Here is a 230,686-nt window from a genome sequence, read left to right as displayed (position 1 = left end):
TCCTGCAAAAGAGTAATGGTTATTGTTAGCACGGGCGATCGCTCCCCCATGATGTCGTGTAGACATAGTGTTAATTTATCGTTAACGAGCAAAAACGAGAAATATCGAAATTAAAATGTGTGTACTGCGTCAATAAAATGAGCGTTTTCGAGCGCTGAAGCGCGTTTTTGCACCATAGCGAAATGTGAGCTGAATCATTTTTGTAACCCAGGCCTTAACAATTTAGTGGTAGGCGTGCGTGTTGCACCAGGATGAGGACGAAAAGTGTTGCAAAGCGCAAACAGCGCGGCTCTGCGCTGGACAGGGGCTGGTGGGCTTCATACAATCGGGGACAAGCGAGATCCGCTCAATATCATAAGGCGTCGCCGATTTTCGGGACGGGGATTTTTAAAGACACGCATCATTCGGGTTGCAGGAAAGCGGCGACGCACCTGCAACGCGAAGATATTAAGTGTATATCCATCAGCGCCTTGCAACTCAGGAGAGGTATGACAATGTCATTAGAAGTGTTTGAAAAACTGGAAGCGAAGGTGCAGCAGGCGATTGATACCATCACGCTGCTGCAGATGGAAATCGAAGAGCTGAAAGAGAAAAACAATAGCCTGGTGCAGGACGTACAGTCTGCTCAGCAGAGCCGTGAAGAGCTGGAGCGGGAAAACCACCAGTTGAGAGAACAGCAACACGGCTGGCAGGAGCGTTTGCAGGCGTTGCTGGGACGTATGGAAGAAGTCTGATTACGCTTTTCGTGCTGTCGTGGCGTTGGCTGCGCGTATTCACCACGGTGACTGTGTTTGCCGGGAAAATGGGCTTAGCTACAGCGCGAAATTTGTAGGGAAAGTAGTGCGATGTCGGATAAGTGAAACGCCATCCGGCAAAAAGAAAAAGGGCACCTGACGGTGCCCTTTTTTTACTCAATATCGAGGGGATCTTCGGAAAGGATAATGCCGGTGTTATCGGCATAAAGATGGTCGCCGGAGAAGAAGGTTACGCCGCCGAAATTGACGCGCACGTCGCTTTCACCGATGCCTTCGCCCGCTGCGCCAACTGGAATGGCGGCAATCGCCTGAATCCCAATATCCAGCTCTTCAAGGTCGTCTACCTGGCGTACTGAGCCATAGACCACAATCCCTTCCCACTCGTTTTGCACCGCAGTGCGGGCGAGATCCGCGTCGATTAACGCACGACGCATTGAACCACCGCCGTCGACCAGCAGGACGCGACCACGGCCGTTTTGTTCGAGCAGATCGTACAGCAACCCGTTATCCTCGAAACATTTCACCGTGATGATTTGTCCGCCAAACGACGACCGTCCGCCAAAATTGGAGAACAGCGGTTCCACGACGTTGATCTCTTCCTGGTAAATATCACAAAGCTCAGAAGTATCGTATTTCATAGGATTAGCGTTCAGTTGCTGCGAGAATCGCCAGTATATCGCGCATCACGCGCTGTTGGCAAAATCATCAATTGTTCGTTGACATTTATCAGTTAAAAATGCGTTTGACTGATGATTATTCCTAATACAAACAAGAAATTAGTTAACAGCGCGCCTTTTACCGTGCGCTCCAGCATCGGCGGCATGGCGCGCGGGTCAAGCTCGCGCAGCACAAAGCGTGCCTGTTTGATAAGCAGCGGCGCAGCCAGCACAAACAGCCAGCCCCACAGGCTTTGCAGCGAAAACAGGTTAAACAGCGCAAGGCACAACAGCGCGCCAACCAGCAGACCGGCGTGGTAACGGCGTGCATTAATCGGCCCTAATCGCACGACCAGCGTATTTTTGCCGTTTTCGCGGTCGCTTTCGATATCGCGCAGATTATTGATATTCAATACTGCCGTCGCCAGCAGGCCACAAGCGGTCGCGGGCAGAATAACGGCCGGGATCAGCATATGCGTCTGCAAATACCAACTGCCCATTACGCTTATCCAGCCGAAGAAAAGCAGCACGGAGATATCGCCAAGACCAAGATAACCATAGGGACGTTTGCCGATGGTGTAAGTGATGGCGGCAATAATCGACAGCCCTCCGAGCGCAAGGAAGCCGATGAAATCCGCCATCGTTTGTGTCGCAGCGGTCACCAGCAACAGCCCGGAGATACAGCTCAGCACGATGACAATCATCAGCGCGCGCTTCATCTGTGCAAGGGAAATGACCCCTTTTTGCATGCCGCGCAACGGACCAATACGATCCGGTTTATCGCTGCCTTTGACCGCATCGCCGTAATCATTGGCAAGGTTGGATAGGATTTGCAGCAATCCTGCGGTGATAAGTGCAAGCACCGCCACCAACGGATCAAAATAGCCCTGCCACCAGGCCAGCACGGTGCCAACGACAATCGCGGCGAAAGCCAGCGGTAATGTTTTCGGTCGCAGGCTTTCCAGCCAGGCCTGGGTGAGGCTAAGAGATTGCGTTTCGTTCATAAGGTCAGCCAACAAAAATGGGGGCATAAGCCCCCATCGAGTGTGATGAAAACGTTGTGACCGGGATTATAAGATAAAACGGCTCAGATCTTCATCTGCCACTAAAGCATCAAGATGCTTACTCACATAGTCTGCATCAATGATGATCGTCTCACCGCCCAGATCGCTTGCGTCATAAGAGATATCTTCCATCAGGCGTTCCAGCACAGTATGCAAACGACGCGCACCAATGTTTTCGGTGGTTTCGTTCACCTGCCATGCGGCCTGAGCAATCCGTTTGATGCCATCGTCGGTGAAATCAATGTTTACCCCTTCGGTCGCCATCAGCGCTTTGTACTGTACGGTGACAGAGGCGTTTGGCTCGGTCAGGATACGTTCGAAATCTTCCGTAGTTAACGCTTTCAACTCAACACGGATCGGCAAACGGCCCTGCAGCTCGGGGATCAGATCCGACGGGCTGGCAATCTGGAACGCACCAGACGCAATAAACAGAATATGGTCAGTTTTCACCATGCCGTGTTTGGTCGACACGGTGCAGCCTTCCACCAGCGGCAGCAGATCGCGCTGCACACCTTCGCGCGAAACATCCGGGCCCGAAGTGTTACCGCGTTTACAGATTTTGTCGATCTCATCGATAAACACGATCCCGTGCTGCTCAACGGCTTCAATAGCATCCTGCTTCAGCTCTTCCGGGTTTACCAGCTTCGCCGCTTCTTCTTCAATCAGCAGCTTCATCGCGTCTTTGATTTTCAGCTTACGCGGTTTTTGCTTTTGACCGCCCAGGTTCTGGAACATGGACTGGAGCTGATTGGTCATCTCCTCCATGCCCGGAGGCGCCATAATTTCTACGCCCATCGGCGCGGCAGCGAGATCGATTTCAATCTCTTTGTCGTCGAGCTGGCCTTCGCGCAGTTTTTTGCGGAAAGACTGACGCGCAGCGGAAGGTTCAGCCGACTGTTCCGGCTGGCCCCAGTTGTTTTTCGCCGGTGGGATCAACACGTCGAGAATGCGCTCTTCCGCCATCTCTTCCGCGCGGTAGCGGTTTTTCTCGATCGACTGACTGCGCACCATTTTCACTGCCGCATCGGTCAGATCGCGGATGATAGAATCCACTTCTTTCCCAACGTAGCCGACTTCGGTGAACTTGGTCGCTTCAACTTTGATAAACGGCGCGTTGGCCAGTTTTGCCAGACGGCGGGCGATTTCGGTTTTACCGACGCCGGTTGGGCCAATCATCAGAATGTTTTTCGGTGTGACTTCATGGCGCAGCTCTTCATCAAGCTGCATGCGGCGCCAGCGGTTACGCAGGGCAATCGCCACAGAACGCTTCGCCGCGTCCTGGCCGATAATGTGTTTGTCCAGTTCGCTGACAATTTCGCGTGGGGTCATTTCAGACATGGGAGATCCTTACGCTTTATAGGCTAATTCTTCGATGGTGTGGAAGTGGTTGGTGTAGATGCAGATGTCACCTGCAATCCCCAACGCCTTCTCAGCAATTTCGCGTGCGCCAAGCTCGGTGCTTTCCAGCAACGCGCGGGCAGCGGCCTGGGCGTATGGCCCGCCGGAACCGATGGCGATCAGGTCATTTTCCGGCTGGATCACATCGCCGTTACCGGTAATGATCAGCGACGCGGTTTCGTCGGCAACCGCCAACAGTGCTTCCAGCTTGCGCAGCATGCGATCGGTGCGCCAGTCCTTTGCCAGTTCGACAGCCGCTTTCACCAGATGACCCTGGTGCATTTCCAGTTTGCGTTCGAATAATTCAAACAGAGTGAAGGCATCGGCCGTGCCGCCGGCAAAGCCCGCAATGACTTTGTCGTTATACAGGCGGCGAACTTTTTTCACGTTGCCTTTCATTACGGTGTTGCCCAGTGTGGCCTGGCCATCACCGGCGATAACGACATGGCCGTTACGGCGTACGCTTACGATTGTTGTCACGAGCAGACCCCTTGGTTACAAATGCACAATACAGCGCCCCGCACGGTGTACGGGGCAGAATGCAATTATAAATGGGGGGTGTTTTAGGGGTTTCAACCCCCGGCGGCGAGACGGATGCAGTTTGCGTGGCCGGCCATTTTCAGGCGGCTGATGGTGGCATCGGCGCTCTCTTTGCCTTTTACCGGGCCCATCACCACGCGATTCCAGCCGTTGTTGCTGGTAATACGCGAGTCGAAACCTTCAAATGCCAGCTGTGCACGTACCGTTTCTGCCTGATCCTGACCTTTAAACGAACCGCACTGGATAAGCCAGCGGCGATCGTCTTTCTTCTCAGTCGTTTGCGGTTGCGCCTTAGGCGTTTCCACTTCACGCGTTACCGGTGCAGCTTGTTGCGTTTTCGGCGGCGTTGCAGCGGTATGCGGCGGCGTTTGCAGCAGATCCTGATACGGTTGCGAGGTGGCGGCCGGTTTTTGCTGCGTCGTGGTTTGCGTCTGGCGCGGCGGTGGCGTGGTTTGCGTAGTCCGCGCCTGCTGCTGCACCGGCTGCTCCGTTACGCGCGGTTGCGTGCGCGGCGGCTGGGCCTGTACAGGCTGTGTCTGCGTCCACTGCTGCTGCTGTTGCATCTGCACTTGTTGTTGTGCCTGGCGCTGGCGTTGCAGTGTTTGCTGGCGCTGTTCCGGCGTCTGCTCGTTCCACGGCACTTCGTTGAGTTGCGTCGGCTGCTGGCGCATGTCGGCCTGCATCTGCGCTAACAACTGGCGCTGCTCATCGGTCAACTGCTCCGGTTTTTGCACTTCACCACCGGCTGTTGGCTCGGTTGGCGCGCGTACGCCAGGCTGGCGACTTTCCAGCTCTTTAATATAGCGCCAGCGCTCTTCCGGTTTCGGTGGCAGGCCGTTGCCGGTCATTTTCTGGTTTTGCAGTGACTCGGATTCTTCTTTTTTGTGGTGCGTAATAAAGTACAAACCACCGATAAAGGCGACCAGCACAGCGGCCGCAATGGCGACCATAGCTGGAGAGACCGCAGACTTGCTGCGCTGTTTTTTCCTTGAGTTACTCGTCTTTCGCCGCGCAGGAGCCGACTGGCTGCGGCGTACATAATCTCGTTGTGCCACTATCGTTTCGCTGTATTTATTTCGTTTATCAGCCCGCCATGTTACTTAAGCGACGGGGTTTTGACCAGAAGAGGGCGTCTGAAAGGCTGCGCCTTTACTTCAGCGCCCGGGTGCTGCCGCGCAGGATTAATTCACACTCCAGCAAGCGCGAACCGCTGCTTACGTTATGCCCCTGCAACTGCTCCAGCAGCAATAACATGGCTTCGCGACCAATCTGATAACGCGGTTGCGAAACGGTGGTCAACGGCGGGTCGCAGAATTCAGCCAGTGAAATGTTATCAAAGCCGATGATCGATAAGTCGTCCGGTACTTTCAGCCCCCGGCGTTTAGCTTGTGACAGCGCGCCAAGCGCCATCACATCGCTATGGCAGAACACGGCAGTCGGAGGCTTCGGTAGCATCAACAACTGATCCAACGCCCGTGCGCCCGCCTCGAAAGTGAAATCACCGCGTGTGATGTAATGCGGATCAACGGTCACGCCAGAGCGGCGTAGCGCCTGAACATAGCCCTGCAAGCGGTAATGGCACAGCGGCATCTCTTCCGGACCGGCAATACAACCGATTCGCTGGTGGCCCTGTTCCTGCAAATAATTGACGGCATTAAAAGCGGCGGTCAGGTTATCAATATGCACCGTCGGCAGTTCCAGCTCCGGTGCGAATTCATTGGCCATCACCATTGGCGGTAAATTGCGTTGCTCTTCGATGCTGGCGTCAAACGGCAAACGCGAGCCGAGCAGCAGCATGCCGTCGATTTGTTTGGTGATAATCAGGTCGATAAAGGTTTTTTCTTGCTGATTTTGATGGGCGCAGTCGCCAATCAGCACCAGATAGCCGTGTTCCGCGGCGGTCACTTCAATGCCGCGAATAATCTCGCTGAAAAAGGGATCGCAGATATCCGGCACAATCACCAGCAGTGTGCGTGATTCATTGCGTTTGACGTTGCGTCCCATTGACTGAGGCAAATAACCCACTTCCATTGCCGCTTGTTCCACCCGGTTGCGGGTAGCCTGCGACACTTTTTCCGGGTTCATTAATGCACGTGACACAGTTGCCGTCGAAACCTTTGCTTTCATGGCAACATCTTTCATGGTCGCTGCCGCAACCTGATTTTTGGGTTTCACCTTGTTCTCCTCGCATGCACGGCGCAGGCGTTGTCACATTTTTATCAGATAGTTAAGCGCACCGGTTACAGAATTTTCATGAAAAGTGTGATGAAAGTTGAATTTTATATGTCGGCTCGCAGCCTTAACTTTCAATCGGGTCGACATCCAGCACCCATTTCACCCGCCGTGCGTCCGGCAGGGTGTTAATCAGGGCCAGCGCGCCGGTGACGATATGCTGCAGGCGAATACGGGAAGGGTGTTGTAGCAGTAACTGCCAGCGGTAACGACCGGCGCGTTTGGCCGCCAGCGCCGGAACCGGGCCCAGAACCCATAGCTGGCTGTCCGCCAGTGGGCTGGCTTGCAGCAGATTTTTAAGCTGTTGCAGAAACAGCGGCGCGTGCTGGTTGTTCTGATCTTCAGCACGGATCAGCACATGGCTGGTCCACGGCGGCAATTGCATGGTTTGCCGCTCCGCCAGCGCCTGTTCCGCGAAGGTGTCATAGCCTTTATGCAGCAGCGTTTGCAGAAGCGGATGTTCCGGGTGGTGCGTTTGCAGTACCACTTCGCCCTGTTTGCCTGCGCGCCCGGCACGGCCGGAAACTTGGGTATAAAGCTGGGCGAAACGCTCAGCAGCACGGAAATCTGCCGAGAACAACGCGCCGTCGACATCCAGCAGCGCAACCAGCGTAACATCCGGGAAATGGTGGCCTTTTGCCAGCATTTGCGTGCCAATCAGAATGCGCGCGCCGCCGCGATGTACTTCGGCAAGATGCTGCTCCAGCGCGCCTTTGCGGCTGGTGGTATCGCGGTCAATGCGTGATAGCGGTACACCGGGAAACATCGGCGTCAGGGCGTGTTCCAGCTGTTCAGTGCCAAGGCCAACGGGCAATAAATGTGTTGAGCCGCAGGAGGGGCACTGACGCGGCACCGGGCGCTGGCTGTCACAGTGGTGGCAGCGCAAATGCTGCTGCGCCTGGTGGAAGGTGTAATAGTGATCGCAGCGCGGGCATTCCGCTATCCAGCCGCAGTCATGGCACAGCAATGCAGGCGAAAAACCGCGGCGGTTAAGGAACAAAATAACCTGATTCCCCGCCTGCAGATGTTGGCGCATACGGTTGATCAGCGCCGGAGCCAGACCGGCCTGTAACGGCTGGCCTTTTAAATCCAGCACATGTTGCATTGCCGGGCGCGCGTGGCCTGCGCGGCGAGTCAGGCGCAGCAGATGGTATTTGCGTGACCGCACGTTGTGCAGGGTTTCCAGCGCGGGCGTTGCTGAGCCAAGAATAATCGGGATCTGTTCGCTGTGGGCGCGGTAAACCGCCAGGTCGCGGGCGTGATAACGCCAGCCTTCCTGCTGTTTATAGGAACTGTCGTGCTCTTCGTCGATGACGATCACGCCAAGGTTCTTAAACGGGGTAAACAGCGATGAGCGCGTGCCGATCACAATCGCCGCTTCGCCGCTCTTTGCTTTTTGCCATGTTATCAGGCGTTCGCTGTCGTTCAGCCCGGAGTGCAGCACTTCAACTGGCGCGTTAAAGCGCTCACGAAAACGGGCGATAGTTTGCGGTGTCAGACCAATCTCCGGCACCATCACCAGCGCCTGTTTCCCCTGCGCCAGCACGTTTTCCAGCACGCTTAAATAGACTTCGGTTTTGCCGGAACCCGTCACGCCCGCCAGCAACCAGGCGGAAAAGCGATCGGCGGCGCTGTGAATAGCGCCAACGGCAGTGGCTTGCTCTGTGTTCAGGCGCAGCCGGTCACCGCTCACGGAAAATGTTGTGCGCCAGTCGTTAAAGGTCGGCGTTTCGCTGTTCATCTCCGCCAGCCCTTTGGCGCGCAGCGCTTGCAGGGTAACGCTTTTCAGATCCAGCGCTGCCAGTTGATGTTGCCAGATTTTGCCTTTTCGCAGCGCCGAGAGTGCCTGTTGTTGTTTGGCTGATTTGACGCGATTGATGTCCACCGCCTGGCCTTGCTCGGTCGCAAACCAGTAGCCCTGGAACTCCGTGCTGGCGGGCTTAGTCTGGCGCAGCAGAACGGGAAGCGCGTTGAATAACACATCCCCGATCGGATGGTGATAATAATCCGCCGCCCAAAGTAGCAGCCGCCAGACCGCCGGGGAAAAAACCGGCTCGCTGTCGAGTACCTCTTCCACGCTTTTGAGGTCGGCCAGCGGCAACTCACTTTCGTCGCCCACAGCCATCACAATGCCGACGCGATGCTGATTACCAAACGGCACACGCACGCGACAACCCGCGCGCGCGGACATCTCATCCGGCAGCAGGTAATCGAACGTGCGGGGCAAAGGTACAGATAGCGCAACGCGGGCGACGGGCATCTCATCATCCTGACTTGAAAACTGGCGGGATAGTATACACATTGTTGCTACGGGCGAGCGGATCAGTTTGCATGTGCTGGCTAATTTCTGTATGATTCGTCGCCTTTGATGCGTTTTGAACGTGCCAAAGATACACTTACATATTAACTCGCGTGGTGTCTGGCGTTAGGGCTGGAAGAGCGACGCGGCCTTAAACTGAGGTTTCCCATGAAAAAAGGTATTCACCCGAATTATGTAGCGATTACTGCAACCTGTTCTTGCGGTAACGTGATCAAAACCCACTCCACCGTGGGTCACGACCTGAACCTGGACGTGTGCGGCAAATGCCACCCGTTCTTTACTGGTAAACAACGTGTTGTTGATACCGGTGGTCGTGTTGAGCGTTTCAACAAACGCTTCAGCATCCCGGGCAGCAAATAAGTTGCCAAAGAAAAAAGCGCCGAAAGGCGCTTTTTTTGTCTCTGCGTTTTGCCGAATGGGTGGGTTTTTGTGATTGATGTCACAAAAATATTGATCTGATTAAAAAATGAGCATATCATTTTCGCCATCCACTTCTATGAACCCGAGCGAAAAAATGAGCGATTTGCTGACGGCAGTGAAAAACGTATTGATGTCTTACCTGCTCTCACTGGCGGAAGTGCATCCGGAAGTAACGCGCTTCTGAGTAAGCCGATGAGATAAACAGATTGAAACAAAAAGGGCGGAAGATATCTTCCGCCCTTTTTTGTTGCGATCAGTATTCCCACGTATCCGGGTCGATCCCCAGTTCACGCATAATCACTTTTGCCTCTTCCGGGATTTCGTCGCTGCGCTCTTTACGCAGGTCTTCATCGTTCGGCAGGGGTTGACCGGTAAACGCATGCAAAAACGCTTCACACAGCAGCTCACTGTTGGTGGCGTGACGCAAGTTGTTCACCTGACGACGGGTACGTTCATCGGTGAGGATTTTTAACACCTTAAGAGGAATGGAAACCGTAATTTTTTTTACTTGCTCACTCTTCTTGCCGTGCTCAGCGTATGGGCTGATATATTCGCCGCTCCATTCAGCCATGAGATACCTTTAATCCTCTCAGTCATTAGTCTAAACCCGGACACCGCCGGGCCGTAATTCCGCGTAGTTTACCGTAGAGTCAACATGGTGACACGGTGTATCGCTCAGCTACCGGTACTAAAGCGTATAATTTTAACGGCTATTGTACTTTTGCTCAATCTATACGCAAAGAAGTTTAGATGTCCAGATGTATTGACGTCTATTGTCGCAGTGTTTACTCTGTCGTGAGACTTTTCATCCATTAAGCCAGGAAGCCTTCACCATGACGCGTAAACAGGCCACCATCGCAGTGCGTAGCGGATTGAACGATGACGAGCAGTACGGTTGCGTTGTCCCGCCGATTCATCTCTCCAGTACTTATAATTTCACCGGCTTTAACGAACCTCGTGCGCATGATTATTCGCGTCGCGGCAACCCAACGCGTGATGTGGTTCAGCGTGCACTGGCGGAACTGGAAGGTGGCGCGGGCGCGGTATTGACCAATACCGGCATGTCGGCGATTCACCTGGTGACGACAGTCTTTCTCAAACCTGGCGATCTGCTGGTGGCGCCGCACGACTGCTATGGCGGCAGCTATCGCCTGTTCGATAGCCTGGCGAAACGCGGTTGCTACCGGGTGAAATTTGTTGATCAGGGCGATGAGCAGGCACTGAAAGCGGCGCTGGCGGAACAACCGAAGCTGGTGCTGGTCGAAAGCCCAAGCAACCCGTTGTTGCGCGTCGTCGATATTGCGAAAATTTGCCAGCTTGCGCGTGAAGCTGGCGCAATCAGCGTGGTGGATAACACATTCCTGAGCCCGGCCTTGCAAAACCCGCTGGCGCTGGGCGCGGATTTGGTGCTGCACTCTTGCACCAAATACCTCAACGGCCATTCCGATGTGGTGGCGGGCGTGGTGATTGCGAAAGATGAGGCGACTGTCACCGAACTGGCATGGTGGGCGAATAATATTGGCGTCACCGGCAGCGCCTTCGACAGCTATCTGCTGTTGCGCGGCCTGCGTACGTTGTCGCCGCGCATGGAAGTGGCGCAGCGTAATGCTCAGGCGATTGTCGATTTCCTGCAAACACAGCCGTTGGTGAAAAAACTGTACCACCCGTCTCTGCCGGATAATCAGGGGCACGAGATTGCTGCGCGTCAACAAAAAGGCTTTGGCGCGATGTTAAGTTTTGAACTGGATGGTGACGAACAAACGCTGCGTCGTTTCTTAAGTGGTCTATCGTTGTTTACGCTGGCGGAATCATTAGGCGGGGTTGAAAGTTTAATCTCCCACGCCGCGACAATGACCCACGCAGGCATGGCGCCGGAAGCGCGCGCCGCAGCGGGAATCTCTGAGACGCTATTGCGTATCTCAACCGGTATTGAAGACAGTGAAGATCTAATTGCCGATCTGGAAAATGGCTTCCGGGTCGCAGCTGAGGGGTAAACATGAGTGTGATTGCGCAGGCAGGGACGAAGGCTCGTCAGCTGCACAAATTTGGTGGGAGTAGTCTGGCGGATGTGAAATGTTATCTGCGCGTCGCAGGGATCATGGCGGAGTATTCACAACCGGGCGACATGATGGTTGTCTCGGCCGCAGGCAGCACCACCAACCAGCTGATCAACTGGCTGAAATTGAGCCAGACTGACAGGCTTTCTGCGCATCAGGTTCAACAATCGCTGCGTCGTTACCAGAGTGATTTAATCAGCGGGCTGTTACCCGCCGCGATAGCCGACGGTCTGACCAGCGAGTTTATTCACGACCTTGAACATCTGGCGGTGTTGCTGGATGGCGGCATTACCGACGCGGTTTACGCCGAAGTGGTTGGCCATGGTGAAATCTGGTCGGCGCGTTTAATGGCCGCCGTGCTGAACCAGCAAGGTCTGGATGCCGCCTGGCTGGATGCCCGTGATTTCCTGCGTGCTGAACGCGCAGCACAACCGCAGGTGAATGAAGGTGCCTCTTATCCGCTGCTGCAACAACAGCTGGCGCAGTATCCGGGCAAACGTATTGTCGTGACCGGCTTTATCAGCCGCAACGACGCTGGCGAAACCGTGCTGCTGGGGCGTAACGGTTCGGACTACTCGGCGACGCAAATTGGCGCGCTGGGCGATGTCAGTCGCGTAACCATCTGGAGCGACGTGGCCGGTGTTTACAGCGCGGACCCGCGTAAAGTGAAAGATGCCTGCCTGTTACCGCTGCTACGCCTTGATGAAGCCAGCGAGCTGGCGCGTCTGGCGGCACCGGTGCTGCATGCGCGCACGCTACAACCGGTTTCCGGCAGCAATATCGATCTGCAATTGCGCTGTAGTTATAACCCGGAACAGGGGTCAACACGCATTGAACGCGTGCTGGCTTCCGGCACCGGGGCGCGGATTGTCACCAGCCATGATGACGTCTGCCTGATTGAGTTTCTGGTGCCGTCCGGCCAGGACTTTAAGCTGGCGCACAAAGAGATTGACCTGATCCTGAAGCGTGCGCAGGTGCGCCCGCTGGCGGTTGGCGCACATGCGGACCGTAACTTATTGCAGCTTTGCTACACCTCAGAAGTGGTCGATAGCGTCTTTAAACTGCTTGATGAAGCCGGTTTACCGGGTGAATTGCGTCTGCGTCAGGGTCTGGCGTTAGTGGCGATGGTGGGGGCAGGCGTGTGCCGCAATCCGTTGCACAGCCACCGTTTCTGGCAGCAGTTGAAAGGCCAGCCAGTGGAATTTATCTGGCAATCTGACGAAGGCATTAGCCTGGTCGCTGTGCTGCGCGTTGGCCCGACGGAAAGCCTGATTCAGGGGCTGCACCAGTCGCTGTTCCGCGCAGAAAAACGCATTGGTCTGGTGCTGTTTGGCAAAGGCAATATCGGTTCCCGCTGGCTGGAGCTGTTCTCGCGCGAGCAGAGCGCGTTGTCGGCACGTACCGGTTTTGAATTTGTGCTGGCGGGCGTGGTGGATAGCCGCCGCAGTTTGCTGAGTTATGACGGGCTGGATGCCAGTCGTGCGCTAGCGTTCTTTAATGATGAAGCGGTGGAACAGGATGAGGAGTCGCTATTTTTGTGGATGCGCGCCCATCCGTACGATGATCTGGTGGTGCTGGATGTCACCGCCAGCTCGCAACTGGCGGAGCAGTATCTGGATTTCGCCAGTCACGGCTTCCATGTGATCAGCGCCAACAAACTGGCCGGAGCCAGCACAACCGACACCTATCGTCAGATCCACGATGCGTTTGAAAAAACCGGTCGCCGCTGGTTGTATAACGCGACGGTTGGCGCCGGTCTGCCGGTGAATCATACCGTGCGCGACTTGCGTGAAAGCGGCGATGCGATTCTGGCGATCAGCGGGATTTTCTCCGGTACGCTCTCCTGGCTGTTCCTGCAATTCGACGGCACCGTACCGTTTACCGATTTAGTGGATCAGGCCTGGCAGCAAGGGTTGACCGAGCCGGATCCGCGCGTTGACCTTTCCGGCAAAGATGTGATGCGCAAACTGGTGATCCTCGCCCGCGAGGCAGGTTACGACATCGAACCAGACCAGGTGCGCGTAGAGTCTTTAGTGCCTGCGGGTTGCGAAGAGGGATCGGTCGATCACTTTTTCGAAAACGGCGAGGAACTGAACGAGCAAATGGTGCAGCGGCTGGAAGCCGCCCGCGAAATGGGGCTGGTGCTGCGTTATGTGGCGCGTTTTGATGCTAACGGTAAAGCGCGCGTCGGCGTTGAGGCCGTTCGCCCGGAACACCCGCTGGCGGCGGTTTTGCCGGGGGATAACGTCTTCGCCATTGAAAGCCGCTGGTACCGCGATAACCCGCTGGTGATCCGCGGGCCGGGCGCGGGGCGCGATGTGACCGCTGGCGCTATCCAGTCGGATATCAATCGCCTCGCACAGTTACTGTAGTTCCTTTCTTTTATCCTCTCCCTGAACCGGGAGAGGATGCTTTGCGGCATCGTGAATTTTTTTCATCTTCGCTGAACATTCCTCACCCAGAATAGTGATTTTCCTGTTGACGCCCCGAACGTTTTCCGTCATTTTTACATCTGGACGTCTAAACGTATAGAAGTTCACAAAACAACAGACAATGACATGCGATTGATGAGGTAAGGTATGAGCTTTTTTCACGCCAACCAGCGGGAAGCCCTGAATCAGAGCCTGGCGGAAGTTCACGGCCAGATTAATGTTTCCTTTGAATTTTTCCCGCCGCGCACCAGTGAAATGGAACAGACCTTATGGCACTCCATCGATCGTTTAAGCAGCCTGAAGCCGAAATTTGTTTCGGTGACTTACGGTGCAAATTCGGGCGAGCGCGATCGCACACACAGCATCATTAAAGGCATCAAAGATCGTACCGGGCTGGAAGCGGTGCCGCATTTGACCTGCATCGATGCCACCCGTGACGAGTTACGCACTATCGCGCAGGATTACTGGAACAACGGCATCCGCCACATTGTGGCATTGCGTGGCGATTTACCGCCGGGTGGCGGTAAGCCAGATATGTACGCTGCCGATTTGGTGACATTGTTAAAAGAGGTCGCCGATTTCGATATCTCCGTCGCCGCTTACCCGGAAGTTCACCCGGAAGCGAAAAGCGCGCAGGCCGATCTGCTGAACCTGAAGCGGAAAGTGGATGCGGGCGCGAGTCGCGCGATTACGCAGTTCTTCTTCGATGTGGAAAGCTACCTGCGGTTTCGCGATCGCTGCGCGGCGACCGGTATTGATGTGGAGATCGTGCCGGGCATCCTGCCGGTCTCCAACTTTAAGCAGGCGAAAAAATTCGCCGATATGACCAATGTGCGTATCCCGGCGTGGATGTCGCAGATGTTCGACGGCCTGGATGACGACGCGGAAACCCGCAAGCTGGTGGGCGCAAATATTGCCATGGATATGGTGAAAATTTTAAGTCGAGAAGGGGTGAAAGATTTCCACTTCTATACGCTGAACCGCGCCGAAATGAGTTACGCCATTTGCCACACGCTGGGCGTTCGCCCGGCAGTGTAAAAATTCAGTCAGTGGCAAAATCAAAGAAAAGCCGGATTGCGATCCGGCTTTTTTATGGCTCACTGAAAACCACGCCCTGTGCGCATGGACATCAACCGATATTAGCTCTGCATTGTTTTGGATTTACATCTCACAGGCTTTGCAGAGCCGCTTTTTAGGGGTTTCAGCACTCCACTGAGGGCGCAAAATTCTGAATGCTATTCCCACTCTTCAAGAAAACGCTGCCCATACTGATCGGCGACCAGTAGCGCGGCATAGACCTGATCCGGTGTCGCACCGCCCGGCATATTATGAATGGTTTCCCCTTGCGCGCAGGCGGCTTGCGCTACGATGCGCATTTTCGCCGGAATATCGGTTTTGATGCCCAGTTGCGCCAGCGTAATCGGTAAGCCGACGGTATGGCACAGCGCTGCGACGGTTTCGATCTCTTCCAGCGGCGCGTTTTCCAGCACCAGCTGGGTTAAGGTGCCAAACGCCACTTTTTCGCCGTGGTAGTAATGATGTGCCTCAGGAATCGCCGTGATGCCGTTATGAATGGCGTGTGCTGCCGCCAGACCACCGCTCTCAAAACCGACGCCGCTCAGGTAAGTATTGGCTTCCACCACGCGCTCCAGCGCAGGTGTTACCACATGCTGTTCGGCAGCGAACATTGCTTTTTCACCCTCTTCAAGCAGCGTGTTGTAACAGAGCTCCGCCAGCGCGAGGGCGGATTGTGTACACTGACCACCCGCCATGGTTTTTGCGCCACTGCGTGAACAAGCACGCGCTTCAAACCAGGTCGAGAGTGCATCGCCAATCCCGGCTGCCAGCAAACGCGCAGGGGCTCCGGCGACAATTTTGGTGTCGACAATCACCCGATCCGGGTTGTTGGGCAGCAGCAAATAGCGGTCAAACTCGCCACTGTCGGTGTAGATAACTGACAGCGCGCTGCAGGGCGCATCGGTCGATGCGATAGTGGGGGCAATGGCCACTGGCACGTGCATGAAATGCGCCAGCGCTTTAGCGGTATCCAGCGTTTTGCCGCCGCCGATGCCGAGCACTGCGCCACAGCGGGCGCTTTCTGCCACACCGCGCAGCCGGTCAATTTCGTTTTGTGAACATTCGCCGCCGAACGGCGCGATTTCGCAGGCCAGCCCGGCATCCACCAGACTTTTTTGCAGCGTTTCCTGCGCAAAACCAAGAACAAATTTGTCACCGACAACCAGCCAGCGATCGGCCAGCGGTTTGAGATAGTCACCGAGGCGGGTGATAACATCTGCACCCTGGATATATTTGCCCGGTGACTGGATGATGCGGTCCATATACTGCCTCCTTACAGGTTGAGGTTGCCAAAAGCTGTTTTCCAGTCCTGTTCAAACTTCTCAATGGCTGACTCTACTGCGGGCGTATTGAGCATTTGTTGCGCTACATCTAATGGGAGCGTGATCGCTTCGCATCCGACCAACAAACACTCCAGTGCCTGGCGCGGCGTTTTAAAACTGGCCGCCAGCACTTTGCTCTCTGGCGCATGGAGTTTCAGCAGGGTTTGCAGCTCCTGCACCATGCGGATCCCGTCTCCGCCCTGTGCATCGACGCGGTTAACATAAGGCGCGACATATTTTGCGCCCGCCAGCGCGGCAAGCAGCCCCTGCGCGGCGCTGTAAACTGCCGTACCCAGCGTGACAATGCCCTCTTTTTTCAGTTGCTTGATGGCAGCAAGGCCCTCGGCCGTCACCGGGATTTTGACCACGATATCCGGTACAGCGTTATTGAGGCGTTTGGCCTCCGCCACCATGCCACCTGCTTCGCGGCTCATCACCTGGGCAAACAGCGTTCCTTGTGGGCCAATAACGCGCTGCAGGCGTGGCAATACGTCCCAGAGGGAGTCTTTACCAGCGGCGATAATGCTCGGATTGGTGGTTACGCCCGCCAGCGGGTAAATGCGTGCCAGGCGCTCCACTTCCGCTACGTTTGCGGTGTCCAGATACAGTTCCATCATGCTTCCTCATATAGCGTTTCTGCACACAGCATAAGAGCGTGGGTTGTGTGCTCGCCATATAACAAATCTGCCAAACACTGGACAAATGTGATCGAGAGGGCAAAGTGTGAGCTGTCTCACAAGTTGCGTGATAGCGGATGAAAAGAGGCGTTGTAGAGTGCTGTTGAAACAAAAGCGGCTTTTTTAACGTACAAAAATCCAGTGCTGGCGTTATTCGTCCTGCGGGGACTTTTCGCTGAGATGGCTGTGATACTGCTGGCGGTATTCCGAGGGGGAGCGTTCTGTGTTTTTTCGAAACAGGCGGCAGAAGTAATTGCTGTCAACAAACCCGCAGCTGTGCGCCACTTCTTTGACTTTTAAATCGTATCCTTTGAGCAGCGTTTTAGCGTGCTCCAGCCGGGTATAAGTCAGATATTCGTTGAAGCCAACAGAACCGGTTTTCTGAAACAGGTGCGACAAGTAATTGGGTGAAATATAAAACGCCTGCGCCACCGATTCGCGCGTGAGCGGTAAAGCGTAATTTTCGTCGATATAGTCGCGAACGGCTTCGAACAGCGCCTGGCTGCGCGAAGCCGTTTGGATCTGGCTGCCGAGCAAGTCATGACAATGGCTGAGCAGGCTGGTGACGATCAGGCGTGCGGTTTGCTGTTCGTGCGGCTGCATCTGCATTTCATGCAGGGTTTGTAGCAGGAAGGAGCCGACGCGCGGGCCGCGACGCGCAACATGCTGTTTCGCCAGGTTTTGCAGCATGGCGCCATCCCACTGCGTGACGTTAAAACTGAGCTGTTGCTTGCCAAAGAGCACGCTCAAGATAGTGGCTGGTAGCTGCCATTGTGGATGATTCCAGCTGCCTGCGGGAACATACAGCACGTCGTGCTGTGACATTCGCGCGGTTTCGCCGTTGATCCCCATATCGGTCACTGTTCCTTCAAGCACAATCTCCAGGCGTGGAAAATCCACCTGGCAGGCCTGCGCAGGCGCGGTTCCGGTCACGCCCGCAAAGCATATCTGCCGTAGCGGAGCCGGGCCGTTTATCAGGCGCGAGATAAGATGGCTGACATCGAGACTCATGGTGTCCCTTTGGTTGCTGGCGAAGGGACAACCTTAACTGGCAGGATCAAAAAAGGCCACAACCTGTGTGGCCTTTTGCTATAACCGCTAAATTAGCCGGTATTACGCATACCCGCCGCCACCCCGGCGATCGTGACCATCAGCGCTTGCTCAACGCGATGATCCGGCTCTTTACCTTCTTCTTCCGCAAGGCGCGAGCGGTGCAGCAGCTCGGCCTGCAACACGTTCAGTGGGTCGGTATAGATATTACGCAGCTGGATAGATTCGGCGATCCACGGCAAATCGGCCATTAAGTGCGAATCGTTGGCGATTGCCAGCACCACGTTGATATCCGCTTCCAGCAGTTTGCGCAGTTCGCTACCCAGCGTCCACAGTTCGGGTTTCACCAGACGCTGATCGTAATATTCTGCCAGCCACAGGTCGGCTTTCGAGAACACCATCTCCAGCATGCCCAGACGGGTGGAGAAGAACGGCCAGTCGCGGCACATGGCTTCCAGCTCGCTCTGTTTGCCGTCTTCCACCACTTTCTGTAATGCCGCACCCGCGCCCAGCCAGGCTGGCAGCATCAGGCGGTTTTGCGTCCAGGCGAAGATCCACGGGATCGCGCGCAGCGATTCAACACCGCCGGTCGGGCGACGTTTCGCCGGGCGAGAACCCAGCGGCAGTTTGCCCAGTTCCTGCTCCGGCGTGGCGGAACGGAAGTACGGTACGAAATCTTTGTTTTCACGCACATAGCCACGGTACATATCGCAGGAGATATCCGACAGCTCGTCCATAATATGGCGCCACTCGCTTTTCGGCTCCGGCGGCGGCAGCAGGTTGGCTTCCATGATCGCGCTGGTATAAAGCGACAAGCTGCTGATGGTGACTTCCGGCAGACCGTATTTGAAGCGGATCATCTCGCCCTGTTCGGTGACGCGTAAGCCGCCTTTCAGGCTGCCTGGCGGTTGCGAGAGCAGCGCGGCGTGAGCCGGTGCGCCGCCACGGCCAATAGAGCCGCCGCGACCGTGGAACAGTGTCAGTTCAATACCGGCTTTTTCGCAGGTTTTGATTAACGCGTCCTGCGCCTGATATTGCGCCCATGAAGCGGCCATTACGCCCGCGTCTTTCGCCGAGTCGGAGTAGCCAATCATCACCATCTGTTTGCCCTGGATAAAGCCGCGATACCAGTCGATATTCAGCAACTGGGTCATCACGTCGTCGGCGTTATTCAGGTCATCAAGGGTTTCAAACAGCGGCGCGACCGGCAGCGCAAAACCGATACCGGCTTCTTTCAGCAGCAGGTGAACTGCCAGCACGTCTGAAGGTGTCTTCGCCATTGAGATCACATACGCGGCGATAGATCCGCGCGGCGCCTCGGCGATCACCTGGCAGGTGTCCAGCACTTCGCGGGTCTCTTCGCTTGGCTCCCACTGGCGCGGCAGCAACGGACGTTTGGAATTCAGTTCACGGATCAGGAATGCTTGTTTATCTGCTTCCGACCAGCTTTCGTAGTCGCCAATGCCCAAATAGCGCGTTAATTCGCCCAGCGCTTCCGTATGACGGGTGCTCTCCTGGCGAATGTCGATGCGCACCAGCGGCACGCCAAAACTCTTCACGCGGCGTAATGTATCGAGCAGTTCACCGTTGGCGATAATGCCCATACCACAGGCCTGCAGCGATTTATAACAGGCGTAGAGCGGTTCCCACAGTTGCTCGTTTTGCGTCAGCAGCCCGGCCGGTTTCGGTAATTTCTGGCCTTTCAGGCGCGCTTCCAGCCAGGCCTGAGTGGCCATCAGATCGCCGCGCAGCTTCTTCATCAGGTAGCGATACGGTTCGCGCGCGCCTTCTGCGCCCGCCAGTTCGCGCAGCTCGTCGGTACACTCCACCATTGACAGCTCGGAAATCAGCAACTGAACATCTTTCAGGAACAGATCGGTTGCTTTCCAGCGGCTAAGCAGAAGGACATGGCGGGTGATATCGGCGGTAACGTTCGGGTTGCCGTCACGGTCGCCGCCCATCCACGAGGTGAAACGCACCGGAACAAAATCCACCGGCAGTTTGTAATTGAGGTTCTCTTCCAGCTGTTCGTTCAGCTCGCGCAGGTAATTTGGCACGCCTTCCCACAGGCTGTTTTCTACCACGGCAAAGCCCCATTTGGCTTCATCTACCGGGCTCGGGCGGTTTCTGCGGATTTCATCGGTATGCCAGGACTGGGCAATCAACTGGCGCAGGCGGCGCATCAGCTGGTGGCGTTCATAATCGGCGATATCGCTGTTATCCAGCTGCTTTAAGCAGTTGTTAACTTCCACCATTTTGTGGATCAGCGTACGGCGAGTGATTTCGGTCGGGTGCGCAGTCAGCACCAGCTCCAGCGACAGTGATTCAATCGCTTTGATAATCGTGGCTTCGTTGAGATTGGGTTGGTCTTTCAGTTTTCTGATGGTCTGGGCAATCACTTCCGGGTTGCTGGCCGCTTCGCCTTTCGCTGAAATGCTATGGTATTGCTCAGCGGTGTTGGCAAGGTTCAGGAACTGGCTAAACGCGCGTGCCACTGGCAGCAGTTCGTCATTGGACAGATTCTGCAAAGTGGTGAGCAGTTCCTGACGGCTGGCTTCATTCCCGGCGCGAGAAGATTTTGACAGCTTACGGATTGTTTCTACCCGGTCGAGAATGTTCTCGCCGAGAGCATCCTTGATGGTATCTCCCAGCAGTTTGCCGAGCATACTGACATTACTACGCAAAGCGGAATATTGTTCGTTCATGTTACCCCAGACACCCCATCTCATTTTATTTTGTTATACCTGTCGTTGAGCAGATATAAGACACCGTCTTTTATAAAGCCACGTAAAACCCACCGCGTCAATTGTTGCGAAATCGCTTCAGCAAACGAATAAATGTCGGCAATTTACGAAATTTAATTCGCATCGTGTCCAATAAGTATTGCTTATGGGATCGTGACAATTGTCACGCTTTTTCGCACATAAAAACCCCCTCATTCGAGGGGGTAAAAAAACGAAAAACACGTCAGTGCCAGCAGAAATGATGAACAACCTGGGTGATGAGTTCGCGCGTTGGTTTAATAAAGCGGGTTTCCAGATATTCATCCGGCTGGTGTGCCTGGTTGATAGACCCAGGCCCCAGCACCAGCGTTGGGCAAAGCGTCTGAATAAAAGGCGCTTCGGTGCAGTAGTTCACCACTTCGGTTTCGACGCCGAGCAGTTTTTCTACCACTTCTACCAGTTGATGATCCGGCGGGCATTCGTACCCCGGAATCGGCGGGTGCAGTTCGGAAATGGTCAAACGACCCGGCCAGCGGGAACTTACCGGCTCCAGCGCATCGTTTAACAGCCCATTGAGATCGTTAAGCGTCATGCCCGGCAGTGGACGGATATCCATGTGCAGTTCGCAACAGGCGCAGATACGGTTTGCCGCATCACCACCGTGAATATGCCCAAGATTCAGCGTCGGATACGGCACGGTGAACGCATCATAGTGATAACGTTCTTTCAGGCTGTCGCGCAGTTGCAGGATATGGCCGATGGCATCATGCATCAGTTCGATGGCGTTGACGCCGCGCGCCGGATCGCTGGAGTGGCCCGATTGACCAAGAATGCGAATCGCATTGGAGATATGCCCTTTATGCGCACGCACCGGCTGCAAAGAGGTCGGTTCGCCGATGATGGCGCAGTCCGGGCGCAGTTGCGTGTTCTCGGAGAAATAGCGCGCACCCGCCATGCTGGTCTCTTCATCGGCGGTGGCGAGCACATACAGCGGCTTGCTCAGTTTTGTCACATCGACGTCACGCAGCGCATCAAGAATAAAGGCGAAAAAGCCTTTCATGTCGGCAGTGCCCAGACCGTAGAGCTTATTGTCATGCTCGGTCAGCGTGAACGGGTCGCGCGTCCAGCGCCCGTCATCAAACGGCACTGTGTCGGTGTGGCCAGTCAGCAACAGACCGCCCGCGCCGGTTCCGGCACTGGCGAGCATGTTGAATTTATTGCGGGTGCCGGGAACCGGCTGCACTTCAACCGTGAAACCGAGGTCGCCAAACCATCCTGCCAGCAAATTGATTAAAGACGCATTACTCTGATCCAGCGCTTCTTCCGTCGCGCTGATCGACGGCGTGGCTATCAGGGCGCGGTAGATCTCGATAAATGGTGGCAAATTCATTTTCATTGTTGACATACCTGAGTTCGTGATAGTATCAATATTCATGCACTAAATGTGAATAAAAATACATTAATGTTGAGCGTAAAGAAACCCATGCGGCGACTTTGCTCAGCGACGCGGGATTGATGCCGAGTCTTTCCCTGGCACACATGACGTAAGAAGGTAAACCGCCCCAATGTTGAACACATTAATTGTGGGTGCCAGCGGTTATGCTGGTGCAGAGCTAGTGACCTATGTAAATCGCCATCCTCATATGAACATAACCGCTTTGACGGTTTCTGCGCAAAGTAATGATGCAGGAAAATGTATCTCTGATTTACATCCGCAGTTGAAAGGCATTGTTGATCTCCCGTTACAACCGATGTCCGATATTGGCGATTTCCTGGAGGGCGTGGATGTTGTCTTCCTCGCCACCGCCCATGAAGTGAGCCACGATCTGGCACCAACCTGCCTGGCGGCGGGATGTGTGGTGTTCGATCTCTCTGGCGCGTTCCGCGTTAACGATCCCGCGTTTTACGAAAAATTCTACGGCTTTACCCATCAGCACGCCGATCTGCTGGCACAGGCTGTGTATGGGCTGGCGGAGTGGAACCAAGACAAACTGAAAGAAGCGCAATTAATTGCCGTGCCGGGTTGCTACCCGACGGCGGCGCAGCTGTCGTTAAAACCGCTGATCGATGCCGGGCTGCTGGATCTGAACCAGTGGCCGGTGATCAACGCCACCAGCGGCGTAAGCGGCGCAGGGCGCAAGGCGGCTCTTTCTAACAGTTTCTGTGAAGTGAGCCTGCAACCTTACGGCGTTTTCAACCATCGCCACCATCCGGAAATTGCCACCCATCTTGGCGCGAGTGTGATTTTCACCCCGCACCTGGCGAGCTTTCCGCGTGGGATCCTCGAAACCATTACCTGCCGTTTGCAACCGGGCGTGACCCACGCGCAGGTAGCGGATGTGTTTAAACAGGCGTATGGCGATAAACCGCTGGTACGTTTATACGACAAAGGCGTTCCGGCGTTGAAAAACGTGGTTGGCCTGCCGTTCTGTGATATTGGTTTTGCGGTACAGGATGAGCACCTGATTGTCGTCGCTACGGAAGATAACCTGCTGAAAGGCGCGGCGGCGCAGGCAGTACAGTGCGCGAATATTCGTTTTGGCTATGCTGAAACTCAGTCACTTATTTAATTGAACAGGCGTGATGATGAACCCATTAATTATTAAGCTCGGTGGCGTACTGCTGGATAGCGAGGAAGCGCTGGAGCGTTTGTTTACGGCACTGGTGCACTATCGTGAATCTCATCAGCGCCCGTTAGTGATTGTCCACGGCGGCGGCTGCGTGGTGGATGAGTTGATGAAACAGCTTAACCTGCCGGTTAAAAAGAAAAATGGCCTGCGCGTGACTCCGGCGGATCAGATTGACATCATCACCGGGGCGCTGGCCGGTACGGCCAACAAAACCCTGCTGGCGTGGGCGAAGAAACACCATATCGCCTCTGTCGGTCTGTTCCTCGGTGATGGTGACAGCGTGAAAGTGACACAACTGGATGAAGAGCTGGGGCATGTGGGCCTGGCGCAACCGGGTTCACCGAAACTGATTAACGCGCTGCTCGATGGCGGTTTCTTGCCAGTGATCAGCTCCATTGGCGTCACCGATGAAGGTGAGCTGATGAACGTCAACGCCGACCAGGCGGCAACCGCGCTGGCTGCAACATTGGGTGCGGATCTGATCCTGCTGTCTGATGTAAGCGGCATTCTGGATGGCAAAGGCCAGCGTATTGCCGAGATGACGGCGGCGAAAGCGGAGCAACTGATTGCCCAGGGCATCATTACCGATGGCATGATCGTCAAAGTGAATGCGGCGCTGGATGCGGCGCGCACGCTGGGTCGCCCGGTGGATATCGCCTCCTGGCGTCATGCCGAGCAGCTACCCGCGCTGTTTAACGGTACGCCAATTGGCACCCGTATTCTGGCGTAATGACACAACAATTTATGTAGGCCGGGCAGGCGCAGCGCCGTCCGGCAAAACGGATAAAGAGAAGGAAGCACACTATGGCACTTTGGGGCGGGCGTTTTACTCAGGCAGCGGATCAACGGTTCAAACAGTTCAACGACTCTTTGCGCTTTGACTATCGCCTGGCGGAGCAGGATATCGTTGGCTCTGCGGCCTGGTCTAAAGCGCTGGTGACTGTTGGCGTGCTGACAGCGGCTGAGCAGCAGCAACTGGAAGAAGCGTTGAACAATTTGCTGGAAGAGGTGCGTGCTAATCCGCAGCAGATCCTGCAAAGCGACGCGGAAGATATTCACAGCTGGGTGGAAGGCAAGTTGATCGACAAAGTGGGTCAACTGGGCAAAAAACTGCACACCGGGCGCAGCCGTAATGACCAGGTCGCGACCGATCTGAAACTGTGGTGTAAAGACACCATCAGTGAATTGCTGCTGGCGAATCGCCAGTTGCAGAGCGCGCTGGTGGTGACGGCGGAAAATAACCAGGACGCAGTCATGCCTGGTTATACGCACCTGCAACGTGCGCAGCCAGTGACCTTCGCACACTGGTCGCTGGCTTACGTTGAAATGCTGGCGCGTGATGAAAGCCGCTTGCAGGATACGCTAAAACGCCTGGACGTTAGCCCGCTGGGCAGCGGCGCGCTGGCGGGTACGGCTTATGAAATTGACCGTGAGCAGTTAGCCGGCTGGCTGGGTTTTGCCTCGGCAACCCGCAACAGCCTGGACAGTGTGTCCGACCGCGATCACGTGCTGGAACTGCTCTCTGACGCTTCAATCGGCATGGTGCATCTGTCGCGCTTTGCCGAAGACCTGATTTTCTTTAACTCCGGCGAAGCGGCGTTTGTTGAGCTTTCTGACCGCGTAACCTCTGGTTCTTCGCTGATGCCACAAAAGAAAAACCCGGATGCGCTGGAGCTGATCCGTGGTAAGTGCGGCCGTGTACAGGGCGCGCTTACTGGCATGATGATGACGCTTAAAGGTCTGCCGCTGGCGTACAACAAAGATATGCAGGAAGACAAAGAAGGGCTGTTCGACGCGCTCGACACCTGGCTTGACTGTCTGCACATGGCGGCGCTGGTGCTGGACGGCATTCAGGTGAAACGCCCGCGTTGCCAGGAAGCGGCGCAGCAGGGTTACGCTAACGCCACCGAACTGGCGGATTATCTGGTTGCGAAAGGCGTGCCGTTCCGCGAAGCGCACCACATTGTTGGTGAAGCGGTGGTGGAAGCGATTCGCCAGGGTAAACCGCTGGAAGATCTGCCGCTTGCCGATCTGCGAAAATTCAGCGATGTGATTGGCGACGATGTTTATCCCATTCTGTCACTGCAATCCTGCCTGGATAAACGTGCGGCGAAAGGCGGCGTGTCACCGGTGCAGGTCGCGCAGGCGATTGTGGATGCGAAGGCGCGGTTGGTGTAAGTGGGGCGCGGTTTGCAAACAGGAGCCTGGCGTTACGCCGGGCTTTTTTATGCAAAAAAAAAGCGGACTCTCAGGTCCGCAAAACGTTCACGTTGGCTTTAGTTGTTCAGAGAGAAACAGAGGGTAGTTGCCTCATCACGGGTCAAGCTGAGGTGCCGCTTCGTTTCTGGTGCTAATTATTGAACAGAATGCTTGATAGGGATAATCGTTCGTTGCTATGCTATCTATCGCCATGAACTATCGTGGCGACGGAGGATGAATAATGAATATTCGTGATCTTGAGTACCTGGTGGCGTTAGCCGAACACCGCCATTTTCGCCGTGCAGCCGATTCTTGCCACGTCAGCCAGCCCACGCTGAGCGGGCAGATCCGTAAACTGGAAGATGAACTTGGCGTAATGCTGCTGGAGCGTACCAGCCGCAAAGTGCTGTTCACCCAGGCGGGTTTGTTGCTGGTAGATCAGGCGCGCACTGTGCTGCGCGAGGTCAAAGTGCTGAAGGAAATGGCAAGCCAGCAGGGGGAAACGATGTCCGGCCCGCTGCATATTGGCCTGATCCCAACCGTTGGACCTTACCTGTTGCCGCACATCATTCCGCTGTTGCACCAGACTTTCCCGAAACTGGAAATGTATCTGCATGAAGCGCAGACGCATCAGCTTTTAGCGCAGCTGGACAGCGGCAAGCTCGACTGCGCGATCCTCGCGCTGGTGAAAGAGAGCGAAGCCTTTATTGAGGTGCCGCTGTACGATGAGCCGATGATGCTGGCGATTTATGAAGATCATCCGTGGGCGAACCGCGAATGTGTGCCGATGGCTGACCTGGCGGGCGAAAAGCTGCTGATGCTGGAAGACGGGCACTGCCTGCGCGACCAGGCGATGGGCTTCTGCTTCGAAGCGGGTGCGGACGAAGATACGCATTTCCGTGCGACCAGCCTGGAAACGCTGCGCAATATGGTTGCCGCCGGGAGTGGTATCACGTTGCTGCCTGCGCTTTCCGTTCCGCGCGAGCGTAAACGCGATGGCGTGGTGTATCTGCCATGTATCAAACCTGAACCGAAACGCACGGTTGGACTGGTGTATCGCCCGGGTTCGCCGCTGCGCAGCCGCTATGAGCAGCTGGCAGAGGCCATCCGTGGTGCGATGGATGGCCATTTCGACACAGCGTTAAAACAGGCGGTTTAAGCCGTTTAGCGCAGCTACCCGGTAGGCTTCCGCCATTGTCGGGTAGTTAAAGGTGGTGTTAACGAAGTACTCAATGGTGTTACCGCCACCTTTCTGCTCCATAATCGCCTGGCCGATATGAATAATCTCGGCCGCGCGCTCGCCAAAGCAGTGAATTCCCAAAATCTCTTTCGTTTCACGGTGGAACAGGATCTTCAGCGTACCGACATTCATGCCGACAATCTGCGCCCGCGCCAAGTGTTTAAACTGCGCGCGACCCACTTCATACGGCACTTTCATGGCCGTGAGCTGCTGCTCGGTTTTGCCCACGGAACTGATCTCCGGAATGGTGTAAATCCCGGTCGGAATATCTTCAATCAGATGCGCCGTAGCTTCGCCTTTGATCATCGCCTGCGCGGCAATGCGCCCCTGATCGTAAGCCGCTGATGCCAGACTTGGGTAACCAATCACATCGCCGACCGCATAGACGTGCGGCAGTGCGGTCTGGTACATGCTGTTTACTTTCAACTGACCGCGTCCGTCCGCTTCAAGGCCAATATTCGCCAGTTGCAGGCTATCGGTGTTCCCGGTACGGCCGTTGGCATAGAGCAGGCAGTCGGCTTTCAGTTTTTTGCCGGATTTCAGGTGCATAATCACCCCGTCATCCAGCGGTTCAATGCGCTCGTACTCTTCGTTATGGCGGATAACGACGCCGCTATTCCAGAAATGATAAGAGAGTGAGTCCGACATTTCCTGATCAAGGAACGCCAGCAGGCGATCGCGGGTGTTGATCAAATCCACTTTGACGTTCATACCACGGAAGATCGATGCATATTCGCAGCCGATCACCCCCGCGCCGTAGATGATCACATGGCGGGGTTCGTGGTGCATATCGAGAATCGAGTCGCTGTCGTAAACGCGCGGATGGGCGAAATCGACATCGGCAGGGCGGTAGGGTCGTGAGCCGCAGGCGATAACAAACTTTTCGGCAGTGATGGTTTCGACCGTGCCGTCGTGAAACTCGAGCGCCAGTGTGTGGTCATCAATAAAGTGGGCGTTGCCTTCTAAAATTTCGCAGCGGTTACGCTCATAAAAGCCCTGACGCATGCGCGTTTGCTGATTAATCACGCTTTCAGCATGGTTCAGGATATCGGCGAAAGAGGAGCGGAGAAGGCGGGTGTGGTCACTGTAGAGCGGGTTTTGGTTGAATTCGATAATACGGCTAACGGCGTGGCGCAACGCTTTTGAGGGGATGGTGCCCCAATGCGTACAGCCGCCGCCGACATTGTGGTAACGCTCAATAACCGCGACCCGTGCTCCTTGTTTAACCAGGCCCATGGCTGCGCCTTCGCCGCCGGGGCCGGAGCCTATTACTATTGCATCATAATCGTAGGAATGTGGCATGGTAAGGCTTACCTGTTCTTATACATAAAAGCAACATAATACTAACATCAAAGCGGCGGTAACCCAATTATCGTTGTGCTCTTTTGCCACGAAAAAGAAGAAACTGTGCGTAAACAATCAGTCACAATCCAGTACAATCGGATCGGATTTATTCTCTGGTATAGTGCCAGCGGGCCCCTGGAAGGATTCAAACATCGTGATGGGTGTAAGAGCGCAACAAAAAGAGAGAACCCGGCGTTCGCTGATCGAAGCCGCATTTAGCCAACTCAGCGCGGAGCGCAGCTTCGCCAGCCTGAGCCTGCGGGAAGTTGCCCGTGAGGCAGGCATTGCGCCAACGTCTTTTTATCGTCATTTCCGGGATGTGGATGAACTCGGTCTGACCATGGTGGACGAAAGTGGGTTAATGCTGCGCCAACTGATGCGCCAGGCGCGTCAGCGTATTGCGAAAGGCGGTAGCGTGATCCGCACGTCAGTTTCCACATTTATGGAATTTATCGGCAATAATCCCAACGCTTTTCAGCTCCTGTTGCGGGAACGCTCCGGAACGTCCGCCGCCTTTCGTGCGGCGGTAGCGCGTGAGATCCAACATTTTATTGCGGAACTTGCCGACTACCTTGAACTCGAAAACCATATGCCGCGAGCGTTCACTGAAGCGCAAGCCGAAGCGATGGTGACGATTGTCTTCAACGCCGGTGCAGAAGCGCTGGATGTAGGGGCGGAACAACGCAGGCAATTAGAAGAGCGACTGGTACTACAATTGCGCATGATTTCAAAAGGCGCGTACTACTGGTATCGCCGTGAACAGGAAAAACTGGCGCATCAACCGACGAGTGAAGGATGAGTAATGAAACAGTCTGGTCAAGATAAAGGTACGTTGCTGCTGGCGCTCATCGCTGGCTTATCGATTAACGGTACGTTCTCTGCCGTGTTCAGTTCGATTGTACCGTTTTCAATATTCCCGATTATTTCGCTGGTGCTGACGGTATATTGTCTGCATCAGCGCTATCAAAATCGCACGATGCCGGTGGGTCTGCCAGGCCTTGCCGCCGCCTGTTTTATCCTCGGTGTGCTGATTTACAGTACGGTGGTCCGCGCCGAGTATCCGGATATTGGTTCTAACTTCCTGCCTGCCGTTTTATCGGTAATATTGGTTTTCTGGATTGGTTTTCGTCTGCGTGGTCGCAAACACGAAGCCTCTGAATAAGCGTTATCCCCCTCTCCCTGCGAGAGGGGATTTTCATCCCCAATTAATTAAGCGTCGGAAATTATAAATCCGTTTGTTCTACGCTTGCGAAATAAAACCCCGGTAGAATTCATCAATAATTTATTAATTAAAAAAATCTACAATAAAACGCATTTCATCTGATGTACTGATTCGGCATTTTATTCGGTTGCCTGACGATCGTTTGATCCAGGCGGCAGGTTAAAATTAACTCTGGACATCCTGATGAAAAAAATAACACAACTTCTGTTAGCCACGGCCGGTTTCGTTATTTCGGTCGCCGCATCTGCGGATACAACAAAAACGAATGGGAGCGAACACCGTATTCCGGCGATTAAGCTCATTAATACGCAAGATAACCACTCAGCGTTTATTAAAGGCTCTGTTCCCTCGCTGGCGAAGCTCTCTTCGCAAAATCTTTACTTCAGCAATACGTTTGAAGAGTGGCAGAAAGGGGTGCATCCGGCACCGAAGAAGCAATACGTGGTGACGATGAAAGGTAAGTTGAAGTTCAGGGTTAGCGATGGCTCAACCTTCATCATCGAACCCGGCACCGTTCTGCTTGCGGCAGACACGGCGGGCGAAGGTCACAGCTGGGATATTGTCGACGGTAAAGAGTGGGTTCGCGTTTATATTCCGGTGGGCGATGATGACCACTTTATTGCCGATAAATAACCAGTAAAACGCATTACTTCTCAGCCCTGTTTCATGCGGGGCTGATTGCTTAATATCAGGGTTAATATCCCTGACGATATAAATATCATATCAGAACATTCACAAGCTATTATAAAATAATGTTAGCGCGATCACGTTCCGCAATGGTCATTATTCTGATAAATAAATAGTTACGCGCAGCAGTCATTTCCCTCTCACCACTATTATTTGGCTGGCTTGATTCACAGGCCAGCCATCAAAGGAGTTGACGTATTTTATATAGCGTTATTTGTTTTTACGCGTAAGCAGTACGCCGCACTCCATGTGGTGCGTATACGGGAATTGATCGAACAGCGCCAGACGTGAAATATCGTGTGTCTGACTCAATGTTTCCAGATTTTTACACAGCGTTTCCGGGTTGCAGGAGATATACAGAATACGCGGATAGGCCTGCACCATTTTCTCGGTTTCCGCATCCAGCCCGCTGCGCGGCGGATCGACGAAAATCGTTTCGCACTGGTAGCTCGCAAGATCGATACCCTGCAAGCGGTTAAAAGCGCGCACGCCATTCATCGCCTGCGTAAATTCTTCGGCGGACATGCGGATAATCTGCACGTTATCGATGTGGTTAGCCGCGATATTGTATTGCGCTGCCGCCACGGACGGTTTGGCGATTTCGGTGGCCAGCACACGATCGAAATTGCGCGCCAGCGCCAGCGAGAAATTGCCGTTGCCGCAATACAACTCCAACAGATCGCCTGTTGAATGACGCGTAACATCCAGCGCCCATTCCAGCATCTGAATGTTCATGGCCGCGTTAGGCTGCGTAAAGCTGTTCTCGACCTGGCGGTAGATCATCTCTCTGCCACCGACCGGCAGACGCTCGTCAACAAAGTCCTGATCCAGCTCGATTTTGGTTTTAGTCGCGCGACCAATTAACTGCACATTCAGATTCTGCGCGCGCAGCGCGTCACGCAAGTGCGCAGCTTCTGCCTGCCATTCGTCATCCAGCTTTTTGTGGTAGAGCAGGGTGACAATCGCCTGGTTGCTCATGGTGCTCAGGTAGTCAATCTGGAACAGCTTATGGCGCAGCGTTTTATTCCCGCGTACCGCCTCGATCATTACCGTCATTAATTGGTTAATCAGCTCGCTTGCTGCCGGAAAACTGTCCACCCGGATACGAGACTTGGTCTGCTGATCGAAAATGATGTGGTAGAGATCGTCGCCGTCGTGCCAGATGCGGAATTCGGCGCGCATACGGTAATGGCTGACCGGTGAGCGGAACACCTCCGGAAGCGGCGCGGAAAAAGGCGTCATCATCGATTGCAGACGCACGACTTTTTCGGCCAGCTGGGCTTCGTACTGTTCTGTCGGCAGGTGTTCGGGGGTCATCATGCTTCCTGAGTGATTAAGAATAACGCGGGGATTGTAGGCATTGCTCAGGCGATGTCCAGCCCCGGATGTGAGCTAAATAGTCAGTTAGCAGTCTGGACATCCATATGTTACAGAATGTAGCATCCCTGTTCCGGTCCTGTGAGTTAAAAGGGAATCCAGTGAGAATCTGGGGCTGACGCGCAGCGGTAAGGATCAAGGTGAGAGAGCAGACACTGCCTGTTGGGTGGGAAGTCGCTTTCTTGATGTACCTCCAAGCCCGAAGACCTGCCGGTATACGTCGCATCTGGTTGACATCATCGCGTGCTATTGATGGAACCTGCGGCATCCTTACTCTTATGTGGATGCTTTCACAATGATTAAAAAAGCTTCGCTGCTGACGGCGCTCTCCGTCTCAGCTTTTTCCGGCTGGGCGCAAGATAGCAGCTCAGACAATTTGGTGGTGACAGCAAATCGTTTTCAACAACCGGCTAAGACGGTGCTTGCACCGACAGAAGTGGTGACGCGTGAGGACATCGATCGCTGGCAGTCTCGCTCACTGGTTGATGTGCTGCGTCGCCTGCCTGGGGTTGATATTGCGCAAAACGGCGGGTTAGGCCAAACCGCCTCGGTTTATGTGCGCGGTACAGAAGCGAAACACCTGCTGCTGCTGATTGATGGCGTACCGGTCGCGCGCTCCGGGATTTCCAACGATCCCGAACTGAATCAAATCCCGCTCTCTTTAGTGCAACGTGTTGAATATATTCGCGGGCCGCGCTCTGCCGTGTATGGCTCCGGGGCGATTGGCGGCGTGGTTAACGTCATTACCATGACCGGCAATGAGAAATCACAAATCAATGCCGGCGTTGGCTCGAAGGGCTACCAGACATATGACGGCACACTGCGTCAGCGCTTTGGCGACACGGTGGCGACAGCGGCGGGTTCTTATACCAGTACTCGCGGTTTTAACGTGCAGCCCGGCTCAACCTGGGATCATGACGAAGATCGCGACGGTTATCGCAATAAAACGTTCTGGGGCAGCCTGCAGCACAAATTCAACGACAACTTTGACGGCTTCTTTCGCGGCTACAACTTTAGCAACAACGTGGATTATGACCTCGGCAGCGCGCCGTTTTCCGCAGATTACAGCGCTGATGAGCGCCAGCTGTTTGTGCAGGGTTGGGATACCGGGCTGAATTTCGCCCAGGGGATCTACTCGTCCCAGTTGCTGGCCAGCTACCAGAAAAGCAAAGACTACAACTACAGCAGCATTTATGGCCGCTATAACGATGGCACCACGCTGGATGATATGGAGCAACGATACATTCAGTGGGGCAACAACGTTAATGTCGGCAAAGGTTCTGTTGGCGCGGGTGTCGACTGGAAACAGGAGCGTCTGGTTTCTTCCAATAGCACGACGCGCGACGCTTACGAGCGTGAAAACACGGGCTTATATTTGAACGGGATGCAACAGTTTGGCGATGTCACGCTGGAAGCGTCGGGCCGTGAAGATAAAGATGACGAATTCGGCTGGCACGGCACCTGGCAGACCGCTGCTGGCTGGGAGTTCGTGGAGAATTACCGTCTGACCGTTTCTTACGGCACTGGTTTCCTGGCACCTTCTTTAGGCCAACAGTTTGGTGCGAAGCGTTTTGGCATTGCTTCCAACCCGAATCTGAAACCGGAAGAGTCCAGGCAGTGGGAGGCGGGTGTTGAAGGCTTAACCGGCCCGCTGGACTGGCGTTTGTCTGCCTATCGCTATGAGATTGAAAATCTGATCACCTACAGCGATACGGCTTACTACAACATCAACTCTGCCACCATTAAAGGCGTTGAGTGGACGGGCAGCGTGGATACCGGCATCTTCTCGCATCGCGTGACGCTGCAATATATTGACCCGCGTGATGATGAAACCAATGAAGTGCTGCCGCGCCGTGCGAAGCGCCAGGCGAAGTACCAGCTTGACTGGTCCGTATTGAATGTCGATATGGATCTGGCCTGGGAGTACTTCGGGAAGCGCTATGACAACCGCACGTCAACCTATAATCCTGAGCAACGTATTTTGCCAAGTTATAGTACGGTGGATTTTTCTGCCTCATATCCTGTGACCTCTCATTTAACAGTTCGTGGTAAAATCGCCAACCTGTTCGATAAAGAGTACGAGACAGCATATGGCTACCAAACTGCAGGACGGGAATACACCTTGTCTGGCAGCTACACCTTCTGACGCACGTCCCACCGTGCTGGTGTTTGACTCCGGCGTCGGTGGGTTATCCGTTTATGATGAGATCCGGCATCTCCTGCCGGATCTGCATTACATCTACGCGTTTGACAATGTCGCTTTCCCCTATGGTGAGAAAAGCGAAGCGTTTATTGTTGAGCGTGTTGTCGAAATCGTTACCGCCGTTCAGGCTCAGTACCCCCTCGCGCTGGCCGTTATTGCCTGTAATACGGCGAGTACCGTCTCTTTGCCCGCACTGCGGGATAAGTTCTCTTTCCCTGTCGTCGGTGTCGTGCCTGCCATCAAACCCGCCGCGCGTCTAACGGCAAACGGTGTGGTAGGGCTGCTGGCAACGCGGGGTACGGTGAAGCGCCCTTATACACACGAACTGATTTCGCGTTTCGCGAATGAATGCCGGATTGAGATGTTGGGTTCGGCGGAGCTGGTTGTATTGGCGGAAGCGAAACTGCATGGGGAAACGGTCTCGCTGGATGAGCTGCGACATATCCTTCGCCCATGGCTGCGCATGAAAGAGCCGCCAGATACGGTGGTACTGGGATGTACGCACTTTCCTTTACTGCAAGATGAGTTGCTGCAAGTGTTGCCAGAAGGGACGCGTTTGATTGATTCAGGCGCGGCAATTGCGCGACGTACTGCCTGGCTGCTTGAACACGAAGCGCCGGATGCGAAATCTTCCGATGAGAATATTGCCTATTGCATGGCATTAACTCCTGAGACTGCACAACTATTGCCCGTTTTGCAGCGCTATGGGTTCAAAAAGCTCGAAAAACTGGCACTTTAGAGCAGTTTTGCGCAAAAAAGAGACGGTTGAAAAGTTTTTTGAAATTAGGGGTTGTCAGCGGGAATTAACTCCCTATAATGCGCCTCCACTGACACGGCACAACGGCAAACACACCGGCCTGTCAGGTGAAGAAATCTGAAAATAAACAGTTGACTTCACGGCGGGAAAGCGTAGTATACGCAACCCGCGCCGCAGCAAAAAGCGAGGCGGCACTGCTCTTTAACAATTTATCAGACAATCTGTGTGGGCACTCAGGGTGACTGGATTCTTAACGTCCTCGGACGAAAAATGAATACCAAGTCTCAGTGAGTGAACACGTAATTCATTACGAAGTTCTTTTCTTTAGAAATAAAGAAACATTGAGCATCAAACTTTTAAATTGAAGAGTTTGATCATGGCTCAGATTGAACGCTGGCGGCAGGCCTAACACATGCAAGTCGAACGGTAGCACAGAGAGCTTGCTCTCGGGTGACGAGTGGCGGACGGGTGAGTAATGTCTGGGAAACTGCCTGATGGAGGGGGATAACTACTGGAAACGGTAGCTAATACCGCATAACGTCGCAAGACCAAAGAGGGGGACCTTCGGGCCTCTTGCCATCAGATGTGCCCAGATGGGATTAGCTAGTAGGTGGGGTAACGGCTCACCTAGGCGACGATCCCTAGCTGGTCTGAGAGGATGACCAGCCACACTGGAACTGAGACACGGTCCAGACTCCTACGGGAGGCAGCAGTGGGGAATATTGCACAATGGGCGCAAGCCTGATGCAGCCATGCCGCGTGTATGAAGAAGGCCTTCGGGTTGTAAAGTACTTTCAGCGGGGAGGAAGGGAGTAAGGTTAATAACCTTATTCATTGACGTTACCCGCAGAAGAAGCACCGGCTAACTCCGTGCCAGCAGCCGCGGTAATACGGAGGGTGCAAGCGTTAATCGGAATTACTGGGCGTAAAGCGCACGCAGGCGGTCTGTCAAGTCGGATGTGAAATCCCCGGGCTCAACCTGGGAACTGCATCCGAAACTGGCAGGCTTGAGTCTCGTAGAGGGAGGTAGAATTCCAGGTGTAGCGGTGAAATGCGTAGAGATCTGGAGGAATACCGGTGGCGAAGGCGGCCTCCTGGACGAAGACTGACGCTCAGGTGCGAAAGCGTGGGGAGCAAACAGGATTAGATACCCTGGTAGTCCACGCCGTAAACGATGTCTATTTGGAGGTTGTGCCCTTGAGGCGTGGCTTCCGGAGCTAACGCGTTAAATAGACCGCCTGGGGAGTACGGCCGCAAGGTTAAAACTCAAATGAATTGACGGGGGCCCGCACAAGCGGTGGAGCATGTGGTTTAATTCGATGCAACGCGAAGAACCTTACCTGGTCTTGACATCCACAGAACTTAGCAGAGATGCTTTGGTGCCTTCGGGAACTGTGAGACAGGTGCTGCATGGCTGTCGTCAGCTCGTGTTGTGAAATGTTGGGTTAAGTCCCGCAACGAGCGCAACCCTTATCCTTTGTTGCCAGCGGTTAGGCCGGGAACTCAAAGGAGACTGCCAGTGATAAACTGGAGGAAGGTGGGGATGACGTCAAGTCATCATGGCCCTTACGACCAGGGCTACACACGTGCTACAATGGCGCATACAAAGAGAAGCGACCTCGCGAGAGCAAGCGGACCTCATAAAGTGCGTCGTAGTCCGGATTGGAGTCTGCAACTCGACTCCATGAAGTCGGAATCGCTAGTAATCGTGGATCAGAATGCCACGGTGAATACGTTCCCGGGCCTTGTACACACCGCCCGTCACACCATGGGAGTGGGTTGCAAAAGAAGTAGGTAGCTTAACCTTCGGGAGGGCGCTTACCACTTTGTGATTCATGACTGGGGTGAAGTCGTAACAAGGTAACCGTAGGGGAACCTGCGGTTGGATCACCTCCTTACCTTAAAGAACCTGCCTCTGCAGTGTCCACACAGATTGTCTGATGAAATAACGAGCAGTAAAAAATCTCTGCAGGCTTGTAGCTCAGGTGGTTAGAGCGCACCCCTGATAAGGGTGAGGTCGGTGGTTCAAGTCCACTCAGGCCTACCAAATTCATGCTGATACTGCGTTGTGGCAACGCTCACATACAGATGTATGCTTCGCGTCACCCCGCCTTGTCTCAGAATGAATTACGGGTATACGGGATTTAACTACGATGGGGCTATAGCTCAGCTGGGAGAGCGCCTGCTTTGCACGCAGGAGGTCTGCGGTTCGATCCCGCATAGCTCCACCATCTTTACTGTTCGGCACAAGAAAACTTCAGAGTACACATTCTGTGTGTGCTGCGAAGTTTTGCTCTTTAAAAATCTGGATCAAGCTGAAAATTGAAACACTGAACAGTGTGAACTGTTCTGTGAGTCTCTCAAATTTTTACAGCGCGATGATGAATCGAAAGAAACATCTTCGGGTTGTGAGGTTAAGCGACTAAGCGTACACGGTGGATGCCCTGGCAGTCAGAGGCGATGAAGGACGTGCTAATCTGCGAAAAGCGCCGGTAAGGTGATATGAACCGTTATAGCCGGCGATGTCCGAATGGGGAAACCCAGTGTGACTCGTCACACTATCATTAACTGAATCCATAGGTTAATGAGGCGAACCGGGGGAACTGAAACATCTAAGTACCCCGAGGAAAAGAAATCAACCGAGATTCCCCCAGTAGCGGCGAGCGAACGGGGAGGAGCCCAGAGTCTGAATCAGCTTGTGTGTTAGTGGAAGCGTCTGGAAAGTCGCGCGATACAGGGTGACAGCCCCGTACACAAAAGCACACAGGCTGTGAGCTCGATGAGTAGGGCGGGACACGTGGTATCCTGTCTGAATATGGGGGGACCATCCTCCAAGGCTAAATACTCCTGACTGACCGATAGTGAACCAGTACCGTGAGGGAAAGGCGAAAAGAACCCCGGCGAGGGGAGTGAAAAAGAACCTGAAACCGTGTACGTACAAGCAGTGGGAGCCTCTTGATGGGGTGACTGCGTACCTTTTGTATAATGGGTCAGCGACTTATATTCTGTAGCAAGGTTAACCGAATAGGGGAGCCGAAGGGAAACCGAGTCTTAACTGGGCGTTAAGTTGCAGGGTATAGACCCGAAACCCGGTGATCTAGCCATGGGCAGGTTGAAGGTTGGGTAACACTAACTGGAGGACCGAACCGACTAATGTTGAAAAATTAGCGGATGACCTGTGGCTGGGGGTGAAAGGCCAATCAAACCGGGAGATAGCTGGTTCTCCCCGAAAGCTATTTAGGTAGCGCCTCGTGAATTCATCTCCGGGGGTAGAGCACTGTTTCGGCTAGGGGGCCATCCCGGCTTACCAACCCGATGCAAACTACGAATACCGGAGAATGTTATCACGGGAGACACACGGCGGGTGCTAACGTCCGTCGTGAAGAGGGAAACAACCCAGACCGCCAGCTAAGGTCCCAAAGTCATGGTTAAGTGGGAAACGATGTGGGAAGGCCCAGACAGCCAGGATGTTGGCTTAGAAGCAGCCATCATTTAAAGAAAGCGTAATAGCTCACTGGTCGAGTCGGCCTGCGCGGAAGATGTAACGGGGCTAAACCATGCACCGAAGCTGCGGCAGCGACACTATTGTGTTGTTGGGTAGGGGAGCGTTCTGTAAGCCTGCGAAGGTGGCCTGTGAGGGTTGCTGGAGGTATCAGAAGTGCGAATGCTGACATAAGTAACGATAAAGCGGGTGAAAAGCCCGCTCGCCGGAAGACCAAGGGTTCCTGTCCAACGTTAATCGGGGCAGGGTGAGTCGACCCCTAAGGCGAGGCCGAAAGGCGTAGTCGATGGGAAACAGGTTAATATTCCTGTACTTGGTGTTACTGCGAAGGGGGGACGGAGAAGGCTATGTTAGCCGGGCGACGGTTGTCCCGGTTTAAGCGTGAAGGTGTGTGCTCCAGGCAAATCCGGAGTGCTTTAACACTGAGGCGTGATGACGAGGCACCACGGTGCTGAAGTAACAAATGCCCTGCTTCCAGGAAAAGCCTCTAAGCTCCAGGTAACACGAAATCGTACCCCAAACCGACACAGGTGGTCAGGTAGAGAATACCAAGGCGCTTGAGAGAACTCGGGTGAAGGAACTAGGCAAAATGGTGCCGTAACTTCGGGAGAAGGCACGCTGATATGTAGGTGAAGCGACTTGCTCGTGGAGCTGAAATCAGTCGAAGATACCAGCTGGCTGCAACTGTTTATTAAAAACACAGCACTGTGCAAACACGAAAGTGGACGTATACGGTGTGACGCCTGCCCGGTGCCGGAAGGTTAATTGATGGGGTCATCCGTAAGGAGAAGCTCTTGATCGAAGCCCCGGTAAACGGCGGCCGTAACTATAACGGTCCTAAGGTAGCGAAATTCCTTGTCGGGTAAGTTCCGACCTGCACGAATGGCGTAATGATGGCCAGGCTGTCTCCACCCGAGACTCAGTGAAATTGAACTCGCTGTGAAGATGCAGTGTACCCGCGGCAAGACGGAAAGACCCCGTGAACCTTTACTATAGCTTGACACTGAACACTGGTCCTTGATGTGTAGGATAGGTGGGAGGCTTTGAAGCGTGGACGCCAGTCTGCGTGGAGCCATCCTTGAAATACCACCCTTTAATGGCTGGTGTTCTAACGTGGACCCGTAATCCGGGTTGCGGACAGTGTCTGGTGGGTAGTTTGACTGGGGCGGTCTCCTCCTAAAGCGTAACGGAGGAGCACGAAGGTCAGCTAATCCTGGTCGGACATCAGGAGGTTAGTGCAATGGCATAAGCTGGCTTGACTGCGAGCGTGACGGCGCGAGCAGGTGCGAAAGCAGGTCATAGTGATCCGGTGGTTCTGAATGGAAGGGCCATCGCTCAACGGATAAAAGGTACTCCGGGGATAACAGGCTGATACCGCCCAAGAGTTCATATCGACGGCGGTGTTTGGCACCTCGATGTCGGCTCATCACATCCTGGGGCTGAAGTAGGTCCCAAGGGTATGGCTGTTCGCCATTTAAAGTGGTACGCGAGCTGGGTTTAGAACGTCGTGAGACAGTTCGGTCCCTATCTGCCGTGGGCGCTGGAGAATTGAGGGGGGCTGCTCCTAGTACGAGAGGACCGGAGTGGACGCATCACTGGTGTTCGGGTTGTCATGCCAATGGCACTGCCCGGTAGCTAAATGCGGAAGAGATAAGTGCTGAAAGCATCTAAGCACGAAACTTGCCCCGAGATGAGTTCTCCCTGAGACTTTAAGTCTCCTGAAGGAACGTTGAAGACGACGACGTTGATAGGCCGGGTGTGTAAGCGCAGCGATGCGTTGAGCTAACCGGTACTAATGAACCGTGAGGCTTAACCTTACAACGCCGAAGATGTTTTGGCGGTGAGAGACAGATTTTCAGCTTTGATTCAGAGTCCGAAGGATTTTGCGCAGAGACAAGGCGGCAAATGAGACGACGGAGGAGCATACAGGAGTATGTGACTGACGTTCGTGAATGCAGCCAACGCGGTATTGGTGCAAAAGACACAGGACAGGGCACAAAGAATTTGCCTGGCGGCACTAGCGCGGTGGTCCCACCTGACCCCATGCCGAACTCAGAAGTGAAACGCCGTAGCGCCGATGGTAGTGTGGGGTCTCCCCATGCGAGAGTAGGGAACTGCCAGGCATCAAATTAGCAGTGAACCGGGGCAGCAAACCGGTGGTTGTAAAGAAATTCGGTGGAGCGGTAGTTCAGTCGGTTAGAATACCTGCCTGTCACGCAGGGGGTCGCGGGTTCGAGTCCCGTCCGTTCCGCCACCCTTATTAGGGGCGTAGTTCAATTGGTAGAGCACCGGTCTCCAAAACCGGGTGTTGGGGGTTCGAGTCCCTCCGCCCCTGCCAGAAATAATCCTTAGCATCTGCTAAGGATTTTTTTTGCTTCTTTTTTAGCGCTCACACTATAAATAATCTCTCGCATGGCATCCTTGCCAAAAATATTCAATCAATCACTTTGATTTTCAAAAGATCGCGTATCTGATTTTGCTTATCGCTGTTCTGCAGCCAAATTGCATAAAGTGGACGAGAAAGCATTGCCGTGTCAGCAACTGGATATAACTTCTCTTTTTGCTCTGCCCATGAGACAGGCAGCCAGGTGCAGCCATTGAGCTGCGGTAATTGCTGATGCGCCACTTCTGCTGAACTGGTCGTCAATGTGGGCACGTCATCACTGGCGATTAACTCCGCTTCATGCTGCTGAAAATCCGGACCCCATTCGAGGCGCAGGTAATTCAATTCTGACTTGCTCTTTTCAGGGGTTGCGCAATAAAGCGCAAGTGTGAAATGGCCGAGCAACTGGCTGCTAAATTCATCCATCTTCGGTGTTTCAGTCGTGATCAGCAGATCCAGCTGCCGCTCATGTAGCTGTTTAACCAATGATTGCCGTTGTGCAATTCGTGCTTCGAACTGAAGGTTTCCTTGCAGGTTATACAGCCGGGTTAACCAATCGCTAAGCATGCATTCCCACAGGGATGCGCTGGCCCCAATTGAAAATTGGTGGTGTCGCGATGTGTGCGCCACTTCCTTTCTTGCTGCTTGCCAGGTGCTCATCAATGTTTCCGCATACGGCAGCAGCTTTTCGCCCGCTGCTGTCAGGCGGATATTGTTGCGATGGCGTGTAAAGAGATTAACCCCAAGTTGATTCTCTAACTGGCGAATACGAAAACTCACCGCGGACTGGGTCAGATAGAGTGCTTCGGCTGCACGACCGAAGTGACGAGTCCTGCTAACTTCGAGGAAAGTTTTTAGTAATTCCGTATCCACAGTTTTCTCCACAAAAATATTTGTCGTAATGATTTAAATGTTTTGTTTTACACTCTGTCAAGCGTAACTAATACTCCGCGCCATAAATAGCTCGGCCAAAGAATTAGGAGCGTGCAGGATGGCGGAAAGCTTTACGACGACGAATCGTTTTTTCGACAATAAGAATTATCCGCGCGGGTTCTCTCGCCACGGTGACTTCACCATCAAAGAGGCGCAACTGCTTGAGCGCCATGGTTATGCTTTTAACGAACTGGAACTCGGTAAGCGTGAACCAGTGACTGCAGAAGAAACGCAATTTGTTGCAGTGTGCCGTGGAGAGCGTGAGCCAGACACCGAAGCAGAACGCGTCTGGATCAAATATATGGCACGCATTAAGCGTCCGAAGCGCTTTCACACCCTTTCAGGTGGGAAACCACAGATGGAAGGTGCGGAAGACTATACGGATTCCGAAGATTAAGAGAAAAGGGGCTAAGGCCCCTTTTTTACATCAGCATCTTTTGCAAATGAATCAGTAGCCTGTCGATTGCGCGATAACTTAACGCTTCCTGCAGGTGCGCTCGCTGGATCGCCGGTTCTTCTTCAAGATCGGCTATCGTTTGTGCAACTCTCAACAGGCGTTGCCAGGCGCGTACCGACAATCCCAGACGTGTTAACGTCTCTTCCAGCCAGTTCCCATCTTCTCTGGTAAGTATACAAAGCTGTTTCGTTTCGCTGCTATCCAGATGCGCGTTGAGTTTATTTTGTCGCTGGTATTGCCTTGCCCGGGCCTGAATAACCCGTAAGCGTACTGTTTCGCTGCTTTCACCTTTATGCTGTTGCTGGCTCATCAACCCCGGTGCAAGCAGGGGGATCTCGAGCGAGAGATCGAAGCGATCGAGAAAAGGGCCTGATAACTTTCCCAAATAGCGCAGCGTTTGCTCCGGTGTCGAGCGGTTATGGTTTCCCCGGTAATGGCCGGTCGGGCTCGGGTTCATAGCGGCGATTAACTGGAAACGTGCGGGATAGGTAACTTTCGCCCTGGCCCGCGAGAGATGGATTTGTCCCGATTCAATAGGCTCGCGGAGTGCATCCAGCACACGGCGTTCAAATTCCGGTAATTCATCCAGAAACAGAACGCCATTATGCGCCAGTGAAATCTCCCCCGGACCGGGTATGGAGCCGCCGCCGACAAGCGCCGCCAGTGAAGCACTGTGATGCGGTGCTCTGAATGGGCGTCGGCGCCAGTGGCGAGAGAGTGCTGCTGAATTGACCACGCTCATAATGGCCGCGCTTTCCAGTGCTTCCTGGTTGTTCAATGGCGGCAACAATCCTCCCAACCGGCTGGCCAGCATGGTCTTACCCGTGCCCGGAGGTCCTATTAACAACAGGTTATGTCCACCTGCCGCAGTAATTTCCAGTGCGCGCTTCCCTTGCTCCTGTCCAATAACATCGCTTAAATCCTCACTGTAGGCCTCCTGGCTGCTACAAAAGGGAACTGGTGAAGGTAATGCCTGTTTTCCTTCCAGAAACGCACACACTTCTTGTAAATGGTCGGCAACCAGACACTCCTGTGTTTCTGTAAGGCTAGCTTCAGCTTCGTTTTCTCTGGCAATAACGATGCGCCTGTTGGCTTTTACCGCTTCAATGACAGAAGAGATGGCACCGGGAACCCCACGTAATGCGCCTGTAAGGGCAAGTTCGCCGACAAACTCATAACGACTCAGTTCTGGTGCCGTTAGCTGCTCAGAAGCGGACAGAAGCGCGATAGCGATGGGTAAATCATATCGTCCACCTTCTTTGGGTAGATCCGCTGGAGCCAGGTTGATCGTGATTCGTTTCGCCGGAAATTCATATCCGCTGTTGATAATGGCGCTACGAACACGATCGCGTGCTTCTTTAACCGTGGTTTCCGGTAGCCCGACAATAGTCAGCCCCGGCAGCCCGTTACTGATATGCACTTCAACGGTGACCTGGGGGGCCGTCACGCCTAACGCCGCTCGCGTAAAAATTACAGACAATGCCATAGGCTCTCCTTTTCGCAGACATTATCTGTTTTGGTTATTGTTTTTCATTATCGGAAAGCTGCTTTTGCGCTCGCGTTTCCTGAATTTCGCTGCAATTAGTCACTTTTTTCATTGTGTTGGAATGTTGATCGCAGCGTTTTATTACGCCTGCCAGGTGTGAGAAATTTTCACTAAGACTTTTCTCTATATAAAACAAACATTTTTTGCCAATTTGTCGGTGTGGCCGCAAACTGCGTCATAAATTTTTCTTGTTTCTTGTCTTAAATCTGTGTTACCTCTTTAGGCATTCCTTCGAACATGAAGCAAGAACGAACACAAATGAAAGCCCTTCTACGAGTGATTAGCCTGGTCGTGATTAGCGTGGTGGTGATTATTATCCCACCGTGCGGGGCTGCACTTGGACGAGGAAAGGCTTAAAAAACAAGCCTTAACGAACTAAGACCCCCGCACCGAAAGGTCCGGGGGTTTTTTTATGACATAAAAACATAAACGAGGAGCAGAGAATGAGTAATAGCACAAAATTCTGTTTCTCCCGATATCCGGCGGGGAACTGACTATGAATGGGGCACAGTGGGTAGTACATGCGTTGCGAGCGCAGAAAGTCGATATCGTCTTCGGCTATCCGGGCGGCGCAATTATGCCGGTTTACGATGCATTGTATGACGGCGGCGTGGAACACCTACTTTGCCGGCATGAGCAGGGCGCGGCGATGGCCGCTATCGGCTATGCTCGCGCCACCGGTAAAACCGGCGTTTGCATCGCCACTTCCGGCCCAGGTGCGACGAATCTGATCACCGGTCTTGCTGACGCGTTATTAGATTCCGTTCCGGTTGTTGCCATTACCGGCCAGGTTGCAGCTCCGCTTATTGGCACCGACGCGTTTCAGGAAGTGGACGTACTGGGTTTATCCCTCGCCTGCACGAAGCACAGCTTTCTGGTTGAATCGCTGGAAGAATTACCGCGTGTCATGGCTGAGGCTTTCTACGTGGCGAATTCCGGCCGCCCTGGCCCGGTTCTGGTTGATATTCCGAAAGACATTCAACTGGCTATTGGCGATTTTGACCCTTGGTTCGCGACTGTCGACGATGAGCATTATTTCCCGCAGGCTGAAGTTGAACAGGCCGTGCAGATGCTCTTACAGGCAACAAAACCAATGCTCTATGTTGGCGGCGGCGTGGGCATGGCGCAGGCGGTTCCGGCGCTGCGTGAGTTTCTGGGCGTGACGCAAATGCCGGTCACTTGCACGTTGAAAGGGCTGGGCGCGGTGGAGGCTGAGTATGCTTACTATCTTGGCATGCTGGGGATGCACGGTACGAAAGCTGCGAATTTTGCCGTGCAGGAGTGCGACCTACTGATTGCCGTTGGTGCTCGCTTTGACGATCGCGTAACCGGCAAGTTGAATACCTTCGCGCCGAATGCCAAAGTGATCCATATGGATATCGACCCGGCGGAAATGAGCAAACTGCGCCAGGCGCACGTTGCGTTGCAGGGCGATTTAAATGCGTTGCTGCCTGCGCTGCAACAGCCGCTGGCAATTGATGCGTGGCGTCAATACAGCGCGGATCTGCGTCGCGAACATGCCTGGCGTTATGATCATCCAGGCGAAGCTATTTATGCGCCGCTGTTGTTAAAACAGCTCTCCGATCGCAAACCGGAAAACAGCGTAGTCACTACCGACGTTGGCCAGCATCAGATGTGGGCGGCGCAACATCTGTGTTTCAGCCGCCCGGAAGATTTCATCACGTCCAGCGGATTAGGTACGATGGGCTTCGGTTTACCGGCCGCCGTTGGCGCGCAGGTTGCCCGCCCGGACGATACGGTAATCTGTATCTCCGGTGACGGCTCCTTCATGATGAATGTTCAGGAACTCGGCACCGTTAAACGTAAGCAATTACCGCTGAAGATTGTCTTACTGGACAACCAGCGTTTAGGGATGGTACGCCAGTGGCAGCAGTTATTCTTCAACGAGCGTTATAGCGAAACTACCCTGACTGATAACCCCGATTTCCTCACGCTGGCCAGCGCTTTTGGCATCCCCGGCCAGCACATCACCCGAAAAGACCAGGTTGAAGTGGCACTCGACACGATGCTCACGAGCCCAGGGCCATACCTGCTTCATGTCTCAATCGATGAACTTGAGAATGTCTGGCCACTGGTGCCGCCCGGCGCCAGTAACTCACAAATGCTGGAGAAATTATCATGATGCAACATCAGGTCGCCGTTGAGGCCCGCTTCAATCCGGAAACATTAGAACGCGTACTGCGCGTGGTGCGCCACCGTGGCTTTCAGGTATGTGCCATGAATATGGAAACCGCCAGTGATGCGCGGAACATAAATATCGAATTGACCGTTGCCAGCCCGCGGCCTGTCGAATTACTGTTTAGCCAGTTAAGCAAACTTGTTGACGTTGCCCGGGTTGATATCCGCCAGCGTGCCACATCATCACAATCACAACAAATCCGCGCGTAAGCGCAAAAGGAAGAATAATGACGACGAAAAAAGCAGACTACATTTGGTCTAATGGCGAGATGGTTCGTTGGGAAGATGCAAAAGTTCACGTGATGTCCCACGCGCTGCATTACGGCACCTCCGTATTTGAAGGTATCCGTTGCTATGACTCGCACAAAGGTCCGGTAGTCTTTCGCCATCGTGAACATATGCAACGTCTGCGCGATTCCGCCAAAATCTATCGTTTCCCGGTATCTCAGAGCGTTGATGAGCTGATGGAAGCCTGCCGCTCAGTGATCCGCAAAAACAATCTGACCAGTGCCTATATTCGTCCGCTGGTGTTTGTGGGCGATGTTGGCATGGGCGTTAACCCTCCGGCTGGCTACACCACTGATGTGATCATCGCCGCGTTCCCGTGGGGCGCTTACCTCGGTGCGGAAGCACTGGATCAGGGGATCGATGCGATGGTTTCTTCCTGGAACCGCGTTGCGCCGAACACCATCCCGACAGCCGCGAAAGCGGGCGGTAACTACCTCTCTTCACTGCTTGTGGGCAGCGAAGCGCGCCGCCACGGCTACCAGGAAGGGATCGCGCTGGACGTGAACGGCTACATCTCTGAAGGTGCGGGCGAAAACCTGTTTGAAGTAAAAGACGGCATCCTGTTCACGCCGCCGTTTACCTCCTCTGCCCTGCCGGGTATCACCCGCGATGCGATCATCAAGCTGGCGAAAGAGCTGAACATCGAAGTTCGCGAGCAAGTGCTGTCCCGCGAATCGCTGTATCTGGCGGATGAAGTGTTTATGTCCGGTACGGCAGCGGAAATCACGCCGGTGCGCAGCGTTGATGGTATTCAGGTTGGTGAAGGTCGTTGCGGCCCGGTTACTAAACGTATTCAGCAAGCATTCTTTGGCCTCTTCACCGGTGAGACGGAAGATAAGTGGGGCTGGTTGGATCAAGTTAATCCATAAATACCCGTCATACTTCAGGTTGTAGGTGTGTTGGCCGCACTCGTTCACCCCCGTCACTTACTTATGTAAGCTCCAGGGGATTCGCTCGCTTGCCGCCTTCCTACAACCAGAATTATTCAGGGTATAGCAAATAAATATGGGATGGCACGCACCACCCCATCGACAAGATAGACGGGAGTAAAAGAGCATGCCTAAGTACCGTTCCGCCACCACCACCCACGGGCGCAATATGGCGGGTGCCCGCGCGCTGTGGCGCGCAACCGGGATGACCGACGCCGATTTCGGCAAGCCGATTATCGCCGTCGTGAACTCGTTTACCCAGTTCGTGCCGGGCCACGTTCACCTGCGCGATCTTGGTAAGCTGGTTGCGGAGCAAATCGAAGCCGCAGGCGGCGTGGCGAAAGAGTTCAATACCATCGCCGTTGATGATGGCATCGCCATGGGCCACGGCGGCATGCTTTACTCACTGCCTTCCCGCGAGCTGATTGCCGATTCCGTTGAATACATGGTCAATGCCCACTGCGCTGACGCGATGGTGTGTATTTCCAACTGCGACAAAATCACCCCAGGGATGTTGATGGCCTCTCTGCGGTTGAATATTCCGGTGATTTTCGTCTCCGGCGGCCCAATGGAAGCCGGGAAAACCAAACTCTCCAACCAGATAATCAAACTCGATCTGGTGGATGCCATGATTCAGGGCGCAGATCCGAAAGTGTCTGACGATCAGAGCGATCAGGTAGAACGTTCCGCCTGCCCAACTTGCGGCTCCTGCTCCGGCATGTTCACCGCCAACTCGATGAACTGTCTGACCGAAGCGCTGGGGCTGTCGCAGCCGGGTAACGGCTCGCTGCTGGCGACCCATGCTGACCGCAAAGAGCTGTTTATCAACGCGGGCAAACGCATTGTTGAGCTGACTAAACGCTATTACGAGCAGGATGACACCAGCGCGCTGCCGCGTTCTATCGCCAGCAAAGCGGCGTTTGAGAACGCCATGACGCTGGATATCGCCATGGGCGGCTCCACTAACACCGTTTTGCACCTGCTGGCCGCCGCGCAGGAAGCGGAAATTGATTTCACCATGAGTGATATCGATAAGCTGTCCCGCAAAGTTCCGCAGCTGTGTAAAGTCGCGCCGAGTACGCAGAAATATCATATGGAAGATGTGCACCGCGCCGGTGGCGTGCTGGGCATCCTGGGTGAGCTGGATCGCGCTAACTTGTTGAACCGTGACGTGAAAAACGTGCTCGGTCTGACGCTGCCGCAAACCCTTGAGCAGTACGACGTGATGCTGACCAAAGACGACGCGGTGAAAACCATGTTCCGCGCAGGTCCGGCGGGTATCCGCACCACGCAGGCGTTTTCCCAGAATTGCCGCTGGGACACGCTGGATGACGATCGCGCTGAAGGCTGCATCCGTTCGCTGGAGCACGCTTACAGCCAGGACGGTGGTCTGGCCGTGCTGTACGGCAACTTTGCTGAAAACGGCTGTATCGTCAAAACCGCAGGCGTTGATGACAGCAACCTGAAATTCACCGGCCCGGCGAAAGTGTACGAAAGCCAGGACGCGGCGGTGGAAGCCATTCTCGGCGGTAAAGTTGTTGCTGGTGATGTGGTGGTGATTCGTTACGAAGGGCCGAAAGGCGGGCCGGGGATGCAGGAAATGCTCTACCCAACCAGTTTCCTGAAATCGATGGGCCTCGGCAAAGCGTGTGCGCTGATCACCGATGGGCGTTTCTCCGGCGGAACATCAGGTTTGTCTATCGGTCACGTTTCCCCGGAAGCGGCAAGCGGCGGCAATATCGGTCTGATTGAAGACGGCGATATCATCGCTATCGATATTCCAAGCCGTAGCATTCAACTGCAACTGAGCGACCGTGAACTGGCGGCGCGCCGTGAAGCACAGGAAGCCCGTGGCGATAAAGCCTGGACACCGGTTGACCGTGAACGTCAGGTCTCCTTCGCGCTGCGCGCTTATGCCAGTCTCGCGACCAGTGCGGATAAAGGCGCGGTTCGCGATAAATCCAAACTTGGGGGTTAATGATGGCCGAATCCCAACCCCTCTCAGCCGCTCCCGAAGGAGCGGAGTATCTGAGAGCGGTGCTGCGCGCGCCGGTTTACGAAGCGGCGCAGGTAACGCCGCTGCAAAAAATGGAGAAGCTCTCTTCGCGTCTCGACAACGTGATCCTGGTGAAGCGCGAAGACCGCCAGCCGGTGCACAGCTTTAAGCTGCGTGGCGCGTACGCAATGATTGCCGGGCTGACACCTGAGCAGAAAGCGCACGGCGTGATTACTGCTTCTGCGGGCAACCACGCGCAGGGCGTGGCAATGTCATCGACACGTCTGGGTATCAAATCGCTGATTGTTATGCCGGTTGCCACTGCAGATATCAAAGTGGATGCGGTGCGCGGCTTTGGTGGCGAAGTGCTGCTACACGGTGCCAACTTCGACGAAGCGAAAGCGAAAGCCATTGAACTGGCTGAACAACAAGGTTTCACCTTTGTGCCGCCGTTTGATCACCCGATGGTGATCGCCGGGCAGGGTACGCTGGCGCTGGAGTTGCTGCAACAGGACGCGCATATCGATCGGGTTTTTGTGCCGGTCGGCGGTGGCGGTTTAGCGGCGGGCGTGGCGGTGTTGATTAAACAGCTGATGCCGCAAATCAAAGTGATTGCGGTGGAGGCGGAAGACTCCGCGTGCCTGAAAGCGGCGCTGGATGCGGGTCATCCGGTCGAGCTACCGCGCGTGGGCTTGTTTGCCGAAGGCGTAGCGGTAAAACGCATTGGTAACGAAACTTTCCGTCTGTGCCAGGCATATCTCGATGACATCATCACTGTAGATAGCGATGCGATTTGCGCGGCGATGAAAGATCTGTTCGAAGATGTCCGCGCGGTGGCGGAACCGTCCGGCGCGCTGGCGCTGGCGGGGATGAAAAAATACGTCGCTAAACACAACATCCGTGGCGAACGGCTGGCGCATGTGCTTTCCGGCGCGAACGTCAATTTCCACGGCTTACGTTATGTTTCTGAGCGTTGCGAGCTGGGCGAGCAGCGTGAAGCGCTGCTGGCGGTGACCATTCCGGAAGAGAAAGGTAGCTTCCTGAAGTTCTGCCAGTTGTTGGGCGGGCGCTCCGTGACTGAGTTTAACTATCGCTTTGCCGATGCCAAAGATGCCTGCATTTTTGTCGGTGTACGTTTAAGCCGCGGGCTGGAAGAGCGCAAAGAGATCCTCGCGCTGCTGAACGAAGGCGGTTATAGCGTCGTGGATCTTTCCGACGATGAGATGGCGAAACTGCACGTGCGTTACATGGTGGGCGGGCGACCGTCAAAACCACTGCGCGAACGTCTGTACAGTTTTGAGTTCCCGGAATCGCCTGGTGCGCTGCTGAAGTTCCTGCATACGCTCGGTACGCACTGGAATATTTCATTGTTCCATTACCGCAGCCACGGCACCGATTATGGGCGCGTTCTGGCGGCGTTTGAGCTGGGCGAGCATGAACCGGATTTCGAAACCCGGCTCAACGAGCTGGGCTACGAGTGCCACGACGAAACAAATAACCCGGCGTTCCGCTTTTTCCTTGCCGGTTAGTTGTTTGGCAGGATTTTCCAGAACGCATCAATAAGCGGCTCATAGAGCCGCTTTTTTTGTACGCACACGCCGAGTTCAAACGGCGTTTTCTCATCGCTGCGTTCAAGGATCATCACGCGGTTGCGCACCGGTTCCGGGCTGTTTTCCAGCACCACTTCCGGTATGAGCGCCACGCCGCAACCGAGCGCGACCATCGACACCATTGCTTCGTGGCCGCCAACGGTGGCGTAAATCGACGGGTTGCTGATTTTATGACGGCGGAACCATAGCTCGATACGGCGGCGCACCGGGCCCTGATCGGCCATAATAAAAGGCACGGTTGACCAGTCTGGTTCGGGCTGCGAAACCTGGTTACGCACCGGACAAGGCAGTGCAGGTGCTATCAGCACCACGGCCAGGTTTTCCAGCATTGAAAAAGCTACCGCGCCGGGCAGCGTCTCCGGTTTCCCGGCAATGGCCAGATCCGCTTCGCCGGTGACCACTTTTTCCATCGCATCGGCGGCATCGCCAGTGGTGAGTTTGATCTCTACCGACGGATGTTCCGCGCGAAAACGATCGAGAATTGGCGGTAAATGGCTGTAAGCCGCAGTAACGGAACAGAAAAGATGCAGCTCGCCGGAGAGCGACGGGCCTTGCTGGTCGATGGTGTGGCGCAATTGCTGATACTGCAATAACGTTTGCTGCGCGAAAATACGCAGTTCTTCGCCCGCTTCTGTCAGCGTGACGGTACGGTTATCGCGCACAAACAGCGGTTGCCCGAGATCTTCTTCCAGCCGCTGGATTTGTCGCGAAAGCGTGGAGGGACTGACATGCATGGCGCGCGCGCTGCGGCCAAAATGGCGGCTTTCGGCCAGATGCAGGAATGTTTTCAGATCGCGTAAATCCATGAGACAGACTCCACAAATTTACATTGCAAAAATTGCAATGTGACATTGTTAATATATCAATTTAAGCAACGCATTTCCTGTCATATAGTGGGTTCAATCTCGCGATTCAGCGAACTGAACAATAAATATTGCCCTGAATAATTTGCGCAACAGAAAATCCAACGCGTTAGCGCAAAAGAAGAACGGCACAACACAACATCACACGACGAGGTCTCAAATGGCTAACTACTTTAATACACTGAACCTGCGCCAGCAGCTGGCGCAGCTGGGCAAATGCCGCTTTATGGCGCGTGACGAATTTGCCGATGGCGCAAGCTACCTTCAGGGTAAAAAAGTGGTCATCGTCGGCTGCGGCGCCCAGGGCCTGAATCAGGGCCTGAACATGCGCGACTCCGGTCTGGATATCTCTTACGCGCTGCGTAAAGAAGCCATTGCGGAAAAACGCGCGTCCTGGCGCAAAGCGACCGAAAACGGTTTTAAAGTCGGCACGTATGAAGAGCTGATCCCGCAGGCGGATCTGGTCGTGAACCTGACGCCGGACAAACAGCACTCTGACGTCGTACGTTCCGTGCAGCCGCTGATGAAAGACGGCGCGGCACTGGGTTACTCTCACGGTTTCAATATCGTGGAAGTGGGTGAGCAGATCCGTAAAGACATTACCGTTGTGATGGTGGCGCCGAAGTGCCCTGGCACTGAAGTGCGTGAAGAGTACAAACGCGGTTTCGGTGTTCCGACGCTGATCGCCGTCCACCCGGAAAACGACCCGAAAGGTGAAGGGATGGCGATTGCTAAAGCCTGGGCTGCGGCAACCGGTGGTCACCGTGCGGGCGTTCTGGAGTCCTCTTTTGTTGCGGAAGTGAAATCTGACCTGATGGGCGAGCAGACTATCCTCTGCGGTATGCTGCAGGCGGGTTCCCTGCTGTGCTTCGACAAGCTGGTGGCGGAAGGTACTGACCCGGCTTACGCAGAAAAACTGATTCAGTTCGGTTGGGAAACCATCACCGAAGCGCTGAAACAGGGCGGTATTACGCTGATGATGGATCGCTTGTCCAACCCGGCGAAGCTGCGTGCTTACGCGCTGTCAGAACAGCTGAAAGGCATAATGGCGCCGCTGTTCCAGAAACATATGGACGACATCATCTCCGGCGAGTTCTCTTCCGGCATGATGGCTGACTGGGCCAATGACGATAAGAAACTGCTGACCTGGCGTGAAGAAACCGGTAAAACCGCGTTCGAAACCGCACCGCAGTTTGAAGGCAAAATCAGCGAGCAGGAGTACTTTGATAAAGGCGTGCTGATGATTGCGATGGTGAAAGCGGGCGTTGAACTGGCGTTCGAAACCATGGTGGCGTCCGGCATTATCGAAGAGTCCGCTTACTATGAATCGCTGCATGAACTGCCGCTGATTGCCAACACCATCGCACGTAAGCGTCTGTATGAGATGAACGTGGTTATCTCCGATACCGCAGAGTATGGCAACTACTTGTTCTCTTACGCTTGCGTACCGCTGCTGAAAGAGTTTATGACCACGCTGCAAACGGGTGACCTGGGTAAAGCGATTGCCGAAGGTGCAGTAGATAATGCGCAACTGCGCGATGTGAATGATGCAATTCGCAGCCATGCCATTGAGAAAGTGGGTCAGAAATTGCGCGGTTATATGACGGATATGAAACGTATCGCCGTCGCGAGTTAATTCCTCGTCGTCTTTCGGTCGTGGCAAGACGAATTTCAAAGAAAAGTTTAAGCCCGGAGGCGTTAGCGCTTCCGGGCTTTTTTATGCGCGGCAATGGATGCGATCTTTTTTGCCCATTTATCTTGTTGAATTCGTCTTTATGTAATATCGTAAGTTACATGAAAATAAATAACTCATTCTCCGCAACGCTGCACATCCTGCTCCATATGGAACAGGCCGATAAACCGATGACATCAGAACAGATGGCTGAGTACATCGACGGCAATCCTGCGTTTATTCGCAAACTGCTCGCCGGGTTACGGGAAAAGCAGATTGTCTGCGCGACCAAAGGTCACCACGGCGGCTGGCGGCTTTGCCGCTCCGTCAGCCAGGTCACTCTCTACGACATCTACATCGCACTGGGATCGCCCGCGCTGTTCGCATTGGGCAATCGTAATGAAAACCCCGAATGCCTGGTTGAACAAGGGGTGAACCGGGTGATGTCATCGACACTTGCCGACGCACAATCGCTGATCCTTGAACGATTTAAAAACCTGACACTACACGATGTCGGCGCGGAATTTATCAGTTACTTCAACGAAAAGGGGCATCACTGATGATTGCAGATTTAATCACCTGCCTGATGATTGCGCTGGCTGCCAGCAGCATTTCAATAACGGTGACACAAACGGAGCTATTTGCGGCTTTTCGTGAATGGACGGTGAAAAAGAACGCGATGATAGGGCACTTGTTTCAGTGTTTCTATTGTCTGAGCCACTGGGCGGTGTTTGGCGGCATGCTGGTGTACCGTCCTGCGCTGTTGCACAGCGGCTTTGCATTGATTGACTGGGTGATGACGGCGTTTATTACCATTACGCTGGCGACATTGATTAATGGCCTGATGTTCAAAGTATTCCAGGCGGCGATCAATATGCATGTGATGAAGCATGACGCGCAGCAGAAGCTGCAATCGCACAAATAAAAAAAGCCTCTCTATGATGAGAGGCTCAACCATTAGTTGCGGTACAGCACTTTGATGATGTGGTAACCGAACTGGGTGTGAAGCGGGCCGGTTGGCTCCAGCACCGGGCAGGAAAACACCACTTTATCGAATGCGGGAACCATCTGGCCCTGACGGAATTCGCCCAAATGTCCGCCTTTTTTACCTGACGGGCAGATAGAGTGTTTCTTCGCCAGCTTTTCGAAATCGCCGCCGTTTTTGATCTGTTCCAGAAGATCCAGCGCCAGTTTCTCTTCTTTAACAAGGATATGCAGTGCTGCTGCAGTTTTTGCCATGATCGTGCCTTGAGTGAGGTTGTTGAGGCTGGCTATACTACCACGCGTTTATACACTTCGATCTTCATTCTGCCCCGGCTTCGAGTTGCGCCTGTGGTTCAACTTATGCGAGGGCCGCTGGTGCCGCAGTAAGCTGCGTTAAAATCTGAATCCCGGCAGATTCGTTATTCCACCACTTACATTAGTAAGCGGCTGAAGATTCACGGCCTGAATGATTTTGTGTATATATTCCCCCTCCAGACTTTTCATTGAGTGATTTTTTATGCGTTTAAACCCCGGACAACAACAAGCCGTCGAATTTGTCACCGGACCATGCCTGGTGCTGGCGGGAGCTGGATCCGGTAAAACACGTGTGATCACCAATAAAATCGCCCATTTGATCCGTGGCTGCGGCTATCAGGCGAAACATATCGCGGCGGTAACCTTTACCAACAAAGCGGCGCGCGAGATGAAAGAACGCGTTGCGCAGACGCTGGGGCGCAAAGAGGCGCGTGGATTGATGATCTCTACGTTCCACACGCTGGGGCTGAATATCATCAAACGTGAGTTCGCCGCGTTGGGGATGAAATCTAACTTTTCCCTGTTTGACGACACCGATCAGGTCGCACTGCTAAAAGATCTGACCGAAGGGCTGATCGACGATGACAAAGTGGTGCTGCAACAGCTGATCTCTACGATCTCAAACTGGAAAAACGATCTGCTGACGCCGCCGCAGGCCGCTGCCCGTGCAAACGGTGAACGCGATCGTATTTTTGCTCATTGTTATGGTCTGTACGACGCTCATATGAAGGCGTGTAACGTACTCGATTTTGACGACCTGATCCTGCTGCCGACGCTGTTATTACAGCGTAATGAAGAGGTGCGCGAACGCTGGCAGAACAAGATCCGTTATCTGCTGGTGGATGAATATCAGGACACCAACACCAGCCAGTATGAACTGGTAAAGCTGTTAGTGGGTCAGCGCGCGCGCTTCACTGTCGTGGGTGACGATGACCAGTCTATTTATTCGTGGCGCGGGGCACGGCCGCAAAACCTGGTGCTGCTGAGTCAGGATTTCCCGGCATTGCAGGTGATTAAACTGGAGCAAAACTACCGCTCTTCCGGGCGCATCCTGAAAGCGGCGAATATCCTCATCGCCAACAACCCACACGTGTTCGAAAAGCGGCTTTTTTCCGAGCTGGGTTACGGTGCGGAGCTGAAAGTGCTCAGCGCCAACCACGAAGAACATGAAGCCGAGCGCGTAACGGGTGAGCTGATTGCTCACCACTTCGTGAATAAAACCGAATATAAGGATTATGCGATCCTCTATCGTGGCAACCACCAGTCGCGCGTATTCGAAAAATTCCTGATGCAAAACCGTATTCCGTACAAGATTTCCGGCGGCACCTCATTCTTTTCGCGCCCGGAAATCAAAGATCTGCTGGCCTATTTGCGGGTACTGACAAATACGGATGATGACAGTGCGTTTTTGCGCATCGTGAATACGCCAAAGCGTGAAATTGGCTCGGCAACGCTACAAAAGCTGGGTGAATGGGCGATGTTGCGTAATAAGAGCCTGTTTGCCGCCAGCTTTGACGTTGGCCTGAACCAGACGCTGACCGGGCGCGGTTATGACGCGCTGACGCGTTTTACTCACTGGCTGGGCGAGGTTCAGCGCTTGTCGGAACGCGAACCTATCGCAGCGGTGCGCGATTTAATTCACGGCATTGATTACGAATCCTGGTTGTTCGAAACATCCGCCAGCCCGAAAGCTGCAGAGATGCGCATGAAAAACGTCAACACGCTGTTCGGCTGGATGACAGAGATGCTGGAAGGCAGTGAACTGGACGAGCCGATGACGCTGGCGGAAGTCGTCACGCGCTTTACCCTACGCGACATGATGGAGCGTGGCGAGAGTGACGACGAATCCGATCAGGTGCAGTTGATGACGCTACACGCTTCTAAGGGCCTTGAATTCCCGTATGTTTTCCTCGTTGGTATGGAAGAGGGGTTGTTGCCGCACCAGAGCAGTATCGATGAAGATAACGTCGATGAAGAGCGGCGGCTGGCTTATGTAGGCATCACCCGAGCGCAGAAAGAGCTGATTTTCACTCTCTGCAAAGAACGCCGCCAGTACGGCGAGTTAGTTCGCCCCGAGCCGAGCCGCTTCCTGCTGGAACTGCCACAGGACGACCTGATTTGGGAACAGGAACGAAAAGTGGTCAGCGCCGAAGAGCGCATGCATAAAGGTCAGGCCAATGTGGCGAATATTCGCGCGATGCTGGCGAAAGCGAAGGACAAATAAAAATCTGCTTTCAGTGAAGGCAACGTTGATTACGCTCTTGAAGAGCGGGCTGAAAAAATTAAAAAGAAGCGTCTGCCCGCTCTGTAAGGTTTGAACCCGGCAGAGCTGCGGAACGTTGGTTTTCAGCGAGCAACAAAAAGCCTGCAGCGAGCGGGCTATATTCGTATGAAGATTACTGGATTTCCAGCGACCAGTGCACGTAACTTTGCCACTGGCTTTCTTGATCAATCAGCTCTGCGCCAAGCGGATGACTTTCCAGCCACCCTTGCGGCAGCGTCAGCACCAGCTTCTCTCCCTGCGCGGTAACCGCAATTTCCGGCAGCAGATCGTCGCGACGACGGCTGGCGAAAATAATGGCAAGACGAAGCAGACGACAAAGATGCTCGGCTACGCGCGGCGGTACGGCGTTTTGCTGATGCAGCGACGAGAGATCGACGGCGTTCGTCTGATTAAGCAGCAACGTCGCGAGCAGTTTCTTTTGCGCGGGAGTAAACCCTGGCAGATCGAGATTACGTACCAGCCATGCCGCGTGCAGCGGTGCTTGCTTAAACTCAATGCTCAAACCAATTTCATGCAGTTCGCAGGCAACTTTCAGAATTTCGATGCTGTACGCATCTAATTCCCACACTTTAGCAACGCTCTGCGCAAAACGTCCGGCCAGCATTGTCACGCGGCGCGATTGATCGGTATCGATAATAAAACGGCGTTGAATATTGCGCAGCGTGCGGCTACGAATGTCTTCATCTACCGCCAGGTGCAACATGCCGTAGACCAGACCTTCTCGTAATGCGCCACCGGCCAGCGTCATGCTTTCAATATTCATTTCGGTGAAGATAGCGATAAGGATTGCCAGACCGCTCGGGAACACCAACGCGCGTTCCAGCGTCAGACCTTCGATTTCCAGCTCTTCAAGCCGCCCGCACTGTATGGCGCGCTGTTTAAGCTGCTGCAATTTAGCGAGGGTGATGCGCTCATCCATGCCCTGCGCCATCATGATTTCTTGCAGTGCCTGAACCGTACCCGATGCCCCGACACAAACTTTCCAGCCATGGCGGCGAAGCTCATCGGCAACCGGGCGCAGCACCTCACGCGCGGCCTGTTCAGCGGCGGCGAAGTTTTCCTGTCCGAGATTTCGGTCGGTGAAAAAGCGCTCAAGCCAAGTGACACAGCCCATCGACAGGCTGAAAAGAGAGGTCGTTTGTGCCCCGGTGCCGGTGACCAGCTCCGTGCTGGCGCCGCCAATATCAACCACCAGACGCTGATCTGCGCCACCTGTCGTGTGTGCAACACCCTGATAAATCAGCCGCGCTTCTTCCTCGCCGCTAATGACTTGCACCGGGCAGCCGAGGATTTCTTGCGCTTTGTCGATAAACTCCTGCGCGTTAACCGCCAGGCGCAATGTGGCCGTTGCTACGACGCGGATTTGTTCCTGGGGAATATCCTGTAGACGTTCGGAAAACAGCCGCAGGCACTGCCACCCTCTCTCCATCGCTTCCTGAGAAAGACGATTGTCGGGGCTTAACCCTGCAGCCAGGCGAACTTTCCGTTTGATGCGAGAAAGCGTCTGAATGCTTCCCGCCACCTCGCGCACAACCAGCATATGAAAACTGTTGGATCCAAGATCAATAGCGGCATAGAGCGAGGCGGAACCGAGCATATTTTTAACCTGAACGACGACGATTACGTGGGGCGCCACCGCTGCGGCGCGGGCCGTTGCCAGAGCGTGAACGCGTCAGGCGTTTTGGCGGCGGCAGCTCGGTGAGCAGGGCATCCGGATCGTATTTGCTGACCGGGATAGAATGCCCGATATAGGTCTCAATCGCTGGCAGGTTCAATGCGTACTCTTCACAGGCGAGGCTGATTGAGTGACCGCTGGCGCCAGCACGACCGGTACGACCGATACGGTGAACGTAATCTTCGCAATCATCCGGCAGATCGTAGTTAAAGACGTGTGTAACCGCAGGAATATGCAGACCACGAGCTGCAACGTCAGTCGCCACCAGAATGTCGAGATCGCCACGTGTGAACTCATCAAGAATACGCAGGCGTTTTTTCTGCGCAACATCGCCGGTCAGCAAACCAACACGATGACCATCTGCAGCCAGGCTGCCCCAGATATCTTCACAGCGGTGTTTGGTGTTAGCGAAGATAATGGCGCGATCCGGCCACTCTTCTTCGATCAGCGTTTGCAGCAGGCGCATTTTCTCGTCGTTAGACGGGTAGAAAAGCTCTTCTTTAATACGGTGGCCCGTTTTTTGTTCCGGCTCCACTTCCACGTACTCAGCGTTATTCATCTGCTCAAACGCCAACTCGCGCACCCGGTAGGACAACGTGGCGGAGAAGAGCATATTCAAACGTGAAGTCACGGGTGGCATACGGCGGAACAGCCAGCGGATATCTTTGATAAAGCCCAGATCGTACATCCGATCTGCTTCGTCCAGCACCACGACCTGGATCGCGCCCAGGTTAATATGGTTCTGTTTGGTGTAATCGATCATTCGGCCCGTGGTGCCGATTAAAATATCGACGCCGCTTTCCAGCACTTTCAGCTGTTTGTCGTAGCCATCACCGCCGTAAGCCAGACCCAGTTTCAGGCCAGTCGTCTGCGCCAGCGGTTCTGCATCGGCGTGAATTTGTACCGCGAGTTCACGTGTCGGCGCCATAATAATCGCGCGCGGCTGGTTCACTTTACGGTCTTCAATTGCCGGGTGAGAGAGAAGATAATGAAACGTTGACGTTAAAAACGCCATCGTTTTGCCGGTACCGGTTTGCGCCTGACCTGCAACATCACGGCCCGCCAGCGTCAGCGGAAGAGCCAGGGCCTGAATAGGCGTGCAATTATGAAACCCTTTTTTTTCAAGGGCTTCGATCACCTTTGGGTGCAGGGCGAAGTCGGTAAACTTCTGTTCTGTTAAATGTGTTTTGCTCATAGTGTGGTAGAATATCAGCTTACTATTGCTTTACGAAAGCGTATCCGGTGAAATAAAGTCAACCTTTAGTTGGTTATTGTGGCATCAACACGTTGCTGTTTTATGCTACACCAACATGCCAGGCTTATTCCTGTGGAGTTATATATGAGCGATAAAATTATTCACCTGACTGACGATAGTTTTGACACGGATGTACTCAAAGCGGACGGGCTTGTGCTCGTTGATTTCTGGGCAGAGTGGTGTGGACCGTGTAAAATGATCGCCCCGATTCTGGATGAAGTCGCTGATGAGTACGAAGGCAAGCTGACCATTGCGAAACTGAACATCGACCAGAATCCAGGCACCGCGCCGAAATACGGCATCCGCGGTATCCCGACCCTGCTGCTGTTTAAAAACGGCGAAGTTGCAGCAACCAAAGTTGGCGCCTTGTCTAAAGGCCAACTGAAAGAGTTCCTGGACGCCAACCTGGCATAACCCCAGACTCCGCCGGCGTGCCAGCAGTCCTAATTTTTTTGGATCGCTGGACGCCCGGCTTCAGCCGTGCTAATTTAGTTTTGACTTCGTTTTGAACATACCTTTAGTTGTTTGAATCTTGCATTACCCCGATACTTCCCGCAGGGCAATACCATCGCGAGAGAAGTAGACAGATTCCGGGCTTATCACTTATTCCGTCTTATCGTTTCAGTTCTGCGTACTTTCCTGTGACCAGGCACCGATCAGACATAAGTTGATGGCCGTTAACAGGCATGGATGACCCTGCCATACCATTCACAACATTAAGTTCGAGATCTACCCCGAGTTTAAGAACCCACACCATTATGAATCTTACCGAATTAAAGAATACGCCGGTTTCTGAGCTGATCACTCTCGGCGAAAATATGGGGCTGGAAAACCTGGCCCGTATGCGCAAACAGGACATCATTTTCGCCATCCTGAAGCAGCACGCGAAGAGTGGCGAAGATATCTTTGGCGATGGCGTGCTGGAGATTCTGCAGGATGGATTTGGTTTCCTCCGCTCCGCAGACAGCTCCTACCTCGCCGGCCCCGACGACATCTACGTATCCCCCAGCCAAATCCGCCGTTTCAACCTCCGCACTGGTGACACCATTTCAGGTAAGATTCGCCCGCCTAAAGAAGGTGAGCGTTACTTTGCATTGCTGAAAGTTAACGAGGTGAACTTCGATAAGCCGGAAAACGCGCGCAATAAGATTCTGTTCGAAAACTTAACGCCGCTGCACGCGAACTCTCGTCTGCGTATGGAACGTGGTAATGGCTCGACGGAAGACTTAACCGCACGCGTACTGGATCTGGCGTCGCCGATCGGTCGTGGTCAGCGTGGTCTGATTGTCGCACCGCCAAAAGCCGGTAAAACCATGCTGCTGCAGAACATCGCGCAGAGCATTGCTTACAACCATCCTGACTGCGTATTGATGGTGCTGCTGATTGACGAACGTCCGGAAGAAGTGACCGAGATGCAACGTCTGGTTAAAGGCGAAGTGGTTGCTTCTACCTTTGACGAACCGGCTTCCCGTCACGTGCAGGTTGCAGAAATGGTTATCGAGAAGGCTAAACGCCTGGTCGAACACAAGAAAGACGTTATCATTCTGCTGGACTCCATCACCCGCCTGGCTCGCGCTTACAACACTGTTGTTCCAGCTTCAGGCAAAGTGTTGACCGGTGGTGTCGACGCGAACGCCCTGCACCGCCCGAAACGCTTCTTCGGTGCTGCGCGTAACGTGGAAGAGGGCGGTAGCCTGACCATTATCGCGACCGCGCTGATTGATACCGGTTCAAAAATGGACGAAGTGATTTACGAAGAGTTTAAAGGCACCGGTAACATGGAACTGCACCTTTCGCGTAAAATTGCTGAAAAACGTGTCTTCCCGGCGATTGATTACAACCGTTCCGGTACGCGTAAAGAAGAGCTGCTCACCACTCAGGAAGAGCTGCAGAAAATGTGGATCCTGCGCAAAATCATTCACCCGATGGGTGAGATCGACGCGATGGAGTTCCTCATTAACAAGCTGGCAATGACGAAGACCAATGATGAATTCTTCGACATGATGAAGCGCTCTTAATATAAATAAACCTCGGAAGCGCCACGTTTTTACGTGGCGTTTTTTATTTGCGAGCTATACGCTATATGCACTGGGACAGGCATTGTCCAACGCTGGCGACAACAAATAGACAATTCATCTTTTGAATGATTTATTTGTTTGAAAAGTAAACAATAACGCCTGTGAATGACCTGCATTCTCCTTTTATGGGGCGTAGCATCGTCGTTATACTGTCAGGATAAACATTAGCTGAGAGCATGCATTGTGAATTTACTCACTGCTTTGACGGAATTATTCAGTATTTTTTTGTTCACCACCGTTTTTTTGTTTTTTGCCCGCAAAGTGGCAAAACGTATCGGTCTGGTGGACAAACCCAACTTTCGTAAACGGCATCAAGGGTTGATTCCGCTGGTTGGGGGCATCTCAGTTTATGCGGGGATTTGTTTTACCTTTAGCGTTACCGATTACTATATTCCCCATGCAGCGCTCTATCTCTTTTGCGCAGGGGTTCTGGTATTTATCGGTGCGCTGGACGATCGCTTTGATATCAGTGTGAAAATCCGAGCCTCTATTCAGGCGCTGATTGCCATTGTCATGATGGTCGTCGGCAAGCTTTATCTCAGCAGCCTCGGCTATATTTTTGGCTCATGGGAGATGGTGCTCGGTCCTTTCGGCTACTTACTGACATTGTTTGCTGTATGGGCAGCAATCAACGCATTTAATATGGTTGATGGCATTGATGGCCTTCTCGGTGGGCTTTCCTGCGTTTCGTTTGCTGCAATCGGCTTCATCTTATGGTTCGACGGGCAATCCAGCCTTGCGCTGTGGTGTTTCGCCATGATCGCCGCGATACTACCTTACATCTTATTGAACCTGGGCATCCTGGGACGTCGCTATAAAGTATTTATGGGCGACGCCGGAAGTACGCTTATCGGTTTTACCGTCATTTGGATTTTGCTCGAAACGACGCAGGGCCAAACACACCCTATCAGCCCGGTTACGGCTTTATGGATCATCGCCATTCCTTTAATGGATATGGTGGCAATTATGTATCGCCGTTTACGCAAAGGGATGAGTCCTTTTTCGCCGGATCGTCAGCATATTCATCATCTGATCATGCGCGCAGGGTTTACTTCTCGTCAGGCCTTTGTGCTGATTACCCTTGCAGCCGCTTTGCTGGCCAGTATTGGCGTTGCCGCAGAATATCTCCGTCTCACCCCAGAATGGGTGATGTTGGCATTGTTCTTGCTAGCATTCTTTTTATATGGCTACTGCATTAAGCGTGCGTGGAAAGTGGCGCGTTTTATTAAACGTGTAAAACGCAGAATGCGCCGTAGCAGGGGTCAAAAATCAACACTAACCAAGTAAAACCGGGAAAGCGATGATTCAACCAGTGTCGGGAACACCTTCAACAAGCACGGAAAATGAGCTGGATATCCGAGGCTTATTTCGTACTTTGTGGGTAGGAAAATTATGGATCGCGGGGATAGCTGCACTGTTTGCTTTACTCGCCTTAGTCTGGACCTTCTTTGCTACCCAGGAGTGGAGCGCGACCGCAGTTACCGACCGTCCCACCGTTAATATGTTGGGAGGTTATTATTCTCAGCAGCAGTTCCTGCGTAACCTGGACGACAAAGCTAACCAGACACCTACCGATCAGGTATCGGTCATGGATGAGGCGTATAAAGAGTTCATTATGCAACTCGCCTCCTGGGATACACGGCGTGATTTTTGGTCGCAGACGGATTACTACAAACAGCGTCTGGTTGGTAACAGCAAAGCGGATGCGGCGACGCTCGACGAGCTCATCAATAACATTCAGTACACGCCTGGCGATGTTGTCCGCAACCTTAACGATAACGTTAAGTTGATTGCTGAAACCGCGCCAGATGCCAACAACCTGCTGCGTCAGTATGTCGCTTTTGCCAGCCAGCGAGCTGCCAGCCATCTTAACGATGAGCTAAAAGGCGCCTGGGCCGCGCGTACCATCCAGATGAAAGCGCAAGTTAAACGCCAGGAAGAAGTGGCAAAAGCAATATTCAACCGGCGTTTGCACAGCGTTGAGCAAGCACTTCAAATCGCTCAACAGCACAACATTTCCCGCACTGAGACAGAAGTTCCGCCAGATGAATTGCCGGATTCAGAATTGTTTATGCTGGGCCGCCCGATGCTGCAAGCGAGGCTGGAAAACCTGCAGGCAGTGGGGCCACAGTTTGATCTGGACTATGATCAAAATCGGGCAATGCTGAATACGCTTAACGTCGGTCCGACCCTTGATCCCCGTTTTCAGACATATCGTTATTTGCGTACGCCGGAAGAACCGGTAAAACGCGACAGCCCGCGTCGTGCTTTCCTGATGATTATGTGGGGAATTGTTGGTGCGTTAATCGGCTCCGGAATTGCATTAACACGCCGCCGTTCGAATTAAACGCCGTCTGAGATGAAGGCTTCGTGCCTTCATCCTCTAATCGAAGAGAATCGTTGTGAAAGTACTTACCGTATTTGGCACGAGGCCAGAAGCCATCAAAATGGCTCCGCTGGTACATGCGCTGGCAAAGGATCCAGACTTTGAAGCAAGAGTTTGCGTCACTGCGCAGCATCGGGAGATGCTTGATCAGGTGTTAACGCTCTTCTCTATTGTTCCGGATTACGATCTAAATATTATGCGGCCAGGACAAGGGCTTACGGAAATTACCTGCGGCATCCTTGAAGGCTTAAAACCCATCCTTGAATCCTTCCGCCCGGATGTGGTGCTGGTGCATGGCGACACGACAACGACGATTGCGGCGAGCCTTGCCGCATTTTATCAGCGTATTCCTGTCGGGCATGTTGAAGCAGGCCTGCGAACTGGCGATCTCTCTTCCCCCTGGCCAGAAGAGGCAAACCGCACGTTGACGGGCCACCTGGCGATGTATCACTTTGCGCCGACGGAAAACTCCCGCCTTAATTTACGCCGTGAGAATGTTGCGGATAACCGTATTTTTGTCACTGGCAATACCGTTATTGATGCCCTTTTCTGGGTTCGCGACAGCGTGATGAACAACCCTTCGCGCTACGAGGAGCTGGCGGCGCGTTATCCGTTCCTCGACAGAGATAAAAAACTCATTCTTGTCACCGGCCATCGACGTGAGAGTTTTGGGCTTGGTTTTGAACAGATTTGCCATGCGCTGGCGGATATCGCCGCGCAACATGATGATGTGCAAATTGTTTATCCGGTCCATCTGAATCCCAACGTCAGCGAGCCAGTAAACCGAATTCTTGGTCACGTTGAGAACGTTACGCTAATCGAACCCCAGGATTACCTGCCGTTTTTGTGGCTGATGAATCATGCCTGGCTGATCCTGACGGATTCAGGCGGTATTCAGGAAGAAGCTCCTTCGCTCGGCAAGCCGGTGCTAGTGATGCGTGATACCACCGAACGCCCGGAAGCCGTCGATGCGGGTACGGTGAAACTGGTTGGCACGGATCGCCAGCGCATTGTGGAAGAGGTCTCGCACCTGCTTCATGACAACGATGCCTGGCAGGCGATGAGCCGCGCGCACAATCCTTATGGTGACGGGCTGGCCTGCGGCCGCATTTTGCACGCACTTAAAAATAATCGGGTAACACTATGAGCTTTAAAACCATTTCCGTTATTGGCCTGGGCTATATTGGTCTGCCTACCGCAGCGGCGTTTGCGTCACGGCACAAGCAGGTTATTGGCGTCGATATTAACGCCCATGCGGTGGAAACCATTAACCGTGGCGAAATCCATATTGTCGAGCCGGAACTGGGAAGTGTAGTGAAGTCGGCGGTAAACGGTGGCTATCTTCGCGCGAGCACTACACCTGTCGTCGCAGATGCTTACTTGATCGCCGTGCCAACGCCGTTTAAAGGCGAGCACGAGCCGGATATGGCCTATGTTGAGGCGGCGGCTAAATCCATCGCGCCAGTGCTTAGCAAAGGCGCGTTAGTGATCCTTGAGTCGACCTCGCCGGTAGGGGCAACAGAACAAATGGCGCAGTGGCTTGCCGAAGCGCGCCCGGATCTCACTTTCCCGCAGCAGGCGGGTGAAAACGCTGACGTTAATATCGCCTACTGTCCGGAGCGCGTGCTGCCGGGGCAAGTAATGGTCGAGCTGATTAAAAATGACCGCGTGATTGGCGGGATGACGCCGGTTTGTTCGGCGCGAGCCAGCGAGCTGTACAAAATTTTCCTCGAAGGCGAATGTGTGGTGACCAACTCGCGTACCGCTGAAATGTGCAAACTTACCGAAAACAGCTTCCGCGATGTCAACATTGCGTTTGCCAATGAACTGTCGCTGATTTGCGCCGATCAGGGGATCAATGTTTGGGAGTTGATTCGTCTGGCGAACCGCCATCCGCGTGTCAATATTCTCCAGCCTGGGCCTGGCGTCGGCGGGCACTGTATCGCCGTTGATCCGTGGTTTATTGTCGCGCAGAACCCGCAGCAGTCGCGGCTTATCCGCACCGCGCGTGAAGTTAACGACTTTAAGCCGCACTGGGTGTTGAATCAGGTTAAAGCGATGGTCGCCGATTGCCTGACGGCCAGCGGGAAACGCGCCAGTGAAATCAAAATCGCCTGTTTCGGGCTGGCCTTTAAGCCCAATATCGATGATTTGCGTGAAAGCCCGGCAATGGAAATTGCCCTCGACATCGCGCAGTGGCACAGCGGTGAAACGCTGGTGGTGGAACCGAATATTCATCAACTGCCGGCTAAATTCGCCGGACACGCCACGCTGGTAAATACCCATGATGCGCTGGCGCAGGCCGATGTGCTGGTGATGCTGGTTGATCATAACGAGTTTAAAGCGGTGGAGAGCACCAGCATTGACCAGCAGTTCGTTGTCGATACCAAAGGTGTCTGGCGCTAAGCGAGCGAGCATAAAGGAAACAGCATGACCATTCACGGCACGGTAGAAGAACTGGCATGGGAAAGCCGCTTTTTTAGCTTGCGTAGCGCGATTGTTCGCCTGCAACCCTCTGCGCCTGCGTTGACCAACGCAGATTTTGCTAATTGGGCGCGTGTGCAGGTGAAACTACCGGCATCGCAGCCCGAGACGTTGGATGCGTTGCAGCAGCTCGGTTTTCAACTGGTTGAAGGCGAGATTGACCTCTCGCTGGCGGTAGAGGAACAGGGCATCGATCCGGCGGCTGATGTGGCAACGCTTGCGGATATCCCTGTGCTACGTCAGATGGCTGCCGAAATCTTTGTGCAGAGCCGGTTCCGCGCCCCCTGGTATCCAGCTGAAGCGAGCGGACGTTTTTATGCACAATGGATTGAAAACGCGGTAAAAGGCGAGTTCGACCATCAATGTCTGGTCTTTCGTAATGCGCAGGGTGCTATCAAAGGCTTTGTTTCGCTGCGACAGCTCAACGAACAGGAAGCCCGTATTGGTCTGCTGGCCGGGCGCGGTATGGGCGAAAAATTAATGCAGGCGGCGTGTCATTGGGCGCGCCAGCGCGAGCTAAAACGTGTGCGGGTAGCGACTCAGCTTGGGAACACTGCCGCACTTAAACGCTATATTCAGAGCGGGGCGAATATTGAAAGCACCGCCTTGTGGCTATACAGGTGACTCTATGATCCCCTTTAACGCTCCACCGGTGGTGGGAACGGAACTCGACTACATGCAGTCGGCGATGGGCAGCGGTAAATTGTGCGGCGATGGCGGTTTTACCCGCCGTTGTCAACAATGGATGGAGCAGCGTTTTCGCAGCGCGAAAGTCTTGCTGACACCTTCCTGCACGGCATCGCTGGAGATGGCCGCGCTACTGCTGGATATCCAGCCCGGTGATGAAGTGATCATGCCGAGCTACACCTTCGTTTCAACTGCCAACGCGTTTGTCCTGCGTGGTGCGAAAATCGTCTTTGTTGATATCCGCCCGGATACCATGAACATTGATGAAACGCTGATCGAAGCCGCCATCACCGAAAATACTCGCGCCATTGTGCCGGTGCATTACGCGGGTGTCGCCTGCGAAATGGATACCATTATGGCGATTGCCAAACACCATAATTTGTACGTGGTGGAAGATGCCGCACAGGGCGTGATGTCGACCTATAAAGGGCGGGCGCTGGGCACCATCGGCCATATTGGTTGCTTTAGTTTCCATGAAACCAAAAACTACACCGCCGGCGGCGAAGGTGGCGCGACGCTGATTAACGATCGCGCGCTGGTAGAGCGGGCAGAGGTCATTCGTGAGAAAGGCACTAACCGCAGCCAGTTTTTCCGTGGGCAGGTAGATAAATACACCTGGCGGGATATCGGTTCCAGCTATCTGATGGCGGATCTCCAGGCGGCCTATTTATGGGCGCAACTGGAAGCGGCAGAACGCATTAATCAGCAGCGCCTGGCGCTATGGCAAACCTATTACGACGCATTAAAGCCGCTGGCGCGCGCGGGTCGTATTGAGCTGCCCTCGATCCCTGCGGAGTGTAGCCATAATGCGCATATGTTTTATATCAAGCTGCGCGATGAAGCCGACCGTAGTGCCCTGATTTCCTTTCTGAAAGAATCGGAAATCCTCGCGGTGTTCCACTATATCCCGCTGCATGCTTCACCGGCCGGTGAAAAATTCGGTGAATTCCACGGCGAAGATCGTTACACCACGCAAGAAAGTGAGCGTTTGCTTCGTCTGCCGCTGTTCTACAACCTGGCACCGGTTAATCAGCGCACCGTTATCAGCACGCTTCTGAGCTACTTCAACTGACATGTCGCTGGCAAAAGCATCAATATGGACGGCCGCCAGCACGCTGGTCAAGATTGGCGCGGGCTTGCTGGTGGTCAAATTGCTTGCGGTGGCGTTTGGACCATCAGGTGTCGGGCAGGCGGGGAATTTCCGCCAGCTTATCACCGTGCTGGGTGTGTTGGCAGGTGCCGGGATTTTTAACGGCGTAACGAAATTTGTCGCGCAATACCATGACGATCCGGCTCGCTTGCGCATTGCTGTGGGCACGTCGTCTGCGATGGTGCTGGGCTTTTCGACGCTGCTGGCGCTGATTTTCCTGCTGGCGGCGGCACCAATCAGCCAGGGATTATTTGGTCATAGGGATTATCAAGGGCTGGTGCGCCTGGTGGCGCTGGTGCAGATGGGCATTGCATGGGCCAACCTGCTGCTGGCGGTAATGAAAGGGTTTCGCGACGCAGCAAGTAACGCGCTGTCGCTGATTATCGGTAGCGTGATCGGCGTGCTGGCGTGGTTTCTCTGTTTCAAACTGGGTGGCTATCAGGGCGCGTTGCTGGGAATGGCGCTGGTTCCGGCGCTGGTGGTTATCCCGGCAATGTTCATGCTGATGCGGCGTGGCAGTGTTCCGCTGGCGTACTTTGCGCCGCGATGGGACAACGGATTAGCGGGGCAGTTAAGCAAATTTACGCTAATGGCGCTGATCACCTCAGCGACCCTGCCACTGGCCTACGTGATGATGCGAAACCAACTGGCCGCGCACTACAGCTGGGATGATGTGGGGATCTGGCAAGGGGTCAGCAGTATCTCCGATGCTTATCTGCAATTTATCACCGCCTCGTTCAGCGTTTATCTGTTGCCAACATTGTCCAGACTGACGACAAAAGCAGAGATCTCGCGCGAAATCGTTAAATCGCTGCGTTTTGTGTTACCGGCGGTAGCGGCAGTGAGCCTTTGCGTCTGGCTGCTGCGCGATGTGGCGATTTGGCTGCTATTTTCCGACAAGTTCACAGCGATGCGCGATCTGTTCGCCTGGCAACTGGTCGGGGATGTATTGAAAGTGGGCGCTTACGTATTTGGTTATTTGGTGATCGCCAAAGCGTCGCTGCGCTTTTATATTCTGGCTGAAGTGAGCCAGTTCGCGCTGTTAACGCTGTTTTCACGCGTGCTTATCCCGGCACATGGCGCCATCGGCGCGGCGCAAGCCTATATGGCGACTTACATTTTTTATTTTGCCGCTTGCTGCGGCGCTTTTTTGATTTGGCGTAAGAAGGCATGACTGCACTGATTCACGTATTGGGTTCGGATATCCCACACCATAACCAGACTGTTCTGCGGTTTTTTAACGAAAACCTTGCGGCCTCGGGTGAGTATGCCCGTGAATTTATGGTGGTTGGCTGCGACGAAGGGCAACGCGCGGCGTATCCGGAATTAACGCTGCACTTCTATGGCGATAAAAACGCGCTGGCAAAGGCCGTTGTCGTGCGCGCAAAGGCCGATCGTCAGCAACGCTTCTTCTTTCACGGTCAGTTCAACTTCGGCCTGTGGCTGGCGTTATTGCGCGGCGCTATCAAGCGCGAACAGTTCTACTGGCATGCCTGGGGCGCCGATCTGTATGAAGTGTCGCGCAGCCTCAAATTCCGTCTTTTTTATCCGCTGCGTCGTTTAGCGCAACGCCGGGTGGGCTGCATTTTTGCTACCCGTGGCGATCTGGCCTGGTTCGGGCAACGTAACCCTGCTGTGCGCGGTGAGCTGCTCTATTTTCCTACGCGTATGGATCCGGCGCTGAATACCATGGCGCACGAGCTGCAACGGGAAGGCAAACTGACGATTCTGGTGGGTAACTCCGGCGACCCGAGCAATGAGCACATTGCTGCATTGCGCGCGATTCACCGCCAGTTTGGCGACACGGTCAATATCATTGTGCCGATGGGTTACCCGGCGAATAACGACAGCTATATAGCAGCGGTTCGCAACGCTGGTCTGGCGCTATTTAGCGCAGAAAACTTGTGTATTCTGAGCGAAAAAATGGACTTTGACGCTTATCTGGCACTGCTGGCGCAATGCGATTTAGGTTACTTTATTTTCGCCCGTCAGCAGGGGATCGGCACGCTTTGCTTACTGATTCAGGCTGGCGTTCCCTGCGTACTGAATCGGGAAAATCCGTTCTGGCGCGATATGGTGGCAGAAGATATTCCGGTGTTGTTTACCAGCGATGCGCTAAGCGAATCGGTGATCCGCGAAGCCCGGCGACAACTGGTAGCCGTGGATAAGAATGCCATTACGTTCTTTAGCCCGAATTACATTACGCTTTGGCATAAAACACTGCGTATGGCTGCGGGGATCGTCGGATGAGCCCACTTGAGTTTTGCGGACTGTTTATCATCTGGCTGTTGGCGACACTCTTTATCGCCACGCTGACCTGGTTTGAATTCCGCCGTGTGCGTTTTAACTTTAACGTTTTCTTTTCACTGCTGTTTCTGCTGACCTTTTTCTTCGGTTTTCCGCTGACGTGCGTGCTGGTGTTCCGCTTTAACGTCGCCGTGGCACCGCCGGGAATTATGATGCAGTCATTGCTGGCGGCGGCGTGTTTCTATGGCATCTATTACGTCACCTATAAAACGCGGCTGCGAGCGAAAGCCGAACAGGCGACACGTCGCCCGCTGTTCACCATTAACCGGGTGGAAGCGCATCTGACATGGGTGATGCTGATGATCATCGCGCTGGTGAGTGTGGGGATCTTCTTCATGCACAACGGCTTTCTGTTATTCCGCTTGCACTCCTATAGCCAGATCTTCTCCAGCGAAGTTTCCGGCGTCGCGTTAAAACGTTTCTTCTACTTCTTTATTCCGGCGATGCTGGTGGTCTACTTTCTGCGTCAGAGCGCACAGGCATGGCTGTTCTTTTTGGTCAGCACCGTGGCGTTTGGTCTGCTGACCTACATGATTGTTGGCGGTACGCGAGCCAATATCATTATCGCGTTCGCGATTTTCCTGTTTATCGGCATTATTCGCGGCTGGATTTCGCTCTGGATGCTGGCGGCAGCGGGCGTACTGGGGATTGTCGGTATGTTCTGGCTGGCGCTAAAACGCTATGGCTTAAATGTCAGCGGCGACGAGGCGTTTTACACCTTTTTATACCTGACGCGCGATACCTTCTCGCCGTGGGAAAACTTGTCGCTGCTGTTGCAAAACTACGACAAGATTGATTTTCAGGGACTGGCGCCAATTGTGCGCGACTTCTATGTGTTTATTCCTTCCTGGTTATGGCCTTCGCGGCCAGGCATTGTGCTCAACACGGCGAACTACTTCACCTGGGAAGTGCTCAACAACCACTCCGGGCTGGCGATTTCGCCCACGCTGATTGGTTCGTTAGTGGTGATGGGCGGCGCGTGGTTTATCCCGCTGGGCGCGGTGGTGGTGGGCCTGATCATTAAATGGTTCGACTGGTTATATACTTTAGGAAACCGGGAAACCAACCGCTATAAAGCCGCGATTCTTCATAGCTTCTGCTTTGGCGCTATTTTCAACATGATTGTGCTGGCGCGCGAAGGGCTGGATGCGTTTACCTCGCGGGTTGTCTTTTTCCTTGTCATTTTCGGCTTCTGCCTGCTAATAGCGAAACTGCTCTACTGGCTGTTTGACAGTGCAGGGCTTATACATCGTCGCGATACGCGCGTAGTGAAACCCCTCTCCCAGATGTGAAAAAGGATTTAACATGACGGATAAGACGGCAGCGCCGCTGTATGACCTGCGCGGTCTGAAACTGGTCGGCTGGCGCGATATGCAACACGCGCTGGATTTTCTCTGTGCGGATGGGCAAATCAAACAGGGGACGCTGGTGGCGATCAACGCCGAGAAAATGCTGACGCTGGAAGATGACGCGCAAGTTCGTGCGTTGATTGAGGCGGCGGAATATAAGTACGCCGATGGCATTAGCGTCGTGCGATCGCTGCGCAAGAAATTTCCGCAGGCACAGGTTTCTCGCGTGGCGGGGGCCGATCTCTGGGAACAACTGATGGAGCGGGCAGGAAAAACGGGCACGCCGGTGTTTCTGGTCGGTGGAAAACCCGAAGTGCTGGCGCAAACAGAGCAGAAACTGCGCACGCAATGGCAGGTGAATGTCGTCGGGAGCCAGGATGGTTATTTCAGCCCGGCGCAGCGGCAAGCGCTGTTTGAGCGGATCCGCGATAGCGGGGCGAAAATCGTCACCGTCGCTATGGGCTCGCCAAAACAAGAGATTTTTATGCGTGATTGCCGTGCTGTTTGGCCGGATGCGCTCTATATGGGCGTGGGGGGCACTTACGATGTCTTTACCGGGCATGTGAAACGCGCGCCGGCGCTCTGGCAGAAATTAGGGCTGGAGTGGCTGTATCGCTTATTGTCGCAACCGACGCGGCTGAAACGCCAGTTACGTTTGCTGCGTTATCTGCGCTGGCACTATAGCGGAAAACTCTGACACTCTCCCGGCGGCGTAATACGCTGCCTTTTTCCTTCCAGTTGCTGTTTTATTGTGCATGGCGCCTGTTTTTTTTATACATCGTTTGCCATTTCCCTCATTTTAAGAAACCATTCGCTCACTCATTGCAGTGCCGTGGTGTTTTTTGCGCCAACCATTTCCGGGTCGGTGCAGCATGGCCTGTTATGAGCTGAGGGAAAACTCATAACAATAACCCGCAGAGCGGGCAAAGAAAGAAGCAAACACAACAGAGGATTTATGGCCGAAAACAAACCAGAGCTTCAGCGTGGTCTGGAGTCTCGTCACATCGAATTAATTGCCCTCGGGGGCACCATAGGCGTGGGCCTGTTTATGGGGGCTGCCAGTACGCTGAAATGGGCTGGTCCGTCGGTATTGCTGGCGTATATTATTGCCGGGATTTTCGTCTTTTTTATTATGCGCTCAATGGGCGAGATGCTGTTTCTGGAGCCGGTCGCCGGGTCCTTCGCGGTTTATGCGCATCGCTATATGAGCCCGTTTTTTGGCTATCTCACCGCCTGGTCCTACTGGTTTATGTGGATGGCGGTTGGCATCTCGGAAATCACCGCGATTGGCGTGTATGTCCAGTTCTGGTTCCCGGATCTTGCGCAGTGGATACCCGCGCTGATTGCGGTGGGGCTGGTCGCCCTGGCCAACCTGGCCGCGGTGCGTTTGTATGGTGAAATTGAATTCTGGTTTGCGATGATCAAAGTCACCACCATTATCGTAATGATTGTTGTGGGCCTGGGCGTGATTTTCTTCGGCTTTGGTAATGGCGGTCACTCTATCGGTTTTGGCAACCTGACCGAACATGGCGGTTTCTTTGCCGGCGGCTGGAAAGGCTTTTTAACCGCGCTTTGTATCGTTGTCGCCTCTTATCAGGGTGTCGAGTTGATTGGTATCACCGCAGGTGAAGCGAAAAACCCGCAAGTGACGCTGCGTAGCGCGGTCAGCAAGGTGCTGTGGCGCATTCTGATTTTCTATGTGGGCGCCATTTTTGTCATTGTCACCATCTTCCCGTGGAATGAAATTGGCACCAATGGCAGCCCGTTCGTGCTGACTTTTGCCAAAATCGGTATCACGGCGGCGGCCGGTATCATTAACTTTGTCGTGCTGACGGCGGCGTTGTCCGGTTGTAACAGCGGTATGTATAGCTGTGGACGTATGCTTTACGCGTTGGCGAAGAACCGCCAGTTGCCGGCTGCGGTGGCTAAAGTGTCCAAAAGCGGTGTTCCGGCGATGGGCGTGACCATTTCCATCATTATCCTGCTGGTCGGCTCCTGCCTGAATTACGTGATTCCGAACCCACAACGCGTGTTTGTTTACGTCTACAGCGCCAGCGTATTGCCAGGTATGGTGCCGTGGTTCGTGATTTTGATAAGCCAACTGCGTTTTCGTAAGGCGCACAAAGAAGCGATTGCCAGCCATCCGTTCCGCTCGATGCTGTTCCCGTGGGCAAACTGGTTAACCATGGCATTTCTGATTTGCGTGCTGGTGGGGATGGGCTTCAACGATGACACGCGTATGTCGCTGTTTGTCGGTATTATCTTCCTCGCTGCGGTAACGGTGGCGTATAAGGTATTTGGCTTCCATCGGCATGCTGTTACGCAACGGGTGGGTGAATAAGAGGCAAAATGCGCAAAGCATAACCAAACGCGCATTTTCTTTAAAAAAAGCACTAGACAGCCGCGCCCGAAGTCCGTACTATCCACCCCCGCAACGGCGCTACGCGCCCGTAGCTCAGCTGGATAGAGCGCTGCCCTCCGGAGGCAGAGGTCTCAGGTTCGAATCCTGTCGGGCGCGCCATTTAAACCCGGCGCTTGAGCTGCGGTGGTTCGTGAAATATCACGATACCGCGTGAAAAGATTTACAGTGGTGGCTATAGCTCAGTTGGTAGAGCCCTGGATTGTGATTCCAGTTGTCGTGGGTTCGAGTCCCATTAGCCACCCCATTATTTTGCAGTACAAGTTTCGTGGAATGCGAAGGTGGCGGAATTGGTAGACGCGCTAGCTTCAGGTGTTAGTGTCCTTAGGATGTGGGGGTTCGAGTCCCCCCCTCGCACCACAACTTAGATTGAACGAAAAATTCAAAAAGCAGTAAAACGGCGAGTAGCGCAGCTTGGTAGCGCAACTGGTTTGGGACCAGTGGGTCGGAGGTTCGAATCCTCTCTCGCCGACCAATTTTGAACCCCGCGTAAGCGGGGTTTTTTGTTTTTGTCTTTCCTGCCACTTCTTCTGCATTTCGCGCCTTTCCATCGTCCTTTTTGCCTGTGTTGCTTCTGAGCGACAATATGTACCCGCTGTGTCGCTTAACGGTGACATTTAACTTACTGATTTTAAATAACTAGCATAATTAGCCTGCTATGTGTCGTCAGCTAGCGACACATCGGCCTTTTGGGAAAGATGGCTAAGGCGTGATTGCGGGGTAAGAAACGCTGAATTTGCTGGTATTTTAAAATTTTGCGCTCGGTAACATTAGTTAATGCAATTGTGGCACGGTATGTGCAATAATCTCCGTGTAGATGCTCATTCCATCTCTTATGTTCGCCTTCAGGCCTCATAAACTCAGGAATGATGCAGAGCCGTTTACGGTGCTTATCGTCCACAGACAGATGTCGCTTCGGCCTCATCAAACACCATGGACATAACGTTGAGTGAAGCACCCATTTAGTTGTCAAAGACCTGTTTTAACGCCTGCCCGAGTATTCCGGCAGGCGTTTTTTTATGTCGTAACACTCCATGCTTCGAGTTGCAGGTGCTTTGGCTTTTCTGCAACTCGAGTCAATGTGTATTAGTGAGGCGGGTTATTTTGCAGCGTCAGTAACAAACCGTCACGGCGCATGGTGGCGGCTTCTTCCGGTTGATGCAGGCGATCGAGACAGTCGGCGAGCCAGGCATAATCAAACGCGTCCGCGCGCTGTTTTAACGCGGCACGAAACGCAAGGCAGGCTTCCTGCCATTCACCGTGCTTCATCAACGATTGCCCCAGCGTACTCCACAGCAATGGGCGATCGCCCTGCGTTTTGATTTGCTGGCGCAGGACTTTTTCGATCTGCTCCGGGTTATTGGTTTTCAGGCGAGGAATGACCAGTACCAGGCGATCGTCGTATTGTCGCTTCAGGCCATCAAGCACGATCTCCTGTGCGGTATCGTGATCGTCGCACTCAATTAAGTGCTCGGCCATGGCCACCTGCAACACCACCTGCTGGCGGGTTTTGCGGCTCTGGTTTTTCCACCAGGTTTTCAGCCCCTCGCTGCCTTGATCGGCACGCGCTTGATCCATCATGCCGATCCACGCCTGTTGCTGGAGAAGATCGCGGTGTTCATCGTCGCCAACGTTGGCTTTCGCCATCGACGGAATGATATCTACCAGCGACGTCCACGCGCCGGTGCGAATATAAGCCTGCTCCGCCAGACGCAGCACTTCGGGATGGCGAGGAGTGATTTCCAGTAACTTATCCACGCCATGACGTGCGGCATGATTTTCGTTGCGCGCCAGTTGCAGACGCACCCGGGTGATTTCTACCGGAATCGGATCGTTTTCCGCCAGCTCTGCGGCGCGTTCCAGATGCTGATTCGCGCGGACTTCATCGCCGCGCTGCTGTGCCGCTTCTGCCGCCAGAAGATAGTTAACCACCGGTTGCTCAGCGTGATCGGCATTCTTCGACATCAGCTTTTCAACCTGCTGATAATCGCCTTCCGCCAGTTTCAGCAGCGCCTGCTCAGTCTGTTTACGGGCGCGACGGCGTTTGCGACCGACGAACCAGCCACGCGTATGCGAGCCGGTACGGAAAATGCGGCGCAGCACCCACTCGAGAGCGAAGATAACCACTAACGCCAGCGCCAGAATAATGACCAACCCGGTAACGCTGGTTTCAATGTTGTAGTTGTCGGTCTGGATCAGCACGTACCCCTGGTGCCCGGCAAGCATAGGGCCAAGCACGATCCCGGCGATCAACAGTGCAAAGAGCAATAACACTTTTAACATGGTTACTCTCCTTGCGCTGTAGGGGCTGCAGGCGCGGCAGGTGCAGGTGCAGGTGGCTGTTCAGTAGGAGCGGCTGGCGCTGGCTGGGCCATCAGATTGCGCACGCGTGTCTGCATCAGTTTTTCCAGAATCGGCTGGCTTTGCAGTGATTCCGGCAAATCCATAGCAATGGTTTGCTGACTCAGCTTGTCCACTTCCTCAAGAAACGCTTTGGTCGCGGCGTCATCGGTATCGTAGTAGGCCCGCACCCAGGTGGAGACGTTATCCAGCGCTTGCTTGTAAGTCTCTTCCTGGTGGCGCGGAACGGCCTGCGCGGCAACCAGCAGGCGCGAACGGATGTTCTCACGCAGATAGATATCCTGATTCGGTGCGAGCAGCGGCACGGCTGTTTCATCACGGCGACGAATGGTAATAAAGCTGTCCATAAAGTTCTGCCAGCTTTTTTGCAGGTTTACCCGCCATTCGCTGATCGAGCCGGACATCTCGCTGCTGTCAGCGTCCATCGGGGAGTCGTCATCGTTATTGTCCGCCAGACGCAGGTTATCAATCTGGTTGGAAAGCTGATTTAACTTCAGAATGGCGCCGTCGTAATCCACCTGAGTGATAGTGGAAAGACTGGCGATATCGTCAGTAATCGCGCGGCGGGCGTTGATAAGACTCGGATCGTTCATATCCGCGAGGCTGGCATCGGCGCTTTTCAGCAGTGCCGCCGCGGTGGTGACATCCTGATCGCTCCACAATTTGCGACCGGCCAGTTTCACCAGGAAATCAGCTTGGGCCAGCTGCCAGGTTTTGGCGTCGGAACTGGAAATGGTCGCCACTTTCTGCTGTACGTCATTCAGCTCTTTTGCCAGCACGTCGTTCTGGTGTTTGGCCGCTGCAAGCTCGCTGGATTGCTGCTTGATTACGCCTTCAAGCTCCGCACGCTGCTTATCCTGCGATTGTTGCAGGGCAATAACCTGGTCGGCGAGTTCGCCATTGTTGTTGTTCAGGGTTGCGGTCTGCTGTTTCACCCAGCCATAAAGCCCTGCGCCAGATACCAGTGCAATCGCGATGGCGATCGCGCTGAGTGCAAGGCTGGTCCTGTTAGCGCGTGCGTTTTTCTCTGCTTTCTCCGGCGGCGGCGTTGCGCCGTCAGCCGCTTTGGTCTCTTCAACCTCAGCGGAGGAGTGTTGTTGTTCCGTCATTATGGCTTCCCATTATGAGAGTTATTGTAATGCGCGAAGCAGCGCATCGTTGTCGGCATTGTCAGCGACCTGAATATCCTGCCAGCCCAGATCCCGGGCGAGGTGCGCCAGACGTTCGCTTACCACGACCAGGCGGCAGCGAAGTAACCAGTTCTCCCGATACCAGGGAGGAATAAGTGAATACAGTTGTTGCATCATTTCGCCGCTGGTGACCACAAGCGTGGTCACGCCGCGTGTGTGCCAGCGCATCGCTTCTTCCGCGCCGTCATAATATTTCGCGCTGCGTTGATAGCACTCGCAAAACTCAACGTCGGCACCGCGCGCCGCCAGCGTTTCCGCCAGCACTTCGCGCCCGCCGTTACCTCGTAAGATTAGCGCATGCTTGCCCTGAACACTTTGTAATTCAGGTAATTGTAGCAACACTTCGCTGATTTCCCGATCGAAGGGATAGCGCACGTCAATTCCGCTGACGGTATGCAGTGCCAACGCGGTGGTGCGGCCAATCGCGAAATAGTGCGGTTCGCCCGGAAAGCGCAGACCTTGTTGTTGCAGGTGCGCGTGAGCGAATGAAACGGCATGTTGCGACAGCGTAAACACCATGTCGTCTGCGGTTAAGGCGGCAAGCCGGGCGGGGAGCGAATTCAACTCCCGACCCGGTGTAAATTCGATCAACGGAAAGCTCCAGGCCTCCAGCCCCAGTGTGCGCAGTCGGCTCACTAATTCTTCCCCTGCGGGGGACGGGCGGGTGACCAGAATGCTCATGCGGGGGCGTCTCCGTTATAAATTTCGGCCAGAATGGCGCGTGCGCCATTATCGAGTAACTCTTCCGCCAGTGAGATGCCAAGCTGTTCGGCATCCTCCAGGCGGCCGCGACGTTCGCCGCGTACCATAATGGAACCGTCTGGCGCGCCAACCAGCCCGCGCAGCCAGATCCCGCCATCAATCAGTTCAGCATAGCTGCCAATTGGCACCTGGCAGCCGCCTTCAAGACGGGTATTCATCGCGCGTTCGGCTTTCACGCGAACGGCGGTGTCGTCGTGGTTGAGCGGCGCGAGCAGGGCGCGCGTACGCGTATCATCCAGGCGACACTCAACACCTACTGCGCCCTGACCGACTGCTGGCAGCGAGGTTTCCGGTGGCAGCGCGGTGCGTACACGGGAATTTAATCCAAGGCGGTTAAGACCGGCGACGGCGAGAATAATCGCGTCGTAGTCACCGTTATCCAGCTTGCTAAGGCGCGTACCAACATTCCCGCGCAGGGAGCGGATCACCAGATCCGGGCGATGCTCTGCCAACTGACACTGGCGGCGCAAGCTGGATGTGCCGACAATGCTGCCAGCGGGCAATTCGTCCAGCGAGGTATAGCGATTTGATACAAAAGCATCGCGTGGATCGTCGCGCTCACAAATGGTCACCAGGCCAAGCCCTTGCGGGAAATCGACCGGTACATCCTTCATTGAATGCACAGCGATATCGGCACGGTTTTCAAGCAGTGCCAGTTCGAGTTCTTTGACAAACAGGCCCTTACCGCCCACTTTTGCCAGCGGTGTATCGAGGATCACATCTCCGCGAGTGACCATTGGCACCAGTTCAACTGTAAGCCCAGGGTGGCTCGCCTCAAGGCGTTCCTTAACGTAATGTGCCTGCCAGAGCGCAAGAGGGCTTTGCCGTGTGGCAATTCTTAAAACATTGTCTAACATGCTTGTTACCGTCCTTATCGTCCGTTGACCATCCTAACATTGTTGCATTAGGGTGTCAGTGCTCGCGGTGGATTGCATGGGTGCGAGAAGGCGACACCTCTGCAATGCAGGCGCATCCGGGCTGTAATTCGGACTTTACAGAGAGCGTTTGCTGCTACACTGGTTTGTAGCGCATCTTTCTTTACGGTCAATGAGCAAGGTGTTAAATTGATCACGTTTTAGACCATTTTTTCGTCGCTCCCCCTATAAAGATAAGGGCGAAAAAAGGTGACGGCTATTTTGGATTTTCTGTAAACATCAGGCGATATGTCTTGTACCTCTATATTGAGACTCTGAAACAGAGACTGGATGCCATCAATCAATTGCGTGTGGATCGCGCGCTTGCTGCCATGGGGCCTGCTTTCCAGCAGGTTTACAGTCTGCTGCCAACATTGTTGCATTACCACCATCCGCTGATGCCGGGCTACCTTGAAGGTAACGTTCCCCAGGGCATTTGCTTTTACACGCCTGATGAAAACCAACTTCACTACCTGAACGAACTTGAACTGCACCGTGGCATGCCGTCGCAGGCTTCGCCAAAAGGCGAATTGCCGATCACCGGCGTCTATTCTATGGGCAGTACCTCATCGGTTGGGCAAAGCTGTTCCTCGGATCTCGATATCTGGGTTTGCCATCAATCCTGGCTTGATAATGAAGAGCGCCAACTGTTGCAGCGTAAGTGCAGCCTGCTGGAAAGCTGGGCGGCCTCGCTCGGCGTTGAAGTAAGCTTCTTCCTGATTGATGAAAACCGTTTCCGCCACAATGAAAGCGGCAGTCTCGGTGGCGAAGACTGCGGTTCTACGCAGCATATCTTGTTGCTAGACGAATTTTACCGTACCGCCGTGCGCCTGGCCGGTAAACGTATTCTGTGGAATATGGTGCCGGGAGATGAAGAAGAGCATTACGACGACTACGTCATGACGCTCTATGCGCAGGGCGTGTTAACGCCGAACGAATGGCTCGATCTGGGTGGCCTGAGCTCGCTTTCGGCGGAAGAGTACTTCGGTGCCAGCCTGTGGCAGCTCTATAAAAGTATTGATTCACCGTACAAAGCGGTGTTGAAAACGCTGCTGCTGGAAGCCTACTCCTGGGAATACCCCAACACGCGTCTGTTGGCGAAAGATATTAAACAGCGTTTGCACGATGGCGAGATTGTCTCGTTTGGTCTCGATCACTACTGCATGATGCTGGAGCGCGTGACGGAATACCTGATCGCGATTGAAGACACCGCGCGTCTCGATCTCGCCCGTCGATGTTTCTATTTAAAAGTCTGCGAAAAACTGAGCCGCGAGCGCGCCTGCGTTGGCTGGCGTCGTGAAGTGATTTCGCAACTGGTGAAAGAGTGGGGCTGGGATGACGTGCGTGTAACGATGCTGGATAACCGCGCGAACTGGAAAATCGATCAGGTTCGCGAAGCGCACAATGAACTGCTCGACGCGATGATGCAGAGTTACCGCAACCTGATTCGCTTTGCGCGTCGCAACAATTTGAGCGTTTCCGCCAGCCCGCAGGATATTGGCGTATTAACCCGTAAGCTGTACGCGGCGTTTGAAGCGCTGCCGGGTAAAGTAACGCTGGTGAACCCGCAAATTTCACCCGATCTCTCCGAACCGAATTTAACCTTTATCCATGTGCCGCCGGGCCGCGCTAACCGTACGGGTTGGTATCTTTACAACCGCGCGCCAAATATGGATTCGATCGTTAGCCATCAGCCGCTGGAATATAACCGCTACCTTAATAAACTGGTCGCCTGGGCGTGGTTTAACGGTCTGCTGACTTCGCGTACTCATTTATTTATTAAAGGCAACGGTATTGTTGATTTGCCGAAGTTGCAGGAGATGGTGGCGGATGTTTCCCATCACTTCCCGCTTCGGCTGCCCGCCCCGACGCCAAAAGCGCTCTACAGCCCTTGCGAAATCCGTCACCTGGCGATCATCGTTAACCTGGAATACGACCCAACGGCGGCGTTCCGTAACCAGGTTGTACATTTTGATTTCCGCAAACTTGATGTGTTCAGCTTTGGTGAGCAGCAAAACTGCCTCGTTGGCAGCGTCGATTTGCTCTATCGCAACTCGTGGAATGAAGTGCGAACCCTGCATTTCAACGGCGAGCAGGCGATGACCGAAGCGCTGAAAACCATTCTGGGGAAAATGCACCAGGATGCCGCGCCGCCGGATAGCGTCGAAGTGTTCTGCTACAGCCAGCATTTACGTGGTCTTATTCGTACGCGTGTGCAGCAACTGGTGTCGGAGTGTATTGAGCTGCGCCTTTCCAGCACGCGGCAGGAAACCGGGCGTTTCAAAGCGTTGCGTGTTGCCGGACAAACCTGGGGGCTGTTCTTTGAACGTCTCAATGTCTCCGTGCAGAAGCTGGAAAACGCGATTGAGTTTTACGGCGCGATTTCTCACAACAAGCTGCATGGCCTTTCGGTGCAGGTGGAAACCAATCACGTTGAGTTACCTGCGGTGGTAGATGGTTTTGCCAGTGAAGGGATTATTCAATTCTTCTTTGAAGAGACTGGCGAAGAGGGCTTTAACATCTATATCTTAGATGAGAGCAACCGCGCGGAAGTCTATCACCACTGCGAAGGCAGCAAAGAAGAGCTGGTGCGCGATGTCAGCCGTTTCTATTCTTCATCTCACGATCGCTTTACGTACGGTTCGAGCTTTATCAACTTTAACTTGCCGCAGTTCTACCAGATTGTGAACGTTGAAGGGCGCGCGCAGGTGATTCCGTTCCGTAATCAGGCAATTAGCACCGCGACGCCGGCAAATCAGGATAACGACGCGCCGTTGCTGCAGCAGTACTTCTCTTAAGCGATTTGCCCGGCGTTTCACCGGGCAATGAATGTCAGCGGAAGCTGACGGTTTCTCCCGCCTGTTGGCTTGCCGCCTGTTCCAGCAGATCCCAGAATGTTTCACCGCTGCGGTCGCACACCCATTCGTCACCTTTCAGATCAAAATGGTAGCCACCCTGTTTGGTTGCCAGCCAGACCTGGTGTAGCGGTTCCTGACGGTTAATAATGATTTTGCTTCCGTTTTCAAAGCTGATGGTCAGCACACCGCCATTGATCTCGCAGTCGATATCACTGTCGCCGTCCCAGTCATCCAGGCGTTCTTCGATGGTCAGCCACAGGCCGTCTGCGAGGCGATGAAATTCACTGTCGTTCATTCTCTTATCCCGTTTTTTATGATGGCAGCAGTATAACGCGAAACATTTCCCGATGCCCTAAACGCGCAAACTCTTGCTTTTGTGTCTTCTCCTGCGATGATAGAAAGCAGAAAGAACGAACTTACAGGCAACTTATAATGAAAGATGTGTTTCGCACGCTGGCCGTACTGCTGACTCTGTTTAGCCTGACGGGCTGTGGTCTGAAAGGTCCACTCTACTTCCCGCCCGCCGATAAAAACGCGCCGCCGCCAACCAAAACGCAAACCAGCACGATTCAGCCGACCACGCCGGATAAAAACGATCGTGGTGATGACGGCTCGCCGACGCAGGTGAATTACTGACGTTACCGTTCTGTATCCGCGCAAATGGAGTAGATGATGCAGTTCTCAAAAATGCATGGCCTTGGCAACGATTTTATGGTCGTCGACGCGGTAACGCAGAATGTCTTTTTTTCCCCGGAGCTGATCCGTCGTCTGGCGGATCGCCATCTTGGCGTAGGGTTCGACCAGTTGCTGGTGGTTGAGCCTCCTTACGATCCTGAACTTGATTTTCACTATCGAATTTTTAATGCCGATGGCAGCGAAGTGTCGCAGTGCGGCAATGGCGCGCGCTGCTTCGCCCGTTTTGTTCGCCTGAAAGGATTGACCAATAAACGTGATATCCGCGTCAGTACGGCGAATGGTCGTATGGTATTGAGCGTAACGGAAGATGAGTTAGTGCGCGTGAATATGGGCGAGCCGAACTTCGAACCGTCGCAGGTGCCGTTCCGCGCGAACAAAGCGGAAAAGACCTATATTATGCGCGCGGCAGAGCAAACAGTATTGTGCGGCGTTGTCTCGATGGGCAACCCGCACTGCGTGATTCAGGTGGACGACGTCAACACCGCCCCCGTCGAAACGCTGGGGCCGGTTCTGGAAAGCCACGAACGTTTTCCTGAACGCGCGAACATCGGCTTTATGCAAGTCGTTAAACCGGACAACATTCGCCTGCGCGTTTATGAGCGCGGCGCCGGGGAAACCCAGGCCTGCGGCAGCGGTGCTTGCGCGGCTGTCGCTGTTGGCATCTCGCAGGGTTTGTTGGCGGAAAATGTTCGCGTGGAGTTACCAGGCGGTCGACTTGATATCGCATGGAAAGGCCCGGGCCAACCACTGTATATGACTGGCCCGGCGGCACATGTCTACGACGGGTTTATTCAGTTATGAAGCAGCCAGGGGAAGAACTACAGGACACCTTTACACAGCTGGATGACAGCGATGTTGTTGATTATCTGCTGCGTAACCCTGATTTCTTTATCCGCAATGCACGGCTGGTGGAACAGATGCGCGTGCCGCATGCGGTGCGCGACACCGTTTCACTGGTGGAATGGCACATGGCGCGTTCGCGCAATCACATCAATGCGCTGGAAGAGAACATGACGCTGTTGATGGAGCAGGCCAGCGCTAACGAAGGCCTGTTCTATCGGCTGCTGCGTTTACAGGGGCGGCTGGCGTCTGCGCCGAGCCTCGATGAATTGCTCAACCGTTTTCATCGCTGGGCGCGTGATTTAGGGCTGGCGGGCGCCACTATCCGCCTGTTTCCCGATCGCTGGCGTCTTGGCGCGCCGTCGAAGTTTACCCATCTTGCGCTCTCAAGACAGGCGTTTGAACCGCTGCGTATTCAGCGTCTTGGCCAGCAGCATCACTATCTTGGGCCGCTCAACGGGCCGGAGTTGCTGTTGCTGTTGCCGGATGCGAAAGCGATTGGTTCTGTCGCGATGTCGCTGATGGGGCAAGATGGCACGCTGGGCGTTGTGTTGTTCAGCAGCCGCGATGTTCATCATTATCAACAGGGGCAAGGCACCCAGTTGCTGGAAGAGATCGCGCAGATGTTGCCGGATCTGCTGGAGCGCTGGATTGAGCGCGCATGACCGATTCTCCGCTGTTTTCATTCGTCACCCGTTTTCTGCGCTACCTTAGCGTTGAACGCCAGCTCAGCCCCATCACGCTTTTAAATTATCAGCGTCAGCTTGATGCCATTATTGCTTTGACCGAAGAAACGGGTCTGAAAAGCTGGCAACAATGTGATGCTGCGATGGTGCGTACCATTGCCGTGCGCAGCCGACGCAAAGGGCTGGGTGCCGCGAGCCTGGCGCTACGGCTCTCGGCGCTGCGCAGTTTCTTTGACTGGATGGTCAGCCAGGGCGAGTTGTCCGCTAACCCGGCAAAAGGCATTTCCGCGCCAAAAGCGCCGCGCCATCTGCCCAAAAATATTGATGTTGATGATATTAACCGACTGCTGGATATCGATGTTAACGATCCGCTCGCCGTGCGCGATCGCGCGATGCTTGAAGTGATGTATGGCGCGGGTCTGCGTTTGTCTGAACTGGTGAATCTGGATATTAAGCATCTGGATCTGGAAAGCGGCGAAGTGTGGGTGCTGGGCAAAGGCAGTAAAGAACGCCGTTTGCCGATTGGCCGCAACGCGGTCGTCTGGATTGAGCACTGGCTTGATTTACGCGGTTTGTTTGGCGCACAAGACGATGCGCTGTTTCTGTCGAAGCTCGGCAAACGCATCTCAGCGCGCAATGTACAAAAGCGCTTCGCTGAATGGGGCATTAAGCAAGGGTTGAACAGCCACGTGCATCCCCATAAGCTGCGCCACTCTTTCGCCACCCATATGCTCGAATCGAGCGGCGATCTGCGCGGCGTACAGGAGCTGCTCGGTCACGCTAATCTGTCCACCACTCAGATATATACTCATCTTGATTTTCAACACCTTGCTTCGGTATACGATGCGGCGCACCCGCGCGCCAAACGGGGGAAATAATGCGTTTTTACCGCCCATTAGGTCAGATCTCTGCGATCACCTTTGACCTGGACGACACTCTTTACGACAACCGGTTGGTTATCCAGCGCACTGAACAGGAAGCGCTGGCGTTTGTGCAGCGTTATCACCCAGCGTTAAGCAACCTGGAAAACAGAGAATTCCACCGCCTGCGCCAGTCGCTGCGGGAAACCGAACCGGATATTTACCACGATGTCACCGAGTGGCGCCGGCGTGCCGTTGAACGCGCGATGCTGGATGCCGGCCTGACCGCGGAAGAAGCGGCGGCCGGTGCAAATGCCTCGATGGTCAATTTTGCCAAATGGCGCAGCCGCATTGATGTGCCGGAGGAAACCCACGACACACTGACGAAGCTCGCCAAAAAGTGGCCGTTGGTGGCGATCACCAACGGTAACGCGCAGCCGGAGTTGTTCGGTCTGGGCGACTACTTTGAATTCGTGTTGCGTGCCGGGCCGCACGGTCGTTCAAAACCGTTTAGCGATATGTATCACCTGGCAGCTGAGCGTCTCGGCGTGGCGATTGGCGATATCCTGCATGTCGGCGATGATTTAACCACCGACGTCGCCGGGGCGGTGCGCTGCGGTATGCAGGCCTGTTGGATTAAGCCGGAAGGCGCCGATCTGCTGCAAGCCAGCGACAGCCGGTTACTGCCGCATGTGGAAATTTCGCGGTTGGCATCCCTCACTACGCTGATATAATCACCAGCTGTTCTGTATAAATTCCCAGTAATATTTCGCGGCGGTGCCAATGGACGTTTCTTATCTGCTCGACAGCCTCAATGACAAACAGCGCGACGCCGTAGCCGCTGAGCGTAGCAATATGCTGGTGCTGGCAGGGGCGGGAAGCGGTAAGACGCGCGTGCTGGTACACCGTATCGCCTGGCTGATGACCGTGGAAAATTGCTCGCCATACTCCATTATGGCGGTGACTTTTACCAACAAAGCGGCGGCGGAAATGCGTCACCGCATCGGCCAGTTGATGGGCACTTCGCAGGGCGGGATGTGGGTTGGCACCTTCCACGGCCTCGCGCACCGTTTGCTGCGCGCGCACCATATGGACGCCAACCTGCCGCAGGATTTCCAGATTCTCGACAGCGAAGATCAGCTGCGTTTACTCAAACGTTTGATCAAAGCGATGAACCTCGACGAGAAGCAGTGGCCACCGCGTCAGGCGATGTGGTACATCAACGGCCAGAAAGACGAAGGTATTCGTCCGCACCATATTCAAAGTTTCGGTAACCCGGTGGAACAAACCTGGCAGAAAGTTTACCAGGCCTATCAGGAAGCCTGCGATCGCGCCGGGCTGGTGGATTTCGCCGAACTGCTGCTGCGCGCCCATGAGTTGTGGCTCAATAAGCTGCATATTTTGCAGCACTACCGCGAACGCTTTACCAATATCCTGGTGGACGAATTCCAGGATACCAACAACATTCAATACGCGTGGATCCGCCTGCTTGCGGGCGATACCGGCAAAGTGATGATCGTCGGCGACGATGATCAGTCCATTTACGGCTGGCGCGGTGCGCAGGTGGAAAACATCCAGCGCTTCCTGAAAGACTTCCCTGGCGCGCAGACGATCCGCCTGGAGCAGAACTACCGTTCGACCAGCAATATTCTGAGCGCGGCGAACGCCCTGATTGAGAATAATAACGGGCGTTTGGGTAAAAAACTGTGGACCGATGGCGTCGACGGCGAGCTGATTTCACTCTACTGCGCCTTTAACGAGCTGGATGAAGCGCGTTATGTCGTGAATCGCATTAAAGCCTGGCAGGATAACGGCGGTCAGCTTTCGCAGTGCGCCATTCTCTATCGTAGCAACGCCCAGTCGCGCGTGCTGGAAGAGGCGCTGCTGCAAGCCAGTATGCCGTACCGGATTTATGGCGGTATGCGATTCTTCGAACGTCAGGAAATTAAAGATGCGCTCTCCTACCTGCGCCTGATCGCCAATCGCAATGATGACGCCGCCTTTGAGCGCGTGGTGAATACGCCAACGCGCGGCATCGGCGATCGCACGCTGGACGTGGTGCGCCAAACCTCGCGCGATCGCCAGTTGACGTTATGGCAGGCAACGCGTGAGTTGTTACAGGAGAAAGCGCTGGCGGGCCGTGCGGCGAGCGCGCTGCAACGTTTCCTTGAACTGATTGACGCGCTGGCACAGGAAACGGCGGATATGCCGCTGCATGTGCAAACCGACCGGGTGATCAGCGATTCCGGCCTGCGCATGATGTATGAGCAGGAAAAAGGCGAAAAGGGCCAGACGCGTATCGAGAACTTAGAGGAACTGGTTACCGCGACGCGCCAGTTCAGCTACAACGAAGAAGACGAAGATTTAATGCCGCTGCAGGCATTTCTCTCCCACGCCGCACTGGAAGCGGGCGAAGGGCAGGCGGATACCTGGCAGGATGCGGTGCAGTTGATGACGCTGCACTCGGCGAAAGGCCTGGAGTTCCCGCAGGTGTTTATTGTCGGCATGGAAGAGGGCATGTTCCCCAGCCAGATGTCGCTGGATGAAGGCGGGCGGCTGGAAGAGGAACGTCGCCTGGCGTATGTCGGTGTGACGCGCGCCATGCAAAAACTGACCTTAACCTATGCGGAAACGCGCCGCCTTTACGGCAAAGAGGTGTATCACCGCCCGTCGCGCTTTATTGGCGAGTTGCCGGAAGCGTGTGTGGAAGAGGTGCGTTTGCGCGCCAGCATCAGCCGCCCGGTTAGCCATCAGCGCATGGGTACGCCGGTTGCGCAAAGCGATACCGGCTATAAACTTGGCCAGCGCGTACGCCATGCCAAGTTTGGCGAAGGCACGGTGGTGAACATGGAAGGCAGCGGTGAGCACAGTCGTTTACAGGTGGCTTTCCAGGGGCAAGGTATCAAATGGCTGGTGGCGGCTTACGCTAAGCTCGAAACCGTGTAACTTTCAGAAAAATATCATTATTTTGTAATATTCTGCTAGCCTTATACGCTGAAGGGCAAATATTGCTCTTTAGCGTTTCGTTGCGTGTTGACGCCTTCTGAGTGCTGGCGTAACATGCGCGCACGATCACGCTAAGAGGACATTCGCCTTGGACACACCCAGTAGATACTGGCTCAATTTCCTGGTTTTCAGGAACAACTCCTAAGGCTATCTCCTCATGCTGATGGCCTTAGAGGTTGTCAGCGACCCGCTGTATTCCCGTCGCGCTGAGTCAGGCTGTTTAATGGTCTGAAACCCAATTTGTTTCTCTGTGTGCCCACCGAACTGTCCGATATTTTTTGCATTGGGAGTCCCGGCTATGCTGAGCGCATTTCAACTGGAAAACAATCGTTTAACCCGCCTTGAGGCTGACGAAATCAAGCACCTCGCCAGCTCTGTTTGGGTTGATTTGGTCGAGCCGGACGATGAAGAACGTACCCGCGTGCAAACGGAATTGGGCCAGAACCTGGCCACCCGACCTGAACTGGAAGACATCGAGGCGTCGGCGCGTTTTTTTGAAGACGAAGACGGCCTGCACATCCACTCCTTCTTCTTTTTTGAAGATGCTGAAGATCACGCAGGAAACTCAACCGTCGCATTTACCATCCGCGAAGGTCGCCTGTTCACTCTACGTGAGCGCGAGCTGCCCGCGTTTCGCCTGTATCGTATGCGCGCCCGCAGCCAGGAGATGGTCGACGGTAACGCTTATGAATTGCTGCTGGATCTGTTCGAAACCAAAATTGAGCAACTGGCGGATGAAATCGAAAACATTTACAGCGATCTGGAAAAGCTGAGCCGCGTCATTATGGAAGGCCAGCAGGGCGACGAGTATGACGACGCGCTCTCGACGCTGGCGGAACAGGAAGATATCGGTTGGAAAGTGCGCCTGTGTCTGATGGATACCCAGCGCGCGTTGAACTTCCTGGTGCGTAAGGCGCGTTTACCGGCAGGCCAGCTTGAGCAGGCGCGCGAGATCCTGCGCGATATCGAATCCCTGCTGCCGCACAACGAATCATTGTTCCAGAAAGTGAACTTCCTGATGCAGGCGGCGATGGGTTTTATCAATATCGAGCAGAACCGCATCATCAAGATCTTCTCGGTGGTATCGGTCGTGTTCCTGCCGCCGACGCTGGTGGCTTCCAGCTACGGCATGAACTTTGAATTTATGCCCGAACTGCACTGGAGCTTTGGTTACCCTGGCGCAATTATCTTTATGATCCTCGCGGGGCTCGCGCCTTATCTCTACTTCAAGCGCCGTAACTGGCTATAAAAACAAAAAGGTTCAGCATTACGCTGAACCTTTTTTATTACAGGCTCCAGTCCTGTTTGCCCTTCACTTTTAGATCGTAATACCAAATGTTGGCCCGACAGGCGATGATGGCGTTGACCATATAACCCAGGAAGCCAATGTTAAAAATAACCGCAACCACGATCACAACAACGTTGATAACTAAAACTAACAGGGCTTTCTTCCATAAACCAAGGATCAGCAAATAGATAATAGAAAAAAACCAGGCGAAGAAATTGAAAGAGACTTTTATCTTCTGCCCGAAGGTCATTTCTTTATAGGCGCTTTTCCATGCCGGGCTCATCCCCCAAAAAGAGGGGTAGCCATTCTTCTCATAGAATGCGAAACGATACTTCCATTTGTCGCTTAATGAATGGTCGCTTTTATAATCATAAGTGTTGATGTTACTCATTTTCCCCTCCTGAAATAGACACGTGGTCCGTCGAATTAATTTGTTGCTTTAACTGCGTCGGTGCGAGCATAAAGACGAAAAATACCAGCACGTCGTAACCGAAATAGATTCTGATACCTAAGCTCACGCACTCTACATCGCTGACAACACCGGTAGCGGCAACCGCCAGCGAGGCCAGGTAGACCAGCAATGAAAAAATGACCACATAGCGGCCTTTTGCACCGCTATCTCTGCAGCGTTGCGCATTAATATTTAGCTTTAAATAGGTGTAAAGCAGAAAGCACACCAGCGGCAGAACAGGCAGTTCGGCCACATTAAAGGCGACAACTAAAAAGAGAATATGCAGAAGTAAAAAAATAAGGATATACGGCCCACGCGCGAGGCACGTTTTGCCCGACGGCAAAAAAATCCTGCGGATCATCGCTGATTCATCCTGAATAACGTAATGACGAAGGGGCAAACATAGCATTCCATTGCGCATTACGCGATTGAGTAAATCCTTACCTCTAAATTTTTGTAGGTATTGGGCGGATATCCCGCCCATGTGTTTAATCAGGCTTTTTTGCGTAAACCGCGCTGCGTATAAACGGCGTCGAGGACAAAGATAGCCAGCGCAACCCAGATAAAACCGAAGGTCACCATTTTATCCGCGCCGGGATGTTCGCCGTAAAAAAGCACCGCCAGCACGAACATCAGCGTCGGGCCAATGTATTGGAAAAAACCGAGCGTCGACAGGCGCAGACGCGTTGCCGCACCGGTAAAACAGAGCAGCGGCACGGTGGTTACGACACCTGCGGCCATTAACAGCAGATTAAGCGACAGGCTGTTTTGCCCCATATTGCTGGTCGGGCTGTCGGTAATGCCGAACAACCAAATCGCCGCTACCGGCAGCAGCCACAACGTTTCTATCAACATGCCGGTTTGTGCTTCCACCGCAATCTTTTTGCGCAGCAGGCCGTAAAAAGCAAAGCTGAAGGCCAGACCAAGCGCGATGACCGGCAGCGAACCAAATGTCCACAGTTGTACCAGTACACCGATCGCCGCCAGCAGCACCGCCAGCCACTGCATGCGGCGAAAACGTTCGCCCAAAAACAGCATCCCCAGCAGAATATTCACCAGCGGGTTAATAAAGTAGCCCAGGCTCGCTTCCAGCATATGGTTATGGTTGACCGCCCAGATAAACAGCAACCAGTTTCCCCCGACCAGCACGGCAGAGAGCGCCAGCAGCAGGATCTTTTTTGGCGTTTGCAGTAGGGCTTTTACACTGCTCCACTGGCGGCTCACGCTAATCAACGCCAGCATAAAGAAGAAAGACCAGATCACGCGATGCGTAAGAATTTCGTCGGCCGGAACGAACCAGATTGTTTTGAAATACGCCGGGGCAATGCCCCAAATAAAATAAGCGGCCAGGGCGAGAAGCACGCCCAGCCGCGTCTGTTTTGCATCCATCGGGAAAGCTCTTAGCTGAAATGAATCCTCATGGTACCCGATTTTTCTGAGCGGCTCACCCCACCATATAGGTGGCGGTCGCGCTGGCGATATAGAGCTGTTCTTCGTTGTGCAACTCTACGCGCGCGACGGCAACTTTGTTACCCGCGCGCAGCAAGCTGCTGCTGGCGGTAAAACGCGTGCCGCGACCCGGTCGCAGGTAATCGACGCGTAAATCGATCGTGCCCATCCGTGCTAAACGCTGGCGCAGCTCCTCTTCACTAATGGTTTCATGGCGGGTTAACGTGCTGCCCACGCAAACCAGACCCGCGGCGACATCCAGCGCGGAAGCGATCACGCCGCCGTGTAAAATGCTTTGCGCCCAGTTGCCGACCATCATAGGTTGGTTATTGAAACTCAGCTGCGCGTACTCTTTTTCATAGCGCTCCAGCTCCAGCCCCAACGCACGATTAAATGGCATGTGGTAAACGAATATCTCGCCGACCGTTTTCAGGACTTCTTCCGCTGTGAGAACAACTGACATGGCTATCTGATCCGATGAGTTAATAAAATGTTGATTTTATGCTTATTGATTGTTGATTTCCACTTTCGGAACCGATACATGAGCAGTGACTCAATAAATATGTAGAATACTTGCGGGGAAATTCGTCAATTCAACAATATGATTTGGAGCAGCAAACCGATGCGGACCTCTCTGGGTTGGTTTTTCGCAGTGCTTGCACTGCCGTTTATGGCTTACGCACAAGAAGCGACGGTAAAAGAAGTTCATGATGCACCCGCCGTGCGCGGCAGCATCATCGCCAATTTATTGCAGGAGCACGACAATCCGTTCACGCTCTATCCTTATGAATCCAACTACGTTATCTACACCGATACCAGCGATCTGAATAAAGAAGCGATTCGCTCCTATAACTGGGCGGATAATGCGCGTAAAGACGAAGTGAAGTTCCAGCTCAGCCTGGCGTTTCCGTTCTGGCGCGGGATTTTGGGGCCAAACTCGGTGTTCGGTGGTTCCTACACGCAAAAATCCTGGTGGCAGCTGTCAAACAGCGGCGAGTCCTCGCCATTCCGTGAAACCAACTACGAACCACAACTGTTCCTCGGTTTTGCAACGGATTACGAGTTTGCCGGCTGGACGTTGCGCGACGTGGAGTTTGGCTTTAATCACGATTCGAACGGGCGTTCCGATCCAACTTCGCGCAGCTGGAACCGCGCGTATACGCGCTTAATGGCGCAAAGCGGTAACTGGCTGGTGGAGGTGAAACCGTGGTATGTGGTGGGATCGGTTGATGACAACCCGGATATCACCAAATATATGGGTTATTACCAGTTGAAAATCGGCTACCAGATTGGTGATGCGATCCTCAGCGCAAAAGGACAATATAACTGGAATACCGGCTACGGCGGCGCGGAACTCGGGCTAAGCTACCCAGTGACTAAACACGTACGTCTTTATACGCAGGTCTACAGCGGGTACGGCGAATCGTTGATTGACTACAATTTCAATCAGACACGTGTCGGCGTGGGCGTGATGCTTAACGATCTGTTTTAAGCATTGCAGTTTCTCTCTCAGGCGCTGAAAATAGCGCCTGTTTTTATTTCAGGCAAATGGGGTCAGAGTGGCACAGGCGGAAGTATTGAATCAGGAATCGCTGGCGAAACAGGTTTTGCAAGAGACCTTCGGCTACCAGCAATTCCGCCCGGGCCAGCAGGACATTATCGATACCGTGCTCAGTGGCCGCGACTGCCTGGTGGTGATGCCAACCGGCGGCGGGAAATCCCTGTGCTACCAAATTCCGGCGCTGGTGTTAGATGGCCTGACGGTGGTGGTTTCACCGCTCATTTCGCTGATGAAAGATCAGGTCGACCAACTGCTGGCAAACGGTGTCGCAGCGGCGTGCCTGAACTCTACCCAGAGCCGCGAACAGCAGTTTGAGGTGATCAACGGCTGTCGCAACGGCCAGATTCGGTTGCTCTATATCGCCCCCGAGCGTCTGATGCTCGACAACTTCCTCGATCAACTGCGCCAGTGGAGTCCGGTGTTATTGGCCGTGGACGAAGCGCACTGTATTTCCCAGTGGGGCCATGATTTCCGTCCGGAATACGCCGCGCTGGGCCAGTTGCGCCAGATGCTGCCTTCCGTGCCGTTTATGGCGCTGACCGCCACCGCTGATGACACTACCCGCCGCGACATCGAGCGTTTGCTGGGGCTTAACGATCCGCTGATTCAGGTCAGCAGCTTCGACCGCCCGAACATCCGTTACATGCTGATGGAAAAATTTAAGCCGCTCGATCAGCTCCTGCGTTATGTGCAGGAGCAGCGCGGTAAATCCGGCATCGTCTATTGCAATAGCCGTGCGAAAGTGGAAGACACCGCCGCCCGTTTACAAAGTCGCGGTTTTAGCGCGGCGGCTTACCATGCCGGGCTGGAAAATGAGGTGCGGGCGCGCGTGCAGGAGCAGTTCCAGCGCGACGATTTGCAGATTGTCGTGGCGACGGTGGCGTTTGGTATGGGCATCAATAAGCCCAACGTGCGCTTCGTGGTGCATTTCGACATTCCTCGCAATATCGAATCCTATTATCAGGAAACCGGTCGTGCCGGGCGTGACGGCCTGCCTGCGGAAGCGATGCTGTTCTACGATCCGGCGGATATGGCGTGGCTGCGCCGCTGCCTGGAAGAAAAACCCGCCGGGCCGTTGCAGGATATCGAGCGACACAAGCTCAATGCGATGGGCGCGTTTGCTGAAGCGCAAACCTGCCGCCGTCTGGTGCTGCTTAATTACTTTGGCGAAGGTCGCCAGGAGCCCTGCGGTAACTGCGATATTTGCCTCGATCCGCCGCGCCAGTACGACGGTTTACAGGACGCGCAAAAAGCGCTGTCGGCTATCTACCGCGTGAATCAGCGTTTCGGCATGGGCTATGTGGTGGAAGTGCTGCGCGGGGCGAATAATCAGCGCATCCGCGAGTTTGGTCACGACAAATTACCGGTGTATGGCATTGGTCGCGAGCAGAGCCACGAACATTGGGTGAGCGTGATCCGTCAGTTGATTCACTTAGGTTTCGCCACGCAAAACATTGCTCAGCACTCGGCGTTGCAGCTCACCGAAGCGGCGCGTCCACTGCTGCGCGGTGAAGTCCCGCTGATGCTGGCGGTGCCGCGTATGGTGGCGCTGAAACCAAAAGTGATGCAGAAAGCGGCGGTCGGCAACTATGACCGCAAGCTGTTCGCCAAGCTGCGCAAGTTGCGTAAAGCGATCGCCGATGAAGAGAACATTCCGCCTTACGTGGTGTTTAACGACGCGACGCTGATTGAAATGGCCGAGCAGATGCCGCTCTCTCCCGGTGAAATGCTCAGCGTCAACGGTGTGGGAACGCGCAAACTTGAGCGCTTCGGCCAGGAGTTTATGGCGCTGATCCGCGCCCATGTCGACGGCGAAGAAGAGTAGTCAGCCTGCGAAAAAAATGGGAGGATGGTTTCCCCCTGAACTATTTTCCCGCGAGTTATCTATGTTGATGTTATTTCTCACCGTGGCGCTGGTGCATATCGTCGCACTGATGAGCCCCGGCCCCGATTTCTTCTTCGTTTCACAAACCGCTGTCAGCCGCTCGCGCAAAGAAGCGATGATGGGCGTGCTCGGTATCACCACAGGCGTCATGATTTGGGCCGGCGTGGCGCTGCTCGGCCTGAACCTGATCCTCGCAAAAATGGCGTGGCTGCATAACATCATTATGGTCGGCGGCGGCCTGTATCTATGCTGGATGGGTTACCAAATGCTGCGCGGTGCGCTGAAAAAAGATCAGCAAAGCAGCGACGTGCCGCAGGTTGAGCTGGCTGCCAGCGGACGCAGCTTTATCAAAGGGTTGCTGACCAATCTCGCCAATCCGAAAGCGATCATTTACTTTGGCTCAGTGTTTTCACTGTTTGTTGGCGATAGCGTGGGCGCTGGCGCGCGCTGGGGTATTTTTATGCTGATTGCGGTGGAAACGTTCGCCTGGTTTACCGTGGTCGCGAGCCTGTTTGCCTTACCGCAAATCCGCCGGGGTTATCAGCGTCTGGCGAAGTGGATTGATGGTTTTGCTGGCGCACTGTTCGCCGGTTTTGGTATTCACCTGATTATTTCCCGCTAAGCGATAAAAGCCGGATAGCAGTTATCCGGCTCTCTTCTCAGGCGTGTCTTGCCGATGCCAGCAGCGCGCCAACCAGCATAAACAACGAACCAAATACTTTGTTCAACGCTTTCATCTGATGCGGGCCTTTAATCCATGCCGCAATACGCTGCGCCAGCGTCGCGTAGCCAATCATCACAACGATATCCACCACAATGGTGGTCACGCCGAGTACCACGTATTGCATCACTTGCGGTTGATGCGGAACGATAAACTGCGGGAACAGCGCGGCGAGAAAAACAATGCTCTTCGGATTGGTCAGGTTGACGAATACGGCGCGCTTAAACAAACGACCGCGCGATTGGGTTTTCGCCAGCGTATTGAGATCAATAGCGCCAGCGGCGCGCCACTGCTGGACGCCAAGCCAAATCAGGTAAGCCGCGCCCGCCCATTTCAGCACTTCAAAGGCCAGTATTGAGCGCGAAAATAACGTGCCCAAACCGACCCCAACCAGCACGATGTGAATGCCTAAGCCGGTTTGTAGCCCGGCAATGGACGCCGCCGCGCCGCGATAACCGTGGCTGATGGACGTAGACATGGTGTTAATCGCGCCGGAGCCGGGGGAAAGGCTCAGAATTAAGGATGTCAGCAGGTAAGCGAACCACCATTCGAAGGTCATGAGAATCTCCCTGGATGTCTGTTTTTATGCCACAATACGCTATTGTCAGCGGAATTTGCTATTGGTCACAAAAAAACGATTTTACATGGTTAAAAGGGGCGAAATCCCAATGTTTCGGCAAAAAACGGCATGGGAAACCAGAGAAAAAGCGTTCGCGGCTTTTACCATGGGACCACTGATGGATTTCTGGCGTTCGCGGGAAGAAGCGGTCTTTACCGGCGTGGACAATGTGCCGGTCAGTTTTGTCCGTTTTCGCGCGCAAAGTAACGATCGCGTGATTGTGATTTGTCCCGGCCGCATCGAAAGCTACGTAAAATACGCAGAGCTGGCGTATGACCTGTTCCACCTCGGTTATGACGTGTTGATTATCGATCATCGCGGCCAGGGACGTTCCGGGCGGATGTTGCCGGACACGCATCGTGGCCATGTGGTGAAATTCAGCGATTATGTCGACGATCTGGCAGCGTTCTGGGATCAGGAAGTGGCCAGCGGGCCGTGGCGCAAACGCTATATTCTTGCTCATTCAATGGGTGGCGCGATTTCCACTCTGTTCTTGCAGCGCTATCCGCAAGCCTGCGACGCGATTGCCCTGTGCGCGCCCATGTTCGGCATTATCATTCGTCTGCCGGAATGGATGGTTCGCCCGTTGCTGGACTGGGCCGAAAGCTACCCGAGTCTTCGTGAGGGTTACGCCATTGGCACCGGGAGCTGGCGCCCGTTGCCGTTCGCGATAAACGTATTAACCCACAGCCGCGAGCGCTATCGCCGTAATTTGCGTTTTTACGCCGATGAACCGCAGCTTCGCGTTGGCGGGCCCACCTGGCACTGGGTACGCGAAGGGATCTTAGCCGGTGAACACGCGCTGGCGGGGGCGGAAAAAGACGCCACGCCGACATTGATTATTCAGGCAGAAGAGGAGCACGTGGTCGATAACCGCATGCATCAACGCTTCTGTGAACGACGCGCCGCAGCGGGCCACCCTTGTGAAGGGGGGAAACCGCTGGTCATACAAGGCGCGTACCATGAGATCCTTTTTGAAAAGGACGCCATGCGCTCGGTCGCGCTCAACGCCATCGTCGAATTCTTCGACCGGCATAACTGATGAATTATTGAGGTTAAATTTTCTTATGTACCAGGTTGTTGCATCTGATTTAGATGGCACATTGCTCTCCCCCGACCACACACTGTCGCCCTTTGCCAAAGAAACGTTAAAACTGCTTACCGCGCGCGGCGTCAACTTCGTCTTCGCCACCGGCCGCCACCATGTGGATGTCGGGCAAATCCGCGACAATCTGGGCATTAAAGCCTACATGATCACCTCCAACGGTGCGCGGGTACACGACACCGATGGTAATTTGGTGTTCACCCATAACCTGGATCGCGATATCGCCACCGATCTTTTCGGCGTGGTGCATAACGAGCCGGATATCATTACTAACGTCTACCGCAACGATGAGTGGTTCATGAACCGTCACCGTCCGGATGAAATGCGTTTCTTTAAAGAAGCGGTGTTCCAGTATTCGCTGTATGAGCCGGGTTTGCTTGAGCCGGAAGGGATCAGTAAAGTTTTCTTCAGCTGCGAAAGCCATGAAAAACTGCTGCCGCTGGAGCAAGCCATCAATGCCCGTTGGGGCGATCGCGTGAACGTTAGTTTCTCTACCTTAACCTGCCTGGAAGTGATGGCGGGTGGCGTGTCGAAAGGGCATGCGCTGGAAGCGGTCGCGGACGCGCTGGGTTATAGCCTGAAAGAGTGCATCGCCTTTGGTGACGGCATGAACGACGCGGAAATGCTGTCGATGGCGGGCAAAGGCTGCATTATGGGTAACGCCCACCAGCGCCTGAAAGAGCTGCACCCGGAGCTGGAAGTGATTGGCACCAACGCCGATAACGCGGTACCGCATTACCTGCGTAAGCTATTTCTCGAATAAGATTGACGAGTGGTTTTAAATTAATCACTCGTCAACTAAATACTCAAACTTTGCGCAACTGAGTTCGCTACAATGCCTGTCCACTCATCGGAGAGACATTCATTGTGGCGTTACTCATCATCACCACTATTTTGTGGGCTTTCTCTTTTAGCCTGATTGGCGAATACCTTGCGGGCCATGTCGACAGCTACTTCTCCGTGCTGATGCGCGTGGGGCTGGCGGCGCTGGTCTTTTTACCTTTTCTGCGCACGCGTGGGCATAACCTCAAGACCATTGGCCTGTATATGCTGGTGGGCGCGCTGCAACTGGGCATTATGTACCTGTTCAGCTTCCAGGCGTATCTCTACCTGACGGTCTCTGAATTCCTGTTGTTTACCGTTTTCACGCCGCTGTATATCACCCTGATTTACGATCTGCTCAGCAAGCGCGGGCTGCGCTGGAGCTACGCACTGAGCGCCGGGCTGGCGGTGATTGGCGCGGCGATTATTCGCTACGACAAAGTGAGCGATCACTTCTGGATAGGCCTGATTCTGGTGCAGCTGGCGAATATCAGCTTTGCTATCGGCATGGTCGGCTATAAACGCCTGATGGAGACGCGCCCGATGCCGCAGCACAATGCGTTCGCCTGGTTTTATCTTGGCGCATTCGTGGTCGCCGTTGTGGCGTGGTTTGTGATGGGTAACCCGCAGAAGCTGCCGACCACGACGCTGCAGTGGAGCGTGCTGGTGTGGCTGGGTGTGGTGGCTTCCGGGCTGGGTTATTTTATGTGGAACTACGGCGCCACACAGGTGGACGCCGGGACGCTCGGCATCATGAACAATGTGCATGTTCCCGCCGGGTTACTGGTTAATCTCGCTATCTGGCAGGAACAGCCGCACTGGCCGAGCTTTATTATTGGTGGTGCGGTGATAATGGCCTCGCTGTGGGTGCATCGCCGTTGGGTCGCTCCGCGCTCCGCACAAACGGCAGATGGTCGCAAGCGTGATTCCGCGCTGAGCGAATAAACGCTTCCGTTACTGGCTGACGCTGCTCGCCGTCGCGCACGGCGGCATACAGCCGGCTCCACAATCCTTCGCCCAGGGTTTTGGTCACCACCAGACCCTGGCGCTCAAAACTCTCCACTACCCAGTGCGGCAGCGCCGCAATGCCCATCCGTGCGGCAACCATCTGAATCAGCAGCAGCGTGTTATCCACACTTTTCAGCGACGGACTCACGCCCGCCGGTTGCAGGAAGTGACGCCAGATATCCAGGCGACTGCGCTGCACCGGGTAGATCAGCAGCGTTTCGCTGGCGATATCGTCCGGCGTGATCCGTGCTTTCGCCGCCAGTGGATGATCCGGCGCCAGCACCAGCCGCACCTCAAAATCAAACATCGGTGAATAGTGCAGGCCGCTGCGCGGCAGAATGTCGGAGGTCATGACCAGATCCAGCTCGCCCTGTTGCAGCGCGGGTTGCGGATCAAACGTGACGCCGGATTTGAAATCCATCTCCACTTGCGGCCAGTTCTGGCGGAAGTTCTCAAGCGCAGGCGTCAGCCACTGAATACAGCTATGACACTCAATAGCGATGCGCAGCGTGGCTTGCTGCGGCTCATTGCAGGCCTGCAGCGCGCGGCTAATCTGCGGCAGCACCTGATTCGCCAGTTGCAGCAGAATTTCACCCTGCGGCGTAAAGCGCAGCGGCTGGCTTTTACGCACAAACAGACGGAAGCCAAGGCGCTGTTCCAGATCGCTGAACTGGTGGGAAAGCGCGGACTGCGTTTGATGCAGCGTTGCCGCCGCCGCCGCCAGCGACCCGCTGTTTCGTAACGCCTGTAGCGTTTTCAGGTGTTTAATTTCGATCATGAAAGTCCTTCACTCCGGCATGAACATTTTGCGCTTGAGGAATATACAGTACCTACACAATATGGATGTGTAAACATCTGGACGTCTAAAACTCGTCATATTTCGACTTGCAGGTGCGTTAGCTGCCTCGCTTACCCCAGTCACTTACTGGAGTAAGCTCCTGGGATTCGCTGCGTTGCCGCCTTCCTGCAAGCCGAACTATTTAGAGTTTGACCTTCAGAATCTAAAAAATACAAAGAGGAAGAAGACATGACTGTACTGAATCACACCCTCGGTTTCCCTCGCGTTGGCCTGCGCCGCGAGTTGAAAAAAGCGCAAGAGAGCTACTGGGCGGGTAACGCCACCCGTGAAGCGCTGCTGGCGGTAGGGCGCGAGCTGCGCGCCCGTCACTGGGAGCAGCAAAAAGAGGCCGGTATCGATCTGCTGCCGGTGGGCGATTTCGCCTGGTACGACCATGTTCTGACCACCAGCCTGCTGCTGGGCAATGTGCCGGCTCGTCATCAGAACAACGACGGCTCCGTGGATATCGACACCCTGTTCCGCATTGGCCGTGGTCGTGCGCCCACTGGCGAACCGGCGGCAGCAGCGGAAATGACCAAATGGTTCAACACCAACTACCACTACATGGTGCCGGAGTTCAGCAAAGGCCAGCAGTTCAAACTGACCTGGACGCAACTGCTGGACGAAGTAGACGAAGCGCTGGCGCTCGGCCACAAGGTGAAACCTGTGCTGCTTGGTCCGGTCACTTACCTGTGGTTGGGTAAAGTGAAAGGCGAACAGTTTGACCGCTTAAGCCTGCTGAGCGACATCCTGCCGGTCTACAAACAGGTGCTTGGCGAGCTGGCAAAACGCGGTATCGAGTGGGTACAAATCGACGAACCAGCGCTGGTGCTGGAGCTGCCGCAAGCCTGGCTGAATGCGTTTAAACCGGCTTACGACACGCTTTCCGGCCAGTTGAAGCTGCTGCTGACCACCTATTTTGAAGGCGTGACGCCGAACCTTGATGTGATTACCGCACTGCCGGTTCAGGGGCTGCATGTTGATTTGGTACACGGCAAGGACAACGTGGCCGAGCTGCACTCGCGTCTGCCTGCCGACTGGTTGCTCTCTGCCGGTCTGGTGAATGGCCGTAACGTTTGGCGTGCCGATCTCAGCGAAAAATATGCGCAAATCAACGAAGTGGTCGGTAAACGTCCGCTGTGGGTTGCCTCTTCGTGTTCTTTGCTGCACAGCCCGATCGATCTGAGTGTTGAAACGCGTCTGGATGCGGAAGTGAAAAGCTGGTTCGCCTTTGCACTGCAAAAATGCCATGAACTGGCGCTGCTGCGCGATGCGCTAAACAGTGGTAATACGGAAAAACTGGTGGAATGGAGCGCGCCGATTCAGGCACGTCGCCACTCTACGCGCGTTCACAACACGGCAGTGGCACAGCGTCTGGCGGCGATCACCGCGCAGGATAGCCAGCGTAACAGCCCATACGCCGAGCGCGCGAAAGCCCAGCGCGAGCGCTTTAAGCTGCCCGCCTGGCCGACCACCACCATCGGTTCCTTCCCACAGACCACGGAAATTCGCGGCCTGCGGCTGGATTTCAAAAAAGGCCATCTCGATGCGGGCAACTACCGCACGGGTATCGCCGAACATATCAAACAGGCGATTGCCGAGCAGGAACGTCTGGGTTTAGACGTGCTGGTGCATGGTGAAGCCGAGCGTAATGACATGGTGGAATACTTCGGTGAAAACCTCGATGGTTTCGTCTTTACACAAAACGGCTGGGTGCAGAGCTATGGCTCCCGCTGCGTGAAACCGCCAGTGGTTATCGGCGACGTCAGCCGCCCGGAAGCCATTACCGTGGAGTGGGCGAAGTACGCGCAGTCGCTGACCGATAAACCGGTGAAAGGGATGCTGACCGGCCCGGTGACCATTCTTTGCTGGTCGTTCCCGCGCGAAGATGTGAGCCGCGAAACCATCGCCAAACAAATCGCGCTGGCATTGCGTGATGAAGTGGCGGATCTGGAAGCGGCGGGGATTGGCATTATCCAGATTGATGAACCGGCACTGCGTGAAGGCTTGCCGCTGCGTCGCAGCGACTGGGATGCCTATCTGGCGTGGGGTGTGGAAGCCTTCCGCATTAACGCGGCGGTGGCGAAAGATGACACGCAGATCCATACCCATATGTGTTATTGCGAGTTCAACGACATCATGGATTCCATCGCCGCGCTGGATGCCGATGTGATCACCATTGAAACCTCGCGCTCGGATATGGAACTGCTGGAGTCATTCGAAGAGTTTGAGTACCCGAACGAAATCGGCCCAGGTGTGTACGACATTCACTCGCCGAACGTACCGAGCGTTGAGTGGATTGAAGCGCTGTTGCAGAAAGCGGCACAGCGCATCCCCGCACAACGCTTGTGGGTGAACCCGGACTGCGGCCTAAAAACCCGCGGCTGGCCGGAAACCCGTAGCGCGCTGGCAAACATGGTGAAAGCCGCGCAGAACCTGCGCCAACAGTAAGCTTTACCGCGCCGTCCGGTATGAAACCGGCGGCGCAAAAAAACTTACTTTTTACTGTACTGCGCAAACCATGCCAGCATCCGCTGCCAGCCATCGGCGGCGGATTCCGCGTGATAGCTTGGGCGATAGTCCGCATTAAACGCGTGGCCCGCTTCAGGATAGACGATGATTTCCGCTTTGGCGTTCGCGGCTCTGAGCGCCTGGCGCATGGTTTCCACGCTCTCCAGCGGAATGCCGGTATCCTGTGCGCCATATAAACCGAGCACTGGCGCGGTAAGTTCAGTGGCGATATCCACCGGGTGACGCGGAGAATTGAGCGATTTATCCCCCACCAGCTTGCCATACCAGGCGACGGCGGCTTTCAACTGCGGATTGTGCGCGGCATACAGCCAGGCGATGCGTCCGCCCCAGCAAAAACCGGTCACTAAAAGTTGGTGAGCGTTCCCGCCGTTACGCGCCGCCCAACTGGCGACGTGATCCAAATCAGCAAGCACTTGCGCGTCCGGTACTTTGCTTACCAGGCCGCTCAGCAGGGTTTGAATATCGGCAAAATCATTCGGATCGCCCTGGCGGAAATAGAGCTCCGGCGCGATGGCGAGGTAGCCTTCCAGCGCCAGACGGCGGCACAGATCGCGAATATGCTCATGCACGCCGAAAATTTCCTGTACCACAATGACAATCGGCAAGGGGCCTTCGGCATTTTTCGGTCGGGCGTGAAAAGCGGGCATGTTCTCGCCCTGTGTCGGAATCGATGTTTCGCCCGCGATTAAGGCGTCTTCCGGCGTGTGAACAACGGTTGAAGCAAGGGGTGAAGCCGCAGGTGCAAAGCCTGGTGTGTTGTTGGTTGTCATGGCATTCTCCATACCTTTTTTAGCGCTTCAATAACTATAGACGGGAAGGCCTGCCGCGCGCGCAAATCACCGTGCCGTAGACTATCTTTGCTGCTGAGTTGTGGGATATGACATGTTAATGTGATGTAAGTCACTAATTTATGGAAATGAAATGCAATCAGTTTCATTCATGGTGATATCAGTCACGAAATTATGTCCGTGCCTTCTGTAAAGTATCTTTTTGCCTCTACTGATAAAACCGACCACAGAGGAGTCTGTTATGTCCAAGTCTGATGTTTTTCATCTCGGCCTCACCAAAAACGATTTACAAGGGGCTACGCTGGCCATCGTCCCTGGCGATCCGGAGCGTGTGGAAAAGATCGCCGCGCTGATGGATAAGCCGGTCAAACTGGCCTCCCACCGCGAATTCACCAGCTGGCGTGCAGAGCTGGATGGCAAACCGGTTATCGTGTGTTCCACCGGCATCGGCGGCCCGTCAACCTCTATCGCCGTCGAAGAGCTGGCGCAGCTTGGCATCCGCACTTTCCTGCGCGTGGGCACCACCGGTGCGATTCAGCCGCACATTAATGTTGGCGACGTGCTGATCACCACCGCGTCCGTGCGCCTTGACGGCGCGAGCCTGCACTTTGCGCCGATGGAATACCCGGCAGTGGCGGATTTTGAGTGCACTACTGCGCTGGTTGCGGCAGCGGATGCGATTGGCGCGACGAAACATATCGGCGTTACCGCTTCTTCTGACACCTTCTACCCAGGCCAGGAGCGTTACGACACTTACTCTGGCCGCGTGGTGAGCCGCTTTAAAGGTTCCATGGAAGAGTGGCAGTCGATGGGCGTGATGAACTATGAAATGGAATCCGCCACGCTGCTGACCATGTGCGCAAGCCAGGGGCTGCGTGCAGGCATGGTTGCCGGTGTGATTGTGAACCGCACCCAGCAAGAGATCCCGAATGCGGAAACCATGAAGCAGACCGAAAGCCACGCGGTGAAAATCGTGGTGGAAGCGGCGCGTCGTCTTCTGTAATTCACCTTCCCATTTGCTAAGGCCGACGCGTTCGGCCTTTTCTTTTTGCGAACGGCTTCGCAGGAAAACCCCTTCCAAACTGGACGTTTATACAGCACAATCCTCCGCTATATGCGTTATCACTAAGGGGACGTGGTGGACACTTCAATCATCGTCATGGCAGCCGTTGCGCTGGCGGGTTTACTGGTCGGCTGGCTGGCAGCAAGCTGGCGCGGGGCGCAGCAGCAGGCGGATCTGCTCGCGGAGCAGCGTGATGTCTTTAGCGAACTGAGCGCCGCCCGGCAGCAGATAACCCAAAACGAACACTGGCGCGAAGAGTGCGAGTTGCTCAATAACGAACTGCGTAGCCTGCAACATATCAATAGCTCGCTGGAAGCTGATTTGCGCGAAGTGACGACCCGGCTTGAATCTACGCAATTACATGCCGAAGAGAAACTGCGCCAGATGCACAGCAGCGAGCAGCGCTTGAGCGAGCAGTTCGAAAATCTCGCTAACCGCATCTTTGAGCAGAGCAATCGCCGCGTCGATGAGCAAAACCGGCAAAGTCTGAACGGGCTGTTAACGCCGCTGCGCGAACAGCTTGATGGTTTTCGCCGCCAGGTGCAGGATAGCTTTGGTCAGGAAGCGCGTGAACGGCATACGCTGGCGCATGAAATTCGCAACCTGCAACAGCTCAATGCCCAGATGGCGCAGGAAGCGATAAACCTGACGCGTGCGCTGAAAGGCGATAACAAAACCCAGGGTAATTGGGGCGAAGTGGTGCTGACCCGCGTACTGGAAGCCTCTGGTCTGCGTGAAGGCTATGAATACGAAACCCAGGTCAGTATTGAAAATGACCATCGCGCGCGGATGCAGCCGGATGTGATCGTGCGTCTGCCGCAGGGCAAAGATGTGGTGATCGACGCCAAAATGACGCTGGTCGCCTACGAACGTTACTTCAATGCCGACGACGACTTTACGCGCGAAGGCGCGTTACAAGAACATATCGCCTCGGTACGAAACCATATTCGCCTGCTTGGTCGTAAGGATTATCAGCAACTGCCGGGGCTGCGCAGCCTGGATTATGTCTTGATGTTTATTCCGGTGGAGCCGGCCTTTTTGATTGCGCTGGACAGGCAGCCTGAACTGATCACCGAAGCGCTGAAAAATAACATTATGCTGGTCAGCCCTACCACGCTGCTGGTGGCGCTACGCACCATTGCCAACCTGTGGCGTTATGAACATCAAAGCCGCAATGCGCAGCAGATCGCGGAGCGGGCGAGCCGCCTGTATGACAAAATGCGCCTGTTCGTTGACGACATGTCATCCATTGGTCAGAGCCTGGATAAAGCGCAGGACAATTACCGTCAGGCGATGAAAAAACTGAGTTCCGGGCGCGGCAATTTGCTGGCCCAGACAGAGGCATTTCGCGGGCTCGGTGTTGAAATCAAACGCGAGATTAATCCGGAATTAGCGGCGCAAGCGCAGGATCAGGACGAAGAGTTCCGTTTGCGTTCCGGGCAAAACGATTCCCTCGATTGCTTTGAAGACAATGCATTAGATAGCATGGCCGCGGGCGATGAGCCTGACTCGAAGGCTTCTTCGGGTGGTTGAATCGTAGGGCAATCGCCTCCAATCTGATACACTTCACAAACAATTTCTTGAATAGCAGGCACTAAGATGGCGGAAGATTCAAAAGAGACAACACACTTTGGTTTTCAGACCGTCGCCAAAGAAAACAAAGCCGACATGGTGGCGCACGTCTTCCATTCGGTCGCGTCAAAATATGACGTGATGAACGATCTGATGTCGATGGGCATTCACCGTTTATGGAAGCGCTTTACCATTGATTGCAGCGGCGTGCGTCGTGGGCAGAAAGTTCTCGATCTGGCCGGTGGTACGGGCGATCTGACGGCGAAATTCTCCCGCCTGGTGGGCGAAACCGGCCAGGTTGTACTGGCAGATATTAACGATTCGATGCTGAAAATGGGGCGCGAAAAACTGCGCAACCTCGGCGTGATCGGTAACGTAGAATATGTGCAGGCAAATGCTGAAGCCTTGCCGTTCCCGGACAATACTTTCGACTGCATCACTATCTCGTTTGGTCTGCGTAACGTGACGGAAAAAGAGAAAGCGCTGCGATCCATGTTCCGCGTTTTGAAACCGGGCGGCCGCCTGCTGGTGCTCGAATTTTCCAAGCCAATTATTGAACCGCTGAGCAAAGCTTATGACGCTTACTCTTTCCACGTCCTGCCGCGTATTGGTCAACTGGTAGCAAACGATGCGGAAAGCTATCGCTATCTTGCTGAATCTATCCGTATGCATCCCGATCAGGAGACCCTGAAAGCGATGATGCAGGACGCCGGTTTCGAAAACGTCGATTACTACAACATGACGGCCGGTATCGTTGCTCTGCACCGTGGCTACAAATTCTGACAGGAGTGCGTATGCCTTTTAAGCCGATGGTTGCCGCCGGAATTGAACGTGTATTGAATACGTTTTTATACCGTGAAGGCGCGCTGAAACCCGCGCGCCAGCGTTTGCATGGCAAGGTGTTGCGCGTAGTGCTGCAAGAGTTCTCTTCTCCCTTTGTGCTGGTGTTCAGTGAGCGCCAGATTGATGTGTTAGGCGAGTGGGAAGGGGAGGCCGACTGTTCCGTGATTACGCAACTGCGGGTACTGCCGAAGCTGCGCGACCGCCAGCAGCTGACCGCGCTTATTCGCAGCGGCGAGCTGGAAGTGCAGGGCGATATCCAGGTAGTGCAAAACCTGGTTTCGCTGATGGATTTGGCGGAATTCGATCCTGCCGAGATCCTCGCGCCATGGACAGGCGATATCGCTGCTGAGGGGATCAGTAAATTCCTGCGCGGTGGGGCACGCTTTCTGCAACACGGTTTTCAACGCCAGCAACGCTATGTCGCTGAAGTGATAACGGAAGAGTGGCGCCTTGCGCCGGGCGGACTGGAAGTTGCCTGGTTTGCTGAAGAAACGGCTGCTGTCGAAAGGGCTGCGGATGCCTTAGCCAAACGCCTGGATAAACTGGAGGGCAAATGACGCCTGGAGAATTACGGCGCCTCTATTTCATCATCCAAACCTTTTTAAGTTACGGGCTTGATGAGCTCATTCCCAAAATGCGTATCACCCTGCCGCTGCGGATTTGGCGTCGCTTGTTGTTCTGGATGCCGAACCGGCATAAAGATAAACCGCTTGGGGAACGCCTGCGTCTTGCCTTGCAGGAGCTGGGGCCGGTATGGATTAAATTCGGGCAAATGTTGTCTACCCGCCGTGATTTATTCCCGCCGCTGATTGCCGATCAACTGGCGATGTTGCAGGATCGCGTTGCCCCCTTCGATGGTCATCTTGCTAAAAAGCAAATTGAAAAAGCGATGGGTGATCTTCCGGTTGAAACCTGGTTTGATGACTTCGCCATTGAACCGCTAGCCTCTGCGTCCATTGCGCAGGTGCATACAGCGCGGTTGAAAGAGAGTGGCAAAGAGGTGGTGATTAAGGTCATTCGCCCGGACATTCTGCCAGTTATCAAAGCGGATCTGAAACTGATCTACCGTCTGGCGGGCTGGGTTCCACGCCTGTTACCGGATGGTCGCCGCCTGCGCCCGCGTGAAGTGGTGCGCGAGTATGAGAAGACGCTGATTGATGAGCTGGATCTGCTGCGTGAAGCCGCTAACGCGATCCAGTTGCGCCGCAACTTTGAAAACAGCCCAATGCTGTACGTACCGGAAATCTACTCGGATTATTGCAGCCAAAACATGCTGGTGATGGAGCGTATTTATGGCATTCCGGTTTCCGATGTTGCTGCGCTGGAGAAAAACGGCACCAATTTAAAATTGCTGGCCGAACGTGGTGTGCAGGTCTTTTTCACCCAGGTATTCCGCGACAGCTTTTTCCATGCCGACATGCATCCGGGTAATATTTTTGTTAGCTACGACCATCCGGAAGATCCGCAATATATCGGTATTGACTGCGGTATTGTCGGTTCGCTGAACAAAGAAGATAAACGCTATCTGGCGGAAAACTTTATCGCCTTCTTTAACCGCGACTATCGCAAAGTGGCGGAGCTGCATGTGGATTCAGGCTGGGTTCCGCCAGATACCAATGTAGAAGAGTTCGAGTTTGCCATTCGCACCGTTTGTGAGCCGATCTTTGAAAAGCCGCTGGCGGAAATCTCCTTTGGTCATGTGCTGCTCAACCTCTTCAACACGGCACGTCGCTTTAATATGGAAGTGCAACCGCAGCTGGTGTTGTTGCAGAAAACCTTGCTCTATATCGAAGGTGTCGGCCGTCAGCTCTATCCGCAACTGGATTTATGGAAAACCGCGAAACCTTTCCTTGAAACGTGGATCAAAGATCAGGTGGGTATTCCAGCGCTGGTCAGAGCGCTGAAAGAGAAAGGCCCATTCTGGATCGAGAAAATGCCGGAAATTCCTGAACTGATCTACAACGGGTTGCAGCAAGGCAAGCATTTGCAGCAAAGCGTGGATAAGATTGCCAATGAATTACAGGTAAACCATGTTCGGCAGGGGCAATCTCGTTATCTGTTCGGCATTGGCGCGACCTTATTATTGAGCGGCACATTGTTACTGATTAATCGACCAGAATGGGGTTTAACGCCTGCATGGCTAATGGTAGGTGGCGTTCTGGCCTGGTGTGTGGGTTGGTATAAAACACGATAAGCGAAACGCCGCCCGGGTGGGCCTGGTGCACAGAAGCTGTCAACAAAGAGGCAGCTTAATGGATAAAGTGTATACTGGGGCCTCTTTTTAACATCATCTGTTACAGAGGACTATGTATGGGTGGTATCAGCATTTGGCAGTTGTTGATTATTGCGGTCATCGTTGTGCTGCTGTTTGGCACCAAAAAGCTCGGTTCTATTGGTTCCGACTTGGGCGCATCCATTAAAGGCTTCAAAAAGGCCATGGGTGACGAAGATAAAGAGGAAAAGCAGGATAAATCGGCACAAGATGCGGATTTTACGGCAAAGTCTCTTTCCGACAGCGAGACATCCGACGACGCTAAAAAAGACGAAAAACGTCACGACAAAGAGCAGGTGTAATTCGTGTTCGATATAGGTTTTGGCGAACTGTTACTCGTTTTCATCATTGGCCTCGTGGTATTAGGGCCGCAACGGCTACCCGTGGCTGTGCGCACTGTGGCGGGCTGGGTTCGCGCGCTGCGCTCGCTGGCCACGACAGTGCAGAATGAACTGACGCAGGAACTGAAGCTGCAGGAGTTTCAGGACAGCCTGAAAAAGGTGGAAAAAGCGAGCCTGGAAAACCTGACGCCAGAGTTAAAGCAGTCGATGGATGAGCTGCGCCAGGCGGCGGAATCAATGAAGCGCTCCTATAGTGCTAACGATGCCGAAAAAGCCAGCGATGAAGCACATACCATCCATAACCCGGTGGTAAAAGATAACGAAGCGCAGCATGAAGGCGTTACGCCTGCCGCTGCTGAAAACCAGGCCAGTTCGCCGCAGCAAGTCCCTGACGCTGCAGAAACGAAAAAAGCGCCGCAGGTGACGTCTACGGTGCAAGCGGCCTCGCCGGTTTCCGACTCCACACCTTCTTCAAGTGATAAATCCTGAACATGGCTGTAGACGATACCCAACCGCTGATCGCACACCTTATTGAGCTGCGTAAGCGTCTGCTGAACTGCATCATCGCCGTTATCGTGATTTTCCTCGCGCTGGTTTACTTCGCGAATGATATCTACCAACTGGTTTCCGCACCGCTCATCAAGCAGATGCCATTGGGCGCGACGATGATTGCCACCGACGTGGCCTCACCGTTTTTTACGCCGATCAAGCTGACTTTTATGGTGTCGCTGATCCTTTCCGCGCCGGTCATTTTGTATCAGGTCTGGGCGTTTGTCGCTCCGGCGCTATACAAGCATGAACGTCGTCTGGTAGTGCCGCTGCTGGTTTCCAGTTCGCTGTTGTTTTACATCGGCATGGCGTTTGCCTATTTCGTGGTGTTCCCGCTGGCCTTCGGTTTCCTGACACACACCGCGCCGGAAGGTGTGCAGGTTTCCACCGATATCGCCAGTTACCTCAGCTTCGTGATGGCGCTGTTTATGGCCTTTGGTGTTTCGTTTGAAGTGCCGGTTGCCATTGTGCTGCTGTGCTGGATGGGCGTGACCACACCTGCCGATCTGCGGCAAAAACGTCCGTACGTTTTGGTTGGCGCATTCGTTGTCGGCATGTTGCTAACACCACCGGATGTCTTCTCGCAGACCTTACTGGCAATCCCGATGTATTGCCTGTTCGAAGTCGGCGTCTTTTTTGCTCGCTTCTACGTCGGTAAGCGTCGCATTCCGGACGAAGAGAACGAAACAGAAACCAGCGAAGAGTAACTACCAGCCGCCCGTCAGGGCGGTTGTTGTATGGGAAAAAGCATGTTTGATATCGGTGTGAATTTAACCAGCAGTCAGTTTGCAAAAGACCAGGATGACACTGTGGCGCGGGCGCAAGCGGCGGGTGTGACGGGTATGCTCATTACCGGAACCAACCTGCATGAAAGCCAGCAGGCACAGCAACTCGCTCAACGCTATCGTTATTGCTGGTCCACCGCTGGCGTACATCCGCACGATAGCAGTAGCTGGACGGATGAAACCGCAGAGGCGATCCGCACGCTGGCGGCTACAGCGGAAGTTGTTGCCGTGGGTGAATGTGGGCTGGATTTCAACCGTAATTTTTCGACGCCGCAGGAGCAGGAGTACGCTTTCGGCGCGCAGCTGTCGCTGGCCGCCGAGCTAAACATGCCGGTGTTTCTGCACTGCCGCGATGCGCACGACCGCTTTCTGACGCTGCTGGATCCGTGGCTGGATAAGTTGCCCGGCGCGGTGCTGCACTGTTTCACAGGTTCAGCGCAGGAAGCGCGAGATTGTCTCGATCGCGGTATCTACTTAGGCATTACTGGCTGGGTATGCGATGAACGTCGCGGGCTGGAGTTACGTGAGGTGGTTCCACTGATCCCCGCCGAGCGGCTATTGATTGAAACCGATGCGCCGTACTTACTGCCGCGCGATCTCAAACCAAAGCCTGCGTCGCGGCGTAATGAACCGGCCCTGTTAGGGCATATTCTTGCCGCCGTGGCTGAGCTTCGTGGTGAAGATGCCCAGTGGCTGGGTTCGGTAACGGATCAGAACGTGCGGCGGTTATTCGGCGTGGATTTTTAACGCGCCGCTCACGCCTTGCGAAAATCGGTGTTCTTGACGCTTTGCAGTACCTGCTTGTTAAGCAGGTGGAGTAAGAGCATGGAGCGCGCTTCGCCGTCCGGCTCTTTAAAGATTGCCTGCAACCCCTCAAGTGCGCCCTCGGTGATCACCACATCATCGCCTGGATAAGGCGTGTCAGGGTCGGTAATCCCTTCTGGCTGATAAAGCGAAAGTTGCTGAATGACGGATTGCGGAACGGTTGCCGGGTGCATGCCAAAGCGGACGAAATGGCTGACGCCGCGCGTGGCGTTGATCGTGGTGGTATGAATCACCTCAGGATCAAACTCCACAAACAAATAGTTCGGGAAAAGAGGTTCGTTCACTGTTGTGCGTTTGCCGCGCACCATTTTTTCCAGTGCAATCATAGGCGTCAGACAGCTGACCGCCTGGCGTTCTAAGTGTTCCTGGGCGCGCTGGAGCTGGCCACGTTTGCAGTAAAGTAGATACCAGGATCGCATAATGACTCTTTTCCGTAAGTTCGGGCGCAAGAATATCAAAACCGCAGCATGATGGCTAAGTTGATTATAACCTGCGCCTAAAGATGTCGTTGTAATTCACGCAGATTTAACAAAAATACAGCAACCGCCGGGCGAACACCGTATAATAAGCCCCTTACCTGGAGGCGATAATAGACCGCATGAAATACAACGACCTACGCGACTTCCTGACGCTGCTTGAGCAGCAGGGCGAGCTGAAACGCATCACTCTTCCGGTTGACCCTTATCTGGAAATGACGGAAATAGCCGATCGCACGTTGCGTGCGGGTGGCCCGGCGTTGTTATTTGAAAATCCCAAAGGCTACACCATGCCAGTGCTGTGCAACTTATTTGGCACGCCGCGCCGCGTCGCGCTGGGCATGGGGCAAGAGGATGTCAGTGCTTTGCGGGACGTGGGCAAACTGCTGGCGTTTCTCAAAGAGCCGGAGCCGCCAAAAGGTTTTCGCGATCTGTTCGATAAACTGCCGCAGTTTAAGCAAGTGCTGAATATGCCGACAAAACGTCTGCGCGGTGCCCCTTGCCAGCAAAAAGTAGTGCAGGGTGATGATGTTGATCTGCGCAACATCCCGATTATGCAGTGCTGGCCCGAAGACGCTGCGCCGCTGATCACCTGGGGGCTGACCGTGACGCGTGGCCCGCACAAAGAGCGGCAGAACCTGGGCATTTATCGCCAACAGTTGATCGGTAAAAACAAATTAATCATGCGCTGGCTTTCCCATCGCGGTGGTGCGCTCGATTTTCAGGAGTGGCAGGCAGCGCATCCTGGCGAGCGTTTCCCGGTTGCGGTGGCGCTGGGCGCCGATCCGGCAACCATTATTGGCGCGGTGACGCCGGTGCCGGATACGCTGTCTGAATATGCCTTCGCCGGGTTATTGCGCGGCACTAAAACCGAAGTGGTGAAGTGCGTATCAAGCGATCTGGAAGTTCCGGCCAGTGCAGAAATTGTGCTGGAAGGCTATATTGAGCCGGGTGAGATGGCGCCGGAAGGGCCGTATGGCGATCACACGGGTTATTACAATGAAGTTGATAATTTCCCGGTGCTTACGGTTACCCATATTACGCAGCGCGAAGATGCGATTTACCACTCCACTTATACTGGCCGCCCGCCAGATGAGCCGGCAGTGCTGGGCGTGGCGCTAAACGAAGTGTTCGTGCCGATCCTGCAAAAGCAGTTCCCGGAAATCGTTGATTTTTACCTGCCGCCGGAAGGGTGCTCTTATCGCCTGGCGGTAGTCACCATGAAGAAACAGTATCCCGGTCACGCCAAGCGCGTAATGATGGGCGTCTGGTCTTTCCTGCGTCAGTTTATGTACACCAAGTTTGTGATCGTGTGCGATGACGATGTGAACGCCCGCGACTGGAATGATGTTATTTGGGCGATTACCACCCGAATGGATCCTGCAAGGGATACGGTTTTGGTGGAAAACACGCCGATTGATTATCTGGATTTTGCCTCGCCGGTTTCCGGTCTGGGCTCCAAAATGGGACTGGATGCCACCAATAAATGGCCGGGTGAGACCCAGCGTGAATGGGGCCGCCCCATCAAGAAAGACCCGGAAGTTACGGCAAGAATCGACGCCATCTGGGATGAACTGGCCATACTGAACGACGAAAATAGACCCGACAGAGAGAGCGCATGACAACCTTAAGCTGTAAAGTGACCTCGGTAGAGGCCATCACTGATACCGTATATCGTGTCCGTTTAGTGCCGGAGGCGGCTTTTTCGTTCCGCGCGGGCCAGTATCTGATGGTGGTGATGGATGAGCGAGACAAGCGCCCGTTCTCTATGGCTTCTACGCCGGATCAGCATGATTTTATCGAACTGCATATTGGCGCGTCTGAGCTGAATCTCTACGCGATGGCGGTGATGGATCGCATTCTGAAAGACCGGGAAATCGTTATCGATATTCCGCACGGCGAGGCCTGGCTGCGTGACGATGAAGAACGTCCGATGGTGCTGATTGCCGGTGGTACCGGCTTCTCCTATGTCCGCTCTATTTTGCTGACCTCTCTGGCGCAAAACCCGAATCGTGACATCACCATTTACTGGGGGGGGCGCGAAGAGAAACATCTCTACGATTTAAGCGAGCTGGAAGCGTTGTCAGTGGATCATCCGAATCTGCGTGTTGTGCCTGTCGTTGAGCAGCCGGAAGCGGGCTGGCGCGGTCGCTCAGGCACAGTGCTGGCTGCGGTGTTGCAGGATTTCGGTTCGCTGGCCGAGCACGATATCTATATTGCTGGCCGCTTCGAGATGGCGAAAATTGCCCGCGATCTGTTCTGTAATGAGCGCGGTGCGCGTGAAGATCGCCTGTTTGGCGATGCCTTTGCGTTTATCTAAGCCTGTCTTCACCTCCGTCATTCTGGCAGCGTTGGCTGCCTTCGCTTTCCCCGATCACATAGTTCGCTATGCTGTCGGGGATTGATTTATTGCCGTCTTGCTCTGTCACCAACGGTTTTAACATCGCCTTTTCTTCATTATCTATGCTGTGGTCACCTGCCTGCCGGATAACAGAAATAAAAAACCCGCCCCTGACAGGCGGGAAGAACGGCAACTAAACCTTCTCTTTACCCTTGACGCCATTGCGGTGTTGGCTACTTTCGCTCACCCCGGTTACATACCACTATGCTGCCGGGTATTCACTCAGTTGCCGCCTTGCTCTGGCACCAATGGCGTTTGCCCTCATCGCCATCAGCACTGCTGGCTGTTTCGCTCACCCCGGCTGCGCGCCGGGGATCCGCTCTGTTGCTGCCTTGCTGTGGCGTTCATGGTATTGAGACCGCACTTTTCCTCTCTGAAGCGCTACACGCGTTCAAACACTGTAGCGATCCCCTGACCTAACCCGATGCACATGGTCGCCAGACCAAATTGCGCGTCTTTGCGTTCCATCAGGTTCAGCAGCGTGGTGCTGATACGTGTTCCGGAGCAGCCCAGCGGGTGACCAAGCGCAATCGCGCCGCCGTTGAGGTTGATCTTCTCGTCGATCTGCTCCATCAGCCCCAGATCTTTAATACACGGCAGGATCTGCGCGGCAAACGCTTCATTCATCTCAAACAGGTCGATATTGCTGGCGGTCAATCCGGCTTTTTTCAGCGCCAGTTGAGAGGCCGGAACCGGACCATAACCCATGATCGACGGATCACAGCCGACAACCGCCATCGAACGAATGCGCGCGCGCGGCTTCAGACCCAGCTCACGGGCGCGGCTCTCGCTCATCACCAGCATTGCCGATGCGCCGTCTGACAGCGCCGAAGAGGTGCCAGCGGTAACGGTGCCGCTTACCGGATCAAAGGCCGGGCGCAACGTTGACAGTGCTTCGACCGTGGTTTCCGGGCGGATCACTTCGTCATAGGTAAACTGTTTCAGTACGCCGTCCGCATCGTGGCCGCCGGTGGGGATTAACTCATTTTTAAACGCACCGGATTGCGTCGCGGCCCAGGCGCGAGCATGGGAGCGAGCGGCAAAGGCATCCTGCATTTCACGGCTGATGCCGTGCATGCGCGATAACATTTCAGCGGTCAGCCCCATCATTCCCGCCGCTTTTGCGACGTTACGGCTCATGCCCGGATGGAAATCCACGCCGTGACTCATCGGTACGTGGCCCATATGTTCTACGCCGCCGACCATACAGACCTGCGCATCGCCGGTCATGATCATGCGTGCGGCATCGTGCAACGCCTGCATTGAGGAACCGCACAGGCGGTTAACCGTTACGGCGGATACAGAATGTGGGATCTCAGCCAGCAGCGCGGCGTTACGGGCAATGTTAAAGCCCTGCTCCAGCGTCTGCTGCACACAACCCCAGTAAATGTCGTCGATAGCGCTTGCATCCAGCGCCGGGTTACGCGCCAGTAGGCTACGCATCAGATGAGCAGAAAGATCTTCCGCCCGCACATTGCGAAATGCGCCGCCTTTTGAACGGCCCATCGGGGTGCGAATCGCATCGACAATGACAACGTGTTCCATTGTGACTCCTTAAGCCGTTTTCAAATCGCCCACCGGGCGCGCAGGTTCAACCGCAGGATAGTAAGGTTCGTTGTGACGCGCTTTTTCACGCAATCCAGCTGGCACTTCATACAGCGGGCCAAGGTGCTGATAATGCTGCGCCATATCGAGGTATTTCGCGCTGCCGAGCGTATCCAGCCAGCGGAACGCACCACCGTGGAACGGAGGGAAGCCCAGGCCGTAAACCAGCGCCATATCTGCTTCTGCGGGGCTGGCGATAATGCCTTCTTCAAGGCAGCGCACCACTTCGTTGACCATTGGGATCATCATGCGGGCGATAATTTCATCATCGCTGAAGTCGGTTTTGCCTTTGCTGATTTCCGCCAGCATGCCGTCCACGGCGCTGTCTTCTTCTTTCTTCGGTTTGCCTTTGCTGTCTTCTTTATAGCGCCAGAAACCGAGGCCGTTTTTCTGCCCAAAGCGATTTGCATCAAACAGGGCGTCAATCGCATCGCGATAATCTTTCTGCATCCGCTGCGGGAATCCAGCCGCCATCACTGCCTGCGCGTGATGCGCGGTGTCAATGCCGACGACATCGAGCAGATAAGCCGGGCCCATCGGCCAGCCAAACTGTTTTTCCATCACTTTGTCGACTTTGCGGAAATCCGCGCCGTCGCGCAGTAACTGGCTAAAACCGGCGAAATAGGGGAACAGCACGCGGTTTACAAAGAAGCCGGGGCAGTCATTGACCACAATCGGCGTTTTGCCCATTTTGCTCGCCCAGGCCACCACTTTCGCGATGGTGTCGTCAGAGGTTTTCTCGCCGCGAATAACCTCAACCAGCGGCATACGGTGCACCGGGTTGAAGAAGTGCATGCCGCAGAAATTTTCCGGGCGCTTCAGCACGCTTGCCAGTTCGCTGATGGGAATGGTGGAGGTGTTGGAGGCCAAAACGGTATCCGGTCGAACCTTGTCTTCTGTTTCCGCCAGCACCGCTTTTTTCACTTTCGGGTTTTCTACCACCGCTTCAACCACCACATCGACACGCTCAAAACCAGCGTATTCCAGTGTTGGCTGAATAGTGGCAATCACGTTCGCCAGCTTCAGGCCATCGATCTTGCCGCGTTCAAGCTGCTTATTCAGCAACTTGCCCGCTTCATTAATGCCAAGCGCGAGGGATTTCTCATTGATATCTTTCATTAATACCGGCACGCCTTTCCAGGCCGACTGGTAAGCGATACCGCCGCCCATAATGCCAGCGCCCAGCACAGCCGCATGTTTTGGCGTTTCAATATCTTTGGTGAGTTTCTTCGCCTTGCCTTTCACATACTGATCATTGAGGAAAATGCCGACCAGCGCGCGGGCTTCATTGGTATGCGCGAGTGGAACAAAGCTCTGGTTTTCCAGCTTCAACGCTTCCTCGCGGCCCAATCTGGCGGCGGCTTCAATGGTTTTAACCGCAGTGATCGGTGCCGGGTAATGTTTTCCGGCGGTTTGCATCACCATGCCTTTGGCGATGGTAAAGCTCATGGCGGCTTCAATTTTACTCAGCTTCAAGGGCTCCAGCTTCGGCTGGCGTTTGGCTTTCCAGTCGAGATCGCCGTTAATCGCCTGACGCAGAATCGCCACCGCACCATCACGCAGTTTCTCCGGTTTGACGATGCCATCGACCAGGCCGATTTTCAGTGCTTGTTCCGCGCCAACATCTTTCCCGGCGGCGATGATCTCCAGTGCACTATCGGCGCCCAACAGACGCGGCATGCGCACCGAACCGCCAAAGCCTGGCATTATGCCGAGTTTGGTTTCCGGCAGGCCAATGCGCAGATCCGGTGTGGCTAAGCGGTAGTCTGTTGCCAGGACACATTCGCAGCCGCCACCGAGGGCATAGCCATTCACGGCGGAGATCGTCGGGACAGGCAGATCTTCCAGACGGTTAAAGACGCTGTTAGCAAAGTGCAGCCATTGGCTCAACTGTTCTTCCGGGACCAGGAACAGGGAGAGGAATTCGGTGATGTCGGCACCGACAATAAAGGCCGCTTTTTCCGAGCGCAGCAGCAGCCCTTTTAAATCTGATTGCTTTTCCAGCACGCCCAACGCTTCGCCAAGGCTGGCGACGGTAGCGGTATCAAGCTTGTTAACTGAGCCAGGCGCATCGAACACCAATTCGGCGATGCCATCTTCCAGCCAGTCGAGGTACAGGTTGTTGCCTTTGTAGAGCATGTCAGTCTCCTGAATCCAGCGGTGATCTGGTCGTACCAGATGAAGCGGAGTGTGGTTTTTATGTTAATAAAATGCAAATAACTCATTAAAAAAATGCAGCGCCGATCACGCTCGGTGGAAATCACTCAGTTGCGGGCAGGTGTGCTAAGATGCGAAAACTTGAGGTCACAAGAAACAGAAGGAAAAACGATGGACTCACTGGCTGAACTTTATAAAAATCATATTGTTACTTTGCAAGAACGCACGCGTGACGTGCTGGCGCGGTTTAAACTCGACGCGTTACTTATTCACTCCGGCGAGTTGTTTAACGTCTTTCTTGATGACCATCCTTATCCGTTTAAAGTGAACCCGCAATTTAAGGCCTGGGTACCGGTAACACAGGTGCCGAACTGCTGGCTGCTGGTGGATGGCGTGAATAAACCGAAGCTGTGGTTTTACTTGCCGGTTGACTACTGGCATAACGTGGAACCGTTGCCGACCAGTTTCTGGACCGAAGAAATTGACGTCATTGCATTGCCGAAAGCGGACGGCATTGGCAGCCAACTGCCAGCCGTGCGCGGCAACATCGCTTATATTGGACCGGTCGCGGAACGTGCGTTGAGCCTTGATATCGCGGCAAACAATATCAACCCGAAAGGGGTGATCGATTATCTGCACTATTACCGCGCGTATAAAACCGATTATGAACTGGCGTGTATGCGTGAAGCGCAGAAGACGGCGGTGATTGGTCATCGCGCAGCGCATGAAGCCTTCCAGTCAGGCATGAGCGAGTTCGACATCAACCTCGCCTATCTGACTGCCACCGGCCATCGCGATACAGACGTACCTTATGGCAACATTGTGGCGCTGAACGAACACGCCGCTGTCCTGCATTACACCAAACTCGACCACCGCGCACCGGCGGAAATGCGCAGTTTCTTGCTGGATGCTGGTGCGGAATACAACGGCTATGCCGCTGACCTGACGCGTACCTGGGCGGCGAACAGTGATACCGATTACGCGCAACTGGTGAAAGACGTCAACGATGAACAACTGGCGCTGATTGCCACCATGAAAGCGGGTGTCAATTACGTGGAGTACCATGTGCAGTTCCATCAGCGTATCGCGAAGTTGCTGCGTCGCCACCAAATCATTACGGATATCAGCGAAGAAGCCATGGTTGAGGAGGATATTACCGGGCCATTTATGCCGCACGGTATTGGTCACCCGCTTGGCTTGCAGGTGCATGATGTCGCCGGTTTTATGCAAGATGACAGCGGTACGCATCTGGCTGCGCCATCGAAATACCCGTATCTGCGTTGCACACGCGTGATGGAACCGCGCATGGTGCTGACCATCGAGCCGGGAATCTACTTTATTGAGTCGCTGTTGGCGCCGTGGCGTGATGGCCCGCTCAGCAAGCACTTCAACTGGCAGAAGATTGATGCGCTGAAACCGTTTGGCGGCATTCGTATTGAAGATAACGTGGTTATCCACGAAAACAGCATTGAAAATATGACGCGGGACCAGAAGCTGGCGTAATGGAGAGCTGGCTGATCCCGGCGGCACCGGTCACCTTCAGTGAGGAGATCAAAAAGAGCCGCTTTATTACGCTGCTGGCGCATACGGATGGTGTTGACGCGGCAAAAGCGTTTGTCGACGCCGTTCGGGCGGAACACCCGGACGCGCGTCACCACTGTGTAGCGTGGGTCGCTGGCGCGCCGGATGATTCGCAGCAGTTAGGCTTTTCTGACGATGGCGAACCGGCGGGCACGGCAGGTAAACCGATACTCTCGCAGTTAATGGGCAGCGGTATCGGCGAAATTACCGCCGTCGTGGTGCGATATTATGGCGGTGTGCTGCTGGGAACCGGTGGGCTGGTGAAAGCTTACGGTGGCGGTGTGCAACAGGCGTTAAGCCTGTTAACCACTGTCCGCAAAACGCCATTAACCGAATATACTTTGTGGTGCGATTACGCACAGCTCGCCGGAGTTGAAACGCTGCTTGGGCAATTTGAGGGGAAAATTGTCGCAAGCGAGTATCAGGCTTCCGTGCATCTGCGAGTGGCGCTTCCTCACAGCAGACTGGACGCATTTTCAGCAAGGCTTGCTGATTTTAGTCGTGGCGCATTGCAATTGTTAAAAACTGAAGAATAATCCCCACCTGATTTTCTGAACACCTAAGGAAGCGGCAGAGATGCAATTTCGCGCCATAACCCGAATCGTTGGACTGCTGGTTATCCTCTTTTCCGGAACGATGATCTTACCCGGACTGGTAGCCCTTATTTACCGCGATGGTGCGGGTCGTGCATTTACCCAGACCTTTTTCGCTGCGTTGGTAATTGGCTCCATGCTGTGGTGGCCGAACCGTCGGGAGAAAAAGGAACTGAAATCCCGCGAAGGTTTTTTGATCGTCGTGCTGTTCTGGACCGTGCTGGGGAGTGTGGGCGCGCTGCCGTTTATTTTCTCGGAAAGCCCGAACCTGACGGTGACCGACGCTTTTTTTGAATCCTTCTCTGGCCTGACGACAACCGGGGCGACCACGCTGGTAGGGTTGGATTCGTTGCCGCATGCCATCCTCTTCTACCGCCAGATGCTGCAATGGTTTGGCGGGATGGGGATCATTGTCCTGGCGGTCGCGATACTGCCGATTCTGGGCGTGGGGGGGATGCAGCTTTACCGCGCGGAAATGCCCGGGCCGCTGAAAGATAACAAAATGCGTCCGCGTATTGCCGAAACGGCGAAAACGCTGTGGCTTATTTATGTGTTGTTGACCGTAGCGTGCGCGCTGGCGCTGTGGTTTGCCGGAATGCCCGCTTTTGATGCCATCGGCCACAGCTTCGCGACCATCGCCATCGGCGGCTTTTCGACACACGATGCCAGTGTGGGTTACTTCAATAGCCCAACTATCAACACCATCATTGCTATCTTCTTATTGATCTCTGGCTGTAACTACGGCCTGCACTTCTCTTTACTGAGCGGGCGCAGCCTGAAAGTTTACTGGCGCGATCCTGAATTCAGAATGTTTATTGGCGTGCAACTGACGCTGGTGGTGATCTGCACTGTGGTGCTGTGGTTCCACGATGTTTACAGCTCTGCGGTGACGACGGTGAACCAGGCCTTCTTCCAGGTGGTGTCGATGGCAACCACTGCCGGGTTTACTACCGACAGTATTGCGCGTTGGCCGCTGTTCTTGCCGGTGCTGCTATTGTGTTCGGCGTTTATTGGTGGCTGTGCGGGTTCTACCGGTGGTGGTTTGAAAGTGATCCGCATATTGCTGCTGTTCAAACAGGGTAACCGCGAGCTGAAACGTCTGGTGCACCCGAATGCGGTTTACAGCATCAAGCTTGGGAATCGCGCCTTGCCGGAACGTATTCTTGAAGCGGTATGGGGGTTTTTTTCTGCCTATGCGCTGGTGTTTATTATCAGCATGCTGGCGATTATCGCTACGGGTGTTGATGACTTTTCTGCCTTTGCTTCGGTTGTCGCCACGCTGAATAACCTGGGGCCGGGGCTGGGCGTAGTTGCTGATAACTTCGCGAGTATGAACCCGGTGGCGAAGTGGATCCTCATCGCGAATATGCTGTTTGGTCGCCTTGAAGTCTTCACATTATTGGTACTGTTTACCCCAACTTTCTGGCGTGAATAAGGGAGCGTGACGTGAAAACATTGATTCTATTTTCGACCCGGGATGGGCAAACGCGGGAAATCGCCTCTTACCTGGCGTCCGAGCTGAAAGAGCTCGGCATTTATGCGGATGTGGTGAACCTGAACCGTACGCCAGAGATTGAATGGGATAACTATGAACGCGTGGTAATTGGCGCGTCTATCCGTTACGGCCATTTCCACCCGGCGCTGGCGAGCTTCGTGAAAAAACATCTGCAGCAGCTGAATGCCTTACCGAGCGCGTTCTACTCCGTTAACCTTGTTGCGCGGAAGCCTGAGAAAAGTTCTCCGCAAACCAATAGCTATACACGTAAATTTTTACTCTCTTCACCGTGGCAGCCAGATCAGTGTGCGGTGTTTGCCGGTGCGCTGCGTTATCCACATTATCGCTGGTATGACCGCTTGATGATTCAACTGATTATGAAGATGACCGGCGGCGAAACGAATCCCACTAAGGAAGTTGTCTATACCGACTGGCAGCATGTAGCGAGTTTTGCCCGCGAAATCGCTCAATTAAAGTGCAAATCGACCGATTAGCGGCCGTTGCGACTGAAAATTAAGCGAACGAAAACTTTTTTTAAATTTATACTTGTCAGCGGGAATTAACTCCCTATAATGCGCCTCCACTGACACGGCACAACGGCAAACACACCGGCCTGTCAGGTGAAGAATTCTGAAAATAAACAGTTGACTTCATGGCGGGAAAGCGTAGTATACGCAACCCGCGCCGCAGCAAAAAGCGAGGCGGCACTGCTCTTTAACAATTTATCAGACAATCTGTGTGGGCACTCAGGGTGACTGGATTCTTGACGTCCTCGGACGAAAAATGAATACCAAGTCTCAGTGAGTGAACACGTAATTCATTACGAAGTTCTTTTCTTTAGAAATAAAGAAACATTGAGCATCAAACTTTTAAATTGAAGAGTTTGATCATGGCTCAGATTGAACGCTGGCGGCAGGCCTAACACATGCAAGTCGAACGGTAGCACAGAGAGCTTGCTCTCGGGTGACGAGTGGCGGACGGGTGAGTAATGTCTGGGAAACTGCCTGATGGAGGGGGATAACTACTGGAAACGGTAGCTAATACCGCATAACGTCGCAAGACCAAAGAGGGGGACCTTCGGGCCTCTTGCCATCAGATGTGCCCAGATGGGATTAGCTAGTAGGTGGGGTAACGGCTCACCTAGGCGACGATCCCTAGCTGGTCTGAGAGGATGACCAGCCACACTGGAACTGAGACACGGTCCAGACTCCTACGGGAGGCAGCAGTGGGGAATATTGCACAATGGGCGCAAGCCTGATGCAGCCATGCCGCGTGTATGAAGAAGGCCTTCGGGTTGTAAAGTACTTTCAGCGGGGAGGAAGGGAGTAAGGTTAATAACCTTATTCATTGACGTTACCCGCAGAAGAAGCACCGGCTAACTCCGTGCCAGCAGCCGCGGTAATACGGAGGGTGCAAGCGTTAATCGGAATTACTGGGCGTAAAGCGCACGCAGGCGGTCTGTCAAGTCGGATGTGAAATCCCCGGGCTCAACCTGGGAACTGCATCCGAAACTGGCAGGCTTGAGTCTCGTAGAGGGAGGTAGAATTCCAGGTGTAGCGGTGAAATGCGTAGAGATCTGGAGGAATACCGGTGGCGAAGGCGGCCTCCTGGACGAAGACTGACGCTCAGGTGCGAAAGCGTGGGGAGCAAACAGGATTAGATACCCTGGTAGTCCACGCCGTAAACGATGTCTATTTGGAGGTTGTGCCCTTGAGGCGTGGCTTCCGGAGCTAACGCGTTAAATAGACCGCCTGGGGAGTACGGCCGCAAGGTTAAAACTCAAATGAATTGACGGGGGCCCGCACAAGCGGTGGAGCATGTGGTTTAATTCGATGCAACGCGAAGAACCTTACCTGGTCTTGACATCCACAGAACTTAGCAGAGATGCTTTGGTGCCTTCGGGAACTGTGAGACAGGTGCTGCATGGCTGTCGTCAGCTCGTGTTGTGAAATGTTGGGTTAAGTCCCGCAACGAGCGCAACCCTTATCCTTTGTTGCCAGCGGTTAGGCCGGGAACTCAAAGGAGACTGCCAGTGATAAACTGGAGGAAGGTGGGGATGACGTCAAGTCATCATGGCCCTTACGACCAGGGCTACACACGTGCTACAATGGCGCATACAAAGAGAAGCGACCTCGCGAGAGCAAGCGGACCTCATAAAGTGCGTCGTAGTCCGGATTGGAGTCTGCAACTCGACTCCATGAAGTCGGAATCGCTAGTAATCGTGGATCAGAATGCCACGGTGAATACGTTCCCGGGCCTTGTACACACCGCCCGTCACACCATGGGAGTGGGTTGCAAAAGAAGTAGGTAGCTTAACCTTCGGGAGGGCGCTTACCACTTTGTGATTCATGACTGGGGTGAAGTCGTAACAAGGTAACCGTAGGGGAACCTGCGGTTGGATCACCTCCTTACCTTAAAGAACCTGCCTCTGCAGTGTCCACACAGATTGTCTGATGAAATAACGAGCAGTAAAAAATCTCTGCAGGCTTGTAGCTCAGGTGGTTAGAGCGCACCCCTGATAAGGGTGAGGTCGGTGGTTCAAGTCCACTCAGGCCTACCAAATTCATGCTGATACTGCGTTGTGGCAACGCTCACATACAGATGTATGCTTCGCGTCACCCCGCCTTGTCTCAGAATGAATTACGGGTATACGGGATTTAACTACGATGGGGCTATAGCTCAGCTGGGAGAGCGCCTGCTTTGCACGCAGGAGGTCTGCGGTTCGATCCCGCATAGCTCCACCATCTTTACTGTTCGGCACAAGAAAACTTCAGAGTACACATTCTGTGTGTGCTGCGAAGTTTTGCTCTTTAAAAATCTGGATCAAGCTGAAAATTGAAACACTGAACAGTGTGAACTGTTCTGTGAGTCTCTCAAATTTTTACAGCGCGATGATGAATCGAAAGAAACATCTTCGGGTTGTGAGGTTAAGCGACTAAGCGTACACGGTGGATGCCCTGGCAGTCAGAGGCGATGAAGGACGTGCTAATCTGCGAAAAGCGCCGGTAAGGTGATATGAACCGTTATAGCCGGCGATGTCCGAATGGGGAAACCCAGTGTGACTCGTCACACTATCATTAACTGAATCCATAGGTTAATGAGGCGAACCGGGGGAACTGAAACATCTAAGTACCCCGAGGAAAAGAAATCAACCGAGATTCCCCCAGTAGCGGCGAGCGAACGGGGAGGAGCCCAGAGTCTGAATCAGCTTGTGTGTTAGTGGAAGCGTCTGGAAAGTCGCGCGATACAGGGTGACAGCCCCGTACACAAAAGCACACAGGCTGTGAGCTCGATGAGTAGGGCGGGACACGTGGTATCCTGTCTGAATATGGGGGGACCATCCTCCAAGGCTAAATACTCCTGACTGACCGATAGTGAACCAGTACCGTGAGGGAAAGGCGAAAAGAACCCCGGCGAGGGGAGTGAAAAAGAACCTGAAACCGTGTACGTACAAGCAGTGGGAGCCTCTTGATGGGGTGACTGCGTACCTTTTGTATAATGGGTCAGCGACTTATATTCTGTAGCAAGGTTAACCGAATAGGGGAGCCGAAGGGAAACCGAGTCTTAACTGGGCGTTAAGTTGCAGGGTATAGACCCGAAACCCGGTGATCTAGCCATGGGCAGGTTGAAGGTTGGGTAACACTAACTGGAGGACCGAACCGACTAATGTTGAAAAATTAGCGGATGACCTGTGGCTGGGGGTGAAAGGCCAATCAAACCGGGAGATAGCTGGTTCTCCCCGAAAGCTATTTAGGTAGCGCCTCGTGAATTCATCTCCGGGGGTAGAGCACTGTTTCGGCTAGGGGGCCATCCCGGCTTACCAACCCGATGCAAACTACGAATACCGGAGAATGTTATCACGGGAGACACACGGCGGGTGCTAACGTCCGTCGTGAAGAGGGAAACAACCCAGACCGCCAGCTAAGGTCCCAAAGTCATGGTTAAGTGGGAAACGATGTGGGAAGGCCCAGACAGCCAGGATGTTGGCTTAGAAGCAGCCATCATTTAAAGAAAGCGTAATAGCTCACTGGTCGAGTCGGCCTGCGCGGAAGATGTAACGGGGCTAAACCATGCACCGAAGCTGCGGCAGCGACACTATTGTGTTGTTGGGTAGGGGAGCGTTCTGTAAGCCTGCGAAGGTGGCCTGTGAGGGTTGCTGGAGGTATCAGAAGTGCGAATGCTGACATAAGTAACGATAAAGCGGGTGAAAAGCCCGCTCGCCGGAAGACCAAGGGTTCCTGTCCAACGTTAATCGGGGCAGGGTGAGTCGACCCCTAAGGCGAGGCCGAAAGGCGTAGTCGATGGGAAACAGGTTAATATTCCTGTACTTGGTGTTACTGCGAAGGGGGGACGGAGAAGGCTATGTTAGCCGGGCGACGGTTGTCCCGGTTTAAGCGTGAAGGTGTGTGCTCCAGGCAAATCCGGAGTGCTTTAACACTGAGGCGTGATGACGAGGCACCACGGTGCTGAAGTAACAAATGCCCTGCTTCCAGGAAAAGCCTCTAAGCTCCAGGTAACACGAAATCGTACCCCAAACCGACACAGGTGGTCAGGTAGAGAATACCAAGGCGCTTGAGAGAACTCGGGTGAAGGAACTAGGCAAAATGGTGCCGTAACTTCGGGAGAAGGCACGCTGATATGTAGGTGAAGCGACTTGCTCGTGGAGCTGAAATCAGTCGAAGATACCAGCTGGCTGCAACTGTTTATTAAAAACACAGCACTGTGCAAACACGAAAGTGGACGTATACGGTGTGACGCCTGCCCGGTGCCGGAAGGTTAATTGATGGGGTCATCCGTAAGGAGAAGCTCTTGATCGAAGCCCCGGTAAACGGCGGCCGTAACTATAACGGTCCTAAGGTAGCGAAATTCCTTGTCGGGTAAGTTCCGACCTGCACGAATGGCGTAATGATGGCCAGGCTGTCTCCACCCGAGACTCAGTGAAATTGAACTCGCTGTGAAGATGCAGTGTACCCGCGGCAAGACGGAAAGACCCCGTGAACCTTTACTATAGCTTGACACTGAACACTGGTCCTTGATGTGTAGGATAGGTGGGAGGCTTTGAAGCGTGGACGCCAGTCTGCGTGGAGCCATCCTTGAAATACCACCCTTTAATGGCTGGTGTTCTAACGTGGACCCGTAATCCGGGTTGCGGACAGTGTCTGGTGGGTAGTTTGACTGGGGCGGTCTCCTCCTAAAGCGTAACGGAGGAGCACGAAGGTCAGCTAATCCTGGTCGGACATCAGGAGGTTAGTGCAATGGCATAAGCTGGCTTGACTGCGAGCGTGACGGCGCGAGCAGGTGCGAAAGCAGGTCATAGTGATCCGGTGGTTCTGAATGGAAGGGCCATCGCTCAACGGATAAAAGGTACTCCGGGGATAACAGGCTGATACCGCCCAAGAGTTCATATCGACGGCGGTGTTTGGCACCTCGATGTCGGCTCATCACATCCTGGGGCTGAAGTAGGTCCCAAGGGTATGGCTGTTCGCCATTTAAAGTGGTACGCGAGCTGGGTTTAGAACGTCGTGAGACAGTTCGGTCCCTATCTGCCGTGGGCGCTGGAGAATTGAGGGGGGCTGCTCCTAGTACGAGAGGACCGGAGTGGACGCATCACTGGTGTTCGGGTTGTCATGCCAATGGCACTGCCCGGTAGCTAAATGCGGAAGAGATAAGTGCTGAAAGCATCTAAGCACGAAACTTGCCCCGAGATGAGTTCTCCCTGAGACTTTAAGTCTCCTGAAGGAACGTTGAAGACGACGACGTTGATAGGCCGGGTGTGTAAGCGCAGCGATGCGTTGAGCTAACCGGTACTAATGAACCGTGAGGCTTAACCTTACAACGCCGAAGATGTTTTGGCGGTGAGAGACATGAAATCAGCTTGATGACAGATTACATCAGAACGTAAAAGCGGTCTGATAAACAGAATTTGCCTGGCGGCAACAGCGCGGTGGTCCCACCTGACCCCATGCCGAACTCAGAAGTGAAACGCCGTAGCGCCGATGGTAGTGTGGGGTCTCCCCATGCGAGAGTAGGGAACTGCCAGGCATCAAACCAGTGAAGAGGCCATCCTGACGGATGGCCTTTTTGCGTTTTTATGCAGTTAAACACCACAAGCGCTCCCCCTTCGGATGCGGTAAACTAGCCGTGTTTTTGCATCAGGATAGCGCTAATGAATCTCTCCCTTAAGCCCTGGAATACCTTTGGTATTGATCGTCAGGCTCACCAAATTGTTTGTGTCGAAAATACGCAGCAACTGCTCAATGCGTGGCAGTCTGCAGTACAAAGCCAGCAGCCCGTATTGGTCCTCGGCGAAGGAAGCAACGTATTGTTTCTGGAAGATTTTATCGGAACGGTCATTATCAATCGTATTAAAGGCATTGCCGTTCACGAAGAGGCGGACGCATGGCTTTTACATGTCGGTGCGGGAGAGAACTGGCATAATCTTGTACGGTGGACACTTGAACAAGGTATGCCAGGACTGGAAAACCTGGCGTTAATTCCAGGCTGTGTGGGCTCCTCTCCTATCCAAAACATTGGTGCCTATGGTGTTGAGTTACAACGTGTCTGCAGTTATGTAGATTGCATGGAGCTCAGTAGCGGTAATTCGCAGCGTTTATCTGCAGACACCTGCCGTTTTGGCTACCGAGACAGCATCTTTAAGCATGAATATCAGGATCGTTACGCCATCACTGCTGTTGGATTGCGGTTGGCAAAATCCTGGCAACCAGTGTTGACCTACGGCGATTTAACCCGTCTGGATCCCGCAACTGTAACGCCTCAACAAGTTTTCGATTCCGTTTGCCAGATGCGTACCAGCAAGTTGCCGGATCCTAAAGTGAACGGAAACGCAGGCAGTTTCTTCAAAAACCCGGTGATCACGGCTGAGCAAGCCCGCACCCTGCTCGCAAGTTTCCCTCATGCTCCGCATTACCCACAGGAAGATGGTTCAGTGAAGCTGGCAGCAGGCTGGTTGATCGATCAATGCCAGTTGAAAGGAACCTCATTAGGCGGAGCTGCTGTCCATCACTTACAAGCTTTAGTACTGATTAACACCGGGCACGCAACGAGCGAAGATGTGGTGCGTCTCGCACATTTTGTCCGGCAGAGCGTAGGCGATAAATTTGATATCTGGCTGGAACCAGAAGTGCGCTTTATAGGATGTTCTGGCGAGGTGAATGCGGTGGAGGTTATTGCGTGAAAGACAATACCGTTCCATTAACGCTGATTTCGATTCTGGCGGACGGCGAGTTCCATTCTGGCGAGCAACTTGGTGAGCGTTTGGGCATGAGCCGTGCGGCTATCAACAAACATATCCAGACGCTGCGTGATTGGGGCGTAGATGTCTTCACCGTGCCGGGAAAAGGCTACAGCTTGCCAGAACCTATTCAGCTACTGGACGAAGCCTTTATCAGTAGCCAGGTGGCGCAAGGCTCTGTTGCGGTGCTACCGGTGATCGATTCAACCAACCAATACCTGTTGGATCGCTTAAATGGCTTACGCTCTGGCGACGCCTGTGTTGCCGAATATCAGCAGGCTGGTCGCGGGCGGCGCGGTCGAAAATGGGTATCTCCATTTGGTGCTAACCTCTATATTTCCATGTACTGGCGGCTTGAGCAGGGGCCGGCAGCTGCCATTGGCCTGAGCCTGGTCATCGGTATCGTTATGGCCGAGGTGCTGCGCGATTTAGGTGCGGAGCAAGTACGTGTCAAATGGCCAAATGATCTCTATCTACAGGATCGTAAACTCGCGGGGATCCTCGTCGAATTAACGGGAAAAACCGGCGATGCGGCACAAATTGTCATTGGCGCTGGCGTCAATCTAGTGATGCGTAAAACACAGGCAGAAGATATCAGTCAGAGCTGGATTAATCTGCAGGAAGCCGGTGTGCGCATTGATCGCAACCAACTGGCGGCACGTTTGATCATTGAACTTCGCACCGCCTTGCAGCACTTTGAACAAGAAGGGTTAACGCCTTTCCTTACCCGCTGGGAAGCGCTGGATAATTTCATTAATCGCCCGGTTAAGTTGATTATTGGTGAAAAAGAGATTTTTGGGATCTCGCGCGGGATTGATTCGCAAGGTGCTTTGTTACTTGAGCAAGACGGCGTTATTAAACCCTGGGTGGGTGGAGAAATATCGCTTCGTAGTGCGGAATAATTAAAAGGGAGCAGTCATGCTCCCTTTTAATTTATTTACGTAGCCGAACTTGTTCCACGGCATGGTTAGCGCTTTTTGTCATAATCAGGCTTGCACGCTCGCGGGTTGGCAGGATGTTTTCTTTAAGATTTAAGCCGTTAATTTCTTTCCACAATGACATCGCAATCTCAATCGCTTCGGCTTCCGACAATTTGGCGTAGTTGTGGAAATAAGAATCAGGATTGGTAAATGCCCCTTCGCGGAACTTCAGGAAACGGTTGATATACCAGGTTTGCAAAAGATCTTCTGGTGCATCCACATAAATAGAGAAATCAACAAAGTCGGAAACAAATACATGGTGTGGATCGTGTGGGTAATCCATACCGCTTTGTAAAACATTTAACCCTTCAAGAATTAAAATATCCGGTTGCGAGATCGTTTTATCACCATCGGGGATCACATCATAAATAAGATGTGAATAAACCGGCGCGGTGATGTTAGTCACGCCCGATTTAATATCTGAAACAAACTGCACAAGGCGGTGCATATCATAAGATTGCGGAAACCCTTTTTTCTTCATTAAGCCGCGGTCTTTCAGTACCTGGTTTGGGTGCAAAAAACCATCGGTCGTGATGAGTTCTACACGGCGATGTTCTGGCCAGCGGCTCAGGAGTGCCTGCAAGACGCGAGCGGTGGTGCTTTTGCCCACGGCAACACTACCCGCAATGCTGATGATATAAGGAATACGCTGCCCGTTAGTGCCGAGAAATTGTTCAAGAACGGCCTGGCGGCGCAAATTCGAACTGATGTAGAAATTAAGTAAACGGGAAAGTGGAAGATATATTTCAGCAACTTCTTCCAAAGAAAGGTCTTCATTAATGCCTTTTAATCTCGCGATCTCACCTTCAGTTAAGGTCATGGGGACAGAATCGCGAAGCGCAGCCCATTGGCTGCGATTAAACTGTAAGTAAGGCGTCATTAACGTTTGCTCTTTTTTACTCATAAGCTTTTATTAGCCTGCCATTATCACTCGCTGCGTTGGCTTCCTGCGCGCAGTAAGAGAGAGACTCTGAAGATAATGCTATGGCACGACGTTATTGAAATAAGTGGGATCAATGGGCAGGAGGTTAACACCAGATGACAGGGAATAATATGAAAAATCGCGTCGAGGTGATGCTTTCCGTAGAAAGCATCACGCGCTTCACTTTAGCTGGCAATAGAACGAACCATCTGATTTACAGCAAATAAGCGTTTAAAATAAATGGCTGCTGGGTGGTAATAACCGTCCGCAGAGCAGAGAAAATCCGGTATTTCACCAAGGCAGCGGTATCCTTGCGAGCGAAAGAACGCTTCTCCGACGGAACCTGCCAGTACTTCAAGTGATAGCAAACCTCGCTGGCGTGCACATGCTGTCTTCTCGAGCTCAGCAATGAGCTTCTTGCCAACACCTGTGCGTCGGGCGCGGCGATGTACCAGCAGAAGTTTGATAGTTCCCCGGTTAAGGGCTTCAGGTTGCATATTGAGTTGCAGACTGACGCTGCCCGAAACGCCCTGTTCATCCCGCGCGATCCAGATGAGTTGCTCACCTTTTTCCAATTCACTGCGTAAACGGTAAAAGCTGCTTTCAGCTTCTTGTTGGCTGAGCGCACGTTGATACCCCACGGATGCGCCGCTGTGCAATGCATCAAGTAACAATTGTGCAAGCTCCGCGCAATAGACCGGCAAGGTGGCTGCATTTAATAAAACAATCTTCATGATGATGCCTCCGCTGGGGTGTAATAACGCAGATGCAATTAGTGATCCATTTCACTATTCCATATTAGCACTGAGTAATCGGCGTTAAGTGATCATTTATTTGCACCACGATAGCGCAACTGCACTGGCAAAGGTCTGTCCTGTATTGAGCAGAGTAGGGTGCCGAGAGAATAGATAGGAATGAATCGTGAAAAATGGTGGTTTTTTCCACGGTGTTGCATGAAATTACAGCATTTCTTCGGCTTGTCGCGCAAAATGTGAGCGATAGAACGTTTTGTGCAATTTTTTAGTTGCATCAATCCCTCTGTCTCCCTAGAATGCGCGCTACTTGATGCCGACTTAGCTCAGTAGGTAGAGCAACTGACTTGTAATCAGTAGGTCACCAGTTCGATTCCGGTAGTCGGCACCATCAAGTCCGGTGGGGTTCCCGAGCGGCCAAAGGGAGCAGACTGTAAATCTGCCGTCACAGACTTCGAAGGTTCGAATCCTTCCCCCACCACCATTTTCGGTTACGCTAAAACGTAACCTGAGTTGGTGTCAGTAGTGAATCAGCTCTTTGGGAGAGTGTCTTCTCCCGATAATACAGAAAGTACTGGGTAGCCGAGTTTCAGGATGCGGGCATCGTATAATGGCTATTACCTCAGCCTTCCAAGCTGATGATGCGGGTTCGATTCCCGCTGCCCGCTCCAAGACGTGCTGATATGGCTCAGTTGGTAGAGCGCACCCTTGGTAAGGGTGAGGTCCCCAGTTCGACTCTGGGTATCAGCACCACTTCACTTCTCCTCCCTGGTTTCTCTTCTGTTATTAGCATTCAACGAGTCGGGCATGTTGCCTGGTTGATGTGGTGATATCACCGATTTATCCGTGTCTTAGAGGGACAATCGATGTCTAAAGAAAAGTTTGAACGTACAAAACCGCACGTTAACGTCGGTACTATCGGCCACGTTGACCATGGTAAAACAACGCTGACTGCTGCAATCACTACCGTTCTGGCTAAAACCTACGGTGGTTCTGCTCGCGCATTCGACCAGATCGATAACGCGCCGGAAGAAAAAGCTCGTGGTATCACCATCAACACGTCTCACGTTGAATATGACACCCCGACTCGCCACTACGCACACGTAGACTGCCCGGGCCACGCCGACTATGTTAAAAACATGATCACCGGTGCTGCACAGATGGACGGCGCGATCCTGGTTGTTGCTGCGACTGACGGCCCGATGCCGCAGACCCGTGAGCACATCCTGCTGGGTCGTCAGGTAGGCGTTCCGTACATCATCGTGTTCCTGAACAAATGTGACATGGTTGATGACGAAGAGCTGCTGGAACTGGTAGAGATGGAAGTTCGTGAACTGCTGTCTCAGTACGATTTCCCGGGCGACGACACGCCGATCGTTCGTGGTTCTGCTCTGAAAGCGCTGGAAGGCGAAGCAGAGTGGGAAGCGAAAATCATCGAACTGGCTGGCTTCCTGGATTCTTATATTCCGGAACCAGAGCGTGCGATTGACAAGCCGTTCCTGCTGCCGATCGAAGACGTATTCTCCATCTCCGGTCGTGGTACCGTTGTTACCGGTCGTGTAGAGCGCGGTATCATCAAAGTGGGTGAAGAAGTTGAAATCGTTGGTATCAAAGACACCGCGAAATCCACCTGTACCGGCGTTGAAATGTTCCGCAAACTGCTGGACGAAGGCCGTGCTGGTGAGAACGTAGGCGTTCTGCTGCGTGGTATCAAACGTGAAGAAATCGAACGTGGTCAGGTACTGGCTAAGCCGGGTTCCATCAAGCCGCACACCAAATTCGAATCTGAAGTGTACATTCTGTCCAAAGATGAAGGCGGCCGTCACACTCCGTTCTTCAAAGGCTACCGTCCGCAGTTCTACTTCCGTACAACTGACGTGACTGGCACCATCGAACTGCCGGAAGGCGTTGAAATGGTAATGCCGGGCGACAACATCAAAATGGTTGTTACCCTGATTCACCCGATTGCAATGGACGATGGTCTGCGTTTCGCAATCCGTGAAGGCGGCCGTACCGTTGGCGCGGGCGTTGTAGCAAAAGTTCTCAGCTAATCGCTGATAACATTTGACGCAATGCGCAAGAAGAGGGCATCATTTGATGCCCTTTTTGTACGCTTTCGAACCAGAACCTGGCTCATCAGTGATTTTATTTGTCATAATCATTGCTGAGACAGGCTCTGAAGAGGGCGTTAGTCCGAATCTCGCCAGAGCATTTCGGTTTGGTTGCCTCGCTTATGCGGGGCAAAAATGTTTGTCTGAATTCTTGTGACAGGTTGGTTTATGAGTGCGAATACCGAAGCTCAAGGGAGCGGGCGCGGCCTGGAAGCGATGAAGTGGGTTGTTGTTGCAGTACTGCTGCTCGTGGCTATCGTTGGCAACTATCTTTATCGTGACATGATGCTGCCGCTCCGCGCGCTGGCAGTTGTTATTCTGATTGCTGCAGCAGGTGGTGTCGCGCTGTTGACGACGAAGGGTAAAGCGACCGTCGCTTTTGCCCGTGAAGCGAGAACCGAAGTACGTAAAGTGATTTGGCCCACTCGTCAGGAAACATTGCACACCACATTGATCGTGGCTGCCGTAACTGCAGTCATGTCACTGATCCTGTGGGGACTTGATGGTATTCTGGTCCGCCTGGTTTCCTTTATCACTGGCCTGAGGTTCTGAGATGTCTGAAGCTCCTAAAAAGCGCTGGTACGTCGTTCAGGCGTTTTCCGGTTTTGAAGGCCGCGTAGCCACTTCGCTGCGCGAGCATATCAAATTACACAATATGGAAGAGTTGTTTGGCGAAGTCATGGTGCCGACTGAAGAAGTGGTCGAAATCCGTGGCGGTCAGCGTCGCAAAAGCGAACGCAAATTCTTCCCGGGCTACGTCCTTGTTCAGATGGTGATGAATGACGCCAGCTGGCACCTGGTACGCAGCGTTCCGCGCGTAATGGGCTTCATCGGCGGCACGTCCGATCGTCCGGCGCCGATTAGCGATAAAGAAGTGGATGCGATCATGAACCGCCTGCAACAGGTTGGTGATAAGCCGCGTCCGAAAACGCTGTTTGAGCCGGGTGAAATGGTCCGCGTTAGCGACGGTCCGTTTGCCGACTTTAACGGTGTGGTTGAAGAGGTGGACTACGAGAAGTCTCGCCTGAAAGTGTCCGTTTCTATCTTCGGTCGTGCGACCCCGGTAGAGCTGGATTTCAGCCAGGTCGAAAAAGCCTAAATATTCGGCGATCAAACGTTGCACAGGGCGCGAAATTGACATACAATTTCGCGCCTTTTGTTTTTATGGGTCTCGTATCCGTAAAACGTATTCAAACACGGGGAGCCTTTCGAGGCGCTATACCCAAACGAGGAAATTTCAATGGCTAAGAAAGTCCAGGCCTACGTCAAGCTGCAGGTTGCAGCTGGCATGGCAAACCCGAGCCCACCGGTTGGTCCGGCTCTGGGTCAGCAGGGTGTTAACATCATGGAATTCTGTAAAGCGTTCAACGCCAAAACTGATTCCATCGAAAAAGGTCTGCCGATTCCGGTTGTTATTACCGTTTACGCTGACCGCTCCTTCACTTTCGTTACCAAAACGCCTCCGGCAGCAGTTCTGCTGAAGAAAGCGGCTGGTATCAAGTCTGGTTCCGGCAAGCCGAACAAAGACAAAGTGGGCAAAGTAACCCGCGCTCAGGTGCAGGAAATTGCTCAGACTAAAGCCGCGGACATGACCGGTGCTGACATTGAAGCGATGACTCGCTCAATCGAAGGTACTGCGCGTTCCATGGGCCTGGTAGTGGAGGATTAAGAAATGGCTAAACTGACCAAGCGCATGCGCGTGATCCGTGACAAAGTTGATGCGACTAAACAGTACGACATCAACGAAGCCATTGCTCTGCTGAAAGAGCTGGCCACTGCTAAATTCGTAGAAAGCGTAGACGTTGCTGTTAACCTCGGCATCGACGCGCGTAAATCTGACCAGAACGTACGTGGTGCAACTGTACTGCCGCATGGTACTGGCCGTTCTGTTCGCGTAGCCGTATTTACCCAGGGCCCGAACGCTGAAGCTGCTAAAGCAGCTGGTGCTGAGCTGGTAGGTATGGAAGATCTGGCTGAGCAGATCAAAAAAGGCGAAATGAACTTCGACGTTGTTATTGCTTCTCCGGATGCAATGCGCGTTGTTGGTCAGCTGGGCCAGGTTCTGGGTCCGCGTGGCCTGATGCCAAACCCGAAAGTTGGTACCGTAACGCCGAATGTTGCTGAAGCGGTTAAAAACGCTAAAGCGGGTCAGGTTCGTTACCGTAACGACAAAAACGGCATCATCCATACCACCATCGGTAAAGTGGATTTTGACGCTGATAAGTTGAAAGAAAACCTGGAATCCCTGCTGGTTGCGCTGAAAAAAGCAAAACCGTCTCAGGCGAAAGGCGTGTACATCAAGAAAATTAGCATCTCCACCACCATGGGTGCGGGTGTTGCGGTAGACCAGGCTGGTCTGAACGCAGTAGCGAACTAATATTCGCCTTTACGTGGGTGGTGGATTTGTCTACAATCTTACCCCCACGTTTTGCTAGCGTAAGTTAGCAAACAAACAGATTTGTTCGTTGGAGCCTGGCCTAATCCAGGCCTCCGTCGAAGACCGCAGGTGTTTCGTAAGAAGCTTAATTCCCTGCGTAGACGGTGACAGAACCTAAAGATTATTTTTAAAGTACTCTTTGGCTTGTTTCTGCTCACCGTATTAAGACGCTCTTTTCATTGAGAAGAGTGAAGTGAGTTCCAGGGCATGAGCCCTGGCAAACATCCAGGAGCAAAGCTAATGGCTTTAAATCTTCAAGACAAACAAGCGATTGTTGCTGAAGTCAGCGAAGTAGCCAAAGGCGCGCTGTCTGCGGTTGTTGCGGATTCCCGTGGCGTTACCGTAGATAAAATGACCGAACTGCGTAAAGCAGGTCGCGAAGCCGGCGTTTACATGCGTGTTGTTCGCAACACCCTGCTGCGCCGTGTTGTTGAGGGTACTCAGTTTGAGTGCCTGAAAGACGCGTTCGTTGGTCCGACCCTGATTGCATACTCTATGGAACACCCGGGCGCTGCTGCTCGTCTGTTCAAAGAGTTCGCGAAAGCGAATGCAAAATTTGAGGTCAAAGCCGCTGCCTTTGAAGGTGAGTTGATCCCGGCGTCCCAGATCGATCGCCTGGCAACCCTGCCGACCTACGAAGAAGCAATTGCACGCCTGATGGCAACCATGAAAGAAGCCTCTGCTGGCAAACTGGTTCGTACTCTGGCTGCTGTACGCGATGCGAAAGAAGCTGCTTAATCGCAGTTTTCTTTATAAAGCATTTGCTTACGTATAAACTTATTCTGATATTCAGGAACAATTTAAATGTCTATCACTAAAGATCAAATCATTGAAGCAGTTGCCGCTATGTCCGTAATGGACGTTGTAGAACTGATCTCTGCAATGGAAGAAAAATTCGGTGTTTCTGCTGCTGCTGCTGTAGCTGTTGCTGCTGGCCCGGCTGCTGATGCTGCTGAAGAAAAAACTGAGTTCGACGTAATTCTGAAAGCCGCTGGCGCTAACAAAGTTGCTGTTATCAAAGCAGTACGTGGCGCAACTGGCCTGGGTCTGAAAGAAGCTAAAGACCTGGTAGAATCTGCTCCGGCCGCTCTGAAAGAAGGCGTGAGCAAAGATGATGCTGAAGCTCTGAAAAAATCTCTGGAAGAAGCTGGCGCTGAAGTTGAAGTTAAATAAGCCAACCCTTCCGGTTGCAGCCTGAGAAATTAGGCTGATGGCTGGTGACTTTTTGGTCACCAGCCTTTTTGCGCTGTAGAAGGTACCGGTAGCGTTTCACACTGTTTGACTGCCAGTAGCCTTTACAATGCTTGTTTCTATCGACGACTTAATATACTGCGACAGAAAGTTCTTTCTGTGTAAATCGCAATGAAATGATTTAAGCGTGATAGCAACAAGCATTGCGGAAAGTGCTCCACTTTCCGGTCTAAAAAAATAGTGTTGCATAAACTGTCCCTTTCGACGGACAGAGTGGGTCGACTTGTCAGCGAGCTGAGGAACCCTATGGTTTACTCCTATACCGAGAAAAAACGTATTCGTAAGGATTTTGGTAAACGTCCACAAGTACTGGATGTCCCATATCTCCTTTCTATCCAGCTTGACTCGTTCCAGAAGTTTATCGAGCAAGATCCTGAAGGGCAGTACGGTCTGGAAGCGGCTTTCCGCTCCGTGTTCCCGATTAAGAGCTACAGCGGCAATTCGGAACTGCAATACGTCAGCTACCGTCTTGGCGAACCTGTTTTTGATGTTAAAGAATGTCAGATCCGTGGCGTAACGTATTCCGCTCCGCTGCGCGTAAAACTGCGTCTGGTGATCTACGAGCGCGAAGCGCCGGAAGGCACCGTTAAAGACATTAAAGAACAAGAAGTCTACATGGGCGAAATTCCGCTCATGACCGACAACGGTACCTTTGTTATCAACGGTACTGAGCGTGTTATCGTTTCTCAGCTGCACCGTAGTCCTGGCGTCTTCTTCGACAGCGATAAGGGTAAAACCCACTCATCTGGTAAGGTGCTTTATAACGCACGTATTATTCCTTACCGTGGGTCATGGCTGGACTTCGAGTTCGACCCGAAAGATAACCTCTTCGTGCGTATCGACCGCCGCCGCAAACTGCCGGCGACCATTATTCTGCGCGCGTTGAACTACACCACTGAGCAGATTCTTGATCTGTTCTTTGAAAAAGTTGTCTTTGAAATCCGCGATAACAAGTTGCAGATGGAACTGGTGCCGGAACGCCTGCGTGGCGAAACTGCATCCTTCGACATCGAAGCAAACGGCAAAATGTATGTTGAGAAAGGCCGTCGTATTACCGCGCGCCATATTCGTCAGCTGGAAAAAGACGAAATTCAACATATTGAAGTACCGGTTGAGTACATCGCAGGCAAAGTTGCGGCTAAAGACTACGTTGACGAATCCACTGGCGAGTTGATCTGCCCGGCAAACATGGAGCTGTCGCTCGATCTGCTGGCGAAGCTGAGCCAGTCTGGTCACAAACGTATCGAAACCCTGTTCACCAACGATTTGGATCACGGTCCGTACATGTCTGAGACGGTACGCGTCGACCCGACCAACGATCGTCTGAGCGCGCTGGTAGAAATCTACCGCATGATGCGCCCCGGTGAGCCGCCGACTCGCGAAGCTGCGGAAAGCCTGTTCGAGAACCTGTTCTTCTCCGAAGACCGCTACGATCTCTCTGCGGTTGGTCGTATGAAGTTCAACCGTTCTCTGCTGCGCGACAGCATCGAAGGTTCCGGTATCCTGAGCAAAGAAGACATCATCGAAGTGATGAAAAAGCTCATCGGTATCCGTAACGGCATCGGTGAAGTGGATGATATCGACCACCTCGGCAACCGTCGTATCCGTTCCGTAGGCGAAATGGCGGAAAACCAATTCCGCGTTGGCCTGGTTCGTGTAGAACGTGCGGTGAAAGAGCGTCTGTCTCTGGGCGATCTGGATACCCTGATGCCGCAGGATATGATCAACGCGAAGCCTATCTCTGCAGCCGTTAAAGAGTTCTTCGGTTCCAGCCAGCTGTCACAGTTTATGGACCAGAACAACCCGCTGTCCGAGATTACGCACAAACGTCGTATCTCTGCACTCGGCCCGGGCGGTCTGACTCGTGAGCGCGCAGGCTTTGAAGTTCGAGACGTACACCCGACCCACTACGGGCGCGTATGTCCGATCGAAACGCCTGAAGGTCCGAACATCGGTCTGATCAACTCCTTGTCCGTGTACGCACAGACTAACGAATACGGCTTCCTCGAAACGCCGTACCGTAAAGTGACCGATGGCGTTGTGACTGACGAGATCCATTATCTTTCTGCTATCGAGGAAGGTAACTACGTTATCGCTCAGGCGAACACCAACCTGACGGAAGAAGGTCGTTTCGTAGACGATCTGGTAACCTGCCGCAGCAAAGGCGAATCCAGCCTCTTTAGCGCAGACCAGGTTGACTACATGGACGTTTCCACCCAGCAGGTGGTTTCTGTCGGTGCGTCCCTGATCCCGTTCCTGGAACACGATGACGCCAACCGTGCATTGATGGGTGCGAACATGCAACGTCAGGCGGTTCCGACTCTGCGCGCTGACAAGCCGCTGGTTGGTACCGGTATGGAACGTGCTGTTGCCGTTGACTCCGGTGTAACCGCAGTTGCTAAACGTGGCGGTACTGTTCAGTACGTGGATGCCTCTCGTATCGTTATCAAAGTTAACGAAGATGAGATGTACCCGGGCGAAGCAGGTATCGACATCTATAACCTGACCAAATATACCCGTTCTAACCAGAACACCTGCATCAACCAGATGCCGTGTGTTTATCTGGGTGAGCCAATTGAGCGCGGCGACGTGCTGGCAGACGGCCCGTCCACCGACCTCGGTGAACTGGCGCTCGGTCAGAACATGCGCGTAGCGTTCATGCCGTGGAACGGTTACAACTTCGAAGACTCCATCCTCGTCTCCGAGCGTGTGGTTCAGGAAGATCGTTTCACCACTATTCACATCCAGGAACTGGCGTGCGTGTCCCGTGACACCAAGCTGGGGCCAGAAGAGATCACTGCAGACATCCCGAACGTGGGTGAAGCCGCGCTCTCCAAACTGGATGAATCCGGTATCGTTTACATCGGTGCGGAAGTGACCGGCGGCGACATTCTGGTTGGTAAGGTAACGCCGAAAGGTGAAACCCAGCTGACGCCAGAAGAGAAACTGCTGCGCGCGATCTTCGGTGAGAAAGCGTCTGACGTTAAAGACTCTTCTCTGCGCGTACCGAACGGTGTTTCCGGTACCGTTATCGACGTTCAGGTCTTTACCCGCGATGGCGTGGAAAAAGACAAACGTGCGCTGGAAATCGAAGAAATGCAGCTCAAACAGGCGAAGAAAGACCTGTCTGAAGAACTGCAGATCCTCGAAGCTGGCCTGTTTAGCCGTATCCACAGCGTGCTGGTTTCCGGTGGTGTTGAAGCTGACAAGCTCGACAAGTTGCCGCGCGACCGCTGGCTGGAACTCGGCCTGACCGACGAAGCGAAACAAAATCAGCTGGAACAACTGGCTGAGCAGTATGACGAACTGAAACACGAGTTCGAGAAAAAACTCGAAGCGAAACGCCGCAAAATCACTCAGGGCGATGATCTGGCACCGGGCGTGCTGAAAATCGTTAAGGTTTATCTGGCCGTTAAACGTCAGATCCAGCCTGGTGATAAAATGGCAGGCCGTCACGGTAACAAGGGTGTTATCTCTAAGATCAACCCGATCGAAGATATGCCATACGATGAAAACGGCACGCCGGTTGACATCGTACTGAACCCGCTGGGCGTACCGTCTCGTATGAACATCGGTCAGATCCTTGAAACCCACCTGGGTATGGCTGCGAAAGGTATCGGCGACAAGATCAACGCCATGCTGAAGCAGCAGCAAGAAGTCGCGAAACTGCGCGAGTTCATCCAGCGTGCATACGATCTGGGCGCTGACGTTCGTCAGAAAGTCGACCTGAGCACCTTCAGCGATGAGGAAGTTCTGCGTCTGGCGGAAAACCTGCGTAAAGGTATGCCGATCGCAACGCCGGTATTCGACGGTGCGAAAGAGTCTGAAATCAAGGAACTGTTACAGCTGGGTGGCCTGCCGACTTCCGGTCAGATCACACTGTTCGACGGTCGTACCGGTGAGCAATTCGAGCGCCAGGTTACCGTTGGCTACATGTACATGCTGAAACTGAACCACCTGGTTGATGACAAGATGCATGCGCGTTCTACCGGTTCTTACAGCCTGGTTACTCAGCAGCCGCTGGGTGGTAAGGCGCAGTTCGGTGGTCAGCGCTTCGGGGAGATGGAAGTGTGGGCGCTGGAAGCATACGGCGCGGCATACACCCTGCAGGAAATGCTCACCGTTAAGTCTGATGACGTGAATGGTCGCACCAAGATGTATAAAAACATCGTGGACGGCAACCATCAGATGGAACCGGGTATGCCTGAGTCCTTCAACGTACTGTTGAAAGAGATTCGTTCGCTGGGTATCAACATCGAGCTGGAAGACGAGTAACTCTCGCTCAAACAGGTCACTGGTGTCGGGGTAAAACCCGGCGCCAGATTGTGCTAACTCCGACGGGAGCAAATCCGTGAAAGACTTATTAAAGTTTCTGAAAGCGCAAACTAAAACCGAAGAGTTTGATGCGATCAAAATTGCTCTGGCCTCGCCAGACATGATCCGTTCATGGTCTTTTGGTGAAGTTAAGAAGCCGGAAACCATCAACTACCGTACGTTCAAACCTGAGCGTGACGGCCTTTTCTGTGCGCGTATTTTCGGGCCAGTAAAAGATTACGAGTGCCTGTGCGGTAAGTACAAGCGCCTGAAACACCGTGGTGTGATCTGTGAGAAGTGCGGCGTTGAAGTGACCCAGACAAAAGTGCGTCGTGAGCGCATGGGCCACATCGAGCTGGCGTCTCCGACCGCCCACATTTGGTTTCTGAAATCTCTGCCGTCCCGTATCGGCCTGCTGCTGGATATGCCGCTGCGCGATATCGAACGTGTTCTGTACTTCGAATCCTATGTGGTTATCGAAGGCGGTATGACCAATCTGGAACGTAACCAGATCCTGACCGAAGAACAGTACCTGGACGCGCTGGAAGAGTTCGGTGACGAATTCGACGCGAAAATGGGCGCCGAAGCTATTCAGGCCCTGCTGAAAAGCATGGATCTGGAGCAAGAGTGCGAACAGCTGCGCGAAGAGCTGAACGAAACCAACTCCGAAACCAAACGTAAGAAGCTGACCAAGCGTATCAAGCTGCTGGAAGCGTTCGTACAGTCTGGTAACAAACCGGAGTGGATGATCCTGACCGTTCTGCCAGTGCTGCCGCCGGACCTGCGTCCGCTGGTTCCGCTGGACGGTGGTCGTTTCGCAACGTCGGATCTGAACGATCTGTACCGTCGCGTGATCAACCGTAACAACCGTCTGAAACGCCTGCTGGATCTGGCGGCACCGGACATCATCGTACGCAACGAAAAACGTATGCTGCAGGAAGCGGTTGACGCCCTGCTGGATAACGGCCGTCGCGGTCGTGCGATCACCGGTTCCAACAAACGTCCGCTGAAATCTTTGGCCGATATGATCAAAGGTAAACAGGGTCGTTTCCGTCAGAACCTGCTCGGTAAGCGTGTTGACTACTCCGGTCGTTCTGTGATCACCGTAGGCCCATACCTGCGTCTGCATCAGTGCGGTCTGCCGAAGAAAATGGCACTGGAGCTGTTCAAACCGTTTATCTACGGCAAGCTGGAACTGCGTGGCCTCGCCACCACCATCAAAGCCGCGAAGAAAATGGTTGAGCGCGAAGAAGCTGTCGTTTGGGATATCCTGGACGAAGTGATCCGCGAACACCCGGTACTGCTGAACCGTGCACCAACACTGCACCGTCTGGGTATCCAGGCGTTTGAACCGGTACTGATCGAAGGTAAAGCTATCCAGCTGCACCCGCTGGTTTGTGCGGCATATAACGCCGACTTCGATGGTGACCAGATGGCTGTTCACGTACCGCTGACGCTGGAAGCCCAGCTGGAAGCGCGTGCGCTGATGATGTCCACCAACAACATTCTGTCTCCGGCGAACGGCGAACCTATCATCGTTCCGTCTCAGGACGTTGTATTGGGTCTGTACTACATGACCCGTGACTGTGTTAACGCCAAAGGCGAAGGCATGGTGCTGACTGGCCCGAAAGAAGCTGAGCGTATTTACCGCGCTGGCCTGGCCTCTCTGCATGCACGCGTTAAAGTGCGTATCACTGAATATGAAAAAGACGCTAACGGCGAATTCGTAGCGAAAACCAGCCTGAAAGACACGACCGTTGGCCGTGCGATTCTGTGGATGATCGTTCCGAAAGGTCTGCCTTTCTCCATCGTCAACCAGGCGCTGGGCAAGAAAGCTATTTCCAAAATGCTGAACACGTGTTACCGCATTCTGGGCCTGAAACCAACCGTTATCTTCGCGGACCAGACGATGTACACCGGCTTTGCTTATGCAGCGCGTTCAGGTGCATCCGTTGGTATTGATGACATGGTCATCCCGGAGAAGAAACACGAAATCATCAGCGAAGCGGAAGCTGAAGTTGCTGAGATTCAGGAGCAGTTCCAGTCTGGCCTGGTAACCGCTGGCGAACGTTACAACAAAGTTATCGATATTTGGGCCGCGGCGAACGATCGCGTATCCAAAGCGATGATGGATAACCTGCAAACCGAAACCGTTATTAACCGTGACGGCGTTGAAGAGCAGCAGGTTTCCTTTAACAGCATCTACATGATGGCCGACTCCGGTGCGCGTGGTTCTGCAGCCCAGATTCGTCAGCTTGCTGGTATGCGTGGTCTGATGGCGAAGCCGGATGGCTCCATCATCGAAACGCCGATCACCGCGAACTTCCGTGAAGGTCTGAACGTACTCCAGTACTTCATCTCCACGCACGGTGCGCGTAAAGGTCTGGCGGATACCGCACTGAAAACCGCGAACTCCGGTTACCTGACCCGTCGTCTGGTTGACGTGGCGCAGGATCTGGTCGTAACCGAAGACGATTGTGGCACGCTGGAAGGCATCACCATGACGCCGGTTATCGAAGGTGGTGATGTTAAAGAGCCGCTGCGCGATCGCGTTCTGGGTCGTGTAACCGCAGAAGACATTCTGAAGCCGGGTACCGCAGATATTCTGGTTCCGCGCAACACGCTGCTGCACGAACAGTGGTGTGACCTGCTGGAAGCGAACTCTGTTGACTCAGTGAAAGTGCGTTCTGTTGTATCGTGTGACACCGACTTTGGTGTGTGCGCCCACTGCTATGGCCGTGACCTGGCGCGTGGCCACATCATCAACAAAGGTGAAGCCATCGGCGTTATCGCGGCACAGTCCATCGGTGAACCGGGTACACAGCTGACGATGCGTACGTTCCACATCGGTGGTGCGGCATCTCGTGCGGCTGCTGAATCCAGCATCCAGGTGAAAAACAAAGGTAGCATCCGCCTGAGCAACGCGAAGACGGTTGTGAACTCCAGCGGCAAACTGGTTATCACCTCGCGTAACACTGAGCTGAAACTGATCGACGAATTCGGTCGTACCAAAGAAAGCTATAAAGTACCTTACGGTGCGGTCATGGCGAAAGGTGATGGCGAGCAGGTTGCTGGCGGTGAAACCGTTGCAAACTGGGATCCGCATACCATGCCGGTTATCACTGAAGTGGCTGGTTTCATCCGCTTCACTGATATGATCGACGGCCAGACGATTACGCGTCAGACCGACGAACTGACCGGTCTCTCTTCGCTGGTGGTTCTGGACTCCGCAGAGCGTACCGCGGGTGGTAAAGACCTGCGTCCGGCGCTGAAAATCGTTGACGCTAACGGCAACGACGTTCTGATCCCGGGCACCGACATGCCTGCGCAGTACTTCCTGCCGGGTAAAGCGATCGTCCAGTTGGAAGATGGCATCCAGATCGGTGCGGGTGATGCGCTGGCGCGTATTCCGCAGGAATCCAGCGGTACCAAGGACATCACCGGTGGTCTGCCGCGCGTTGCGGATCTGTTCGAAGCACGTCGTCCGAAAGAGCCGGCAATCCTGGCTGAAATCAGCGGCATCATTTCCTTCGGTAAAGAAACCAAAGGGAAACGCCGTCTGGTGATCACGCCGGTTGACGGTAGCGAGCCGTACGAAGAGATGATTCCGAAATGGCGTCAGCTCAACGTGTTTGAAGGTGAACGTGTAGAACGTGGTGACGTGGTTTCCGACGGTCCGGAAGCACCGCACGACATTCTGCGTCTTCGTGGCGTACACGCGGTAACGCGTTATATCACCAACGAAGTACAGGACGTTTACCGTCTGCAGGGCGTTAAGATCAACGATAAGCACATCGAAGTTATCGTTCGTCAGATGCTGCGTAAAGCCACCATCGTTAACGCAGGAAGCTCCGACTTCCTGGAAGGTGAGCAGGTTGAATACTCTCGCGTCAAGATCGCTAACCGCGATCTGGAAGCAGCAGGCAAAATCGGTGCAACCTATGCACGCGATCTGCTGGGTATCACCAAAGCGTCTCTGGCAACCGAGTCCTTCATCTCCGCGGCATCGTTCCAGGAGACTACTCGTGTGCTTACCGAAGCAGCCGTTGCGGGCAAACGCGACGAACTGCGCGGTCTGAAAGAGAACGTTATCGTGGGTCGTTTGATCCCGGCTGGTACCGGTTATGCGTACCACCAGGATCGTATGCGCCGTCGCGCCGCTGGCGAACTGCCGGCAGCACCGCAGGTGACTGCGGAAGATGCGTCCGCGAGCCTGGCAGAACTGCTGAACGCAGGTCTGGGTGGTTCCGACAACGAGTAATCGTTTCGCGTAATAAAAACCCGCTTCGGCGGGTTTTTTTATGCCTGAAATTCAGATTTTAAGACCTCGATCGCGTTTCAGGACGCAGTGTACGCACGGCGAGTTGCAGAATCTTCGCGACGGTTAACTCACCAGGAACGTACTATGACTTCACGTATCACCCTTCTATTACTTACTATTTTGTTTGGCGGCATGGCACATGCTGAAACCGCTTTTCGCCAGCTACGCATGGAAGAAAACAGTGCCCGCCCGCTGGATGTCGCGGTCTGGTATCCCACGCCAGAACGCGGTAAAGCGGAAACCGTGGGAGAGAACATCGTCTTTAGCGGTACTGCTGCGTTACGCGATGCAAAACCCGCTGCTGGCGCTCATCCGCTGTTATTGATTTCGCACGGTTACGGCGGCAACTGGCGTAATCTTAACTGGCTGGCGCAGCAGATGGCGGATGAGGGGTATATCGTCGCCGCGCCCGATCATCCGGGGACCACGACGCGCAATAAAAAACCGCAAGATGCAAAACAGCTTTGGCTACGTCCACAGGATCTCCACCACGTGCTGGATAAACTGCTTGCTGAGCCTGATCTCGCGGGGTTGGTGGATACGCAACGTATTGCGGCGCTGGGTCACTCCCTGGGAGGCTGGACGGTTCTGGAGCTCGCTGGTGGGCGTTTTGATAGCCGCCGTTTTATGGCTGATTGTCAGCAATATGCTGTGCTGTCGGGTTGCAAGCTGGCTTCTACGCTGGGCATCGATCAGCCCTCAGCAAGCGACATGTTGTCGCTGAATATGCGTGACTCACGGATCAAAGCGGTGGTTTCGCTCGATCTCGGCCTGGCGCGTGGCTTCACGCCAGAAAGCCTTAAGCAGATAACTATTCCAGTACTGGTCATGGCGGCGCAGGCAGATAGCGATGAACTGCCTGCCCGTCTCGAATCGGGTTATCTTGCAGAACACATACCGGTCGCTCACCAGCGTTATGTTCACGTAGAGGGGGCGACGCATTTTAGCTTTATGCAATTATGCAAGCCGGGTGCGGCTGCATTAATCGACGCGCAAGATCCAGGAGAAGGGATCGTCTGCCAGGACGGAGTTAGCTTTAGCCGGGCAGAAATTCATCAACGCCTCTTTAAGCAAATCAGCGCGTTTCTGCAACAGACACTGGTTTATTCTCCGATGTGAGACGGTAATCCGTCGGGCTCATCCCACTAATACGGATAAACTCGCGATTAAAGTTAGACTTGGTAGCAAACCCTGAGTCCAGCATGATCGCTGTCACCGGCGCGTCGGAATTGCGTAATAGCTGCTGTGCATAGTGAATACGAAAACGGTTGATCCACTGCGAGACATTGCAGCCGCATGTCTGGTTAACTGCTCGCGAGATCTGTCGTGCAGGAATGCCCAATTTTTTTGCCAGCGTGTTAAGCGTCAGGTCGGTATTCAGGAAAAGGTGTTGTTCGCGAACGCGGGCTTCAATGCGCTGATAAGTGGCAAGCTGGTCTTTGTCATCCGCACTGGCTTCGTGTTCGATAGACGAGGTTGGCAACTCAACGGGCGCGGTTTTACCGCGATAAACAATGGCCAGGCAGATAAACGGCAGCAAGATTGCCTGGGAGATCGCCACCAGTTGTGGTGCCTGTTGACCATGATAAAAATGAAAATCCAGCGCAATAGCCAGATCGGTCAGCGCGGAAAAGCACAGGAAACTACCCGCCAGCAGCGCCATGCGCGATGTTATTGTGGCCTCGCTTAGACGCGAGAAGACAAACACATCGGCGCCTTGCCTGGCGGTTGTGATTAACCCTGCACCGTAACCGAGATACAGCAATACCAGCACGATGTCGGTGGTATCAGGCGCAGCCAAATTGAACACCAAAGCAATGGCGGGTGGGAGTGCGAAGAGTGCAAACTTTTGCCTGCGATTACGTCCGGTAAAGTGAGCGAAACAGTGCCATGCCAGCGGAGGCAGCACTATGGCTACCATCGATTGTAATTGACGTAAAAACAGAGCATCGAATTGCCAGCGCAGGGCGGACATCAGTACCAGCAGGGTGCAGGCGCCAATAAACACCGCTGTGCTGCGGAAACCTGATGCCCGTTGCAGGCAAACCTTCAATAGCAAAATCAGCAAGATGGAGAGCGTGTAAAAGGGAAATGGAATGGCTGGCACAAGTCACCTGGATCGTAAAAAAACAGTATCGAATGCCATGTTGTGCCATAAATGGGGGCGAAAAACACCTCACGACTTTTAGCGGCGCGAAAAAAAGCCCGCCAGAGCGGGCAGAGTCGTCGTATTGAAGCGGTGCCTTAATCACGCGGCGGTATGCGGCGGTAAAGCTCGATCATATCGGTTGCCAGATCCTGAATCACCATCGCGTTCATCAGGTGATCCTGCGAATGAACGGTGATCAAATTCACCGGCAGTTTACCGGTGCCTTCATCGAGCCCGATAAGCTGGGTTTGAATTTTATGCGCGGCTTTAACGAATTCGCGCGACTCTTCCATCGCTTTTTCTGCTTCCGCAAAGTCGCCTTTACGCGCCATCTGTAACGCGGTTAATGCCTGGCTACGCGCCGCGCCCGCGTTAACCAACAACTCCATAATGATGGTTTCTAAATCTTCCACGCATTCACTCCAGTAACTTAAGGGCTTTTTCCAGAACGACATCGCCTTTCATCATGCCGTAATCCATCATGTCGATAACCGCCACTTTCTTACCCAGCGGATCCGCCTGCGCCTGCAATTTTGCCTGCTCGTATTTCACCTGCGGGCCCAGCAACACGATATCCGCTGTTGCAATTTCATCTTTAAATTCCGCAACAGGAACCGCTTTGATAGTGACCTCGACGCCTTTTTTCTGCGCCGCGTCTTTCATGCGTTGCACCAACATGCTGGTGGACATACCTGCTGCACAGCATAAAACGATGTTTTTCATAGTCAGCCTCGGTGTTGATGGGATAGGTGATAATTATCCCGCGCTGTTGGGTTCAACAACCGCTTTACCGCGATTGTGTGTAGGGCATCACAAAGAATCCCTGCATAACATGAAACCGGTTGCAACCTTGCGAAGCGCCGCCCGGTTACGGATGATTCACCAGTAGAATCCGGTTCTTACCTTGCTGCTTCGCTTTATAAAGCGCTTCATCCACACGCCCGACTAATTGGTTCAGCGGTTCCATATTCCACTCGCCCAAACCGGCGCTAAAAGTGACCAGTAGCTCTTTTTCGCGCCAGGTACGGTTCTCCACTTTCACACGCCACTGCTCCAGTAGCGCCAGCGCGTTATCAATATGTGCATGCGGGAAAATCACCGCGAACTCTTCGCCACCGTAGCGATAGAGCGAAATCCCCTGCGGCTGCAGGATCTGGATACCTTCGCGCGCTACGTTGCGCAGCACGATGTCGCCATTCAAATGGCCCCAGGTATCGTTAATGGATTTGAAGTTATCGATATCCACCAGAGCCAGCGCGAACGGCTGATGATCGTTCATCAGCGCGGCAATATCGGCATCAAAGGCGCGGCGATTCTTACAATTGGTCAGTGCATCCATGGTTGCCTGCCGCACCCACGTTTGTTCCCGCTCTTTACTGCTTTCAATCGCTTTGCTCAGCATCGCTTCGAGCCGTGGGGCGCGGGTTACATCACCGGTTTTTATCGCATCAATAATGTTGATCAGCACCGTGCGCGAGCTGTGGCGTAAATAGAGGCCAAACAGAATGATAAACACCGCCGCCGTGGTGAACCCCCAACCAACAAGCTGAATCTGATGGTGGACGCGTTTATCCAGTGTGCTGGCGGACACTTTATAGATCACAAACCACTCCGGGTTGGTGAAGGCGTAGTAGTAATACCAGCACGCATTTTTTTCATCGAAAAGCGCGCCTTCAGCACTGGTCATCGCTGCGAGTATTGCCGGGCTGATAAGTGTCTTGAATAACGCGCCAGTGTCCGGGTGCAACATCGCTTTGCCTTCGCCGTCGATAACGAAGAATTCGCCAGGCATCGGAGGTTGCATGGTGCGCAGGGTGAAACCCATTGAAGCCAGATCAAGGTGAAAAGCCAGCGTCCCTTTTAATTTACCGTCTGGCGCTATTACCGGTTTATAGATGCTGACCGTCGGGTTATGGGTAAAAAAATCCATATAGGTACGGGTATAGTGATTAAACATGCTGGCTTCCGCCTGGTGCATAAACCACGGACGCGTACTGGCATTGAAATTCTCACCGCTGCCCATCACCTGCGGTGCGCGCAGATAAACGCCGCGCGAGTCGGCGAGAGAAATCGACGACACCGACGGCATCAGTGCCAGTAACTGCATCAGTAATTTCAGTCCCTTGTCCCGATCGCCAGTTACGGTGGCGTCTAACTGATTATCATGGGCAAAGAACGCAGTGGCGCGATTAAGAATATAGTCGTTTTCGCGCAGGATCGACTGGGTGTAGTTCACCGCCAGGTTATGCGCGAAATTGCGATTCACATCGTGGTACTCCTCCAGCGTCTCTTTGCGCATACCGACGATAATCATTATCGCGATGATCACAAAACTGACGAGGATCCCGGCAAGGCTCACCAGAATTGGTCTTATAAATGAAAGTTGTTTGATATGCATTTTCTTGTCCTTGAACATGCAAAAGAGGAACTGTTAACAGTATAGGGGCTGCGCAAGAGATAGCGTACCTGAAGTGAGTAAGGCGGAGCGGAAGAGAGGAAGAGCGCCCGCTCCGGTCAGTCTCATAACCTGACAGCGCAAGCATGACTGTTCGGGCGACAAGCCGCTATCGCCCGATTTTGCTTTTACGTAACAGGCCGAAAACGTGTTAACCCGTTATCTGCGAGTTGCGACTTTTTTGCGGCGCACGTCCCAGCCAGCTATCCCAGTCTTTCCACACCGGTTGCAGCCCACGGGCGATCAGCGCGTCGGCAACCTCCTGCGGTCGGCGCTCATCATGGGGCGAAAATTGCTCCAGCTCCGGGTGATTATCGGCATAGCCGCCCGGCTGCGTTTTGGAAAAGGCGCTTACGTTATTAATCGCCAGCGGAATCACGTGATCGCGAAAGTGCGGTGACTCGCGCGTGGATAGCGACAGCTCCGTATCCGGTGCCAGCAGGCGAAACGCGCAAATGGTTTGCACCAGTTGCCGCTCATCCATCACCGACGCCGGTTCCACGCCTCCCGCGCAAGGGCGCAGGCGGGGGAAAGAGATGGAATAACGGCTTTTCCAGTAGCGCTGTTGCAGCCACAGCAAATGTTCGGCAACCATATAGCAATCCACCCGCCAGCTGTCGGACAGACCCATTAACGCGCCGAGTCCGATCTTGTCGATACCCGCACGGCCCAGCCTGTCCGGCGTCTCCAGCCGCCAGAAGAAGTCCTGTTTTTTACCGCGCAGATGGTGACGTGCGTACTGGCCTTCGTGGTACGTTTCCTGGTAGACCATTACGCCATCAAGACCAAGGTTTTTCAGCTCGGCGTATTCCGGCTCGGAGAGCGGCTGCACTTCCATTTGCAACGAGGCGAACTGGCGGCGGATCGCCGGCATATGGCGGCGAAAATAGTCCATCCCGACTTTGCCCTGGTGCTCACCAGTGACCAGCAACAGATGCTCAAACCCCAGTTCGCGTATGGCCGCGCATTCACGTGCAATCTCCTGCTCATCCAGCGTTTTGCGCTTCAGATGATTGCTCATCGAAAACCCGCAATAGGTGCAGTCATTGGCGCAAAGGTTAGAAAGATAAAGCGGAACATAAAAGCTGACAGTGTTGCCAAAACGTTGGCGCGTGAGCCGCTGCGCTTGCTGTGCCATCGGTTCAAGAAAACCCGCGGCGGCGGGGGAGAGCAGCGCCATCATATCGTCGCGCGTTGGTTGCCGGGCATTGAGTGCGCGTTCGACATCGGCGGCGGTTTTACTGTGGATGCGCAGGAGGATATCGTCCCAGTCCAGTTGCCGCCAGCGGTCGGTGAAGGTGCTCATAATGTCCCCTCCAGAAAACCGGTGAGCGGGCTGGTGGCCTGTGCGTAACGTTGGCGAGCGCCCGGTACGGCCTGACGGGCCAGCGTTCCAGCCTCGACCGCCAGGCGAAAAGCGCGCGCCATGTTGACCGGGTCGTCGGCGACCGCTATCGCGGTATTCACCAGCACCGCGTCAGCCCCCATCTCCAGCGCCTGCGCCGCGTGGCTGGGGGCACCGATCCCGGCATCGACCACCACCGGCACATTCGCCTGCTCGATAATAATCTCCAGCATGGCGCGGGTTTCCAGCCCTTGGTTGGAACCGATTGGCGCGCCCAGCGGCATGACCGCAGCGCAACCCACCTCTTCAAGCCGCTTGCACAGTACCGGATCGGCACTGCAATAGGGCAGAACCACAAAGCCCATCTGCACCAGTTTTTCCGCTGCGCGCAACGTTTCAATCGGATCGGGCAGCAGCCAGCGGGCATCCGGGTGAATTTCCAGTTTTAGCCAGTGTGTGCCGAGCGCTTCCCGCGCCAGTTGCGCGGCGAAAATCGCCTCTTCGGCGTTTTTCGCCCCGGAGGTGTTAGGCAGCAACGTCACACCCGCATCCAGCAAGGGTTGCAACAGCATATCGGTGCGCTGGCGCAGGTCGACGCGCTTCATCGCTAGCGTTACCAGTTCGCTGCCCGACGCGTGAATTGCCTCGACCATCAGTTGTGGCGTGGCGAACTTGCCGGTGCCGGTAAAAAGCCGTGAAGTGAACTCTTTTTCTGCAATACGTAACATCTCAGCCCCCTGCGATAACCTGAAACAGCAGGATGTGATCGCCGTCCTGCACAAGGTGGTTTTCCCACTGCTCGCGCGGCAGGATCTGTTGATTAACGGCCAGCGCGACACCGGGTTTGAGCTGATTGAGTTGCTCAAGCAAAGTCGCGACGGAAAGCCCGGCGACGCAGTTCATCGACTCGTCATTGAAGCGTATCTGCATGTCGCCCTCCACAAACCGGGCACTGGCGGGAAGCGTGCAATGCCAGCGTGCGCCAAAGATTGGTGCGCGCGTCGAACAGGCGCAACTCACCGCTGGTGGTGTGCAGGCCGTTCAGCAATTTGATGGCTTCCAGCGCCTGCATGGCACCCATAATGCCGACCACCGGGCCGACAATACCGGCGGTGCGACAGTTGCGTTCTGGCTCGCTGTCGTCCGGCCATAAACAGCGGTAGCAACCCTGTTGCCAGGGCGGTGTCAGCACCATCAATTGACCACCAAAACCGACCGCGCTGGCGGTGATAAGCGGTGTCTCCAGCGCCACGCAGGCGGCGTTGATCGCCTGGCGCGTCAGCATATTGTCGCTACAGTCGAGCACCACATCGGCCTGCTGAACCTGCTCGCGCAGAACCTCGCTGCTTAAGCGCTGCTGGAGCGTAATCAGCTCAATATCCGGGTTTAATCTGTGCAGGCGCTGCGCGGTGACCTGGGTTTTCGGCTGGTTGATATCGTCAGTGGTAAATAAAATCTGCCGCTGCAAGTTGCTCAGGTGTACGGCGTCGTCATCTGCCAGTACCAGCGTGCCGATCCCTGCGCCAGCAAGGTAGACCGCCGCCGGTGCGCCAAGGCCACCGAGGCCGACAATTAATACCCGGCTGGCGAGCAGTTTTTGCTGACCGGTAACCGCGATATCCTCCAGCAGGATCTGGCGGCTGTAGCGCATAAAATCGCGATCATTCATCGCCCACCCCCGCCAGTTGTAACAACTGATGCGTTGCTTGTTGCCAGTCATCCGCCTGGGTAATGGCGCTGACTACTGCAATGCTGCCCACGCCGGTTGCCAATACATCCGGCGCACGCGCAAGGCTGATACCGCCGATAGCAACGGTTGGATAATCTTCCAGCCGTGCAATATGACGCGCCAGTTGTTCCAGCCCCTGCGGGGCAGAAGGCATCTGTTTGGTGTGCGTGGGAAAGACATGCCCCAGCGCGATGTAAGAGGGGCGCGCCGCCAGCGCAACGTCGATTTCCATATCGTCATGCGTGGAGACGCCAAGGCGCAAACCCGCCGAGCGAATGGCGCTTAAATCGGTCGTTTCCAGATCTTCCTGACCAAGATGCACACCGTAGGCATGGTGTTTGATCGCCAGTCGCCAGTAGTCGTTAATAAACAGCCGTGCGTTAACGCGGCGGCCAAGCGCGATGGCTGCAACTACATCCGCTTCAACCTCTTCGTCGCGCTTATCCTTAATGCGTAGTTGCAGGGTGCGCACGCCCGCTTCCAGTAAACGGGCAATCCATTCGACGCTGTCGACCACCGGGTAAAGCCCGAGGCGAAAAGGCACCGGCGGGAAATCGGGCTGATACATCAGGCTTTCTCCTTTTTCAGGTATATCTCGCCGCCGCGTGCGCGGAAATCGCTGGATTTATCCGCCATGCCGACTTCAATCGCCTGGGTTGCTGCGTAGTCACGCACCTCTTGCGAGATTTTCATTGAGCAGAATTTCGGCCCGCACATGGAGCAGAAGTGCGCCACTTTGCCGGATTCCTGCGGTAGCGTTTCATCGTGGTAGGCGCGTGCGGTAAACGGATCGAGCGCGAGGTTGAATTGATCTTCCCAGCGGAACTCAAAACGCGCTTTCGACATGGCGTTGTCACGGATCTGCGCGCCAGGGTGACCTTTAGCCAGATCGGCGGCGTGAGCGGCGATCTTGTAGGTGATGAGCCCCTGTTTGACGTCCTCTTTGTTCGGCAGGCCAAGGTGTTCTTTCGGCGTGACATAACAGAGCATCGCGCAGCCAAACCAGCCGATCATCGCCGCGCCAATACCGGAGGTGAAGTGGTCATAACCCGGCGCGATATCGGTGGTTAGCGGCCCCAGCGTATAGAACGGCGCTTCGTGGCAGTGCTCCAGCTCCTCGGTCATGTTGCGGCGGATCATCTGCATTGGCACATGCCCCGGGCCTTCAATCATCACCTGGACGTCATACTCCCAGGCGATTTTGGTCAGTTCGCCAAGCGTGTGTAGCTCGGCAAACTGCGCTTCGTCGTTGGCGTCCTGAATGGAGCCTGGGCGCAAGCCATCGCCAAGCGATAGCGAAACGTCATAGGCGGCGCAGATTTCGCAGATCTCGCGAAAGTGGGTGTAGAGGAAGTTTTCCTGATGATGGGAGAGGCACCATTTCGCCATGATCGAGCCGCCGCGCGAGACAATGCCTGTCAGGCGCTGCGCGGTCATTGGCACATAGCGCAACAGCACACCTGCGTGGATGGTGAAATAGTCCACCCCTTGCTCCGCCTGCTCCAGCAGCGTGTCGCGAAACGCCTCCCAGGTGAGATCTTCGGCGATCCCGTTGACCTTCTCCAGCGCCTGGTAGATCGGCACTGTACCGATCGGTACCGGGCTGTTACGCAGGATCCATTCGCGGGTTTCATGGATATAACGGCCGGTGGATAAATCCATGACCGTGTCCGCGCCCCAGCGCGTCGACCAGACCAGTTTTTCCACCTCCTCTTCGATCGAGGAAGTGACCGCCGAGTTGCCGATATTGGCGTTCACCTTCACCAGGAAGTTGCGACCAATGATCATCGGTTCCGATTCCGGGTGGTTAATATTAGCTGGGATAATCGCCCTCCCGGCGGCGACTTCATCGCGCACAAATTCCGGCGTGATGTTTTCCGGCAGCCTGGCGCCAAAACCCTCACCCGGATGCTGCCTGCGTAACACTTCGCTGCGAATGCGCTCGCGGCCCATGTTTTCGCGAATGGCGATGAACTCCATCTCCGGCGTGACGATGCCTTTGCGGGCATAGTGCAACTGCGTGACGCACTGACCAGCTTTCGCACGGCGCGGCGTCAGTAAACCGCGAAAACGCAGTTCGTCGAGTCCGTCATCGGCCAGCCGTTCGTTGGTATAGACAGAGCTGCGTTGTTCCAGCGTTTCGCTGTCGTCACGGGCGGCAATCCACGGTGCGCGCAGTTTCGCCAGCCCTTGCTGGACATCAATCGCAATCTCCGGATCGCCATATGGGCCCGAGGTGTCGTACACCGGTACCGCTTCGTTCTCTTCAAACAGCGGGTGTTCTTTTGTGCCGCCGGTAAGCGTTGGACTCAGCTGGATTTCGCGCATCGGAATGCGAATATCAGGTTGCGAACCGGTGATGTAGATGCGGCGTGAGTTGGGGAAAGCGGTGCCTTCCAGCGTGTCGATGAAGTGTTGCGCATGGGCGCGTTGTTCACGGCGTGTAAGTTTTTCAGACATAGCTCATTCCAGAATGTAAAGGATATGGCTTGTCAGACGACGGATGGAGTAATGGCAGCAAACCGCCCGTGAGGGTGGTTGATGTGAATGGATTACTCTTGTTCCCTTCGCAGGTTTTAACCTGATCAGGTTCCGCGGATCCCGAATGAACGGTCTCAGCCTTTTCCCCTTCATCCTTCACGCTGCCTCTGTGTTGGCTGCGTTCACTCACCACGGTCACTTACTTGATGTAAGCTGCCGGGGATTCACGAACTTGCCGTCTCGACGCATCGCGAATGATGTTGTGGAAATATAGGCACTCCGACAAGAAAAACCCGTCCGAAGACGGGGACTGCTTTTTAAATTACGCGTTAATGTTTAAGAACTCAAGCCGGTCGCGCGACGCTGCTTTCGTCGTTGGCGCTCTCTTTGAGGTTGTTATCAAAGGCCAGCACGATTAACTTGTCTTCAAGGGTAAAACGGGCAGCCAGCGCTTCGCCAATATCGGAGAGCGCTTGCTGGAACTCCAGACAGTTATCGTCATCAATGGCGTTTTCCAGGCTGGAGTCGTAATAGTTCATGATTTCTACAGTATTCGCTTCAAGCATTGGGTAAAGCTGCGTCGCCGCTAAAAGTGGGCTGCTCCCTTCCAATTCGCTGATGATGCGTTCATAAATATTGAAGTGGCCAGCGGAAAGGTATTCCACCAGGTTGTGGCAAAAGTCGTCCAGCGCTTTTTCGTTAAGCTGCATGTATGATCCTTTACCAGGCTTAATGCCAACCAGATTGTAATAAGAAACAAGCAGTTGCTTACGCGCTTGCAGCCAATGGTCGACAAGTTTGTTACTTCCTCCAACGCGCTCTGTCAGGCTTTCTAACTGGTTTAGCATAAATGGCTCCGCAAATATGTAAGATCAAAACGATGTAATAATAATGTTAATAACATGCCAGTAAAGCGAAGGTAGTTCACCAAATGGTACGTATTATTGAAGCACACGATCAGGGCTGGTGGATCGTCAGCCATGAACAAAAATTATGGATGCCCGGCGGGGAATTACCACACGGCAAGGCAGGAAATTTCGATCTTGTGGGGCAGAGCGCGCTTCACATTGGCGAGTGGCAGGGTGAAGCGGTATGGATGATCCGCCAGAATCGTCGCCAGGACATGGGATCTGTACGTCTGCTCATCGATCAAGACGTGGGACTGTTTCAACTGGCGGGCCGCGGCGTGCAACTGGCGGAGTTTTATCGTTCACACCAGTTTTGCGGTTACTGCGGGCACACCATGCACCCCAGTAAAACCGAATGGGCAATGCTGTGTGATCACTGTCGCGAGCGCTATTACCCGCAAATCGCCCCTTGCATCATTGTCGCCATCCGCCGTGATGACAGCATTTTGCTGGCGCAGCACACGCGCCATCGTAATGGCATTTACACGGTGCTTGCCGGATTCGTCGAAGTGGGCGAAACCCTTGAACAAGCGGTGGCGCGAGAAGTAATGGAAGAGAGCGGCATCAAAGTGAAGAATTTGCGCTATGTCACTTCGCAACCGTGGCCGTTCCCGCAATCGCTGATGACTGCGTTTATGGCGGAATATGACAGCGGCGAAATCCACATTGATCCAAAGGAGCTGCTGGATGCGGGATGGTATCGCTATGACAATTTGCCGCTGTTACCGCCTCCGGGTACGGTGGCGCGCCGCCTCATCGAGGATACGGTGGCGATGTGTCGGGCAGACGACGAATAAGGTGTATATACTGGCGGCCTGACGCTTGAGGAACTGACAATGACCGAACTGAAAAACGATCGTTACCTGCGCGCGCTCCAGCGCCAGCCAGTAGATATGACCCCGGTGTGGATGATGCGCCAGGCAGGCCGCTATTTACCGGAATATAAAGCGACCCGCGCGCAAGCAGGCGATTTTATGTCGCTGTGCAAAAACGCCGAACTGGCCTGCGAAGTGACGCTACAGCCGCTGCGCCGCTACCCGCTTGATGCGGCGATCCTTTTCTCCGACATCCTTACCGTGCCGGATGCGATGGGGCTGGGGCTTTATTTCGAAGCCGGTGAAGGGCCGCGTTTTACCTCGCCCATCACCTGTAAGGCCGATGTTGATAAGCTGCCGGTGCCAGACCCGGAAAACGAACTGGGCTACGTGATGAACGCCGTGCGCACCATTCGCCGTGAGCTGAAAGGGGAAGTGCCGCTGATCGGCTTTTCCGGCAGCCCGTGGACGCTGGCAACCTATATGGTGGAAGGTGGCAGCAGCAAAGCGTTTACCCTGATTAAAAAAATGATGTACGCCGAGCCGCACACGCTGCATGCGCTGCTGGATAAGCTGGCGCAGAGCGTCACGCTGTACCTCAACGCGCAGATCCGCGCGGGCGCACAATCCGTAATGATTTTCGATACCTGGGGTGGCGTGCTGACCGGGCGCGATTATCAGCAATTCTCGCTCTACTACATGCATAAAATTGTCGATGGTCTGCTGCGTGAAAACGAAGGCCGCCGCGTGCCAGTGACGTTATTCACCAAAGGCGGCGGGCAGTGGCTGGAAGCGATGGCAGAAACAGGTTGTGATGCGCTGGGCCTCGACTGGACAACCGATATTACCGATGCACGCCGTCGCGTTGGTCATAAAGTTGCGCTGCAAGGCAATATGGACCCGTCTATGCTTTACGCGCCGCCTGCGCGCATTGAAGAAGAGGTCGCGACGATTCTCGCGGGCTTCGGCAAAGGCGAAGGCCATGTGTTTAACCTCGGTCACGGCATTCATCAGGATGTCCCGCCGGAACATGCAGGAGTATTTGTCGAGGCGGTGCATCGCCTGTCGGCCTCCTGGCATCAGTAAGGAGAGAGTATGGATCTCGCGTCACTACGCGCACAACAACTTGAACTGGCTTCTTCGGTGATCCGTGAGGATCGTCTGGATAAGGATCCGCCCACATTGATCGGCGGGGCCGATGTCGGTTTTGAGCAGGGTGGAGAAGTGACGCGAGCGGCAATGGTGCTGCTCTCCTGGCCTTCGCTGGAGCTGGTTGAGTATCAGGTGGCGCGTATCGCCACCACTATGCCTTATATCCCCGGTTTCCTCTCGTTTCGTGAATACCCGGCGCTGCTGGCGGCGTGGGAACAGCTGTCGCAAAAACCCGATTTGCTGTTTGTCGATGGCCACGGGATTTCCCATCCGCGCCGTCTCGGCGTTGCCAGCCATTTTGGCTTGCTGGTCGATGTGCCGACTATCGGCGTGGCGAAAAAGCGGCTGTGCGGCAAGTTCGAGCCGCTGGCGGACGAGCCAGGTGCGCTCTCGCCGTTGATGGATAAAGGCGAAAAGCTCGCCTGGGTGTGGCGCAGCAAGGCGCGCTGCAATCCATTGTTTGTCACTACCGGGCATCGTGTCAGCCAGGATAGCGCGCTTGCGTGGGTGCAGCGCTGCATGAAAGGCTACCGATTACCGGAACCGACGCGCTGGGCAGACGCTGTGGCATCCGGTCGGCCTGCGTTTACGCGTTGGCAGGCAATTAAGCGCGATATCAGGTAAACTGCCGCGCATTACCGATTTTGAGAAACGATCATGTTACAAAACCCAATTCACCTGCGTCTGGAAAAGCTGGAAAGCTGGCAGCACGTCGTCTTTATGGCTTGCCTGTGCGAGCGTATGTACCCCAATTACGCCATGTTCTGCCAGCAGACAGAGTTTGGCGACCCGCAGCTTTACCGCCGGATCCTTGACCTGGTGTGGGAAACGCAGATCGTCAAAGACGCGAAAGTGAACTTCGACAGCCAGCTGGAGAAACTGGAAGAGGCGATTCCGGTGGCGGACGACTACGATCTGTACGGTGTCTACCCGGCTATTGATGCCTGCGTGGCACTCAGTGAACTGATTCATTCGCGCCTGAGCGGTGAAACGTTGGAGCATGCTATCGAGGTCAGTAAAACGTCGATCACTACCGTTGCGATGCTGGAAATGACCCAGCAAGGTCGCGAAATGACCGACGAAGAGCTGCGAGAAAACCCGGCTGTTGAGCAAGAATGGGATATTCAGTGGGAGATTTTCCGCCTTCTGGCAGCCTGCGAAGAACGCGATATTGAGCTGATTAAAGGGCTGCGCGCAGACCTGCGCGAGGTCGGCGAGAGCAATATCGGTATAAATTTGCAGCAATGAGACAATAAAACGTGATTTAACGCCTGTTTTGTCGTGCCTGAAGGCTTCCCTTAATACCCCCGTCTGGTCTACATTTGGGGGGCGAAAATAAGTGGCTATCGGTGCGTGTATGCAGGAGAGTGCTTTTGAGGCATTTCCGTCGCACTCGATGCTTAGCAAGCGATAAACACATTGAAAGGATAACTTATGAACAAGACTCAACTGATTGATGTAATTGCAGACAAGGCTGATCTGTCTAAAGCGCAAGCGAAAGCTGCACTGGAATCCACCCTGGCTGCCGTTACTGAGTCTCTGAAAGCAGGTGATGCGGTACAACTGGTTGGTTTCGGTACCTTCAAAGTGAACCACCGCGCTGAGCGTACTGGCCGCAACCCGCAGACCGGTAAAGAAATCAAAATCGCCGCAGCTAACGTACCGGCATTTGTTTCTGGTAAAGCACTGAAAGACGCAGTTAAGTAAGACCGCGTGGCAGTGAACAGTTTTGTCGAAGGGGCGGTTTCGCCCCTTTTGTCATTCTGGCGTCGCCCGCTGTTGTTAGCGGGCGCAGCGCTGTTGCTGACAGCCTGTAGCCATGACTCCTCCTTACCGCCTTTTACCGCCAGCGGGTTTGCCGGCGATCAGGGCGCAGTGCGGATCTGGCGTAAAGATTCAGACGGTGAGACGCATTTGCTCGCCGCATTTAGCCCGTGGCACCACGGGAATACATCGCTTAGCGAATACCGCTGGCAGGGCGATACGTTAACTCTCATTGAACTCAATGTTTACGGTAAACCGCCGGAGCATATTCGCGTCCGTTTTGACGATCGCGGCGAGCTGAGCTTTATGCAGCGTGAGGTCGACGGGCAGAAACAGCAGCTTTCCAGCGATCAGGTCGCCCTGTATCGCTACCGGGCAGAGCAGATCCGCCAGACCAGTGACGCGTTGCGTCAGGGGCGGGTGATCCTGCGTCAGGGGCGCTGGCAGGCCAACCATACGGTACAGACCTGCGAAGGACAGACCGTGAAGCCCGATCTGGATGATTACGCCTTAAACCGTATTGAGCAGCGCCAGAACCGCTCTGCGGTTGCGGTAAGCGTCGCATGGCTGGAAGCGCCGGAAGGCGCGCAGCTATTGCTGGTGGCGAATGCGGATTTCTGCCGCTGGCAGCCGACGGAAAAGAATTTCTGAAAACCCTCTCCCCGCTGGAGAGAGGGTGAAAGGGCGAGAGTTACTTGCCTTGCTCGCGCGCAATTGCGCGGTAACCAATATCCCGGCGGCTGAAGCTGCCATCCCAGTGAATATCGGTCATTAAGGCATACGCGCGCTGCTGCGCTTCGGCGACGGTGTTACCCAGTGCGGTAACGCACAGCACGCGCCCGCCGTTGGTCAGCACCTGGTCGTCGGCAGAGAGTTTGGTGCCTGCGTGGAACACTTTACCGTCTGCTACTTCTTCCAGCGGTAAACCGTGGATCACATCGCCATTGCGGTAGTTGCCCGGATAACCACCTGCTGCAACCACAACGCCCAGCGATGCGCGGTTATCCCACTCTGAGGTTTTCTCATCCAGCTTGCCTTCACACGCGGCCAGGCACAGCTCCACCAGGTCAGACTGCATGCGCAGCATAATTGGCTGGGTTTCCGGGTCGCCAAATCGGCAGTTGAACTCGATAACTTTCGGGTTGCCCTGCTTGTCGATCATCAGCCCGGCATACAGGAAACCGGTGTAGGTATTCCCTTCCGCCGCCATACCGCGCACGGTTGGCCATATGACGCGTTCCATGGTGCGCTGATGCACTTCATCCGTCACCACAGGCGCAGGCGAGTAAGCGCCCATACCGCCGGTATTCGGGCCGGTATCGCCATCACCGACGCGTTTGTGATCCTGGCTGGTGGCCATTGGCAGCACGTGTTCCCCATCAACCATCACGATAAAGCTGGCTTCTTCACCATCGAGAAACTCTTCAATCACAATGCGGTGGCCCGCGTCGCCAAAAGCATTACCTGCCAGCATATCGTGAACCGCTGCTTCGGCTTCTTCGAGCGTCATGGCGACGATCACGCCTTTGCCCGCCGCCAGACCATCGGCCTTGATCACGATAGGCGCACCTTTCTCACGCAGGTAAGCCAGCGCAGGTTCGATGTCGGTAAAATTCTGGTACTCGGCGGTCGGGATATTGTGGCGCGCGAGGAAGTCTTTGGTGAATGCTTTGGAGCCTTCCAGTTGTGCGGCGCCCTGTGTGGGGCCAAAAATCTTCAGGCCAGCCGCGCGAAATGCGTCGACCACGCCGATCACCAGCGGTGCTTCCGGGCCAACGATAGTCAGATCGATCTTCTCATTCTGCGCAAAACTCAGCAGCGCCGGGATGTCGGTTGCGCCAATCGCGACGTTTTGCAGCGTCGGTTCCAGTGCCGTACCGGCGTTACCCGGTGCGACAAAAACGGTATCAACCAGCGGCGACTGTGCGGCTTTCCATGCCAGCGCGTGTTCGCGTCCGCCGTTGCCAATTACTAATACTTTCATTGTCTGCTCCGTGGATTAATGGCGGAAGTGACGCATGTCGGTGAAGATCATCGCAATGCCGTGTTCGTCGGCGGCGGCAATGACTTCGTCATCGCGGATGGAACCGCCAGGCTGAATAACGCAGGTCACGCCAACAGCGGCGGCGGCATCAATACCATCGCGGAACGGGAAGAAGGCGTCGGAAGCCATGGCTGAACCTTTTACTTCCAGCCCCTCGTCACCCGCTTTTATCCCGGCGATCTTCGCGGAGTAGACGCGGCTCATCTGACCTGCGCCGATGCCGATGGTCATGTTCTCTTTCGCGTAGACAATGGCGTTGGATTTGACGAATTTCGCCACTTTCCAGCAGAACAGCGCATCACGCAGCTCCTGCTCGGTCGGCTGGCGTTTGCTGACAACGCGCAGTTCACTTGCGCTTACCATGCCGAGATCTCTGTCCTGGACCAGCAGACCGCCGTTGACGCGTTTAAAATCAAGGCCTGGAACACGCTGCGTCCACTCGCCGCAGACCAGTACGCGGACATTCTGCTTAGCGGCGGTAATTTTCAGCGCTTCTTCACTCGCGGACGGCGCGATAATCACTTCGACAAACTGGCGAGAGATGATGGCCTGCGCAGTTTCAGCGTCCAGTTCACGGTTAAAAGCGAGGATGCCGCCGAATGCGGAGGTCGGATCGGTTTTATAAGCGCGATCGTAAGCCTCCAGAATTGAACCGCTAACCGCGACACCACAAGGGTTGGCGTGCTTCACAATCACACACGCAGGTTCACTGAACTCTTTCACGCACTCCAGCGCCGCATCGGTGTCGGCAATATTGTTATAGGAGAGCGCTTTGCCTTGCAGCTGTTGCGCGGTGGCAACGGAGGCTTCTTTGATCTCTTCTTCTATATAGAAGGCGGCTTGCTGGTGGCTGTTCTCGCCGTAGCGCATATCCTGCTTCTTAATGAAGTTCAGATTCAGGGTACGCGGGAAGCGACCGGCGGGGTCTTTGCTTTCGCCGTGGTAGGCCGGAACCAGGCTGCCGAAGTAGTTGGCAATCATGCTGTCGTACGCCGCGGTGTGTTCAAACGCTTTAATCGCCAGATCGAAACGGGTGGCAAGCAGAAGTGAACCTTCATTGGCATCCATTTCATTAATAATTGCGGTGTAGTCGCTGCTCTTTACAACGATAGCCACATCTTTATGGTTCTTCGCGGCGGAGCGAACCATGGTTGGACCGCCGATATCAATATTCTCTACCGCATCTTCCAGTGAGCAACCTTCTCGTGCGACGGTCTCGGCGAACGGATAAAGGTTAACGACAACCATATCGATCGGCGCAATCGCGTGTTGCGCCATGATCGCATCATCCTGCCCGCGACGACCCAGAATGCCGCCGTGGACTTTCGGATGCAGGGTTTTCACGCGTCCATCCATCATTTCCGGAAAACCGGTGTAGTCGGAAACTTCAGTCACTGGCAGACCTTTTTCCGCCAGCAGACGCGCGGTGCCGCCGGTAGAGAGCAGTTCTACGCCACGCTGAGAGAGCGCCTGTGCGAATTCGACAATACCGGCCTTGTCAGAAACACTGAGCAAAGCGCGGCGGACTGGACGACGTTGTTGCATGGTAAATCCCCTGGATTTGTCTTTAACAGAGAGCGTTAGCTAAATATTAGGATCTTTATTGATCCTAAAACTTAGCTAATGCCCCAGCGAGGGCTCATGTTTTTTGCGCGGGCATTGTAACGAAAACGTTTGCGTAGCGCTCGCGAATTTTTGTACTTTTGCCGGATTGTGGATAAGTCTGTGCGTAAATGGGTATAAAAGCGGGTTTTGCTGTGGAATGCAGCAGTCAGTCATTTTTATGTCATTTTTCTATTGCGGGGGGCGGAGAACTCCCTATAATGCGCCTCCATCGACACGGCGGATGTGAATCACTTCACACAAACAGCCGGTTCGGTTGAAGAGAAAAAATCCTGAAAATCAGGGTTGACTCTGAAAGAGGAAAGCGTAATATACGCCACCTCGCGGCAGAGCGCTAAAGCGCGTCGCACCTGCTCTTTAACAATTTATCAGACAATCTGTGTGGGCACTCAGGGTGACTGGATTCTTGACGTCCTCGGACGAAAAATGAATACCAAGTCTCAACGAGTGAACACGTAATTCATTACGAAGTTCTTTTCTTTAGAAATAAAGAAACATTGAGCATCAAACTTTTAAATTGAAGAGTTTGATCATGGCTCAGATTGAACGCTGGCGGCAGGCCTAACACATGCAAGTCGAACGGTAGCACAGAGAGCTTGCTCTCGGGTGACGAGTGGCGGACGGGTGAGTAATGTCTGGGAAACTGCCTGATGGAGGGGGATAACTACTGGAAACGGTAGCTAATACCGCATAACGTCGCAAGACCAAAGAGGGGGACCTTCGGGCCTCTTGCCATCAGATGTGCCCAGATGGGATTAGCTAGTAGGTGGGGTAACGGCTCACCTAGGCGACGATCCCTAGCTGGTCTGAGAGGATGACCAGCCACACTGGAACTGAGACACGGTCCAGACTCCTACGGGAGGCAGCAGTGGGGAATATTGCACAATGGGCGCAAGCCTGATGCAGCCATGCCGCGTGTATGAAGAAGGCCTTCGGGTTGTAAAGTACTTTCAGCGGGGAGGAAGGGAGTAAGGTTAATAACCTTATTCATTGACGTTACCCGCAGAAGAAGCACCGGCTAACTCCGTGCCAGCAGCCGCGGTAATACGGAGGGTGCAAGCGTTAATCGGAATTACTGGGCGTAAAGCGCACGCAGGCGGTCTGTCAAGTCGGATGTGAAATCCCCGGGCTCAACCTGGGAACTGCATCCGAAACTGGCAGGCTTGAGTCTCGTAGAGGGAGGTAGAATTCCAGGTGTAGCGGTGAAATGCGTAGAGATCTGGAGGAATACCGGTGGCGAAGGCGGCCTCCTGGACGAAGACTGACGCTCAGGTGCGAAAGCGTGGGGAGCAAACAGGATTAGATACCCTGGTAGTCCACGCCGTAAACGATGTCTATTTGGAGGTTGTGCCCTTGAGGCGTGGCTTCCGGAGCTAACGCGTTAAATAGACCGCCTGGGGAGTACGGCCGCAAGGTTAAAACTCAAATGAATTGACGGGGGCCCGCACAAGCGGTGGAGCATGTGGTTTAATTCGATGCAACGCGAAGAACCTTACCTGGTCTTGACATCCACAGAACTTAGCAGAGATGCTTTGGTGCCTTCGGGAACTGTGAGACAGGTGCTGCATGGCTGTCGTCAGCTCGTGTTGTGAAATGTTGGGTTAAGTCCCGCAACGAGCGCAACCCTTATCCTTTGTTGCCAGCGGTCCGGCCGGGAACTCAAAGGAGACTGCCAGTGATAAACTGGAGGAAGGTGGGGATGACGTCAAGTCATCATGGCCCTTACGACCAGGGCTACACACGTGCTACAATGGCGCATACAAAGAGAAGCGACCTCGCGAGAGCAAGCGGACCTCATAAAGTGCGTCGTAGTCCGGATTGGAGTCTGCAACTCGACTCCATGAAGTCGGAATCGCTAGTAATCGTGGATCAGAATGCCACGGTGAATACGTTCCCGGGCCTTGTACACACCGCCCGTCACACCATGGGAGTGGGTTGCAAAAGAAGTAGGTAGCTTAACCTTCGGGAGGGCGCTTACCACTTTGTGATTCATGACTGGGGTGAAGTCGTAACAAGGTAACCGTAGGGGAACCTGCGGTTGGATCACCTCCTTACCTTAAAGAACCTGCCTCTGCAGTGTCCACACAGATTGTCTGATGAAAAGTAAATAGCAAGGCGTTTACGCGTCGGGAGTGAGGCTTAATAAATAAAGCCGCTCGCTTTCTGTTAATGAAAGCTCACCCTACACGAAAATATCACGCAGCGCGTGATATGCAATTTTCGTGTCCCCTTCGTCTAGAGGCCCAGGACACCGCCCTTTCACGGCGGTAACAGGGGTTCGAATCCCCTAGGGGACGCCACTTGCGCGGTAATGTGTGAAAGGCGTTGCCAGCCGTATCTCAAAACTGACTTGCGAGTCACGTTTGAGATATTTGCTCTTTAAAAATCTGGATCAAGCTGAAAATTGAAACACTGAACAGTGTGAACTGTTCTGTGAGTCTCTCAAATTTTTACAGCGCGATGATGAATCGAAAGAAACATCTTCGGGTTGTGAGGTTAAGCGACTAAGCGTACACGGTGGATGCCCTGGCAGTCAGAGGCGATGAAGGACGTGCTAATCTGCGAAAAGCGCCGGTAAGGTGATATGAACCGTTATAGCCGGCGATGTCCGAATGGGGAAACCCAGTGTGACTCGTCACACTATCATTAACTGAATCCATAGGTTAATGAGGCGAACCGGGGGAACTGAAACATCTAAGTACCCCGAGGAAAAGAAATCAACCGAGATTCCCCCAGTAGCGGCGAGCGAACGGGGAGGAGCCCAGAGTCTGAATCAGCTTGTGTGTTAGTGGAAGCGTCTGGAAAGTCGCGCGATACAGGGTGACAGCCCCGTACACAAAAGCACACAGGCTGTGAGCTCGATGAGTAGGGCGGGACACGTGGTATCCTGTCTGAATATGGGGGGACCATCCTCCAAGGCTAAATACTCCTGACTGACCGATAGTGAACCAGTACCGTGAGGGAAAGGCGAAAAGAACCCCGGCGAGGGGAGTGAAAAAGAACCTGAAACCGTGTACGTACAAGCAGTGGGAGCCTCTTGATGGGGTGACTGCGTACCTTTTGTATAATGGGTCAGCGACTTATATTCTGTAGCAAGGTTAACCGAATAGGGGAGCCGAAGGGAAACCGAGTCTTAACTGGGCGTTAAGTTGCAGGGTATAGACCCGAAACCCGGTGATCTAGCCATGGGCAGGTTGAAGGTTGGGTAACACTAACTGGAGGACCGAACCGACTAATGTTGAAAAATTAGCGGATGACCTGTGGCTGGGGGTGAAAGGCCAATCAAACCGGGAGATAGCTGGTTCTCCCCGAAAGCTATTTAGGTAGCGCCTCGTGAATTCATCTCCGGGGGTAGAGCACTGTTTCGGCTAGGGGGCCATCCCGGCTTACCAACCCGATGCAAACTACGAATACCGGAGAATGTTATCACGGGAGACACACGGCGGGTGCTAACGTCCGTCGTGAAGAGGGAAACAACCCAGACCGCCAGCTAAGGTCCCAAAGTCATGGTTAAGTGGGAAACGATGTGGGAAGGCCCAGACAGCCAGGATGTTGGCTTAGAAGCAGCCATCATTTAAAGAAAGCGTAATAGCTCACTGGTCGAGTCGGCCTGCGCGGAAGATGTAACGGGGCTAAACCATGCACCGAAGCTGCGGCAGCGACACTATGTGTTGTTGGGTAGGGGAGCGTTCTGTAAGCCTGCGAAGGTGGCCTGTGAGGGTTGCTGGAGGTATCAGAAGTGCGAATGCTGACATAAGTAACGATAAAGCGGGTGAAAAGCCCGCTCGCCGGAAGACCAAGGGTTCCTGTCCAACGTTAATCGGGGCAGGGTGAGTCGACCCCTAAGGCGAGGCCGAAAGGCGTAGTCGATGGGAAACAGGTTAATATTCCTGTACTTGGTGTTACTGCGAAGGGGGGACGGAGAAGGCTATGTTAGCCGGGCGACGGTTGTCCCGGTTTAAGCGTGAAGGTGTGTGCTCCAGGCAAATCCGGAGTGCTTTAACACTGAGGCGTGATGACGAGGCACTACGGTGCTGAAGTAACAAATGCCCTGCTTCCAGGAAAAGCCTCTAAGCTCCAGGTAACACGAAATCGTACCCCAAACCGACACAGGTGGTCAGGTAGAGAATACCAAGGCGCTTGAGAGAACTCGGGTGAAGGAACTAGGCAAAATGGTGCCGTAACTTCGGGAGAAGGCACGCTGATATGTAGGTGAAGCGACTTGCTCGTGGAGCTGAAATCAGTCGAAGATACCAGCTGGCTGCAACTGTTTATTAAAAACACAGCACTGTGCAAACACGAAAGTGGACGTATACGGTGTGACGCCTGCCCGGTGCCGGAAGGTTAATTGATGGGGTCATCCGTAAGGAGAAGCTCTTGATCGAAGCCCCGGTAAACGGCGGCCGTAACTATAACGGTCCTAAGGTAGCGAAATTCCTTGTCGGGTAAGTTCCGACCTGCACGAATGGCGTAATGATGGCCAGGCTGTCTCCACCCGAGACTCAGTGAAATTGAACTCGCTGTGAAGATGCAGTGTACCCGCGGCAAGACGGAAAGACCCCGTGAACCTTTACTATAGCTTGACACTGAACACTGGTCCTTGATGTGTAGGATAGGTGGGAGGCTTTGAAGCGTGGACGCCAGTCTGCGTGGAGCCATCCTTGAAATACCACCCTTTAATGGCTGGTGTTCTAACGTGGACCCGTAATCCGGGTTGCGGACAGTGTCTGGTGGGTAGTTTGACTGGGGCGGTCTCCTCCTAAAGCGTAACGGAGGAGCACGAAGGTCAGCTAATCCTGGTCGGACATCAGGAGGTTAGTGCAATGGCATAAGCTGGCTTGACTGCGAGCGTGACGGCGCGAGCAGGTGCGAAAGCAGGTCATAGTGATCCGGTGGTTCTGAATGGAAGGGCCATCGCTCAACGGATAAAAGGTACTCCGGGGATAACAGGCTGATACCGCCCAAGAGTTCATATCGACGGCGGTGTTTGGCACCTCGATGTCGGCTCATCACATCCTGGGGCTGAAGTAGGTCCCAAGGGTATGGCTGTTCGCCATTTAAAGTGGTACGCGAGCTGGGTTTAGAACGTCGTGAGACAGTTCGGTCCCTATCTGCCGTGGGCGCTGGAGAATTGAGGGGGGCTGCTCCTAGTACGAGAGGACCGGAGTGGACGCATCACTGGTGTTCGGGTTGTCATGCCAATGGCACTGCCCGGTAGCTAAATGCGGAAGAGATAAGTGCTGAAAGCATCTAAGCACGAAACTTGCCCCGAGATGAGTTCTCCCTGAGACTTTAAGTCTCCTGAAGGAACGTTGAAGACGACGACGTTGATAGGCCGGGTGTGTAAGCGCAGCGATGCGTTGAGCTAACCGGTACTAATGAACCGTGAGGCTTAACCTTACAACGCCGAAGATGTTTTGGCGGTGAGAGACATGAAATCAGCTTGATGACAGATTACATCAGAACGTAAAAGCGGTCTGATAAACAGAATTTGCCTGGCGGCAACAGCGCGGTGGTCCCACCTGACCCCATGCCGAACTCAGAAGTGAAACGCCGTAGCGCCGATGGTAGTGTGGGGTCTCCCCATGCGAGAGTAGGGAACTGCCAGGCATCAAACCAGTGAAGAGGCCATCCTGACGGATGGCCTTTTTGCGTTTTTATGCACTGAAACTCCTGCTTGCGAAGTAGGTTGCTGGTATTCAGCAGTCACTCTGTGAGTGACGGAAAAATCAGCCTGCCTGCCGGACCCGCTCCCGCTCAAAAATCCTCATGCGGAACAGACAGTGAGAACCCTTGGCGGTACGTCACCCCTGTCGGATTTTGCGCTCGCCCCGCACACACCACAGTATTCCCCATCCTGCCTGCTGGAACCCTGCAGACGTCAGCCTGCTGGTTGCTCAAAGCCCACTGCTGGTCGGAGATAACACCACCGTGCGGAAGCTGGTTTCCCACGCACATCCTGTAAGGTTCCGTCCTGTATGCCTCATTCCTCCCTTATGTCCGCACTTTTTTGCTATTGTTTCAGCTCCATTTATCGCTAAAGGACATCTCCATGATCGTTCTGTATGCCCAGCTTTATAAAAATCGCATGGTTGTGCGTAACCTCCAGACTCAGCAGCAGGTATCGGGTAGCCAAACCTTCAGCAACCAGCGAATACTCATCGCAGACTTCTTCCCGGCGGAAAAGCTATTACAAGATTTGATTCTGCAAGTTGCACCGCGCGCATTCTGGCACGCACTTCCTGGAATGGGGCGTTTAGCGATCCTCGCGCATGCGCTGGAAATGAATGAAGGCGGCTTATCACCCGTCGAAGAGCGCGCCATTCTTGAAATGACTTTTGGCGCTTCGCAAGGCCGATGCCGTTACCCGCAGGTGGTTGCCAGTCAGACACCGTTTAGCGATCAACACGTACTGGCAGCACTGAGCCAATCGAAAATGCCCCTCTCTCAGCGCGATAACAAACCGAAAATCATTAGCTAATATCAATGCTACACAGGCCGCGACGTGAAACTTTCTCACCTTTCACTTGCGGACTCGACATTTTGCCGATTCCTGGGTATCTTTGGCTGTCTGGATGTCTAAACGTTTAAACGTATGCAGTGAGGGTATAAGATATGCCGATTCGGGTGCAGGACGAGCTGCCAGCCGTCAATTTCTTGCGTGATGAGAATGTCTTTGTGATGACAACATCGCGCGCAACAGTGCAGGAAATCCGCCCGCTGAAGGTGCTGATCCTCAATCTGATGCCAAAGAAGATTGAGACGGAAAACCAGTTCCTGCGCTTGCTGTCAAACTCACCGCTACAAGTTGATGTGCGCCTGCTACGTATCGACTCGCGTGAATCGCGCAACACACCGGCTGAACACCTCAACACCTTTTACTGTAACTTCGATGAGATCCGTGATGAAAACTACGATGGCCTGATCGTCACCGGTGCGCCATTAGGCTTAGTTGAATTTAACGACGTGGCCTACTGGCCGCAAATCGAGCAGGTTCTGGAGTGGGCAAAAGATCATGTCACCTCAACCCTGTTTGTCTGTTGGGCGGTACAAGCCGCGCTAAACATCCTTTATGGCATCCCCAAACAGACCCGCACCGAAAAACTCTCTGGCGTATACGAACACCATATCCTTCATCCTCACGCGTTGTTGACGCGTGGTTTTGATGATGTTTTTCTGGCGCCGCACTCGCGTTACGCTGATTTCCCGGCTGCATTGATCCGCGACTACACCGATTTAGAGATCCTCGCCCAAACGGAAGAGGGCGACGCCTACTTGTTCGCCAGCAAAGACAAACGTATCGCCTTTGTTACCGGCCATCCGGAATATGATGCTAACACACTGGCAAGTGAGTACTTTCGCGATGTGGATGCGGGGTTAAGTCCTGAGCTGCCACACAACTATTTTCCTCAGGATGATCCACAGAATAAACCGCGTGCATCCTGGCGCAGCCACGGCAATTTGCTGTTCATCAACTGGCTCAACTACTACGTCTACCAGATCACGCCATACGATCTGAGTCATATGAATCCCACGCTGGATTAAGCGTTTCAGCCCCTTATTACAGGCACCTTCGGGTGCCTTTTTTATTTGCGAAAACCACTTCTCAACGTAATTAAACTATAACCTCTTTTTTATCAAAGGCTTATTTTCATTTTATTTTAAAAATGGAAATTGTTTTTGATTTTAGAAAAATTATTAGCCAGGATTGATCCTGCTGAACGAAAACTGCACACCCGATCTTCGTTGGCATTGGGAAATGTCTTTGCTGCAAAAAAGAGGAATCGCACCATGACACAACAGGCAACAACAACCGATGAATTAGCCTTTACGCGACCGCACGGTGAACAAGAGAAGCAGATTCTCACTCCGGCAGCCGTGGAATTCCTGAGCGAGCTGGTCACCCGCTTTACGCCAAAGCGCAATCAACTGCTGGCCGCGCGTGTGCATCAGCAGCAACAGATCGATGCCGGTACGTTGCCTGATTTTATTTCGGAAACAGCTTCCATTCGTGAAAGTAACTGGACGATCCGGGGAATTCCCGACGATCTGCTGGACCGCCGCGTTGAGATCACCGGGCCGGTTGAGCGCAAAATGGTAATCAACGCGCTGAATGCCAACGTGAAGGTGTTCATGGCGGATTTTGAAGATTCGCTGGCTCCAAACTGGGACAAAGTGATCGACGGGCAGATCAACCTTCGCGATGCAGTCAACGGCACCATCAGCTACACCAATGAAGCGGGTAAAATCTACCAACTGAAGCCAAACCCGGCGGTGCTGGTTTGCCGTGTGCGTGGTTTACACCTGCCGGAAAAACACGTCACCTGGCGCGAAGAGGCTATTCCGGGCAGCCTCTTCGATTTCGCGCTCTACTTTTTCCATAACCACAAAAATCTGCTCGCCAAAGGCAGCGGCCCCTATTTCTACCTGCCGAAAACACAGTCATGGCAAGAAGCGGCATGGTGGAGCGAGGTTTTCAGCTTTACCGAGGATCGTTTCAATCTGCCGCGCGGCACCATCAAAGCCACGCTGCTGATTGAAACCTTACCTGCGGTATTCCAGATGGATGAGATCCTGCATGCGCTGCGCGACCACATTGTTGGCTTGAACTGCGGACGCTGGGATTACATCTTCAGCTACATCAAGACGATGAAAAACTATCCGGATCGCGTGCTGCCTGACCGCCAGGTGGTGACGATGGATAAACCGTTCCTCAGTGCTTATTCACGTCTGCTGATCAAAACTTGCCATCGTCGCGGCGCTTTCGCGATGGGCGGTATGGCGGCGTTTATCCCCAGCAAAGACACCGAGCGTAACAACTGGGTGCTGAACAAAGTGAAAGCCGATAAACAGCTCGAAGCGAATAACGGTCATGATGGCACCTGGATTGCGCATCCGGGGCTTGGTGACACGGTGATGGAGGTGTTTAACGCGGCGCTGGGCGAACACAAAAATCAACTCTTTGTCAGCCGTGAGGACGATGCGCCGATCACCGCAGAAGCTCTGCTGGCGCCTTGTGAAGGTGAGCGCACCGAAGAGGGCATGCGCGCCAATATCCGCGTTGCGGTGCAGTACATCGAAGCGTGGATCTCCGGCAATGGCTGCGTGCCGATTTACGGGCTGATGGAAGATGCCGCCACGGCGGAAATTTCCCGTACCTCAATCTGGCAATGGATCCATCACGAAAAAACGCTGAGCAACGGCAAGCCGGTCACTAAAGCGCTGTTCCGCCAGATGCTGGCTGAAGAGATGCTGGTTATTCAGGAAGAGTTGGGCGAGCACCGTTTCAGCAGCGGGCGTTTTAACGATGCCGCGCGCCTGATGGAGCAGATCACCACTTCTGATGAGTTGATCGACTTCTTGACGTTACCTGGCTACCGCCTGCTGGCGTAATCGCCCGGGCTATTTTGTTCGCCAATTTGGCTCCAGCCAGTGCGCAAAACCTCATGTTCTACAAGTGCGTTGCGGTTTTGCTCGCTGACAATGACCAAACTGACTTCACCAATAACGCCTGGCGAGCCAGGAGAAGAATATGGAGCATCTGTATATGAAAACCCGTACCCAACAAATCGAAGAATTACAAAAAGAGTGGACGCAGCCGCGCTGGGAAGGCATTCGCCGCCCTTATAGCGCGGAAGATGTGGTGAAGTTACGCGGCTCGGTCAACCCGGAATGCACGCTGGCGCAACTGGGCGCGGCGAAAATGTGGCGCTTGCTGCATGGCGAATCAAAAAAAGGATACATCAATAGTCTCGGTGCGCTGACCGGTGGGCAGGCGTTGCAGCAGGCGAAAGCGGGAATCGAAGCGGTGTATCTTTCCGGCTGGCAGGTAGCGGCGGATGCCAACCTCGCCGCCAGCATGTACCCGGACCAGTCGCTCTACCCGGCAAACTCCGTGCCGTCGGTGGTCGAGCGCATCAATAATACGTTCCGTCGCGCCGATCAAATTCAGTGGTCTTCCGGTATTGAGCCGGGTGACCCGCGCTTTGTCGACTATTTCCTGCCGATCGTCGCAGATGCCGAAGCCGGCTTTGGTGGCGTATTGAATGCCTTTGAGCTGATGAAATCGATGATTGAAGCCGGTGCGGCGGCAGTGCATTTCGAAGATCAACTCGCGTCGGTGAAAAAATGCGGCCATATGGGCGGCAAAGTGTTAGTACCAACGCAAGAAGCGGTGCAGAAACTGGTGGCGGCGCGTCTGGCAGCTGATGTGCTGGGCGTTCCGACACTGTTGGTGGCGCGCACCGATGCCGATGCCGCCGATCTGATTACCTCAGATTGCGACCCGTATGACAGCGCGTTTATCACTGGCGAACGTACCAGCGAAGGGTTCTACCGCACCCATGCGGGCATTGAACAGGCGATCAGCCGCGGTCTGGCTTACGCGCCGTATGCCGATCTGGTGTGGTGTGAAACCTCCACGCCAGACCTGAACCTGGCGCGCCGTTTCGCCGATGCGATCCACGCGAAATACCCGGGCAAACTGCTGGCGTACAACTGCTCGCCGTCGTTTAACTGGAAAAAGAACCTTGATGACAACACCATCTCCCGCTTCCAGCAGGAGCTGTCAGATATGGGGTACAAGTTCCAGTTCATCACCCTCGCGGGCATCCACAGCATGTGGTTCAACATGTTCGATTTAGCCCACGCGTACGCGCAAGGCGAAGGGATGAAGCACTATGTCGAGAAGGTGCAACAACCCGAGTTTGCCGCTGGCAAAGAGGGCTACACCTTCGTTTCTCACCAGCAGGAAGTGGGTACCGGTTACTTCGACAAAGTCACCACCATCATTCAGGGCGGCGCCTCGTCAGTAACGGCGTTGACGGGTTCAACGGAAGAAGCACAGTTCTAATCGTCAACCTGCCCGGTAGCGATTTGCCTACCGGGCTAATGCCTGGGGAATACGATGTCGCGTGGTCTGGAACTGCTGATTGCCCAAACCATCCTGCAAGGCTTTGATGCCCAGTATGGTCGTTTTCTGGAAGTAACGTCCGGCGCGCAACAGCGCTTTGAACAAGCCGACTGGCACGCCGTTCAGCAGGCGATGAAGCAGCGCATTCACCTTTATGATCACCATGTTGGCCTGGTCGTCGAGCAACTGCGTTGCATCACCGACAGCCAAAGCCCGGACGCCGCGTTTTTGCTGCGCGTCAAAGAGCACTACACGCAACTGCTGCCGGATTATCCCCGCTTTGAAATTGCCGAAAGCTTCTTTAATTCAGTCTATTGTCGGTTATTCGATCACCGTTCTCTCACGCCAGAACGGTTGTTTATCTTTAGCTCGCAGCCGGAACGCCGCTTTCGCACCATCCCGCGCCCGTTAGCTAAAGCGTTCTGGCCGGAACGCGGCTGGGAAGCGCTGCTGACCAAAGTGCTGTCAGATTTGCCGCTGCGTCTACCGTGGCAGGATAAAGCGCGCGATGTGAGTTATATCACCGCGCATTTGCAGGAGGCGTTTGGCAGCGAAACCCTTGCTCACTCTCACTTGCAGGTGGCGAACGAGTTGTTTTACCGCAACAAAGCCGCCTGGCTGGTTGGCAAGCTTATTACCCCGTCGGCTACGCTGCCGTTCTTGTTGCCGCTCCACCGCAGCGATGAGGGTGAGCTGTTTGTCGATACCTGTCTGACCACATCGGCGGAAGCCAGCATCGTGTTTGGTTTTGCCCGCTCCTATTTTATGGTTTACGCCCCGTTGCCCGCCGCGACAGTCGAGTGGCTGCGTGAGATCCTGCCCGGTAAAACCACCGCTGAACTGTATATGGCAATTGGTTGCCAGAAACATGGCAAAACGGAAAGCTACCGCGAATATTTAAATTACATCAACGCCAGCAATGAGCAGTTTATTGAAGCGCCAGGCATTCGCGGCATGGTGATGCTGGTGTTTACGCTGCCCGGTTTTGACCGGGTATTTAAGGTGATAAAAGATGTCTTTCCCCCGCAAAAAGAGATGAGCGCCGCGCACGTTCGTGCGTGCTATCAACTGGTTAAAGAGCATGACCGTGTGGGACGCATGGCCGACACACAAGAGTTTGAAAACTTTGTGCTGGAAAAACGGCAGATTGCCCCGGCGCTCATGGCGCTTTTGCTGGAACAAGCGCCAGGCAAAATCACCGATCTCGGTGATCGCATCGTCATCAGCCATCTCTATATTGAGCGGCGTATGGTGCCGCTCAATCTGTGGTTTGAGCAGGTTAAAGGTCAGCAATTGCGCGACGCGGTAGAGGAGTATGGCAACGCCATTCGCCAGCTGGCCGCCGCCAATATTTTCCCCGGCGACATGCTGTTCAAGAACTTCGGCGTCACCCGCCATGGGCGCGTGGTGTTCTACGATTACGACGAAATTTGTTATATGACCGAAGTGAATTTCCGCGACATTCCCGCGCCGCGCTACCCGGAAGATGAGCTGAGCGCCGAACCGTGGTACAGCGTGTCGCCAGGCGATGTTTTTCCACAGGAGTTTCGCCACTGGTTATGCGCCGACCCGGAAATCGGTCCGCTATTCGAAGAGATGCATGCCGATCTACTGCGTGCCGATTACTGGCGCGGATTGCAGGCGCGCATCCGCGAAGGGCATGTCGAAGATGTTTATGCCTACCGCAAACGCCAGCGTTTCAGCGTACGCTTTGGCGCAGGCGCGCTGCGGCAGGCGGGGTAAATCAGGTGAAGTAATATCTCACCACATGGAAGAAGATCGGGGCGGCAAAGCAGAGAGAATCAATCCTGTCCATCATGCCGCCGTGCCCTTCGAGCATCGCGCCGAAATCCTTCACGCCGCGATCGCGTTTAATCGCCGACATACACAAGCCGCCAGAAGACACGCGCATGAACGTCCCTGGCACCGTAAGGTGAATAAAAAGGGACTTTCGTGCTGTAACCTTTTGTAAGTTAACGCATTCCCCCGTAAGCCAGCGTCACTTCTTTCGCGCCACGGATCACCATTGCGCCCAGTTCGGTAACGCGGTCATCGGTGATGCGTGAGATAGGCCCGGAGATGGAAATCGCCGCGAAGGGTTCGCCGTGTTCGTCAAAAATGCACGCCGCTACGCAGCGTAACCCCAGCGCATGTTCTTCGTCGTCAAAGGAGTAGCCGCGTTTGCGGCTCTGAGCGAGATCTTCTTTCAGGTGTACCGGCGATACCAGCGTGGCATGGGTGTACGCATGCAACCCCTGACGGTGCAGCAAACTGCCAACTTGCTCATCGCTCAGGCGTGACAAAAACGCTTTTCCCGCGCCAGAGGCATGCATCGGTAATTTGCCGCCAATCGGCGCGGACATGCGCATCAACTGCGTACACTGCACCTGATCGATAATAATGGCCTGATGGTCGCTCTTATCCAGCACCGCGAGATTCACGGTTTCGCCGGATGCTTCCATTAAGTTGCGCAGGATCGGGTGAACAATCGCCATCAGGTTACGGCTTTGCAGAAAACTGCTGCCAACGATAAACGCATGCGCGCCTACTGACCAGTGGCCCAGCTCACCTACCTGGCGAACAAACCCTAGCTGCTGCATGGTCGTGAGTAAACGGTGGGTGGTAGAGTTCGGCAAACCGGCCTGTTGCGCCAGCTCGGTAAGGGCGACGCTGCCATGAGACTCGGCAATCCATTCCAGCAGTTTCAGGCCGCGGGTCAATGACTGGACTTGCCCACCCGCCGGAGCGGCCGGGGCTGTAGCTTTTCTGCCTCGTTTAGCGGGAACGGAAGTGGCCATGACTGGCTCCTTTTTCTGTATCGTGGAAATCATTTTCGTTTTTATTGAGTATAACGCAACTCCCAGGCAGACTGATCGGATGAGTTCGCGCAAAACAGAACGAAAATGCCGGATACAGCCTATTTATTGACGCACATGTTTCGCCAACTGCGTATGTTGAGCACACAGCGCAATGGTCCGTCTTACCTGGCTCAGTGGATGTTCCGGAAACATCTCATCATATTGACGATCGTCGCTCGGCAGGCAACGCAGCTCACTTTCCCGCAATTTGGCGAAGAGCGCGTCGGCAGAATCGATAAATTCGGGTTCGTCGTAAACGGGCGGTATGTTGCCCTGCTTAAATTGTAAATCCATCACCACCGCTTCGCGAAAGCCGGTGTTCCCTTTTTCTACCGCTTCCGCATTGATCTGAAAGAGCCCGTGTTTTACGGGGAGCCAGATAATGGCGACAAAATACATACCGAGCGAACCCGGCGTGGGATCGCGATATTTAAACGTGCCCTGTAACGCGGCGACTCCCTGAATAGTGAGCGCCGTGAGCTCCAGTAATGCGCCGCCAATTTTTGCCGTTTCTTGCTGCCAATAATGTGTGGCGGCGGCAATATCGTGTAAGGCGAAGGGCCACTGCACAGGGGCATGGAGCTGAAGGCGCACCGCGCTTTGTTCCGGAGTGGACCATGCCATGCTGGTGTCATGGCTCTCATACAGTTGCCACCCGGCGATGTTGAGTTGCAGGTCGGTGAGACGAGGTTTCTTATGGCCAAAAAGAGACGTCAAAAGCGACATAATCCGTTCCGTAAGTAGGTGCGCCTGTAAGAGGGCAGAAGGTTTCAGCATACATCGGCACGCTGGCCTGAAAACTTGACAAGTCATTGCCCTGAAAAGGTAACGGGTTGACGTAGCCATCAGGCTTGCGGGCGTTACGTGAGCATCTCTCATGTTCACCCCGCGTCGCTTTTCCGCTCTGCCACTTTATGCCAGTATGTCCTGCTGGCCTTTTGGCCTGGTTGAGCATTGTCGGGAGCACGTGTGAGCAGCAAAGTTGAGCAACTGAAGCACCAGTTAAGCAAAAGAATTCTGGTTCTGGATGGGGGCATGGGCACCATGATCCAGAGCTATCGTCTGAGTGAGCAGGATTTTCGCGGCGAGCGCTTCGCCGACTGGCCTTGCGATCTTAAAGGCAACAACGACTTGCTGGTGCTCAGCAAGCCGGAGGTAATAAGCGCAATCCATGACGCCTACTTTGCGGCGGGCGCGGATATCATCGAAACCAATACCTTTAACTCAACGACAATCGCCATGGCGGATTACCAGATGGAATCCCTGTCGGCGGAAATCAACTTCGCTGCTGCCAAACTGGCGCGTGCCAGCGCCGACAAATGGACGGCGCAAACGCCGGATAAACCGCGTTATGTCGCGGGTGTGCTCGGCCCGACCAACCGCACTGCCTCAATCTCACCGGACGTTAACGATCCGGCGTTTCGCAATATCTCCTTCGATCAGCTGGTTACCGCTTATCGCGAATCCACCAAAGCGCTGGTGGAAGGGGGATCGGATCTGATCCTCATCGAAACGGTGTTCGATACGCTTAACGCCAAAGCGGCGATCTTTGCGGTAAAAGCGGAGTTTGACGCGCTGGGCGTTGAGCTGCCGATCATGATTTCCGGCACCATTACAGACGCCTCCGGGCGTACGCTTTCCGGGCAGACCACCGAAGCGTTTTACAACTCTCTGCGTCACGCCGATGCGCTCACCTTCGGCCTGAACTGCGCGCTGGGGCCGGATGAACTGCGCCAGTATGTGCAGGAACTTTCCCGTATCGCCGAATGCTATGTCACCGCGCACCCGAACGCTGGCCTGCCCAATGCTTTTGGGGAATATGATCTTGATGCCGACACCATGGCGGCGCAAATCGGCGAATGGGCGCAAGCCGGTTTCCTGAATATTGTCGGTGGCTGCTGTGGTACCACGCCAGAACATATCGCCGCCATGAGTCGTGCGGTCGAAGGCGTGTCGCCGCGCCAGTTGCCGGATGTACCGGTCGCTTGCCGCCTCGCGGGTCTGGAGCCGCTCAACATTGGCGACGACAGCCTGTTTGTGAACGTCGGCGAACGTACCAACGTCACCGGTTCCGCCAAATTTAAACGCCTGATCAAAGAAGAGAAGTACGCCGAAGCGCTGGACGTAGCGCGCCAGCAGGTAGAAAGCGGCGCGCAGATCATCGACATCAATATGGATGAAGGGATGCTCGACGCCGAAGCGGCGATGGTGCGTTTCCTCAACCTGATTGCCGGTGAGCCGGACATTGCCCGTGTACCCATCATGATCGACTCCTCAAAATGGGAGGTGATCGAAAAAGGGCTGAAATGTATCCAGGGCAAAGGCATCGTCAACTCGATTTCAATGAAAGAGGGCGTTGAGCCGTTCATTCACCACGCGAAACTGGTGCGTCGCTATGGCGCCGCCGTGGTGGTGATGGCCTTTGACGAAATCGGTCAGGCGGATACGCGTGCGCGCAAAATCGAAATTTGCCGCCGCGCTTATAAAATTCTTACCGAAGAGGTGGGTTTCCCGCCGGAAGACATTATCTTCGATCCGAACATCTTCGCCGTAGCAACGGGTATTGAAGAGCACAACAACTATGCACAGGACTTTATCGGCGCGTGTGAAGATATCAAACGCGAACTGCCGCATGCGCTGATTTCCGGCGGTGTTTCCAACGTTTCGTTCTCGTTTCGCGGCAACGACCCGGTGCGTGAAGCTATCCACGCCGTGTTTCTTTATTACGCCATTCGTAACGGCATGGATATGGGCATCGTCAACGCCGGGCAACTGGCGATTTACGATGATTTGCCTGCCGAGCTGCGCGACGGTGTTGAGGATGTGATCCTTAACCGCCGTGATGATGCCACCGAGCGCATGCTGGATCTGGCGGAAAAGTACCGCGGCAGCAAAGCCGCCGATGAAGGGGCAAACGCGCAGCAGGCGGAGTGGCGCAACTGGGATGTGAAAAAACGTCTCGAATATTCGCTGGTAAAAGGCATCACCGAATTTATCGAGTTCGATACCGAAGAGGCGCGTCAGCAGGCCGCTCGCCCGATCGAGGTGATCGAAGGGCCATTGATGGACGGCATGAACGTGGTGGGCGATCTGTTTGGCGAAGGCAAAATGTTCCTGCCGCAGGTGGTGAAATCCGCCCGCGTGATGAAACAGGCCGTGGCCTATCTCGAACCCTATATCGAAGCCAGCAAAGAGAAGGGCAGCAGCAACGGCAAAATGGTGATCGCCACCGTGAAAGGCGATGTCCACGACATCGGCAAAAACATCGTCGGCGTGGTATTGCAATGTAACAACTACGAAATTATCGATCTCGGCGTGATGGTGCCTGCCGATAAAATCCTGAAAACCGCGCGTGAAGAGAATGCTGACTTGATTGGTCTTTCCGGGCTGATTACGCCGTCGCTCGATGAAATGGTCAACGTGGCGAAAGAGATGGAACGCCAGGGGTTCACCATTCCGCTGCTGATTGGCGGCGCGACCACATCGAAAGCGCACACGGCGGTGAAAATCGAGCAGAACTACAGCGGGCCGACGGTGTATGTACAAAACGCCTCGCGTACCGTGGGGGTGGTGTCAGCCCTGCTTTCGGATACGCAGCACGATGAGTTCGTTGCCCGTACTCGCAAAGAGTATGAAACCGTGCGTATCCAGCATGCGCGAAAAAAACCGCGTACGCCGCCAGTGACGTTGCAGGCCGCGCGGGAAAACGATCTCGCCTTTGACTGGGAAAGTTATACTCCGCCGGTCGCGCATCGCTTGGGTGTGCAGGAAGTTGCCGCCAGCATCGAGACGCTGCGTAATTACATCGACTGGACGCCCTTCTTTATGACCTGGTCGCTGGCCGGGAAATATCCGCGCATCCTTGAAGATGAGGTGGTGGGAGAAGAGGCGAAACGTCTGTTTGCCGATGCCAACGAGATGCTGGATAAACTGAGTGCGGAAAAGCTGCTCAACCCGCGCGGTGTGGTCGGGCTTTTCCCGGCTAACCGTGTTGGCGACGATGTCGAAATCTATCGCGACGAAACCCGCACGCAAGCTCTGACAGTGGGTTGCCATCTGCGCCAGCAAACGGAAAAGGTCGGTTTCGCTAACTACTGCCTGGCGGATTTTGTCGCCCCCAAACAGAGCGGTAAAGCGGACTACATTGGCGCATTCGCAGTGACGGGCGGTCTTGAAGAGGACGCGTTAGCGGAAGCGTATGACGCCGCGCACGATGATTACAATAAAATCATGGTGAAAGCGGTGGCCGACCGCCTGGCGGAAGCCTTTGCGGAATACCTGCATGAGCGGGTGCGTAAAGTTTACTGGGGCTACGCGCCGAACGAGAACCTCAGTAATGAGGAATTGATCCGCGAAAATTATCAGGGCATTCGCCCGGCACCGGGTTACCCGGCCTGCCCGGAGCACACGGAGAAAGGCACCATCTGGCAGTTGCTGGACGTTGAAAAACATACCGGGATGAAACTGACCGAATCCTACGCGATGTGGCCAGGGGCATCGGTTTCCGGCTGGTATTTCAGCCACCCGGACAGTAAATATTTCGCGGTTGCTCAAATTCAGCGCGACCAGGTGGAAGATTACGCGCGGCGGAAAGGCATGTCGGTGGCAGAAGTTGAGCGCTGGCTGGCGTCTAATTTAGGTTACGACGCAGATTAATGACAACAGGGCATTTTTTAAATGCCCTGCTTTTTCGCCATTTCATTTTCGCGAAACTATCGTGAAGCAAACATAATACCGATTGAAACTAAGAACATTCTTAAAAATGGATATTTTCTTAGACCCTTCTTCCCCTTCATGCGTATGATGGACACTGACTATACGGCAAGATTGCTTACTCTTTTGCGGTTCATTTAATTGTCATAAATTTAACTTAGGTATTATGAAATGGATATTTATGATATAAGAAAAAGAAATCTATTGCCGAAGGATTACGAGAATATCCTGGCGCCAGATATCGCGAAGAATATTATTAAAAAGGAATATTTCATCGAGAATAGCCCGAATAATATTTTGGGCAGCATCGATGGTTACACGATTAAGCGGCACCATGGTTTTAAATATGGCTTACCGCACGATCCGCTTGGTCATCAAAAAGAAAAACATATTGATAGCCTGGTGGATAAAGGCGTGGTGGTAGTCGTGCGCCCGAACGTTAGCACGCGTAACCGCTTCTATTACCCGTTCTTTATCGCGGAAAACGCCGAACTGTTTTGTGTGCAAGGCTTGTCGTTTAACGCGGTGTTTATCAGAACCATTTTGAACGGGTTTAAAGACAGCGTGGCGATGCATGGTCGACCCGCCCCGACCCGAAGCACCTTTGTACCGGTGACGCCTGAGTTTGGCCCAGGTTACTGGAAAACCAGCGAAACAGATTTTCACGGCGTCAAAAATACCGCGGTAATGATGCTCAACCGGGCGACCAGTATGGGCGATCAAGGGCGCGTATTTGGCTCCGACGGTAAAGATTATATGAACACCTCGCGAGACAAAATTCAGCTATGGACGCCAATACCGGAAAGCGTCTCGTCTGATACCCGAGAAATCCTCTATAATCGCTCGGTGATCCGGCGTTATGGTGAAAAGCGTACCGTTTATCAGAAATACCTTGAGGGTGATGATGCCTGGACGCAATCGGGGAAATCATGGCAATGGATTCCAGGCGTAAGGGATGAGGATTATGAATTTAAGAAATAAGATTTTTGCTTTTTGGGGTATTATGGACGTGCTGGCGCTGGCCAGTTATTTATTTTTTTCGCTGCAAGGCGGTAACGTTCCTTTTTATTCCGACATTAGCGGCTTTTATACCAATTATTCACAGCTAGGTGTGAATGGATTGATGGGCGTAATTATCCAGACGATGTTCTTTATTAATATCGCGCTGATTATCTCGCTGGTTTTTTCTGCCTGGTCTTTTTTCGTTAAAAAAGACATTCATACTATTTTCTTTATCGTGCAGGAAATAGCCCGCGTGCTGTCGCTAAAATGCTCAGTGGCGTTGATTCCATTGTTTATGCATTTCGCTGGTTTTACCGCTGCGTGGGGGGCAATGTTGCTGTTTGTCCTCTCGGAAGTGCTCAAAATTGCTTCGGTTGTGTGGGCTAAACGCCAGGGCAACCCGCAAACGGCACCTGCCGTTTCCCGCTAACCGGTAAAGCCTCGCTTCTGTCACAAAACCGTCATTTTTGTTTACAACTATCAGGGGGCTTAACCGGCACCCTGCGCTTTTCTTCGCATTGACGCCTTATACTTACTTCATAATGTTGACGTTATCTTCCCGGTAACGAGCAACGCATAACGATAAGGAGAACCAGATTCTGTGCTGACTTTGCTTCATCTGCTTTCTGCCGTGGCTCTGCTGGTGTGGGGCACACACATTGTACGTACCGGTGTGATGCGTGTTTTTGGCGCGCGTTTACGTACCGTTCTTAGCCGTAGCGTCGAAAGGAAACCGCTCGCCTTCTGCGCGGGTATCGGCGTGACTGCGCTGGTGCAAAGCAGTAACGCCACCACCATGCTGGTGACCTCGTTTGTCGCCCAGGATTTAGTGGCGCTCACTCCGGCATTGGTGATTGTGTTGGGTGCAGATGTCGGGACCGCGCTGATGGCGCGCATTCTGACGTTCGATCTCTCATGGTTATCGCCGCTGCTGATTTTTCTTGGTGTTATTTTCTTCCTCGGGCGTAAACAGACGCGCGAAGGCCAGCTTGGGCGCGTCAGCATCGGCCTTGGGTTGATTCTTCTGGCGCTGGAGCTGATTGTGCAGGCGGTTACGCCGATCACCCAGGCTAATGGCGTGCAGGTGATTTTCGCCTCGCTGACCGGCGATATTATGCTCGATGCGCTGATTGGTGCGGTGTTCGCCATTATCAGTTACTCCAGCCTGGCGGCGGTGCTGCTAACGGCGACGCTGGTTACGGCAGGGATTATCTCTTTCCCGGTCGCGCTGTGTCTGGTGATTGGTGCCAACCTCGGTTCTGGCCTGCTGGCGATGCTCAATAACAGTGCCGCTAACGCTGCCGCCCGACGCGTGGCGCTTGGCAGTTTGCTATTCAAGCTGGTGGGCAGCCTGATTATCCTGCCATTTGTTCATGTGCTTGCCGCGTCAATGCAGAAACTACCCTTACCGGAAGCAGAACTGGTTATCTATTTCCATGTGTTCTACAACCTGATCCGCTGCCTGGCGATGGTGCCGTTTGCCGGGCCAATGGCGCAGTTTTGTAAGCGGATCATTCGTGAAGAGCCAGAGCTGGATACGCGCCTGAAGCCAAAGCATCTCGACAGTTCAGCACTGGATACACCAACGCTGGCGCTGGCCAATGCTGCGCGGGAAACCTTGCGCATGGGCGATGCGATGGAGTTGATGCTCGAAGGGTTGCATAAAGTAATGCATGGCCAGCCTCGTCAGGAGAAGGAACTGCGCAAACAAGCCGATGACATCAACGTGCTGTACACGGCGATTAAGCTCTATCTGGCGCGGATGCCGAAAGAGGAGCTGGCGGAAGAGGAGTCAAAACGCTGGGCAGAAATTATCGAGATGTCGCTGAACCTTGAGCAGGCCTCCGATATTGTCGAGCGCATGGGCAGCGAAATCGCCGACAAATCGCTGGCGGCGCGACGCGCTTTCTCTGTTGAAGGCTTGCAGGAACTGGATGCGCTGCATGAACGGCTGGTGGGGAATCTGAAGCTGGCGATGTCGGTATTTTTCTCCAGCGACGTGACCAGCGCCCGGCGTTTACGCCGTAGCAAGCACCGTTTTCGCATTATGAACCGTCGTTATTCACATGCGCATGTTGACCGCCTGCATCAACAAAACGTGCAAAGCATTGAAACCAGCTCACTGCACCTCGGTTTGCTGGGCGACATGAAACGTCTTAACTCCCTGTTCTGCTCGGTGGCCTACAGCGTGCTGGAACAGCCGGATGAAGACGATGAGCGCGATGATGCTTGATCCGTACCGTGCCTGCGGGCACGGTAACTAAACCCCCACTTTTACTGCGTAACTGCACAAATTCGATTTGGTGCGGTGAAAATCCGGTTTTATCTCCCGGCGAAGCCAGTTATATTCCGCTTTTACAGGAGAATTTATGCTGCCAACCCAATCAACACGTTTAAACAAATACATCAGCGAAAGCGGGATTTGCTCACGCCGCGAGGCTGACCGTTACATTGAGCAAGGCAACGTCTTTATCAACGGCAAGCGCGCCGGGATTGGCGATCAGGTGGTTGCCGGAGACGTTGTGAAAGTGAATGGTCAACTTATCGAGCCGAGAAACGATGAGGATCTGGTGTTTATCGCGTTGAATAAACCCGTTGGTATTGTCAGTACCACCGAAGATGGTGAAAAAGACAATATTGTTGATTTCGTTAATCACAGCAGCCGTATCTTTCCCATCGGCCGTCTGGACAAAGATTCGCAGGGGCTGATTTTTCTCACTAATCATGGCGATTTAGTGAATAAAATCCTGCGCGCCGGCAACGATCACGAGAAAGAGTATCTGGTGACCGTCAATAAGCCCGTCACTGACGAATTTGTGCAGGGGATGAGCGCTGGCGTGCCGATCCTCGGCACCAAAACTAAGAAGTGCAAAGTAAAAAGGGAAGCGCCATTTACCTTTCGCATTACGCTGGTTCAGGGGCTGAACCGCCAAATCCGCCGCATGTGCGAATACTTTGGTTATGACGTCACCAAACTTGAACGCACGCGTATTATGAACGTCAGTCTCACTGGCTTGCCGCCGGGGGAGTGGCGTGACCTGACCGACGACGAGCTGATTGCGCTGTTTAAGCTGATTGAGAACTCATCGTCAGAAGCGAAGCCGAAAGCAAAAGCGAAACCGCAGGCGGCGAAAAAGCCCGCAGTAAAAGTGGCGAAGCCCGAAGAGAAAAGCCGGGCGAAACCGGCGGGAAAACGCTTTACCCAGCCGGGCAGGAAAAAGAAAGGACGCTAGTTAGCGCTTGCCACGCGTTGAGGTGTTTGCCGACCAGGAAAATGTGGCATTCTCATCCGGTTTATAAGCCTGCTGTTTCTTCATCTGGCGGGCTTTCTTCGCTGCCGCTTCGCGCTGCGCCATCAGTTTATCGATGTACTCCTTCTTCACATGATTGGCTTCAGCGTTGCTGAGTGGGCGTCCGTGCGCGATGCGGGCGCGATCCAGCAGCGTTTTAAGCTCCCGCTGTTCACTTTCCGTCATCTCTTTTTGCGTCAGTCTGGTCAGGGCCATAAAGCGTTCTCCTTGGGAAGTGCATCGAGTCTACGCGATGTAAGGGGGGATGTCTGCGTGGTGATGCATAAACCCCGGAAGGCGCTTCGCAGATCTGTTATTGGGCGGGTGACTTTCCGGTACTGCACTGTAGGGTGACGCACTTACGATAAGAGGTTTAAGTCGGTAAAAACGACGAATGTTTCCATCTTGTCAATATCATCAACAGCAGTTATGATGTTTCCATAATGGAACGTGTGAGGGAGCGATGCACGTTATATCAAGGAGGCCGTTCGATAACGCGGCTAAAGATTTTCCAAACCATACGCTGGCGCTGGACGCGGTTTACAAAATCCTGAAAAGCACTGTTTACAAGAATCCAGACGAGTTGAGAGAAGAGTTCCCAAGCCTGGATAAGATGAAATACAGGGATAAATGGTGGGTCATCAATGTCGGTGGCAACCATTTGAGAGTGTTATTTTTCGCAGATTTTGAATTAGCAAAGATATTTGTCAAACATATCGTGCCCCATGACGAATATGACAAGCTGATAAGACATTACCGGGAGACCAAAGAATGATTGAGGATGCGATCAAGGCCGCTGACGAGCTGGTGAAACTGGTGCCTTTTTTGGGAAATAACCCCGACAAAGAGGATTATGAACACGCGCTGGAGATGGTTGAACAGTTGCTCACGCATGTGCCGGATAGCTCGCTGGTTGCGCTGCTTACCGCACAGATAGAGCACTATGAAAATAACGATCCGGAACTGGCGGCGTTTAACGCGCGTATCGCGGCACTGCCACGCGGCGTTGCCGCCTTACGGGTTTTGATGGATCAGCACGGATTAAATCAGTCCTCGTTTCGGGATGAAATCGGCCAGCGCTCCCTGGTGAGCCGCATTCTTAATGGCGAACGCAATCTCACTGTCGACCATATCCGGGCGCTGGCGAAACGCTTTAATGTGTCGACCGACGTGTTTATTGAGCCAGCCCATCACATCGCGGGGTGAGTGAAATGGCTGTGGCGGCAGCCATTTCTTGCAAGGTTAACCCTCTTTCACCGCTTCCGTTTTGCGTCTGTCGACCGGTTTGCCCGACCAGTAGCCCGCCAGCAGCGAGCCGGAAAGGTTATGCCACACGGAGAACAGCGCGCCAGGCAGCGCGGCGAGCGGCGAGAAGTAGATTTTTCCCAACGCCGCAGCAAGGCCGGAGTTCTGCATACCCACTTCAATTGCCAGCGTGCGGCAGGTGGATTCATCAAAGCCGAACAGTCTACCACCCCAGTAACCGCCGAGCAGGCCAATGCTGTTGTGCAGGATCACCGCGACAATCACCACCAGGCCAACAGAGGCGATATAGTTCGCGGAACCGGCGACCACGGCGCTGATGATCGCCAGGATGCAGACCATGGAAAACGCGGGCAAATAGGGCTCCAGCGCGTTAACCACGCGCGGGAAAAGGTGGTGCACAACCAGCCCCAACGCAATCGGGATCACCACAATTTGCAGAATGCTTAACAGCATGCCCATCACATCGACCTGAATATGCGCATCGACATACAAACGCGTCAGCAGCGGCGTGGCGATAACGCCCACCAACGTAGAAACCGAGGAGATGGTAACCGACAGCGCGACATCGCCTTTTGCCAGATAAATCATTACGTTTGATGCCGTTCCGCTGGCGACGCTACCGACCAGTACCATCCCGGCGGAGAGATCCGGCGGCATCTTAAAAATCAGCGCCAGTAGCCATGCCGCCAGCGGCATCACCAGATAGTGCAGGAAAATACCGGCGGCAACCGGAGCCGGGCGCGACAGGACGCGTTTGAAGTCATCAATTTTTAAGTGCACGCCCATGCCAAACATAATCAGCATCAGCAGCGTGGTGATCCATGGGCCAATGGCGATAAACGTTGGCGGGAAATAATAGGCGAATACCGAGAGCAGCAGCGCCCATAACGGGAACAGCCGCGTGAAAATTGCGAGCATGTGGGGATTCCTTGCGATTGTTGTGTTGTGTTTTTATTACCCTTCACTCTTCAGGCTACAGGTGCGCTGGCGAAGCCAATAGCGTCAGTCATTTCTGCGCCGGTAACCCGGTAGTCTCACGTATGAGCGCTGTTCGCAATCGTTCCTGCAACCCGAATGAATGAGGGTTTTAAGGAGGGGATCGAGCCCGACCATTGGTATTGTTTATCGTGCTAAGGAATATTATTCAAACAAATTATGATGAAGATCTTTTATGTTGCTCCGCGTACGCTTTCCCAGCTCAGCCCGAAGCGGGACAGGTATTTGCGCAGACGATCCGCATCATTCGGATTGGCCTTTTTCTGCCGGGAAATGGCGAACAATTCACGTCCAGCTTCCGAAAGCGTCTGGCTGCGCCGGCAGACGGCAATCACTGTTTCTAACTGGCGTTGATCGAACAGATCCAGCGTGCTGATATCCACGGGGAGGTCAGGTAGTGCTGATTCTCCGCGCCAGTGATGCGCTAAACGCTGCACCTCTTCCTCGACTAACGCGTCGTTAATCCGCCCCTGTTCCGCCAGTGTTGCCATTCGCGCGATTGACGTGCTCAGTTCGCGAAAGTTGCCGCGCCACGCCGCGTGGGGAGAGCAGGCGAAGGCCAGATAGCGCTCGCGCGCGCCCTTATCAAAGCGGATTTGCGTCTGCTGCTGCTGTGAAAAACGCTGGAGTTCATACTCAATATTCGGAGCGATATCTTCCCGCCGCTCCGCCAGACCCGGCAGCGCGAACGTCCACATATTGATACGCGCAAAGAGATCTTCCCTGAAACGACCTTCCGCCACCCACTGCTGCATATTCCGGTGCGTGCCCGCAATAAGTTGAAAATCACTGTGCACTTCTTTATCGGAGCCAAAGGGGAAAAAAGTCTTCTCTTCAATCGCTTTCAGCAGCATCGCCTGTTCATCCAGCCCCAGTTCGGCGATCTCATCAAGGAACAGCACGCCGCCATCGGCCTCGCGCAGCAGTCCGGTGCGCGCCTGTTGTGCGCCGGTGAACGCGCCTTTCACATGGCCGAATAGCGTCGACATGGCGTTATCGCCGCGCAGTGTGGCGCAGTTCACCGCCACCAGACGCCCCTGCACCAGGTGGCGGGACTGGCGTAACTGAAAGATGCGTTTTGTCAGAAACGATTTCCCCGCACCGGTTGGCCCGGTCAGCAGAATGGGCGCAGTCGAGCGCAGCGCTACGCGTTCGATTTGCTCGATTAAGCGGTTAAAGGTGGCATTACGCGTATCAATACCGGATTTCAGGAACGACACAGATTGCTGCTGTTCACGCTGAAAACGGCTGGTCAGCGTGGCGTAACGGCTTAAATCCAGATCGATAACCGAACAGACACCGGCGGCGATCGCCTCGTCAGCCGCACCTTTCTCCGCCGGACCGGTCTGCAGCAGGCTGGCGGGCAGATAACGGGCTTCGGTCAGCAAGAACCAGCAGATCTGCGCGACGTGCGTCCCGGTGGTGATATGCACCAGGTACTCTTCGTTTTCCGTATCGAACGGGTAATGGGTAGCGAAATCGAGAAACGCGGCATACACCTCTTCAAAATCCCACGGATCGTTAATCGTCACCGCATGTTTGCGTACCTCGGTATGTGGCGATACGAGGGCAATATCTTCCGCCGTCTGTTGCGCCAGTCCTTCATCGCGCGGCTGGTGCAGCAGTTCAAGCCTGTCGACAGTGAGATCCGGCTGCTGGCACAACCCTACGGTGGGCCGCCATTTGCGAAAGCGGTTTTGTCGTTTACCCCGTTTATCCAGCACCGTTCCCAGTACACCAATTACCACCCGACGCTTCATGTTTATCCCATAAGATAAAGATCGATATTAAAAGATAAAAAATAATCATCCTCGCCGCAATGCCATCAAACCATCTGAAAAATAAAATCATTATTTTTCAAATAAATAAAAATTTTATTCGCTTGTTTTTGGTTTTGGCACGCTTATGGCAACAACTGTTACGTCAGCACGCTGAGTTAGCAGGGGTTACGCACCCCGCCGGCGCACCAGGAACGGCACGAGACGTTTTCCCGGGGGCGTTCCGTCAGTGGAAAGACATTTGCGAAAAGTCGGTTCTTTTTCGGGTTCGAATCCCGGATTCGCCACCTTATCTGTGGAGATAAACAGGCAGTACCCCGGTAGTCGGGCTATTGACGATTACCCCCAACGACCGCCGGTAAAGGCGCCGGGCGGCAGGCAAAACGGTGTTTCCCCTGCGGTTTCGCCCCTGCATTCGCGGTCGTTAAGGCTAACAATTTAAGGAGAAAGTCATGACCAACAAAATCACAATACGTAAAGGTCAATTAGGTTTACTGGCAAAAGAGGGTGATTACATCCAGGTTCTGGAAACCGGTGAGCACCGCCTGCCGTGGTTCAACAAACCCGACGTGCTGGTGGTGAATACTGATGGTAGCGAAGTGGCTGCCGGTCTGGCGGAGTATTTGCGTCGTTTCCAGCCAGAATGGGTGGAGCGTTACTGCCTGGTTGCCGATATGTCAGATAACGAAGCCGGTGCGCTTTATCTCAACGGCATGCTGCTGGAGATCCTGCCGCCTTCAACGCGCCGCCTGTACTGGCAAGCGGATGACGCACTGAAACTGGTACGCATGGACACTCGCGATGTGCGGGTTCCCATGGAGATCCTGAACGCCGTGGCTCAACCCAAACGCGGCGTGGCGGTAAAAGGTCGCGACGCGATTCTGGCGGTACAGGTTCCGGCTTGGCACGCGGGCGTTTTAAAAGTGGATGGCGTGACGCAGGCGCTGTTACCGGCGGGATTGAGCGGCTACTGGAAAGTAAATCATCTGGTGGAAGCCGAAGTGGTGGACTTACGCCTGCAAGTCCTTGAAGTAAGCGGCCAGGAGATCCTGACTAAAGATAAAGTCACCTTGCGGCTGAACCTGGCGGCGAACTGGCGTTACACCGATGTATTAAGCGCCTTTGCCCAACTGAGCAAACCGCTGGATCACCTCTACCGCGAATTGCAGTTTGCCCTGCGTGAAGCGGTGGGCACGCGCACGCTGGATGAGTTGCTGGAAGATAAGCAGGTAATCGATGAGTTAGTGAGCGTGCAGGTGGCAAATCGCATAGCGGCATTTGGTATTGAAGTGGCGTCGCTGGGGGTAAAAGACATCATCCTGCCCGGTGAGATGAAAACTATTTTGTCGCGCTTAGTGGAAGCGGAGAAATCGGCACAGGCCAATGTTATCCGCCGCCGGGAAGAGACCGCTGCGACCCGTTCGTTGCTGAACACGGCAAAAGTGATGGAGAGCAACCCGGTGGCGTTGCGGCTTAAAGAGTTAGAAACGCTGGAGCGTGTGGCGGAGCGCATCGATAAGATCTCGGTCTTTGGTGGCCTCGACCAGGTATTGCACGGTCTTGTTAACATCAAAGGAAGTCATGATGCAGCATAACGACTATCAACTGCTGGTGCAGGAGCACAGTGCGCCAGTGAAAATGTGGACCCACGGCGTGCCGGTCGAACCCGAAGCGCGTGAGCAATTGCTGAACACAGCAAAAATGCCATTTATCTTCAAACACTTGGTCGTGATGCCAGATGTGCACCTGGGAAAAGGCTCGACCATCGGCAGCGTGATCCCAACCAAAGGGGCGATTATCCCGGCGGCGGTGGGCGTGGATATTGGCTGCGGCATGATTGCCGTGCGCACCTCGCTGCTGGCGGCAGATTTGCCGGATAACCTCGGTGGGCTGCGCAGTGCCATTGAGCAGGCAGTACCGCATGGATGTTCGGTGAACCGGTCGAAACGTGATAAAGGCGCGTGGGAAAACCCTCCGCAAGAGGTGGATAGCCACTGGGCGTTGCTTGCGCCGCGCTTTAAGCGCCTGACGGATAAATACCCGCGCTTGTTGCAAACCAACAACTATCAACATTTGGGAACGTTGGGAACCGGCAACCATTTTATTGAAGTGTGTCTGGATGAGCAGCAGCGCGTGTGGGTGATGTTGCACAGCGGGTCGCGCGGCGTGGGTAACGCCATCGGTAACGTGTTTATCACCCTGGCGCAGCAGGATATGCAGCAACACATCGCCAATTTGCCGGACCGGAACCTGGCCTATTTCCAGGAAGGTAGCAAGCACTACAACGACTATCTGGAAGCGGTCGAATGGGCGCAGGATTTCGCCCGCCAGAATCGTGAAGTGATGATGTCGCGCGTACTGGCGGCGCTGTCGCGCATCGTGACCAAACCGTTTATCACCCGGCAGGAAGCGGTGAATTGTCACCATAACTATGTGCAAAAAGAGACGCACTTTGGTGAAGAGGTGGTGGTGACGCGTAAAGGCGCGGTTTCTGCGCAAAAAGGGCAGATGGGGATTATTCCCGGCTCGATGGGCGCGAAAAGTTTTATCGTGCGTGGGCGGGGAAATGAAGAGAGCTTCTGTTCATGCAGCCACGGAGCAGGGCGCACCATGAGCCGTACGGCGGCGAAAAAACGCTTTACCGTGGAAGATCAAATTCGCGCGACCGCGCATGTGGAGTGCCGCAAAGACTGCGAGGTGATCGATGAGATCCCGATGGCTTACAAAGATATCGACGCGGTGATGGCCGCGCAGGAGTCGCTGGTAGAAGTGGTGCATATCCTGCGCCAGGTGGTGTGTGTGAAAGGATAAGAAGGATAGTCATAATGGAACCTTTAGGCGTTGATGTCGCCATGCGCGGGCGTGTGCGGCAGGTGTTACACGATGTGGAACAAACCTATGGCGTGAAGGTGCTTTACGCCTGCGAGTCCGGTAGCCGCGGCTGGGGTTTTGCTTCGCCGGACAGCGATTACGATGTGCGCTTTTTGTATGTGCATCAACCGGACTGGTATCTGCGCGTCGAGCCGCAGCGTGATGTCATCGAACTGCCGATAGACGATGAACTGGACGTTTGCGGGTGGGAGTGGCGCAAAGCGCTGGGGTTGCTGAAAAGCGCTAACCCGGCCTTAATCGAATGGTTAGATTCGCCGATCGTCTACCAGCAGGATGACGCCACGCTCGCCGCGTTGCGCGTGCAGGTGCCGCACTGGTTTTCGCCAGTCAGAGCGCGCTGGCACTACTATTCGATGGCGAAAAAGAACTTTCGTGGCTATTTGCAGGGTGAAGAGGTACGGCTGAAAAAATACTTTTATGTGCTACGTCCACTGCTGGCGGTGCGCTGGATAGAGGCGGGCAAAGGGATGCCGCCAATGCGTTTCGCGACGTTGCTGGCAGGCAGCTGCCTCGACGCGCCATTACGGGCAGAAATCGATGAGTTGCTGGCGTTAAAACAGCGGGCCGGTGAAGCACAGTACGGTGCGCAACGTCCGCTGCTGCATGCGTTTATCGGCGATGAACTGGCGCGCGGCGAAATCGCCGATGCGCTGCCGGAAAGCCGTAGCGGTAAGGTCAGCGATCTCGACGCGTTGCTGTTCCAGACGGTGATGTCATAAGAAAAAAGCCCGGTAATTTACCGGGCTTTTTGCTCTCATCCGCACACGGGAGGAATTACTCAAACAAGTTGTGATGCAGTTTTTGCACCACTTGTTCGGCCTCTTTTCCGGGCACAAGGAAACAGAGGTTATGGCTGGATGCGCCATAGCAAATCATGCGGATATTAAACGGATCCAGCACGCCAAACACCTCTTTACCCACGCCGCAGGCTTTCGACAAATCGTTGCCGATAATCGCCACCAGCGCTAAATCTTCTTCCACTTCCACCCGGCACAGAGAAGAAAGCTCGGTCAGCAGAGCCTGGGTTAATAAGGTGTCGCCGGTTGACGTTGAACCGGTGGTGTCCAGCGTCAGCGCCACGCTCACTTCTGAGGTGGTTATCAAATCAACCGAGATATTGTGACGCGCCAGGATGCCAAACACTTCGGCAAGAAAACCGCGTGAGTGCAGCATGTTCAGGCTGTGCAGCGTGAGCAGGGTCTGCTTGCGGCGCAGCGCCAGTGCGCGGAACAGCGGCGGGTTGCTGGTGTTATTACACACCAGCGTGCCACCGGCTTTCGGATCTCTGCTGGAGCCGACAAAAACCGGAATGTCGCTGCGTACTGCGGGCAACAGCGTGGCGGGGTGCAGCACTTTCGCGCCGAAAGTCGCCATCTCTGCCGCTTCTTCAAAGGCTATCTCATCAATGCGTTTCGCGGCGGGCACCACGCGCGGGTCGGTGGTGTAAATGCCTGGGACATCGGTCCAGATATCCACGCGGGAAGCGTGCAGCGCTTCACCTAACAGCGCGGCGGTATAATCGCTGCCGCCGCGACCGAGTGTGGTGGTACGGCCTTTGGCTTCGCTACCGATAAAGCCTTGGGTGATTACTAACCCTTCATTAAGGCGCGGCGCGAGTTGCTGCCCGGCAAGTTCCGCCAGCGCAGCGACATCCGGCTCAGCGCGGCCAAAACGGTCGCTGGTACGCATCACTTTGCGCACATCAAACCACTGCGCCTGTACGCTGCGTTCGCGCAGCACTTCCACAAACAGCAGCGTCGACATCAGTTCGCCGTGGCTGACTAATTCGTCGGTCAGCGCGGTGGATGTCGCCAGCGATGCGGCTTCGGCAAGCGTGGTGATATTTTCCAGCAGGCGCTCAATCTCTTCGCGGATCACCGCCGGGTTAGCCAGGCGTTCCAGAATATCGAACTGAATTTTGCGGATAGCGTCGAGCTTGACGAAACGCTCGCTGGCTTCCAGCCCTTCGGCCAGCGCAACCAGCAGATTGGTTACGCCTGCGGAAGCGGAAAGCACCACCAGACGAACGCTGGTGTCGGAAAGCACCACGTCCGCACTGCGGTTCATGGCATCAAAATCGGCAACGCTGGTGCCGCCAAATTTGGCGACAACGAAACTAGTCATAACAACCTCGTGTCAGGGGATTCTCTATTCAGCCATGGCACAAGGAAAGAGCGAAAAACGGGGTGGGCGCAGAGCGATAAACAGCTACGATTTCCCCAGAAGTGCTCCACCTTGTCTGCCCGCTTTCAATAATGTCTGCGGACATGAAACGTTCGACTGCGAACGCTTCTGGTGACAACCCAGGGGATTCAGCCCCTGTAGCCGATAACGCACGCTGCCAGGCGTTTTGTTATCTCGGCGTTACTCCCCCTCAGGTGTTTTCATCAGCCTGGCGCTTCGAACACCGTGTGCCTGGGTAACGCGCCTCTTCTGGCAATGTTTACCTTCGCTTTTCACGCTGCAGCGGCGTTGGCCGCCTTCACTTACCCCGGTCACTTACTTGTGTAAGCTCCCGGAGATGTGCTAACGCGAAAAACTCTGGTAATACAAACCCGCGCATGCGCGGGTAGTACGTTTATAAATAAAGGGTTAGCGGGCATGCTGTCAACGCCGGGATTATGCGGATTTTTCATGCTGCATTGGTCGTCAGTAAAATGACTTATGTTGTGCTCAAATTCGGCGATTTTTGGTCGTTATTCGCCCGCGTGTACGGCGAGCCGGCACAAAAACCATCACAATTTTCGCTGGCAGGCGCTACAATCGACGGCAGTCACAATTCTCAAATCAGAAGAGTATTGCTATGAAAAACATCAATCCAACGCAGACATCTGCCTGGCAGGCATTACAGAAACACTACGCTGACATGAAGGACGTCACTATCGCGGATCTGTTCGCGAAAGAGGGCGACCGCTTTAGCAAATTCTCCGCAACCTTCGACGACCTGATGCTGGTGGATTTCTCCAAAAACCGCATCACGCAAGAGACGCTGGACAAACTGCTGGCACTGGCCAAAGAGACCGATCTGGCGGGGGCGATCAAATCCATGTTCTCCGGTGAAAAAATCAACCGCACCGAAGATCGCGCCGTGCTGCATGTCGCGCTGCGTAACCGTAGCAATACGCCGATTGTGGTGGATGGCAAAGATGTAATGCCGGAAGTGAACGCGGTGCTGGAGAAGATGAAAGCCTTCTCTGAAGCGATCATCTCAGGTAGCTGGAAAGGTTACACCGGTAAACCGATCACCGACGTGGTGAACATCGGTATCGGCGGTTCCGACCTCGGCCCGTTCATGGTGACCGAAGCGCTGCGTCCGTACAAAAACCACCTGAACATGCATTTCGTCTCTAACGTCGATGGTACGCATATCGCCGAAGTGCTGAAAAAAGTGAACCCGGAAACCACGCTGTTCCTGGTAGCCTCTAAAACCTTCACCACCCAGGAAACCATGACCAACGCCCACAGCGCGCGCGACTGGTTCCTGAAAACCGCCGGTGACAACAAACACGTGGCGAAACACTTCGCGGCGCTCTCCACCAACGCGAAAGCGGTCGGCGAGTTTGGCATCGACACCGCTAACATGTTTGAATTCTGGGATTGGGTCGGTGGCCGCTACTCTCTGTGGTCGGCGATTGGCCTGTCTATCATCCTCTCCGTCGGTTACGACAACTTTGTTGAGCTACTCTCCGGCGCGCACGCGATGGACAAGCACTTCTCCACCACTGAGCTTGATAAAAACCTGCCGGTGCTGCTGGCGCTGATCGGTATCTGGTACAACAACTTCTTCGGCGCTGAAACCGAAGCGATTCTGCCGTACGACCAGTACATGCACCGTTTTGCCGCTTACTTCCAGCAGGGCAACATGGAGTCCAACGGTAAATACGTTGACCGTAACGGCAACGCGGTGGATTACCAGACGGGTCCAATTATTTGGGGTGAGCCGGGCACCAACGGTCAGCACGCGTTCTATCAGCTGATTCACCAGGGCACCAAAATGGTTCCGTGTGATTTCATCGCGCCGGCTATCACCCATAACGCGCTTTCCGATCACCACCAGAAACTGCTGTCCAACTTCTTTGCGCAGACCGAAGCGCTGGCGTTCGGTAAATCCCGCGAGGTGGTTGAGCAGGAATATCGCGATCAGGGTAAAGATCCGGCAACGCTCAATCACGTCGTGCCGTTCAAAGTGTTTGAAGGTAACCGCCCGACTAACTCTATTCTGCTGCGTGAAATCACCCCGTTTAGCCTGGGTGCGCTGATTGCGCTGTACGAGCACAAAATCTTCACCCAGGGCGCAATCCTCAATATCTTCACTTTCGATCAGTGGGGCGTGGAGCTGGGTAAACAGCTGGCGAACCGCATTCTGCCTGAGCTGGGCGATGACAAATCCATCTCCAGCCACGACAGCTCAACCAATGGTCTGATCAACCGCTATAAATCCTGGCGCGGTTAAACCACATAAGCGTCGCTTCGGCGGCGCTTTTTTTTACCGATTATATTTATTCCTGCGAGGTTATATTGCGCGAGGATTTCGCCCGATATATATAAGCAATTCCGATATCGATATTTTAAAGTTAAATTACGGGGAGATTCCTGGTTCGCTGTTTCTATATCTATCATCAGGTTTATCTGAAAAACGCGACAGGCAGATAATCGGTTGCTATAAATTTTAGGACTAGCCTTATTGTGTCAATATTTTGTCATTATTTAATTATTTGAAATATATCAAATTTTTCATTTTATCTTCTCTTTTTAAATGCCGGATACCAATTTTCCGAAAACGTTCCCCGCTATTTCCCGATGCGTAAACCCTCTGCTTTAGTTGTGTATACTCGATATCGCCTGAATTCTTTCAGGTAAATCTCCATTCATTCAATGAAGGGAAATTGATATGAAAAAAGTCCTGTATGGCATTTTTGCCATATCCGCGCTTGCGGCGACTTCTGCTTTTGCTGCACCGGTGCAAATCGGTGAAGCGGCAGGGTCGGCAGCGACCTCTGTTTCTGCGGGTAGCTCCGCAGCAACGAGCGTTAGCACCGTAGGGTCCGCGGTGGGTGTCGCGCTGGCGGCAACCGGTGGCGGTGATGGCTCCAACACGGGAACCACGACCACCACGACCACAAGTACCCAGTAATAGCGGGTACATTAACTATAACCACACTTCGGTGTGGTTATTCCGCCCCTTTCGGAGAAGAGTCGTGAAGCGACCTGGTATCATCTTGATTTGCCTGCTCCTTCAGGCATGTTCAGGCCCCATCAAAGGCCTCGGGAATTCACTCTGGAATAGCGTATTTGGCACGCCGGGCGTACAGCTCACGGATGAAGAAATCCTCAATATGCCCTACGCCAGCCAGTACATGCAGCTCAACAACGGCCCACAACTGTTTGTGGTGCTCGCTTTCGCCGAAAACGGGCAGCAGAAATGGGTGACGCAGGATCAGTCCACCATCGTCACGCAAAACTATCGCATCGTGAAAACGCATCTGCCTGGCGACAACCTGCTGGATGTGAATAACCTGGCGGCAGATCCACTGGCAAAACCGAACCAGGTTGTTGATGGCGCGAGCTGGACGCGCTTAATGGGCTGGACAGAACACAAGCAGGTGCGCTACGCCACCGCCCGTTCTGTCTTCCACTGGAATGGCTCCGACACGGTGAAACTGGCGAGCGACGTAACGGCTGTGCGCATTCTTGAAGAAGAGGTAACGACCGACCAGAAACGCTGGCGCAACCGCTATTGGGTGGATGATCAAGGGGTTATCCGGCAATCCGAGCAGTACCTTGGCGCGGACTGGTTCCCGGTGAAAACCACCCTGATTAAGGCGGCGAAATAATGAAAAAACGTGCTCTTCTTCCGCTCCTGGCCTGCCTTGCTTCTCCTGTGGCGTTCGCTGTCGGCACGGTGGATGTCTATATGGAAGGCGACAGCAAACCGAAAACCCTCACCAACGCCGAGTATCTGGTGGATCTGGTAGGGCAACCGCGTCTGGCGAATAGCTGGTGGCCCGGCGCGGTGGTGAGTGAACGCCAGGCGACAGTTGCCGAGCAGGCGCGCCATCAGGCACTTCTTGCGCGGCTTAGCGCCCTTGCCGCCGATGAGAGTGGCAACAGCGCCGCAGCCATTAACGCCTTACGCCAGCAATTGCAGGCCATGAAAGTGACGGGTCGGCAAATTGTCGAGCTGGACCCGGATTACCTGCGTACCCATCGCCTCGCCAACCGCCCTTTACAGGGGCAATACACCTTATGGGTGGGCAAGCAGCCAACCACCATCACTGTGGTTGGGCTTATCAGCAGCCCAGGCAAAAAAGTGTTTACGCCCGAACGCGATGTGGTGAGCTATCTGGATGAGATGAGCCTGCTGAGCGGCGCGGAACGCAGCTATGCCTGGGTGATTTACCCCAACGGCAAAACACAAAAGGTACCGGTTGGCTACTGGAACCGACGCCACGTGGAGCCGATGCCCGGCAGCGTGATTTTTGTCGGTTTCGCACCGGGTTTGTGGAGCAACGAGTATGACGAGCTGAATGCCGACATTCTTCAGTCCCTGACGCATCGGATACCGGAATAATAATGAAAAAATCGTTTGTCATTAGCCTGTTGGCGCTGGGGATTAGCGCCGCCTGTCACGCAGAATCGTACCCGGACCCGATTGGCCCCTCGCAGTCGGATTTCGGCGGCGTCGGTCTGCTGCAAACGCCCACTGCGCGTATGGCGCCCGAAGGCGAATTGAGTTTTAACTACCGCGATAACAATCAATACCGCTACTACTCCGGTTCGGTGCAGCTCTTCCCGTGGCTGGAAACGACGCTGCGCTACACCGATGTGCGCACGCGGAAATACAGTACGGTAGAAGCCTTCTCTGGCAATCAGTCCTATAAAGATAAAGCCTTCGATTTGAAACTGCGCCTGTGGCAAGAAGGTTACTGGCTGCCGGAAGTTTCCGTAGGGGCGCGCGATATTGGCGGTACCGGGCTGTTCGATGGCGAATATCTGGTGGCGAGCAAAGCCTGGGGGCCGTTCGATTTCTCGCTGGGTATCGGTTGGGGCTACCTTGGCACCAGCGGCAACATCAAAAACCCGCTCTGCTCTTACGACGAGAAGTATTGTACGCGCGACACCCGTTACAAAGCCGCAGGCTCGACGGATACCAGCCAGATGTTCCGTGGCCCGACCGCGTTGTTTGGCGGGGTGGAGTACCAGACGCCATGGAACCCGCTGCGCTTAAAACTGGAGTATGAAGGGAACAACTACCAGCAGGACTTCGCCGGTAAGCTGCCGCAGCGCAGCAAGGTCAACGTCGGCGCGATTTATCGCGTCACCGACTGGGCGGACATAAACCTGAGCTATGAGCGCGGGAATACCTGGATGTTCGGCTTTACCCTGCGTAACAACTTCAACAACCTGCGCCCATCCTATATCGACAACGCCCGGCCGAAATATCAGCCGCAGCCGCAAGATGCAATCCTCCAGCATTCGGTGGTGGCGAATCAGTTGACCTTACTGAAATACAACGCCGGGCTTACCGATCCACAAATTCAGGTGAAAGGTGACACGCTGTATGTCACCGGCGAGCAGGTGAAATACCGCAATACCCAGGAAGGTGTTGAGCGCGCGAATCGCATTGTGATGAATGACTTGCCGGATGGCATTCGCACGATTCGCGTGACGGAAAACCGTCTCAATATGCCGGTTGTCACCACCGAGACGGATGTTGCCAGCCTGAAGCGCCACCTTGAAGGTGAACCGCTGGGGCAGGATACGGAACTGGTGCAAAAACGCGAAACGCCGATCGTGCCGGACAAACCAGAGCAGGGTTGGTATATCGATAAATCCTCGTTCGATTTCCACATCGATCCGGTGCTTAACCAGTCATTCGGCGGGCCGGAAGCTTTCTACATGTATCAGCTTGGCGTGATGGCCACCGCCGACTGGTGGTTAACAGATCACCTTCTGACCACCGGTAGTCTGTTTGGCAACCTGACCAATAACTACGACAAGTTTAACTACACCAACCCGCCGAGAGATTCAGCGCTGCCGCGTGTGCGTACCCGCGTGCGTGAATATGTGCAGAACGATGTTTACATCAACAACATGCAGGCGAACTACTTCCAGTACCTGGGCAATAACTTCTATGGCCAGGTGTATGCCGGGTATCTGGAAACCATGTACGGTGGTGCTGGTGCCGAGCTGTTGTGGCGTCCGGTTGATAGCCACTGGGCGTTTGGCATTGATGGCAACTACGTGAAACAGCGTGACTGGCGCAGTGCGCAGGACATGATGAAGTTCACCGATTACAGCGTGAAGACCGGCCACTTCACCGCTTACTGGACGCCGTGGTTCGCCGAAAATGTGCTGGTGAAAGCGAGTGTGGGGCAATATCTGGCGGGCGATAAAGGTGTCACGCTGGATGTGTCGAAGCACTTTGACAGCGGGATTGTGGTGGGTGCGTATGCCACCAAAACCAACGTTTCAGCCGCGCAGTACGGGGAAGGGGACTTCACCAAAGGGGTCTACATTTCGGTTCCGCTGGATCTGTTCAGCACCGGCCCGACCCGCAGCCGCGCTGGAATTGGCTGGACACCGCTGACGCGTGATGGTGGTCAGATGCTGGGCCGTAAGTTCGAGCTTTACAACATGACCAACGATAAGACGGTCAACTTCCAGTAAACCTTTTCTCTCCCCGTTTGGGGAGAGAACTGCCGCAAGGCCTGCCTGTTTTCACCATCAGCCATATTTCTCTCCCCGTTTGGGGGAGAGAAAGTGGCATTCATAACCGGCGCAACAACCGCGCAGGATTTCCCGCATACACTCCTTTCTCGCTGATCGATTTGGTCACCACGCTGCCCGCGCCTATCACGCAACCATCGGTAATGGTCACTGCCAGAATCGTTGCGCCGCTGCCAATCGACACGTCATTACCAATCACGATGCGCCCCCAGTTGTTGCTGTCCGGGTCTGGTTTGCCATCACGAAACATATCGTTGGCAAACATTACGCCGTGACCGATAAAGCAGCGCTCACCAATGGTGACATATTCGCAAATAAAGCTGTGGGACTGGATTTTCGAACCTTTACCGACCTGGGTGTGCCCCTGAATTTCGACAAACGGGCCGACAAACACATCGTCCGCCAGTGTGCAGTCGTATAAATTGGCGGGTTCATAAATCACCACATTGTCGCCGCAGGTCACATTGCGTACGGCGGTTTGGCGCAAAGAGGCGCTTGTCATCATCCCTCCTTAAAGCGATTTGCCCAGAATATGCAGCGTACTTTGCTGCGACGCGGTACTGAATGTTGTGTCTTTGAGATGCGTGAATCCCTGGCGAAGATAAAAGCGCTGCGCGTTTGGGTTGGCGTCCAGCACTTCCAGCCAGATAAACCTCTCTCCGCGCTGTTGCGCCAGGCGTTCTATTTCTGCCAGCAGTCGCTCGCCGTAGCCTTTCCCCGTTTCGCCCGGTAACAGATAGAGTTTATGCAGCAGCGTACCCACCGGGCCATGTTCGTCGACCGCGCTGTGCCAGGAGACTTTGGCGAAACCGACAGGTGCCGTATTCTGCGCGATAAACCAGCCGCCCGCTTCGCTTTGCAGGCTCTGTTCGATTACTACCGGGGAATACTCCTGGCTGAGAAATGCCTCCAGTTCGGCCGGTTCGCGCCACAGAGGGGCAAAATGATGGCGATAACTGGCGTAGCCCATTTCACTCAGTAACGCGGCGTCCGCGATTTCAGCCTTACGTACGATAAGCATGCTCTTTTTCGTCTCCTGCGTGGACATGTCTGTGCAACATGTCATCACGCGGTGTCACAAAATATAAGCAAATAATGTAGATCCAGATCACATTTTTGCGATATACAAAGTGTTGTTCACCAGCAATGAGGTGCCGCTATGACATCGCTAACTCGTCCTCGCGTTGAGTTTATTTCGACCATATTGCAGACCGTGCTGAATCTTGGTCTGTTGAGCCTCGGTCTGATTTTGATTGTCTTTTTGGGCAAAGAGACACTGCATCTGGCCGATGTGCTGTTCGCGCCGGTGCAAACCAGCAAATATGAGCTGGTGGAAGGGCTGGTGGTTTACTTTCTCTATTTCGAATTTATCGCCCTGATTGTGAAGTACTTTCAGTCCGGGTTTCACTTCCCGCTGCGCTACTTTATCTACATCGGCATTACCGCGATTGTGCGGTTGATCATTGTCGATCACCAGTCGCCAATGGACGTACTGATCTACTCGGCGGCGATCCTGTTGCTGGTCATCACGCTGTGGTTGTGTAACTCGCAACGGCTGAGGCGCGAATAAAAAAAGGGCGATCCGAGGATCGCCAATGACTTCACAAGTTGGGTGATACAAGTTGAGGGTGCAGTGGCAACGCCGGTCATCTTTCGAGTGATCGCTGTGTTGGCTTCCTTTAATCACCCCGGTCACTGACTACAGTCAGTGACCGGGGATTCATGCAGTTGCCGCCGTGCTCTCATCCGAAATATGTAGGGCGTAATAACAACAATGAAAATTAACCTTTCACACCGCCTGCGGTCAGGCCGTTAACCAGCCAACGCTGCGCAAGCAGGAAGACAACTGTAATTGGGATCGCGGACAGCACCGCCGCCGCGGCAAAATCGCCCCACAGGTAGTTTTGCGGGTTGAGATATTGCTGCATCCCGACCGCCAGCGTGTAACTGTTGACATCGCGTAGCAGCAACGAGGCAACCGGTACTTCGGTAATGGCGGCGATAAATGACAGAATAAACACTACCGCCAGAATCGGCACCGACAGCGGCAGCAGCACCAAACGGAACGCTTGCCACGGTGTTGCGCCATCCAGCGAGGCGGCCTCTTCCAGCGAACCGTCGATTGTTTCGAAATAACCTTTGATCGTCCACACATGCAGCGCGATCCCGCCCATATAAGCGAAGATCACCCCGCCGTGCGTATTCAGGCCGATAAATGGCACGTACTGGCCGAGCCGGTCAAACAATGCGTACAGCGCCACCAGCGACAGCACCGCCGGGAACATCTGGAAAATCAGCATCCCTTTCAGCAATGTCGCTTTGCCGCGAAAACGCATACGGGCAAAGGCGTACGCAGAAGTGGTGGAGAGCGCCACAATGCCGACTGCGGTGATCACGGCGATTTTCACCGAGTTCCACAGCCACAGCAGCACCGGGAACGGCGGCGGTGTGACGCGGCCATCGGCGTGTTCGACGCTAAAGCCCAGCGCGAGGCGCCAGTGTTCCCACGAAATATTTTCCGGAATCAAACTGCCGGTAGCGAAGTTACCTTCACGCAGCGAAATGGCGACCACCATCAGCAGTGGAAACATAATCGCGGCAATAAACACCAGCAGTAACAAATGGGTGATAAACAGCCGCAGCTTTTGCGATTTCGCCTGCACCATAGCCATAATTTTCGTCCTCCTTAATCGAATTTCATGCGCGTAGCTTTCAGGTTGACGATAGCCAACGCACCTACCAGCAGGAAAATCAGCGTGGCGATAGCGGCAGCGAGCCCAAAGTCCTGACCACCGCCGCCTTCAAAGGCGATGCGATAGGTGTAGCTCACCAGCAAGTCGGTATAACCGGCCGGCGTGGTGGTGCCGATGCGATCCGGGCCACCATTGGTCAGCAGTTGGATCAGCACGAAGTTGTTAAAGTTAAACGCGAAGCTGGCGATCATCAGCGGCGTCAGCGGCTTGATCAGCAGCGGAAAGGTGATGCGGAAAAAGTTTTGCAGCGGCCCGGCACCGTCCATGGCCGAGGCTTCATACAGATCGTCAGGGATCGCTTTCAACAGCCCCATGCACAGGATCATCATGTACGGATAACCGAGCCAGGTGTTGACGATCACGATCATTGAACGCGCGGTGGTGGGATCGCTAAACCAGGCCGGTTTAATGCCAAACAGCGCGCTCAGCATCATATTGATCTCGCCAAAACTCTGGTTAAACAGCCCCTTGAAGATCAAAATTGAGATAAACGATGGTACGGCATACGGCAGGATTAACAGCACGCGATAAATCGCTTTGCCTTTCAGGGACTCCCACTGTACGACGCAGGCCAGCACCATGCCGACAGCAACGGTCAGCACCACGGTCAGCACCGAAAACACCACCGTCCAGATAAAGATCTCAATAAACGGTTTTTGAATGCCTTCATCGGTAAAGACGCGCGTGAAGTTATCCCAGCCGATGGTCACGGTATAGCCGGGGCTGAGCTTTTCGCTGCCCCAACTGCCATCGGCGTTAATCACCTGGAAGTAGCCGATTTCATTGTTCGGGCGGTATTTCGCGCCGCTCTGGTTGTTGGCCAGCGTGCCGTCCTGCTCAAGCTGATACAGCGGGCGCGTACCGGAGAACTGGCGCAGCGAACTCATCGCCACTTTGCTGCCATCCGGCAGGAGTGCGGTCAGCTGGTTCAGCGCCTGGCGGTTTTGCGTGATGATGCGCAGATTGGCGCGCTCGCCAGCGGGCAGGGCGTCAGCCTCTTTTAAGGTCAGTTGCTGCTCGCCGCCGGGTTTGAACGCATCGGAAACGTAATTTTTGCCGCTGTCGCCGTCGGTCAGCGCCAGTCGCCACGCGTCACCTTCCGGGTAAAGCCCAAAGTTATACGCTTTGCCTGCCTGGTAGGAACGGTCGAGCAGCACCTGCTGCGCGCGCTCCTGGGTGAGTTGGTTAGTGCTGCTGTAGTTGGTAAACGCGATGGCGATGGTACAAATCAGCGGGAACAGGACAAACAGCCCCATACCGGCCACGCCGGGGTAAACATAGCGCCAGGCGTATGCCTTGCGATTGGCGAAAATATAGAGGCCCGCCGAGCTGAGGACGAGCGTGGTAATGGCGAAAAGGTATTCCCCCTGGGCATACATCATAACGACAAGGTAAGCCACCAACAGGCCAACAACGGTGATGGCCGCCCATGCGAGTTGCGGGCTTTGCCACCAGTGGCGTTTTCTTCTTACATCCATGGGGATTTCCTCTCTACTCGACACCCTTCACGCTGCCGCGTTGTTGGCTGCGGTTGCGCACGCTGGTCGCTTACTTTTGTAAGCACTCCGGGGTACACATCGTTGCCGCCGTGATGCGCGCGAAGGATGCCGCGTATACAACATGTCCAATTCGCCTTATCCCCATCCGGGGATAAGGCATTCACATTTTTACTTGGTAATACGACCCTGGGCGTCTTTCAGCGCGGCGTCGACGGTCTGGCGATCGCTAACGGCGTTGATAACCGCAGTGCGTGTGGCGTACCAGAAGGCAGCCATTTGCGGGATGTTCGGCATAATTTCGCCGGTTTTCGCGTTATCCATTGTCGCGGCGATGCGCGGGTCTTTCGCCAACTGATCCTGATAGGATTTCAGCGCGACCGCACCCAGCGGTTTGTCCTTGTTAACGTCTGCCAGGCCTTGATCGGTCAGCAGGTAGTTTTCGAGGAACTCTTTCGCCAGCTCTTTGTTCGGGCTGGCGGCGTTGATGCCTGCGCTCAGCACGCCAACGAACGGTTTAGAAGGCTTACCTTTAAAGGTTGGCAACAGCGCGACGCCGTAGTTGATTTTGCTCTTATCAATGTTGGCCCACGCCCACGGACCATTGATGGTCATCGCGGTTTCACCTTTGTTAAACGCCGCTTCTGCAATCGAGTAATCCGTGTCGGCATTCATGTGTTTGTCTTTAATCAGCTTCACGAGGAAACCGAGACCGGCTTTCGCGCCTGCGTTGTCGACGCCGACATCTTTCACGTCATATTTACCGTTTTCAAACTTGAAGGCGTAACCGCCATCGGCGGCAATCAGTGGCCAGGTGAAGTACGGTTCTTGCAGGTTGAACATCAACGCGCTCTTACCTTTCGCTTTCAGCTGTTTATCCAGCGCCGGGATCTCTTCCCAGGTTTTCGGCGGGTTCGGCACGAGATCTTTGTTGTAAATCAGCGATAAGGATTCGACAGCAATCGGGTAGGCAATCAGCTTACCGTTGTAGCGTACGGCGTCCCAGGTGAAGGGGAACAGCTTGTCCTGGAAGGCTTTATCCGGGGTGACTTCCGCCAGCAGACCGGATTGCGCATAGCCGCCAAAGCGGTCGTGCGCCCAGAAAATAATGTCCGGGCCGTCGCCGGTTGCAGCAACCTGCGGGAATTTCTCTTCCAGTTTATCCGGGTGTTCTACGGTAACTTTAATGCCGGTGTCTTTCTCAAATTTCTTACCCACTTCGGCAAGGCCGTTATAGCCTTTGTCGCCGTTGATCCAAATGACCAGCTTACCTTCTTCGATTTTGGCGAGGGCAGAGGCGGAAAACATCATCGTCGCCACTGCGGACAAAGCGAGGATGCGTGCGCCTGTTTTGATTTTCATATATCCCGTCCTTTAGGTGATGTGCTCGTGGATACGCTCAAGGTAGTTCGACGGGATTAGTCTCCTTTTTTGACAAGCGCTTCTCATCCTCCTTGACCCTACGCCCCTGGGGCGATTTGTGTGATCTCTGTTACAGAGATTTGCATTATGTGTGTGAGCGCACATAAAAAAGCGCTGATTTTTGCAGAGCCCATCACGAAAATGCCCGCCACCCGCCCATCCGGGGGGCAGAGGCGTTGTTCTCATCCTCCCGCCTCCTCCCCCACAAAAAACCAGGGGGGTGGAGGATTCGCCCGCTGAATCGATGCTCCATAGTCAGCCCACGTTGAATGTTTCTGTTGGTGACAGGTTGTAACGAAGGGAGAAGGGCATGGCGAGCGTACAGCTGCGTAATGTAACGAAAGCCTGGGGCGATGTGGTGGTGTCGAAAGACATCAGTCTCGACATCCACGAAGGAGAATTCGTGGTGTTTGTCGGCCCGTCAGGCTGTGGTAAATCGACGCTGCTGCGCATGATTGCCGGGCTGGAAACCATCACCAGCGGGGATTTGCTGATTGGCGATACCCGCATGAATGAGGTTCCTCCGGCAGAACGCGGCGTTGGCATGGTGTTTCAGTCCTACGCGCTCTATCCGCATTTGTCGGTAGCGGAAAATATGTCTTTCGGCCTGAAGTTAGCGGGCGCGAAAAAAGAGATGATCAAATCGCGCGTCACGCAAGTCGCGGAAGTGCTGCAACTGGCGCATTTACTGGATCGCAAACCGAAAGCGCTCTCCGGCGGTCAGCGCCAGCGCGTGGCGATTGGTCGTACCCTGGTGGCTGAACCCCGCGTTTTCTTGCTTGATGAACCTCTCTCCAACCTTGATGCCGCCCTGCGTGTGCAGATGCGTATTGAGATCTCCCGTCTGCACAAACGTCTTGGCCGCACGATGATTTACGTCACCCACGATCAGGTAGAAGCGATGACGCTGGCCGACAAAATCGTGGTGCTCGATGCCGGGCGCGTGGCGCAAGTGGGTAAACCGCTGGAGCTGTATCACTACCCGGCAGACCGTTTTGTCGCCGGTTTTATCGGCTCGCCGAAGATGAACTTCCTGCCGGTAAAAGTGACCGCTACCGCCATTGAACAAGTACAGGTTGAGCTGCCCAACCGCCAGCGCGTGTGGCTGCCGGTGGACAGCGCCAATGTGCAGGTCGGCGCGAATATGTCTTTGGGCATCCGCCCGGAGCATCTGCTGCCCAGCGACATCGCCGATGTCACGCTGGAGGGCGAAGTTCAGGTCGTCGAACAGCTTGGTCACGAAACACAAATTCATATCCAGATCCCTGCAATACGCCAGAACCTGGTCTACCGCCAGACTGACGTGGTGCTGGTAGAAGAGGGTGCCACATTCGCCATCGGCTTACCGCCGGAGCGTTGCCATCTGTTCCGTGAAGATGGCACCGCCTGCCGCCGGTTACATAAAGAACCGGGCGTTTAAGCGTACCCCACAAAGCGTTTACACAAAGCCATTCGCATTATGTCGAGGCGGCAACTGACTGAACTTCCCGTTTCGTACCCAGTTACGCGACCGGAGTGAAAGAAGGCAGCCAGTAAAGAGATAGCGCGAAGGGGGATGTGTAAAAAAAAGAAAAGCAAGCTCAGGAGATAGAACGATGATTACTCTGCGCAAACTTCCACTGGCTCTCGCTATCGCGGCAGGCGTACTGTCTGCACAGGCGGGCGCTGTCGACTTCAAAGGTTACGCCCGTTCGGGGATTGGCTGGACCGGCAGCGGCGGCGAGCAGCAATGCTTCCAGGCCACCGGTGCGGATGCCAAATACCGTCTCGGTAACGAGTGCGAAACCTATGCGGAAATTAAATTAGGCCAGGAAGTCTGGAAAGAAGCGGATAAAAGCTTCTATTTCGACTCCAACATTGCCTATAAAACCGCACAGCTGAACGACTGGGAAAACGACAACGTACCAGCGGTTCGCGAATTTAACGTAGTGGGTAAAAACCTGATCGACTCCCTGCCAGGCGCCAACATCTGGGCCGGTAAGCGTTTCTATCAGCGCCATGACGTACATATGATCGACTTCTACTACTGGGATATTTCCGGCCCGGGTGCAGGTATTGAAAATATTGACGTTGGCATCGGTAAACTCTCTCTGGCCGCAACGCGTTCTTCTGAGCTGGGTGGTTCTTCTGCCTTTGGCGATCGCGACTCGACCACCGGTCTGCGCACTTACAACCATGCCGTGCCGAACGATGTCTTCGATGTGCGTTTAGCGCAGTTGGCGACCAACCCGAACGGTGTGCTGGAACTAGGCGTTGACTACGGTCACACCAACATTCCTGACGACTATTACCTGGAGCCGGGCGCATCGAAAGATGGCTGGATGTTCACCGCTGAACATACTCAGAGCATGATGAAGGGTTACAACAAGTTCGTGGTGCAGTACGCCACTGACGCGATGATCTCACAGGGGAAAGGCCAGGCTCGCGGCGGCGCTGTGGATAACGACGGTCACCTGATCCGCGTACTGGATCATGGTGCTATCAACCTCGCTGAGAAGTGGGATTTGATGTATGTCGGTATGTATCAGGACACCGATCGCGATAACAAGCGCGGTAATACCTGGTACACCGTGGGTGTCCGTCCGATGTACAAATGGACGCCGATCATGAGCACCTTGATGGAAGTGGGTTACGACAACGTCAAATCCCAGCAAACGGGCGATCGCAACAGCCAGTACAAAATCACCCTGGCGCAACAGTGGCAGGCGGGCGACAGCATCTGGTCCCGTCCGGCAATCCGCGTTTTCGCTACCTACGCCAAGTGGGATGAGAAATGGGGTTATGTGAAAACGGACGCCGATGGCAACACCTCTTCCCTGGCTGCGAGCAATGGCGCCACCACACCGTTTGGCTTTGGCACTAATAGTCGTGGTAACGACGACGAGTGGACCTTCGGTGCCCAGATGGAAATCTGGTGGTAATGCTTAAACACCTGCTGTAATGACCAAATGAGGGGCGCAAGCCCCTCAATCTTAGGTGACGCGCGCTATTGCCTGGCCAACGCTCACCGCGCAATCAAGGTGATCATAATGAAAATGAAAAAAGTCTCGTCGCACTCTGCTTATCCGCAGGGCTGCTGGCTGCGGCTCCCGCTGTGAGCCTGGCTGCTGTGAATATCGTGCCGCAGGATATCTCTGCTGCGCCATCTATCCCAACGTCAACACTGCAACAACTGCACTGGACACCGGTTTCACCTTCACAAACGCTGAGTAGTGATATTTCTGCCGCCGGGCAGACGCTGAATACCGGCGATATTACTGGCCCGGTGATGGCCTATAGCGTTCCGGCGAATATCGGCGAGTTGAACATTACATTGACCAGCAAAGTGAACAACGAGAGCGTTTATGCGCCAAACGTGCTGGTACTTGATCAGAACTTCACACCTGCAGCATTTTTCCCGTCCAGCTTCTTTGCATACCAGGAGCCGGGCGTGATGTCGGATAACCGTTTAGAAGGCACGATGAAACTGACCCCGGCGTTGGGTCAGCAGAAACTTTATCTGCTGGTATTTACCACGCAAAAAGATCTGCAAAAAACCACGCAGATGGTGGATCCGGCTAAAGCCTATGCCAAAGGTAACGGCAACGCCGTACCGGATATTCCCGATCCGATTGCCCGCCATGGCGTGACAGGTTCACTGGCGCTGAAAGCCAGCACTTCCTCCTCTTCCAGCATATTAGTCGGCCCGCTGTTTGGTTCTTCTGGCCCAGCTTCCGTTACCGTGGGCAATACCGCCGCACCGGCTTATAGCACGCAACCAGCTCCGGCCGCCGCGCCCGCTGCGGCTCCTGCGCCAGCGCCAGTGGCGAAGAGCGAGCCGATGCTCAACGATACAGAGAGCTACTTTAACCAGGCCATCAAACAAGCCGCTGCGAAAGGTGATATTGATAAGGCGCTGAAATTATTGAATGAAGCAGAACGCCTCGGGTCGAAATCCGCCCGTGCCACTTTTATCAGCAGTGTAAAAGGCAAGGGGTAATCTCTCCCCACAATGCTGATATTTGCAGCAACTGGTGCGTCGCCTGACGCACCTTTTTTTCCGGCGCAGATGCGCGCTGTTGCGCATCTGTTGCGCTGATGAAAACTGAATGAAGTTTCCCCGCCCCGTGCGCCGGTTCTGCGATACAATAACGCTACGTTATGTACCGGAGAGTAAGGCATGTCACACCCTGCGCTTACGCAACTGCGAGCGCTGCGCTACGTAGACGCAATTCCCGCGCTTGAACCGCAACTGCTCGAGTGGCTGTTGCTGGAAGATTCGATGACCAAACGTTTTGAGCAACAAGGCAAGACGGTCAGCGTTACGCTGATTCGGGAAGGCTTTGTGACGGTGGATGAGATCGCCGAAGAACGCGACAGTCTGCCGAAGGAGGATCGTTACTGGTTGCGGGAAATTATTCTCTGCGCCGACGGGGAACCCTGGCTCGCCGGACGCACCGTGGTGCCGGAATCTACACTGAGCGGCCCGGAACTGGCGCTGCAAACCCTGGGTAAAACGCCGCTTGGGCGATATCTCTTTACCTCATCTACGCTTACGCGTGACTTTATTGAAATTGGTCGTCATGAGCAGCTCTGGGGACGCCGTTCCCGTCTGCGTCTGGGCGGAAAACCGCTGATGCTGACCGAACTGTTTTTGCCTGCATCGCCGCTGTACTAAGAGGAAAAAGAAAATGGAGTGGAGTCTCACGCAGAATAAGCTGTTGGCCTTTCACAGGCTTATGCGTACGGACAAACCAATTGGCGCTTTACTGCTGCTGTGGCCAACGCTGTGGGCGCTGTGGGTGGCGACGCCGGGCGTGCCGCCGCTGTGGATTTTGCTGGTTTTTGTCGCGGGCGTCTGGCTGATGCGCGCTGCCGGTTGCGTGGTCAATGACTATGCGGATCGTAAATTTGATGGTCATGTTAAACGCACGGCGAATCGCCCGTTGCCAAGCGGCGCGGTAACGGAAAATGAAGCGCGGGTGCTGTTTGTGGTGCTGGTGCTGCTGGCCTTCGCGCTGGTGCTGACGCTGAATGTGATGACCATTTTGCTCTCCGTCGCGGCGCTGGCGCTGGCGTGGGTTTACCCGTTTATGAAGCGTTATACGCACCTGCCGCAGGTGGTGCTCGGCGCAGCGTTCGGCTGGTCGATTCCAATGGCGTTTGCCGCCGTGAGTGAGTCTGTGCCGCTGAGCTGCTGGATCATGTTTCTCGCCAATATCCTGTGGGCAGTCGCGTACGATACGCAGTATGCGATGGTTGACCGTGATGACGATGTGAAGATTGGTATTAAGTCGACGGCTATCTTGTTTGGTCGTTTCGACAAGCTGATTATCGGGATTTTGCAGGTGGCTGTGCTGGTGCTGATGGCGTCTATTGGCTGGCTGAATGGGCTGGGCTGGACGTATTACGGGACGGTGCTGATTGCCGGTGCGCTGTTTGTTTACCAGCAAACATTGATTGCTGGTCGCGACCGCGATGCCTGTTTTAAAGCGTTTATGAACAATAACTATGTTGGGCTGGTGCTGTTTTTAGGGCTGGCGTTAAGTTATCTGCATTTGCCTTGAGTTTTTTCCCCTCTCCGTGAAGAGAGGGGAAAATTTACCCTCACGCTTCCGCTTGCGTCGCGCTCTCAATCGTCAGACGCACATCCGACGTTATCAAGTCCGCCAGCATCTGGTACACGTTTAAGGTACGTGCCGGATCCGCATCGCCGGTATCGCTGATATAACCTTCATCGCGCAGCGTCAGCACCAGCGTACTGAATACCGCTTTATCGAAGAACTCCGGCGCGTTGATGCCGTGCAGTACCGACAAGCGCTGCGCCAGCGTGCGGCTCTCTTTTTCCAGCGTGCTGCGGTTCATCGCCGGATTGGCGCTCAGTAGCCAGAAAGTAATGGCGTAACGCTGTAAGGTTTCGCGCGCGCCTGCTGCCAGCAGTTGCAAGGTGCGGGAGTGCGCCGGATTGATGCTCAGACGATCGTCTTTCACCGTCAACAAGCCCTGGCGCAGTAGCTCTTGCGTCAGGTTCTCCAGCACTTGTGCCAGCTCCGCTTTTTCCCAGCGCAGGAACAGCTCGGCTTTCAGCATCGGGTAGAGTAACTCGACGTAGCGCAGGATCTCGCTACGGGAGATCGCGCGGTGCTGAGTAACAATGGCTGCCAGCAGCGACGGCAGCATCAGCATATGCGCAATGTTGTTGCGGTAGTACGTCATCAACACCGCCTGCTCACGCGGCAGAATGATGATATCGCCGATGGTGTCTTTCTCGACTTCGAACTTGTTCATCTGCAGCGCGTGATCGATAAGCTCGCTGGCGCTGGCCGAAGGCGTGGTCGAATCTGGCGAATAAGGCACGTTGCGCATCAGCTCAAGATAACAGCTTAACTGCTCGGTCAGTTGCTCGCGCGTCAGTGAACGCTGGCGGGAGGCCAGCAGCGCGGTACAACACAGGTTCATGGCGTTAGCCGCACCGGCGTTGTTGATGCGCACCATCAGGTCAGCGGCAATGGTGTTCACCGTTGGCGTTAACCACGCCGGGCGGATGGATTCAATCGGATCGATGGCTTCGCGCCACTCCGGAACATGATGATTCAGGTAGTTCATCAGCGGGATCGGTTCGCCGAAGTTCACATAACCCTGACCGAGGTTACGCAGCTTGCTTAAGCCACGCACCATCTGCAACAAGCTCTCTTTCTCTTTCGTCGCGCCACGCAGCTCTTTGGCGTAAGTACCCACTTCCATCACGTGTTCATACCCGATGTAAATCGGTACCAGCGTGATGGGGCGCGTACCGCCGCGTAGCATCGCCTGGATGGTCATCGACAGCGTACCGGTTTTCGGATCCAGCAAACGCCCGGTGCGCGAACGTCCACCCTCAACGAAGTACTCCACCGAATAACCGCGGCTGAACAGCTCACCCAGATATTCACGGAACACGGTGGAATAAAGCTTGTTGCCTTTAAATGTCCGGCGAATAAAGAAAGCGCCCAGCCGGCGGAAAATCGGCCCGGCAGGCCAGAAATTCAGGTTGATACCAGCAGCGATATGCGGCGGCACCAGCCCCTGGTGATAGAGCACATAGGAGAGTAACAGGTAGTCCATATGGCTGCGATGGCAGGGCACATAGACAATTTCGTGGCCGTCGTGCGCCAGCTGACGTACGCGCTCGGCATTATGCACGTTAATGCCCTGGTAGAGACGGTTCCAGGTAAAACCCAGAATGCGGTCAGTCAGGCGGATCATCTCGTAGGAGAAGTTCGCGGCAATCTCTTCCATCAGCGCGATGGCGTTTTGCTGCGCCTTATCATGGGAGATCTTTTTGCTGCGCGCTTCATCTTCAACGGCGCGGGCAATCGCCTTTGAAGAGAGCAATTTGTTAAATAAATCCTGACGCGCCGGCAGGCGCGGGCCTACTGCGGCCAGACGCTGGCGGGCAAAGTGCATACGCGCCACGCGCGCCAGTTTCTGCGCGATAATTTTATCGGTGCCGTGCTCGGTCGCCATACGGCGCAGCGAAACCGGTGGTGAGAAACGCACAAAGCTGTCGCGGCCAAGCCAGGAAACAGCAAAAAATTTCTGGATGCCGTTCAGCATGCGCAGCGGCGGGTTAATTTCGCCTTTTTCGCGCCCGGGCGAACGGCCAAACATCACCGATACTGGCACCATTTGCACATCCAAATCGGGATGGCTGCGGTGTAAATCCAGGTAGTCGTGGAACAGCTTGATCGACTCTTCTTTCGGCGCGTAATAGGTGAACACGCGCGGGCCGCCGTGGATAAACACGAAACGCGGCAGCAACGCGCCGTCGATTTCCAGCGGTTCCAGGGGATCGGGCAGCTCATGCGCCAGACATTGCGCGCGTAAAGTCAGTAAGTCAGCCTTTGAGTTATAAGGCAGCACGTACATGATGGGGCGTGATGTATCGAGACCCAGTTCCTGTGCAGGTTCTGCGGGGATCGATTTACTTTTTACCAGCACGCTTAATGGTAAATTCAGTAATTTGTAGTAAATTCGTGGCCAGCCGGACATAAAGGATGTAAAGCCTCTGGTTAATAGTGCCATTGCGCCGCAAGAATATCAGAAAGCGCACATAATTTCTGTTGTACCGCTGCGCGCTTGCTGAGACATTGACGCCAATTTAATAAAAAGGTTCTTTTAAATGGCTAATAATACTACCGGTTTCACCCGGATCATTAAAGCCGCTGGATATTCCTGGAAAGGCGTTCGCGCCGCCTGGATTAATGAAGCGGCATTTCGTCAGGAATCCGTTGCGGTTATCCTGGCAATTATAATCGCTTGCTGGCTCGATATTGACACCATGACGCGCGTACTGCTGATTGGTTCTGTGACGCTGGTAATGATTGTCGAAATTCTGAACAGTGCCATCGAAGCCGTAGTAGACCGTATTGGTTCGGAATTCCATGAACTTTCCGGGCGGGCGAAGGATATGGGGTCGGCGGCGGTGCTGATGTCCATCCTGCTGGCAATGTTTACCTGGATCGCATTACTCTGGTCACATTTTGGATAACGCTTCCAGAATTCGATAACGCCATGGTTTTTTGCTTAAATTTGGTTCCAAAATCGCCTTTAGCTGTATATACTCACAGCATAACTGTATATACACCCAGGGGGCGGGATGAAAGCATTAACGGCCAGGCAGCAAGAGGTGTTCGATCTTATTCGCGATCGCATCACTCAAACCGGTATGCCACCAACGCGTGCGGAAATCGCACAGCAATTGGGGTTCCGTTCCCCAAATGCGGCGGAAGAACACCTCAAAGCGCTGGCGCGCAAAGGGGTTATCGAAATCGTATCTGGCGCATCACGCGGTCTTCGCCTGTTGCTTGAAGAAGAAGAGGACGATATTGGTTTGCCGCTGATTGGTCGCGTCGCTGCGGGTGAGCCGCTGCTGGCGCAGCAGCATATCGAAGGCCATTACCAGGTCGATCCGAGCCTCTTTAAACCTCACGCAGATTTCCTTCTGCGCGTTAGCGGCATGTCGATGCGTGACATTGGCATTATGGATGGCGATCTGCTGGCGGTGCACAAAACGCAGGATGTACGTAACGGCCAGGTTGTTGTTGCGCGTATTGAAGACGAAGTGACGGTCAAACGTCTGAAAAAACAGGGTAACACGGTCGAACTGTTGCCTGAAAACAGCGAGTTTTCGCCGATCGTCGTCGATCTGCGCGATCAAAACTTCACCATCGAAGGGTTAGCGGTCGGTGTCATTCGTAATGGCGCGTGGCTGTAACGCACATTCGCTCTGCTGCGGGGCTGATTCAGGTTCCGCAGCGATCTCTACTTTTCCCTCACTAATGTTCACATTCATACCATGCCTCTGCTAACCGCATCCGACAAAGCGCTCTGGCGGCTTGCGCTGCCGATGATCTTCTCGAATATCACCGTCCCGTTGCTGGGGCTGGTGGATACGGCGGTAGTGGGGCATCTGGACAGCCCGGTTTACCTGGGCGGCGTAGCGATTGGCGCAACGGCGACCAGTTTCCTCTTTATGCTGCTGCTTTTTTTGCGCATGAGCACCACCGGGCTAACAGCTCAGGCGTTCGGCGCGAAGAATGCGCCCGCGCTGGCGCGGGCGTTAGTCCAGCCTTTGCTGCTGGCGCTTGGAGCCGGTGTGTTAATTACTCTGCTGCGCACGCCACTTATCGATCTGGCGCTGCATATCACCGGCGGCAGCGAGGCGGTGCTGGAACAGGCTCGACGGTTCCTGGATATCCGCTGGTTGAGCGCACCCGCTTCGCTGGGCAATCTGGTATTGCTCGGTTGGTTGCTCGGCGTGCAGTATGCGCGCGCACCCGTGATATTGTTGGTGGTGGGGAACCTGCTCAATATCGTGCTCGATCTGTGGTTGGTCATGGGGCTGCATATGAATGTGCAAGGTGCAGCACTTGCCACGGTCATCGCGGAATATGCCACCTTCGCCATTGGCTTATGGATGGTGCGACACGTACTGGTGATGCGCGGCATTCCATTACTGACACTGAAAAATGCATGGCGCGGCGGCGTGCGGCGTTTGCTGGCGCTGAACCGCGATATCATGCTGCGTTCGCTGCTGCTGCAACTCTGCTTTGGTTCGATAACGGTGTTTGGCGCCCGACTCGGGGATGAGACGGTGGCGGCAAACGCGGTGCTGATGATGTTTTTGACCTTTACCGCCTATGCGCTGGATGGTTTCGCGTATGCGGTTGAAGCCCACTCCGGGCAGGCTTACGGTGCCAGAGACAGCAGCCAATTGATGCATATCTGGCGGGCTGCTTGCCGGCAGGCCGGTCTGGTAGCGCTGTTCTTTGCTGTTGTCTATGCACTGGCGGGTCAGCAAATTATCGCGTTGTTAACGTCGCTACCCGCGCTGCAACAGCTTGCCGGGCATTATCTGATTTGGCAGGTCATCTTACCGTTAGTGGGAGTGTGGTGTTATCTGCTGGACGGTATGTTTGTCGGTGCGACGCGCGCGGCCGAAATGCGTAACAGCATGGCGCTGGCGGCGGCAGGGTTTGCCGTTACGCTACTCACCGTGCCTGTCTTGGGTAATCACGGTTTGTGGCTGTCGCTCGCTGTGTTCCTTGCTCTGCGTGGGCTGACGCTGGCGCTGATATGGCGTCGCCACTGGCGTAACAACAGTTGGTTTGCTGCTACAGATTGTTGATCCCGCTTTATTTCTCGTCGTTGTGTACGATTTTTCTCGCCTCGTTTACGCTGCTTTTATCTTATTGGATGGTTAAAGATTCCGAATAAAATTCATAATGCCGAATCCCTGACTACAATAATCAGTACGTTCAGCACGGCGAGAACGTCATTTTAAACCGAACGATAAGGAGTCCATGATGAATAAAGACGAAGTCGGCGGTAACTGGAAACAGTTTAAAGGTACTGTAAAAGAGAAATGGGGCAAGCTCACCGATGACGATATGACGATCATTGAAGGTAAACGTGATCAGTTGGTGGGTAAAATCCAGGAACGTTACGGTTACGCGAAAGATCAGGCGGAAAAAGAAGTGACGGACTGGGAAACGCGTAATGATTACCGTTGGTAGCCAACACATCCCCTCAAATGTGTTAACCCTCTGAAAGGCTACCCTGCCCGAAGGTACAAGGATGTACCACCCCCCAGATTCCACATCTATGAGCTCGAACCGCATTCATTTGGCTTACAAGCTTCCAGATTTTGCGTTCTAATCGCATCCCTCTGTTTAAGCTTGCCTGACTTAGGGCTGTCGCAGTATGTGCTTGCTCGCCGTCGTTAAAAAGCGAAACCTGGCAAGTTGTGGCGTAGGTAATAAATAGCCGAAAAAAGACGAGAGACTATTATCGCGATTTTTTCTTTAGCGGGACGCTATGGTCATGCTGGCAATGATCGTGATGGCGGCAGGCTTCCACTTCCACACAAGCCGCACACAGACCATGGGCTTCAATGACATTATGGCGCAGGGCAAAACCCATTTTCGCCGCCAGCGCATGCATAATATCTTCCACGCCTTCGGCCTGTTCTTCTTTCACCGAACCACAGCGGTCACAAATGAACATCGCAGAAGTATGAGTCGGCTGATCAAAAAGATGACACAGCACATAGCTGTTCGTGGACTCAACCTTGTGGACAAATCCTTGCTCCAGCAGGAAATCAAGCGCGCGATAAACGGTAGGGGGCTTTGCTTGCGGCTCGCTTTCGCGCAGCAGATCAAGCAAATCATAGGCGCTGATCGCCCCTTGTTGCAGGCTTAGTAATCGCAATACTTCAAGGCGCTGGGGAGTCAGGCGCACATTGCGCTGCGCGCACAGCTTTTCAGCCTGCACTAACATCTCTTGCGAAGTGGTCTTATCCATTTGCGCTCTCTGGTCGGGGAAATAGAAACCCACACTTTACCATGTCCTGCCCAAAACACCGAGATCGCCGCCCGTAAACTCCTTTTCTCACTTTCCTTCCCGAAATGAATATCCTCTTCTATAAATATTGAGAGTTTCCTCAATAACTATAACGTTCATATATATCCTGTACGTTCACTTGATTTAGCTTCTTTTTTGGTCGTTGTTCGCAGCAATAGTGAATTCCTGTTTCTTTTAAAATAAACAGGCTTAAAAAACTCATCTGGCTACGAGACACATATTGTGAATAAAAAACGTAAACTTTCAGTGGTCGCTATCGCTGTCTCCTTCTTTGCGGCAAATCAAGCAGGAGCAGCCAATACCTGGGCAGAAGCACGTAACGATGCAATGGGAGGAACGGGGGTTGCATCGGCAAATTATGGTAGTGGGGCACTCATCAACCCGGCGTTGCTGGCGAAAGCCAAGCCGGAAGATGACGTCACGATTATCCTGCCGAGCGTTCAGGCGCAAATTACCGACAAAGATAATCTTCGCGATGAAATCGATAACATCAATGACAAAATTGATGGTTACAAGGATGTGGTCGATAACCTGACCGCCGCGCAGATCATTGCCAATCCGATTGGCACGGTCAATCAGTTCCAGAGCGCGGCGAAAGATCTGGCCGACGAACTGGTGTTCCTGAAAGGCAAAACCGCGCAGGCCAAAGCTGCCGCAGGCATTGCGGTCAGCATTCCAAATGATGTGCTCTCGCTGGCTTTTGTCACCAAAGCGTATGCGCACGCTCGCGTTAGCTCGAATATCGATCAACAGGATATTGATTACCTGCGCAATATTCAGAACAACACCGGTTTTGCCGTAGGCGAAGCGTTAGGCGCGGTGGTTTCGCCAAACGGTAGCGAAGAGATCACCAAAAACCTCAACTCGACCGCAGCGGGCCGTGCGGCAATTGTCTCCGACTTTGGTATCGCCATGGCGCGCCAGTTTGAAGTCGCTGGTGTGCCGTTGTCCCTTGGCGTGACGCCGAAGCTGCAAAAAACCTGGGTCTACAACTACACCGCGTCTATTTATGACTATAAGAGCAGCGACCTGAGAGACAGCCGTTATCGTACCGATGACACCGGCTTTAACATCGATGTCGGTGCCGCCGCAGACTTTGGTGAAAACATTACTGTTGGTTTAACCGGCACCAACCTTATCTCCCGCGATATCGATACTCAGAATATTCGTATTCGCAATGGCAGAACCGGTGATGTCACCAATTACAAAGACACCTATCAGATTAGCCCGGTGGTGACGGCTGGCGCGGCCTGGCACAACGATCTGGTGACATTGAGCGCTGACGGGGATTTAACCGAAACCAAAGGTTTCAAGAGCGAGAAAAACTCCCAATATGTTGGCGTCGGTGCGGAAGTTCGCCCGCTTAGCTGGCTGGCGGTGCGTGCCGGTTACCGTGCGGATGTGAAAGGTGACGATAAAAACGTCTTCACTGGCGGTGTCGGTTTTGCACCGTTTAACCGCGTTCATGTCGATTTAATGGGGCTGGTCGGCGAAGATGAGACCTGGGGTGCAGGCGCACAACTGAGCGTCACATTCTAAGATGTTCTCACCGGAGGCTTAATGCCTCCGGTTCTCTTTTATAGCTTATAAATCAGATAAGTAAGCCTGGCGGGATTATTTGCCACTCATCTTGTTGAAGCTGGTCATCAGATTGCGGTAGTCAGGGATGTGGTTAGAGAACAGGTTGCCCAAACCTTCAATGTCGTTACGCCAGTCGCGATGTAATTCACAAGCAACACCAAACCAGGTCATCAATTGCGCCCCGGCCTGCGACATACGGTCCCATGCTGAATGACGGGTAATTTCATTAAATGTACCTGACGCATCGGTGACAACAAACACCTCGAAGCCCTCTTCCAGGGCCGATAACGCCGGAAATGCCACGCAAACTTCCGTCACCACTCCCGCAATAATCAACTGTTTCTTACCCGTTGCTTTTACTGCCTTCACAAAATCCTCGTTATCCCAGGCGTTGATATTACCCGGGCGAGCAATATAGGGGGCATCGGGAAACTGCGCTTTCAGCTCCGGCACGAGAGGGCCATTCGGACCTGTCTCGAAGCTGGTTGTCAGAATAGTGGGTAGTTTAAAATACGTAGCGAGGTCGGCCAGCGCCAACACGTTATTTTTGAATTTATCTGGATCGATATCCCTGACCAATGACAGCAAGCCCGTTTGGTGATCGACGAGCAACACAGCGGCATTGTTTTTATCAAGACGTACATACGGTTTAGTCATTTCCTTGAACTCCCTTTGACCCATTACGGTGATAAATAGCTTTCGCTATTAATGAACATTTCCTATGCCTACCAAAAATGTTAGGTAGTGGTACCGTTTTGCGCAAGGCGACCCCGTGCATATATCCACAGGGAATGTAGGTCATACGTTGTGTCAGCAGGTTTACGCGCTTTCTCTATGCTAGAATAATGCCCCCGCTATTTCAGGCGTCGGCGATGGCCGGACCTGAGCGGAAATCAGATACGACAAACCTATTTAAAACTGTCCAAAATGCACGGTAACCCTGAAATGACAAACCCCCATCAAACCAACGCAACGACGCTCAATTCCTCTCAACAGTGGAATGGCCGGTTTAGCGTGGCGCCGATGCTTGACTGGACGGACAGACATTGCCGCTACTTCTTGCGCCTGCTGTCGCGCCAGACGTTGCTCTACACTGAAATGGTCACTACCGGTGCCATCATTCATGGCAAGGGTGATTACCTGGCGTACAGCGAAGAAGAACATCCGGTAGCGTTGCAGCTCGGCGGTAGCGATCCGGCGCAGCTTGCTCATTGTGCGAAGCTGGCCGAAGCGCGCGGGTATGATGAAATTAACCTCAACGTCGGCTGCCCGTCTGATCGCGTGCAAAATGGCCGTTTTGGTGCGTGCCTGATGGGCGAAGCGCAACTGGTGGCGGATTGCATCAAAGCGATGCGTGATGTGGTGTCAATTCCGGTCACTGTCAAAACGCGTATTGGCATTGACGATCAGGACAGCTACGAATTTCTCTGCGACTTTATTGGCACCGTGGCCGGAAAAGGCGAGTGTGAAAGCTTTATCATCCATGCGCGCAAAGCGTGGCTTTCAGGGTTAAGCCCGAAAGAGAACCGGGAAATCCCGCCGCTGGATTACCCTCGCGTTTATCAGTTGAAGCGTGATTTTCCGCACCTGACAATGGCCATCAACGGCGGGATCAAATCGCTGGAAGAAGCCAAAGCGCATCTGGAGCATATGGATGGCGTGATGGTCGGTCGCGAAGCGTATCAGAACCCAGGCATTCTGGCGTCTGTTGATCGGGTGATCTTTGGCGCAGACGTGGCAGATGCCGATCCGGTCGCCGTGGTACGTGCTATGTATCCCTACATTGAGCGCGAACTGAGTCAGGGCGCGTATCTCGGGCATATCACGCGCCATATGCTGGGGCTGTTTCAGGGCGTTCCCGGCGCGCGCCAATGGCGTCGTTATCTGAGTGAAAATGCGCATAAAGCCGGTGCGGATATCGCGGTGGTGGAACACGCGCTCAACCTGGTGGCGTCAAAGCGTTAAAATTTAACCAAAAGATAGTCAAATTCACTAAGCTCCGCCTTCTGTTGCGGAGCTTTTTTATTGATAAATAAGCTAATTTTTCCTGGCATGTTTCTTGTAATAACAGCGAGAGTTACCTCTTGGGGAGATCCATCATGCTGGAATTACTGTTTGTCGTAGGCTTTTTTATCATGTTGCTGGTGACCGGCGTTTCGCTGCTGGGCATCATTGCGGCGTTGCTGGTGGCAACGGCTGTTATGTTCCTCGGCGGGCTTTTCGCGTTGATGATCAAGCTATTGCCATGGCTGCTGCTGGCCGTCGCCGTTGTCTGGATTATCCGTGCCGTGAAAGAACCGAAGGTTCCACGTTATCAACGCAATAACCGTTGGCGTTACTAAAGTATTGCGTGGTTCGTCACATACCGAAGACTTTTCCAGGTACATTGCTTAGAACCGAATAGGATTTACTTATTAAATCTGTCACTATCGCGACGTTAACGAATTCATCGCGCTGTACCCTACAATGCAGCCGAACTAAAAAAGAAAGGGCTTCCCACGGGAAGCCCTAATTCTTTCAGGCGATTAGCTTAAGGGATCAACAGACTGGAGCCCTGCGTCGCCCGGCTCTCCAGCACTTCATGCGCCCGCTGTGCATCGTGTAGCGCGAACTTCTGGCTCTCGGCCACATCCACTTTGATAACCCCGCTGGCAATCAGCGAAAACAGCTCATTACTGGCTTCCTGCAACTCTTCCCGGTTAGTGACATAGCCATTGAGGGAAGGGCGAGTGGCGTAGAGCGAGCCTTTCTGGTTAAGAATACCCAGATTCACGCCGGTCACCGGGCCGGAAGAGTTGCCAAAGCTCACCATCAATCCGCGACGTCGCAGACAATCAAGCGACGTTTCCCAGGTGTCTTTCCCTACCGAGTCGTACACCACCGCCACCTTTTTACCGCCGGTGAGTTCTTTGACACGTTCCACCACATTCTCTTCGCTATAGTTGATCACCTGCCAGGCGCCCGCCTGTAATGCGCGCTGCGCTTTTTGCGCGGAACCCACGGTACCAATCAGTTTCGCGCCGAGTGCTTTTGCCCACTGACACGCAATCAACCCGACACCACCGGCGGCAGCATGGAACAGGAACATTTCATCGGGCTTGATTTCGTAGGTTTTGCGCAGCAGATAAAACACCGTCAGCCCCTTCAGGAACGATGCCGCCGCTTGCTCGAAGGAGATAGCGTTTGGCAGCACCGCGACTTTATCCGCCAAAACGTTATGCACCGAGCTGTACGCGCCCAGACCTGATTGCGCATACACCACGCGATCGCCCACTTTTACCTGCGTGACGCCGCTGCCCACTCTGCTGACCACGCCTGCCGCTTCGGTGCCCAGCCCGCTTGGTAACGCTGGCGGCGGATATAACCCACTACGGATATAGGTATCGATATAGTTGATGCCAATGGCTTTATTTTCTACCTGCACTTCGTTTTCCGCTGGCGCTGCGGGAGTGAACTCAACCGCTTTAAGCACCTCAGGCCCACCATGCTTTTGAAATTCTATTCTCGTCGCCATGCTTCCTCCTGATGTGATAATCTCTCAACCCATTCATAACCCGGATAGCTCCATTCACTATGGCAGGAAATAAACCCTTCAACAAACAGACTGAAACCCGCGACGTACAGCTCGAGGGGATGAAAGTGCCTCCGCATTCTATTGAAGCGGAGCAGTCGGTGTTGGGCGGTTTAATGCTGGATAACGAGCGTTGGGATGATGTCGCCGAACGTGTCGTGGCGGATGATTTTTATACCCGTCCGCACCGTCATATTTTTACCGAGATGCACCGCTTACAGGAGATGGGCAAACCCATCGATCTGATAACGCTTGCGGAATCGCTGGAGCTGCAGGGGCAACTGGACATTGTTGGCGGTTTTGCTTACCTGGCGGAGCTTTCCAAAAATACGCCAAGTGCGGCAAACATCAGTGCTTATGCCGATATCGTTCGCGAACGTGCGGTAGTGCGCGAAATGATTTCGGTGGCAAATGAAATCGCCAACGCCGGCTTTGATCCGCAGGGGCGCAGCAGTGAAGATCTGCTCGACCTTGCCGAATCCCGCGTTTTTAAAATCGCCGAAAGCCGCGCGAATAAAGACGAAGGCCCGAAAAACATCGCCGATGTGCTGGAAGCGACCGTTTCGCGTATCGAACAGCTTTTCCAGCAGCCGCATGACGGTGTCACCGGTGTGAATACGGGCTATGACGATCTTAATAAGAAAACGGCGGGCTTACAGCCGTCGGATTTGATTATTGTCGCCGCGCGTCCATCGATGGGTAAAACGACATTTGCGATGAACCTCGTTGAAAATGCGGCGATGTTGCAGGATAAACCGGTATTAATCTTCAGTCTTGAGATGCCCTCCGAACAGATCATGATGCGTTCGCTGGCCTCCCTTTCACGTGTCGATCAGACGCGCATTCGTACCGGTCAACTGGACGATGAAGACTGGGCGCGCATCTCCGGCACCATGGGCATCCTGCTGGAAAAACGCAATATCTATATTGATGACTCTTCCGGCCTGACGCCGACGGAAGTTCGCTCCCGTGCGCGGCGCATCGCCCGCGAGCATGGCGGCATTGGGCTTATCATGATCGATTACCTGCAACTGATGCGTGTGCCGTCGTTGTCGGATAACCGTACGCTGGAAATCGCTGAAATCTCCCGCTCGCTAAAAGCGCTGGCGAAAGAGTTACAAGTGCCGGTGGTGGCACTGTCGCAGCTTAACCGCTCGCTGGAGCAACGCGCCGACAAACGTCCGGTAAACTCCGACTTGCGTGAATCTGGCTCCATCGAGCAGGACGCCGACTTGATCATGTTTATTTATCGTGACGAGGTTTATCACGAAAACAGTGACTTAAAAGGCATTGCAGAAATCATTATTGGTAAACAGCGTAACGGGCCGATCGGTACCGTGCGTCTGACATTTAACGGGCAGTGGTCGCGCTTTGATAATTATGCAGGGCCACAATACGACGACGAATAAATCCTCTTCATCCTTCGCATTACAGGGGCGTTGGCTGCCTCCGCGGATCCCGGCCGCCTGGTTTACAACACCACCGGGATCGACGGGCTTGTCGCTTTCCTGCACACGAATGATATTGACGATTGCTTTAAGGGTAATGTAAATGCAAGCGGCAACCGTAGTAGTTAACCGCCGCGCTCTGCGACACAATCTGCAACGCCTGCGTGAACTGGCTCCCGCCAGCCGCGTGGTTGCGGTCGTGAAAGCGAACGCCTATGGACACGGTCTTCTCGAGACCGCGCGAACGCTCCCCGATGCCGATGCTTTCGGTGTCTCCCGTCTTGAAGAAGCCCTGCAATTACGCGCGGGCGGCATCACACAACCGATTTTGCTGCTGGAAGGTTTCTTCGCCGCCAGCGATCTGCCATTGGTGGCTGAACATCAGCTTCATACGGTGATTCACAGCCTTGAACAGCTCGAAGCGCTGGAAACCGCGACGCTGACAGCGCCTGTGACCGTGTGGATGAAGCTCGATACCGGTATGCACCGCCTTGGCGTACATCCGCACGAAGCTGAGGCGTTTTATACGCGCTTGTCACAGTGCAAAAATGTGTGCCAGCCGGTCAACGTTGCCAGCCATTTTGCCCGCGCCGACGAGCCGGAATGCGGCGCAACAGAGCGCCAGCTTGATATCTTCACCACCTTTACCAACGGTAAACCCGGCCTGCGTTCCATAGCCGCTTCCGGTGGTACGCTGCTGTGGCCGCAATCGCACTTCGACTGGATTCGTCCTGGCATTATTTTGTACGGCGTTTCGCCGCTCGAGAGTAAACCGTGGGGTGCCGATTTCGGCTTTCAGCCTGCCATGACGCTCACTTCGCAACTGATTGCGGTGCGCGAACATAATGCGGGCGATGCGGTGGGCTATGGCGGCACATGGGAAAGTACGCGTAACACGCGTTTAGGCGTGGTCGCAATGGGTTATGGCGATGGCTATCCGCGCGCTGCACCTTCGGGTACGCCAGTGCTGATCAACGGCCGCGAAGTGCCGATTGTCGGGCGTGTGGCAATGGATATGATTTGCGTTGATCTCGGCCCGGATGCGCAAGACAAAGCCGGTGATGAAGTGGTGCTGTGGGGTGAAGGTTTGCCTGTTGAACGCATTGCTGAAGCAACAAAAGTAAGTGCTTACGAACTTATCACGCGCCTGACGTCGCGGGCGACATTAAAATACATCAACTAAAAGGATTGCGCCTTGTCGCCAATGGAAATCGCCGCCTGCCTGGCCTATGCCCTCTCTGTATGGCTTGCCGCGCGCAATAACATGCACACCTGGTGGACGGGGATTATCGGCTGTGTGCTGTATGGCTGGGTGTTCTATTCTGTACAGCTCTATGCCGATGTCACGCTGCAACTGTTCTTTATTGCCAGCAGTATTGCCGGGTGGATCAACTGGCTGAAAGGTAACCACGGCAGCGAACTGGCGGTGCGCAAAACGCCGCTTAACCATTTGTTGCTGATGTTAGCGGGCGCGCTGGTTGTCGCCGGGTGTTACGCCTGGCTGTTGCACCGTTTTACCAACGCGTGGTCGCCGTGGCTGGACTCCGCCATTATGGTTTTCAGCGTGCTCGCGCAATTTATGCTGATGGGGCGCAGGCTCGAAAGCTGGTATTTCTGGCTGCTGGTTAACACCATTGCCGTGCCGCTGTATGCCGCCCGCGATCTCTGGCTCACCGCCGGGTTGTACCTTGTCTTCTGGTGTAACGCCTGGCATGGTCTGTATCAGTGGCGCAAAGCGATGGCTGCGCGATGAAGCGCTTTGCCAGCGGGTTAATCGTCGGTAAATTCGCACCGCTGCACTTCGGCCACGAACGATTGATTAACGCTGCGCTGGAACAGTGCGAACGCCTGTGGATCGTCAGCTACTCTGTGCCAGAGTTACCAGGATGCGAGCCGGAAAAGCGCGAGCGCTGGCTGCGTGCGCGTTTCCCGCAATGCGACATTCTGGTGTTAACACCGCAGTACCTTGCTGATACCGGGTTGCGCGCACCGCCGCATAACGACGCCGATGGCGATCTGCACCGTCACTACATGGCCGATATCTGTTTGCAAGTGCTGCATTGCCAACCGCAGGCGGTTTTTACCGCCGAAGAGTACGGTGACGGCTTTGCCCGCGTACTCAGCGAACGCTTCGCCAGCCTTGTCGTGCATGTGCGTTTGCAGCGTGAGCAGGGAGAGCAAGCGCCCTCTGGTACGCTGATTCGCAATGATGTTCATCGCTGTCGGCAGATGTTAGCGTCCGTTGTTTACCGGGATTTCGTGCAGCGCATTTGTCTGCTGGGCGGTGAATCGACCGGCAAAAGCACGCTGAGCATCGCGCTGGCACAAGCGCTGGATACGGCGTTTGTGGCGGAATATGGCCGCGAACGCTGGGACGAAAAGGGCGGTGAACTGGTTTATGACGATATGCTGCCGATTGCACAAACGCAGGTACAACGCGAAGATGCCGCCGATGCCCGGCAGTGGCTGGTATGTGACACCTCGCCGCTGACGACGCTGTTCTATACGCTGGCGATGTTTGGCCACGCGCCTGATGCGCTCTATGCACTGGCGCAGCGGCATTATCATCTCGTGGTGCTGTGCGAGGACGATTTCCCGTTTGTGCAGGACGGCACCCGCCAGGATGAAACCTTCCGCCAGCGCCAGCAGGCCTGGTACAACGAACAACTGACGCAACGCGGCATTCCCTTTCTGCGTGTATACGGTTCGGTAAGCGAGCGTGTGGCGCAAATTCTCACCGTGCTGCGCGGCTAAAGCGCTTATTTTTTAACACCGCTGTTACTGCTCTCGATCTTCCTCTGCTTCCGGTTTATTGTGGTGGTTCTTGCCTACTGTAAACCTGGAGAGTACACGCGTGTTTCAGAAAGTTGACGCCTACGCCGGCGACCCGATTCTGTCGTTAATGGAGCGCTTTAAAGAAGATCCCCGCAGCGATAAGGTCAATCTCAGTATCGGGCTGTATTACAACGAAGACGGAATCATCCCGCGTTTGCAGGCGGTTGCCGAGGCCGAAGCGCGCCTGAACGCACAGCCTCATGGTGCGTCGGTGTATCTGCCGATGGAAGGGCTAAACAGCTATCGCAACGCCATCGCTCCGCTGCTATTCGGTGCAGAACACCCGGTACTGGCGCAAAAACGTGTTGCTACCATCCAGACATTAGGCGGCTCCGGTGCGCTGAAAGTCGGCGCAGATTTTCTGAAACGTTACTTTCCAGATTCCGGCGTGTGGGTCAGCGACCCGACCTGGGAAAACCATGTTGCGATATTTGAAGGGGCCGGGTTTGTAGTGAGTACTTACCCCTGGTACGACAGCGCCACTAATGGCGTGCGTTTTGAAGCATTTCTGGAAAAACTGAACA

193 protein-coding genes, 15 tRNA genes, 9 rRNA genes, 1 pseudogene and 2 riboswitches (1 of these 220 cut by a window edge) are annotated in these 230,686 nt (G+C 54.1%); of the genes and pseudogenes, 150 read left to right on the top strand and 68 right to left on the bottom strand.

The window, feature by feature from the left end:
- Positions 1–488 precede the first annotated feature (488 nt).
- On the top strand, positions 489–734 hold the full coding sequence (zapB, locus tag C813_RS45505) for a septal ring assembly protein ZapB (protein WP_096325419.1): 246 nt from the start codon (positions 489–491) through the stop codon (positions 732–734).
- A gap of 173 nt (positions 735–907) precedes the next feature.
- On the opposite strand, the gene rraA is transcribed toward zapB, so the two are convergent.
- The 7 genes from rraA to priA all read right to left on the bottom strand — a co-directional run bounded on the left by rraA (position 908) and on the right by priA (position 8,905).
- The gene (rraA, locus tag C813_RS45500) at positions 908–1,393 is read right to left on the bottom strand and encodes a ribonuclease E activity regulator RraA (RefSeq protein ID WP_017459639.1); all 486 of its coding nucleotides are present in this window, start codon (positions 1,391–1,393) and stop codon (positions 908–910) included.
- 92 nt (positions 1,394–1,485) lie between these two features.
- Positions 1,486–2,415 carry a 1,4-dihydroxy-2-naphthoate polyprenyltransferase gene (menA, locus tag C813_RS45495; protein ID WP_017459638.1) on the bottom strand — a complete coding sequence of 310 codons (930 nt, stop codon included), beginning with the start codon at positions 2,413–2,415 and terminating at the stop codon, positions 1,486–1,488.
- A gap of 66 nt (positions 2,416–2,481) precedes the next feature.
- The gene (gene hslU / locus C813_RS45490; RefSeq protein ID WP_017459637.1) at positions 2,482–3,813 is read right to left on the bottom strand and encodes an HslU--HslV peptidase ATPase subunit; all 1,332 of its coding nucleotides are present in this window, start codon (positions 3,811–3,813) and stop codon (positions 2,482–2,484) included.
- A 9-nt stretch (positions 3,814–3,822) separates the two neighbouring features.
- The gene (hslV, locus tag C813_RS45485) at positions 3,823–4,353 is read right to left on the bottom strand and encodes an ATP-dependent protease subunit HslV (RefSeq protein ID WP_017459636.1); all 531 of its coding nucleotides are present in this window, start codon (positions 4,351–4,353) and stop codon (positions 3,823–3,825) included.
- Positions 4,354–4,445: 92 nt separating this feature from the next.
- On the bottom strand, positions 4,446–5,468 hold the full coding sequence (gene ftsN / locus C813_RS45480) for a cell division protein FtsN (protein WP_071908202.1): 1,023 nt from the start codon (positions 5,466–5,468) through the stop codon (positions 4,446–4,448).
- Positions 5,469–5,562: 94 nt separating this feature from the next.
- The gene (gene cytR / locus C813_RS45475) at positions 5,563–6,588 is read right to left on the bottom strand and encodes a DNA-binding transcriptional regulator CytR (protein WP_017459634.1); all 1,026 of its coding nucleotides are present in this window, start codon (positions 6,586–6,588) and stop codon (positions 5,563–5,565) included.
- Between the two features lie 124 nt (positions 6,589–6,712).
- Positions 6,713–8,905 (bottom strand): primosomal protein N', encoded by a 2,193-nt coding sequence (priA, locus tag C813_RS45470; RefSeq protein ID WP_017459633.1) that lies wholly within the window; start codon positions 8,903–8,905, stop codon positions 6,713–6,715.
- A 207-nt stretch (positions 8,906–9,112) separates the two neighbouring features.
- Between priA and rpmE the strand changes: the two genes are divergently transcribed.
- On the top strand, positions 9,113–9,325 hold the full coding sequence (gene rpmE, locus C813_RS45465; protein WP_007369223.1) for a 50S ribosomal protein L31: 213 nt from the start codon (positions 9,113–9,115) through the stop codon (positions 9,323–9,325).
- A gap of 313 nt (positions 9,326–9,638) precedes the next feature.
- On the opposite strand, the gene metJ is transcribed toward rpmE, so the two are convergent.
- Positions 9,639–9,956 carry a met regulon transcriptional regulator MetJ gene (metJ, locus tag C813_RS45460; RefSeq protein WP_007369220.1) on the bottom strand — a complete coding sequence of 106 codons (318 nt, stop codon included), beginning with the start codon at positions 9,954–9,956 and terminating at the stop codon, positions 9,639–9,641.
- 262 nt (positions 9,957–10,218) lie between these two features.
- Between metJ and metB the strand changes: the two genes are divergently transcribed.
- The 3 genes from metB (at position 10,219) to metF (ending at position 14,912) form a co-directional block, all read left to right on the top strand.
- The gene (gene metB, locus C813_RS45455; RefSeq protein ID WP_017459631.1) at positions 10,219–11,379 is read left to right on the top strand and encodes a cystathionine gamma-synthase; all 1,161 of its coding nucleotides are present in this window, start codon (positions 10,219–10,221) and stop codon (positions 11,377–11,379) included.
- A 2-nt stretch (positions 11,380–11,381) separates the two neighbouring features.
- Positions 11,382–13,814: a bifunctional aspartate kinase/homoserine dehydrogenase II gene (locus C813_RS45450; RefSeq protein ID WP_017459630.1), complete on the top strand. Its 2,433-nt coding sequence runs from the start codon at positions 11,382–11,384 to the stop codon at positions 13,812–13,814.
- Between the two features lie 207 nt (positions 13,815–14,021).
- Complete coding sequence (gene metF / locus C813_RS45445) at positions 14,022–14,912, top strand: methylenetetrahydrofolate reductase (RefSeq protein ID WP_017459628.1); 891 nt, start codon at positions 14,022–14,024, stop codon at positions 14,910–14,912.
- Positions 14,913–15,109: 197 nt separating this feature from the next.
- Here metF and gldA read toward each other — a convergent pair whose 3' ends face one another.
- The 5 genes from gldA to argE all read right to left on the bottom strand — a co-directional run bounded on the left by gldA (position 15,110) and on the right by argE (position 22,119).
- Positions 15,110–16,213 carry a bifunctional L-1,2-propanediol dehydrogenase/glycerol dehydrogenase gene (gldA, locus tag C813_RS45440; RefSeq protein ID WP_017459627.1) on the bottom strand — a complete coding sequence of 368 codons (1,104 nt, stop codon included), beginning with the start codon at positions 16,211–16,213 and terminating at the stop codon, positions 15,110–15,112.
- A gap of 11 nt (positions 16,214–16,224) precedes the next feature.
- Positions 16,225–16,887: a fructose-6-phosphate aldolase gene (gene fsa / locus C813_RS45435; protein WP_017459626.1), complete on the bottom strand. Its 663-nt coding sequence runs from the start codon at positions 16,885–16,887 to the stop codon at positions 16,225–16,227.
- A 213-nt stretch (positions 16,888–17,100) separates the two neighbouring features.
- A complete protein-coding gene (locus C813_RS45430; RefSeq protein ID WP_017459625.1) occupies positions 17,101–17,961 on the bottom strand; it encodes an AraC family transcriptional regulator in 861 nt (286 codons plus the stop codon).
- A gap of 92 nt (positions 17,962–18,053) precedes the next feature.
- Entirely contained in the window at positions 18,054–20,705 is a 2,652-nt protein-coding gene (gene ppc / locus C813_RS45425; protein WP_017459624.1) for a phosphoenolpyruvate carboxylase, read from the bottom strand.
- Positions 20,706–20,967: 262 nt separating this feature from the next.
- Positions 20,968–22,119, bottom strand: coding sequence for an acetylornithine deacetylase (gene argE, locus C813_RS45420; RefSeq protein WP_017459623.1), 1,152 nt, complete (start codon positions 22,117–22,119; stop codon positions 20,968–20,970).
- Positions 22,120–22,288: 169 nt separating this feature from the next.
- On the opposite strand from argE, the gene argC reads away from it, so the two are divergent.
- The 4 genes from argC to oxyR all read left to right on the top strand — a co-directional run bounded on the left by argC (position 22,289) and on the right by oxyR (position 26,711).
- Positions 22,289–23,293: an N-acetyl-gamma-glutamyl-phosphate reductase gene (gene argC, locus C813_RS45415; protein ID WP_017459622.1), complete on the top strand. Its 1,005-nt coding sequence runs from the start codon at positions 22,289–22,291 to the stop codon at positions 23,291–23,293.
- A gap of 13 nt (positions 23,294–23,306) precedes the next feature.
- Positions 23,307–24,083 carry an acetylglutamate kinase gene (argB, locus tag C813_RS45410; protein WP_020455972.1) on the top strand — a complete coding sequence of 259 codons (777 nt, stop codon included), beginning with the start codon at positions 23,307–23,309 and terminating at the stop codon, positions 24,081–24,083.
- 74 nt (positions 24,084–24,157) lie between these two features.
- Positions 24,158–25,531, top strand: coding sequence for an argininosuccinate lyase (gene argH / locus C813_RS45405; RefSeq protein WP_017459620.1), 1,374 nt, complete (start codon positions 24,158–24,160; stop codon positions 25,529–25,531).
- 262 nt (positions 25,532–25,793) lie between these two features.
- Positions 25,794–26,711 carry a DNA-binding transcriptional regulator OxyR gene (gene oxyR / locus C813_RS45400; RefSeq protein ID WP_017459619.1) on the top strand — a complete coding sequence of 306 codons (918 nt, stop codon included), beginning with the start codon at positions 25,794–25,796 and terminating at the stop codon, positions 26,709–26,711.
- Here the strand turns inward: oxyR and sthA are convergent.
- Positions 26,694–28,094 (bottom strand): Si-specific NAD(P)(+) transhydrogenase, encoded by a 1,401-nt coding sequence (sthA, locus tag C813_RS45395; protein ID WP_017459618.1) that lies wholly within the window; start codon positions 28,092–28,094, stop codon positions 26,694–26,696. The two genes, oxyR and sthA, sit on opposite strands and share 18 nt — an antisense overlap.
- Before the next feature lie 196 nt (positions 28,095–28,290).
- Here sthA and fabR point away from each other — a divergent pair, with 196 nt between their 5' ends.
- The 3 genes from fabR (at position 28,291) to C813_RS45380 (ending at position 29,991) form a co-directional block, all read left to right on the top strand.
- A complete protein-coding gene (gene fabR, locus C813_RS45390) occupies positions 28,291–28,935 on the top strand; it encodes an HTH-type transcriptional repressor FabR (RefSeq protein WP_017459617.1) in 645 nt (214 codons plus the stop codon).
- 3 nt (positions 28,936–28,938) lie between these two features.
- Positions 28,939–29,298 (top strand): YijD family membrane protein, encoded by a 360-nt coding sequence (locus tag C813_RS45385; protein WP_017459616.1) that lies wholly within the window; start codon positions 28,939–28,941, stop codon positions 29,296–29,298.
- Between the two features lie 243 nt (positions 29,299–29,541).
- Entirely contained in the window at positions 29,542–29,991 is a 450-nt protein-coding gene (locus tag C813_RS45380; RefSeq protein ID WP_017459615.1) for a cupin domain-containing protein, read from the top strand.
- A 264-nt stretch (positions 29,992–30,255) separates the two neighbouring features.
- On the opposite strand, the gene trmA is transcribed toward C813_RS45380, so the two are convergent.
- Positions 30,256–31,362, bottom strand: coding sequence for a tRNA (uridine(54)-C5)-methyltransferase TrmA (gene trmA / locus C813_RS45375; protein ID WP_017459614.1), 1,107 nt, complete (start codon positions 31,360–31,362; stop codon positions 30,256–30,258).
- 117 nt (positions 31,363–31,479) lie between these two features.
- Positions 31,480–31,651, top strand: a riboswitch (cobalamin riboswitch).
- Between the two features lie 66 nt (positions 31,652–31,717).
- On the opposite strand from trmA, the gene btuB reads away from it, so the two are divergent.
- The 9 genes from btuB to C813_RS45330 all read left to right on the top strand — a co-directional run bounded on the left by btuB (position 31,718) and on the right by C813_RS45330 (position 40,222).
- Complete coding sequence (btuB, locus tag C813_RS45370) at positions 31,718–33,568, top strand: TonB-dependent vitamin B12 receptor BtuB (protein ID WP_017459613.1); 1,851 nt, start codon at positions 31,718–31,720, stop codon at positions 33,566–33,568.
- The gene (gene murI, locus C813_RS45365; RefSeq protein WP_025263775.1) at positions 33,513–34,364 is read left to right on the top strand and encodes a glutamate racemase; all 852 of its coding nucleotides are present in this window, start codon (positions 33,513–33,515) and stop codon (positions 34,362–34,364) included. The genes btuB and murI overlap by 56 nt, the downstream gene beginning before the upstream one ends.
- A 376-nt stretch (positions 34,365–34,740) precedes the next feature.
- A 16S ribosomal RNA gene (locus tag C813_RS45360) occupies positions 34,741–36,280 on the top strand.
- 72 nt (positions 36,281–36,352) lie between these two features.
- Positions 36,353–36,429, top strand: a tRNA-Ile gene (locus C813_RS45355).
- Positions 36,430–36,537: 108 nt separating this feature from the next.
- Positions 36,538–36,613: transfer RNA gene (locus C813_RS45350), tRNA-Ala, on the top strand.
- 181 nt (positions 36,614–36,794) lie between these two features.
- A 23S ribosomal RNA gene (locus tag C813_RS45345) occupies positions 36,795–39,701 on the top strand.
- 190 nt (positions 39,702–39,891) lie between these two features.
- A 5S ribosomal RNA gene (rrf, locus tag C813_RS45340) occupies positions 39,892–40,007 on the top strand.
- Together the 16S, 23S and 5S rRNA genes with 4 tRNA genes alongside form the textbook arrangement of a ribosomal RNA operon.
- Positions 40,008–40,061: 54 nt before the next feature.
- Positions 40,062–40,138, top strand: a tRNA-Asp gene (locus C813_RS45335).
- Between the two features lie 8 nt (positions 40,139–40,146).
- A tRNA-Trp gene (locus C813_RS45330) sits at positions 40,147–40,222 on the top strand.
- Positions 40,223–40,318: 96 nt separating this feature from the next.
- Here the strand turns inward: C813_RS45330 and hdfR are convergent.
- Positions 40,319–41,152 carry an HTH-type transcriptional regulator HdfR gene (gene hdfR / locus C813_RS45325; RefSeq protein ID WP_167579004.1) on the bottom strand — a complete coding sequence of 278 codons (834 nt, stop codon included), beginning with the start codon at positions 41,150–41,152 and terminating at the stop codon, positions 40,319–40,321.
- Positions 41,153–41,258: 106 nt separating this feature from the next.
- Here hdfR and C813_RS45320 point away from each other — a divergent pair, with 106 nt between their 5' ends.
- Entirely contained in the window at positions 41,259–41,597 is a 339-nt protein-coding gene (locus C813_RS45320) for a DUF413 domain-containing protein (RefSeq protein ID WP_017459699.1), read from the top strand.
- Positions 41,598–41,622: 25 nt separating this feature from the next.
- Here C813_RS45320 and C813_RS45315 read toward each other — a convergent pair whose 3' ends face one another.
- Positions 41,623–43,143: a YifB family Mg chelatase-like AAA ATPase gene (locus tag C813_RS45315; RefSeq protein ID WP_017459700.1), complete on the bottom strand. Its 1,521-nt coding sequence runs from the start codon at positions 43,141–43,143 to the stop codon at positions 41,623–41,625.
- 318 nt (positions 43,144–43,461) lie between these two features.
- Here C813_RS45315 and ilvL point away from each other — a divergent pair, with 318 nt between their 5' ends.
- The 7 genes from ilvL (at position 43,462) to ilvA (ending at position 50,144) form a co-directional block, all read left to right on the top strand.
- Complete coding sequence (gene ilvL / locus C813_RS46690; protein WP_015966468.1) at positions 43,462–43,560, top strand: ilv operon leader peptide; 99 nt, start codon at positions 43,462–43,464, stop codon at positions 43,558–43,560.
- 86 nt (positions 43,561–43,646) lie between these two features.
- Positions 43,647–43,697, top strand: coding sequence for a peptide IlvX (ilvX, locus tag C813_RS47725; protein WP_202969612.1), 51 nt, complete (start codon positions 43,647–43,649; stop codon positions 43,695–43,697).
- 2 nt (positions 43,698–43,699) lie between these two features.
- A complete protein-coding gene (ilvG, locus tag C813_RS45310) occupies positions 43,700–45,346 on the top strand; it encodes an acetolactate synthase 2 catalytic subunit (protein ID WP_017459701.1) in 1,647 nt (548 codons plus the stop codon).
- Complete coding sequence (gene ilvM / locus C813_RS45305) at positions 45,343–45,612, top strand: acetolactate synthase 2 small subunit (RefSeq protein ID WP_017459702.1); 270 nt, start codon at positions 45,343–45,345, stop codon at positions 45,610–45,612. Before ilvG ends, ilvM begins: the two co-directional genes overlap by 4 nt.
- 17 nt (positions 45,613–45,629) lie before the next feature.
- Complete coding sequence (locus C813_RS45300) at positions 45,630–46,559, top strand: branched-chain amino acid transaminase (RefSeq protein ID WP_017459703.1); 930 nt, start codon at positions 45,630–45,632, stop codon at positions 46,557–46,559.
- A gap of 187 nt (positions 46,560–46,746) precedes the next feature.
- Complete coding sequence (gene ilvD / locus C813_RS45295) at positions 46,747–48,597, top strand: dihydroxy-acid dehydratase (protein ID WP_017459704.1); 1,851 nt, start codon at positions 46,747–46,749, stop codon at positions 48,595–48,597.
- Between the two features lie 2 nt (positions 48,598–48,599).
- The gene (ilvA, locus tag C813_RS45290) at positions 48,600–50,144 is read left to right on the top strand and encodes a threonine ammonia-lyase, biosynthetic (RefSeq protein ID WP_025263774.1); all 1,545 of its coding nucleotides are present in this window, start codon (positions 48,600–48,602) and stop codon (positions 50,142–50,144) included.
- On the opposite strand, the gene ilvY is transcribed toward ilvA, so the two are convergent.
- Positions 50,141–51,031, bottom strand: coding sequence for an HTH-type transcriptional activator IlvY (ilvY, locus tag C813_RS45285; protein WP_017459706.1), 891 nt, complete (start codon positions 51,029–51,031; stop codon positions 50,141–50,143). The two genes, ilvA and ilvY, sit on opposite strands and share 4 nt — an antisense overlap.
- 217 nt (positions 51,032–51,248) lie before the next feature.
- On the opposite strand from ilvY, the gene ilvC reads away from it, so the two are divergent.
- The 3 genes from ilvC (at position 51,249) to C813_RS45270 (ending at position 53,685) form a co-directional block, all read left to right on the top strand.
- On the top strand, positions 51,249–52,724 hold the full coding sequence (gene ilvC, locus C813_RS45280; RefSeq protein ID WP_017459707.1) for a ketol-acid reductoisomerase: 1,476 nt from the start codon (positions 51,249–51,251) through the stop codon (positions 52,722–52,724).
- 158 nt (positions 52,725–52,882) lie between these two features.
- Positions 52,883–53,320 (top strand): RrF2 family transcriptional regulator, encoded by a 438-nt coding sequence (locus C813_RS45275; protein WP_025263773.1) that lies wholly within the window; start codon positions 52,883–52,885, stop codon positions 53,318–53,320.
- Positions 53,320–53,685, top strand: coding sequence for a hypothetical protein (locus C813_RS45270; protein ID WP_017459709.1), 366 nt, complete (start codon positions 53,320–53,322; stop codon positions 53,683–53,685). Before C813_RS45275 ends, C813_RS45270 begins: the two co-directional genes overlap by 1 nt.
- A gap of 32 nt (positions 53,686–53,717) precedes the next feature.
- Here the strand turns inward: C813_RS45270 and ppiC are convergent, their stop codons facing one another.
- On the bottom strand, positions 53,718–53,999 hold the full coding sequence (gene ppiC / locus C813_RS45265; RefSeq protein ID WP_001140255.1) for a peptidylprolyl isomerase PpiC: 282 nt from the start codon (positions 53,997–53,999) through the stop codon (positions 53,718–53,720).
- A 262-nt stretch (positions 54,000–54,261) separates the two neighbouring features.
- On the opposite strand from ppiC, the gene rep reads away from it, so the two are divergent.
- Positions 54,262–56,283 (top strand): DNA helicase Rep, encoded by a 2,022-nt coding sequence (gene rep, locus C813_RS45260; protein ID WP_017459710.1) that lies wholly within the window; start codon positions 54,262–54,264, stop codon positions 56,281–56,283.
- Positions 56,284–56,455: 172 nt separating this feature from the next.
- Here rep and gppA read toward each other — a convergent pair whose 3' ends face one another.
- Together gppA and rhlB are read right to left on the bottom strand one after the other, a co-directional pair.
- Positions 56,456–57,940 (bottom strand): guanosine-5'-triphosphate,3'-diphosphate diphosphatase, encoded by a 1,485-nt coding sequence (gene gppA, locus C813_RS45255; protein WP_017459711.1) that lies wholly within the window; start codon positions 57,938–57,940, stop codon positions 56,456–56,458.
- A 4-nt stretch (positions 57,941–57,944) separates the two neighbouring features.
- Positions 57,945–59,213 (bottom strand): ATP-dependent RNA helicase RhlB, encoded by a 1,269-nt coding sequence (rhlB, locus tag C813_RS45250; RefSeq protein WP_017459712.1) that lies wholly within the window; start codon positions 59,211–59,213, stop codon positions 57,945–57,947.
- 144 nt (positions 59,214–59,357) lie between these two features.
- Between rhlB and trxA the strand changes: the two genes are divergently transcribed.
- From trxA to C813_RS45165, 17 genes are all read left to right on the top strand, one after another.
- Entirely contained in the window at positions 59,358–59,687 is a 330-nt protein-coding gene (gene trxA, locus C813_RS45245; RefSeq protein ID WP_017459713.1) for a thioredoxin TrxA, read from the top strand.
- 344 nt (positions 59,688–60,031) lie between these two features.
- On the top strand, positions 60,032–61,291 hold the full coding sequence (rho, locus tag C813_RS45240) for a transcription termination factor Rho (RefSeq protein WP_004386383.1): 1,260 nt from the start codon (positions 60,032–60,034) through the stop codon (positions 61,289–61,291).
- 243 nt (positions 61,292–61,534) lie between these two features.
- Complete coding sequence (gene wecA / locus C813_RS45235) at positions 61,535–62,638, top strand: UDP-N-acetylglucosamine--undecaprenyl-phosphate N-acetylglucosaminephosphotransferase (protein WP_017459714.1); 1,104 nt, start codon at positions 61,535–61,537, stop codon at positions 62,636–62,638.
- A 13-nt stretch (positions 62,639–62,651) separates the two neighbouring features.
- Positions 62,652–63,698: an ECA polysaccharide chain length modulation protein gene (gene wzzE / locus C813_RS45230; RefSeq protein ID WP_017459715.1), complete on the top strand. Its 1,047-nt coding sequence runs from the start codon at positions 62,652–62,654 to the stop codon at positions 63,696–63,698.
- 55 nt (positions 63,699–63,753) lie between these two features.
- Complete coding sequence (wecB, locus tag C813_RS45225; RefSeq protein WP_025263772.1) at positions 63,754–64,884, top strand: non-hydrolyzing UDP-N-acetylglucosamine 2-epimerase; 1,131 nt, start codon at positions 63,754–63,756, stop codon at positions 64,882–64,884.
- On the top strand, positions 64,881–66,143 hold the full coding sequence (gene wecC / locus C813_RS45220; protein WP_017459717.1) for a UDP-N-acetyl-D-mannosamine dehydrogenase: 1,263 nt from the start codon (positions 64,881–64,883) through the stop codon (positions 66,141–66,143). The genes wecB and wecC overlap by 4 nt, the downstream gene beginning before the upstream one ends.
- A gap of 24 nt (positions 66,144–66,167) precedes the next feature.
- Positions 66,168–66,845, top strand: a complete 678-nt coding sequence (rffC, locus tag C813_RS45215) for a dTDP-4-amino-4,6-dideoxy-D-galactose acyltransferase (RefSeq protein ID WP_017459718.1) — start codon at positions 66,168–66,170, stop codon at positions 66,843–66,845.
- Between the two features lie 4 nt (positions 66,846–66,849).
- Positions 66,850–67,980 (top strand): dTDP-4-amino-4,6-dideoxygalactose transaminase, encoded by a 1,131-nt coding sequence (rffA, locus tag C813_RS45210; protein ID WP_017459719.1) that lies wholly within the window; start codon positions 66,850–66,852, stop codon positions 67,978–67,980.
- A 1-nt stretch (position 67,981) separates the two neighbouring features.
- On the top strand, positions 67,982–69,232 hold the full coding sequence (wzxE, locus tag C813_RS45205) for a lipid III flippase WzxE (protein WP_017459720.1): 1,251 nt from the start codon (positions 67,982–67,984) through the stop codon (positions 69,230–69,232).
- Positions 69,229–70,308 carry a TDP-N-acetylfucosamine:lipid II N-acetylfucosaminyltransferase gene (locus tag C813_RS45200; RefSeq protein ID WP_017459721.1) on the top strand — a complete coding sequence of 360 codons (1,080 nt, stop codon included), beginning with the start codon at positions 69,229–69,231 and terminating at the stop codon, positions 70,306–70,308. The genes wzxE and C813_RS45200 overlap by 4 nt, the downstream gene beginning before the upstream one ends.
- Entirely contained in the window at positions 70,305–71,657 is a 1,353-nt protein-coding gene (gene wzyE, locus C813_RS45195; protein WP_017459722.1) for an ECA oligosaccharide polymerase, read from the top strand. Before C813_RS45200 ends, wzyE begins: the two co-directional genes overlap by 4 nt.
- A 13-nt stretch (positions 71,658–71,670) precedes the next feature.
- Complete coding sequence (gene wecG / locus C813_RS45190; RefSeq protein ID WP_017459723.1) at positions 71,671–72,411, top strand: lipopolysaccharide N-acetylmannosaminouronosyltransferase; 741 nt, start codon at positions 71,671–71,673, stop codon at positions 72,409–72,411.
- A gap of 258 nt (positions 72,412–72,669) precedes the next feature.
- Entirely contained in the window at positions 72,670–74,055 is a 1,386-nt protein-coding gene (gene thrP / locus C813_RS45185; RefSeq protein WP_017459724.1) for a bifunctional threonine/serine APC transporter ThrP, read from the top strand.
- Between the two features lie 103 nt (positions 74,056–74,158).
- Positions 74,159–74,235 (top strand) — tRNA-Arg (locus tag C813_RS45180).
- A 69-nt stretch (positions 74,236–74,304) separates the two neighbouring features.
- Positions 74,305–74,380: transfer RNA gene (locus C813_RS45175), tRNA-His, on the top strand.
- Between the two features lie 28 nt (positions 74,381–74,408).
- Positions 74,409–74,493: transfer RNA gene (locus tag C813_RS45170), tRNA-Leu, on the top strand.
- A 38-nt stretch (positions 74,494–74,531) separates the two neighbouring features.
- Positions 74,532–74,608 (top strand) — tRNA-Pro (locus C813_RS45165).
- Positions 74,609–75,219: 611 nt separating this feature from the next.
- Here C813_RS45165 and hemY read toward each other — a convergent pair.
- From hemY to hemC, 4 genes are read right to left on the bottom strand one after another with little or no spacing between them, the layout of a single operon-like run.
- Positions 75,220–76,416 carry a protoheme IX biogenesis protein HemY gene (hemY, locus tag C813_RS45160; protein WP_017459725.1) on the bottom strand — a complete coding sequence of 399 codons (1,197 nt, stop codon included), beginning with the start codon at positions 76,414–76,416 and terminating at the stop codon, positions 75,220–75,222.
- A 2-nt stretch (positions 76,417–76,418) separates the two neighbouring features.
- On the bottom strand, positions 76,419–77,603 hold the full coding sequence (gene hemX, locus C813_RS45155) for a uroporphyrinogen-III C-methyltransferase (RefSeq protein WP_017459726.1): 1,185 nt from the start codon (positions 77,601–77,603) through the stop codon (positions 76,419–76,421).
- Between the two features lie 21 nt (positions 77,604–77,624).
- Positions 77,625–78,365: a uroporphyrinogen-III synthase gene (gene hemD / locus C813_RS45150; RefSeq protein WP_017459727.1), complete on the bottom strand. Its 741-nt coding sequence runs from the start codon at positions 78,363–78,365 to the stop codon at positions 77,625–77,627.
- Complete coding sequence (gene hemC / locus C813_RS45145) at positions 78,362–79,303, bottom strand: hydroxymethylbilane synthase (protein ID WP_017459728.1); 942 nt, start codon at positions 79,301–79,303, stop codon at positions 78,362–78,364. The genes hemD and hemC overlap by 4 nt, the downstream gene beginning before the upstream one ends.
- Before the next feature lie 311 nt (positions 79,304–79,614).
- Here hemC and cyaA point away from each other — a divergent pair, with 311 nt between their 5' ends.
- Complete coding sequence (gene cyaA, locus C813_RS45140; RefSeq protein ID WP_017459729.1) at positions 79,615–82,158, top strand: class I adenylate cyclase; 2,544 nt, start codon at positions 79,615–79,617, stop codon at positions 82,156–82,158.
- Positions 82,159–82,192: 34 nt separating this feature from the next.
- Here the strand turns inward: cyaA and cyaY are convergent, their stop codons facing one another.
- Entirely contained in the window at positions 82,193–82,513 is a 321-nt protein-coding gene (gene cyaY, locus C813_RS45135) for an iron donor protein CyaY (RefSeq protein WP_017459730.1), read from the bottom strand.
- Positions 82,514–82,650: 137 nt separating this feature from the next.
- Between cyaY and lptM the strand changes: the two genes are divergently transcribed.
- The 8 genes from lptM to corA all read left to right on the top strand — a co-directional run bounded on the left by lptM (position 82,651) and on the right by corA (position 89,555).
- Positions 82,651–82,854: an LPS translocon maturation chaperone LptM gene (gene lptM / locus C813_RS45130; protein ID WP_017459731.1), complete on the top strand. Its 204-nt coding sequence runs from the start codon at positions 82,651–82,653 to the stop codon at positions 82,852–82,854.
- Positions 82,855–82,890: 36 nt separating this feature from the next.
- Positions 82,891–83,715 carry a diaminopimelate epimerase gene (gene dapF / locus C813_RS45125; protein WP_017459732.1) on the top strand — a complete coding sequence of 275 codons (825 nt, stop codon included), beginning with the start codon at positions 82,891–82,893 and terminating at the stop codon, positions 83,713–83,715.
- Positions 83,712–84,419: a DUF484 domain-containing protein gene (locus C813_RS45120; protein WP_017459733.1), complete on the top strand. Its 708-nt coding sequence runs from the start codon at positions 83,712–83,714 to the stop codon at positions 84,417–84,419. The genes dapF and C813_RS45120 overlap by 4 nt, the downstream gene beginning before the upstream one ends.
- Positions 84,416–85,318 (top strand): tyrosine recombinase XerC, encoded by a 903-nt coding sequence (xerC, locus tag C813_RS45115; protein WP_017459734.1) that lies wholly within the window; start codon positions 84,416–84,418, stop codon positions 85,316–85,318. The genes C813_RS45120 and xerC overlap by 4 nt, the downstream gene beginning before the upstream one ends.
- On the top strand, positions 85,318–86,034 hold the full coding sequence (yigB, locus tag C813_RS45110; RefSeq protein WP_017459735.1) for a 5-amino-6-(5-phospho-D-ribitylamino)uracil phosphatase YigB: 717 nt from the start codon (positions 85,318–85,320) through the stop codon (positions 86,032–86,034). The genes xerC and yigB overlap by 1 nt, the downstream gene beginning before the upstream one ends.
- A 49-nt stretch (positions 86,035–86,083) precedes the next feature.
- Entirely contained in the window at positions 86,084–88,246 is a 2,163-nt protein-coding gene (uvrD, locus tag C813_RS45105) for a DNA helicase II (RefSeq protein WP_025263771.1), read from the top strand.
- 148 nt (positions 88,247–88,394) lie between these two features.
- Positions 88,395–88,451, top strand: coding sequence for a YsgD/CorL family protein (gene ysgD / locus C813_RS47720; RefSeq protein ID WP_353609977.1), 57 nt, complete (start codon positions 88,395–88,397; stop codon positions 88,449–88,451).
- A 153-nt stretch (positions 88,452–88,604) separates the two neighbouring features.
- Positions 88,605–89,555, top strand: a complete 951-nt coding sequence (corA, locus tag C813_RS45100) for a magnesium/cobalt transporter CorA (protein ID WP_017459737.1) — start codon at positions 88,605–88,607, stop codon at positions 89,553–89,555.
- A gap of 37 nt (positions 89,556–89,592) precedes the next feature.
- Here the strand turns inward: corA and C813_RS45095 are convergent, their stop codons facing one another.
- From C813_RS45095 to yigI, 4 genes are read right to left on the bottom strand one after another with little or no spacing between them, the layout of a single operon-like run.
- Positions 89,593–89,985, bottom strand: coding sequence for a DUF2628 domain-containing protein (locus C813_RS45095; RefSeq protein ID WP_017459738.1), 393 nt, complete (start codon positions 89,983–89,985; stop codon positions 89,593–89,595).
- Positions 89,978–90,529, bottom strand: coding sequence for a hypothetical protein (locus C813_RS45090; RefSeq protein ID WP_231942984.1), 552 nt, complete (start codon positions 90,527–90,529; stop codon positions 89,978–89,980). The genes C813_RS45095 and C813_RS45090 overlap by 8 nt, the downstream gene beginning before the upstream one ends.
- Positions 90,530–90,537: 8 nt before the next feature.
- Entirely contained in the window at positions 90,538–91,434 is an 897-nt protein-coding gene (rarD, locus tag C813_RS45085; protein WP_017459740.1) for an EamA family transporter RarD, read from the bottom strand.
- A 55-nt stretch (positions 91,435–91,489) separates the two neighbouring features.
- A complete protein-coding gene (gene yigI, locus C813_RS45080) occupies positions 91,490–91,957 on the bottom strand; it encodes an acyl-CoA thioesterase YigI (protein WP_017459741.1) in 468 nt (155 codons plus the stop codon).
- A 159-nt stretch (positions 91,958–92,116) separates the two neighbouring features.
- Here yigI and pldA point away from each other — a divergent pair, with 159 nt between their 5' ends.
- The 3 genes from pldA (at position 92,117) to rhtC (ending at position 95,562) form a co-directional block, all read left to right on the top strand.
- The gene (pldA, locus tag C813_RS45075) at positions 92,117–92,986 is read left to right on the top strand and encodes a phospholipase A (protein ID WP_025263770.1); all 870 of its coding nucleotides are present in this window, start codon (positions 92,117–92,119) and stop codon (positions 92,984–92,986) included.
- A 67-nt stretch (positions 92,987–93,053) separates the two neighbouring features.
- Positions 93,054–94,880, top strand: coding sequence for an ATP-dependent DNA helicase RecQ (recQ, locus tag C813_RS45070; RefSeq protein WP_017459743.1), 1,827 nt, complete (start codon positions 93,054–93,056; stop codon positions 94,878–94,880).
- A gap of 61 nt (positions 94,881–94,941) precedes the next feature.
- Positions 94,942–95,562 (top strand): threonine export protein RhtC, encoded by a 621-nt coding sequence (gene rhtC, locus C813_RS45065; RefSeq protein WP_017459744.1) that lies wholly within the window; start codon positions 94,942–94,944, stop codon positions 95,560–95,562.
- 37 nt (positions 95,563–95,599) lie between these two features.
- Here rhtC and rhtB read toward each other — a convergent pair whose 3' ends face one another.
- Positions 95,600–96,220 (bottom strand): homoserine/homoserine lactone efflux protein, encoded by a 621-nt coding sequence (gene rhtB / locus C813_RS45060; protein ID WP_017459745.1) that lies wholly within the window; start codon positions 96,218–96,220, stop codon positions 95,600–95,602.
- A 109-nt stretch (positions 96,221–96,329) separates the two neighbouring features.
- Here rhtB and pldB point away from each other — a divergent pair, with 109 nt between their 5' ends.
- The 3 genes from pldB (at position 96,330) to C813_RS45045 (ending at position 99,152) form a co-directional block, all read left to right on the top strand.
- Positions 96,330–97,322 (top strand): lysophospholipase L2, encoded by a 993-nt coding sequence (gene pldB / locus C813_RS45055; protein ID WP_017459746.1) that lies wholly within the window; start codon positions 96,330–96,332, stop codon positions 97,320–97,322.
- A gap of 25 nt (positions 97,323–97,347) precedes the next feature.
- Positions 97,348–98,148, top strand: a complete 801-nt coding sequence (gene yigL / locus C813_RS45050; protein ID WP_017459747.1) for a sugar/pyridoxal phosphate phosphatase YigL — start codon at positions 97,348–97,350, stop codon at positions 98,146–98,148.
- A 104-nt stretch (positions 98,149–98,252) separates the two neighbouring features.
- Positions 98,253–99,152 (top strand): carboxylate/amino acid/amine transporter, encoded by a 900-nt coding sequence (locus C813_RS45045; protein ID WP_017459748.1) that lies wholly within the window; start codon positions 98,253–98,255, stop codon positions 99,150–99,152.
- Here the strand turns inward: C813_RS45045 and metR are convergent.
- Positions 99,040–99,993 (bottom strand): HTH-type transcriptional regulator MetR, encoded by a 954-nt coding sequence (gene metR / locus C813_RS46685; RefSeq protein WP_017459749.1) that lies wholly within the window; start codon positions 99,991–99,993, stop codon positions 99,040–99,042. The genes C813_RS45045 and metR overlap by 113 nt on opposite strands.
- 249 nt (positions 99,994–100,242) lie before the next feature.
- On the opposite strand from metR, the gene metE reads away from it, so the two are divergent.
- Entirely contained in the window at positions 100,243–102,504 is a 2,262-nt protein-coding gene (metE, locus tag C813_RS45030; RefSeq protein WP_017459750.1) for a 5-methyltetrahydropteroyltriglutamate--homocysteine S-methyltransferase, read from the top strand.
- A gap of 44 nt (positions 102,505–102,548) precedes the next feature.
- Here metE and C813_RS45025 read toward each other — a convergent pair whose 3' ends face one another.
- A complete protein-coding gene (locus tag C813_RS45025) occupies positions 102,549–103,355 on the bottom strand; it encodes a dienelactone hydrolase family protein (RefSeq protein WP_017459751.1) in 807 nt (268 codons plus the stop codon).
- Between the two features lie 259 nt (positions 103,356–103,614).
- Here C813_RS45025 and udp point away from each other — a divergent pair, with 259 nt between their 5' ends.
- The 9 genes from udp (at position 103,615) to tatD (ending at position 111,545) form a co-directional block, all read left to right on the top strand.
- On the top strand, positions 103,615–104,376 hold the full coding sequence (gene udp, locus C813_RS45020) for a uridine phosphorylase (RefSeq protein WP_017459752.1): 762 nt from the start codon (positions 103,615–103,617) through the stop codon (positions 104,374–104,376).
- 135 nt (positions 104,377–104,511) lie between these two features.
- A complete protein-coding gene (gene rmuC, locus C813_RS45015; protein ID WP_017459753.1) occupies positions 104,512–105,969 on the top strand; it encodes a DNA recombination protein RmuC in 1,458 nt (485 codons plus the stop codon).
- Positions 105,970–106,035: 66 nt separating this feature from the next.
- A complete protein-coding gene (gene ubiE / locus C813_RS45010) occupies positions 106,036–106,791 on the top strand; it encodes a bifunctional demethylmenaquinone methyltransferase/2-methoxy-6-polyprenyl-1,4-benzoquinol methylase UbiE (RefSeq protein ID WP_017459754.1) in 756 nt (251 codons plus the stop codon).
- Positions 106,792–106,802: 11 nt separating this feature from the next.
- A complete protein-coding gene (gene ubiJ / locus C813_RS45005) occupies positions 106,803–107,408 on the top strand; it encodes a ubiquinone biosynthesis protein UbiJ (RefSeq protein WP_017459755.1) in 606 nt (201 codons plus the stop codon).
- Positions 107,405–109,045 (top strand): ubiquinone biosynthesis regulatory protein kinase UbiB, encoded by a 1,641-nt coding sequence (ubiB, locus tag C813_RS45000; RefSeq protein WP_017459756.1) that lies wholly within the window; start codon positions 107,405–107,407, stop codon positions 109,043–109,045. The genes ubiJ and ubiB overlap by 4 nt, the downstream gene beginning before the upstream one ends.
- Before the next feature lie 116 nt (positions 109,046–109,161).
- Positions 109,162–109,425: a Sec-independent protein translocase subunit TatA gene (gene tatA, locus C813_RS44995; protein ID WP_017459757.1), complete on the top strand. Its 264-nt coding sequence runs from the start codon at positions 109,162–109,164 to the stop codon at positions 109,423–109,425.
- A 3-nt stretch (positions 109,426–109,428) separates the two neighbouring features.
- A complete protein-coding gene (gene tatB / locus C813_RS44990; RefSeq protein ID WP_017459758.1) occupies positions 109,429–109,953 on the top strand; it encodes a Sec-independent protein translocase protein TatB in 525 nt (174 codons plus the stop codon).
- Positions 109,954–109,955: 2 nt separating this feature from the next.
- Positions 109,956–110,720, top strand: coding sequence for a Sec-independent protein translocase subunit TatC (tatC, locus tag C813_RS44985; protein ID WP_017459759.1), 765 nt, complete (start codon positions 109,956–109,958; stop codon positions 110,718–110,720).
- A 42-nt stretch (positions 110,721–110,762) separates the two neighbouring features.
- Entirely contained in the window at positions 110,763–111,545 is a 783-nt protein-coding gene (gene tatD / locus C813_RS44980) for a 3'-5' ssDNA/RNA exonuclease TatD (protein WP_025263768.1), read from the top strand.
- 8 nt (positions 111,546–111,553) lie between these two features.
- Here the strand turns inward: tatD and rfaH are convergent, their stop codons facing one another.
- The gene (gene rfaH, locus C813_RS44975) at positions 111,554–112,042 is read right to left on the bottom strand and encodes a transcription/translation regulatory transformer protein RfaH (protein ID WP_017459761.1); all 489 of its coding nucleotides are present in this window, start codon (positions 112,040–112,042) and stop codon (positions 111,554–111,556) included.
- A 170-nt stretch (positions 112,043–112,212) separates the two neighbouring features.
- On the opposite strand from rfaH, the gene ubiD reads away from it, so the two are divergent.
- Both ubiD and fre read left to right on the top strand, forming a co-directional pair.
- Positions 112,213–113,721, top strand: a complete 1,509-nt coding sequence (gene ubiD, locus C813_RS44970) for a 4-hydroxy-3-polyprenylbenzoate decarboxylase (RefSeq protein WP_167579026.1) — start codon at positions 112,213–112,215, stop codon at positions 113,719–113,721.
- Positions 113,718–114,419, top strand: a complete 702-nt coding sequence (fre, locus tag C813_RS44965) for an NAD(P)H-flavin reductase (RefSeq protein ID WP_017459763.1) — start codon at positions 113,718–113,720, stop codon at positions 114,417–114,419. The genes ubiD and fre overlap by 4 nt, the downstream gene beginning before the upstream one ends.
- On the opposite strand, the gene C813_RS44960 is transcribed toward fre, so the two are convergent.
- The 3 genes from C813_RS44960 to fadB form a co-directional block, all read right to left on the bottom strand.
- Positions 114,412–114,633: a hypothetical protein gene (locus tag C813_RS44960; RefSeq protein WP_017459764.1), complete on the bottom strand. Its 222-nt coding sequence runs from the start codon at positions 114,631–114,633 to the stop codon at positions 114,412–114,414. The two genes, fre and C813_RS44960, sit on opposite strands and share 8 nt — an antisense overlap.
- A 248-nt stretch (positions 114,634–114,881) precedes the next feature.
- Positions 114,882–116,045, bottom strand: a complete 1,164-nt coding sequence (gene fadA / locus C813_RS44955; RefSeq protein WP_017459765.1) for an acetyl-CoA C-acyltransferase FadA — start codon at positions 116,043–116,045, stop codon at positions 114,882–114,884.
- Between the two features lie 9 nt (positions 116,046–116,054).
- Positions 116,055–118,244, bottom strand: a complete 2,190-nt coding sequence (gene fadB, locus C813_RS44950; protein WP_017459766.1) for a fatty acid oxidation complex subunit alpha FadB — start codon at positions 118,242–118,244, stop codon at positions 116,055–116,057.
- A gap of 189 nt (positions 118,245–118,433) precedes the next feature.
- Here fadB and pepQ point away from each other — a divergent pair, with 189 nt between their 5' ends.
- The 11 genes from pepQ (at position 118,434) to birA (ending at position 130,085) form a co-directional block, all read left to right on the top strand.
- Positions 118,434–119,765: a Xaa-Pro dipeptidase gene (pepQ, locus tag C813_RS44945; RefSeq protein ID WP_017459767.1), complete on the top strand. Its 1,332-nt coding sequence runs from the start codon at positions 118,434–118,436 to the stop codon at positions 119,763–119,765.
- Complete coding sequence (locus C813_RS44940) at positions 119,765–120,379, top strand: IMPACT family protein (protein ID WP_017459768.1); 615 nt, start codon at positions 119,765–119,767, stop codon at positions 120,377–120,379. Before pepQ ends, C813_RS44940 begins: the two co-directional genes overlap by 1 nt.
- Positions 120,380–120,419: 40 nt before the next feature.
- Positions 120,420–121,871, top strand: a complete 1,452-nt coding sequence (trkH, locus tag C813_RS44935) for a Trk system potassium transporter TrkH (RefSeq protein ID WP_017459769.1) — start codon at positions 120,420–120,422, stop codon at positions 121,869–121,871.
- 11 nt (positions 121,872–121,882) lie between these two features.
- Positions 121,883–122,425 carry a menaquinone-dependent protoporphyrinogen IX dehydrogenase gene (hemG, locus tag C813_RS44930; RefSeq protein WP_017459770.1) on the top strand — a complete coding sequence of 181 codons (543 nt, stop codon included), beginning with the start codon at positions 121,883–121,885 and terminating at the stop codon, positions 122,423–122,425.
- A gap of 377 nt (positions 122,426–122,802) precedes the next feature.
- Positions 122,803–124,342 (top strand): 16S ribosomal RNA (locus tag C813_RS44925).
- Between the two features lie 72 nt (positions 124,343–124,414).
- A tRNA-Ile gene (locus C813_RS44920) sits at positions 124,415–124,491 on the top strand.
- Between the two features lie 108 nt (positions 124,492–124,599).
- Positions 124,600–124,675: transfer RNA gene (locus C813_RS44915), tRNA-Ala, on the top strand.
- A 181-nt stretch (positions 124,676–124,856) separates the two neighbouring features.
- Positions 124,857–127,763: ribosomal RNA gene (locus C813_RS44910) — 23S ribosomal RNA — on the top strand.
- Positions 127,764–127,857: 94 nt separating this feature from the next.
- Positions 127,858–127,973: ribosomal RNA gene (gene rrf / locus C813_RS44905) — 5S ribosomal RNA — on the top strand.
- Positions 127,974–128,097: 124 nt separating this feature from the next.
- On the top strand, positions 128,098–129,126 hold the full coding sequence (gene murB / locus C813_RS44900) for a UDP-N-acetylmuramate dehydrogenase (RefSeq protein WP_017460035.1): 1,029 nt from the start codon (positions 128,098–128,100) through the stop codon (positions 129,124–129,126).
- On the top strand, positions 129,123–130,085 hold the full coding sequence (gene birA / locus C813_RS44895) for a bifunctional biotin--[acetyl-CoA-carboxylase] ligase/biotin operon repressor BirA (RefSeq protein WP_017460034.1): 963 nt from the start codon (positions 129,123–129,125) through the stop codon (positions 130,083–130,085). Before murB ends, birA begins: the two co-directional genes overlap by 4 nt.
- A gap of 31 nt (positions 130,086–130,116) precedes the next feature.
- Here the strand turns inward: birA and coaA are convergent, their stop codons facing one another.
- Positions 130,117–131,067: a type I pantothenate kinase gene (gene coaA, locus C813_RS44890; RefSeq protein WP_017460033.1), complete on the bottom strand. Its 951-nt coding sequence runs from the start codon at positions 131,065–131,067 to the stop codon at positions 130,117–130,119.
- 203 nt (positions 131,068–131,270) lie between these two features.
- Complete coding sequence (locus C813_RS44885; RefSeq protein ID WP_017460032.1) at positions 131,271–131,819, bottom strand: GNAT family N-acetyltransferase; 549 nt, start codon at positions 131,817–131,819, stop codon at positions 131,271–131,273.
- Between the two features lie 333 nt (positions 131,820–132,152).
- On the opposite strand from C813_RS44885, the gene C813_RS44880 reads away from it, so the two are divergent.
- The 14 genes from C813_RS44880 (at position 132,153) to C813_RS44815 (ending at position 147,390) form a co-directional block, all read left to right on the top strand.
- Positions 132,153–132,228 (top strand) — tRNA-Thr (locus tag C813_RS44880).
- 8 nt (positions 132,229–132,236) lie between these two features.
- A tRNA-Tyr gene (locus C813_RS44875) sits at positions 132,237–132,321 on the top strand.
- Positions 132,322–132,433: 112 nt separating this feature from the next.
- A tRNA-Gly gene (locus C813_RS44870) sits at positions 132,434–132,508 on the top strand.
- 6 nt (positions 132,509–132,514) lie between these two features.
- A tRNA-Thr gene (locus C813_RS44865) sits at positions 132,515–132,590 on the top strand.
- A gap of 113 nt (positions 132,591–132,703) precedes the next feature.
- The gene (gene tuf, locus C813_RS44860) at positions 132,704–133,888 is read left to right on the top strand and encodes an elongation factor Tu (RefSeq protein WP_017460031.1); all 1,185 of its coding nucleotides are present in this window, start codon (positions 132,704–132,706) and stop codon (positions 133,886–133,888) included.
- 228 nt (positions 133,889–134,116) lie between these two features.
- Complete coding sequence (secE, locus tag C813_RS44855; RefSeq protein WP_003033128.1) at positions 134,117–134,500, top strand: preprotein translocase subunit SecE; 384 nt, start codon at positions 134,117–134,119, stop codon at positions 134,498–134,500.
- 1 nt (position 134,501) lies between these two features.
- On the top strand, positions 134,502–135,047 hold the full coding sequence (nusG, locus tag C813_RS44850; RefSeq protein WP_006816549.1) for a transcription termination/antitermination protein NusG: 546 nt from the start codon (positions 134,502–134,504) through the stop codon (positions 135,045–135,047).
- A gap of 141 nt (positions 135,048–135,188) precedes the next feature.
- A complete protein-coding gene (rplK, locus tag C813_RS44845) occupies positions 135,189–135,617 on the top strand; it encodes a 50S ribosomal protein L11 (protein ID WP_002438627.1) in 429 nt (142 codons plus the stop codon).
- Between the two features lie 3 nt (positions 135,618–135,620).
- Positions 135,621–136,325, top strand: coding sequence for a 50S ribosomal protein L1 (gene rplA / locus C813_RS44840; RefSeq protein WP_017460030.1), 705 nt, complete (start codon positions 135,621–135,623; stop codon positions 136,323–136,325).
- Between the two features lie 300 nt (positions 136,326–136,625).
- The gene (gene rplJ / locus C813_RS44835; RefSeq protein WP_002438625.1) at positions 136,626–137,123 is read left to right on the top strand and encodes a 50S ribosomal protein L10; all 498 of its coding nucleotides are present in this window, start codon (positions 136,626–136,628) and stop codon (positions 137,121–137,123) included.
- A gap of 66 nt (positions 137,124–137,189) precedes the next feature.
- Positions 137,190–137,558 carry a 50S ribosomal protein L7/L12 gene (gene rplL / locus C813_RS44830; RefSeq protein WP_014882064.1) on the top strand — a complete coding sequence of 123 codons (369 nt, stop codon included), beginning with the start codon at positions 137,190–137,192 and terminating at the stop codon, positions 137,556–137,558.
- Positions 137,559–137,882: 324 nt separating this feature from the next.
- On the top strand, positions 137,883–141,911 hold the full coding sequence (rpoB, locus tag C813_RS44825; RefSeq protein ID WP_017460028.1) for a DNA-directed RNA polymerase subunit beta: 4,029 nt from the start codon (positions 137,883–137,885) through the stop codon (positions 141,909–141,911).
- 76 nt (positions 141,912–141,987) lie between these two features.
- Positions 141,988–146,211 (top strand): DNA-directed RNA polymerase subunit beta', encoded by a 4,224-nt coding sequence (gene rpoC / locus C813_RS44820; RefSeq protein ID WP_017460027.1) that lies wholly within the window; start codon positions 141,988–141,990, stop codon positions 146,209–146,211.
- A gap of 144 nt (positions 146,212–146,355) precedes the next feature.
- Complete coding sequence (locus C813_RS44815) at positions 146,356–147,390, top strand: alpha/beta hydrolase family protein (RefSeq protein WP_017460026.1); 1,035 nt, start codon at positions 146,356–146,358, stop codon at positions 147,388–147,390.
- Here the strand turns inward: C813_RS44815 and C813_RS44810 are convergent.
- The 11 genes from C813_RS44810 to C813_RS44760 all read right to left on the bottom strand — a co-directional run bounded on the left by C813_RS44810 (position 147,347) and on the right by C813_RS44760 (position 157,278).
- The gene (locus C813_RS44810) at positions 147,347–148,378 is read right to left on the bottom strand and encodes a helix-turn-helix domain-containing protein (RefSeq protein ID WP_017460025.1); all 1,032 of its coding nucleotides are present in this window, start codon (positions 148,376–148,378) and stop codon (positions 147,347–147,349) included. The genes C813_RS44815 and C813_RS44810 overlap by 44 nt on opposite strands.
- Positions 148,379–148,515: 137 nt before the next feature.
- On the bottom strand, positions 148,516–148,833 hold the full coding sequence (locus C813_RS44805) for a PTS lactose/cellobiose transporter subunit IIA (RefSeq protein ID WP_017460024.1): 318 nt from the start codon (positions 148,831–148,833) through the stop codon (positions 148,516–148,518).
- Positions 148,834–148,837: 4 nt separating this feature from the next.
- Positions 148,838–149,143: a PTS sugar transporter subunit IIB gene (locus C813_RS44800; RefSeq protein WP_017460023.1), complete on the bottom strand. Its 306-nt coding sequence runs from the start codon at positions 149,141–149,143 to the stop codon at positions 148,838–148,840.
- A 145-nt stretch (positions 149,144–149,288) separates the two neighbouring features.
- The gene (locus C813_RS44795; protein WP_017460022.1) at positions 149,289–150,818 is read right to left on the bottom strand and encodes a sensor domain-containing diguanylate cyclase; all 1,530 of its coding nucleotides are present in this window, start codon (positions 150,816–150,818) and stop codon (positions 149,289–149,291) included.
- Positions 150,819–151,026: 208 nt separating this feature from the next.
- Positions 151,027–152,181 (bottom strand): 2-iminoacetate synthase ThiH, encoded by a 1,155-nt coding sequence (gene thiH / locus C813_RS44790; RefSeq protein WP_017460021.1) that lies wholly within the window; start codon positions 152,179–152,181, stop codon positions 151,027–151,029.
- The gene (thiG, locus tag C813_RS44785; protein WP_017460020.1) at positions 152,178–152,948 is read right to left on the bottom strand and encodes a thiazole synthase; all 771 of its coding nucleotides are present in this window, start codon (positions 152,946–152,948) and stop codon (positions 152,178–152,180) included. The genes thiH and thiG overlap by 4 nt, the downstream gene beginning before the upstream one ends.
- A gap of 1 nt (position 152,949) precedes the next feature.
- A complete protein-coding gene (gene thiS / locus C813_RS44780; protein ID WP_017460019.1) occupies positions 152,950–153,150 on the bottom strand; it encodes a sulfur carrier protein ThiS in 201 nt (66 codons plus the stop codon).
- Positions 153,131–153,889 (bottom strand): HesA/MoeB/ThiF family protein, encoded by a 759-nt coding sequence (locus C813_RS44775; protein WP_017460018.1) that lies wholly within the window; start codon positions 153,887–153,889, stop codon positions 153,131–153,133. The genes thiS and C813_RS44775 overlap by 20 nt, the downstream gene beginning before the upstream one ends.
- Positions 153,882–154,517 carry a thiamine phosphate synthase gene (gene thiE / locus C813_RS44770; RefSeq protein ID WP_017460017.1) on the bottom strand — a complete coding sequence of 212 codons (636 nt, stop codon included), beginning with the start codon at positions 154,515–154,517 and terminating at the stop codon, positions 153,882–153,884. The genes C813_RS44775 and thiE overlap by 8 nt, the downstream gene beginning before the upstream one ends.
- Positions 154,517–156,409 (bottom strand): phosphomethylpyrimidine synthase ThiC, encoded by a 1,893-nt coding sequence (gene thiC / locus C813_RS44765; protein ID WP_017460016.1) that lies wholly within the window; start codon positions 156,407–156,409, stop codon positions 154,517–154,519. The genes thiE and thiC overlap by 1 nt, the downstream gene beginning before the upstream one ends.
- A gap of 365 nt (positions 156,410–156,774) precedes the next feature.
- Positions 156,775–157,278, bottom strand: a complete 504-nt coding sequence (locus C813_RS44760; RefSeq protein WP_017460015.1) for an Rsd/AlgQ family anti-sigma factor — start codon at positions 157,276–157,278, stop codon at positions 156,775–156,777.
- A gap of 83 nt (positions 157,279–157,361) precedes the next feature.
- Here C813_RS44760 and nudC point away from each other — a divergent pair, with 83 nt between their 5' ends.
- The 6 genes from nudC to C813_RS44730 all read left to right on the top strand — a co-directional run bounded on the left by nudC (position 157,362) and on the right by C813_RS44730 (position 161,720).
- On the top strand, positions 157,362–158,135 hold the full coding sequence (gene nudC / locus C813_RS44755) for an NAD(+) diphosphatase (RefSeq protein ID WP_017460014.1): 774 nt from the start codon (positions 157,362–157,364) through the stop codon (positions 158,133–158,135).
- A gap of 39 nt (positions 158,136–158,174) precedes the next feature.
- A complete protein-coding gene (hemE, locus tag C813_RS44750) occupies positions 158,175–159,239 on the top strand; it encodes a uroporphyrinogen decarboxylase (RefSeq protein ID WP_017460013.1) in 1,065 nt (354 codons plus the stop codon).
- Positions 159,240–159,248: 9 nt separating this feature from the next.
- The gene (gene nfi / locus C813_RS44745; RefSeq protein WP_017460012.1) at positions 159,249–159,929 is read left to right on the top strand and encodes a deoxyribonuclease V; all 681 of its coding nucleotides are present in this window, start codon (positions 159,249–159,251) and stop codon (positions 159,927–159,929) included.
- 33 nt (positions 159,930–159,962) lie between these two features.
- Positions 159,963–160,553 (top strand): YjaG family protein, encoded by a 591-nt coding sequence (locus C813_RS44740; RefSeq protein ID WP_017460011.1) that lies wholly within the window; start codon positions 159,963–159,965, stop codon positions 160,551–160,553.
- 186 nt (positions 160,554–160,739) lie between these two features.
- A complete protein-coding gene (hupA, locus tag C813_RS44735) occupies positions 160,740–161,012 on the top strand; it encodes a nucleoid-associated protein HU-alpha (protein ID WP_017460010.1) in 273 nt (90 codons plus the stop codon).
- Positions 161,013–161,024: 12 nt separating this feature from the next.
- Positions 161,025–161,720 (top strand): DUF1481 domain-containing protein, encoded by a 696-nt coding sequence (locus tag C813_RS44730; protein WP_167579022.1) that lies wholly within the window; start codon positions 161,025–161,027, stop codon positions 161,718–161,720.
- A gap of 40 nt (positions 161,721–161,760) precedes the next feature.
- Here C813_RS44730 and purD read toward each other — a convergent pair whose 3' ends face one another.
- Together purD and purH are read right to left on the bottom strand one after the other, a co-directional pair.
- On the bottom strand, positions 161,761–163,053 hold the full coding sequence (gene purD, locus C813_RS44725; protein ID WP_017460008.1) for a phosphoribosylamine--glycine ligase: 1,293 nt from the start codon (positions 163,051–163,053) through the stop codon (positions 161,761–161,763).
- 15 nt (positions 163,054–163,068) lie between these two features.
- Entirely contained in the window at positions 163,069–164,658 is a 1,590-nt protein-coding gene (gene purH / locus C813_RS44720; protein ID WP_017460007.1) for a bifunctional phosphoribosylaminoimidazolecarboxamide formyltransferase/IMP cyclohydrolase, read from the bottom strand.
- 592 nt (positions 164,659–165,250) lie between these two features.
- Between purH and C813_RS44710 the strand changes: the two genes are divergently transcribed.
- From C813_RS44710 to aceK, 9 genes are all read left to right on the top strand, one after another.
- Positions 165,251–166,790 (top strand): 16S ribosomal RNA (locus tag C813_RS44710).
- 170 nt (positions 166,791–166,960) lie between these two features.
- Positions 166,961–167,036, top strand: a tRNA-Glu gene (locus C813_RS44705).
- 194 nt (positions 167,037–167,230) lie between these two features.
- A 23S ribosomal RNA gene (locus tag C813_RS44700) occupies positions 167,231–170,136 on the top strand.
- Between the two features lie 94 nt (positions 170,137–170,230).
- Positions 170,231–170,346: ribosomal RNA gene (rrf, locus tag C813_RS44695) — 5S ribosomal RNA — on the top strand.
- Positions 170,347–170,788: 442 nt separating this feature from the next.
- Entirely contained in the window at positions 170,789–171,217 is a 429-nt protein-coding gene (locus tag C813_RS44690) for a YjaA family stress response protein (RefSeq protein ID WP_017459398.1), read from the top strand.
- 134 nt (positions 171,218–171,351) lie between these two features.
- Positions 171,352–172,281, top strand: a complete 930-nt coding sequence (metA, locus tag C813_RS44685) for a homoserine O-acetyltransferase MetA (protein ID WP_017459399.1) — start codon at positions 171,352–171,354, stop codon at positions 172,279–172,281.
- Positions 172,282–172,527: 246 nt separating this feature from the next.
- Entirely contained in the window at positions 172,528–174,129 is a 1,602-nt protein-coding gene (gene aceB / locus C813_RS44680; RefSeq protein WP_017459400.1) for a malate synthase A, read from the top strand.
- Positions 174,130–174,283: 154 nt separating this feature from the next.
- Entirely contained in the window at positions 174,284–175,588 is a 1,305-nt protein-coding gene (aceA, locus tag C813_RS44675) for an isocitrate lyase (RefSeq protein ID WP_025263767.1), read from the top strand.
- Positions 175,589–175,642: 54 nt separating this feature from the next.
- On the top strand, positions 175,643–177,391 hold the full coding sequence (gene aceK, locus C813_RS44670; protein ID WP_017459402.1) for a bifunctional isocitrate dehydrogenase kinase/phosphatase: 1,749 nt from the start codon (positions 175,643–175,645) through the stop codon (positions 177,389–177,391).
- A 1-nt stretch (position 177,392) separates the two neighbouring features.
- Here the strand turns inward: aceK and C813_RS46660 are convergent.
- From C813_RS46660 to C813_RS44660, 3 genes and pseudogenes are all read right to left on the bottom strand, one after another.
- Positions 177,393–177,548: pseudogene (locus tag C813_RS46660) on the bottom strand (phosphatidate cytidylyltransferase); the annotation flags it as partial.
- A gap of 73 nt (positions 177,549–177,621) precedes the next feature.
- Positions 177,622–178,446, bottom strand: a complete 825-nt coding sequence (gene iclR / locus C813_RS44665; protein WP_017459404.1) for a glyoxylate bypass operon transcriptional repressor IclR — start codon at positions 178,444–178,446, stop codon at positions 177,622–177,624.
- Between the two features lie 123 nt (positions 178,447–178,569).
- Positions 178,570–179,232 (bottom strand): hypothetical protein, encoded by a 663-nt coding sequence (locus C813_RS44660; protein ID WP_017459405.1) that lies wholly within the window; start codon positions 179,230–179,232, stop codon positions 178,570–178,572.
- A 243-nt stretch (positions 179,233–179,475) separates the two neighbouring features.
- On the opposite strand from C813_RS44660, the gene metH reads away from it, so the two are divergent.
- From metH to rluF, 5 genes are all read left to right on the top strand, one after another.
- The gene (gene metH, locus C813_RS44655) at positions 179,476–183,162 is read left to right on the top strand and encodes a methionine synthase (RefSeq protein ID WP_017459406.1); all 3,687 of its coding nucleotides are present in this window, start codon (positions 179,476–179,478) and stop codon (positions 183,160–183,162) included.
- A gap of 261 nt (positions 183,163–183,423) precedes the next feature.
- A complete protein-coding gene (locus C813_RS44650) occupies positions 183,424–184,200 on the top strand; it encodes a hypothetical protein (RefSeq protein ID WP_017459407.1) in 777 nt (258 codons plus the stop codon).
- Positions 184,184–184,651: a hypothetical protein gene (locus tag C813_RS44645; RefSeq protein ID WP_017459408.1), complete on the top strand. Its 468-nt coding sequence runs from the start codon at positions 184,184–184,186 to the stop codon at positions 184,649–184,651. Before C813_RS44650 ends, C813_RS44645 begins: the two co-directional genes overlap by 17 nt.
- A 171-nt stretch (positions 184,652–184,822) precedes the next feature.
- Positions 184,823–186,454, top strand: a complete 1,632-nt coding sequence (locus C813_RS44640; protein ID WP_017459409.1) for a Na/Pi cotransporter family protein — start codon at positions 184,823–184,825, stop codon at positions 186,452–186,454.
- A 136-nt stretch (positions 186,455–186,590) separates the two neighbouring features.
- Positions 186,591–187,454 carry a 23S rRNA pseudouridine(2604) synthase RluF gene (gene rluF / locus C813_RS44635; RefSeq protein ID WP_017459410.1) on the top strand — a complete coding sequence of 288 codons (864 nt, stop codon included), beginning with the start codon at positions 186,591–186,593 and terminating at the stop codon, positions 187,452–187,454.
- Here rluF and C813_RS44630 read toward each other — a convergent pair whose 3' ends face one another.
- The gene (locus tag C813_RS44630; protein WP_017459411.1) at positions 187,455–187,727 is read right to left on the bottom strand and encodes a DUF3811 domain-containing protein; all 273 of its coding nucleotides are present in this window, start codon (positions 187,725–187,727) and stop codon (positions 187,455–187,457) included.
- Positions 187,728–187,974: 247 nt separating this feature from the next.
- Between C813_RS44630 and C813_RS44625 the strand changes: the two genes are divergently transcribed.
- Complete coding sequence (locus C813_RS44625; RefSeq protein ID WP_017459412.1) at positions 187,975–188,286, top strand: type II toxin-antitoxin system HigB family toxin; 312 nt, start codon at positions 187,975–187,977, stop codon at positions 188,284–188,286.
- Positions 188,283–188,717: a helix-turn-helix domain-containing protein gene (locus tag C813_RS44620; protein ID WP_017459413.1), complete on the top strand. Its 435-nt coding sequence runs from the start codon at positions 188,283–188,285 to the stop codon at positions 188,715–188,717. The genes C813_RS44625 and C813_RS44620 overlap by 4 nt, the downstream gene beginning before the upstream one ends.
- Before the next feature lie 36 nt (positions 188,718–188,753).
- On the opposite strand, the gene panS is transcribed toward C813_RS44620, so the two are convergent.
- Both panS and rtcR read right to left on the bottom strand, forming a co-directional pair.
- Complete coding sequence (gene panS / locus C813_RS44615) at positions 188,754–189,695, bottom strand: ketopantoate/pantoate/pantothenate transporter PanS (protein ID WP_017459414.1); 942 nt, start codon at positions 189,693–189,695, stop codon at positions 188,754–188,756.
- Positions 189,696–189,946: 251 nt separating this feature from the next.
- Positions 189,947–191,533, bottom strand: coding sequence for an RNA repair transcriptional activator RtcR (rtcR, locus tag C813_RS44610; protein ID WP_017459415.1), 1,587 nt, complete (start codon positions 191,531–191,533; stop codon positions 189,947–189,949).
- Positions 191,534–192,003: 470 nt separating this feature from the next.
- Between rtcR and C813_RS44605 the strand changes: the two genes are divergently transcribed.
- The 3 genes from C813_RS44605 to C813_RS44595 are packed head-to-tail and all read left to right on the top strand — an operon-like array spanning position 192,004 to position 195,162.
- Positions 192,004–193,146: a slipin family protein gene (locus C813_RS44605; RefSeq protein ID WP_017459416.1), complete on the top strand. Its 1,143-nt coding sequence runs from the start codon at positions 192,004–192,006 to the stop codon at positions 193,144–193,146.
- Positions 193,136–194,362 (top strand): RtcB family protein, encoded by a 1,227-nt coding sequence (locus C813_RS44600; protein ID WP_017459417.1) that lies wholly within the window; start codon positions 193,136–193,138, stop codon positions 194,360–194,362. Before C813_RS44605 ends, C813_RS44600 begins: the two co-directional genes overlap by 11 nt.
- A gap of 14 nt (positions 194,363–194,376) precedes the next feature.
- On the top strand, positions 194,377–195,162 hold the full coding sequence (locus C813_RS44595; RefSeq protein ID WP_017459418.1) for a nucleotidyltransferase domain-containing protein: 786 nt from the start codon (positions 194,377–194,379) through the stop codon (positions 195,160–195,162).
- Between the two features lie 55 nt (positions 195,163–195,217).
- Here C813_RS44595 and lysC read toward each other — a convergent pair whose 3' ends face one another.
- On the bottom strand, positions 195,218–196,567 hold the full coding sequence (gene lysC, locus C813_RS44590) for a lysine-sensitive aspartokinase 3 (protein WP_017459419.1): 1,350 nt from the start codon (positions 196,565–196,567) through the stop codon (positions 195,218–195,220).
- Between the two features lie 91 nt (positions 196,568–196,658).
- A riboswitch (Lysine riboswitch) is annotated at positions 196,659–196,884 on the bottom strand.
- 362 nt (positions 196,885–197,246) lie between these two features.
- Here lysC and pgi point away from each other — a divergent pair.
- From pgi to C813_RS44565, 5 genes are all read left to right on the top strand, one after another.
- Positions 197,247–198,896, top strand: a complete 1,650-nt coding sequence (gene pgi, locus C813_RS44585) for a glucose-6-phosphate isomerase (RefSeq protein ID WP_017459420.1) — start codon at positions 197,247–197,249, stop codon at positions 198,894–198,896.
- Between the two features lie 438 nt (positions 198,897–199,334).
- Entirely contained in the window at positions 199,335–199,577 is a 243-nt protein-coding gene (gene yjbE / locus C813_RS44580) for an exopolysaccharide production protein YjbE (protein WP_007372406.1), read from the top strand.
- Between the two features lie 64 nt (positions 199,578–199,641).
- Positions 199,642–200,277, top strand: coding sequence for a YjbF family lipoprotein (locus C813_RS44575; RefSeq protein ID WP_017459421.1), 636 nt, complete (start codon positions 199,642–199,644; stop codon positions 200,275–200,277).
- Positions 200,277–201,014: a capsule biosynthesis GfcC family protein gene (locus tag C813_RS44570; RefSeq protein WP_017459422.1), complete on the top strand. Its 738-nt coding sequence runs from the start codon at positions 200,277–200,279 to the stop codon at positions 201,012–201,014. Before C813_RS44575 ends, C813_RS44570 begins: the two co-directional genes overlap by 1 nt.
- Positions 201,015–201,016: 2 nt before the next feature.
- Positions 201,017–203,113, top strand: coding sequence for a YjbH domain-containing protein (locus C813_RS44565; RefSeq protein WP_017459423.1), 2,097 nt, complete (start codon positions 201,017–201,019; stop codon positions 203,111–203,113).
- Positions 203,114–203,213: 100 nt separating this feature from the next.
- On the opposite strand, the gene C813_RS44560 is transcribed toward C813_RS44565, so the two are convergent.
- Together C813_RS44560 and C813_RS44555 are read right to left on the bottom strand one after the other, a co-directional pair.
- Entirely contained in the window at positions 203,214–203,675 is a 462-nt protein-coding gene (locus C813_RS44560; RefSeq protein WP_017459424.1) for an acyltransferase, read from the bottom strand.
- Positions 203,676–203,684: 9 nt separating this feature from the next.
- On the bottom strand, positions 203,685–204,194 hold the full coding sequence (locus C813_RS44555; RefSeq protein ID WP_017459425.1) for a GNAT family N-acetyltransferase: 510 nt from the start codon (positions 204,192–204,194) through the stop codon (positions 203,685–203,687).
- A gap of 138 nt (positions 204,195–204,332) precedes the next feature.
- On the opposite strand from C813_RS44555, the gene psiE reads away from it, so the two are divergent.
- Entirely contained in the window at positions 204,333–204,743 is a 411-nt protein-coding gene (gene psiE / locus C813_RS44550; RefSeq protein ID WP_017459426.1) for a phosphate-starvation-inducible protein PsiE, read from the top strand.
- A 211-nt stretch (positions 204,744–204,954) separates the two neighbouring features.
- Here psiE and malG read toward each other — a convergent pair whose 3' ends face one another.
- The 3 genes from malG to malE all read right to left on the bottom strand — a co-directional run bounded on the left by malG (position 204,955) and on the right by malE (position 208,784).
- Entirely contained in the window at positions 204,955–205,845 is an 891-nt protein-coding gene (gene malG / locus C813_RS44545) for a maltose ABC transporter permease MalG (protein WP_017459427.1), read from the bottom strand.
- Positions 205,846–205,859: 14 nt separating this feature from the next.
- Complete coding sequence (gene malF, locus C813_RS44540) at positions 205,860–207,404, bottom strand: maltose ABC transporter permease MalF (protein WP_017459428.1); 1,545 nt, start codon at positions 207,402–207,404, stop codon at positions 205,860–205,862.
- 189 nt (positions 207,405–207,593) lie between these two features.
- Positions 207,594–208,784: a maltose/maltodextrin ABC transporter substrate-binding protein MalE gene (gene malE / locus C813_RS44535; RefSeq protein ID WP_017459429.1), complete on the bottom strand. Its 1,191-nt coding sequence runs from the start codon at positions 208,782–208,784 to the stop codon at positions 207,594–207,596.
- A 370-nt stretch (positions 208,785–209,154) separates the two neighbouring features.
- On the opposite strand from malE, the gene malK reads away from it, so the two are divergent.
- The 5 genes from malK to ubiA all read left to right on the top strand — a co-directional run bounded on the left by malK (position 209,155) and on the right by ubiA (position 214,390).
- Entirely contained in the window at positions 209,155–210,264 is a 1,110-nt protein-coding gene (gene malK / locus C813_RS44530) for a maltose/maltodextrin ABC transporter ATP-binding protein MalK (RefSeq protein ID WP_017459430.1), read from the top strand.
- Between the two features lie 175 nt (positions 210,265–210,439).
- Positions 210,440–211,765 carry a maltoporin gene (locus C813_RS44525; RefSeq protein ID WP_017459431.1) on the top strand — a complete coding sequence of 442 codons (1,326 nt, stop codon included), beginning with the start codon at positions 210,440–210,442 and terminating at the stop codon, positions 211,763–211,765.
- A 68-nt stretch (positions 211,766–211,833) separates the two neighbouring features.
- On the top strand, positions 211,834–212,823 hold the full coding sequence (gene malM / locus C813_RS44520) for a maltose operon protein MalM (RefSeq protein ID WP_025263766.1): 990 nt from the start codon (positions 211,834–211,836) through the stop codon (positions 212,821–212,823).
- Between the two features lie 180 nt (positions 212,824–213,003).
- On the top strand, positions 213,004–213,501 hold the full coding sequence (gene ubiC / locus C813_RS44515) for a chorismate lyase (protein ID WP_017459433.1): 498 nt from the start codon (positions 213,004–213,006) through the stop codon (positions 213,499–213,501).
- 13 nt (positions 213,502–213,514) lie between these two features.
- Complete coding sequence (gene ubiA, locus C813_RS44510) at positions 213,515–214,390, top strand: 4-hydroxybenzoate octaprenyltransferase (protein WP_017459434.1); 876 nt, start codon at positions 213,515–213,517, stop codon at positions 214,388–214,390.
- 40 nt (positions 214,391–214,430) lie between these two features.
- On the opposite strand, the gene plsB is transcribed toward ubiA, so the two are convergent.
- Positions 214,431–216,854 carry a glycerol-3-phosphate 1-O-acyltransferase PlsB gene (gene plsB / locus C813_RS44505; protein WP_017459435.1) on the bottom strand — a complete coding sequence of 808 codons (2,424 nt, stop codon included), beginning with the start codon at positions 216,852–216,854 and terminating at the stop codon, positions 214,431–214,433.
- 130 nt (positions 216,855–216,984) lie between these two features.
- Here plsB and C813_RS44500 point away from each other — a divergent pair, with 130 nt between their 5' ends.
- From C813_RS44500 to C813_RS44485, 4 genes are all read left to right on the top strand, one after another.
- A complete protein-coding gene (locus tag C813_RS44500; RefSeq protein WP_017459436.1) occupies positions 216,985–217,353 on the top strand; it encodes a diacylglycerol kinase in 369 nt (122 codons plus the stop codon).
- A 108-nt stretch (positions 217,354–217,461) separates the two neighbouring features.
- Positions 217,462–218,079: a transcriptional repressor LexA gene (gene lexA / locus C813_RS44495; protein ID WP_017459437.1), complete on the top strand. Its 618-nt coding sequence runs from the start codon at positions 217,462–217,464 to the stop codon at positions 218,077–218,079.
- An 81-nt stretch (positions 218,080–218,160) separates the two neighbouring features.
- Positions 218,161–219,492 (top strand): MATE family efflux transporter DinF, encoded by a 1,332-nt coding sequence (gene dinF, locus C813_RS44490; protein WP_017459438.1) that lies wholly within the window; start codon positions 218,161–218,163, stop codon positions 219,490–219,492.
- Positions 219,493–219,670: 178 nt separating this feature from the next.
- The gene (locus tag C813_RS44485) at positions 219,671–219,880 is read left to right on the top strand and encodes a CsbD family protein (RefSeq protein WP_007372427.1); all 210 of its coding nucleotides are present in this window, start codon (positions 219,671–219,673) and stop codon (positions 219,878–219,880) included.
- Positions 219,881–220,151: 271 nt separating this feature from the next.
- Here the strand turns inward: C813_RS44485 and zur are convergent, their stop codons facing one another.
- Entirely contained in the window at positions 220,152–220,667 is a 516-nt protein-coding gene (zur, locus tag C813_RS44480; protein ID WP_017459439.1) for a zinc uptake transcriptional repressor Zur, read from the bottom strand.
- Between the two features lie 282 nt (positions 220,668–220,949).
- Here zur and traF point away from each other — a divergent pair, with 282 nt between their 5' ends.
- The gene (gene traF / locus C813_RS44475; RefSeq protein WP_017459440.1) at positions 220,950–222,266 is read left to right on the top strand and encodes a conjugal transfer protein TraF; all 1,317 of its coding nucleotides are present in this window, start codon (positions 220,950–220,952) and stop codon (positions 222,264–222,266) included.
- 75 nt (positions 222,267–222,341) lie between these two features.
- On the opposite strand, the gene ycaC is transcribed toward traF, so the two are convergent.
- Positions 222,342–222,965 carry an isochorismate family cysteine hydrolase YcaC gene (gene ycaC / locus C813_RS44470; RefSeq protein ID WP_017459441.1) on the bottom strand — a complete coding sequence of 208 codons (624 nt, stop codon included), beginning with the start codon at positions 222,963–222,965 and terminating at the stop codon, positions 222,342–222,344.
- A gap of 270 nt (positions 222,966–223,235) precedes the next feature.
- Here ycaC and dusA point away from each other — a divergent pair, with 270 nt between their 5' ends.
- Together dusA and pspG are read left to right on the top strand one after the other, a co-directional pair.
- Positions 223,236–224,273: a tRNA dihydrouridine(20/20a) synthase DusA gene (gene dusA, locus C813_RS44465; RefSeq protein ID WP_096325418.1), complete on the top strand. Its 1,038-nt coding sequence runs from the start codon at positions 223,236–223,238 to the stop codon at positions 224,271–224,273.
- Positions 224,274–224,407: 134 nt separating this feature from the next.
- A complete protein-coding gene (gene pspG / locus C813_RS44460) occupies positions 224,408–224,650 on the top strand; it encodes an envelope stress response protein PspG (RefSeq protein ID WP_017459443.1) in 243 nt (80 codons plus the stop codon).
- Positions 224,651–224,838: 188 nt separating this feature from the next.
- On the opposite strand, the gene C813_RS44455 is transcribed toward pspG, so the two are convergent.
- A complete protein-coding gene (locus tag C813_RS44455; protein WP_017459444.1) occupies positions 224,839–225,822 on the bottom strand; it encodes a quinone oxidoreductase in 984 nt (327 codons plus the stop codon).
- A gap of 59 nt (positions 225,823–225,881) precedes the next feature.
- Between C813_RS44455 and dnaB the strand changes: the two genes are divergently transcribed.
- The 5 genes from dnaB to tyrB form a co-directional block, all read left to right on the top strand.
- A complete protein-coding gene (gene dnaB / locus C813_RS44450) occupies positions 225,882–227,288 on the top strand; it encodes a replicative DNA helicase (protein ID WP_017459445.1) in 1,407 nt (468 codons plus the stop codon).
- A 142-nt stretch (positions 227,289–227,430) separates the two neighbouring features.
- Positions 227,431–228,510 carry an alanine racemase gene (alr, locus tag C813_RS44445; protein WP_017459446.1) on the top strand — a complete coding sequence of 360 codons (1,080 nt, stop codon included), beginning with the start codon at positions 227,431–227,433 and terminating at the stop codon, positions 228,508–228,510.
- Between the two features lie 12 nt (positions 228,511–228,522).
- Positions 228,523–229,080 carry a nicotinamide riboside transporter PnuC gene (gene pnuC / locus C813_RS44440; protein WP_025263765.1) on the top strand — a complete coding sequence of 186 codons (558 nt, stop codon included), beginning with the start codon at positions 228,523–228,525 and terminating at the stop codon, positions 229,078–229,080.
- Positions 229,077–230,081 carry an AAA family ATPase gene (locus C813_RS44435; RefSeq protein WP_017459448.1) on the top strand — a complete coding sequence of 335 codons (1,005 nt, stop codon included), beginning with the start codon at positions 229,077–229,079 and terminating at the stop codon, positions 230,079–230,081. Before pnuC ends, C813_RS44435 begins: the two co-directional genes overlap by 4 nt.
- Positions 230,082–230,181: 100 nt before the next feature.
- On the top strand, positions 230,182–230,686 hold the 5' end (the start) of the coding sequence (tyrB, locus tag C813_RS44430) for an aromatic amino acid transaminase (protein WP_017459449.1). Its footprint extends 689 nt past the window's final position; only the first 505 of its 1,194 coding nucleotides appear in the window; it begins with the start codon at positions 230,182–230,184; its stop codon lies beyond the right edge, outside the window.

Origin of the sequence: Kosakonia sacchari SP1 (assembly GCF_000300455.3) — a bacterium.
Lineage (GTDB): Bacteria > Pseudomonadota > Gammaproteobacteria > Enterobacterales > Enterobacteriaceae > Kosakonia > Kosakonia sacchari.
This window is presented reverse-complemented; position numbering and strand designations above follow the sequence as displayed.

Excerpts from the sequence above, each read along its gene's own strand:
- C813_RS44645 (WP_017459408.1), top strand. The coding sequence starts at position 184,184 with ATGAATTTAAGAAATAAGATTTTTGCTTTTTGGGGTATTATGGACGTG.
- ilvG (WP_017459701.1), top strand. The coding sequence starts at position 43,700 with ATGAATGGGGCACAGTGGGTAGTACATGCGTTGCGAGCGCAGAAAGTC.
- aceB (WP_017459400.1), top strand. The coding sequence starts at position 172,528 with ATGACACAACAGGCAACAACAACCGATGAATTAGCCTTTACGCGACCG.
- rffC (WP_017459718.1), top strand. The coding sequence starts at position 66,168 with ATGACCATTCACGGCACGGTAGAAGAACTGGCATGGGAAAGCCGCTTT.
- tatD (WP_025263768.1), top strand. The coding sequence starts at position 110,763 with ATGTTTGATATCGGTGTGAATTTAACCAGCAGTCAGTTTGCAAAAGAC.
- C813_RS45385 (WP_017459616.1), top strand. The coding sequence starts at position 28,939 with ATGAAACAGTCTGGTCAAGATAAAGGTACGTTGCTGCTGGCGCTCATC.
- thrP (WP_017459724.1), top strand. The coding sequence starts at position 72,670 with ATGGCCGAAAACAAACCAGAGCTTCAGCGTGGTCTGGAGTCTCGTCAC.
- priA (WP_017459633.1), bottom strand. The coding sequence starts at position 8,905 with ATGCCCGTCGCCCGCGTTGCGCTATCTGTACCTTTGCCCCGCACGTTC.
- metR (WP_017459749.1), bottom strand. The coding sequence starts at position 99,993 with ATGATCGAAATTAAACACCTGAAAACGCTACAGGCGTTACGAAACAGC.
- lexA (WP_017459437.1), top strand. The coding sequence starts at position 217,462 with ATGAAAGCATTAACGGCCAGGCAGCAAGAGGTGTTCGATCTTATTCGC.
- C813_RS44940 (WP_017459768.1), top strand. The coding sequence starts at position 119,765 with ATGGAGAGCTGGCTGATCCCGGCGGCACCGGTCACCTTCAGTGAGGAG.
- nusG (WP_006816549.1), top strand. The coding sequence starts at position 134,502 with ATGTCTGAAGCTCCTAAAAAGCGCTGGTACGTCGTTCAGGCGTTTTCC.
- sthA (WP_017459618.1), bottom strand. The coding sequence starts at position 28,094 with ATGCCACATTCCTACGATTATGATGCAATAGTAATAGGCTCCGGCCCC.
- C813_RS45200 (WP_017459721.1), top strand. The coding sequence starts at position 69,229 with ATGACTGCACTGATTCACGTATTGGGTTCGGATATCCCACACCATAAC.
- argH (WP_017459620.1), top strand. The coding sequence starts at position 24,158 with ATGGCACTTTGGGGCGGGCGTTTTACTCAGGCAGCGGATCAACGGTTC.
- trkH (WP_017459769.1), top strand. The coding sequence starts at position 120,420 with ATGCAATTTCGCGCCATAACCCGAATCGTTGGACTGCTGGTTATCCTC.
- fre (WP_017459763.1), top strand. The coding sequence starts at position 113,718 with ATGACAACCTTAAGCTGTAAAGTGACCTCGGTAGAGGCCATCACTGAT.
- C813_RS44885 (WP_017460032.1), bottom strand. The coding sequence starts at position 131,819 with ATGAAGATTGTTTTATTAAATGCAGCCACCTTGCCGGTCTATTGCGCG.
- C813_RS45095 (WP_017459738.1), bottom strand. The coding sequence starts at position 89,985 with ATGAGTAACATCAACACTTATGATTATAAAAGCGACCATTCATTAAGC.
- argB (WP_020455972.1), top strand. The coding sequence starts at position 23,307 with ATGATGAACCCATTAATTATTAAGCTCGGTGGCGTACTGCTGGATAGC.
- rpmE (WP_007369223.1), top strand. The coding sequence starts at position 9,113 with ATGAAAAAAGGTATTCACCCGAATTATGTAGCGATTACTGCAACCTGT.
- nudC (WP_017460014.1), top strand. The coding sequence starts at position 157,362 with ATGGTACGTATTATTGAAGCACACGATCAGGGCTGGTGGATCGTCAGC.
- thiS (WP_017460019.1), bottom strand. The coding sequence starts at position 153,150 with ATGCAGATACGCTTCAATGACGAGTCGATGAACTGCGTCGCCGGGCTT.
- rarD (WP_017459740.1), bottom strand. The coding sequence starts at position 91,434 with ATGGATGCAAAACAGACGCGGCTGGGCGTGCTTCTCGCCCTGGCCGCT.
- C813_RS45025 (WP_017459751.1), bottom strand. The coding sequence starts at position 103,355 with ATGACAACCAACAACACACCAGGCTTTGCACCTGCGGCTTCACCCCTT.
- rhlB (WP_017459712.1), bottom strand. The coding sequence starts at position 59,213 with ATGAGCAAAACACATTTAACAGAACAGAAGTTTACCGACTTCGCCCTG.
- C813_RS44775 (WP_017460018.1), bottom strand. The coding sequence starts at position 153,889 with ATGAATGATCGCGATTTTATGCGCTACAGCCGCCAGATCCTGCTGGAG.
- trmA (WP_017459614.1), bottom strand. The coding sequence starts at position 31,362 with ATGACCCCCGAACACCTGCCGACAGAACAGTACGAAGCCCAGCTGGCC.
- lysC (WP_017459419.1), bottom strand. The coding sequence starts at position 196,567 with ATGACTAGTTTCGTTGTCGCCAAATTTGGCGGCACCAGCGTTGCCGAT.
- C813_RS44570 (WP_017459422.1), top strand. The coding sequence starts at position 200,277 with ATGAAAAAACGTGCTCTTCTTCCGCTCCTGGCCTGCCTTGCTTCTCCT.
- C813_RS44795 (WP_017460022.1), bottom strand. The coding sequence starts at position 150,818 with ATGCATATCAAACAACTTTCATTTATAAGACCAATTCTGGTGAGCCTT.
- ilvM (WP_017459702.1), top strand. The coding sequence starts at position 45,343 with ATGATGCAACATCAGGTCGCCGTTGAGGCCCGCTTCAATCCGGAAACA.
- malK (WP_017459430.1), top strand. The coding sequence starts at position 209,155 with ATGGCGAGCGTACAGCTGCGTAATGTAACGAAAGCCTGGGGCGATGTG.
- C813_RS45300 (WP_017459703.1), top strand. The coding sequence starts at position 45,630 with ATGACGACGAAAAAAGCAGACTACATTTGGTCTAATGGCGAGATGGTT.
- metE (WP_017459750.1), top strand. The coding sequence starts at position 100,243 with ATGACTGTACTGAATCACACCCTCGGTTTCCCTCGCGTTGGCCTGCGC.
- ilvY (WP_017459706.1), bottom strand. The coding sequence starts at position 51,031 with ATGGATTTACGCGATCTGAAAACATTCCTGCATCTGGCCGAAAGCCGC.
- C813_RS44500 (WP_017459436.1), top strand. The coding sequence starts at position 216,985 with ATGGCTAATAATACTACCGGTTTCACCCGGATCATTAAAGCCGCTGGA.
- aceK (WP_017459402.1), top strand. The coding sequence starts at position 175,643 with ATGTCGCGTGGTCTGGAACTGCTGATTGCCCAAACCATCCTGCAAGGC.
- aceA (WP_025263767.1), top strand. The coding sequence starts at position 174,284 with ATGAAAACCCGTACCCAACAAATCGAAGAATTACAAAAAGAGTGGACG.
- C813_RS45275 (WP_025263773.1), top strand. The coding sequence starts at position 52,883 with ATGAAAATAAATAACTCATTCTCCGCAACGCTGCACATCCTGCTCCAT.
- metB (WP_017459631.1), top strand. The coding sequence starts at position 10,219 with ATGACGCGTAAACAGGCCACCATCGCAGTGCGTAGCGGATTGAACGAT.
- ppc (WP_017459624.1), bottom strand. The coding sequence starts at position 20,705 with ATGAACGAACAATATTCCGCTTTGCGTAGTAATGTCAGTATGCTCGGC.
- fadB (WP_017459766.1), bottom strand. The coding sequence starts at position 118,244 with ATGCTCTACAAAGGCAACAACCTGTACCTCGACTGGCTGGAAGATGGC.
- pspG (WP_017459443.1), top strand. The coding sequence starts at position 224,408 with ATGCTGGAATTACTGTTTGTCGTAGGCTTTTTTATCATGTTGCTGGTG.
- hslU (WP_017459637.1), bottom strand. The coding sequence starts at position 3,813 with ATGTCTGAAATGACCCCACGCGAAATTGTCAGCGAACTGGACAAACAC.
- fsa (WP_017459626.1), bottom strand. The coding sequence starts at position 16,887 with ATGGAACTGTATCTGGACACCGCAAACGTAGCGGAAGTGGAGCGCCTG.
- argE (WP_017459623.1), bottom strand. The coding sequence starts at position 22,119 with ATGAAAATGAATTTGCCACCATTTATCGAGATCTACCGCGCCCTGATA.
- rpoB (WP_017460028.1), top strand. The coding sequence starts at position 137,883 with ATGGTTTACTCCTATACCGAGAAAAAACGTATTCGTAAGGATTTTGGT.
- udp (WP_017459752.1), top strand. The coding sequence starts at position 103,615 with ATGTCCAAGTCTGATGTTTTTCATCTCGGCCTCACCAAAAACGATTTA.
- secE (WP_003033128.1), top strand. The coding sequence starts at position 134,117 with ATGAGTGCGAATACCGAAGCTCAAGGGAGCGGGCGCGGCCTGGAAGCG.
- rep (WP_017459710.1), top strand. The coding sequence starts at position 54,262 with ATGCGTTTAAACCCCGGACAACAACAAGCCGTCGAATTTGTCACCGGA.
- rplL (WP_014882064.1), top strand. The coding sequence starts at position 137,190 with ATGTCTATCACTAAAGATCAAATCATTGAAGCAGTTGCCGCTATGTCC.
- alr (WP_017459446.1), top strand. The coding sequence starts at position 227,431 with ATGCAAGCGGCAACCGTAGTAGTTAACCGCCGCGCTCTGCGACACAAT.
- fadA (WP_017459765.1), bottom strand. The coding sequence starts at position 116,045 with ATGGAACACGTTGTCATTGTCGATGCGATTCGCACCCCGATGGGCCGT.
- rplK (WP_002438627.1), top strand. The coding sequence starts at position 135,189 with ATGGCTAAGAAAGTCCAGGCCTACGTCAAGCTGCAGGTTGCAGCTGGC.
- ycaC (WP_017459441.1), bottom strand. The coding sequence starts at position 222,965 with ATGACTAAACCGTATGTACGTCTTGATAAAAACAATGCCGCTGTGTTG.
- lptM (WP_017459731.1), top strand. The coding sequence starts at position 82,651 with ATGAAAGATGTGTTTCGCACGCTGGCCGTACTGCTGACTCTGTTTAGC.
- rhtB (WP_017459745.1), bottom strand. The coding sequence starts at position 96,220 with ATGACCTTCGAATGGTGGTTCGCTTACCTGCTGACATCCTTAATTCTG.
- cyaY (WP_017459730.1), bottom strand. The coding sequence starts at position 82,513 with ATGAACGACAGTGAATTTCATCGCCTCGCAGACGGCCTGTGGCTGACC.
- thiG (WP_017460020.1), bottom strand. The coding sequence starts at position 152,948 with ATGTTACGTATTGCAGAAAAAGAGTTCACTTCACGGCTTTTTACCGGC.
- argC (WP_017459622.1), top strand. The coding sequence starts at position 22,289 with ATGTTGAACACATTAATTGTGGGTGCCAGCGGTTATGCTGGTGCAGAG.
- tatC (WP_017459759.1), top strand. The coding sequence starts at position 109,956 with ATGGCTGTAGACGATACCCAACCGCTGATCGCACACCTTATTGAGCTG.
- C813_RS44690 (WP_017459398.1), top strand. The coding sequence starts at position 170,789 with ATGATCGTTCTGTATGCCCAGCTTTATAAAAATCGCATGGTTGTGCGT.
- hemC (WP_017459728.1), bottom strand. The coding sequence starts at position 79,303 with ATGTTAGACAATGTTTTAAGAATTGCCACACGGCAAAGCCCTCTTGCG.
- C813_RS44600 (WP_017459417.1), top strand. The coding sequence starts at position 193,136 with ATGCAGCATAACGACTATCAACTGCTGGTGCAGGAGCACAGTGCGCCA.
- yigL (WP_017459747.1), top strand. The coding sequence starts at position 97,348 with ATGTACCAGGTTGTTGCATCTGATTTAGATGGCACATTGCTCTCCCCC.
- dusA (WP_096325418.1), top strand. The coding sequence starts at position 223,236 with ATGCACGGTAACCCTGAAATGACAAACCCCCATCAAACCAACGCAACG.
- corA (WP_017459737.1), top strand. The coding sequence starts at position 88,605 with ATGCTGAGCGCATTTCAACTGGAAAACAATCGTTTAACCCGCCTTGAG.
- murB (WP_017460035.1), top strand. The coding sequence starts at position 128,098 with ATGAATCTCTCCCTTAAGCCCTGGAATACCTTTGGTATTGATCGTCAG.
- murI (WP_025263775.1), top strand. The coding sequence starts at position 33,513 with ATGGCTACCAAACTGCAGGACGGGAATACACCTTGTCTGGCAGCTACA.
- rraA (WP_017459639.1), bottom strand. The coding sequence starts at position 1,393 with ATGAAATACGATACTTCTGAGCTTTGTGATATTTACCAGGAAGAGATC.
- rplA (WP_017460030.1), top strand. The coding sequence starts at position 135,621 with ATGGCTAAACTGACCAAGCGCATGCGCGTGATCCGTGACAAAGTTGAT.
- C813_RS44595 (WP_017459418.1), top strand. The coding sequence starts at position 194,377 with ATGGAACCTTTAGGCGTTGATGTCGCCATGCGCGGGCGTGTGCGGCAG.
- C813_RS44625 (WP_017459412.1), top strand. The coding sequence starts at position 187,975 with ATGCACGTTATATCAAGGAGGCCGTTCGATAACGCGGCTAAAGATTTT.
- iclR (WP_017459404.1), bottom strand. The coding sequence starts at position 178,446 with ATGGCCACTTCCGTTCCCGCTAAACGAGGCAGAAAAGCTACAGCCCCG.
- coaA (WP_017460033.1), bottom strand. The coding sequence starts at position 131,067 with ATGAGTAAAAAAGAGCAAACGTTAATGACGCCTTACTTACAGTTTAAT.
- wzyE (WP_017459722.1), top strand. The coding sequence starts at position 70,305 with ATGAGCCCACTTGAGTTTTGCGGACTGTTTATCATCTGGCTGTTGGCG.
- C813_RS45315 (WP_017459700.1), bottom strand. The coding sequence starts at position 43,143 with ATGGCATTGTCTGTAATTTTTACGCGAGCGGCGTTAGGCGTGACGGCC.
- C813_RS44525 (WP_017459431.1), top strand. The coding sequence starts at position 210,440 with ATGATTACTCTGCGCAAACTTCCACTGGCTCTCGCTATCGCGGCAGGC.
- wzxE (WP_017459720.1), top strand. The coding sequence starts at position 67,982 with ATGTCGCTGGCAAAAGCATCAATATGGACGGCCGCCAGCACGCTGGTC.
- wecC (WP_017459717.1), top strand. The coding sequence starts at position 64,881 with ATGAGCTTTAAAACCATTTCCGTTATTGGCCTGGGCTATATTGGTCTG.
- zapB (WP_096325419.1), top strand. The coding sequence starts at position 489 with ATGACAATGTCATTAGAAGTGTTTGAAAAACTGGAAGCGAAGGTGCAG.
- C813_RS45430 (WP_017459625.1), bottom strand. The coding sequence starts at position 17,961 with ATGAGTCTCGATGTCAGCCATCTTATCTCGCGCCTGATAAACGGCCCG.
- C813_RS45380 (WP_017459615.1), top strand. The coding sequence starts at position 29,542 with ATGAAAAAAATAACACAACTTCTGTTAGCCACGGCCGGTTTCGTTATT.
- rplJ (WP_002438625.1), top strand. The coding sequence starts at position 136,626 with ATGGCTTTAAATCTTCAAGACAAACAAGCGATTGTTGCTGAAGTCAGC.
- ilvD (WP_017459704.1), top strand. The coding sequence starts at position 46,747 with ATGCCTAAGTACCGTTCCGCCACCACCACCCACGGGCGCAATATGGCG.
- C813_RS44555 (WP_017459425.1), bottom strand. The coding sequence starts at position 204,194 with ATGCTTATCGTACGTAAGGCTGAAATCGCGGACGCCGCGTTACTGAGT.
- malE (WP_017459429.1), bottom strand. The coding sequence starts at position 208,784 with ATGAAAATCAAAACAGGCGCACGCATCCTCGCTTTGTCCGCAGTGGCG.
- metJ (WP_007369220.1), bottom strand. The coding sequence starts at position 9,956 with ATGGCTGAATGGAGCGGCGAATATATCAGCCCATACGCTGAGCACGGC.
- wzzE (WP_017459715.1), top strand. The coding sequence starts at position 62,652 with ATGATTCAACCAGTGTCGGGAACACCTTCAACAAGCACGGAAAATGAG.
- ppiC (WP_001140255.1), bottom strand. The coding sequence starts at position 53,999 with ATGGCAAAAACTGCAGCAGCACTGCATATCCTTGTTAAAGAAGAGAAA.
- ilvC (WP_017459707.1), top strand. The coding sequence starts at position 51,249 with ATGGCTAACTACTTTAATACACTGAACCTGCGCCAGCAGCTGGCGCAG.
- C813_RS44565 (WP_017459423.1), top strand. The coding sequence starts at position 201,017 with ATGAAAAAATCGTTTGTCATTAGCCTGTTGGCGCTGGGGATTAGCGCC.
- thiE (WP_017460017.1), bottom strand. The coding sequence starts at position 154,517 with ATGTATCAGCCCGATTTCCCGCCGGTGCCTTTTCGCCTCGGGCTTTAC.
- zur (WP_017459439.1), bottom strand. The coding sequence starts at position 220,667 with ATGGATAAGACCACTTCGCAAGAGATGTTAGTGCAGGCTGAAAAGCTG.
- C813_RS44435 (WP_017459448.1), top strand. The coding sequence starts at position 229,077 with ATGAAGCGCTTTGCCAGCGGGTTAATCGTCGGTAAATTCGCACCGCTG.
- ubiA (WP_017459434.1), top strand. The coding sequence starts at position 213,515 with ATGGAGTGGAGTCTCACGCAGAATAAGCTGTTGGCCTTTCACAGGCTT.
- yjbE (WP_007372406.1), top strand. The coding sequence starts at position 199,335 with ATGAAAAAAGTCCTGTATGGCATTTTTGCCATATCCGCGCTTGCGGCG.
- rfaH (WP_017459761.1), bottom strand. The coding sequence starts at position 112,042 with ATGCGATCCTGGTATCTACTTTACTGCAAACGTGGCCAGCTCCAGCGC.
- tatA (WP_017459757.1), top strand. The coding sequence starts at position 109,162 with ATGGGTGGTATCAGCATTTGGCAGTTGTTGATTATTGCGGTCATCGTT.
- rho (WP_004386383.1), top strand. The coding sequence starts at position 60,032 with ATGAATCTTACCGAATTAAAGAATACGCCGGTTTCTGAGCTGATCACT.
- C813_RS44760 (WP_017460015.1), bottom strand. The coding sequence starts at position 157,278 with ATGCTAAACCAGTTAGAAAGCCTGACAGAGCGCGTTGGAGGAAGTAAC.
- psiE (WP_017459426.1), top strand. The coding sequence starts at position 204,333 with ATGACATCGCTAACTCGTCCTCGCGTTGAGTTTATTTCGACCATATTG.
- C813_RS44740 (WP_017460011.1), top strand. The coding sequence starts at position 159,963 with ATGTTACAAAACCCAATTCACCTGCGTCTGGAAAAGCTGGAAAGCTGG.
- nfi (WP_017460012.1), top strand. The coding sequence starts at position 159,249 with ATGGATCTCGCGTCACTACGCGCACAACAACTTGAACTGGCTTCTTCG.
- wecG (WP_017459723.1), top strand. The coding sequence starts at position 71,671 with ATGACGGATAAGACGGCAGCGCCGCTGTATGACCTGCGCGGTCTGAAA.
- ubiE (WP_017459754.1), top strand. The coding sequence starts at position 106,036 with ATGGCGGAAGATTCAAAAGAGACAACACACTTTGGTTTTCAGACCGTC.
- rffA (WP_017459719.1), top strand. The coding sequence starts at position 66,850 with ATGATCCCCTTTAACGCTCCACCGGTGGTGGGAACGGAACTCGACTAC.
- rhtC (WP_017459744.1), top strand. The coding sequence starts at position 94,942 with ATGTTGATGTTATTTCTCACCGTGGCGCTGGTGCATATCGTCGCACTG.
- C813_RS44560 (WP_017459424.1), bottom strand. The coding sequence starts at position 203,675 with ATGACAAGCGCCTCTTTGCGCCAAACCGCCGTACGCAATGTGACCTGC.
- C813_RS44660 (WP_017459405.1), bottom strand. The coding sequence starts at position 179,232 with ATGTCGCTTTTGACGTCTCTTTTTGGCCATAAGAAACCTCGTCTCACC.
- dinF (WP_017459438.1), top strand. The coding sequence starts at position 218,161 with ATGCCTCTGCTAACCGCATCCGACAAAGCGCTCTGGCGGCTTGCGCTG.
- gldA (WP_017459627.1), bottom strand. The coding sequence starts at position 16,213 with ATGGACCGCATCATCCAGTCACCGGGCAAATATATCCAGGGTGCAGAT.
- C813_RS44455 (WP_017459444.1), bottom strand. The coding sequence starts at position 225,822 with ATGGCGACGAGAATAGAATTTCAAAAGCATGGTGGGCCTGAGGTGCTT.
- ubiJ (WP_017459755.1), top strand. The coding sequence starts at position 106,803 with ATGCCTTTTAAGCCGATGGTTGCCGCCGGAATTGAACGTGTATTGAAT.
- hemX (WP_017459726.1), bottom strand. The coding sequence starts at position 77,603 with ATGACGGAACAACAACACTCCTCCGCTGAGGTTGAAGAGACCAAAGCG.
- metA (WP_017459399.1), top strand. The coding sequence starts at position 171,352 with ATGCCGATTCGGGTGCAGGACGAGCTGCCAGCCGTCAATTTCTTGCGT.
- plsB (WP_017459435.1), bottom strand. The coding sequence starts at position 216,854 with ATGTCCGGCTGGCCACGAATTTACTACAAATTACTGAATTTACCATTA.
- yigI (WP_017459741.1), bottom strand. The coding sequence starts at position 91,957 with ATGTCAGTTGTTCTCACAGCGGAAGAAGTCCTGAAAACGGTCGGCGAG.
- rtcR (WP_017459415.1), bottom strand. The coding sequence starts at position 191,533 with ATGAAGCGTCGGGTGGTAATTGGTGTACTGGGAACGGTGCTGGATAAA.
- C813_RS45120 (WP_017459733.1), top strand. The coding sequence starts at position 83,712 with ATGAAGCAGCCAGGGGAAGAACTACAGGACACCTTTACACAGCTGGAT.
- malF (WP_017459428.1), bottom strand. The coding sequence starts at position 207,404 with ATGGATGTAAGAAGAAAACGCCACTGGTGGCAAAGCCCGCAACTCGCA.
- tuf (WP_017460031.1), top strand. The coding sequence starts at position 132,704 with ATGTCTAAAGAAAAGTTTGAACGTACAAAACCGCACGTTAACGTCGGT.
- purD (WP_017460008.1), bottom strand. The coding sequence starts at position 163,053 with ATGAAAGTATTAGTAATTGGCAACGGCGGACGCGAACACGCGCTGGCA.
- C813_RS44815 (WP_017460026.1), top strand. The coding sequence starts at position 146,356 with ATGACTTCACGTATCACCCTTCTATTACTTACTATTTTGTTTGGCGGC.
- ilvA (WP_025263774.1), top strand. The coding sequence starts at position 48,600 with ATGGCCGAATCCCAACCCCTCTCAGCCGCTCCCGAAGGAGCGGAGTAT.
- dnaB (WP_017459445.1), top strand. The coding sequence starts at position 225,882 with ATGGCAGGAAATAAACCCTTCAACAAACAGACTGAAACCCGCGACGTA.
- uvrD (WP_025263771.1), top strand. The coding sequence starts at position 86,084 with ATGGACGTTTCTTATCTGCTCGACAGCCTCAATGACAAACAGCGCGAC.
- hemD (WP_017459727.1), bottom strand. The coding sequence starts at position 78,365 with ATGAGCATTCTGGTCACCCGCCCGTCCCCCGCAGGGGAAGAATTAGTG.
- yigB (WP_017459735.1), top strand. The coding sequence starts at position 85,318 with ATGCGTTTTTACCGCCCATTAGGTCAGATCTCTGCGATCACCTTTGAC.
- pldA (WP_025263770.1), top strand. The coding sequence starts at position 92,117 with ATGCGGACCTCTCTGGGTTGGTTTTTCGCAGTGCTTGCACTGCCGTTT.
- hemE (WP_017460013.1), top strand. The coding sequence starts at position 158,175 with ATGACCGAACTGAAAAACGATCGTTACCTGCGCGCGCTCCAGCGCCAG.
- hupA (WP_017460010.1), top strand. The coding sequence starts at position 160,740 with ATGAACAAGACTCAACTGATTGATGTAATTGCAGACAAGGCTGATCTG.
- C813_RS45320 (WP_017459699.1), top strand. The coding sequence starts at position 41,259 with ATGGCGGAAAGCTTTACGACGACGAATCGTTTTTTCGACAATAAGAAT.
- dapF (WP_017459732.1), top strand. The coding sequence starts at position 82,891 with ATGCAGTTCTCAAAAATGCATGGCCTTGGCAACGATTTTATGGTCGTC.
- C813_RS45270 (WP_017459709.1), top strand. The coding sequence starts at position 53,320 with ATGATTGCAGATTTAATCACCTGCCTGATGATTGCGCTGGCTGCCAGC.
- C813_RS44605 (WP_017459416.1), top strand. The coding sequence starts at position 192,004 with ATGACCAACAAAATCACAATACGTAAAGGTCAATTAGGTTTACTGGCA.
- C813_RS45090 (WP_231942984.1), bottom strand. The coding sequence starts at position 90,529 with ATGGGCGGGATATCCGCCCAATACCTACAAAAATTTAGAGGTAAGGAT.
- pldB (WP_017459746.1), top strand. The coding sequence starts at position 96,330 with ATGTTTCGGCAAAAAACGGCATGGGAAACCAGAGAAAAAGCGTTCGCG.
- C813_RS44620 (WP_017459413.1), top strand. The coding sequence starts at position 188,283 with ATGATTGAGGATGCGATCAAGGCCGCTGACGAGCTGGTGAAACTGGTG.
- ilvL (WP_015966468.1), top strand. The coding sequence starts at position 43,462 with ATGAAAGCCCTTCTACGAGTGATTAGCCTGGTCGTGATTAGCGTGGTG.
- C813_RS45450 (WP_017459630.1), top strand. The coding sequence starts at position 11,382 with ATGAGTGTGATTGCGCAGGCAGGGACGAAGGCTCGTCAGCTGCACAAA.
- xerC (WP_017459734.1), top strand. The coding sequence starts at position 84,416 with ATGACCGATTCTCCGCTGTTTTCATTCGTCACCCGTTTTCTGCGCTAC.
- C813_RS44800 (WP_017460023.1), bottom strand. The coding sequence starts at position 149,143 with ATGAAAAACATCGTTTTATGCTGTGCAGCAGGTATGTCCACCAGCATG.
- gppA (WP_017459711.1), bottom strand. The coding sequence starts at position 57,940 with ATGCTCGGTTCCGCCTCGCTCTATGCCGCTATTGATCTTGGATCCAAC.
- ubiB (WP_017459756.1), top strand. The coding sequence starts at position 107,405 with ATGACGCCTGGAGAATTACGGCGCCTCTATTTCATCATCCAAACCTTT.
- oxyR (WP_017459619.1), top strand. The coding sequence starts at position 25,794 with ATGAATATTCGTGATCTTGAGTACCTGGTGGCGTTAGCCGAACACCGC.
- rluF (WP_017459410.1), top strand. The coding sequence starts at position 186,591 with ATGCTGCCAACCCAATCAACACGTTTAAACAAATACATCAGCGAAAGC.
- menA (WP_017459638.1), bottom strand. The coding sequence starts at position 2,415 with ATGAACGAAACGCAATCTCTTAGCCTCACCCAGGCCTGGCTGGAAAGC.
- purH (WP_017460007.1), bottom strand. The coding sequence starts at position 164,658 with ATGCAACAACGTCGTCCAGTCCGCCGCGCTTTGCTCAGTGTTTCTGAC.
- trxA (WP_017459713.1), top strand. The coding sequence starts at position 59,358 with ATGAGCGATAAAATTATTCACCTGACTGACGATAGTTTTGACACGGAT.
- malG (WP_017459427.1), bottom strand. The coding sequence starts at position 205,845 with ATGGCTATGGTGCAGGCGAAATCGCAAAAGCTGCGGCTGTTTATCACC.
- thiC (WP_017460016.1), bottom strand. The coding sequence starts at position 156,409 with ATGTCTGAAAAACTTACACGCCGTGAACAACGCGCCCATGCGCAACAC.
- ubiC (WP_017459433.1), top strand. The coding sequence starts at position 213,004 with ATGTCACACCCTGCGCTTACGCAACTGCGAGCGCTGCGCTACGTAGAC.
- hemY (WP_017459725.1), bottom strand. The coding sequence starts at position 76,416 with ATGTTAAAAGTGTTATTGCTCTTTGCACTGTTGATCGCCGGGATCGTG.
- thiH (WP_017460021.1), bottom strand. The coding sequence starts at position 152,181 with ATGAGCACCTTCACCGACCGCTGGCGGCAACTGGACTGGGACGATATC.
- btuB (WP_017459613.1), top strand. The coding sequence starts at position 31,718 with ATGATTAAAAAAGCTTCGCTGCTGACGGCGCTCTCCGTCTCAGCTTTT.
- metF (WP_017459628.1), top strand. The coding sequence starts at position 14,022 with ATGAGCTTTTTTCACGCCAACCAGCGGGAAGCCCTGAATCAGAGCCTG.
- C813_RS44485 (WP_007372427.1), top strand. The coding sequence starts at position 219,671 with ATGAATAAAGACGAAGTCGGCGGTAACTGGAAACAGTTTAAAGGTACT.
- C813_RS44630 (WP_017459411.1), bottom strand. The coding sequence starts at position 187,727 with ATGGCCCTGACCAGACTGACGCAAAAAGAGATGACGGAAAGTGAACAG.
- pgi (WP_017459420.1), top strand. The coding sequence starts at position 197,247 with ATGAAAAACATCAATCCAACGCAGACATCTGCCTGGCAGGCATTACAG.
- pepQ (WP_017459767.1), top strand. The coding sequence starts at position 118,434 with ATGGACTCACTGGCTGAACTTTATAAAAATCATATTGTTACTTTGCAA.
- panS (WP_017459414.1), bottom strand. The coding sequence starts at position 189,695 with ATGCTCGCAATTTTCACGCGGCTGTTCCCGTTATGGGCGCTGCTGCTC.